This window comes from Ciceribacter sp. T2.26MG-112.2 (assembly GCF_900492205.1).
Classification (GTDB): domain Bacteria; phylum Pseudomonadota; class Alphaproteobacteria; order Rhizobiales; family Rhizobiaceae; genus Allorhizobium; species Allorhizobium naphthalenivorans_A.
In genome coordinates this window covers 1-230,149 of the sequence record NZ_UEYQ01000004.1, presented here as the reverse complement: position 1 = coordinate 230,149, position 230,149 = coordinate 1, and the positions used below count along the sequence as shown (strand labels likewise).

At 63.5% G+C, this 230,149-nt stretch carries 195 protein-coding genes, 1 tRNA gene, 3 pseudogenes and 1 riboswitch; of the genes and pseudogenes, 104 read left to right on the top strand and 95 right to left on the bottom strand.

Translation table 11 applies throughout. From position 1 onward, the window contains the following. Nucleotides 1–17 precede the first annotated feature (17 nt). Both DYZ14_RS08945 and DYZ14_RS08940 read left to right on the top strand, forming a co-directional pair. A complete protein-coding gene (locus tag DYZ14_RS08945; RefSeq protein ID WP_154720340.1) occupies nt 18–869 on the top strand; it encodes an SDR family NAD(P)-dependent oxidoreductase in 852 nt (283 codons plus the stop codon). 86 nt (nt 870–955) lie between these two features. Then, nucleotides 956–1,597: a LysE family translocator gene (locus DYZ14_RS08940; RefSeq protein WP_154720339.1), complete on the top strand. Its 642-nt coding sequence runs from the start codon at nt 956–958 to the stop codon at nt 1,595–1,597. 69 nt (nt 1,598–1,666) lie between these two features. Here the strand turns inward: DYZ14_RS08940 and DYZ14_RS08935 are convergent, their stop codons facing one another. The 7 genes from DYZ14_RS08935 to DYZ14_RS08905 form a co-directional block, all read right to left on the bottom strand. Beyond that, nucleotides 1,667–2,461, bottom strand: coding sequence for an ABC transporter ATP-binding protein (locus tag DYZ14_RS08935; protein WP_154720338.1), 795 nt, complete (start codon nt 2,459–2,461; stop codon nt 1,667–1,669). Next, nucleotides 2,458–3,339 carry an ABC transporter permease gene (locus DYZ14_RS08930; RefSeq protein ID WP_154720337.1) on the bottom strand — a complete coding sequence of 294 codons (882 nt, stop codon included), beginning with the start codon at nt 3,337–3,339 and terminating at the stop codon, nt 2,458–2,460. Before DYZ14_RS08930 ends, DYZ14_RS08935 begins: the two co-directional genes overlap by 4 nt. A 99-nt stretch (nt 3,340–3,438) precedes the next feature. Further along, nucleotides 3,439–4,392, bottom strand: coding sequence for an ABC transporter substrate-binding protein (locus DYZ14_RS08925; RefSeq protein ID WP_154720336.1), 954 nt, complete (start codon nt 4,390–4,392; stop codon nt 3,439–3,441). Between the two features lie 129 nt (nt 4,393–4,521). Beyond that, entirely contained in the window at nt 4,522–5,736 is a 1,215-nt protein-coding gene (gene rlmN / locus DYZ14_RS08920) for a 23S rRNA (adenine(2503)-C(2))-methyltransferase RlmN (protein ID WP_445292362.1), read from the bottom strand. Nucleotides 5,737–6,004: 268 nt separating this feature from the next. Further along, a complete protein-coding gene (locus tag DYZ14_RS08915) occupies nt 6,005–6,508 on the bottom strand; it encodes an invasion associated locus B family protein (protein WP_115670394.1) in 504 nt (167 codons plus the stop codon). 323 nt (nt 6,509–6,831) lie between these two features. Next, the gene (locus DYZ14_RS08910; RefSeq protein WP_154720334.1) at nt 6,832–7,230 is read right to left on the bottom strand and encodes a YkvA family protein; all 399 of its coding nucleotides are present in this window, start codon (nt 7,228–7,230) and stop codon (nt 6,832–6,834) included. A 56-nt stretch (nt 7,231–7,286) separates the two neighbouring features. Continuing rightward, entirely contained in the window at nt 7,287–7,589 is a 303-nt protein-coding gene (locus DYZ14_RS08905; protein ID WP_154720333.1) for a 4a-hydroxytetrahydrobiopterin dehydratase, read from the bottom strand. A gap of 33 nt (nt 7,590–7,622) precedes the next feature. Between DYZ14_RS08905 and DYZ14_RS08900 the strand changes: the two genes are divergently transcribed. Continuing rightward, the gene (locus tag DYZ14_RS08900; RefSeq protein ID WP_154720332.1) at nt 7,623–8,129 is read left to right on the top strand and encodes a low molecular weight protein-tyrosine-phosphatase; all 507 of its coding nucleotides are present in this window, start codon (nt 7,623–7,625) and stop codon (nt 8,127–8,129) included. Here the strand turns inward: DYZ14_RS08900 and thpR are convergent. Continuing rightward, a complete protein-coding gene (gene thpR / locus DYZ14_RS08895; protein ID WP_115670397.1) occupies nt 8,036–8,629 on the bottom strand; it encodes an RNA 2',3'-cyclic phosphodiesterase in 594 nt (197 codons plus the stop codon). The genes DYZ14_RS08900 and thpR overlap by 94 nt on opposite strands. A gap of 67 nt (nt 8,630–8,696) precedes the next feature. After that, nucleotides 8,697–9,344 carry an arylesterase gene (locus tag DYZ14_RS08890; protein WP_154720331.1) on the bottom strand — a complete coding sequence of 216 codons (648 nt, stop codon included), beginning with the start codon at nt 9,342–9,344 and terminating at the stop codon, nt 8,697–8,699. Nucleotides 9,345–9,421: 77 nt separating this feature from the next. Here DYZ14_RS08890 and DYZ14_RS08885 point away from each other — a divergent pair, with 77 nt between their 5' ends. From DYZ14_RS08885 to DYZ14_RS08875, 3 genes are all read left to right on the top strand, one after another. Further along, nucleotides 9,422–10,135: an ABC transporter ATP-binding protein gene (locus tag DYZ14_RS08885; protein ID WP_154720330.1), complete on the top strand. Its 714-nt coding sequence runs from the start codon at nt 9,422–9,424 to the stop codon at nt 10,133–10,135. Beyond that, a complete protein-coding gene (locus DYZ14_RS08880) occupies nt 10,135–12,678 on the top strand; it encodes an ABC transporter permease (RefSeq protein ID WP_154720473.1) in 2,544 nt (847 codons plus the stop codon). Before DYZ14_RS08885 ends, DYZ14_RS08880 begins: the two co-directional genes overlap by 1 nt. A gap of 202 nt (nt 12,679–12,880) precedes the next feature. Then, a complete protein-coding gene (locus DYZ14_RS08875) occupies nt 12,881–13,627 on the top strand; it encodes a Bax inhibitor-1/YccA family protein (RefSeq protein WP_115670400.1) in 747 nt (248 codons plus the stop codon). A 113-nt stretch (nt 13,628–13,740) separates the two neighbouring features. On the opposite strand, the gene DYZ14_RS08870 is transcribed toward DYZ14_RS08875, so the two are convergent. Further along, on the bottom strand, nt 13,741–14,913 hold the full coding sequence (locus DYZ14_RS08870; RefSeq protein WP_154720329.1) for a polysaccharide biosynthesis/export family protein: 1,173 nt from the start codon (nt 14,911–14,913) through the stop codon (nt 13,741–13,743). A gap of 124 nt (nt 14,914–15,037) precedes the next feature. Beyond that, nucleotides 15,038–16,303: a capsule biosynthesis protein gene (locus tag DYZ14_RS08865; protein ID WP_232365481.1), complete on the bottom strand. Its 1,266-nt coding sequence runs from the start codon at nt 16,301–16,303 to the stop codon at nt 15,038–15,040. A gap of 160 nt (nt 16,304–16,463) precedes the next feature. On the opposite strand from DYZ14_RS08865, the gene DYZ14_RS08860 reads away from it, so the two are divergent. Continuing rightward, a complete protein-coding gene (locus DYZ14_RS08860) occupies nt 16,464–17,753 on the top strand; it encodes a capsule biosynthesis protein (protein ID WP_232365489.1) in 1,290 nt (429 codons plus the stop codon). Nucleotides 17,754–17,765: 12 nt separating this feature from the next. Here DYZ14_RS08860 and DYZ14_RS08855 read toward each other — a convergent pair whose 3' ends face one another. From DYZ14_RS08855 to DYZ14_RS08845, 3 genes are all read right to left on the bottom strand, one after another. After that, nucleotides 17,766–18,557 (bottom strand): SDR family oxidoreductase, encoded by a 792-nt coding sequence (locus tag DYZ14_RS08855; protein WP_154720326.1) that lies wholly within the window; start codon nt 18,555–18,557, stop codon nt 17,766–17,768. Between the two features lie 65 nt (nt 18,558–18,622). After that, nucleotides 18,623–20,002, bottom strand: a complete 1,380-nt coding sequence (locus tag DYZ14_RS08850; RefSeq protein ID WP_154720325.1) for an aminotransferase class I/II-fold pyridoxal phosphate-dependent enzyme — start codon at nt 20,000–20,002, stop codon at nt 18,623–18,625. 18 nt (nt 20,003–20,020) lie between these two features. Beyond that, on the bottom strand, nt 20,021–27,577 hold the full coding sequence (locus tag DYZ14_RS08845; RefSeq protein WP_154720324.1) for a type I polyketide synthase: 7,557 nt from the start codon (nt 27,575–27,577) through the stop codon (nt 20,021–20,023). Between the two features lie 342 nt (nt 27,578–27,919). Here DYZ14_RS08845 and DYZ14_RS08840 point away from each other — a divergent pair, with 342 nt between their 5' ends. The 4 genes from DYZ14_RS08840 (at nt 27,920) to DYZ14_RS08825 (ending at nt 31,879) form a co-directional block, all read left to right on the top strand. After that, nucleotides 27,920–28,945, top strand: coding sequence for a hypothetical protein (locus DYZ14_RS08840; RefSeq protein WP_154720323.1), 1,026 nt, complete (start codon nt 27,920–27,922; stop codon nt 28,943–28,945). A gap of 204 nt (nt 28,946–29,149) precedes the next feature. Continuing rightward, nucleotides 29,150–29,920 carry an ABC transporter permease gene (locus tag DYZ14_RS08835; RefSeq protein WP_154720322.1) on the top strand — a complete coding sequence of 257 codons (771 nt, stop codon included), beginning with the start codon at nt 29,150–29,152 and terminating at the stop codon, nt 29,918–29,920. Then, nucleotides 29,917–30,576, top strand: coding sequence for an ABC transporter ATP-binding protein (locus tag DYZ14_RS08830; protein ID WP_154720321.1), 660 nt, complete (start codon nt 29,917–29,919; stop codon nt 30,574–30,576). The genes DYZ14_RS08835 and DYZ14_RS08830 overlap by 4 nt, the downstream gene beginning before the upstream one ends. Before the next feature lie 4 nt (nt 30,577–30,580). Continuing rightward, the gene (locus tag DYZ14_RS08825; RefSeq protein ID WP_154720320.1) at nt 30,581–31,879 is read left to right on the top strand and encodes an RkpR, polysaccharide export protein; all 1,299 of its coding nucleotides are present in this window, start codon (nt 30,581–30,583) and stop codon (nt 31,877–31,879) included. A 99-nt stretch (nt 31,880–31,978) separates the two neighbouring features. On the opposite strand, the gene DYZ14_RS08820 is transcribed toward DYZ14_RS08825, so the two are convergent. From DYZ14_RS08820 to DYZ14_RS08805, 4 genes are all read right to left on the bottom strand, one after another. After that, nucleotides 31,979–32,548, bottom strand: a complete 570-nt coding sequence (locus tag DYZ14_RS08820; RefSeq protein ID WP_115670410.1) for a CarD family transcriptional regulator — start codon at nt 32,546–32,548, stop codon at nt 31,979–31,981. Between the two features lie 388 nt (nt 32,549–32,936). Next, on the bottom strand, nt 32,937–33,275 hold the full coding sequence (fdxA, locus tag DYZ14_RS08815) for a ferredoxin FdxA (protein WP_115670411.1): 339 nt from the start codon (nt 33,273–33,275) through the stop codon (nt 32,937–32,939). A 190-nt stretch (nt 33,276–33,465) separates the two neighbouring features. Continuing rightward, nucleotides 33,466–33,879 carry an RNA-binding S4 domain-containing protein gene (locus DYZ14_RS08810; protein WP_154720319.1) on the bottom strand — a complete coding sequence of 138 codons (414 nt, stop codon included), beginning with the start codon at nt 33,877–33,879 and terminating at the stop codon, nt 33,466–33,468. A gap of 1 nt (nt 33,880) precedes the next feature. Continuing rightward, on the bottom strand, nt 33,881–37,021 hold the full coding sequence (locus tag DYZ14_RS08805; protein ID WP_154720472.1) for a helicase-related protein: 3,141 nt from the start codon (nt 37,019–37,021) through the stop codon (nt 33,881–33,883). 363 nt (nt 37,022–37,384) lie between these two features. Between DYZ14_RS08805 and DYZ14_RS08800 the strand changes: the two genes are divergently transcribed. The 3 genes from DYZ14_RS08800 to DYZ14_RS08790 are packed head-to-tail and all read left to right on the top strand — an operon-like array spanning nt 37,385 to nt 38,833. Further along, nucleotides 37,385–38,464: an alpha/beta fold hydrolase gene (locus tag DYZ14_RS08800; protein ID WP_154720318.1), complete on the top strand. Its 1,080-nt coding sequence runs from the start codon at nt 37,385–37,387 to the stop codon at nt 38,462–38,464. After that, nucleotides 38,394–38,549, top strand: a complete 156-nt coding sequence (locus DYZ14_RS08795; RefSeq protein WP_115670414.1) for a DUF3309 family protein — start codon at nt 38,394–38,396, stop codon at nt 38,547–38,549. The genes DYZ14_RS08800 and DYZ14_RS08795 overlap by 71 nt, the downstream gene beginning before the upstream one ends. A gap of 26 nt (nt 38,550–38,575) precedes the next feature. Further along, nucleotides 38,576–38,833: a glycine zipper domain-containing protein gene (locus DYZ14_RS08790; protein WP_181903999.1), complete on the top strand. Its 258-nt coding sequence runs from the start codon at nt 38,576–38,578 to the stop codon at nt 38,831–38,833. A 194-nt stretch (nt 38,834–39,027) separates the two neighbouring features. On the opposite strand, the gene DYZ14_RS08785 is transcribed toward DYZ14_RS08790, so the two are convergent. The 3 genes from DYZ14_RS08785 to DYZ14_RS08775 all read right to left on the bottom strand — a co-directional run bounded on the left by DYZ14_RS08785 (nt 39,028) and on the right by DYZ14_RS08775 (nt 41,507). Beyond that, a complete protein-coding gene (locus DYZ14_RS08785) occupies nt 39,028–39,420 on the bottom strand; it encodes a YunG family protein (RefSeq protein ID WP_154720317.1) in 393 nt (130 codons plus the stop codon). A 50-nt stretch (nt 39,421–39,470) separates the two neighbouring features. After that, nucleotides 39,471–40,196 (bottom strand): beta-ketoacyl-ACP reductase, encoded by a 726-nt coding sequence (locus DYZ14_RS08780; protein WP_154720316.1) that lies wholly within the window; start codon nt 40,194–40,196, stop codon nt 39,471–39,473. A gap of 129 nt (nt 40,197–40,325) precedes the next feature. Further along, entirely contained in the window at nt 40,326–41,507 is a 1,182-nt protein-coding gene (locus tag DYZ14_RS08775) for an acetyl-CoA C-acetyltransferase (protein WP_154720315.1), read from the bottom strand. Nucleotides 41,508–41,735: 228 nt separating this feature from the next. Between DYZ14_RS08775 and phaR the strand changes: the two genes are divergently transcribed. Next, complete coding sequence (phaR, locus tag DYZ14_RS08770) at nt 41,736–42,311, top strand: polyhydroxyalkanoate synthesis repressor PhaR (protein WP_154720314.1); 576 nt, start codon at nt 41,736–41,738, stop codon at nt 42,309–42,311. 83 nt (nt 42,312–42,394) lie between these two features. Here phaR and DYZ14_RS08765 read toward each other — a convergent pair whose 3' ends face one another. The 4 genes from DYZ14_RS08765 to mtgA form a co-directional block, all read right to left on the bottom strand. Beyond that, nucleotides 42,395–42,802, bottom strand: a complete 408-nt coding sequence (locus DYZ14_RS08765) for a hypothetical protein (RefSeq protein WP_154720313.1) — start codon at nt 42,800–42,802, stop codon at nt 42,395–42,397. A 134-nt stretch (nt 42,803–42,936) separates the two neighbouring features. Beyond that, nucleotides 42,937–43,122 carry a 50S ribosomal protein L32 gene (gene rpmF / locus DYZ14_RS08760; RefSeq protein WP_154720312.1) on the bottom strand — a complete coding sequence of 62 codons (186 nt, stop codon included), beginning with the start codon at nt 43,120–43,122 and terminating at the stop codon, nt 42,937–42,939. A 158-nt stretch (nt 43,123–43,280) separates the two neighbouring features. Next, on the bottom strand, nt 43,281–43,928 hold the full coding sequence (locus DYZ14_RS08755; RefSeq protein WP_154720311.1) for a glutathione S-transferase family protein: 648 nt from the start codon (nt 43,926–43,928) through the stop codon (nt 43,281–43,283). 77 nt (nt 43,929–44,005) lie between these two features. Next, nucleotides 44,006–44,722 carry a monofunctional biosynthetic peptidoglycan transglycosylase gene (gene mtgA, locus DYZ14_RS08750; RefSeq protein ID WP_232365488.1) on the bottom strand — a complete coding sequence of 239 codons (717 nt, stop codon included), beginning with the start codon at nt 44,720–44,722 and terminating at the stop codon, nt 44,006–44,008. Nucleotides 44,723–44,893: 171 nt separating this feature from the next. On the opposite strand from mtgA, the gene DYZ14_RS08745 reads away from it, so the two are divergent. Further along, entirely contained in the window at nt 44,894–45,796 is a 903-nt protein-coding gene (locus DYZ14_RS08745) for a polyprenyl synthetase family protein (RefSeq protein ID WP_154720309.1), read from the top strand. A 120-nt stretch (nt 45,797–45,916) separates the two neighbouring features. Then, the gene (locus tag DYZ14_RS08740; protein ID WP_154720308.1) at nt 45,917–46,564 is read left to right on the top strand and encodes a LysE family translocator; all 648 of its coding nucleotides are present in this window, start codon (nt 45,917–45,919) and stop codon (nt 46,562–46,564) included. Between the two features lie 185 nt (nt 46,565–46,749). Here the strand turns inward: DYZ14_RS08740 and DYZ14_RS08735 are convergent, their stop codons facing one another. The 3 genes from DYZ14_RS08735 to DYZ14_RS08725 all read right to left on the bottom strand — a co-directional run bounded on the left by DYZ14_RS08735 (nt 46,750) and on the right by DYZ14_RS08725 (nt 57,503). Then, entirely contained in the window at nt 46,750–55,260 is an 8,511-nt protein-coding gene (locus DYZ14_RS08735) for a GH36-type glycosyl hydrolase domain-containing protein (RefSeq protein ID WP_154720307.1), read from the bottom strand. 375 nt (nt 55,261–55,635) lie between these two features. After that, nucleotides 55,636–56,838, bottom strand: coding sequence for a pyridoxal phosphate-dependent aminotransferase (locus tag DYZ14_RS08730; RefSeq protein WP_154720306.1), 1,203 nt, complete (start codon nt 56,836–56,838; stop codon nt 55,636–55,638). Nucleotides 56,839–56,849: 11 nt separating this feature from the next. Next, nucleotides 56,850–57,503 (bottom strand): TetR family transcriptional regulator C-terminal domain-containing protein, encoded by a 654-nt coding sequence (locus DYZ14_RS08725; RefSeq protein WP_154720305.1) that lies wholly within the window; start codon nt 57,501–57,503, stop codon nt 56,850–56,852. Between the two features lie 281 nt (nt 57,504–57,784). Between DYZ14_RS08725 and DYZ14_RS08720 the strand changes: the two genes are divergently transcribed. Next, nucleotides 57,785–58,948, top strand: coding sequence for a M20 aminoacylase family protein (locus DYZ14_RS08720; RefSeq protein WP_232365479.1), 1,164 nt, complete (start codon nt 57,785–57,787; stop codon nt 58,946–58,948). A gap of 76 nt (nt 58,949–59,024) precedes the next feature. Here the strand turns inward: DYZ14_RS08720 and DYZ14_RS08715 are convergent, their stop codons facing one another. The 4 genes from DYZ14_RS08715 to DYZ14_RS08700 form a co-directional block, all read right to left on the bottom strand. Continuing rightward, the gene (locus tag DYZ14_RS08715) at nt 59,025–62,225 is read right to left on the bottom strand and encodes an efflux RND transporter permease subunit (protein WP_154720304.1); all 3,201 of its coding nucleotides are present in this window, start codon (nt 62,223–62,225) and stop codon (nt 59,025–59,027) included. Continuing rightward, nucleotides 62,222–63,211 (bottom strand): efflux RND transporter periplasmic adaptor subunit, encoded by a 990-nt coding sequence (locus DYZ14_RS08710; protein ID WP_154720303.1) that lies wholly within the window; start codon nt 63,209–63,211, stop codon nt 62,222–62,224. Before DYZ14_RS08710 ends, DYZ14_RS08715 begins: the two co-directional genes overlap by 4 nt. A 25-nt stretch (nt 63,212–63,236) precedes the next feature. Continuing rightward, nucleotides 63,237–63,437, bottom strand: coding sequence for a YgaP family membrane protein (locus DYZ14_RS08705; RefSeq protein WP_115670428.1), 201 nt, complete (start codon nt 63,435–63,437; stop codon nt 63,237–63,239). A gap of 127 nt (nt 63,438–63,564) precedes the next feature. Next, complete coding sequence (locus tag DYZ14_RS08700; RefSeq protein ID WP_154720302.1) at nt 63,565–64,428, bottom strand: DMT family transporter; 864 nt, start codon at nt 64,426–64,428, stop codon at nt 63,565–63,567. 236 nt (nt 64,429–64,664) lie between these two features. Between DYZ14_RS08700 and DYZ14_RS08695 the strand changes: the two genes are divergently transcribed. The 3 genes from DYZ14_RS08695 (at nt 64,665) to DYZ14_RS08685 (ending at nt 68,000) form a co-directional block, all read left to right on the top strand. Next, nucleotides 64,665–65,861 carry an MFS transporter gene (locus tag DYZ14_RS08695; RefSeq protein WP_154720301.1) on the top strand — a complete coding sequence of 399 codons (1,197 nt, stop codon included), beginning with the start codon at nt 64,665–64,667 and terminating at the stop codon, nt 65,859–65,861. A gap of 144 nt (nt 65,862–66,005) precedes the next feature. Continuing rightward, nucleotides 66,006–67,256, top strand: a complete 1,251-nt coding sequence (ispG, locus tag DYZ14_RS08690) for a flavodoxin-dependent (E)-4-hydroxy-3-methylbut-2-enyl-diphosphate synthase (RefSeq protein ID WP_154720300.1) — start codon at nt 66,006–66,008, stop codon at nt 67,254–67,256. A gap of 78 nt (nt 67,257–67,334) precedes the next feature. Next, nucleotides 67,335–68,000 carry an OmpA family protein gene (locus DYZ14_RS08685; RefSeq protein WP_115670432.1) on the top strand — a complete coding sequence of 222 codons (666 nt, stop codon included), beginning with the start codon at nt 67,335–67,337 and terminating at the stop codon, nt 67,998–68,000. Between the two features lie 137 nt (nt 68,001–68,137). On the opposite strand, the gene pyc is transcribed toward DYZ14_RS08685, so the two are convergent. Both pyc and DYZ14_RS08675 read right to left on the bottom strand, forming a co-directional pair. Next, entirely contained in the window at nt 68,138–71,599 is a 3,462-nt protein-coding gene (gene pyc, locus DYZ14_RS08680) for a pyruvate carboxylase (RefSeq protein WP_154720299.1), read from the bottom strand. 113 nt (nt 71,600–71,712) lie between these two features. Continuing rightward, nucleotides 71,713–72,453: a LuxR family transcriptional regulator gene (locus DYZ14_RS08675; protein ID WP_115670434.1), complete on the bottom strand. Its 741-nt coding sequence runs from the start codon at nt 72,451–72,453 to the stop codon at nt 71,713–71,715. A 336-nt stretch (nt 72,454–72,789) separates the two neighbouring features. On the opposite strand from DYZ14_RS08675, the gene DYZ14_RS08670 reads away from it, so the two are divergent. The 3 genes from DYZ14_RS08670 to DYZ14_RS08660 all read left to right on the top strand — a co-directional run bounded on the left by DYZ14_RS08670 (nt 72,790) and on the right by DYZ14_RS08660 (nt 77,160). Continuing rightward, on the top strand, nt 72,790–74,529 hold the full coding sequence (locus tag DYZ14_RS08670; RefSeq protein WP_154720298.1) for a glucan ABC transporter ATP-binding protein/ permease: 1,740 nt from the start codon (nt 72,790–72,792) through the stop codon (nt 74,527–74,529). 204 nt (nt 74,530–74,733) lie between these two features. Next, the gene (locus tag DYZ14_RS08665) at nt 74,734–75,999 is read left to right on the top strand and encodes an outer membrane protein (protein ID WP_154720297.1); all 1,266 of its coding nucleotides are present in this window, start codon (nt 74,734–74,736) and stop codon (nt 75,997–75,999) included. A 165-nt stretch (nt 76,000–76,164) separates the two neighbouring features. After that, a complete protein-coding gene (locus DYZ14_RS08660) occupies nt 76,165–77,160 on the top strand; it encodes an MDR family oxidoreductase (protein WP_154720296.1) in 996 nt (331 codons plus the stop codon). A gap of 7 nt (nt 77,161–77,167) precedes the next feature. Here DYZ14_RS08660 and DYZ14_RS08655 read toward each other — a convergent pair whose 3' ends face one another. The 3 genes from DYZ14_RS08655 to DYZ14_RS08645 all read right to left on the bottom strand — a co-directional run bounded on the left by DYZ14_RS08655 (nt 77,168) and on the right by DYZ14_RS08645 (nt 82,172). Beyond that, complete coding sequence (locus tag DYZ14_RS08655; protein WP_154720295.1) at nt 77,168–80,308, bottom strand: efflux RND transporter permease subunit; 3,141 nt, start codon at nt 80,306–80,308, stop codon at nt 77,168–77,170. A 30-nt stretch (nt 80,309–80,338) separates the two neighbouring features. Then, complete coding sequence (locus tag DYZ14_RS08650) at nt 80,339–81,469, bottom strand: efflux RND transporter periplasmic adaptor subunit (RefSeq protein WP_154720294.1); 1,131 nt, start codon at nt 81,467–81,469, stop codon at nt 80,339–80,341. A 79-nt stretch (nt 81,470–81,548) separates the two neighbouring features. Then, the gene (locus tag DYZ14_RS08645; RefSeq protein ID WP_154720293.1) at nt 81,549–82,172 is read right to left on the bottom strand and encodes a TetR family transcriptional regulator; all 624 of its coding nucleotides are present in this window, start codon (nt 82,170–82,172) and stop codon (nt 81,549–81,551) included. A 225-nt stretch (nt 82,173–82,397) separates the two neighbouring features. Here DYZ14_RS08645 and DYZ14_RS08640 point away from each other — a divergent pair, with 225 nt between their 5' ends. From DYZ14_RS08640 to DYZ14_RS08625, 4 genes are all read left to right on the top strand, one after another. Further along, on the top strand, nt 82,398–83,669 hold the full coding sequence (locus DYZ14_RS08640; protein ID WP_154720292.1) for a metallophosphoesterase family protein: 1,272 nt from the start codon (nt 82,398–82,400) through the stop codon (nt 83,667–83,669). Next, nucleotides 83,666–87,160: an ATP-binding protein gene (locus DYZ14_RS08635; protein ID WP_154720291.1), complete on the top strand. Its 3,495-nt coding sequence runs from the start codon at nt 83,666–83,668 to the stop codon at nt 87,158–87,160. The genes DYZ14_RS08640 and DYZ14_RS08635 overlap by 4 nt, the downstream gene beginning before the upstream one ends. 116 nt (nt 87,161–87,276) lie before the next feature. Beyond that, the gene (locus tag DYZ14_RS08630; RefSeq protein WP_232365478.1) at nt 87,277–88,047 is read left to right on the top strand and encodes a pseudouridine synthase; all 771 of its coding nucleotides are present in this window, start codon (nt 87,277–87,279) and stop codon (nt 88,045–88,047) included. Nucleotides 88,048–88,115: 68 nt separating this feature from the next. Next, nucleotides 88,116–88,811 (top strand): VIT1/CCC1 transporter family protein, encoded by a 696-nt coding sequence (locus tag DYZ14_RS08625; RefSeq protein WP_154720289.1) that lies wholly within the window; start codon nt 88,116–88,118, stop codon nt 88,809–88,811. 80 nt (nt 88,812–88,891) lie between these two features. Here the strand turns inward: DYZ14_RS08625 and DYZ14_RS08620 are convergent, their stop codons facing one another. Then, nucleotides 88,892–89,761 (bottom strand): alpha/beta fold hydrolase, encoded by an 870-nt coding sequence (locus DYZ14_RS08620; RefSeq protein ID WP_445292367.1) that lies wholly within the window; start codon nt 89,759–89,761, stop codon nt 88,892–88,894. Nucleotides 89,762–90,025: 264 nt separating this feature from the next. Between DYZ14_RS08620 and DYZ14_RS08615 the strand changes: the two genes are divergently transcribed. Further along, nucleotides 90,026–91,024, top strand: coding sequence for a GlxA family transcriptional regulator (locus DYZ14_RS08615; RefSeq protein ID WP_154720287.1), 999 nt, complete (start codon nt 90,026–90,028; stop codon nt 91,022–91,024). A gap of 91 nt (nt 91,025–91,115) precedes the next feature. On the opposite strand, the gene katE is transcribed toward DYZ14_RS08615, so the two are convergent. Beyond that, entirely contained in the window at nt 91,116–93,257 is a 2,142-nt protein-coding gene (gene katE / locus DYZ14_RS08610; protein ID WP_154720286.1) for a catalase, read from the bottom strand. Between the two features lie 81 nt (nt 93,258–93,338). Continuing rightward, entirely contained in the window at nt 93,339–95,144 is a 1,806-nt protein-coding gene (locus DYZ14_RS08605; RefSeq protein ID WP_154720285.1) for a cation:proton antiporter domain-containing protein, read from the bottom strand. Between the two features lie 29 nt (nt 95,145–95,173). Here DYZ14_RS08605 and DYZ14_RS08600 point away from each other — a divergent pair, with 29 nt between their 5' ends. The 5 genes from DYZ14_RS08600 to DYZ14_RS08580 all read left to right on the top strand — a co-directional run bounded on the left by DYZ14_RS08600 (nt 95,174) and on the right by DYZ14_RS08580 (nt 97,715). Beyond that, nucleotides 95,174–95,470 (top strand): helix-turn-helix domain-containing protein, encoded by a 297-nt coding sequence (locus tag DYZ14_RS08600; RefSeq protein WP_154720284.1) that lies wholly within the window; start codon nt 95,174–95,176, stop codon nt 95,468–95,470. A gap of 138 nt (nt 95,471–95,608) precedes the next feature. Continuing rightward, nucleotides 95,609–96,361: a YoaK family protein gene (locus tag DYZ14_RS08595; protein ID WP_154720283.1), complete on the top strand. Its 753-nt coding sequence runs from the start codon at nt 95,609–95,611 to the stop codon at nt 96,359–96,361. Between the two features lie 265 nt (nt 96,362–96,626). Next, nucleotides 96,627–96,851 carry a cold-shock protein gene (locus DYZ14_RS08590; RefSeq protein ID WP_115670450.1) on the top strand — a complete coding sequence of 75 codons (225 nt, stop codon included), beginning with the start codon at nt 96,627–96,629 and terminating at the stop codon, nt 96,849–96,851. Between the two features lie 60 nt (nt 96,852–96,911). After that, nucleotides 96,912–97,211 carry a hypothetical protein gene (locus DYZ14_RS08585; RefSeq protein ID WP_445292353.1) on the top strand — a complete coding sequence of 100 codons (300 nt, stop codon included), beginning with the start codon at nt 96,912–96,914 and terminating at the stop codon, nt 97,209–97,211. Between the two features lie 123 nt (nt 97,212–97,334). Continuing rightward, nucleotides 97,335–97,715 (top strand): DUF6481 family protein, encoded by a 381-nt coding sequence (locus DYZ14_RS08580; protein WP_154720282.1) that lies wholly within the window; start codon nt 97,335–97,337, stop codon nt 97,713–97,715. 134 nt (nt 97,716–97,849) lie between these two features. Here the strand turns inward: DYZ14_RS08580 and DYZ14_RS08575 are convergent, their stop codons facing one another. Next, nucleotides 97,850–98,158: a hypothetical protein gene (locus DYZ14_RS08575; protein ID WP_115670453.1), complete on the bottom strand. Its 309-nt coding sequence runs from the start codon at nt 98,156–98,158 to the stop codon at nt 97,850–97,852. 173 nt (nt 98,159–98,331) lie between these two features. Then, entirely contained in the window at nt 98,332–98,502 is a 171-nt protein-coding gene (locus tag DYZ14_RS08570; RefSeq protein WP_154720281.1) for a hypothetical protein, read from the bottom strand. 574 nt (nt 98,503–99,076) lie between these two features. On the opposite strand from DYZ14_RS08570, the pseudogene DYZ14_RS08565 reads away from it, so the two are divergent. The 3 genes and pseudogenes from DYZ14_RS08565 to DYZ14_RS08555 all read left to right on the top strand — a co-directional run. Continuing rightward, nucleotides 99,077–99,439, top strand: a pseudogene (locus DYZ14_RS08565) (hypothetical protein); the annotation flags it as partial. A 157-nt stretch (nt 99,440–99,596) separates the two neighbouring features. Continuing rightward, the gene (locus tag DYZ14_RS08560; protein WP_154720279.1) at nt 99,597–101,693 is read left to right on the top strand and encodes a TonB-dependent siderophore receptor; all 2,097 of its coding nucleotides are present in this window, start codon (nt 99,597–99,599) and stop codon (nt 101,691–101,693) included. After that, the gene (locus tag DYZ14_RS08555) at nt 101,693–102,895 is read left to right on the top strand and encodes an MFS transporter (protein ID WP_154720278.1); all 1,203 of its coding nucleotides are present in this window, start codon (nt 101,693–101,695) and stop codon (nt 102,893–102,895) included. The genes DYZ14_RS08560 and DYZ14_RS08555 overlap by 1 nt, the downstream gene beginning before the upstream one ends. Before the next feature lie 130 nt (nt 102,896–103,025). On the opposite strand, the gene DYZ14_RS08550 is transcribed toward DYZ14_RS08555, so the two are convergent. Further along, a complete protein-coding gene (locus tag DYZ14_RS08550) occupies nt 103,026–103,379 on the bottom strand; it encodes a DUF5368 domain-containing protein (RefSeq protein ID WP_154720277.1) in 354 nt (117 codons plus the stop codon). A gap of 10 nt (nt 103,380–103,389) precedes the next feature. Further along, a complete protein-coding gene (locus DYZ14_RS08545) occupies nt 103,390–104,742 on the bottom strand; it encodes an NAD(P)/FAD-dependent oxidoreductase (protein ID WP_232365477.1) in 1,353 nt (450 codons plus the stop codon). 340 nt (nt 104,743–105,082) lie between these two features. On the opposite strand from DYZ14_RS08545, the gene DYZ14_RS08540 reads away from it, so the two are divergent. From DYZ14_RS08540 to DYZ14_RS08525, 4 genes are all read left to right on the top strand, one after another. Continuing rightward, nucleotides 105,083–106,228 carry a glutaredoxin family protein gene (locus DYZ14_RS08540; RefSeq protein WP_154720276.1) on the top strand — a complete coding sequence of 382 codons (1,146 nt, stop codon included), beginning with the start codon at nt 105,083–105,085 and terminating at the stop codon, nt 106,226–106,228. A 150-nt stretch (nt 106,229–106,378) separates the two neighbouring features. Next, nucleotides 106,379–107,779 (top strand): 2-oxoadipate dioxygenase/decarboxylase HglS, encoded by a 1,401-nt coding sequence (hglS, locus tag DYZ14_RS08535; protein ID WP_154720275.1) that lies wholly within the window; start codon nt 106,379–106,381, stop codon nt 107,777–107,779. Nucleotides 107,780–107,788: 9 nt separating this feature from the next. Then, nucleotides 107,789–109,210, top strand: coding sequence for an FAD-binding oxidoreductase (locus DYZ14_RS08530; protein ID WP_154720274.1), 1,422 nt, complete (start codon nt 107,789–107,791; stop codon nt 109,208–109,210). Nucleotides 109,211–109,271: 61 nt separating this feature from the next. Further along, nucleotides 109,272–110,504 (top strand): pyridoxal phosphate-dependent aminotransferase, encoded by a 1,233-nt coding sequence (locus DYZ14_RS08525; protein WP_154720273.1) that lies wholly within the window; start codon nt 109,272–109,274, stop codon nt 110,502–110,504. Between the two features lie 71 nt (nt 110,505–110,575). Here the strand turns inward: DYZ14_RS08525 and recQ are convergent, their stop codons facing one another. Both recQ and DYZ14_RS08515 read right to left on the bottom strand, forming a co-directional pair. Beyond that, nucleotides 110,576–112,435, bottom strand: coding sequence for a DNA helicase RecQ (gene recQ, locus DYZ14_RS08520; RefSeq protein ID WP_154720272.1), 1,860 nt, complete (start codon nt 112,433–112,435; stop codon nt 110,576–110,578). A 75-nt stretch (nt 112,436–112,510) separates the two neighbouring features. Beyond that, complete coding sequence (locus DYZ14_RS08515) at nt 112,511–113,461, bottom strand: sugar-binding transcriptional regulator (protein ID WP_154720271.1); 951 nt, start codon at nt 113,459–113,461, stop codon at nt 112,511–112,513. A gap of 177 nt (nt 113,462–113,638) precedes the next feature. Here DYZ14_RS08515 and DYZ14_RS08510 point away from each other — a divergent pair, with 177 nt between their 5' ends. The 9 genes from DYZ14_RS08510 to DYZ14_RS08470 all read left to right on the top strand — a co-directional run bounded on the left by DYZ14_RS08510 (nt 113,639) and on the right by DYZ14_RS08470 (nt 122,932). After that, nucleotides 113,639–114,361 carry an HAD family hydrolase gene (locus tag DYZ14_RS08510; RefSeq protein WP_232365476.1) on the top strand — a complete coding sequence of 241 codons (723 nt, stop codon included), beginning with the start codon at nt 113,639–113,641 and terminating at the stop codon, nt 114,359–114,361. A 136-nt stretch (nt 114,362–114,497) separates the two neighbouring features. Then, complete coding sequence (locus tag DYZ14_RS08505; RefSeq protein ID WP_154720270.1) at nt 114,498–116,132, top strand: ABC transporter substrate-binding protein; 1,635 nt, start codon at nt 114,498–114,500, stop codon at nt 116,130–116,132. A gap of 107 nt (nt 116,133–116,239) precedes the next feature. Next, nucleotides 116,240–117,238, top strand: coding sequence for an ABC transporter ATP-binding protein (locus tag DYZ14_RS08500; RefSeq protein ID WP_154720269.1), 999 nt, complete (start codon nt 116,240–116,242; stop codon nt 117,236–117,238). After that, nucleotides 117,239–118,225 (top strand): ABC transporter ATP-binding protein, encoded by a 987-nt coding sequence (locus DYZ14_RS08495; RefSeq protein WP_154720268.1) that lies wholly within the window; start codon nt 117,239–117,241, stop codon nt 118,223–118,225. 10 nt (nt 118,226–118,235) lie between these two features. Beyond that, nucleotides 118,236–119,162, top strand: a complete 927-nt coding sequence (locus tag DYZ14_RS08490) for an ABC transporter permease (protein ID WP_154720267.1) — start codon at nt 118,236–118,238, stop codon at nt 119,160–119,162. Nucleotides 119,163–119,174: 12 nt separating this feature from the next. Beyond that, the gene (locus DYZ14_RS08485; RefSeq protein ID WP_154720266.1) at nt 119,175–120,056 is read left to right on the top strand and encodes an ABC transporter permease; all 882 of its coding nucleotides are present in this window, start codon (nt 119,175–119,177) and stop codon (nt 120,054–120,056) included. Nucleotides 120,057–120,091: 35 nt separating this feature from the next. Then, nucleotides 120,092–120,838 carry a glycerophosphodiester phosphodiesterase family protein gene (locus DYZ14_RS08480; protein ID WP_154720265.1) on the top strand — a complete coding sequence of 249 codons (747 nt, stop codon included), beginning with the start codon at nt 120,092–120,094 and terminating at the stop codon, nt 120,836–120,838. A gap of 37 nt (nt 120,839–120,875) precedes the next feature. After that, complete coding sequence (locus DYZ14_RS08475) at nt 120,876–121,790, top strand: TIM barrel protein (protein ID WP_154720264.1); 915 nt, start codon at nt 120,876–120,878, stop codon at nt 121,788–121,790. 146 nt (nt 121,791–121,936) lie between these two features. Then, nucleotides 121,937–122,932, top strand: a complete 996-nt coding sequence (locus DYZ14_RS08470) for a LacI family DNA-binding transcriptional regulator (RefSeq protein ID WP_154720263.1) — start codon at nt 121,937–121,939, stop codon at nt 122,930–122,932. 420 nt (nt 122,933–123,352) lie between these two features. Here the strand turns inward: DYZ14_RS08470 and DYZ14_RS08465 are convergent, their stop codons facing one another. From DYZ14_RS08465 to DYZ14_RS08445, 5 genes are read right to left on the bottom strand one after another with little or no spacing between them, the layout of a single operon-like run. Beyond that, nucleotides 123,353–124,618 (bottom strand): ABC transporter substrate-binding protein, encoded by a 1,266-nt coding sequence (locus tag DYZ14_RS08465; RefSeq protein WP_154720262.1) that lies wholly within the window; start codon nt 124,616–124,618, stop codon nt 123,353–123,355. Between the two features lie 25 nt (nt 124,619–124,643). Continuing rightward, complete coding sequence (locus DYZ14_RS08460; RefSeq protein WP_154720261.1) at nt 124,644–125,483, bottom strand: carbohydrate ABC transporter permease; 840 nt, start codon at nt 125,481–125,483, stop codon at nt 124,644–124,646. Further along, nucleotides 125,480–126,415, bottom strand: a complete 936-nt coding sequence (locus DYZ14_RS08455) for a carbohydrate ABC transporter permease (RefSeq protein ID WP_154720260.1) — start codon at nt 126,413–126,415, stop codon at nt 125,480–125,482. The genes DYZ14_RS08460 and DYZ14_RS08455 overlap by 4 nt, the downstream gene beginning before the upstream one ends. After that, nucleotides 126,408–127,577 carry an ABC transporter ATP-binding protein gene (locus DYZ14_RS08450; protein WP_154720259.1) on the bottom strand — a complete coding sequence of 390 codons (1,170 nt, stop codon included), beginning with the start codon at nt 127,575–127,577 and terminating at the stop codon, nt 126,408–126,410. Before DYZ14_RS08450 ends, DYZ14_RS08455 begins: the two co-directional genes overlap by 8 nt. Beyond that, a complete protein-coding gene (locus DYZ14_RS08445) occupies nt 127,574–128,413 on the bottom strand; it encodes a metallophosphoesterase family protein (protein WP_154720258.1) in 840 nt (279 codons plus the stop codon). Before DYZ14_RS08445 ends, DYZ14_RS08450 begins: the two co-directional genes overlap by 4 nt. Nucleotides 128,414–128,737: 324 nt before the next feature. Between DYZ14_RS08445 and DYZ14_RS08440 the strand changes: the two genes are divergently transcribed. Then, nucleotides 128,738–129,631 carry a helix-turn-helix domain-containing protein gene (locus DYZ14_RS08440; RefSeq protein ID WP_210209279.1) on the top strand — a complete coding sequence of 298 codons (894 nt, stop codon included), beginning with the start codon at nt 128,738–128,740 and terminating at the stop codon, nt 129,629–129,631. A gap of 43 nt (nt 129,632–129,674) precedes the next feature. Here the strand turns inward: DYZ14_RS08440 and DYZ14_RS08435 are convergent, their stop codons facing one another. Beyond that, nucleotides 129,675–131,810, bottom strand: coding sequence for a TonB-dependent siderophore receptor (locus tag DYZ14_RS08435; protein WP_154720256.1), 2,136 nt, complete (start codon nt 131,808–131,810; stop codon nt 129,675–129,677). A gap of 338 nt (nt 131,811–132,148) precedes the next feature. On the opposite strand from DYZ14_RS08435, the gene DYZ14_RS08430 reads away from it, so the two are divergent. From DYZ14_RS08430 to minE, 8 genes are all read left to right on the top strand, one after another. Then, the gene (locus DYZ14_RS08430; protein WP_154720255.1) at nt 132,149–133,144 is read left to right on the top strand and encodes an iron-siderophore ABC transporter substrate-binding protein; all 996 of its coding nucleotides are present in this window, start codon (nt 132,149–132,151) and stop codon (nt 133,142–133,144) included. Further along, on the top strand, nt 133,141–134,184 hold the full coding sequence (locus DYZ14_RS08425; RefSeq protein ID WP_154720254.1) for a FecCD family ABC transporter permease: 1,044 nt from the start codon (nt 133,141–133,143) through the stop codon (nt 134,182–134,184). The genes DYZ14_RS08430 and DYZ14_RS08425 overlap by 4 nt, the downstream gene beginning before the upstream one ends. A gap of 62 nt (nt 134,185–134,246) precedes the next feature. Continuing rightward, nucleotides 134,247–135,221 carry a FecCD family ABC transporter permease gene (locus tag DYZ14_RS08420; RefSeq protein ID WP_195949881.1) on the top strand — a complete coding sequence of 325 codons (975 nt, stop codon included), beginning with the start codon at nt 134,247–134,249 and terminating at the stop codon, nt 135,219–135,221. Next, complete coding sequence (locus tag DYZ14_RS08415) at nt 135,218–136,030, top strand: ABC transporter ATP-binding protein (RefSeq protein WP_154720252.1); 813 nt, start codon at nt 135,218–135,220, stop codon at nt 136,028–136,030. Before DYZ14_RS08420 ends, DYZ14_RS08415 begins: the two co-directional genes overlap by 4 nt. 50 nt (nt 136,031–136,080) lie before the next feature. Further along, the gene (locus DYZ14_RS08410) at nt 136,081–137,160 is read left to right on the top strand and encodes a DUF2218 domain-containing protein (RefSeq protein ID WP_154720251.1); all 1,080 of its coding nucleotides are present in this window, start codon (nt 136,081–136,083) and stop codon (nt 137,158–137,160) included. Between the two features lie 313 nt (nt 137,161–137,473). Further along, on the top strand, nt 137,474–138,208 hold the full coding sequence (gene minC, locus DYZ14_RS08405; protein ID WP_154720250.1) for a septum site-determining protein MinC: 735 nt from the start codon (nt 137,474–137,476) through the stop codon (nt 138,206–138,208). A gap of 29 nt (nt 138,209–138,237) precedes the next feature. Continuing rightward, nucleotides 138,238–139,053, top strand: coding sequence for a septum site-determining protein MinD (minD, locus tag DYZ14_RS08400; protein WP_154720249.1), 816 nt, complete (start codon nt 138,238–138,240; stop codon nt 139,051–139,053). Further along, nucleotides 139,050–139,310, top strand: coding sequence for a cell division topological specificity factor MinE (minE, locus tag DYZ14_RS08395; protein ID WP_115670485.1), 261 nt, complete (start codon nt 139,050–139,052; stop codon nt 139,308–139,310). Before minD ends, minE begins: the two co-directional genes overlap by 4 nt. Nucleotides 139,311–139,412: 102 nt before the next feature. Here minE and DYZ14_RS08390 read toward each other — a convergent pair whose 3' ends face one another. The 6 genes from DYZ14_RS08390 to DYZ14_RS08365 form a co-directional block, all read right to left on the bottom strand. Beyond that, on the bottom strand, nt 139,413–140,942 hold the full coding sequence (locus tag DYZ14_RS08390) for a UxaA family hydrolase (RefSeq protein WP_154720248.1): 1,530 nt from the start codon (nt 140,940–140,942) through the stop codon (nt 139,413–139,415). A 66-nt stretch (nt 140,943–141,008) separates the two neighbouring features. After that, entirely contained in the window at nt 141,009–141,929 is a 921-nt protein-coding gene (locus DYZ14_RS08385; protein WP_154720247.1) for an SMP-30/gluconolactonase/LRE family protein, read from the bottom strand. A gap of 42 nt (nt 141,930–141,971) precedes the next feature. Next, entirely contained in the window at nt 141,972–142,922 is a 951-nt protein-coding gene (locus tag DYZ14_RS08380; protein WP_154720246.1) for an ABC transporter permease, read from the bottom strand. After that, nucleotides 142,919–143,863, bottom strand: a complete 945-nt coding sequence (locus DYZ14_RS08375) for an ABC transporter permease (protein WP_154720245.1) — start codon at nt 143,861–143,863, stop codon at nt 142,919–142,921. Before DYZ14_RS08375 ends, DYZ14_RS08380 begins: the two co-directional genes overlap by 4 nt. Further along, the gene (locus tag DYZ14_RS08370) at nt 143,860–145,320 is read right to left on the bottom strand and encodes an ATP-binding cassette domain-containing protein (protein WP_154720244.1); all 1,461 of its coding nucleotides are present in this window, start codon (nt 145,318–145,320) and stop codon (nt 143,860–143,862) included. Before DYZ14_RS08370 ends, DYZ14_RS08375 begins: the two co-directional genes overlap by 4 nt. Nucleotides 145,321–145,431: 111 nt before the next feature. Continuing rightward, complete coding sequence (locus tag DYZ14_RS08365) at nt 145,432–146,445, bottom strand: ABC transporter substrate-binding protein (protein WP_154720243.1); 1,014 nt, start codon at nt 146,443–146,445, stop codon at nt 145,432–145,434. 283 nt (nt 146,446–146,728) lie between these two features. Between DYZ14_RS08365 and DYZ14_RS08360 the strand changes: the two genes are divergently transcribed. The 10 genes from DYZ14_RS08360 (at nt 146,729) to DYZ14_RS08315 (ending at nt 157,876) form a co-directional block, all read left to right on the top strand. Beyond that, nucleotides 146,729–147,958, top strand: a complete 1,230-nt coding sequence (locus DYZ14_RS08360; RefSeq protein ID WP_154720242.1) for a GAF domain-containing sensor histidine kinase — start codon at nt 146,729–146,731, stop codon at nt 147,956–147,958. Beyond that, complete coding sequence (locus tag DYZ14_RS08355) at nt 147,955–148,704, top strand: response regulator transcription factor (protein WP_154720241.1); 750 nt, start codon at nt 147,955–147,957, stop codon at nt 148,702–148,704. Before DYZ14_RS08360 ends, DYZ14_RS08355 begins: the two co-directional genes overlap by 4 nt. Before the next feature lie 211 nt (nt 148,705–148,915). Continuing rightward, nucleotides 148,916–149,629 (top strand): FadR/GntR family transcriptional regulator, encoded by a 714-nt coding sequence (locus DYZ14_RS08350; protein WP_154720240.1) that lies wholly within the window; start codon nt 148,916–148,918, stop codon nt 149,627–149,629. 62 nt (nt 149,630–149,691) lie between these two features. Continuing rightward, a complete protein-coding gene (locus DYZ14_RS08345) occupies nt 149,692–150,666 on the top strand; it encodes a sialic acid TRAP transporter substrate-binding protein SiaP (RefSeq protein ID WP_154720239.1) in 975 nt (324 codons plus the stop codon). Nucleotides 150,667–150,736: 70 nt separating this feature from the next. Further along, nucleotides 150,737–151,312, top strand: a complete 576-nt coding sequence (locus DYZ14_RS08340; protein WP_154720238.1) for a TRAP transporter small permease — start codon at nt 150,737–150,739, stop codon at nt 151,310–151,312. Between the two features lie 4 nt (nt 151,313–151,316). Further along, nucleotides 151,317–152,723: a TRAP transporter large permease gene (locus tag DYZ14_RS08335; RefSeq protein ID WP_154720237.1), complete on the top strand. Its 1,407-nt coding sequence runs from the start codon at nt 151,317–151,319 to the stop codon at nt 152,721–152,723. A gap of 70 nt (nt 152,724–152,793) precedes the next feature. Next, nucleotides 152,794–153,843, top strand: coding sequence for an L-idonate 5-dehydrogenase (locus DYZ14_RS08330; protein WP_154720236.1), 1,050 nt, complete (start codon nt 152,794–152,796; stop codon nt 153,841–153,843). Nucleotides 153,844–153,913: 70 nt separating this feature from the next. Next, on the top strand, nt 153,914–155,341 hold the full coding sequence (locus DYZ14_RS08325) for a mannitol dehydrogenase family protein (RefSeq protein ID WP_154720235.1): 1,428 nt from the start codon (nt 153,914–153,916) through the stop codon (nt 155,339–155,341). Beyond that, nucleotides 155,338–156,348, top strand: a complete 1,011-nt coding sequence (locus tag DYZ14_RS08320; RefSeq protein ID WP_154720234.1) for a zinc-binding alcohol dehydrogenase family protein — start codon at nt 155,338–155,340, stop codon at nt 156,346–156,348. The genes DYZ14_RS08325 and DYZ14_RS08320 overlap by 4 nt, the downstream gene beginning before the upstream one ends. Nucleotide 156,349: 1 nt before the next feature. Continuing rightward, a complete protein-coding gene (locus DYZ14_RS08315) occupies nt 156,350–157,876 on the top strand; it encodes a UxaA family hydrolase (RefSeq protein WP_154720233.1) in 1,527 nt (508 codons plus the stop codon). 30 nt (nt 157,877–157,906) lie between these two features. Here DYZ14_RS08315 and DYZ14_RS08310 read toward each other — a convergent pair whose 3' ends face one another. Genes DYZ14_RS08310 through DYZ14_RS08295 form a run of 4 tightly spaced genes read right to left on the bottom strand, consistent with a single transcriptional unit; the run spans nt 157,907 to nt 162,067 of the window. Continuing rightward, entirely contained in the window at nt 157,907–159,013 is a 1,107-nt protein-coding gene (locus DYZ14_RS08310; RefSeq protein WP_154720232.1) for an ABC transporter ATP-binding protein, read from the bottom strand. Between the two features lie 3 nt (nt 159,014–159,016). Further along, nucleotides 159,017–159,865, bottom strand: a complete 849-nt coding sequence (locus DYZ14_RS08305; RefSeq protein WP_154720231.1) for a carbohydrate ABC transporter permease — start codon at nt 159,863–159,865, stop codon at nt 159,017–159,019. Further along, nucleotides 159,858–160,739, bottom strand: coding sequence for a carbohydrate ABC transporter permease (locus DYZ14_RS08300; RefSeq protein WP_154720230.1), 882 nt, complete (start codon nt 160,737–160,739; stop codon nt 159,858–159,860). Before DYZ14_RS08300 ends, DYZ14_RS08305 begins: the two co-directional genes overlap by 8 nt. 56 nt (nt 160,740–160,795) lie before the next feature. Beyond that, nucleotides 160,796–162,067, bottom strand: coding sequence for an ABC transporter substrate-binding protein (locus DYZ14_RS08295; protein WP_154720229.1), 1,272 nt, complete (start codon nt 162,065–162,067; stop codon nt 160,796–160,798). 218 nt (nt 162,068–162,285) lie between these two features. Between DYZ14_RS08295 and DYZ14_RS08290 the strand changes: the two genes are divergently transcribed. Genes DYZ14_RS08290 through DYZ14_RS08270 form a run of 5 tightly spaced genes read left to right on the top strand, consistent with a single transcriptional unit; the run spans nt 162,286 to nt 169,178 of the window. Further along, nucleotides 162,286–163,029 carry an IclR family transcriptional regulator gene (locus tag DYZ14_RS08290; RefSeq protein ID WP_154720228.1) on the top strand — a complete coding sequence of 248 codons (744 nt, stop codon included), beginning with the start codon at nt 162,286–162,288 and terminating at the stop codon, nt 163,027–163,029. Then, complete coding sequence (locus tag DYZ14_RS08285) at nt 163,026–164,114, top strand: Gfo/Idh/MocA family protein (RefSeq protein WP_154720227.1); 1,089 nt, start codon at nt 163,026–163,028, stop codon at nt 164,112–164,114. The genes DYZ14_RS08290 and DYZ14_RS08285 overlap by 4 nt, the downstream gene beginning before the upstream one ends. Beyond that, complete coding sequence (locus DYZ14_RS08280) at nt 164,111–166,009, top strand: thiamine pyrophosphate-binding protein (protein WP_232365475.1); 1,899 nt, start codon at nt 164,111–164,113, stop codon at nt 166,007–166,009. The genes DYZ14_RS08285 and DYZ14_RS08280 overlap by 4 nt, the downstream gene beginning before the upstream one ends. 9 nt (nt 166,010–166,018) lie before the next feature. Then, complete coding sequence (locus DYZ14_RS08275) at nt 166,019–167,476, top strand: NAD-dependent succinate-semialdehyde dehydrogenase (RefSeq protein ID WP_154720226.1); 1,458 nt, start codon at nt 166,019–166,021, stop codon at nt 167,474–167,476. Continuing rightward, the gene (locus DYZ14_RS08270; RefSeq protein ID WP_154720225.1) at nt 167,469–169,178 is read left to right on the top strand and encodes a dihydroxy-acid dehydratase; all 1,710 of its coding nucleotides are present in this window, start codon (nt 167,469–167,471) and stop codon (nt 169,176–169,178) included. Before DYZ14_RS08275 ends, DYZ14_RS08270 begins: the two co-directional genes overlap by 8 nt. A 385-nt stretch (nt 169,179–169,563) precedes the next feature. On the opposite strand, the gene DYZ14_RS08265 is transcribed toward DYZ14_RS08270, so the two are convergent. The 11 genes from DYZ14_RS08265 to DYZ14_RS08215 all read right to left on the bottom strand — a co-directional run bounded on the left by DYZ14_RS08265 (nt 169,564) and on the right by DYZ14_RS08215 (nt 182,170). Continuing rightward, the gene (locus tag DYZ14_RS08265) at nt 169,564–170,253 is read right to left on the bottom strand and encodes a response regulator (RefSeq protein ID WP_154720224.1); all 690 of its coding nucleotides are present in this window, start codon (nt 170,251–170,253) and stop codon (nt 169,564–169,566) included. Then, complete coding sequence (locus tag DYZ14_RS08260; protein ID WP_154720223.1) at nt 170,250–172,940, bottom strand: sensor histidine kinase; 2,691 nt, start codon at nt 172,938–172,940, stop codon at nt 170,250–170,252. The genes DYZ14_RS08265 and DYZ14_RS08260 overlap by 4 nt, the downstream gene beginning before the upstream one ends. Nucleotides 172,941–172,948: 8 nt before the next feature. Further along, the gene (gene kdpC, locus DYZ14_RS08255) at nt 172,949–173,518 is read right to left on the bottom strand and encodes a potassium-transporting ATPase subunit KdpC (RefSeq protein ID WP_154720222.1); all 570 of its coding nucleotides are present in this window, start codon (nt 173,516–173,518) and stop codon (nt 172,949–172,951) included. A 2-nt stretch (nt 173,519–173,520) separates the two neighbouring features. Further along, entirely contained in the window at nt 173,521–175,557 is a 2,037-nt protein-coding gene (gene kdpB / locus DYZ14_RS08250) for a potassium-transporting ATPase subunit KdpB (protein WP_154720221.1), read from the bottom strand. Nucleotides 175,558–175,568: 11 nt separating this feature from the next. Then, nucleotides 175,569–177,278, bottom strand: a complete 1,710-nt coding sequence (gene kdpA / locus DYZ14_RS08245) for a potassium-transporting ATPase subunit KdpA (protein WP_154720220.1) — start codon at nt 177,276–177,278, stop codon at nt 175,569–175,571. 19 nt (nt 177,279–177,297) lie between these two features. After that, nucleotides 177,298–177,384 carry a K(+)-transporting ATPase subunit F gene (kdpF, locus tag DYZ14_RS24655; protein WP_104367965.1) on the bottom strand — a complete coding sequence of 29 codons (87 nt, stop codon included), beginning with the start codon at nt 177,382–177,384 and terminating at the stop codon, nt 177,298–177,300. 450 nt (nt 177,385–177,834) lie between these two features. Beyond that, nucleotides 177,835–178,530 carry an ATP-binding cassette domain-containing protein gene (locus DYZ14_RS08235; RefSeq protein WP_154720219.1) on the bottom strand — a complete coding sequence of 232 codons (696 nt, stop codon included), beginning with the start codon at nt 178,528–178,530 and terminating at the stop codon, nt 177,835–177,837. Between the two features lie 9 nt (nt 178,531–178,539). Continuing rightward, nucleotides 178,540–179,712: an FtsX-like permease family protein gene (locus DYZ14_RS08230; protein WP_154720218.1), complete on the bottom strand. Its 1,173-nt coding sequence runs from the start codon at nt 179,710–179,712 to the stop codon at nt 178,540–178,542. Then, nucleotides 179,709–181,037 (bottom strand): HlyD family efflux transporter periplasmic adaptor subunit, encoded by a 1,329-nt coding sequence (locus DYZ14_RS08225; RefSeq protein WP_154720217.1) that lies wholly within the window; start codon nt 181,035–181,037, stop codon nt 179,709–179,711. The genes DYZ14_RS08230 and DYZ14_RS08225 overlap by 4 nt, the downstream gene beginning before the upstream one ends. A 59-nt stretch (nt 181,038–181,096) precedes the next feature. Then, nucleotides 181,097–181,588 carry a cytochrome b gene (locus DYZ14_RS08220; protein ID WP_154720216.1) on the bottom strand — a complete coding sequence of 164 codons (492 nt, stop codon included), beginning with the start codon at nt 181,586–181,588 and terminating at the stop codon, nt 181,097–181,099. 60 nt (nt 181,589–181,648) lie between these two features. Beyond that, the gene (locus tag DYZ14_RS08215; RefSeq protein ID WP_154720215.1) at nt 181,649–182,170 is read right to left on the bottom strand and encodes an EF-hand domain-containing protein; all 522 of its coding nucleotides are present in this window, start codon (nt 182,168–182,170) and stop codon (nt 181,649–181,651) included. 173 nt (nt 182,171–182,343) lie between these two features. Between DYZ14_RS08215 and DYZ14_RS08210 the strand changes: the two genes are divergently transcribed. Together DYZ14_RS08210 and DYZ14_RS08205 are read left to right on the top strand one after the other, a co-directional pair. Continuing rightward, a complete protein-coding gene (locus DYZ14_RS08210; protein WP_154720466.1) occupies nt 182,344–183,069 on the top strand; it encodes a response regulator in 726 nt (241 codons plus the stop codon). Continuing rightward, nucleotides 183,069–184,454, top strand: coding sequence for an ATP-binding protein (locus tag DYZ14_RS08205; protein WP_232365474.1), 1,386 nt, complete (start codon nt 183,069–183,071; stop codon nt 184,452–184,454). The genes DYZ14_RS08210 and DYZ14_RS08205 overlap by 1 nt, the downstream gene beginning before the upstream one ends. Nucleotides 184,455–184,470: 16 nt before the next feature. On the opposite strand, the gene DYZ14_RS08200 is transcribed toward DYZ14_RS08205, so the two are convergent. Genes DYZ14_RS08200 through DYZ14_RS08185 form a run of 5 tightly spaced genes read right to left on the bottom strand, consistent with a single transcriptional unit; the run spans nt 184,471 to nt 187,226 of the window. After that, nucleotides 184,471–185,046 carry an urease accessory protein UreH domain-containing protein gene (locus tag DYZ14_RS08200; protein WP_232365473.1) on the bottom strand — a complete coding sequence of 192 codons (576 nt, stop codon included), beginning with the start codon at nt 185,044–185,046 and terminating at the stop codon, nt 184,471–184,473. Continuing rightward, nucleotides 185,046–185,189 carry a hypothetical protein gene (locus DYZ14_RS24345; protein ID WP_232365472.1) on the bottom strand — a complete coding sequence of 48 codons (144 nt, stop codon included), beginning with the start codon at nt 185,187–185,189 and terminating at the stop codon, nt 185,046–185,048. Before DYZ14_RS24345 ends, DYZ14_RS08200 begins: the two co-directional genes overlap by 1 nt. A gap of 1 nt (nt 185,190) precedes the next feature. Further along, entirely contained in the window at nt 185,191–185,631 is a 441-nt protein-coding gene (locus DYZ14_RS08195) for a YqaA family protein (protein ID WP_232365471.1), read from the bottom strand. Beyond that, the gene (locus DYZ14_RS08190) at nt 185,621–186,940 is read right to left on the bottom strand and encodes an MFS transporter (RefSeq protein WP_154720213.1); all 1,320 of its coding nucleotides are present in this window, start codon (nt 186,938–186,940) and stop codon (nt 185,621–185,623) included. Before DYZ14_RS08190 ends, DYZ14_RS08195 begins: the two co-directional genes overlap by 11 nt. Nucleotides 186,941–186,950: 10 nt before the next feature. Next, nucleotides 186,951–187,226 carry a metal-sensing transcriptional repressor gene (locus DYZ14_RS08185; RefSeq protein ID WP_154720212.1) on the bottom strand — a complete coding sequence of 92 codons (276 nt, stop codon included), beginning with the start codon at nt 187,224–187,226 and terminating at the stop codon, nt 186,951–186,953. A 118-nt stretch (nt 187,227–187,344) separates the two neighbouring features. On the opposite strand from DYZ14_RS08185, the gene DYZ14_RS08180 reads away from it, so the two are divergent. Genes DYZ14_RS08180 through DYZ14_RS08170 form a run of 3 tightly spaced genes read left to right on the top strand, consistent with a single transcriptional unit; the run spans nt 187,345 to nt 189,155 of the window. Next, nucleotides 187,345–187,692, top strand: coding sequence for a hypothetical protein (locus DYZ14_RS08180; protein WP_154720211.1), 348 nt, complete (start codon nt 187,345–187,347; stop codon nt 187,690–187,692). Nucleotides 187,693–187,739: 47 nt separating this feature from the next. Continuing rightward, nucleotides 187,740–188,471: a HupE/UreJ family protein gene (locus tag DYZ14_RS08175; RefSeq protein WP_154720210.1), complete on the top strand. Its 732-nt coding sequence runs from the start codon at nt 187,740–187,742 to the stop codon at nt 188,469–188,471. 21 nt (nt 188,472–188,492) lie between these two features. Next, nucleotides 188,493–189,155 carry a transmembrane anchor protein gene (locus tag DYZ14_RS08170; protein ID WP_154720209.1) on the top strand — a complete coding sequence of 221 codons (663 nt, stop codon included), beginning with the start codon at nt 188,493–188,495 and terminating at the stop codon, nt 189,153–189,155. 409 nt (nt 189,156–189,564) lie between these two features. Here DYZ14_RS08170 and DYZ14_RS08165 read toward each other — a convergent pair. Further along, nucleotides 189,565–189,654: transfer RNA gene (locus DYZ14_RS08165), tRNA-Ser, on the bottom strand. Nucleotides 189,655–189,951: 297 nt separating this feature from the next. On the opposite strand from DYZ14_RS08165, the gene rplU reads away from it, so the two are divergent. The 15 genes from rplU to DYZ14_RS08090 all read left to right on the top strand — a co-directional run bounded on the left by rplU (nt 189,952) and on the right by DYZ14_RS08090 (nt 202,992). Then, a complete protein-coding gene (rplU, locus tag DYZ14_RS08160) occupies nt 189,952–190,266 on the top strand; it encodes a 50S ribosomal protein L21 (protein ID WP_028737292.1) in 315 nt (104 codons plus the stop codon). Nucleotides 190,267–190,302: 36 nt separating this feature from the next. Then, on the top strand, nt 190,303–190,575 hold the full coding sequence (gene rpmA, locus DYZ14_RS08155) for a 50S ribosomal protein L27 (protein ID WP_028737293.1): 273 nt from the start codon (nt 190,303–190,305) through the stop codon (nt 190,573–190,575). A 134-nt stretch (nt 190,576–190,709) separates the two neighbouring features. Then, nucleotides 190,710–191,345 carry a GNAT family N-acetyltransferase gene (locus tag DYZ14_RS08150; protein ID WP_154720208.1) on the top strand — a complete coding sequence of 212 codons (636 nt, stop codon included), beginning with the start codon at nt 190,710–190,712 and terminating at the stop codon, nt 191,343–191,345. Continuing rightward, complete coding sequence (locus tag DYZ14_RS08145) at nt 191,345–191,914, top strand: GNAT family N-acetyltransferase (RefSeq protein WP_195949874.1); 570 nt, start codon at nt 191,345–191,347, stop codon at nt 191,912–191,914. Before DYZ14_RS08150 ends, DYZ14_RS08145 begins: the two co-directional genes overlap by 1 nt. A 202-nt stretch (nt 191,915–192,116) precedes the next feature. Then, nucleotides 192,117–193,178 carry a GTPase ObgE gene (obgE, locus tag DYZ14_RS08140; protein WP_154720206.1) on the top strand — a complete coding sequence of 354 codons (1,062 nt, stop codon included), beginning with the start codon at nt 192,117–192,119 and terminating at the stop codon, nt 193,176–193,178. Beyond that, complete coding sequence (proB, locus tag DYZ14_RS08135; RefSeq protein ID WP_154720205.1) at nt 193,179–194,369, top strand: glutamate 5-kinase; 1,191 nt, start codon at nt 193,179–193,181, stop codon at nt 194,367–194,369. Further along, nucleotides 194,362–195,648, top strand: coding sequence for a glutamate-5-semialdehyde dehydrogenase (locus DYZ14_RS08130; protein WP_154720204.1), 1,287 nt, complete (start codon nt 194,362–194,364; stop codon nt 195,646–195,648). The genes proB and DYZ14_RS08130 overlap by 8 nt, the downstream gene beginning before the upstream one ends. A gap of 37 nt (nt 195,649–195,685) precedes the next feature. Next, nucleotides 195,686–196,324: a nicotinate-nucleotide adenylyltransferase gene (locus DYZ14_RS08125; protein ID WP_154720464.1), complete on the top strand. Its 639-nt coding sequence runs from the start codon at nt 195,686–195,688 to the stop codon at nt 196,322–196,324. Between the two features lie 7 nt (nt 196,325–196,331). Next, on the top strand, nt 196,332–196,817 hold the full coding sequence (rsfS, locus tag DYZ14_RS08120; RefSeq protein WP_154720203.1) for a ribosome silencing factor: 486 nt from the start codon (nt 196,332–196,334) through the stop codon (nt 196,815–196,817). 118 nt (nt 196,818–196,935) lie between these two features. Next, nucleotides 196,936–197,418, top strand: a complete 483-nt coding sequence (gene rlmH / locus DYZ14_RS08115; protein ID WP_154720202.1) for a 23S rRNA (pseudouridine(1915)-N(3))-methyltransferase RlmH — start codon at nt 196,936–196,938, stop codon at nt 197,416–197,418. 167 nt (nt 197,419–197,585) lie between these two features. Further along, nucleotides 197,586–198,971: a murein hydrolase activator EnvC family protein gene (locus tag DYZ14_RS08110; RefSeq protein ID WP_154720463.1), complete on the top strand. Its 1,386-nt coding sequence runs from the start codon at nt 197,586–197,588 to the stop codon at nt 198,969–198,971. Continuing rightward, a complete protein-coding gene (locus tag DYZ14_RS08105) occupies nt 198,961–200,283 on the top strand; it encodes a S41 family peptidase (protein ID WP_154720201.1) in 1,323 nt (440 codons plus the stop codon). Before DYZ14_RS08110 ends, DYZ14_RS08105 begins: the two co-directional genes overlap by 11 nt. A gap of 66 nt (nt 200,284–200,349) precedes the next feature. Next, nucleotides 200,350–201,543 carry a divergent polysaccharide deacetylase family protein gene (locus DYZ14_RS08100; protein WP_232365470.1) on the top strand — a complete coding sequence of 398 codons (1,194 nt, stop codon included), beginning with the start codon at nt 200,350–200,352 and terminating at the stop codon, nt 201,541–201,543. Nucleotides 201,544–201,552: 9 nt separating this feature from the next. Beyond that, entirely contained in the window at nt 201,553–202,080 is a 528-nt protein-coding gene (locus DYZ14_RS08095) for an RNA pyrophosphohydrolase (protein WP_154720199.1), read from the top strand. Nucleotides 202,081–202,464: 384 nt separating this feature from the next. Beyond that, a complete protein-coding gene (locus DYZ14_RS08090) occupies nt 202,465–202,992 on the top strand; it encodes a hypothetical protein (protein WP_154720198.1) in 528 nt (175 codons plus the stop codon). Nucleotides 202,993–203,321: 329 nt separating this feature from the next. Here the strand turns inward: DYZ14_RS08090 and bfr are convergent, their stop codons facing one another. The 5 genes and pseudogenes from bfr to DYZ14_RS24340 form a co-directional block, all read right to left on the bottom strand. Continuing rightward, nucleotides 203,322–203,807: a bacterioferritin gene (gene bfr, locus DYZ14_RS08085; RefSeq protein WP_154720197.1), complete on the bottom strand. Its 486-nt coding sequence runs from the start codon at nt 203,805–203,807 to the stop codon at nt 203,322–203,324. A gap of 737 nt (nt 203,808–204,544) precedes the next feature. Continuing rightward, nucleotides 204,545–204,954, bottom strand: a pseudogene (locus tag DYZ14_RS08080) ((2Fe-2S)-binding protein). A 37-nt stretch (nt 204,955–204,991) separates the two neighbouring features. Next, on the bottom strand, nt 204,992–208,330 hold the full coding sequence (locus DYZ14_RS08075; protein ID WP_154720196.1) for an error-prone DNA polymerase: 3,339 nt from the start codon (nt 208,328–208,330) through the stop codon (nt 204,992–204,994). After that, nucleotides 208,327–209,739, bottom strand: a complete 1,413-nt coding sequence (locus DYZ14_RS08070) for a Y-family DNA polymerase (protein ID WP_232365487.1) — start codon at nt 209,737–209,739, stop codon at nt 208,327–208,329. The genes DYZ14_RS08075 and DYZ14_RS08070 overlap by 4 nt, the downstream gene beginning before the upstream one ends. Before the next feature lie 40 nt (nt 209,740–209,779). Then, nucleotides 209,780–210,700, bottom strand: a complete 921-nt coding sequence (locus tag DYZ14_RS24340) for a hypothetical protein (protein ID WP_232365469.1) — start codon at nt 210,698–210,700, stop codon at nt 209,780–209,782. 158 nt (nt 210,701–210,858) lie between these two features. On the opposite strand from DYZ14_RS24340, the gene DYZ14_RS08065 reads away from it, so the two are divergent. Then, nucleotides 210,859–211,326 (top strand): metallopeptidase family protein, encoded by a 468-nt coding sequence (locus DYZ14_RS08065; protein WP_115672120.1) that lies wholly within the window; start codon nt 210,859–210,861, stop codon nt 211,324–211,326. Here the strand turns inward: DYZ14_RS08065 and DYZ14_RS08060 are convergent. The 3 genes from DYZ14_RS08060 to DYZ14_RS08050 form a co-directional block, all read right to left on the bottom strand. Further along, nucleotides 211,323–211,748 (bottom strand): GlcG/HbpS family heme-binding protein, encoded by a 426-nt coding sequence (locus DYZ14_RS08060; protein WP_154720194.1) that lies wholly within the window; start codon nt 211,746–211,748, stop codon nt 211,323–211,325. The two genes, DYZ14_RS08065 and DYZ14_RS08060, sit on opposite strands and share 4 nt — an antisense overlap. Nucleotides 211,749–211,906: 158 nt before the next feature. After that, nucleotides 211,907–212,113: a DUF1737 domain-containing protein gene (locus DYZ14_RS08055; RefSeq protein WP_154720193.1), complete on the bottom strand. Its 207-nt coding sequence runs from the start codon at nt 212,111–212,113 to the stop codon at nt 211,907–211,909. Then, the gene (locus tag DYZ14_RS08050; protein WP_154720462.1) at nt 212,110–213,021 is read right to left on the bottom strand and encodes an HpcH/HpaI aldolase/citrate lyase family protein; all 912 of its coding nucleotides are present in this window, start codon (nt 213,019–213,021) and stop codon (nt 212,110–212,112) included. The genes DYZ14_RS08055 and DYZ14_RS08050 overlap by 4 nt, the downstream gene beginning before the upstream one ends. Before the next feature lie 112 nt (nt 213,022–213,133). On the opposite strand from DYZ14_RS08050, the gene DYZ14_RS08045 reads away from it, so the two are divergent. The 5 genes from DYZ14_RS08045 to DYZ14_RS08025 all read left to right on the top strand — a co-directional run bounded on the left by DYZ14_RS08045 (nt 213,134) and on the right by DYZ14_RS08025 (nt 217,403). Next, nucleotides 213,134–213,373, top strand: coding sequence for a hypothetical protein (locus DYZ14_RS08045; RefSeq protein ID WP_115672122.1), 240 nt, complete (start codon nt 213,134–213,136; stop codon nt 213,371–213,373). A 141-nt stretch (nt 213,374–213,514) separates the two neighbouring features. Next, complete coding sequence (gene leuD / locus DYZ14_RS08040; protein ID WP_115672123.1) at nt 213,515–214,120, top strand: 3-isopropylmalate dehydratase small subunit; 606 nt, start codon at nt 213,515–213,517, stop codon at nt 214,118–214,120. Nucleotides 214,121–214,282: 162 nt separating this feature from the next. Further along, entirely contained in the window at nt 214,283–215,395 is a 1,113-nt protein-coding gene (gene leuB, locus DYZ14_RS08035) for a 3-isopropylmalate dehydrogenase (RefSeq protein WP_154720192.1), read from the top strand. Between the two features lie 116 nt (nt 215,396–215,511). Then, nucleotides 215,512–216,267 (top strand): phosphatase PAP2 family protein, encoded by a 756-nt coding sequence (locus DYZ14_RS08030; RefSeq protein ID WP_232365468.1) that lies wholly within the window; start codon nt 215,512–215,514, stop codon nt 216,265–216,267. A 260-nt stretch (nt 216,268–216,527) separates the two neighbouring features. Beyond that, complete coding sequence (locus tag DYZ14_RS08025) at nt 216,528–217,403, top strand: RNA polymerase factor sigma-32 (protein WP_154720191.1); 876 nt, start codon at nt 216,528–216,530, stop codon at nt 217,401–217,403. Between the two features lie 51 nt (nt 217,404–217,454). Here the strand turns inward: DYZ14_RS08025 and DYZ14_RS08020 are convergent, their stop codons facing one another. From DYZ14_RS08020 to thiB, 4 genes are all read right to left on the bottom strand, one after another. Then, nucleotides 217,455–218,939, bottom strand: a complete 1,485-nt coding sequence (locus tag DYZ14_RS08020) for a M48 family metalloprotease (protein WP_154720460.1) — start codon at nt 218,937–218,939, stop codon at nt 217,455–217,457. Between the two features lie 312 nt (nt 218,940–219,251). Further along, nucleotides 219,252–219,974: a thiamine ABC transporter ATP-binding protein gene (locus tag DYZ14_RS08015; RefSeq protein WP_154720190.1), complete on the bottom strand. Its 723-nt coding sequence runs from the start codon at nt 219,972–219,974 to the stop codon at nt 219,252–219,254. Continuing rightward, nucleotides 219,964–221,610 (bottom strand): thiamine/thiamine pyrophosphate ABC transporter permease, encoded by a 1,647-nt coding sequence (gene thiP / locus DYZ14_RS08010; protein WP_154720459.1) that lies wholly within the window; start codon nt 221,608–221,610, stop codon nt 219,964–219,966. The genes DYZ14_RS08015 and thiP overlap by 11 nt, the downstream gene beginning before the upstream one ends. Before the next feature lie 2 nt (nt 221,611–221,612). Further along, complete coding sequence (gene thiB, locus DYZ14_RS08005; protein ID WP_154720189.1) at nt 221,613–222,638, bottom strand: thiamine ABC transporter substrate binding subunit; 1,026 nt, start codon at nt 222,636–222,638, stop codon at nt 221,613–221,615. Nucleotides 222,639–222,685: 47 nt separating this feature from the next. Then, a riboswitch (TPP riboswitch) is annotated at nt 222,686–222,802 on the bottom strand. A gap of 213 nt (nt 222,803–223,015) precedes the next feature. Here thiB and DYZ14_RS08000 point away from each other — a divergent pair. After that, nucleotides 223,016–224,815 (top strand): ABC transporter ATP-binding protein/permease, encoded by a 1,800-nt coding sequence (locus DYZ14_RS08000; RefSeq protein WP_154720188.1) that lies wholly within the window; start codon nt 223,016–223,018, stop codon nt 224,813–224,815. A gap of 23 nt (nt 224,816–224,838) precedes the next feature. Here the strand turns inward: DYZ14_RS08000 and DYZ14_RS07995 are convergent, their stop codons facing one another. The 3 genes from DYZ14_RS07995 to DYZ14_RS24115 form a co-directional block, all read right to left on the bottom strand. Beyond that, nucleotides 224,839–226,671, bottom strand: coding sequence for an ABC-F family ATP-binding cassette domain-containing protein (locus tag DYZ14_RS07995; protein ID WP_154720187.1), 1,833 nt, complete (start codon nt 226,669–226,671; stop codon nt 224,839–224,841). A 2-nt stretch (nt 226,672–226,673) separates the two neighbouring features. Continuing rightward, nucleotides 226,674–227,324 (bottom strand): thiamine diphosphokinase, encoded by a 651-nt coding sequence (locus DYZ14_RS07990; protein WP_154720186.1) that lies wholly within the window; start codon nt 227,322–227,324, stop codon nt 226,674–226,676. 134 nt (nt 227,325–227,458) lie between these two features. Beyond that, a complete protein-coding gene (locus DYZ14_RS24115) occupies nt 227,459–227,602 on the bottom strand; it encodes a hypothetical protein (protein WP_195949872.1) in 144 nt (47 codons plus the stop codon). A gap of 370 nt (nt 227,603–227,972) precedes the next feature. On the opposite strand from DYZ14_RS24115, the gene DYZ14_RS07985 reads away from it, so the two are divergent. The 3 genes from DYZ14_RS07985 to DYZ14_RS07975 all read left to right on the top strand — a co-directional run bounded on the left by DYZ14_RS07985 (nt 227,973) and on the right by DYZ14_RS07975 (nt 229,923). Then, nucleotides 227,973–228,815: an AAA family ATPase gene (locus DYZ14_RS07985; RefSeq protein WP_154720185.1), complete on the top strand. Its 843-nt coding sequence runs from the start codon at nt 227,973–227,975 to the stop codon at nt 228,813–228,815. Nucleotides 228,816–228,973: 158 nt separating this feature from the next. Then, nucleotides 228,974–229,525 (top strand): Panacea domain-containing protein, encoded by a 552-nt coding sequence (locus DYZ14_RS07980; RefSeq protein ID WP_154720184.1) that lies wholly within the window; start codon nt 228,974–228,976, stop codon nt 229,523–229,525. Next, nucleotides 229,525–229,923, top strand: a complete 399-nt coding sequence (locus DYZ14_RS07975) for a hypothetical protein (RefSeq protein WP_154720183.1) — start codon at nt 229,525–229,527, stop codon at nt 229,921–229,923. Before DYZ14_RS07980 ends, DYZ14_RS07975 begins: the two co-directional genes overlap by 1 nt. A 43-nt stretch (nt 229,924–229,966) precedes the next feature. On the opposite strand, the pseudogene DYZ14_RS07970 reads toward DYZ14_RS07975, so the two are convergent. Continuing rightward, nucleotides 229,967–230,149: pseudogene (locus DYZ14_RS07970) on the bottom strand (IS630 family transposase); the annotation flags it as partial.

Below are 230,149 nucleotides of genomic sequence, written 5' to 3'. Positions count from 1 at the left end.
CGAGAAGGGATATCGACATGCAACATCCAGCTATCGCCAGCGGCAAGGTCGCCGTCGTCACGGGCGCTGCGTCCGGCATCGGCCTCGCCACGGCCAAGGCCTTCGCCCGCAAGGGCATGTGCGTCGTGCTTGCCGATCTTGGCGGAGACCGGCTCTCCGAGGCCTGCCAGCAGGTCGCGGCGCTCTCCGCGCACCCAGACACTGATGTCGTGGCCATCGAGACCGATGTCGGCAAGATCGACGAATTGGAGGCACTCGAGCGGGCGGTCATCCAGCGCTTCGGCCGCATTCACGTATTGATGAACAATGCCGGCATCCAGCCGGGCAGCAGCCTTTTCGGCCCGCAGGCCAACTGGGAAAACGTACTGTCGGTCAACCTGATGGGCGTGATCAACGGCACGCGCACCTTCGGGCCACACATGATCGGCCACGGAGAGCCGGCACTGATCATCAACACCGGCTCCAAGCAGGGCATCACCACCCCTCCCGGCGATCCCGCCTACAACGTGTCGAAAGCCGGCGTGAAGGCTTTTACCGAGGCGCTTCAACACGAACTGCGAAACACACCAAACTGCCAGGTCACGGCGCATCTTCTGATCCCCGGATTCGTCTTCACCTCGCTGACCGCCAATGGCCGCACCGTGAAGCCCGAGGGGGCCTGGACGCCGGAACAGACGGTCGATTTCATGCTGCAAAGCATCGAGCGCGGGGATTTCTACATTCTGTGCCCGGACAATGACGTCGACCGCGCGACCGACGAAAAGCGTATTCTCTGGGCCGCCGGCGACATCGTCGAGAACCGGCCGCCACTGTCGCGCTGGCATCCGGACTATGCGGAGAAGTTCAAGGCCACGCTCACCGGCCAATAAGCCGGATTGGCAAGCTGCAATGAGCCCGGTATGGATGGCGCCAGTGCGTTGCCCATTCCGGGCTTCTTTCGTTCCGGATATCTCCCATGGATTTCATTCCAAGCCTGCCGACCATCCTCGCCTTCAGCGTTGCGATCTTCCTGCTCGCCATCACGCCCGGACCCGACATGACGCTGTGGATCAGCCGATCTCTGCGCGACGGCCGCGCCACCGGCCTGATGACGCTGGCCGGCACCAGCTTTGGCATCTCCATCCACACCATCCTGGTCGCCTTCGGCATCTCGGCGCTGATCGTCGCCTCGCCGACCGCCTTCACCCTGCTCAAGACGGGAGGCGCCGGTTATCTCCTCTGGCTGGCGATCCAGGCGATACGCCACGGTTCCAATTTCGTCGTGCGCGCCGACGGCGAACGACAGGTCTCCCCCACCAAGGCCTTTCTCAACGGCCTCTGGGTCAACCTGTTGAACCCCAAGGTCATCATCTTCTTCATGACCTTCCTGCCGCAATTCGTCAGCGCCAGCGATCCCAACGTGACGGGAAAGCTCCTTTTCCTCGGCATCTGGTCGATTTTCCTGTCCCTGCCGATCGGCCTTGCCATCATCTTCATGGCGGACATTCTGTCGTCCTGGCTACAGGCGAACCGCAAGGTGCTGCGTGCCGTCGACTACACCTTTGCCGGCGTCTTCTCGATCTTCGCAGTCAAGATCCTGTTCACCCAGGCCCGCTGATCCTCCAACCAGACAAAAAGGCGCCGAGCCCTTAGGGCCGGCGCCTTTCTAGCGTCTTGTCGCTGCTGATCAGCCGATCAGCAATTCGTCGTCGTCGAGCGTCTGGCCACGGATACGGCGGAACATGTCGATCAGGTCCTCGACCTGCAGGTCCTTGCGATTGTCACCGGCCACGTCGAGGACGATCTCGCCGGCATGCAGCATGATCGTGCGCGTGCCGAAATCCAGCGCCTGGCGCATCGAATGCGTCACCATCAGCGTCGTCAGCTTGCGTTCCGAGACGATCGACTGGGTAAGCCCCATGATAAACTCGGCCATGCCCGGGTCGAGCGCCGCCGTGTGTTCGTCGAGCAGCAGCACCTCGGACCCAGCAAGCGTCGCCATCACCAGCGACACCGCCTGACGCTGTCCGCCGGACAACAGGTCCATGCGGTCGGCGATGCGGTTTTCCAGGCCGAGATTGAGCGAGGCGATGCGGTCGCGGAATTCGCCGCGCCGCGAGCCGCCGAGCGCGGACACGAGACCTCGCCGCTTGCCCCGCTGCGAGGCGAGCGCGAGGTTCTCCTCGATCGACAGCGCACCGCAACTGCCGGCCAGCGGATCCTGGAAGACGCGGGCGACAAGTCCCGCGCGCGTCGCCGTCGTCTTGCGCGACACGTCGGCAGTGCCGATCGTCACCCGGCCGGCCGTCGGCAGCACGTCGCCGGCGAGAACGCCGAGCAGCGTCGACTTGCCGGCGCCGTTGGAGCCGATCACGGTGACGAAGGAGCCCGTGTCGATCGTCAGGTTGACGCTCTTCAGCGCCTGTTTCTGCAGCGGCGTGCCGCGACCGAACACGACTTCGATGTTTTCCAGCGCGATCATGCGGATGCTCCTCCACGACGAAGGCGGGGAAGGACGAGCGCGACCGCGACAAGGACGGCGGTGACGAAGTTCAGGTCGGAAGCCTTGAGGCCGAGCACATCGCTCGACAGGGCAAGCTGGATCGCCAGTCGATAGGCGATCGAGCCGAGGACGCAGCCGATCAGCGCCATCAACAGGCCACGCTTGCCGAACAGCGTTTCGCCGATGATCACGGCGGCAAGCCCGACGACGATGGTGCCGACGCCCGAGGTGACGTCGGCAAAGCCGTTGGTCTGGGCAAACAGCGCGCCGCCCAGCGCCACCAGCGCGTTGGAAAGGGCAATGCCGAGATAGATCTGGCTATCGGTCTGGACGCCTTGCGCCCGCGCCATGCGCGCATTGGCCCCGGTCGCACGCATCGCCAATCCCGCGTCGCTTTCAAGGAAGCGCCAGACGAGGAAGACAACGACGGCCACCAGCAGGAAGACGAAGAGCGGGCGGACCAGATATTCGGGAATGCCCTGGCCGTAAAACGGGGTGAGCATCGTTTCCTGGTTGAGCAGCGCGACGTTCGGTTTTCCCATGACGCGCAGGTTCACCGAGAACAGCGCGATCATCGTCAGGATCGAGGCGAGCAGATTGAGGATCTTGAAGCGGACGTTGAGCATGGCGGTCACCAGACCCGCGGCCGATCCGGCGACCATGGCAATGGCGCTCGCAACCCAGGCATTGAGCCCGGCGATGATCAGCACGGCGGCGACAGCGGCCCCGAGTGGAAAGGAACCGTCGACGGTCAGGTCGGGAAAGTCGAGGACGCGGAAGGCGAGATAGACGCCGATCGCCACGAAGGCGAAGACCAGACCCAGCTCGACGGCACCCCAGAAGGCGATTTGGCTCACGGTGGAGAAGTCCTTGTAGGCCGCGCACCGCCGATTCAGCACGGCATGGTGCGCAGGAAATTGGCGGGGCCGCGCGAACACGGCCCCGGTTGGCGGAAATTATTCGATCGTCTTGGTGGCGCGGCTGGTGATGCTCTCCGGGAAGGTCACGCCCATCTTGGCCGCGGCCTTCTTGTTGATCACCAGGTCGGTCCCGGCGGCGACGCGGACCGGAATGTCGCCCGGCTTCTCACCCTTGAGGACGCGCACGACGATCTCGCCGGTCTGCTTGCCAACGTCGAAATAGTTGAAGCCGAGCGCGGCCAACGCACCCCGGTTCACCGAGTCGGTATCACCGGCATAAAGCGGGATCTTGGCTTCCTCCGCGACGCCGACAGCGGCTTCGAAGGCCGAGACGATCGTGTTGTCGGTCGGCACGTAGATCACGTCCGCACGACCGACCAGCGCACGGGCCGCACCCTGCACTTCAGCCGACTTGGTGGCGACGGATTCGACGATGGTCAGGCCAGCCTTCTCGGCTTCCGCCTTCAAGGCGGCAAGCGTCGAGACCGAATTGGCCTCGGCGGTATTGTAGATAAAGCCGATCGACTTGGCGTTCGGCGTGATTTCCTTGATCAGCGCCACATGGTCGGCAACCGGCGACATGTCGGACAGGCCGGTGACGTTGCCGCCCGGCTTCTGCATGTCCTTGATCAGTTCGGCGCCGAGCGGATCCGACACGGCGGTGAAAACAACCGGAATATCGCGGGTGGCGGACACGACGGCCTGGGCGGACGGCGTGGAAATCGGTACGATCACGGTCGGGGCATCGCCGACGAATTGGCGGGCGATCTGCGCCGCAGTGCCCGGATTGCCCTGGGCCGATTCGTAGACGAACTTCAGGTTTTCGCCGTCCTTGTAGCCGGCCTCCGCCAGGGCCTCCTTGATGCCGTCGCGGGCGGCATCAAGTGCAGGGTGTTCGACGATGGCGGTGACGGCGACCGTGACCTCTTCGGCCTTGGCCGGCAGGATCAGGGCGGTAGCAGCGAAAAGTGCGAGTAGGGTGGCGCGCATCCTATGCCTCCAATATGTTGATGTACCGAAGATCGTCTTAAGGTAAGCGATTACTTGAAATCAATTCGCATGCCCCGATGAGGGCGATGATTTCTCGTGATGCATTGCATCGAGACCTGTCACCGCTACTCAGTCGTCCTCGCCGTGGCCGACGATCATCATCGCCTCGAAGGCCAGGCGATCGGTCTTGCGCATGCGCTCGGATTCCGACTTCAACTGCCCGCAGGCGGCCAGGATGTCACGGCCCCGCGGCGTGCGGATCGGCGAGGCATAGCCGGCCTGATTGATGAAATCGGCGAATTTTTCGATCTGCTCCCAGTCCGAGCACTGGTAGTTGGTGCCGGGCCAGGGATTGAACGGAATGAGGTTGATCTTGGCCGGCACGCCTTTGAGCAGCTGGATCAGCCCCTTGGCATCCTCGAGGCTGTCGTTGACGTCCTTCAGCATGACATATTCGAAGGTGATGCGGCGCGCATTCGAAAGGCCCGGATAGGCGCGGCAGGCCTCGATCAGCTCCTTCAGCGGATATTTCTTGTTGATCGGCACCAGCATGTCGCGCAGTTCGTCGCGCACCGCATGCAGCGAGATCGCCAGCATCACGCCGATCTCCTCGCCGGTGCGATATATCTCCGGAACGACACCGGAGGTCGACAGCGTCACGCGTCGCTTGGAAAGCGAAAGGCCGTCGCCGTCGGTCGCGATCAGCAGTGCCTTCTTCACTTCCTCGAAATTGTAGAGCGGCTCGCCCATGCCCATCATCACGACATTGGTGATCTTGCGATCGCTCGATGGGATCATGGCGCCTTGCGGCACGTCACGGTCGGGGAAGTCGCCGAGCCGGTCGCGCGCCAGAAGCAGTTGCGAGAGGATTTCCTCGGCCGTCAGGTTGCGCACCAGGCGCTGCGTGCCCGTATGGCAGAAGGAACAGGTCAGCGTGCAGCCGACCTGGCTGGAAATGCAAAGCGTGCCGCGGCCCTCTTCAGGGATGTAGACCGTCTCGACCTCGACGGGGCGACCGGCACCGCGCGGCGGATAGCGCAGCAGCCATTTGCGGGTGCCGTCGTTGGATACCTGCTCTTCGACGATTTCCGGCCGGGCGATGGTGAAGTTGGCCTTCAGCATCTCGCGCATGTCCTTGGAGACATTGGCCATGGCTTCGAAATCCGAGACGCCGCGGACGTATAGCCAGTTCCACAGCTGCGCGACGCGCATCTTGATCTGCCGCTCCGGCACACCCTTGTCGCGCAGCATCGCGCCCAGTTCCTCGCGGCTCGCACCGATCAGGGTCGGCATTTCCGCTCCAGCCTTGGTGACAGGCACGGGGCGCGCATTGCTCTGCCCCATCACACTCTCCATGACAGCCATGTCGTCAGAACCCTTTCGATCAAAGATGCCGCCTTCGCCATCGACGTGGCGACCGCACCCGATCCTGCATGAACGTAAGAAATTGAGCCGGGCGGGATCCGATATCCCGACAGCCCGGCATTTGCGGGGCCTCTAGCAGTTTTTTCGCCCTGCGTCACGCCGAATGTGAGGTGCCCGGTCGCAGACCCGAACGGCAAAAGGGCCGGTGTGCAACCGACCCTTTATCATTTTACTCGAGTCGCAGGTCTTACTTGCAGTTCTCGATCTGCTTGAGAGCGGCCGAAATCCCGGAGAGCGAATAGGTATAATTCGTCCCCGTACCACGGGCCGAGGTCGCCTTGACCGTCATGTTGGTGCCGCCCTTCATGGCGGCGACCAGTGCCGGCTCCTCGGCGGCATTCTCGACCCAGGCCGAACTGTCCTTGACGAACATGACGAAGTTCTTCGCGTCGATCGTCACATTGACCTTGGAGCCTTCCTTGAGCGCATAGCCCATCATTGCCTGGGGCTCATAGGAAATGTTCTGGCCGGGCCTCTGCGACACGACGAAGAAGATGTCGCCGTGATTGACCGATGCAGGTTCCTTCGCAGTGGGAACGGAAAGAACGTAGCACACGTTCCCGCCATTGGACTTATAGGAATAAGCACCCCATGCCTTGAACTGCTCGATTCGCGTCGGCGACTGCGCCACAGCGAGAGTGCTGCTTGCCAGAATGATTGCCAATGCGGTTACGCTACTTCTTACGAACATGTCTTCCTGCCGGTTGCTTGTCCATCCATCGTTCGGCCGCTACGAGCCGAACACTCCATCGTCAAAACTTGATTCAGTATGACTTAATTTACGTTACCAAACCGTCAACGCGAAACGATTCCGGCCGCAAACCGTGGGCTCCGATCGAGAATCGCCCTATTTCGAGACATTCGCAAGGCTCAAAATCAGGTTCGCTCGACCCCGGCGATCTAGAGGAAAGAAATCTGGCGAGAGTTGGGCTCCGACAGAATTCCGCGCGAATGAAAGGCCCGAATCCGGAAAAAATTCACGACCGTTCTGGCTCCGCGATTGTCAGCGGCCCGTCAGCCTTGCGCACGCGCGTCAGCAGGCTGGCCCTCGTCGGAGAGCATCGCGTCGGCGGCGTGGTAGTGCCTGTCCTTGATATGGCCGTTGATCAGCGCGATCGCCGAGGTCAGGACGGCGATATCGTCGGTGAAGCCGACCAGCGCGAACATGTCGGGAATGGTATCGAGCGGCAGGACGAAATAGCCGAGTGCGGCCAGCAGGATGCCCCGCACGCGTAGCGGTGTCTGTCGGTCGGTCGCGCAGTAGAAGGCAGCGATCACATCGCGCGAGAAGGGAACCTGCCGGATAGCCTTCTTCATCGTCGGCCAGAACTTCGCCCGGACATTGCTTTCCTGCCGCTCCTGCGTTTCCTCGTCGCCCGGCAGCAGGATTTCGCCGATCTTGATATCGTCCATTGCGTCCGATCCTCTCGTTTGGACCCGCCCAAGATATGGGAAGCCCACCGCCAAAATCAATTGCGCCCGGCGGCGGCCCTGTCCATCGCGCTTGCCAGGTTGAAGTCGAGATCTGTCAGCCCCTCGGCCGAATGCGTGGTCAAGGTCACGTCGACGCGACGATAGACATTCGACCATTCCGGATGATGATCGAGCCGTTCGGCGACGAGCGCCGAGCGGGTCATGAAGGCAAAGGCTTCGGCGAAATCGGCGAAGACGAAACGATGGCTGATGGCCTTGCCGTCCGGCGCCAGCGACCACTGCGGCAGGGCCAAAAGTCGTTGCGCGATTGCCGCTTCGTCAAGTTTCTCGTATTTCATCAGCACCCTCTCTCATTTTCCCACGGAAGACCGATGACTCCGTATCCTGTGCTTTTCGTCTGCCTTGGCAACATATGTCGCTCCCCGCTGGCCGAGGGTATCTTTCGTGACATGACGATACAGAACGGCAGAGAACACGACTATCCGACCGATTCGGCAGGCACTGGCGGATGGCATATCGGCTATCCGCCGGACGCACGCTCCGTGCAAGTCGCCCGCGAGCACGGCATAGATATATCGGATTTGCGCGCCCGGCGTATCGAGCCCTCGGATTTCGACCGCTTCGAATTGATCCTCGCCATGGACCGCAGCAACCTGCGCCACCTCGAGGACATGGCGCCGCGCCAGACGGCGGCGACCCTTGCGCTTTTCAGCGCCTATGCCCTCGGCCAGGACATCGATATTCCCGATCCCTATTACGGCGGGATCGAGGGTTTCCGCGACGTCTACAGCATGCTCTTCAGCGGCTGCAGATCCCTCGTCACAAAATTCGAGGCAGAGCGGGCCTCATGGAGCGGAAACACTTCCTCGGTGAGGTAGGGACCGCCACCGACTGATTCCTTCGAGGACAGAAGAACGAAGCGGCTGGCCAGGAACGGGGCGGTATGGAAGTCACCGCGCCCGGCGAGATAGTTGACGACGTCATCGACACGGCATGTCTTCAGGCGGGCCAGCGTCACGTGGGGCATGAACTTGCGTGGATCGGGCGGCAGGCCAATGCGCTGGCAAATGCGCTCGATTTCGGCTTGCAGGGCGAACATTTCCGGCGCCGGCGAAACACCGGCCCACACGGAATGCGGCTTCTTCGAACCGAAGGAACCAATGCCGTTCAGGCTGAGCGTGAATTCGGGACGGTCGATCCGGTCGAGCCGATCGACGATCTCGTCGGCGGTTCGACCGTCGACGTCGCCGATGAAGCGCAGGGTAATGTGGTAATTCTCCACATCGATCCATCGTGCACCAGGGAGACCGCCGCGCAAAAGGGAGAGACTCAAGGCCGCGCTTCGCGGAATTTCGAGGGCAGTGAATAATCTCGGCATAGCGAGCTCCCCGAATCTTTTTGCAGATGCACACAGCGAATCACGCAATGCCGGGACACGCAAGTCCCTATTTCGGCGTGTCCCGTATGGTTTTCACAAAGTCCCGGACGACGGGCAGCATGCGCTCCACCATGATCGCGATCCCGTCGGCATTGGGGTGCATCCCATCCTCGAGCTGCATCTCGGAGCGCGTGACCACCCCGTCGAGGATGAACGGGTAGAAGGCGAGCCCGTGTCTTTCGGCAAGCTTCGGATAGATCGGGTTGAAACGCGCGGCATAGTCGGCCCCCATATTGGGCGGCGCCAGCATGCCAACCAGCAGGACCGCGATCCCACGATCCTTCAGCCTGCCGATGAGCGCATCCAGGTTCCTTTCGGTCTCCTCCGGCGCAATCCCGCGCAACGCGTCATTGGCGCCGAGTTCCAGGATGACGCCCTTCGTCCCGTCAGGCACAGACCAGTCGACCCTTGCCAACCCGGCCGCGCTGGTATCGCCGGAGACGCCGGCATTGGCGATCGTCACTTCGACGCCCTCCGCGACCAGCGCCTTTTCGAGGCGAACGGGCAGAGCATCCTCCTGCGGCAGTTGGTAGCCGGCCATCAGGCTGTCGCCGAAGCCCACCAACGGAACCGGTTCGGCCGCCACGGTAAAGCTGGATGCGAAAATGCCGCCGGCAATCACGGCGAAATGAAGGAGCATCGCTTTAAATCTCATCGGGGCTTTCCTAAATTGACATAAGCTTAAACGGCGCGCGAAGCTTGCTTCGCCTCACATATATAGGGCGAGCACGAGTGATAAAAACCATTATCGAACTGAAGAAGGCCGACCTCACGCTCGGCAATGCGGCCGCATCCGTTCATGTCCTGAAGAACATCGATCTGACGATCGGCAAAGGTGAAGCCGTCGGCATCGTCGGCCCGTCCGGGTCGGGAAAGTCCACGCTGCTGATGGTGCTTGCGGGCCTCGAACGGCTCGACACAGGCGAGATCCACGTCAATGGTGCACCCTTGCACAATCTTGGCGAAGACGCGCTGGCCGATTTTCGCGGCAAGAACATCGGCATCGTCTTCCAGTCCTTCCATCTGATCGCCAACATGACCGCCCTCGAGAATGTCGCCATTCCGCTCGAGCTGGCCAATGTTCGCAGTCCCTTCGACATCGCCCGGCGCGAACTTGAGGCCGTCGGCCTGGGTGAGCGGCTCGGCCACTATCCGGGCCAGCTCTCCGGCGGCGAGCAGCAGCGCGTCGCGATCGCCCGTGCGCTCGCTCCCTCGCCGGCCGTGCTTATCGCCGACGAACCGACCGGCAATCTCGACACGGAGACGGGTCGCCAGATCGCCGACCTGCTTTTTGCCCAGCAGGCCGAACGCGGCATGACTCTGGTGCTGGTCACCCATGACCTTGCGCTTGCCTCCCGCTGCTCGCGCCAGGTGCGCGTCGCCTCGGGCCGGATCGTGGCTGACGCCGCGGTGACGGAACGCCGCTCGGAAGTCGTGACGGCATGATGCGTTTCAGGACGAGAGCCTCGACAGCTTTTCGCATAGCCCTGCGTGAACTGCGCGGCGGGCTGAAGGGTTTTTATATTTTCCTGGCCTGCATCGCGCTCGGCACCGGCGCCATCGCCGCCGTCAATTCGGTCGCAACGGCGATTACCGGCTCCATTGCCTCGGAGGGGCGTACCCTGCTCGCCGGCGACGTGCGCTTCGAATTGAACAACCGTGAGGCCAATACCGAAGAGATCGGCTTTCTCCAGGGCTTGGGAGACATTTCCGTGTCGACCGTGCTGCGCTCCATGGCGCGCCTGCCCGACGGATCGGACCAATCATTGGTCGAAGTCAAGGCTATCGACGGCGCCTACCCGCTCTACGGCACCTTCGTGGCCGACCCCGCCCGTCCCTTGAGCGAACTTGTCGCCGCAAGCGACGGCCGTTTCGGCGCGGTCGCCGCCCCCCTGTTGCTGGAGCGACTTGGCCTTGAAGTCGGCGACGAGATACTGATCGGCAAGGCCCGCTTCGTCATCGCCGGCTCGATCGCAACCGAACCGGATGCGATCTCCGACGGCTTCGGCTTTGCACCGCGGCTGATCACCAGCCGCGAAGCCCTGAAGGCCAGCGGACTGGTGGAAACCGGCAGTCTGGTCGAGCATGCCTACAAGGTCCGGCTCACAGCCCCCGCCCCCACGCCGGAAGAGATTCGGCGCAAGGCCGAAAGCACATTGCCGAATGCCGGCTGGTCGATCCGCACGAGCGACCGGGCCGCTCCGTCGCTCACCGAGAATATCGAACGCTTTTCCCAGTTTCTGACGCTGGTCGGCCTGACGGCGCTGGTGGTCGGCGGCGTCGGCGTGGCCAATGCGGTGCGCGCCTTCCTCGATTCCAAGCGCACCGTCATCGCCACGTTGAAGTGCCTCGGCGCACCGGCCTCGGTCGTCGTCATGGTCTATTTCTTCCAGATCACCATCGTTGCGGCCATCGGCATCCTGGCCGGCCTCGTGCTCGGCGCCATCGCTCCCCTGATCGCCTCCTATTATCTCGCCGGCTTCCTTCCCATATCGACCGAACCGACGCTTTATCCCGGTGCCCTTCTGCTCGCGGCCCTGTTCGGCATGCTGGTGACCCTGGCCTTTGCCATCCTCCCGCTCGGTCATGCTCGGAAGGTCCCGGCGACCGCCCTCTTCCGCGAACAGGGTTTCGAGCCGCGCGGCTGGCCGTCGTGGCCCTATCTCGCTGCCACCACGCTGGCCCTTGGCGCTCTGGCGGCGCTGGCAATCCTGACCTCCGAGGAAAGGCGCATCGCGACGATCTTCCTCGTCGCCATGGCCGCCGGCTTCGTTCTCCTGCGCCTGGTCGCCCTTGGCATCGCCTACCTGGCGCGGCGGAGCCCCCACGTGCCCTCCGCCGCGCTGCGGCTGGCGATCGGCAACATCCATCGTCCCGGCGCCCTGACGCCCGCCGTCACCCTGTCGCTCGGTCTGGGCTTGAGCCTGCTCGTCGCGCTGGCGTTGATCGACGGCAATCTGCGACGGGAGCTCAGCGCCAACCTGCCGGAACGCGCGCCGAATTTCTTCTTCATCGACATCCAGAAGAGCGAGATCGAAGGCTTCCGTTCGGTCGTCGAAGGACAGTCGCAAAACGGCAAGCTGGTGGAAGTTCCCATGCTGCGCGGACGCATCCTCGCGTTCAACGATACGGATGTCGCCAAGATGGACGTGCCGCCGGAAGGCCGTTGGGTGCTTAGGGGCGATCGCGGCATCACCTATGCAGAATCGGTGCCGGAGAATGCATCCGTCATCGAGGGAGACTGGTGGCCGGCAGACTATATAGGCGATCCGCTCGTTTCGTTTTCCGCCGAGGAAGCCGGCGAACTCGGATTGAAACTCGGCGATACCGTGACCGTCAACGTGCTCGGCCGCAACATCACCGCCAAGATCGCCAATTTCCGCAAGGTCGAGTGGGAGAGCCTGTCGATCAATTTCGTCATGGTGTTCTCGCCCAACACGTTTGCCGGCGCTCCCCATGCCTGGCTCGCGACGCTGACCGACGCGAGCGCCGGGCCGGCCGAGGAGGCCGCCATCCTGAAAGCCGTGACCCGAACCTTCCCGACGATCACCAGTGTGCGGGTCAAGGACGCGCTCGACGTGGTCGACCGGCTGGTCGGCCAGCTGGCGACCGCCATTCGTGCCGCCGCGGCCATTGCCCTCGTGGCCTCGATCCTCGTGCTTTCCGGAGCGCTTGCGGCCGGAAATAGGGCCCGCACACACGATGCCGTGGTGCTGAAGACCCTGGGCGCCACGCGGGCCATGCTGATCCGGGCCTTCACCTACGAATACTTCCTGCTGGGAGCGGCGACCGCCTGTTTCGCACTCCTGGCCGGCGGCGGGGTTGCCTGGTACGTGCTGAGCCAGATCATGCGGCTGCCATCCAATTTCCTGCCCGATGTGGCGCTCGCCACGATACTGCTGTCGCTCGTGACGACGATCGGCATCGGACTCGCCGGCACCTGGCGAATTCTCGGACAGAAGGCGGCTCCGGTTCTCCGGGAACTCTAGCGCCACCACGATCTTCATCCGCCGCCGATTGAGCCATAACTGCCGGCCGGATCGGCGCCGATAACACCATTTTGAGAAGCGCGGCTCTTGTCGCGCGCGCCCGGAAACCTCATATTGGCGCTAGGCATGCTGAAGCTCCGCAGCGGCGCCTGGGTATGAAACCCGACACCGTAACCTTTTCGGAGCTTGAAAAGAGGAAACAATGTCTGAACTTCGCAACTACCAGAGCCGACCCGGCCAGAGTGGTGCCCAGTCGGCGACGATGATCGACGAGGGCCTGCGCGCCTATATGCTCAAGGTTTATAACCTGATGGCGCTCGGATTGACCATCACCGGTATTGCTGCCTTCGTCACTGCACAGATGGCGATCGGCAGCGACGGCCAGTTGACCGCCTTTGGCCAGGCGATCTATCTCAGCCCCCTGAAGTGGCTGGTGATGCTCGCCCCGGTAGGCCTGGTGTTCTTCATGAGCTTCAAGATCCACTCGATGAGCGTCTCGGCCGCGCAGACCACGTTCTGGGTCTATGCCGGTCTGATGGGTCTGTCGCTGTCGTCGATCTTCATGGTCTACACGGGCGCCAGCATCGTCCAGACCTTCTTCGTGACGGCGGCGTCGTTCGGAGCGCTCTCGCTCTACGGCTACACCACCAAGCGTGACCTGTCGGGCATGGGTTCGTTCCTGATCATGGGCCTGTTCGGCGTGATCATCGCTTCGCTGGTCAACATCTTCCTAGCGTCTTCGGCGCTTGAATTCGCCATTTCGGTGATCGGCGTCCTGCTGTTCGCCGGCCTGACCGCCTACGACACGCAGAACATCAAGGAATCCTATTACGAAGCCGACGGCAGCGACGTGGCCGGCCGCAAGGCGATCATGGGAGCCCTGCAGCTCTACCTCGACTTCATCAACCTGTTCCTGTTCATGCTGCGCTTCCTTGGCAACCGCGAGTAACAGGAAAGACCCATCAATGCCGGGACGTTTTCGAACGTCCCGGCAGCAAAAAACCGCCGGAGACGGCGGTTTTTTTATTGTTGGAACGCGAACCGCGGCTCTCGCCGGGAGCCTTACTGGTTGGCGATGATCTGCCCGGTGCGGGCAGCCGACAGCGGCGCCGAAACCATACGGACGAACTTGGCGATATCGACCGCCGGGTGACGCGAGGCATAGATGACGTCGCGGTTCTTGATCGGGAAAGTCTGGCCGACGATCAGGCTGTCGGCCACAGACATGTCGAAGCGGTAGACGATCGGATAGCGGCCTTCCTTGTTCGGCCTCATGCCCTTGGCGACGAGTTCATGGAAACGCTCCGGCGACAGCAGGTCGGAGACGATTTCCGGCTCCTCGTAACGGAAGACGAAGTAACCCTTGGCATCGATCCGCTCGTCCGAGCCGCCGCCAGCCAGCGCGATGCTTTCGAGCAGGTTCACGTCGTTGGAGCCAAAGGGGATGCGGCCGTTCTTCCAGACTTCGCCCAGCGCGGTGAAGGTGCGCGGATCGTGGGTGACGAAGATCTGGTCCTTGGGCTCGACGTAGATGTTCTCCGACGGGTTCTCGACGATCGACTGCAAAAGGACCGTACCGGTCTTCTTTCCACGAGCCAGCGTGACATAGGATTCGTAAGGCTGCGAGGCCGGGCCGCCAGCCTTGGCGATGACTTCCATGATCGTCTCGCCGGACAGTCCGAGCGGCACCATGGAGGGCTTGCCGACGGCACCGGACACGGTGACATTGCGGGACGAGGTGGAGCCGCTGCTGATGATGACATCAGGTTCGACGGCCTTGTTGGCCAATGCGCTCAAGACTGCCTGGCGCGCCTGCTCGAGCGTCCGGCCGCTGAACTGCACCAGGCCGACATAAGGAATGGCGGCCTTGCCGTCCGGCTGGACGATGACGTCGATATCGGTCTTCTTGGAATCCTGGGTCGAGAACAGGCCGTCGGCGCCGGCCTCGAAAATGGTGACCCGCAGCTGGTCGCCCACACCGATCACGACATTGCGTGCCGCGCCGCCGATACCAAAGCGGCGCTTCAGCATGCCGACGGAGAAATCGGCAACCGTGCGCGCGCTTTCCGCATTCACGTCGACGATTTCAAAGACGGCCGCGTTCGAACGGTGGACGTCGGAGATCGACTTGCCAGCCTGCGAATTGATATCGGATGCCAGCGGACCGGCACCGGGAACCGCTTCGCAACTCGCCAGACCGGCACATACGATGGCAACAACAACAACGCGTTTCAAATGGGCACTCCTGACCGCGACAGATTCTCGTTCGGCTGATGTCCCTTAGCATGGGAAAAAGCCGGACTTCCAGACGTAGAACCACAATAGGTTACGGAAGCTAAAATTTGACCAATACCTGCCATCAATTTCCGCCGCCACTGTTGCCGATATGCCGCGGAGACGCCTTGGGCGAAGACCAGCGCGGAGGCGGATCGATGAAGGCACCGGGTTCGTTGACCTCATGGGCAAGAATGCGTCGCACGATCTCCTGAATGGCGATCACCCGGCCTTCCTGATGGTAGAAGTTTCCTTTGACCTGGATGGTGGCGGCAATAGCGGCAAGGAATTTCTGGAGCAGGGCATCGTCCACGGGCTCGGGTTCTGCCCAGAAACTGTCAAGGGCACCCTGATGGGTGAGCCCGGGTACGTCGAAGACCGCACAGCCGAGCGCGATCGTCGGCACATGCGCCCTCAGGCTGTGAAGTCCGACCGTGGAATTGACCACGACGGCGCCCGAGGCCCGCTTGAGCAAGGCAACGAGATTGCCCTCTTCGATGAAGATCACCCGCTTTTCGACCTGGTATTGCCTCGCGATATGGGCGACCCTTTTGCCCCAACGCTCCAGCCCGTTATCCAGTGGATGCTGCTTGACGACCAGAAAATGATCAGCCGGCGCATGGGCGGCGAAGGAGCGGATGACCTCTTCCAGCATCTCGGAGAGATGCGCATAGGGCGAGTTGGCGCGAATCTGGTAGTCGCTCTGGAGTTGCAGCGCTACCACATAAAATGGCACATGACCGTTCTCCAGAAGATCGGTCGGAGTCCCGGCTTTCCGCTGCAGGGCCCGGACGACCCAAGGCAGATAGTCGACCAGCGCATTATAATATTTGTCGGCGCGATAGAGCGGAAAGAACGGGCGCCCGAAATAGGCGGTCAGATTGTAGACCACCTCATTGAAAGCTTCCTGTCCGAAGGTATGGGGATAGAGCACGTGCATATCCGGCTCCGGAACCTGTCCGCCGACGGCCTTGATGATCTCGGGATCATTGGGAAAATGCGACAGGCGGCCCATTCCGTCGCGTTCGAGGGTGATCCAGTCGGGACGCAGGTAGCCAAATTCCATCGCATGACAACGAACACCCAGCCGCTGGCCGACCTCCCGCGCCACACAGTGATACGGCAGTTGGTCGGCATAGTATAAAATGTCGGTGATACCCTCGCGCTCGATCAGCGCCTCCAGGAAGGCCGGCCAGCGCTTGAACGAGCCGCGATAGTTGAGTGCGCCAGGCTTGCGCCAATAAAGCTGATCACCCAAAGACAGGTTGACGCGATGGGTGGACGTGCCGGCCGCTTCGAATGCGTCAGCGAGCGCCCGCCAGAACGTCGATGGCGGCCCTTGAAGAAACAAGACTGAGGATCGTTTCCCGGATTGTTGCATCAGCAGACGCACCAGCCACTAAGGACAGAGAGGGGCATTCCGAACCATTTTCACTGATACCAACATTTTACCTGGGCAACGGCGGCGACTATAGGTGGTGACCAATCCACGAACAAGACGGCAAGTGACCATGATGCACCGTTTCTCCCTGCTGATCCTCCAGGGTCCGGCCTCTCCTTTCCTGAAGGGTCTCGCCGCCGCGGCGGAGAAGCGCGGACTGGCGGTCCACAAGATCAATTTCTGCCTTGGTGATACCGTCTTCTGGTGGCCGCGCAAGGCCGAATGGTTCAAGGGCACGGATGCCCAATGGCCGCACTATCTCGAGCGCTATTGCCGTGACAGGCAGATCACCGACATGCTGATGCTGGGAGACGGGCGGCCGAAGCATGCCGCCGCGATCGCGGTGGCCCACAGGCTTGGCATTCGCGTACATGTTTTTGAGCATGGTTATCTGAGACCAGATTGGCTGACCATCGAGCCGGACGGTATGTCCGGGCGATCGCGCTTTCCACGCGATTCCGAGGTGATTCGCGCTATCGCCGCTGACAGACCACCGGCCGATCTCAGCGCACATTTCCGCTCCAGTTTCCTCACCTATGCGCTGCTGGACCTCACCTATCACGTCCCCAATGTGCTGCTGGGTTGGATGGTCCATCCGAACTATCGCACCCATGGCCCCGTTCATCCCGTCGTCGAATATGCCGGCTGGATCGGCAAGGCTTTCAGTGCGGGCCGGCGGCGCCGCGAGGCACAAGCGATCGAGCGCCGCTACCTGCCGGGCTTGCCACAACAGAGCCCTCGCTTCTTCCTCTTCCCGCTGCAACTGGCCGGCGACTACCAGATCCGCATCCACGCGCCGCTTGGTGATCTCGACCGGCTGGTGGAGGGAGTGATCCGTTCCTTCGCCCGTCACGCAGCACCCGACAGACGCCTCCTGTTCAAGACCCACCCGATCGACAACGGCCTGAGCGACTGGCGACGAAAAATCGCCGATATGGCGCACGCAGAAGGCGTCGGCGAACGGGTCGATCTGATCGATGGCGGCGACCTGGACCGGCTGATTGCCCGCGCCGAGGGCGTGGTCACGGTCAATTCGACCGTCGGCCTGACGGCGCTGCTTGCCGCAAAACCGGTGATCAGCCTCGGTGCCTCGGTATACGACATACCCGGCGTGACCCACCAGGGAAGCCTGTCCTCCTTCTGGACCAATCCCGAAGCCCCGGAAGCGGATATGCCCGACGCGCTGGCCCGCGCCCTGATTGCCACCATACAGGTGCGCGGTGGCTTCATCGGGAAGGCGGCGATAGAAAGTGGCGCGCAAGAAATGGTCGAGCGTATTCTCTCACCGTCCCCTCTTCTCTCGGAAAGGGACGCCGGACCCATTGCATTTCGCTATGAAGCCGAACTGAGCATCCGGTGACGATGCAGGACGTCACCGCCTTTGCTTGCGGTGGAACCAGCGATAGATCCACGGCTTTGCAATGCCGCCGAAACGCGAGAGCAGATAGAGGCTCGGCGTGAAGAAGATCTCCGCCTGCCCCCGGTCCAGACCCTTGACGATGCGCCGGGCAACGGCCTCCGCACTCCACAGCCCGGCACTTCCCATCATCGCCACAGCTTCGGGAGGACGCAGTCTCAGTTCGGCGGCCAATTGCGGCGTATCCGTATCGGGGGGAAAGCAGATCGACACATCGATTCCATGCCCGCGTGATTCGACGCGCAATGCCTCGGCGAAGCCGATGAGAGCCGATTTCGAGGCGCAGTAGGCGGTGTAGCCATGAAGGCCGATCAGCCCCGCCCCGGAGGAGACGATCATGATCCGGCCCCGCCTGCGGGCCTTCATGCCGGCATAGACGGCAGAAATCACATGAACCGTGCCGTGGAGGTTCGTGTCGACATGGCGCCTGAAATCAGCGCCCGAGAGGGCATCGAACGGCGCCGGCGCGACCATGCCCGCGGAGGTCACAAGAATATCGCAGGGGCCGACATCGGCTTCGGCGGCAGAAAGCGCGGCCTGCACTGCAGCGTCGTCGGCAACGTCGAGGCTGGCGATGAAAATATCATCCGCGCTCCGCCCGGTCTCGGACACCAAAAGCGCCCTTGCCGCCTCGAGGCGCTCCCGGCTGCGCCCGATCAGGGTGACGCGCGCCGCCCGCGCGAGATACTGCCGCGCGACCGCCAGGCCGATCCCGCTCGAGCCTCCGGTAATGACGACGTGGACCATGGGCACCTCGGACCGTGTTCACCGGATCACAATTGTGGAAACGGAGCCGACAAGCAGCAGAAGGCTCAGGACTTGGCGAACAGTGCCATCAACTGGCGGGCGTCGAACGAGCCGAGCCCGAATTTCTCCTGCTCGAGACGTCCAAGAATGGCGGCCGTACGATCGACCGCACGGGCTATCTGCTCGTCGGTATGGGCGCTGGTGATGAAGAAGCGCAGGCGGGCGAGACCTTCCGGCACCGCCGGATGGATGATCGGCAGCACGTTGATACCGTCGGCATGCAATTCGTTAGACAACTGTACCGCACGCAGGGAATCGGCAACCAGCACCGGCACAACCGAATAGCCCTGGCTCAACCCCGTATCGAGACCGCGCTCGCGCGCAAGATCGAGGAAAAGGCGACTATTGTGACGCAGCTGGTGGGTCCGCTCCGGCTCTGCCTTCAGGATTTCCAGGCTGGCGATTGCCGCCGCCGCCAGCGCCGGGGCAAGGCCGACACTGTAGACGAAGCCGCCGGCCTGGGCCTTCAGCAAGGTGACCAGCGCCTCGCTGCCGGCGATATAGCCGCCACAGCTGCAGCTGGTCTTGGAAAGGGTCCCCATCCAGATATCGACTTCGCCCGCGGCAATGCCGAAATGTTCGAACACGCCGCGGCCCGTCTCTCCGAGCACGCCTAGCGAATGCGCTTCATCGACCATCAGCCAAAAGCCGTATTGCTCCTTGAGACGCAGCAGCGCCGGCAGATCGGCAATGTCGCCGTCCATCGAATAGACGCCTTCGACGATCACCAGGATTCGCTCGTAGTCGCCGGCCAGCGTCTTCAGCACCCGGTCGAGATCGGCAGTGTCGTTGTGCTTGAAGAAGCGGCGGGTCGCGCCGGAGAGCTTTATGCCGGCCAGCGCGCTGTTGTGGATGAATTCATCGTGGATCACCAGATCCTTCGGGCCGACCAGCGAACTGATACCCGCGACATTGGTCAGGTAACCACTGACGAAACAGACCGCGGCCTGCGCATCGTAGACGTCGGCGATCTTCTCTTCGAGCACGGTATGGATCGTGCGTTCGCCCGCCACCACACGGCTTGCCGAAGCCGAAACGCCGAAGGTCTGCAGCGCCTCGCTGGCGCGCGCCAGAACCTTGGGGTGATGGTTGAGGCCGAGATAGTCGTAGGAGGCAAAATTGTCGAAGCTGCGCCCACCGATCAGTGCGGTGGCGCCGCTTGCGCCCTCATGCGCCCGATAGAACGGGTTTTCCATGCCCATCTGCTGGCCGGCGAGCTGCTGCATCACCACCTGCTTATATTCGGGAAGATCGGAGAAGCCCGGCTGCTTGCGCACCGGCGTCTGCGCCGCGGCGTGCTCCGTCCGGACACGACGCCCGGCTTCGACGTCCTTCTGCAACCCCTTCATGCGGTTCAATATGAACTGCCGCTTGCTCTCATCCATTTCAGCGCTCCAAGGCCCTTACTCCGAGGACTCGGAGTTGCCTTCCTGATCGGCTCCGCCGTGACGTCGGCTCAGTTCGTCGAGAATCCGCAGCTCGTCCGGCTTTTCGGCCGCCGTTTCGTCCGTATCGCTACGCGATCTCACCTTCTCGAAGAGACGCCGCGTGATGTCCCCAACCGTGGCATTGTCTGCCAGGCTGCTCAGCGGCATGTCGAAGCCGGTATTCTGTTCGAAATTCAGCCCGAGTTCAACGGCCATGAGGCTGTCGAGCCCGATTTCCTTGAGGACGCTGTCCTTGGAGATGCTTTCGCGTGACACTCTCAGGATATTGGCGATTTCCTGCGCGACCACATCAAAGAGGATATCCTGCGCCTCGACCTGCGTCTTGCCGTCGATCATTGCCGCAAGGTCGATCTCGCCCCCTTCCGCCCCGCTTGCATGATGCGAAGCGCGACGCATGACGACCTCGAACAGGTTTTCGCCGACCACCCGAAGATGATGGGCGGCACCCCAGTCGAATTCCGAGACCATGACCACGGCAGCCTCGATGCTGTCGGGCGCGGACGCGATATAGTCCTCGACGCACTGCAGCGCTTCACGCGAGCCGATCGCCGTCTTGCCAAGGCGGCGATCCAACCGCTGGCCAACCTCGGTGTTGCGGGCGAGATAGCCCGCGTCCGCAATCGCGCCGAAACCGACGGCGAGAGCCGGCAGTCCCGCGCAGCGCCGTGCACGCGCCAGGCCTTCGAGAAAGCCGTTCGCCGCCACGTAATTGGCCTGGCCCGGATTGCCGACCAGCGTCGTCACCGACGAGAACAAGATGAAATTGTCCAGGCTGTCGGCACGGGTCAGGCGGTCGAGGATCGCGGCACCCTTGGCCTTGACGTCGATGACCGGCCGGTTGCGCTCGCGATTGAGATTGCCGATCAGCGCATCGTCCAGGACCATGGCCGCATGGACGACGCTCTTTAGCGGAGCGACCTTGCGGATCGCTGCCAGCATCTTCTTGACGTCGGCTTCCTTCGTTACATCGCAAGCATAGAGATGCGCCTCGACGCCGGCTGCGCGCCAGCGTTCGATCGCCGCTGCCGTTTCGGCATCGGCAACGCCCCGGCGCGAGCAGAGCGCGACATGACGCGCCCCCTTCTCGACCAGCCATTCGGCGGCAACCAGACCGAAGCCGCCGATCCCGCCGACCACCAGATGAACGCCCTTCGGGTCGACCACCATCTTGCGCCTGGCTTGCGACGCGACCCGATCCACCCCGGACTTGGGCGGCAGGACGACGATCTTGCCGATATGGCCGGCATTCTGCATGAGACGGAAGGCATCGCCGATCTCGTCGTGATCGAATGCACGATAGGGCAGCGGCGAGAACACGCCCTCCTCGAAGAGCGCCCCGATCTCGCCCAGCATCCGCTTCGAGAGCTCGGGATGAAGCACGAGCAGCTGGTCGGCGTCGATGCCGAAATAGCTGACATTGCGGCGGAACGGGCGAAGCCCGATCTTGCTGTCGGCGTAGTAGTCCCGCTTGCCGAGTTCGAGGAAGCGGCCGAACGGCTTGACCAGCGACAGGCTCTGCTCCATCGCCTCGCCGAACAGCGAGTTCAGCACGAGGTCGACCCCTTCGCCTCCGGTGACCGACAGCACGTCGTTGACGAAGCTCAGCGAACGGGAATCGAAGATGTGGTCGGCGCCGAGCATCTCGACGAAGCGCCGCTTCTCCTGCGTGCCGGCGGTGGCGATGACCTTGAGACCGGCATGCTTGGCAACCTGCAACGCGGCGAGGCCGACACCGCCGGCAGCACCGTGGATCAGGATCGTTTCGCCCGGGCGTGCCCTAGCAAGCTCGATGATCGCATAATAGGCCGTCAGGAAAACGACCGGGATCGAGGCCGCAGCGACCGGATCGACGCCGGCTGGCAGCTTGGCGACACCGGCACGATCGACCGCCACATGGGTGGCGAAGGCCGCGGCAGCGATCGCCATTACCGGATCGCCGACGGAGAGGTCGCTGACATTCTTGCCGACGGCAACGATGCGGCCGGAAAATTCCATGCCGATCGAGGCGCCCGCGAAACCGTCTTCCAGCGCCTCTTCCGGCAGGAGGCCCATGGCCCACATGACGTCACGGAAGTTGAGGCCTGTTGCCGCGACCTGGACCAGAACCTCGTCCGGCCCGATCGCCGGCACATCACAGCTTTCCCAGCGGATACTCGAAACCTGCGACGGCGTCTGCTGACGGATGACGGCGGCATCGAAATTGGCCGTGAAGGCGTTCGTTTCCGGCATGGCGCCCGGAACGGCGCGCATCTCGAGCACGCTCCTGCCATCGAGGTCGACGCACCATTCGCGGTTGACGACGCCCGGCACGCAGATGGTTGCCACGTCGGCGAGCAAGTGGGCGAGATCACGACGGGCCGCGCCGCTGTCGATGCTCTGCACGTCGAGGAAGTCGAACTCGTTGCGCAGAACGCGCAGGAAAGTCCACAGTCCGGAATTGACCGGGTCGGCGGCCGGTCGATCGGCCACCGGCGCGCCGCCGGGTGCCGACACCAGAAGCCGGATAGGCGCCGGTTCCTTGGCGAGCGCTCCACGATAGTCGGCAAGCGCCAGGGCAAAGGCGCTCAGGATCAGCACATTGTCCTGCAGCACGGCAGAGCCGTCCACCGCCGGATCGACGGCGGGCGAGAGATGGATCACGTCCAGCGGGCCATCCGCATGGCGTTCGAAGCGTTCGATGAAGGCCTTCTTGTCGGCGGCAAGATCGCCGCTTGCGGCAAGGACCTCGAACGACGGGAAACCCTGGGCCACGGCCGCGGCGGACAGGGCATCCGTCGCAACGCGTCCGTCATGAACCAGAAGAACCGGATTCTGCGCCGTGCCGATGACTTCCGAGACCTCGGACGCAGCGGAGGCTGCGGCCTTCGTTTCGATGGTGAAGACCGGACCGCCGGTCATCTCGCGCAGGACGACATCCGCCTCGTCAAAGCCGATGCTCGAAAGGATCGCGCGCCAATCGCTGGCGGTCGCCAATGCACCGATCGGGAATTCCGCCGTCTGGCTGCGGGCAAACCAGCCGTCCGAGAGGCCCGAGACGAAGTCGTGGAACAAGGAAGGCGCCTCGACGGCGGCCAGCAAAGTTTGAGCCTCCGCCAGCACGGCCACGCTCTTCTCCGAGGCAAAATCCGTTTCGACCAGATCACGAAGCTTGCTGCTTGCGCTGAGCACGACATCGGCCGATGCAAGGCTCGGCAGTTGCTCGCGCGAAAGGACCTTCACATGGGCCTGATCTTCGAAAGCGAGTTCGAGACGATGGCGAAGCGCGCCATCCGGCTCGTAGATCACCAGCCGCGCCCCATGGTCCGCGGCGATATCTGCAATCCCCCGGCTGAGGCCCACCGAGGTGCTGCCGAGTTCGAGGATCTGCGGGCTTGCCTGTGATGGCCGCGTGGCAAACCAGGCGCGCAGGCCGTCCAGGAGGATGGCGATTCTCGACCGGGCCGCGACCGAATGGATTTCCTGGTGCTCGACGGTTGCTTCGCTGAGGAAGTGATCGCGCTTCGGCAAGGCTTCATCGGCAGCCCCCGCGCCCGCACTCCGGTCTGCGAGGCGATCGAGGACTTCGCGATGGACGTCGTTGATCAGGACCGCCTCGACGGCCCGATCCGGGCATTCCTTGTAGAGTTCGCCGAGAATCTCGGCGACGGGCGGCAGGGGACATTCCGGATCGATCATCCATTCCCCGTCCTGCAGTTCGATGAACCCGGCATCGGCCAGCAGGTGCAGGCCGTTGAACAGGAACGGCCGCAGCGCCGGATCGTCGGGAAGATCGGCCGAGGTGAGGCTCGCCTTGCCACTCGCAAGCGTGCTCGCCATGTCGTGCAGGGCCCGCATGATTGCCGCGTTGAACAGCAGCGTCTCGTTGTCGAGGCCGGTTTCCGGCAGATGCGCGAAGCAGGAATCCGCCGAGGCGGCGGCCGCGCCCGACGGCAAGGTCCGCCCCGCCACCGACGAAGACAGCGCCTCGTAGTGGAAGGAAAGTGCGCCCAGCGTCTTGCGCTGTTTCAGGTAGGTACGACGGAAGCGGCAGTCCTCGAAGGACGCAACGCGCTCGCCATCCGCATCGAACAGATGGAACTTGGCCTTGATCGAGGTCGGGCTCAGCCGGTCGATCTCGATCACCGCCCGGCGGATCGTCGCACCGGTTCGGTCGATGCGGATCTGGCCGAAGCGCACCGGAATATAGGGTGCGCCGCGATGATCGCCGCTGAAGCGGTCGAACAGGGCGACCAGGCCATGGAACACGGCGTCGACGGAAACCGGGTTGAGATTGTAACGCAGCATCGGATGCGCCGGCGTCGCGGGTTCGGCAAGCGACACCTCGATCAGGCGATCGCCGCGGCAGATGGTCTGCTGCATGAGTTGGAAGTGCGGCCCGTAGTCGAGACCGAAATTGGCGGCAATGCCATAGGCTTTCTTCGCATCGATCTCGGCGGTCACGTCGATCTGCGGCAAGGCGGGGGCCGGACGTACCTCGGACGCGGAGAGCTTGCGCACCCGGGCGACCGCGTGGATCGTCCAGTCGTCTTCGCTCAACCGCTCGCGCGATCGGATCTCCAGATCGCCTGTCTCGGGCGAAATCAGCGTCGAAAGCTCGATCAGGCGGCTTTCGCTGAGTTCGAGCGGGCGAACGATTTCGAGATTGGTGATCTCGACGCGCGACTGGCCCAACAGCTGGCTGGCCGCCGAGACGGCAATCTCGATGAAACCGCTGCCCGGCAGAATAGAGCGACCGTCGACGACGTGCTCGGCCAAGTCCGGGAAGAGATGGGCATCGATATGGTTTTTCCAGGTCGCGCCGTTCGGATCGATGCGCCAGCCGACGAGCGTGTAGCCGACTTCGCTGTCGCGGCCGTAGATGTCGGCGCGATCGCTGGTGCGGTCGGGCTGGAGGTCGATCCTCTCAAAGGGAAGTTCGGGCAGGGAAACGAAAGCATTGCGCTTGCCGAATACCTTGGCCCCGTCGACTGCCGCACCGCAGGCGACGGCGCGCGCCATGGCCTGAAGGATCGGATCGCTGTCCAGATGCCCGTCATCGCGCGACAGCGTGCCGACGTAATTGATCGAGGCCGAACGCTGCTTGGCGATATCGGAGAGATAGCCGCCGAGGATGGCGCGCGGCGTCACCTCGATGAAGACGTTGCAGCCGAGTGCCATCGCCTCTTCGGCAGCCTGCTGGAACTTCACCGGCTGGCGCACATTGCGCCACCAGTATTCCGGCGTCAGGGCCTCGCCGGTGATGGCAGTGCCCGTGACGGTCGAGATGAACGCCGTGTCGCCGCGACGCGGCGCGATCGGTGGCATGTCGGCCAGGAAGGCATCCCGCGACCGGTCGATCAGCGGGTGATGGAAGGGATAGTTGATGTCGAGCGGCTGGACCGCCACCCTGCGCTTGCGGGCACGCTCGCGCAGCAGTTTGATGTTCTCGTAGGAGCCGGAGATTGTAACCGAATTGGGCGCGTTGATTGCCGCGACTTCGAGGCCCTCGAGTTCAAGCGAGCGGATCAGTTCCACGGCTGCCTGCTCGCCGAGTTTCACGGCGGCCATGGTGCCCTCGCCGGCCAGCACGTCCTGGTGCAGCGAGCGCTTGGCGATGACGGTCACGGCATCCTCGAGCGACAGCGCCCCGGCCGCATAGGCGGCCGCGACTTCGCCGACCGAATGACCGAAGCTCGCCGTCGGGCGAAGACCCATCTCGACCATGGCGTCCGTCAGGGCAGCCTGGATGGCGAAGAGCAGCGGTTGTGCGAGCTTGGTGTCGCTGAGCTTGCTCTCGAGCTCGGGATCGCTCAGCGATGCCTTGAGGTCGATAGGAGATTGGCGCGAGAAAAGCTCTGAAATCCGCTCGAAGGCCTTCCGGAAGGACGCATTGTGCCTCAGCGCTTCAAGGCCCATGCCGGCCCACTGCGCGCCGTTGCCGGAGAACACAAGTGCGACCTTCGGGTCGCGTGACAGCGCTTCGCCGGTCTCGGCGAGCGATTCGGCGCCGGAGAGATGCGCGTCGATCGCTTCGATCGCCTCGGCGGGGTCCGCCGTCACGACGAAGCGGTGACGCAGCGCCGAACGGTTGGCGCTCGCGGCCGCGACGATGGCGGCGGCCTCCTCTTCGCTTTCAGCCTGATCGAGACGATCGCGATAGGCGCCAAGCAGCGTCTTGAGGCTCTCGGCCGTGTGGGCGCTCAGCATCAGAAGGCGTGGCGAGGCTTCGGTCGCCTGCTTCGATGCGGAGGTCGTTGCGGCCTTCCGAGGGTCGGCGATCACGACATGCGCGTTGGCACCGCCGAAGCCGAAGGAGTTGATGCCGGCGAGGCGCGGCCGTTCGCTTTTGGCCAGCGCCACCGGCTTGTCCGCGACACGCACGTTGAGGCCCTGGAAATCGATGTCTTCGTTCGGCGTGTCGAAATGCAGCGACGCCGGCAGATAGTCGTGCTCCAGCGCGAGCATCGCCTTGATCACGCCCAGCAAGCCGGAAGCTGGTTCCGTGTGCCCGATATTCGTCTTGATCGAACCGATCCAGACCGGCTCTTCCCGGCGCATGCCGATCACCTGGCCGAGCGACCAGACCTCGGCCGGGTCACCGACCTTGGTCCCGGTGCCATGCCCTTCGACGAAGGCGACGTCGCGGGGATCGATGTCGTCAGAATAGATCGACATCAGCAGTTCCGCCTGCGCCTCGCGCGACGGCAGCGAAATGCCGTTGGTCCGGCCGGCGGCGTTGATGCCCGATGCGACGATCGTAGCGCGACTGCGGTCACCTTCGCGGACGACGCGTTCGGAGGAGCGGAGAACGAGCACGGCGCCGCCTTCGGCGCGCACATAGCCGATCCCGTCATTGTCGTAGGCCTTGCAGAGCCCGTCGGGCGACAGCATGCGGGCCTGAGCGAAGCCGACGAAGGGCAGCGGATGGACGAGCATGTTGACGCCGCCGACGATGGCGGTGTCGACCTGGCCGGAATTGATGGCGCGCACGGCATGGTCGAGAGCGACGAGCGAGGACGAACAGGCGGTATCGACCGTCAGGCTCGGACCCTTGAGTCCGAAAACGTGGGAAATGCGGTTGGAGACGATCGACAGCGTATTGCCGGTCATGAAGTAGGGACCGGGGGCTGCCGGATCCTCGACCGACAGATTGGCATGGTCGAGGCTGGATGCGCCGACATACACCGCCACGCGTTCGTCCTGCAGACTGGCAACCGGCAGATTGGCATCCTCGAGTGCCCGCCAGGTCAACTCCAGCAGGAGCCGCTGCTGCGGATCCATGAAGGTTGCTTCGCGACGCGAAATGCCGAACAGGGCCGGGTCGAAGGCATGGATATCCTCGAGTACGCCGGCAGCATCGGTATAGTATTTGCCCGCAACGCCCATCTGCGGATGCCAGAACCGCGCACGGTCCCAGCGATCGCCTGGAATACTCGTGACCGCACAAACACCCGCCCGCATCATCTCGAACAGCGCTTCAGGCGATCCGGCCCCAGGTGCGGCGCATGCGCGCCCGATTACTTCTACTGTCATATACTTCAATCGCAGAGTTTCATTGGTTTAGGGCACGACAACCTCGGCGCTTCAACAAGCATCCCGCATCCCCCTTAGCCAAGCGGCGGTACAGCGTCAATTGCATCACAGCTTTATCGCATGGCGAAGGCACGCTCGACGGTCTGTACCGTAGAAATCCCCCGGATATCGCATAGCCCCCGATATCGCATAGCCAACGAGCACGGTATCACTATTGGAACGCGGGCAAATGCGCAAATGCGGTCGTAGACGCCCGACAATGGTTGAGTTATGAAGAGCTAAACAGATCAGAGACCCGTCGTAAAAATGCGAATAGCCATTATCGGAACATCAAATTCAGTCATGACCCACGGATGGGCGAACGCGCTCAGGAAAATCGTCCCTGAACATTGGGAAATTGAGAATTTTTCGCTTGGAGCAAGTCCTTCGCTCTACGGAAGTTTTATAATTCCAAGAGAAAATGTTGCGGAGAATTTTGATTTCGCCCTTCTGGACTTTACGGTAAACGATCAACAGTTTCTCGACATAAGCAATCTGTCTCGCGATTATTTGGCCGCGTCTTATGCGGGTTTACTTCGGCATTTCGCGACAGAAGACGCCCGGTGCACACCGATTTGCCTGTTCCTACCTCAAAAGGCTTTCGCGCTGGAAGGGAAAGCCACTGACGCTTACTCCATATGCACGGGGATCTGCGAACACTACGACATCGAGTATATTGATGCGTTCGCAATGGTACAGAGGCTCGTCCAGACCGGCATTGGCGTGGACGAGATTTTCGCGGATTGGGGTCACCTGACACCCGAATACCAGATCGTCATGGCCGAGAAAGTTCTTGAGTTCTTGTGCAATGCCATCCGAAAGAAGCCTCGCCGTGAGATTTTGGTCGAGGCGCCCATCATTACTGCAGTACCAAGAAGTGATATCGAGTATTTCAACGGCGAGGTGCGGACAATTGGCACATCGTTCGCAAAACACGAAGTTACGACCTTGAGAGAGGGTGGCGGCGGAATTATAAATAGTTCGCCCTTTCTCTTGGCTATTGTGCACTGGATCGACGAAGCTTCTGGCCCCGTCTGCTTCAAAGGCAGCGACACAAAAGTTTCGAAGGCACTCCGCAAGGAATGGAAACGGCTCTTCGCCTTAACGCATTTCCGCAAGCCTGTTCGCAGCGAGGGCTCAATTCCGTTTGAGTTCGGCGAGAAGCAAGGCTATTTGCTCGAGCGCGGTTTCGGCTTGGCGAAGACGACCCAAATCGCGGGCGATGTGGCTGACATTGTGGGATTCTTGAAATCCGATGTCGACCCGCTTGCCCGCGGCCGCATGCTGCTGGAGGCTCTCGCCGCCGCAAGAGAACCGGCGCTTGTCTAGGTTCGATCTTTGGTCCTGCCGAAGCAGGCCTGGTTATAGATCGCGAACTCGGCGGCACAAAGAAGACTTGCGAGAAGCCTCGAAGTGCAGCAATACGCTCGGCGAGCCCTATTTTGCCACAAAGGCATGATGGATAGTCCACCCGTATGAGACACGTGGTCTCGCAAGCGACCTAGGTCGAGCGTTTCGGGATCTGCAGGAGCAATCGTGTATATAAAGACACATCTCAGGATCGTTGCTGCACTGTTGATGCGCGAGATGTCTGCACGATTCGGAAACAAGCCCGGTGGCTATATATGGGCACTCCTCGACCCCGCTGCTCACGTCATGCTGATGACCGTAATTTTCAGCGCGATCGCGCACGCACCGCCGCTGGGGTCCAGTTTCCCACTGTTCTTCGCCACCGGCTATATCGGCTTTCAATTCTATCTGGCGACTCTTAGTCAAGTGAGTGGCGCGTTGAAGGCCAACAAATCGTTGCTGAGCTACCCGAATGTGGCGCCGATCGATACGGTGGTCGCCCGCTATATTCTTCAGATGGGCACCACGATCCTGGTCGGCGTGATCGTATTTTCCGTCATCGGCGGCACGCTTCACACCCCCCTCCGGCCCGCATGGGGATTCATCATCGAAGCTGCGCTGCTGGGAAGTCTCCTCGCGCTGGGAGCCAGCTTGGTCAATACGGTGCTGTTCTTGAAATACCCGCTTTACGAGAGCGTGTTTCATATCGTCAGCCGCCCGCTCTTCCTGTTGTCGGGGGTTGTGTTTCTCCCCGAGGCTTTGCCGAACCCCTTTAGGGAGATCATTCTGCTGAATCCGGTCATCCATGTGGTGACACTCTTCCGGCGAGGCTTTTATCCGGAATATCGCGCCACGAGTTTCAGTCCGGAATATCTCTATAGCTGGGTGTTTTGTGCATTGTTTGCCGGTATGATTCTGTTCACGTTTTCCACCAGGACGCTACGTAACGAATGATCAGGTTAGAGCAGGCTTCCAAATTTGTGTATGCACGCGGCACCAGAAAACCGATTCTTGACGGCGTTTCCCTGGTCCTCAAGCGCGGTCGCAGCGTCGGACTGCTTGGCCGAAACGGCGCCGGGAAGTCGACCCTTCTGCGCCTCTTCGCCGGCACGATCCGACTCGATGCCGGCCGAATTGTCCGCGAGGGGAACATATCTTGGCCTCTCGGCTTCCAGGGGAGCTTCCAGGGCAACCTGACTGGCGAGCAGAATGTGCGTTTCGTGGCACGGATTTACGGTGTCGATTCCGACAAACTGATAGACTATGTCGCCGAATTCGCCGAGCTTGGCGCGTTCTTCCGATCGCCAGTGGCGACCTATTCATCCGGCATGAAGGCACGTCTGGCGTTCGGCTTGAGTATGGGTGTGAGTTTCGACTATTATCTGGTCGATGAAATTACTGCGGTGGGCGATGCCAATTTCAAAAAGAAATGCAGTGAGGTATTCCAAACCCGCCTCGTCGATTCCGATGTTGTCATGGTATCGCACAGCACGGCAACGATCCGGGAATATTGCGACTGCGGTATCGTGCTTGAAAAAGGCAAACTGACTTATTTCGATGACGTTGAGGATGCGATCCGCGCCCACGACAAGAACATGAAGGATAGCTGACACCATGGCAAATCCCGAGAACGCGGCCGGCGCCAAGATCACGCCGCCGAAACTGGATGCCGCGGCAGCCAAGCCGAAACAGCATCCGAATGTGCGGATACTTGAAGGCCTGCTGGACGAGAGCAAGAAAAAGGCGCGCGCAGTCCGATCGAAGCGAAACATGTCGGTCCTGAAGATCCGACACCTCGTCATCATCGCTGGCTTCACAGCCCTGGTCGCCATTCCCACCACACTGGCGTCGCTCTATCTCGCCTTCGTCGCCCAGGACCAGTACCATAGTTCCTCCTCCTTCGCCGTCCGAAGCATAAGCTCGGCCATCGGCGCGTCGGACATCATGGGAATGTTCACGCAAACCACGGCGACCAGCACGGTGGCCGATTCCTACATCCTGATCGACTATCTGCTCAGCGAGCGGATGCTTGAAGACGTCGATTCCCGGTTCGACCTGGATACCGTTTATGCGCCTCGCGGCGCCGACTATTTCTTCGGTCTGGCGGCCGGTCTACCGGTCGAAGACAAGCTTAACTATTGGCGCAAGATGGTCACCGTGAATTTCGACCATTCGTCCGGCATCCTCCAGCTTCAGGTCAAGGCTTTCACACCGCAGCAGGCCCAGGAGATTGCAGGGTACATCCTGGCCAAATCCGAGCAGCTGATCAACGAACTGTCGGACAAGGCGCACGAAGAATCCCTGAAGCTCGCCCGGCAGGAAATCAGCATCGCCGAACAGCGTCTAACGGATGCCCGCATGGCATTACGGGAGTTCCGCGACGTTTCGCAGGACGTCGACCCCGTCGAGGGCGCGAAGCTCGCGGTTAAACTCGTAGCCGGCATGGAGCAGGAACTCGCGAAGCTCAATGCGGACCTGGAGGTCGCCCGCTCGCAGATGGCGGAGGATACACCGCGCATTCGCGTGATCAAGAGCCAGATTTCCGCGCTGGCGTCGCGCATTGAAGCGGAGAAACAGCGCCTCGGCAGCGGCACGACGGATGCCAAGACTGCACGGACCACGCAGGATCTGGTCGGGTCTGACGTGTCCGGGCGCCTGCAGCTCTACGAGAAGCTCGAACTCGAACGCGAATTCGGCGAACGCACCTATGCCGCGGCTCTTGCCTCACTGGAAAAGGCCCGCATGGATGCGACTGGCAAGCAGCGTTATCTGGCAGTCTTCATCGAGCCGACACTGTCGCAGATGGCCCAGTACCCGCAGCGCCTCCTCTATGCGCTTATGGTCTTTCTGGCCGGGATGTTCGCCTGGGGCATGGCGACGCTCGTCTACTACAATATCCGCGACCGCGCCTGAGCCGGTCGATCCCTTTCTCGCTGTCCAAACGAAAAAGCCTCCGGTCATCGACCGGAGGCTTTTAACGTAAAGAAGGTTGTTATTTCGCCGAGAGAAGCCTTAAGCGGCCTCCTCCTGCGCATCATCCTCTTCAACGCCCTTGCCGCGCTTTGGGCCCTTGGCGAGATTGACCTCAACCAGGCGAACGGCCTCGGTCTCGGACATCTTGTTGACGGCGGCGATCTCACGCGCCATTCGGTCGAGGGCCGCTTCATAGAGCTGGCGCTCGGAATAGGACTGCTCGGGCTGGTTCTCGGCGCGGAAGAGATCACGAACCACTTCGGCGATCGAGATCAGGTCGCCGGAATTGATCTTCGCGTCATATTCCTGGGCACGGCGCGACCACATGGTACGCTTGACGCGCGCCTTGCCCTGAACGACCTTCAGGGCACGCTCGACGAAATCACTTTCGGAAAGCTTGCGCATGCCGATGCTCACGGCCTTGCCGACCGGAACCTTGAGGCGCATCTTGTCCTTCTCGAAGTCGATCACGAAAAGCTCGAGCTTCATGCCGGCCACTTCTTGCTCTTCGATGGCGGTGATGATACCGACACCATGTGCCGGATAGACGATCGATTCGCCGGTCTTGAAGCCTTGGCGCGTCGAAGATTTTTTCTGCTGGGTCGTCATTCGTTTCAAAAACTCCCTGTTATGCTCCCGGCGATCAGGCCGGTGCCGGGTCGGTCAGGCCCGGATGAGACGGGGGAAACCGTCGGGTCACTTCATCCTGGTCCAGCCCGCCACGCAAAACACCCCAATCGTCGCAACAGCAATGCGATCGCACAGATCGCTAATGCCACGGTAACCGCGTTGGACGATGGGTTTGCTTTCGTGATGGTTCAGGGCACACCAATGCCGCGAAGTGGAACAGTTCTATCTTGCTACCACAAAAATATGAGGAAATCAATATTTTACTGCCGCACTGCCACAACGCGACCGATCCCGACCGGTAACGGGCGCTTCGCGTCACCCTATCCGGCCCAGCTCGTCCCTGCCACGCGACACGGTCGATCGGGGATCAATCCCCGCTACCGGGCTTCGTCGAAAAGAACTTCTCGAACTTTCCGGGCACGCCGTCCATCTCCTTGGCCTCGGGCAAAGGATCCCGCCTGACGGTGATATTCGGCCAGATCTTGGCATAGTCCGTATTGATCTGTAGCCACTTGTCGAGACCCGGTTCCGTATCCGGCTTGATCGCCTCGGCCGGACATTCCGGCTCGCACACACCACAATCGATACACTCGTCGGGATGGATGACGAGGAAATTCTCACCTTCGTAGAAACAGTCGACCGGGCAGACCTCGACGCAATCGGTATACTTGCAGCGGATACAATTGTCAGTGACTATATAAGTCATGCGGCACTCCAGGGTCTCGTTTCTGCGCGGACGAAATTCGGCTCCAGCTCATTTCCCATCCATCGCGGCACGGGCCAAACGACTGACGGACCGCGTTGGATTCTGCTGAACAGGGATGTGAGCTACTGTGTTATCCGGGCTATAGCAAGGATAAACAGTTCTGAAAATAGTCCCGGCCGCGCACAGTTTTCTAATCGTCTGACCAAGGTTCGCCAGGTTGCAGCCGATCGATCGCCCGCCTCTCCTTCTTGGTCGGGCGCCCTGACCCAGGCAGGCGCGCGGCCTGCTCGAGCGGCCCCAGCTTGTCTTCTTCGCTCGGCGGTGGCGTGATGTCCTCATAGAGCAGACGGGCCTGCTCGAATGGCCCACGGCGTTCCCCCGGCTTTGCCACCAGAAGCACGATGTCACGCTTTTGCAGCGCAACCTCGATGCGATCGCCCGGTCCGATCAAGTGGCTGGATTGACGGACGATTTGTCCATTGATCCTGACATGGCCACCCGACACACGCTCCTGCGCGAGCGAGCGCGATTTCGTAACGCGGGCGAAGAACAGCCACTTGTCGATGCGCTGGCGCGAACCGCTCGGTGGCTGTTTGTCGACCATGTTACTTCTTCATCTGCTCCTTGAGCGCGGCAAGCTTGGCAAAGGGTGAATCCGGATCGATCGGCTTTTCCTTGCGCGGCGGCTTTGCCTCGAAACGGGCGGACTGCGCCTTTGCGTCGCGGTCCGGCCGGCTGTTGGGCCGATCCTTGCGCTCGCCGCGATCCTGGCGCTCCGAACGATCCCCCTTGGGGCCGGAGCCGCCACGGCCGCCGTCCCTGTCGCGGCCCCTGCCGCCCTCGCCGTCACGGCGCCGCTCGTCCCGCTTGCCTTCGCCCTGCCCCTCGGCGGGCGCACGGTTGGGGCCCCGATTGCCCTGGCGTTGACGATCGCCCGCCGGGCGCGCGCCGCGCTGGTTGTCGGCACGGCCGCCCGGACGCCACAACAGCACAGGCTTCGGTTCGGCAGCGACGGTCTCTTCCGTCGCGGGCTCGCCGGAGACTGCAGCTTCGTCCACGGGAGCAACGGCGGCTTCGGCCGGAGCTGTTCCCTCCTCGCCAACCGGCTGCGCGACGCCGGGTACTTCGCCAGTGTCACTTTCCGCCGAGGCGGCGTCTTCGTCAGCGGCTTCAGCCACACCGTTCTCGCCGGAGACTTCGCCGGCTTCTGCGGTCTTTTCCTCTGCAGGCGCCGAAGAACCCGCCTGGGCGGCAAGAAACGCCTCGGCTTCCTCGGCGGTTACGCTGTCGGCGCGATAGCCGAGACCCTTGAGGATCTCTTCCATGTCGTCCGGCGTGGCGCCGAGAATGGACAGCATCGCCGTCGTCGTGGTGAAACGGCGTCCGTCATAGGCACCATCCGGGCGTTGCGGCGAGCCCGGCTTCCACTGTAGGAGCGGGCGGATAAGGTCGGCGAGACGCTCGAGAATGTCGATGCGCACGGCGCGCTTTCCGAGGAAGCGGAAGCCGGCCAGCTTGTAGAACATGCGCTCGAAGCCCGGATCGGTGACCACCGAGGTACGGCCGGCAGCGAGCACCGGAATGAGATCGCCATAGCCCGGCTTGTCGAGGCCGTCGTTCTTCAGTGCCCAAAGAAGGGTGATCAGCTCGGCCGGAGCCGGCTTCAAGAGCGCCGGCATGAAGATGTGATAGGCACCGAAGCGCACGCCATAGCGGCGCATCGAAGCGCGCGCATCCTGGTCGAGCGACTTGACGTCGTCCGAGACGTCACGGCGAAACAGCACGCCAAGATTCTCGACCAGCTGATAGGCAAGACCCTTGGCAAGACCTTGCAGGTCCTCGGCGCGGGAGAGATCATCGAGCGGCTTGAGGATCGTCGAGATGTGATGATTGACGAAGCGCTCGATGCGAGCCACCACGTGGTCGCGGGCGGCACCGGTCAGTTGTTCGTCGGCCAGCAGGATCACGCGGGGATGCAGCATATGGTCCGCGCCGACAAGCTTGGCCACCGGATCGCCGAGCCAACGCACCAGACCATCCGCGCTGATCGCCAGATCGCTGTTGCCGGCAGCATGCAGACGTGCGGCCCGGGCTTCGAATTCGAGCCCAAGCGCACGATGCGCGGCGGCCTCGACAGCCTTCGCGTCAGACCCTTCCATGCCCGATATCGGCGTGAACCGGAAACCGGCGAGTTGTCCCATATGATGTCCTTCCACGAAGACATCGCCGTTTACACTGATTTCAGCTTCCAACATCGCATTCTCTCTCAAGCGCTTCATGAGCACAGATGTCCTGCGATCAACAAACCGTTTCGTCAACCGTTCATGTAGCGCATCAGACAATCGGTCTTCGATTTCCCGCGTCTTTTCTTGCCAGTGTGTCGGATCGGCAAGCCAACCCGGCCGGTTCGATACATAAGTCCATGTGCGGATTTGGGCAATCCGTGCGGACAAAGTATCGATTTCGCCGTCGGTCCGGTCCGCCCGGCGCACCTGTTCGGCCATGAAGTCCTCGTTGACCGCCCCATGGCGCACGAGGTCGAAGAACAGGCTTTGGATCAGGTCGGCATGCTGGGCAGGCGTGATGCGCCGATAATCGGGCAATGCACAGGCTTCCCACAACCTCTCGACACGCGCCGGTGTATCGGCGAGGTCTCTCACCTCCGGATAGCGCGCCAGAAATTCCAGGGCCTGCTGGTCGATGGCAGGCAAGGCCTTGGTCAATCCGTCCACCCTCGGACCCGCCTCGAGGCTACGCAGCAAAGCCGGGATCGAGGAGAAATCGAACCGGGCGGTGCGCCATTGCAGCACTTTCACGCTATCGAATTCATGGCCTTGCAGTCTCTCGACCATCTCTTCTTCGAACGGATCCACGCGGCCCGTCACGCCGAAGGTGCCGTCCTTCAGATGACGGCCGGCACGGCCGGCAATCTGGCCGAGTTCTCCGGGATTGAGATTGCGGAACTGATAGCCGTCGAACTTGCGATCCTGGGCGAAGGCGACGTGGTCGACATCCAGGTTGAGACCCATGCCGATCGCATCGGTCGCCACCAGGTATTCGACATCACCCTCCTGGTAGAGAGCGACCTGCGCATTGCGCGTACGCGGGCTGAGTGCACCTAAAACCACGGCCGCGCCGCCGCGCTGGCGGCGGATCAGCTCGGCGATCGCATAGACCTCGTCGGCCGAGAAGGCGACAATCGCTGTGCGCTGCGGCAGTCGGGTGATCTTCTTCTGGCCGGCATAGAAAAGCTGCGAAAGCCGGGGCCGCTCGACAACGGTGATGCCGGGCAGCAGTTGCAGGAGAATGGGCTTCATCGTCGCCGAGCCGAGCAGCAGCGTCTCGTCTCGTCCGCGCAGATGAAGCAATCGGTCGGTGAAGATGTGGCCGCGCTCGAGATCGCCCGCCAGTTGGATCTCGTCGATTGCCACGAACGACGCCTTCGTCTCGCGCGGCATGGCCTCCACCGTGCAGACGGAAAAGCGCGCGCCGGGTGGCGCGATCTTCTCTTCGCCGGTGACCAGTGCGACCTGCGATGCGCCGACCCGGTCGACCAGCCGGCCATAGACCTCGCGCGCCAACAGGCGCAGCGGAAGGCCGATGATGCCCGAGCCATGCGCCACCATCCGATCGATGGCGAAATGGGTCTTCCCCGTATTGGTCGGCCCCAGCACGGCAGTGACGCCGCGGCCGCTCAGGATCATGGGTTGCGAATTCAAGGACGGCTCCGCGCTGCAAGGGATCATCGACACCGCATTGCGGCGTTCGGCGAGCTTGCCACACATGGCGACGATTGACGGCAAAGGCAAGACGCACCTGACGGGAGACCCCGATTCCCGCACCTCACCGAACGGAAATGCGGGATACGATACCTGCAATCGGGGTGAATATCTGCCCAGGGAACAGGGTGGGAACGAATCGGCGACGAATCGCTGACTCGTGCCGATTCAGCATTTGTTCACGCCTAGATCTCGACGGCCATTCGCCAGGCGGCACCAAATGCTGAATCGGATCAATTGCTTGCCGCGCAGGTCAGCATCGGTCCGATCGCAACCGTGCCGGAACTCTTTGGCCGGGTTGGGCGTTACCGGGTCCGAGGTTGAACAAACATGACACTCCTTCCACCGCCTGCCGAATGGATCAGCAAAAAGCCCGGCCAGAATTTCGTGCTGCTGCATGGAATGGCGATGGCCCCTGCGTTCTGGACCGTCTTTGCACCCGAGGTAACCCGCCGCGGACGCACCGTGGCCTATCCGCTCCCCGGACATCATCCCTGGTCGCTGCCCGAACCGGGAACGCCGATCACCGCCGACGAGGTGGTCGAAGCCATGGCCCAGGCGATCGGCCGGGATTTTGCCAGTGAGCCGGTCACACTGATCGGTCACTCGACCGGCGGCTTCCTGTCGCTCTTGCTCGCCGCGCGACGCCCGGATCTGGTGCGATCCGTGATCCTGCTCGGTGGCTTTGCCTGCGGACGCTTCGAAGGCAAGGAGCGGTTCGCCGCGCGCATGCTGCGTGTGCCGCGCGTCGGCCCTTATGTCTTTCGCCATTTCTTCAAGCGCTGGATCTCGACCCGCGAACAGTTCCGCTGGGGCTCGATCGAGTGCGTCTATGACAAATCCTGCCCCTGGGAGGACGATCGGGCGGCAGACGCGATGGAAATGGTCCGCAGCCATCTGCTGCGAACCCGCCCTGAGGACGTCGCGGCGTGCGTGCATTTCATGTCGAGCACGTCGATCCTCGGGGATCTGCCGAAAATGACACTGCCGGTGCTCAACCTTGTCGGCGTCCACGACGGCATCGTCCCTCCAGCGCACCAATTGCGGTTGTCGAAACTGCTGCCGCGGGCGCAAACGGTCCTGTTCGGCGATTGTGGCCACCTGGTCATGGTCGAGCAGAAACGGCAGATGGACAAGGTGATCGCCGGCTTCGTCGACCCTCACTCGTCCGTTGCCAGGGCACTTCGCGGCCGATGGGCGGAGCGCTTCGCCCCGCTGTTCGATGACACACCAACGGGCGCTTCATCAATTCGATTACCCGGCCTGGAACAATTTCTTTCGGGCGACGTTGAGGGCACACGACTACCGAGTTTCGCATTCCCAGTTGGAGAGGGCATCCATGTTGAGCACAATTCTAATCGTCATCGTCATCCTGCTGTTGATCGGCGCACTCCCCAATTGGGGCTATAGCCGCAACTGGGGCTATGGACCGTCCGGTGGACTTGGCCTCGTTGTGCTTATCCTTGTCATCCTGCTGCTCATGGGCCGGATCTGAGCGACACCCCAACCGAAAAGGAAATGATGATGAAAAAGACCCTTATTGCCCTGGCGCTGATCGCACCTCTCGCCTCCTGCACCGCGACTGAACGAGGCGCCGGCGTCGGCGCCGCAACCGGTGCCGTGATCGGTGGCGTGGCCACCAACTCGGTTGGCGGCGCAGCCGTCGGCGCGGTCGTTGGCGGCGCCGCCGGTGCCCTGATCGGCCAGTCCCAGGAACGCTCCGGCTATTGCGTCTATCGCGATCGCTACGGCCGCACCTACGAAGCACGCTGCCGCTAAGCGGCGACGCTTCGACAGAAAGCCGCCGGCTCCCCCACCGGCGGCTTTTTGCTGCTTACCCGCGCGCCCTCTTTAACACTTCGATCAAAGACGGAACGAATCAGCGACGAATCGGTGACGCGCCGGCCTTCCCGGTTTGTTCACGACAAGATATTGTGGAATAACAGAGTGTTAACCATAGAAAACGGTGGATATTAAGTCTCTTCCGCCTCGCGGAAGGATCCAGCGTTAACGATCGACCCCAGTCTTAGGCGCAAAAGGCAATACTGTTCGAGACTTGTATCCGCCAAGGCTTCGGCGCGGCTGGAGAGAGCGTCGTCAAACGTGACGGAGTGATCGAACTGACTGATCGTCAGGTCGAGACGCGCGCTGCCGATGCGATTGTAGAAATGCGTGCCGCCCGGCACCTGCGTCTTGAGAATCTCCCCGCCGAACAAATCCTGCACGACCAGAGACGTCACGCTGCACTGGCCCTTCGCGGGGTTCTCCGGCGTCCACTTACTCGACGTGCCGGACGACCAGGCATCCTTTAACGCCACAGCGAGGTCCTGCAGATTTGGGCAGAACGGCAGCACCAGGACCTCCATGGCAATGCGGCCCCTGTTGGCGGGGCCGCTGCAGAATGCGGAAGGCGGCCTCAGACGAAGAACTGGCCGCCATTGGCCGAGATCGTCGACCCAGTGATGAAACCGGCATCGTCGGAGGCAAGGAACACCACGATCCGGGCGATTTCTTCCGGCTCGCCGAGACGTCCGACCGGAATCTGCGGAATGATCCGCTCGTTCAGCACCTTTTCCGGAATGGCGCGCACCATTTCCGTGCCGATATAACCGGGGCAGATCGCATTCACCGTGATCCCCTTGGCCGCACCTTCCTGAGCGAGCGCCTTGGTGATGCCGAGATCGCCGGCCTTGGCCGCCGAGTAGTTAGCCTGCCCCATCTGCCCCTTCTGACCGTTGATCGACGAGATGGTGATGACGCGGCCGAAATTGCGGTCACGCATGCCGGACCAGACCGGATGGGTCATGTTGAACACGCCGGTGAGGTTGGTGTTGATCACCTCGTTCCATTGGTCGGGCGTCATCTTGTGGAACATGGCATCGCGCGTGATGCCGGCATTGTTGACGAGGATCTCGACCGGTCCCAGTTCGGCCTCGACCTTGGCGATCCCCTCGGCGCAAGCCTGATAGTTCGAAACGTCCCACTTGAAGGCGCGGATCCCCGTTTCGGCTTCGAAGGCCTTGGCCTTCTCGTCATTGCCGGCATAATTCGCCGCCACCTTATAGCCGGCGGCCTTGAGCGCGATCGAAATCGCCGCGCCGATGCCCCGGGTTCCGCCCGTCACCAATGCTGTTCTGCTCATGTCCTGATCTCCCCTCACAGAATAAAATCCAGCGTCCACCGACTCTTCTTGTGAAGCCGTTGTTAGGACAGTTTCATGTCAAGCAGATGGAAGCCCGCGCGGCGACGGCCGCGTCGGTGCGACCTTGGTTCAGAGTGCCTCGAGGCACATGGCAATCCCCATGCCACCGCCGATGCACAGCGTGGCAAGGCCCTTCTTGGCGCCACGGCGCTTCATTTCGAACACCAGCGTATTGAGAACGCGGGCGCCGGATGCGCCGATCGGATGACCGATGGCGATCGCGCCACCATTGACGTTGACGATCGAGGTATCCCAGCCGAGGTCCTTGTTGACCGCGCAGGCCTGGGCGGCGAAAGCTTCGTTGGCCTCGACGAGATCGAGATCGGAAATCTTCCAGCCGGCCTTCTGCAAGGCCTTGCGCGACGCCGGGATCGGGCCGGTCCCCATGATCTGCGGATCGACGCCGGCCGTCGCCCAGGAGGCGATGCGCACCAGCGGGGTGATGCCGCGGCGCTGCGCCTCGGCCTCGCTCATCAGGAGCGCGGCCGCTGCACCATCATTGATGCCCGAGGCGTTGCCGGCGGTGACCGTGCCTTCCTTGTCGAAAGCCGGGCGGAGCTTGGTCATGCTGTCTAGCGTCGCGCCGATGCGGATATATTCATCGGCATCGACGGTCACATCGCCCTTGCGGCCCGGAACCACGACCGGAACAATCTCGTCCTTGAAGCGGCCGGCGACCTGCGCAGCCTCTGCCTTGTTCTGCGAGGCGAGAGCAAACGCATCCTGCTCGTCGCGCGTCAGCTGGAACTGGCGGGCGACGTTTTCGGCGGTCGTGCCCATATGGTAGCCGTAGAAGGCGTCGGTCAGACCATCCTTGATCATCGTGTCGACCATCTTCATGTCGCCCATCTTGGTACCGGCGCGCAGATGGGCGCAATGCGGTGCCATCGACATGGATTCCTGGCCGCCGGCGATGATGATCGTCGCATCGCCGGCAGAAATCTGCTGCATCCCAAGCGCTACGGCGCGAAGTCCCGATCCGCAGAGCTGGTTCATGCCCCAGGCGGTTGCTTCCTGCGGAATGCCGGCCTTCATCGCGGCCTGACGGGCAGGGTTTTGGCCCTGGCCGGCGGACAGAACCTGGCCGAGAATGACTTCGTCCACTTCCTTGGCGTCGACGCCGGCGCGCTCCAGCACCGCCTTGATGGCCGTGGCGCCCAGGTCGTGCGCTGCGACATTGGCAAAGGCGCCATTGAACGAGCCGACCGGTGTGCGCGCTGCGCTCGCAATAACGATGGATGAACTGCTCATGGACGCCTCCTCGGGTGACTGCTTCTTTGAACTTGAAACTGGCAAAGCTTTGGGCCGGAGTCAAACAGGAAGAACGCCGGTCGTTTCGTTCATTAGTTGCACCCTCTTGGCTTTCATCAATTGCGAGTACCGCATCGCACAAAGAGATTGTCACCGCCCTCGATTTGCGCTTACACTTGTCACGGGAAGAGCAAAAATCCACAAAAACAACGGGGTTAGGAGACGAATATGGCCAAAGCCGACGGCGAGATCGTCATAAAGAAATATGCCAATCGACGCCTCTACAACACGGGCACCAGCACCTATGTGACGCTGGAAGACCTGGCCAAGATGGTCAAGAAGGGCGAGGAGTTCACCGTCCAGGACGCAAAGTCCGGCGAGGACATCACCCATTCAGTCCTGACCCAGATCATTTTCGAGCAGGAGTCGAAGACCGGCAACACGCTTCTGCCGATCTCCTTCCTGCGCCAGCTCATCAGCTATTACGGCGACCAGATGCAGATGGTCGTGCCGAGCTTCCTCGAGCATTCGATGAAGGCCTTCACCGAGCAGCAGGTTCAGATGCGCGAGCAGATGACAAAGGCCTTCGGCGAGACGCCGCTGACCAAGAATCTGCAGGCGCCGATTCAGCTGATGGAAGAACAGGTCAAGCGCAACACCGAAATGTTCCACCAGGCGATGCAGATGTTCTCGCCCTTCCTCGGCGCCCAGCAACCGAAGGAGACCAAGAAGGCCGAGGCAAAGGACATCGACGAGCTCAAGGAACAGCTGCGCACGCTGCAGAACAAGCTCGACAATCTCTGAACGCCATCAAAGAAAGATGCCAATCAACCGTCGCGGGCAGGAGGAAACTCCTGCCCTTCTTGCATCCTGAAAGGTAAATCCGGCTACAGGCCGATCGAAACATCCCGGCCTGCCGAGCGGATCGACACCGCGAAGCCGCCGACGACATCAATGAAGGCGATGGTCATCAGGATGAAGAATGTCTGGGTCGCTGCCCCGCGCACCAGCAGGAATTCGACCAGGAAGGCAATGAAGACCAGCATGGACAGCATGTGGTTGATCAGCGAGCCGGAGCCGTTGATCGTCGCCTTCAGGATCTCGAAGAACAGAATGGCGAGCGACAGCAGGATGAGCACGTCGCTGACGGAAAGAGCCCAGACCGCGCCGGACAACATGGCAAACGACAGCAATTGCTGGTCGAGCACTTCGACCCCGCCGGAACCGAATAGACCGAGCATTGCCAGATTGTAGAGCGCCAGCGGCAGGATCATCAACGGAATGGCGGAAAACATGGCGGCCCTCGGTCAGCAGCAGGTGAAGCGCCAGCGAAACAGGCGTCTGACCCGCGGATTTAACCGCCAGAACCCCTAAAAAGTAAAGGCCGGCACAAGGCCGACCTTAAAAAAGTCATCCGAATATTCGGAAATTATGCGCCTTCCTTGGGCGTCAGGACCTGACGGCCACGGTACATACCGGTCTTCAGATCGATATGGTGCGGACGGCGAAGTTCGCCGGAGTTCTTGTCTTCGACGTAGGACGAAGCCTTCAGCGCGTCTGCAGAGCGGCGCATACCGCGCTTGGACGGGCTTGTTTTTCTTTTCGGTACAGCCATTTTAGTTACTCCACATGACGGGCAAAACAGGATCCCGCGGCCGGATGAGCCGAACAGCACCTGTCTCGATCTCGGAATTTGGCGCGCTTATACATGTCCCGCAGGGCTTTGACCAGTCCCCGGCTCAATTTTTTCAGGACGCCTGGGCGACGACGCGCTCAGGCCTCGTCCTCCGGGACGATCCAGGTCTCGGCAAGCGCCGCGTCACGCCAGCCGATCCAGGCGGGATGGTTCTCCATCGCCTGCATGTAATCGAGCGTGTCGGCCTGGCGGACCAGATCATAAACCCGGAAGCGGTTGACCACAGGGGCATACATTGCGTCGGCGGCGGAGAAGGCACCGAAAAGGAACGGACCGCCGGAGCGGCGGCGCATGTCCCGCCAGATCGTTTCGATGCGCGCCACGTCTTCCGCGACACCTTCGGGCAGGTCGATCGCCCGGACCTCGCGGCGCAGGTTCATCGGGCAGGCACCGCGCAGTGCCCGGAAACCCGAAAGCATCTCCATGGAGATCGACCGGGCCATGGCCCGGTCCCCGCTATCGGTCGGCCAGAGGCCGGCATCGGGAAAGGTCTCGGCCGCATATTCGATGATCGAAAGCGATTCCCAGACCCGCAGGCTCCCGTGGTGCAGGACCGGCACGCGGCCGGTCGGGGAGATTTCCTTGAACTTTGGATTTCCGGCATCGAAATCGAACGGGATCAGCCGTTCCTCGAAGGGAATGCCGCAGCCCGTCAGCGCCATCCACGGACGGAACGACCAGGAGGAATAGTTCTTGTTGCCGATATAGAGAATGAAAGGGTCCATCTGCGTCCTCCCGATTGGCACCATGTCATGCGAGAGTAAGCTGGGGCGTGCCGCAGCACCAACCAAAGTTTTGCAACTCAATCATAAAGGCATGTGATGTAAGCGCCGGAGCGCTTGGCCCGACGATCGACCACCGCGGCCAGCCGTTTCATGCCCTTGCCCGGCTTGCCCGCCACCCGCTCGATCGGATTGGGAAGGGAAACGGCGAGCAGCGCCGCCTGGTTCGGCGTCAGCTTGGCCGCGGACGTCTTGAAGTGATAGCGTGCCGCCGCCTCGATGCCGTAGATCCCCGGCCCCCATTCGGCAATGTTGAGATAGATTTCCATGGTCCGCCTCTTCGGCCAGACGATATCGGCGAAGATGGCGAGCGGCAGTTCCAGACCCTTGCGGATCATCGATCGGCTGTTCCACAGGTACAGGTTCTTGACCGTCTGCATTGGGATCGTGCTCGCACCGCGGGTCGCCTCACCCGCCAGCGCATCATCCACGACGCCCTTCATCTGCTCCCAATCGACACCTGCATGGGCGCAGAACTGGCCGTCTTCCGACATCATCACCGCCCGCACGAGATGGGGCGAGATTTCCTCGAATTCCACCCATTGCCGGTCATAGCCCTTGAAGGTCGCAAGATCTGCCAGCATCAGCGTCGAAACGGGATGAATGAACTCGCCTCGGTAAAGCAGGATCAACGCATAGGGCAGAACCAGAAGGGCGAGAACGACGAGAACGATCCTTCGCGCCAGGCCGGCAAACCTGCGCGGCGCCCGCTCCGTGCCCTCGTCTTCATCCCCGATATCGCTGTTTTCCGCCAAGAAGGATCTGCCTGGTGTCTACGAGTGATCGTTTCTCTTAGCGAGCCTCCTCACCGATAGCCAGACCGCTTGCGACGAAGTGCGGCTTTTCCCGACCAGATTCCCGTTGCCAGTCTCCCGGCCCCATGCCACATAGCCGCGACGGAGGCCCCGATGACCCCATTCGAAGCAAAGCTCACTGCCACGGCCAAGCGGACCGAGGAACTGCTGGACGAACTCCTCTCGGCCGATACGCTGCCACAGGAAACGGCTCGTCCGACCCACCTCATCGAAGCCATGCATTATGGGGCGCTCAACGGCGGAAAGCGGCTTCGTCCGTTTCTGGTGGTGGAAAGCGCGGCTATGTTCGACGGCGACCGGGAGGCGGCGTTTCGTATCGGCGCAGCGCTCGAATGCCTGCACAGCTATTCGCTGGTTCACGACGACCTGCCCGCCATGGATGACGACAAGCTTCGCCGCGGCAAGCCGACCGTGCATATCGCCTTCGACGAGGCCACCGCCATCCTCGCCGGCGATGCGCTGCTGACCTACGCCTTCGATATCATTGCAGCTCCCGAAACGGCCCTTGGCGATCGCGCCAGGATCGAGCTCGTGCTGGCGCTCGCCCGCGCCGCCGGTGTCGGGGGCATGGCGGGCGGCCAGGCGCTGGATCTTGCCGCCGAGAAGCGCTCACCCGACGAACAGGGCATCATCACCCTGCAGGCGATGAAGACCGGCGCCTTGATCCGCTTCGCATGCGAGGCGGGCGCCATCATCGCCGGCGCGCCTAAGGAGGACCGCATGCGCCTGCGCCGCTTCGGAGAGATCGTCGGGCGCGCCTTCCAGCTGGCCGACGACCTGCTGGACCTCACCTCGGATGCCGCGACCCTCGGCAAGGCGGCCGGCAAGGACGCCGCCCGCGGCAAGGGGACACTGGTGGCATTGAAAGGCCAGGCCTGGGCGGAGGCTGAGCTCGACAGGCTGGTCGAGGAAGCAACCGGCCTCATCGCCGTCTATGGCGATCGTGCCGCCACGCTGATCGACACGGCCCGCTTCGTTGCCAATCGGAAGAGCTGATCGCGGGCGGCAATCGCCCCACCCATCAATCTCTGAACCCTTCCCATCAAATCATCTGACATGCACCCAAGCGTCCGGCGCGCTATGCTGCGCCTTTCGCATCGGGGAGAACTGCGCGCCATGAGTGAAATTGCCCAGCATCTGCCACAGGTCGTTGCCGCTTACCTCGTCTACCTCTTCGCGGTCATGAGTCCGGGCCCTGCCGTCATGGCGATCGTTTCGACCTCGATCGCCGAGGGCCGCCGCTCCGGGCTTGCCATGGCGGCCGGTGTCTTCGCCGGATCGTTTACCTGGGCAATGGCCGCCTCGATCGGCCTTGCGACCGTTCTCACGCACTATGCGGGCGTGCTGCATGCCGTGAAGATCGCCGGCGGGCTCTATCTGCTCTATCTCGCCTACAAGGCGCTGCGTTCCGCCAGCCGCCCCGACTCCGCACGACATTTGGCAGCGGCCGAGGCCGCCCCGGCCAGAAGCCTGAGGCGGACCTTCCTCCTCGGCTACGCCATCCACCTGACCAACCCGAAGGCGATATTCGCCTGGGTGGCGATCATTTCGCTGGGCCTTCCGGACGGTGCTTCGGCACAGGCGGTGGCCCTGGTTGTCGGCGGCTGCCTGCTGACGGGCCTGACCGTCTTCACCAGCTATGCCGTCTTGTTCTCCACCGGGCCGGCATTCCGCGCCTATCGCGCCGCCCGGCGCGGTATCGATGCCACGATGGGCGTGATGTTTGCCGCCGCCGGCATCAAGCTGCTCACCACCCGATTCTAGATCAGCTGCCGCTGCCGACCGCGTTTGTCTGGTGAAAGGGCGGGCCATGAGTGATGATGGCCCGCCCTTCGATGTCATGAAGGCCCTGCATTTTCGTCAGGACAAAGTGCGAAGTGGGGCGGCACCGCCGCACAGGATCGACGGCCTCGAAGCCGCAGATCCCCCTTGCCTCGTGTAGAAAGGCCTCAAGGCGCTGGCACAAGCCGGTAGCCGGCCTCCAGATCGGCGACCGCCTCACCATTGACCGTCACGTCATAGCCAACCGAGCCGGCAAGGCGTTCGACCGCGATGGCGTAGCGCGTGCCGTCGATCGTCAGCTCCGCCTCGAACGCATTCCATTCCGGCGGTAGGACGGGCTGGATGCGCAATCGATCACCTTTGCGGGATATGCCGAGCAGGCCTTCGACGGCGAAGCGATAGAGCCAGCCGGCCGAACCGGTATACCAGGTCCAGCCGCCGCGGCCGGGATAGGCTTCCCCGCCATAGACGTCGGCGGCGACCACATAGGGTTCGACGCGATAGCGTTCCGCCGCCTCGGCATCGAGGGCGTGGTTGATCGGATTCAGCAGCCCGAAGCAGCGCCAGGCATCGGCCGGACGGCCGGCCCTGGCGAGCGCCAGGCCGAGCCATATGGCCGCATGGGTATACTGGCCGCCGTTCTCGCGCACGCCCGGCGGATAGGCCTTGATATAGCCCGGTTCGAGCTTGGTCTTGGCAAAGGGCGGCTTGAACAGCCGGATGATCCCGGCCTCCCCGTCCACAAGTTCCGAAAGCGCCGCATCGAGCGCCTTGGCCGTATGCTCGGGCTTGCCCTCGCCCGACAGGACGCTCCAGGACTGGGCGATCGAGTCGATGCGGCACTCTTCAGACTGGGCGGAGCCGAGCGGCGTACCGTCGTCGAAATAGCCACGACGATAGTATTCGCCGTCCCATCCGGCCGTTTCCAGCGCCTGTCCGAGGGCGGCAAGATGTGCCGTCCATCGGGTGATGCGATCCTCGTCGCCCTTCGCCTCGGCATGGACGAGGAAGGATCGGAGCGTGGCGGCCAGGAACCAGCCGAGCCAGACGCTTTCGCCTTCGCCCTTTTCGCCGACGCGGTTCATCCCGTCATTCCAGTCGCCGCCGAGGATGAGCGGCAGTCCACGGGAACCGGTCCGGGCCACCGCAAGGTCGAGCGCGCGAGCCGCATGTTCGTAGAGGCTCGCCTCTTCGCTGGAGACCGCCGGCTGGTAGAAGCTGTCGTGCTGGCCTTCCGCCAGAGGCGGCCCCTCGAGGAAAGCGAGGCGCTCATCGAGGAAAGCCTGGTCGCCGGTCGCCACGACATACTGGTCGACCGCATGGGCGAGCCAGACGACGTCGTCGGATATATGCGTGCGCACGCCGGCACCGGTGCTCGGCAACCACCAGTGCTGCACGTCGCCTTCGACGAACTGGCGCGAAGCGGCGTTGAGGATCTGGCGGCGCGCCAGTTGCGGCTCGACCATCAGGAAGGCGAGCGTATCCTGCAACTGGTCGCGGAAGCCATAAGCCCCACTTGCCTGGTAGAAGCCGGCACGGGCGAAGATCCGGCAGGCCAGAGCCTGATATGGCAGCCAGCGGTTGACCAGCATGTCGAAGCCCGGGTCGGCGGTCTTGACCTGCAGCCGTCCGGTGATACCGGACCAATAGTCCTTGCTTGCCGCGAGGATCGACGGGAAGCTCTCCTTGCGCAGCGCTTCGATCAGTTCGCGGGCGTCCTCCTGCGTGCCCGTCTCGCCGAGCAGGAAGGTGATGTCGCGTTCAGCGCCGGCCGGGACCTCGATGTCGAAGGCAAGTGCCGCACAGGGATCGCTCTCCGTCTCGGCGGAGCCTGAGAGATGCGACTGGCGGGCCAGCGCCTGCGGCATCCGGATCGAACCATGGCGACCGATGAACTCGCGCCGGCTGGCGGTATAGCCGCTGGGCGCGCCCAGCCCCGCCAGGAAGGCCGTGCGGCCCGGATAGTTGATGTCGTAAGGATTGGTGGCAAAGAGAGCCCCAGTATCCTCATCGAAGGAAGACAACACGAAGGGCGCACTCTTCTGCCCGTTATTTCCGAGCACCCATTCCGCATAGCCGTAGACGCGGAAGCTGCGGGCATCCTCGCCCCTGTTACGCAGGACAAGGCGGGACAGCTTGGCCGGACGGCTCCGATCGACGGTCTGGGTCAGTTCGAGGTCGAGATCGTCGTGGCGGCTGGTGAACACCGTGTAGCCGAAACCATGGCGGGTTTCGAACTCGGCCTTGTCATTGAGGTTGAGCGCGCTGAAAGGCACGAATGTCCGGCCGGTCTCGAGATCGGCGACGTAGAAAGCCTCACCCGGGCGATCTGCAACCGGGTCGTTGGTCCACGGCGTCAGCTGGTGGTCACGCGAATTGCCGCTCCAGGTGAAACCGGCCCCTTCGGCCGAAACATGGAAGCCGAAATTCTCGTTGGCGATCACGTTGATCCAAGGCTGCGGCGTCGACTGCCGACCCGCCAGGCGCACGACATATTCCTTGCCGCTGTCGGCGAAACCGCCGAAGCCGTTCCAGAATTCGAGACCCTTGCCAGCGCGCGCCGGAACGGTCTTGATCGAGGCGACAGGCATCGCCGGCAACAGGCCCGGCCATTCGGTCTCCGATCCCTCCGGGCTGCGCGGCGTGGCAAACAGCGAAACCGCCCGGTTGATCTGATCCACCACCTTGCCGTTTCGGGCGTGCAGAACGACGCGCGCGGCGGCGATCAGAGCCTGCGAGGCGCCCTCCTCCATCAGGTCGTTGCGTACGACAAAGACATGCGGCTTGCCGCTGCTGCCGTCAGGCAGGCGATGTCTAAGGTTCTCGGCCATCTGGTCGAGCGCATGCTGCATGTCCTGGGCATAGGAGGTGGCGCGTTCGTTGACGATGGCGAGATCGGCGACGATGCCGCGACGGCGCAGGTATTCAAGCGCGCTCATGGCTTCCCGGGCGATCTCGATGTCCATGTCGTCGTTGATGCGCAGCGCAAAGATCGGATAGTCGCCGGAAATCGCCAGCGGCCACAGCGCCGACTGGGTGGCAAGGCCGTTGCGAACCGTCTCCGGATCGGCCCGCAGATGATTGTCGGGATAGACCAGATAGCGGCCGAGATGCTGGAAGGCGGCGGCCTGCTGCGACGTGATGCCGATGTGGCGCAGCTCGACTTGCGCCCGGGTCCAGGCATGAATGAGTTCATGGCTGAAGGAATCCGGATGGCGATAGCGCTCGATCGCCTCGTCGATCTTTTCGCGACTGGGTGCGGCGATCGTCCAGAAAATCACGCTGACTTTCTTGCCCGACGGCACGCGCACGACGCGGCGCAAGCTGAGAATCGGATCGAGCGTGAAGCCCTCCGTTCCCGAAAGCGTGGCGCCCGGCTCGAAAGCCGCGGCCTCGGCGAGGCAGCGGCCACGGCCGATGAAGCGCCGACGGTCGGTCTCGAACTCGGTCGGCCGGCCGGGGCCGGTGCTGTCGACCACCAGATGCGCGACACACATGTCGGCGTCGCCCGGGCTGCGCTTGTTGCGCTCGGCGCGGATGACGTCGCGCCGGCGGCCGAATTCGGTCTTGATGAACATGCGCGAGAACAGCGGATGGGCATTGTCGGCATCATCCTGGGCAATCACCGGCTCGAGATAGGACGTCACCTCGATGAAGCGATCCTCGCTGCCGGTATTGAGGATGGTCAGGCGCCGGCCTTCGGCATCATGCTCGGTTGCGACGATGCACTCGACCTGGGTCGAAATGTCCCCGACCGTCTTGAAGAACTCAGCCTTGTCGTCGCCGAAGATGGCCTTGCTTTCCTCGTCCTCGGCGCGGCGCGGCGAAGCGGTCGCCGACCACCACTGGCCGCTCGCGGTATCGCGCAGGAAGATGAATGTGCCGGCGCGGTCTTCGGTCGGGTCGGCGACCCAGCGCGAGACGGCCTGGCCATTCCACCGCGAATAGCCCGAACCCGTCGCCGTCAGCATGACCGAATAATGGCCGTTCGACAGGAAGGCGAGCGCCCGGTCCTTGACCGCCGGATCGGTCACGATACGCACTTCCGGACGCAGCAGGTCGGCCTGCCCCTTGCCCGGCGTCTGCGGCTCGTATTTGGCGCTCATCACCGGGATCTCGCGCGGGGCCTTTTCCTGCAGCAGGAGTTCGGCCGCTTCGATCACCGGGTCGGCATGGAAGAGTTCGCGCAGCCGGCCGTTGAAGGCGACGTTGGCGATGGCCGCGATCGACATGCCGTGGTGGTGGGCATAGTAATTGTAGACGACGGCACAGGACTTGCCTTCGGGAAGGCGGGTCGGGGTGAAGTCCACGGCGTCGTGGAAGCCGTAGGCGCCAAGCGCGCCGAGCTTGCGCAGACGCGTCAGGTTTTCCAGCGCCGCTTCCGGGAAATACTGGCTGGCCAGGATCGAGGCATAGGGCGCGATGACCGCGTTCTGACCAAGGCCGCGCTTGAGGCCGAGCGTCGGCACGCCGAAATTGGTGTACTGGTAGGTCAGTTCATGGTCCCGGGCATTGAAGGCGGCCTCCGAAATCCCCCACGGGATACCCAGCCGCTTGCCGTGATTGATCTGTTCCTGCACCACCAGATTGTTGGTCTGGTTGAGAATCCCGCCCTGCCGCTCCTGCATGACGAGCGGCGGCATCAGATATTCGAACATCGAGCCCGACCACGAGATCAACGCGGCCCGCGCACCGATCGGCACGACCTGGCGGCCGAGGCGGTACCAGTGTTCGGTCGGCAGATCGCCCTTGGCGATGGCGAACAGGCTGGTGAGACGGCATTCCGATGCCAGAAGGTCGTAGCAGGCTTCATCAAGCTCGCGGCCGTCGACACGATAGCCGATCGACAAGAGCCGTCGCTCGGGGCGGAACAGGAAGCTGAAGTCCATCGAGAAGGCAATGCCGCGGGCCCGGTCCCGCAGGACGGCGAGACGCTGGCGCAGCGGATCGATGTTCGACAGGTCGAAGGCCGTATCGGCGATATGCGCCTCGCAGGCGGCGACCAGCGATTCCGTCCAGCGGGTGACTTCGCCGCTCTGTTCGGAGCGGACCTCGTGGTGGAGGTTCGCCGCGAGCTTCTGGATGTCGCGCGCCAGAACGCTGAGGTTGATGATGCGGATCGAGGCGAATTCATGCTCGCGCTTGACGGCGGCCAACGCATTGTTGAAGCCGTTGATGCGCTCCTCGAGCCGGCGGCGCAGGGGCCGCACCGTCTTGCGATCGTCCGGCAGTTCCTTGAGCACTTCGAGCAGGATTCCGCCCACATCGCCGATGCCGTCGAGATTGCCCTGCATATGCGCCGAGGGCGCCTCCGCCCATTCGCGGCAGGCCGAGGAGATGGCGATCAGATGGCCGGCGAGATTGCCGCTGTCGACCGCGGAAATATATCGCGGCCCAAGCGTGTTCAACGTGTCCGTGTAATACCAGTTATAGAGGTGCCCACGGTACTTCTCCATGCGCTCGACCGTGGAGATCGTCTGCTCGAGCCGTTCGATCGTCTGCTCGAAACTGATCCAGCCGAAATGGCGGGCCGAGACGACCGACAGCAGGTAGACGCCGATATTGGTCGGCGAAGTGCGATGGGCGACGACCGGTTCCGGATTTTCCTGGAAATTGTCCGGCGGCAGGTAATTGTCGCCGGCGGTGACGAAGGTCTCGTAGAAACGCCAGGTCCGCCGCGCGATCTTGCGCAACTCGATGGTTGCCTCCTCCGGGACGAAGAGGCTGTCCTCCGTTTCGGCCGACTGGCTGACATACCAGGCGACGAGCGGCGACAAGACCCACATCAGCGTGAAGGGCAGGCCGATCAGGTAGCCGTAGCCGCCGAAGGCCGCCGCCACCGCGAGCGCCAGCACGGCCAGCACCGGGGCGTGCAGCATGCTGCGATAATAGGTGGAAATGCTGCCCTGCGCGGAGGACTGGATGCTGGCGGCGGTACGCCATTCGAGCAGCAGCTTGCGGCTGACCAGCATGCGATAGAGCGAGCGGATGATCGCGTCACCCATCATGTAGGCCATGTCGGCGATGAAGACGATGCGCAGCGCCACCTGGGCGTTCGACGAGCGCAGTTCCGACCATAGCGACTGGAAATGCGCCGCCGGAACGATATCCGTCTGGCGCGGCACGAGGCCGGACAGCAGCGAGAGCGTCGGCGCGACGAACAGGCAGAAAATCAGCAGGAGTTGCCAGAGAAAGGCGCCGACCGGATCCATCGACAGCCAGCCGAGCACCGAAGCGAGGAACCAGGCCATCGGGGTCAGCGAACGACGCAGGTTGTCGACCATCTTCCACCGGCCGAGCGCAGTAATGCCGCGCGCCGGATCGAAGATGTAGGGCAAGAGCTGCCAGTCGCCACGGGCCCAGCGATGCTGGCGGGAAATCTCGACCTCGTAGCGGGTCGGGAAGTCTTCGACCAGTTCCACATCCGTGACGAGGGCGCAGCGCGCCATCGATCCTTCAAGCAAATCGTGGCTCAACACGGTGTTTTCGTCGATGCGACCCTTCAGCGCCGTTTCAAACGCATCGACGTGGTAGAGGCCCTTGCCGGTAAACGTGCCTTCGCCGGCAATGTCCTGGTAGACGTCGGATACGGTGAACACGTAAGGGTCGAGCCCCCGGTTCATCGAGAAGACGCGCTGGAAGACCGAGGCATCCTTGCCCGTCGTCAGGGAAGGTGTCACGCGCGGCTGGAGTACCCCGTAGCCGCTGACGACGCGCCCGGTTACAGGATCGTGCACCGGCCGGTTGATCGGGTGGTAGAGCTTGCCGACCATCTTGGTGACCGCGTCGCGCATCAGCCGCGTGTCGGCATCGAGCGTCATCACATATTGCACGCCCTCGGGCACGATGTTGGCGCCCGGCAGGTAGGAGGTGTCGTGATCGCCACGCAGGAGCAGGTTCAGTTCGTGCAGCTTGCCGCGCTTGCGCTCCCAGCCCATCCAGGCGCCTTCGGCGGGATTGTAGAGGCGGCGGCGGTGCAGAAGGAAAAACCGGGTCTTGCCGTCATGGGCGTAGCGCGCCGCGAGCTCGGCGACCTGGCCCTTGGCATATTCAAGGATTTCGAGGTCCGCCGGCGTCTCCTCGACCGGGCTGTCGCGCCAGTCACTCAGAAGCGCGAAATAGATTTCGCCGCGTGGATTGGTGAGATGGTGAACCTCGAGATTGCGCACCAACTCGTCCACATCGTCACGCTTGGCGATCAGGCATGGCACCACGACCAGCGTGCGCGCATCGTCCGGCAAGCCTTCCTTGAATTCGTAGCCGGTCAGCCGCACCGGCTTGGCGATCAAGGTCACAAGCGTGTTGAACAGGCCGGTTGCGCCTTCGGAGGCGGGCAGCGCAAACAGCAGCAGCAGAATGACGGTCAGCGGCGTGGACACACCCGCCAGCGACAGGAAATAGCCGACCACCGCCATGGCGGCGAGCGTCAGGCCGATGACGGGGACCGCGATCGAGATCCAGTTGAGACGCTGGACGCCAAGCGCCAGGCGGCGCCAGAGCGGCATGCGATAGCCGATCGCCCGCTCGAGCAGCGGACGCTGCGTCCCGACGAGATAGCCGCCGACATTGGGTGAGCCGACGCACCCATCGGCTTGGGCCGCCTCTTCGGCGAGATCGATCGCTTTCTGGGCAATCTCGATTTCCGACATGTCGGAGCGGCGCGCCAGCCTTTCGATCGTGCTGCGATAGGCGTTGCGCGAGCCGAAATCGAGAGCGCGATAGTCGGTGTGATGGGCAAGCACCTTGTCGACCAGGCAGACGTCCTCGACCCAGACCGACCATTCCTTGTCGTCGATCTCGCGCAGGCTCTTGACGATGTTGCCGGTGGTCACATTGCCGGACGACAGCCGGTTGTGCTCCTGGGTCATCCCCTCTTCAGCGGTACGGCCCGCCTTTTCCAGGCGTCCCTCGATCCAGGAGACGGCGAAGCTGGTGTTCTGCGAGCCGTTGCGCAGCCGGTAGAGGAACTGGGTGGCGAAGGTATTGTCTTCGGCGAGCGGCTCGATCTGTTTCAGGAGTTCGGTCGAGCTTGCCGCATCGTTGAGGCGAATGATCTCGTCGGCGACCTCGTTTGCCTTGCGGCGCATCCGGCGCGACCGGTCGACACGCGTCGAGATACGGCGAAGATTCTCGATCAGCACGAAGCGGACGATCGACGGAAGCGCCCACAGCTCGCCGATCTCCAGCGTCTTGTGCTTCTGGAAGCCTTCGACCAGCGCCGTCATCGCCTCCATCGACACGGTCGAATGGGTGTGCGCGACGTAGAGCCAGGCGAGCGCCATCGTCCGGGGAATTTCGCGGTTGCCGACCTTCATCGTCGGAAGCTGGCGATAGAACTTCTTGGGGAAGTCCCGGCGCACTTCCTGGATCGCCTCCTCGATGATGTAGTGATTGTCGAGCAGCCACTCGGCCGCCGGCGTGATCGTGGCGCCGGCCTCGACGTCGGTCGCGGTCGCCCGGTAGACCCTCAGGATTTCCCGTTCGTTCTCGCGATGACGCGCGAAGAAGTCGAAATCCATCAGTCCCGGCAGATCCGTCGCGCCATCCCGGGCCAGCGCCTCGGCGGCCTCGCGCAACTCATCAATGGTGAAATATGCAGCGCGGATCGCATCGTTGTGATCGATCTGCCTGGTTTCTAGGTCGCGCGACGGAACATTCGGCGTCATGGTCAAAGACATAATCTCGAGTTTATCGTTAGAGGGAGCTCGTCAGGGTTCGTCTTGACCCGCTGCCATCTCCCGGCGCATCGCTTTGCACAGTTTTGGCCTCCCGTTCAATCATCTGAACTCAAAAAGCCCGCAATGCGAGACGATGACTGCAAGAAAACTGGCCCGGCGGAGATGGTACCGTGGCATCGCTAGGAAAATTGGCTTTTTTATGCCTTATTTCAAGGCCGTAGCCAAGGCCTACGCAGGTCTTAGACGGCGATGGTCGCTTTTGTCCTGCCGCGGCGATTGAAGCGTCGAGGCCGACCTGGAAAAAGCTGCATCCCAGGTCGAGACGCGGCACGCGATCTTTGGATCAAGCTCGGCCGAACGTGGTCGCCGCGGATATCAGATCGCCACCCTTCGCAGTCCTTCGCCGGGCTCGGCGATCTCGGCGGCGAGTTCCGCCATGCGCTGCGTGGCGACAGCGAGACGTTCATCGTCGACGGTCAGCGAGACACGGATGAAATTGATCGCCTGCTCGCCGAAGGAGCCGCCGGGCATGACCGCGACATTCTTCTCGCGAAGCAGGCGCTCCGCGAATGCCTGCCCCGTAAGACCGGTCGCGGAAACGTCGACGACAATGAACATGCCGCCCTCCGGCATCATCGGCTTCAGCGTTCGCGAAGCCGCAAGGCCGTCCGCCACCAGCTTCGCCCGCCGCTCGTAGCTCGCCCGCATCACCGCGGCCGTATCGAACGGTTTCGACAGCGCCATGGCGGTCATGTCGGCGATGAACGGCTGCACGCCGAACAGCATGGTTTCAGAGACGGGTAGCAGCCGGTCGCAGAACTCCGTCGGTCCGATTGCCCAGCCGCTGCGGAAGCCGGGCGAAGCGTGGGATTTCGAGATCGAGGATACCACGATCGTCCGCTCGGCAAGCGCCGGATCGTCGAAGGGCGAGGCAAAGGCACCACCGAAAATCAGTTCTTCATAGACCTCGTCACAGACGATCCAGAGGTCATGCGCGCGGCAGACCTCGCCGATCGCGGCGATCTCGTCGGAAGTCAGGACGGCTCCGGTGGGATTGTGCGGCGTGTTGAGCAGCACTACCCGCGAGCGCGGCGAAACCGCGCGAGCAAGGTCGTCGGCCTGCAGGTGAAAGTGCTTTCCCGGGTGAAGCGGAACCGGCACCATGCGGGCGCCGCTGGCGGCGATCACGCCTTCATAGGTCGCGTAATGGGGGTCGCCGACCAACACTTCGTCATCGCGGTCCAGAAGGCCGAGCATGACGGCGAAGAGCGCCGTCTGGGTTCCGGGAAAGCAGAGGACGTTGCGCGCCGTGACGTCGGACCGACGCTTGCGATATTTCTCGACCAGCGCATCGACCACCGAGGGCTCGCCCCGGCCGTTGGAATAGCGCGTGCGGCCGGCATACAAGGCCCGGGCGCACTCGTCGAGCAATGCGCGATCCGGGCTGAGATCCGGCTCACCGATCGTCAGCTCGATCACCGGCACGCCTTCGGCCGCCTTGCGCCGGGCTTCGACGTGGATCGCCCATTTGCCTGATCCGAGATCAGCGAGACGTTCGGTGATGGAAGCATAGCGCATGGGTCGTCCAGTCATGTCTTGTCGCGAGGAGCGTCGGGATGGGAGAGGCTGAGGCCGCCCAACAGGGATTCGACCGATGCGAGCGCAATGCGCGGCAGGGCCTGATCGTCGAACAGATCCCCGGCCAGCGATCCTTCCAGCCATAGGCCGTCGATCAGGCCGTTGATGGCGATCGCCAGCTTGCGGCATTCCTCCGGCGCAATCGGCCTGCTGTTGGCGGAGAGGAAGGCCGAAAGCAGATCCTCCAGCGAGCCGAGGAAATTCAGGTAGTTTTCCCGGTGGATGCGGGCAAATTCGGGATCGACGCGGACATGGCTGATGAACGCCGCCCAAAGCGACAGCGTGCGCGGATCGGTGATCGGCGGACTGACATTGGCGATGATGAAATCATGCAGCCGGCGGCGCGGATCGCTGCCTGCCGCTTCAGCGGCATTGATCGCCGTGGTGCCGATGGTCACCATCACCTCGCGATAGGCCGCCTGCAGCATCTGTTCCTTGCCGGTGAAATAGTGGCGGATGAGGCCTCCGGTGACGCCGGCGCGCGCGGCGATCTGGCGCACGGTCGCCCCCTGAAGGCCGTATTCGGAAATACAGTCGAGCGTGGCGGTGATCAGGTCCTGCCGGCGCTCCGCCTCGCCTGCCCGATGGAAGGGTCGGCGGCTCATGACGTGGGTCCGAGCAACAAAGCGATGCCCAGGCCGGACAGTGTTCCGAATTCTTTCCGCCTGAATCCCTTCATGCTCCGCTCCGATTCTTGAGGCAGGCCGGTCGTCCCGTCGGCACTGTCACCTCCTGTTTATACGGTTGAATAATTGAGGCACAAGTGCAAAACTCCGGCCTCGTTCGCCCACCGAGATCCGCTAAAGCCTCGGAGCGGGATCACGAGGCGGTGGCACGGCTGCCATGTCCCGCGCTTTCAAACCCTCAGCCAAACCCCTGGTGCTTCATGACAATTCAATTTTCCAACCATATGGCCGACGTCGTGGCAACCCGCCATCATCTCCACCAATACCCGGAGATCGGCCTGTCGGAATTCAACACATCGGACTATGTCGCCGAGAAGCTCGAGGCGCTGGGCTATGAGGTGACCCGTGGCCTTGCCAAGACAGGCATCGTCGCCACGCTGCGCAACGGCGACAGCCCTCGAAGCATCGGCATCCGTGCCGATTTCGATGCACTTCCGATCCTTGAGGAAACCGGGCTCGAATACCAGAGCAAGAACCCCGGCATGATGCATGCCTGTGGTCATGACGGGCACACTGCCATGCTGCTCGGGGCTGCTGCGATCATCGCCGAGCGGAAGAATTTCGACGGCACCGTGCACCTGATCTTCCAGCCCGCCGAGGAAAATTTCGGCGGCGCCAAGATCATGATGGATGACGGGCTGTTTGAAAAATTCCCCTGCGACGCGGTCTTTGCGCTCCACAACGACCCGACCATTCCGTTCGGCCAGTTCGCGCTGCGCGAAGGTCCGATCATGGCCGCGGTCGACGAGTGCAAGATCACCGTCAACGGCCGCGGCGGCCATGGCGCCGAGCCCCAGGACACCGCCGATCCGATCGTCTGCGGCGCATCGATCATCATGGCGTTGCAGACCATCGTCTCGCGCAACATCCATCCGATCGACCCGACTGTGATCACGGTCGGCGCCTTCCATGCCGGCGGCGCGAGCAATGTCATTCCCGAGCGCGCCGAAATGCTGCTGTCGGTCCGCTCCTTCGATCCCAAGGTGCGCGATCAGTTGGAGAACCGCATCCGCACCATCGCCGAGGGACAGGCTGCAAGCTACGGCATGAGCGTGACCGTCGACTATCAGCGGGGCTATAACGCGACCATCAACCACAAGGCGGAGACCGACTTCATCCGGACGCTGGCGACCCGGTTTGCCGGTGCCGACAAGGTTGTCGACATGCCGCGTCCGACCATGGGCAGCGAGGATTTCGCCTATATGCTTGAAGAGCGTCCGGGCTGCTATTTCTTCGTCGGAACGCAACGGACACCGAACGATCCGCCGCTTCATCATCCCCGCTACGACTTCAACGACGACATCCTGCCGATCGGCACCAGCTTCTGGGTGGAGCTTACGGAAAGCTGGCTTGCCACGAAGTAAGAAGCGTGCAGACCACAATAGAGTAGGCCCGGGAACGCAGGTTCCCGGGCCTTCATCATTTTGCCAGTCCGTTGGCTCAGGTTCTCAGCACGCGATAGATCGCCGGAATGACCAGCACGGTCAAAAGCGTCGACGAGGCCAGGCCGAACAGCAGCGAGATCGCCAGGCCCTGGAAGATCGGGTCCGTCAGGATCACCGCCGCGCCGATCATCGCCGCAAGGGCTGTGAGCAGGATCGGCTTGAAACGGATCGAGCCGGCCTCGATCAGCACGTCCGTCAGATCCCGATCCGGGGTCTTGGCGTGGCGAATGAAGTCCACCAGCAGGATCGAGTTGCGCACGATGATGCCGGCCAGCGCAATGAAGCCGATCATCGAGGTCGCGGTGAAAGGCGCCGCAAACAGCCAGTGGCCACCGAGAATGCCGATGAAGGTCAGCGGGATCGGCGTCAGGATGACGAGCGGCACCTTGAACGAGCCGAACTGGGCGACGACAAGGATATAGATCCCGAGAAGGGCGACCATGAAGGCGGCGCCCATGTCGCGGAAAGTCACCCAGGTCACTTCCCATTCGCCGTCCCACAGCAGCACCGACTTGTTCTGGTCCATAGGCTGGCCATGCAGGGCGATCTCCGGCTTGGTCAGTCCGGTCCAGTCCTGGCTGTCGAGGGCGTCCTGCACGGCGAGCATGCCATAGAGCGGCGCCTCGTAGTCACCCGCCAGTTCGGCCGTGACCATTTCGGCATAGCGGCCATTATGGCGGAAGATCGGGAACGAGGCCTGTTCCTCCCTGACACGGATCACGTCGCCCAGTTCGACCACCGAGCGCGAGCCCGGCAGAAGGTTGGCGGGGATCGGCGTCGACAGGAATTTCTCGTCGAACACCATCGCGCCTTTGGGCCTGCTGATGACGATCGGGATCGGCGCACGGCCGTCGCCCCGGTGCGAATAGCCGAGCGTGGTCGAGCCGTTGAGGATCGACAGGGTGTCGAACACGTCGCTTTCCGAAACGCCGAAGAAGTCCAGGTCATCGCCGGAGATCGTGGCGCGCAGACGGCTGGCCGGCTGGCCATAGCTGTCATCGACGTCGACGATGAAGGGGACCGCCTTGAACGCGGCCTTGACCTTCTCCGCCGTGGCACGGCGCGTCTCGGCATCCGGGCCATAGATTTCGGCCAGAAGTGTTGCCATGACCGGCGGACCCGGCGGCGGTTCGACGACCTTCAGCGAGGTGCCTTCCGGCACCTTGACCTCGGCAAGCAGCCTCTGGCGCAGATCGAGCGCGATCTCATGGCTCGAGCGATCACGCTCCGACTTCGGCGTCAGGTTGATCTGCACGTCGCCCATCTCGGGTTTCGAGCGGATGTAGGCATGACGAACCAAGCCGTTGAAGTTGAACGGGGCAGCCGTTGCCGCATGGGTCTGGACGCTCAGCACTTCCGGTGTATCGAGCGTCACCTTGGCGACAGCCTGGGCGATCGCATCCGTGGTTTCGACGGACGAGCCTTCGGGCAGGTCGATCGTCACCTGCAGTTCCGACTTGTTGTCGAAGGGCAGGAGCTTGACCGTGACGTCCTTGGTGTAGAACAGCGCCAGCGAACCGAGCGTGGCGACGCCGACGAGAAGCAGGAAGATCCAGCTGTTCTTCTTGCTCGCCAGGATGGGGCTGGCGACCCTTGCATAGCCCGCGCCGAGAATGCCGCCGGTCGCGTGCGCATCGTCATGGTGCAGCTTGGCCTTGCCGGCGATCTTCAGCATCAGCCAGGGCGTGACCACCACGGCGACGAAGAAGGAGAAGATCATCGCGGCCGAGGCATTGGCCGGGATCGGGCTCATATAGGGGCCCATCATGCCGGATACGAACATCATCGGCAGCAGGGCCGCGACGACCGTCAGCGTCGCAACAATGGTCGGATTACCGACTTCGGCGACGGCATCGATCGCCGCCTCACGGCGGTCCTTGCCGTCGTTGAAGCCCCAGTGACGGGCGATGTTTTCGATCACGACGATCGCGTCATCGACGAGAATACCGATCGAAAAGATCAGCGCGAACAGCGAAACGCGGTTCAGCGTGTAGCCCATCAGGTTGGCGGCAAACAGCGTCAGCAGGATCGTGACGGGAATGACGATGGCGACGACGAGCGCTTCGCGGCGGCCGATCGAGACCCAGACGAGCGCGATGATCGACAGCGTCGCCAGCCCCAGATGGAACAGAAGTTCGTTGGCCTTTTCATTGGCGGTTTCGCCGTAGTCGCGGGTGATCTCGGCATCCATGCTGTCGGGAATGAGGTTGCCCTTCAATTCCTCGACACGGTGCAGGATCTCTTCCGAGACCAGAACGGCATTGGCGCCGGCGCGCTTGGCAAGCGCAAGCGTGACGGCGGGGACGCGCTTCAGCTCGCCATTTTCGCCGCGAGTAACCGTCGAGGCGCGCGCGTCCACCGTGTCGGTGACGAAGGAAACATCGGCGACGTCGCGCACGTAGACCGGGCGGTTATCGCGGGTGGTCAGCAGCAGGTTGCCGATCTCGGTCGGGGTCGACAGCGTTTCACCGGCGACGAGCTCGATCTGCCGCCCCTCGTCGCGGACCAGGCCGGTCGAGAACGAACGGTTGGCGGCGGTCACCTTGGAAGACAGTTGCTGCAGGGTCATGCCGTAGAGCGCGAGCTTCTCCGGATCGGGGGCGATGCGGATCGCGTCGCCGGTCTCCCCGACGAGGTAGCTAAGGCCGACATCGTCGATCTTCGCCATCTCGACCCGCAATTCACGGGCGATGCGGGTGAGCGCGGTCGCATCGACGCCAGCCCCCTTGTCGGCGGACGGGGTCAGCGTGAGTGAAACGATCGCCACATCGTCGATCGTGCGGCCGACCACCAGCGGTTCGGGAATACCGACCGGGATCGAGCTCATATTGGCGCGGATCTTGTCATGGACGCGCAGCACCGCCGAATCGCCGGATGTACCGACGATGAAGCGGGCCGTGACCATCACCTGGTCGTCGGAGGTCTGCGAATAGACGTGCTCGACGTCGTTGATGCCCTTGATGATCGTTTCCAGCGGCTCGGTGACGAGCTTGACGGCGTCTTCCGCCTTCAGGCCGTCGGCACGCACGATGATGTCGACCATCGGCACGGAAATCTGCGGCTCTTCCTCACGCGGCAGCGTCAACAGCGCGACGAGGCCGAGCGCGAAGGCGGTGATAAGGAAGAGCGGCGTGAGCGGCGAGGTGATGAAGCCCTTGGTCAGGCCACCTGCAATGCCGAGACTGGGAAGCTTCATGGCAGCAGGACCTCTTCGCCGGCGGCAAGACCAGTCAGGATTTCTGTCATTTCCCGGCCATCGTGCAGGATCGGCTTGGCCGTGACGACAGCGCGTTCGGCCGTGCCTTCACCCGATCGGACGGTGACATAATCCACGCCGAAGCGGTTCGTCAGCGCGTTGACCGGCAGCAGCAGCGCATCGCGCTCGCCGACCGGCACCCGCACCAGCAGGCGCTTGTTGACGAATGCGGTCGGCAGGTCTTCGACCTCTACATCGGCGATCACGCGGCCATTGTCTATTTCCGGATAGATCTTGGCGAGGCGGCCGGTACTCTGGTGGCCGTTCCCGTTACCGCTATCGATTTCGATGGAGGCATCCTGCCGCAGCAGGTCGGCATGGCGCTCGGGAATTGCCAGGCGGAGGAAGAAGCCGCCGCCGCCGATCGTCGCAACCGGCTCGCCTGCCATGATGACGGCGTCCTTGGTGACCGGAACGGTGAGAACCTTGCCATCGGCGGGCGCCAGCACCGCGCCTTCCTTGCCCTGCTCGACGACGACCGAGCGCTGGGCTTCGGCGGCCGCGATCTGGTTGCGCACGACATCGACCTGCGTGCGCAGGGCGTCCAGCCGCTGGGCCGTGGTCACCCCGCGCTTGATCAACTCCTCGCCGCGCGTCAGTTCCGACTGGGCGTTTTCCAATGACGCCCGCAGGCCGAGCAATTGGGCTTCGATCGCGGCGATCTGGAAGTCGATCTTGTCGTCCTTGACGACGGCGATGACATCGCCGGCCTTGACGTCATCGCCTTCCGTGACCTTGAGGTCGACGACCGTGCCGCCGATCCGCGCCCGCGCCGAAACGCTGTCGCGCGCTTCGACACGGCCATAGACAGCCTTCCATTCAGGGATTTTCACCGCGTCGAGACGGATCGTCTCCGCCGCGAAAGAGGCTGTCGCCAAGAGTGACAGGCCGAGAATGGCGGAACACGCGAGCGCCTTGGCTTTCATGGGAGTTTCCTTTGAACAGGGATGCTCAGAATGCGCAGCCGGGACGAAAGCCGAGCTTCTTGAAGATCATGGCAGCGGGGCAGAAACCGGTAAAGGCCGACTGCAGCATGTTAACGCCGATGAAGACGGTGAACCAGACGAAATACGGGTGGACGAAAGCCGTCAGCAGGACGGAAACCAGAACCATTACGCCGGCAAAGGCCAGCACGGCACGATCGAGAGACATTGGAACCTCCATGGATATATATCTACATATATTCGTATATACGATGGTTGAAGCGGTAGCAAGGACTATTTGCCGGCACCTGGCCGGACAAGATCGCAGCAGCAGGAACCAATTTTTTGGTTCCCTCCTAGCGGCGGGAAAGCAAACGTTCGCTGAAGATGATGATCAGGCCCGCGCTGCAGATCAGCGCTGCGCCGAAGAAGACGTTGAGCGCCGGGATATCGCCCCAGATCGCATAGCCGAGTGCGAAGGCCCAGACGAGGGCCGTATATTCGAACGGCGCGAGGACCGAGATCGGCGCCCTGCGCATGCCCTCGAAGAAGGCGAGCTGGGCCACGCCGCCGATAATGCCGGTTGCAAGCGACAAACCGAGCTCCGTCATGGTCGGCGTGCGCCACACCTGCACCAGCATCGTGCCAGTGAGAACAAGGAAGAAGCTGTTGGTCACGCTCATCTGAACCAGCGTTCGGGCACCCATGGCGGTGCGTCGCAGAAGAACGGTCGAGAAGGCCCAGAGGAAGGCCGCCAGCAGGGCGAGGTAGACGGGAGGACGGAGCGTCAGGCCCACCGGATCTGTTGCAATCAGCACGCCGAGAAAACCGACCACGACCGCCGTCCAGCGGGGCACGGTCACGCGCTCCTTGAGGATCGGCACGGCGAGCAGCGTGGCAACCACGGGCGCGGCATAATAGAGCGTCGTCAGTTCGGCGAGCTGCATCTCGCGGGCGGCATTGTAATAGCTCAGCCACGCGCCGAGCAGCAGCAGGCTGCGGATCATCATCGGTTTGACGACCGGCGAAGTGACCGCTTCGCGGATCAATGAGGGGCCGCCGAAGGCCAGGCATCCAACCAGGATGACCGCGCTGCGGAAGAACAGGATCTGCCACACCGCCGTCGTCTCGACCAAAAGCTTGATCAGGCCGTCATGCAGGGTGAAGAGGAAATAGGACAGGCTGGTCAACAGGATGCCGAGGCCGACGGTTGTTTTCACGCATGCACCTGAAGGCAGGATTATTGAGGGGAGCGATAGCGCGGCCCCCAAGAACGGGCGGGAAGAATGGAGCCACATTTTTCCTTTCGCGGTCGGCTGTCAATGGCCCGCCTTTACCGATCTCGGGGGTGCATCCGCTATTTCGCCGGGAAACAAAATGTGAAATTCCCGCAAGGATTTCGCGGTTGAGGTTTCAATCGATTGAAATAAAGTGCCGCCAAATCGAGGAGCGGACGATGACAGAGACGACCAAGGGCAGCGCCGATGGCCTGCGCGGCGGCTATTTCACCCGGACAAGGGCGGCGGTGTCCCTGCTGTTCTTCATCAATGGCCTGATGATGGGCGCCTGGGCGCCAAAGATCCCGATCTTCGCCGCCTCGCTGTCCTTGAGCGAGGCCCATCTCGGCATCATGCTGTTCGTCTTCGGCGTCGGCTCGCTGTTGCTCATGCCAATCGCTGGGTTTCAGATCTCAAGATTCGGCTCGAACCGAGTCGTCCTCGTCGCAGCGCTCCTGTTCATCCCGACCATTGTTTTCATCACGCTTGTCGACGCGCTCTGGGTGGGCGCCGTGGCCATCTTCCTGTTCGGCGGCCTGGCGGGCGCGATGGACGTGGCGATGAATGCCAATGCAGTGGAGGTCGAGCGTTCCATGCGCCGATCGATCATGTCGTCCTGTCATGCCTTCTGGAGCCTTGGAGGTCTGGTGGGTGCCGCAACCGGCGGTGTGCTGATCGCAGCCATCGGCGCGCTCGGTCATGCCTTGCTGGTGGCCGGCGTCGCGTTCGCATTGCTGGCGATTGCCCAGACGATGATCCTTGTCGACCGGCCGCACCCCACCGAACGGCGCGAGCGGGCGAGACTGCCGCTTTCGCCGTTGCCCTGGCTGATCGGCCTCATCGCCCTTTTCTCGATGATCCCGGAAGGGGCAATCCTCGATTGGGGCGCGCTCTATCTCGGCAAGGAGCTCAATGCCTCGACGGCGCATTCGGGCTTTGCCTTTGCCGCCTTCTCGCTTGCCATGGCGGCCATGCGCTTTGCCGGCGACCTGGTGCGCGACAGGTTCGGCGCGGTGACGACACTCCGCCTTTGCACCATCGCTTCGTTTGTCGGCCTGATCATCGCCGGTCAGGCCCCCAATGTCACGATCGCGCTGATCGGCTTCGGCATTGCCGGGATCGGCATTTCCAACATGGTGCCCATCGCCTTTTCCGCTGGCGGCAACATCCCGGGCCTTGCACCGGGGATCGGCCTCTCGGTCGTGACCTCGCTCGGCTATTCCGGCATCCTGTTCGCCCCGTCGATCATCGGCTTCATTGCCGAATACACGTCGCTATCCAGCGTCTTCACGGCGGTTTCACTGCTCAATCTCGTCGTGCTCGCGCTTTCGGGACTGGCCCGCCATGCCGACCGGATCGGCGAGGCGCGTCCTTAGGCATGGACACGGTCGCGCAAGGAATGGCCGCAGCAAGGCCCGTCTGCGCGCGCGACCGTGTCCCATGATTTAGCGCAAGGTTGACAAGCGCGCATGTTTGATCCACCTGAATCCGAGAAATTTAGCGCCGCTCAAGGGCACTCCATGATCTCCGCAGACGAATTCGATCCCAAACCGCGCCACAGAACCGTTGCCGTCGATGTCGGCGGCGTGATCGTCGGCGGCAACGCCCCCGTCGTCGTGCAGTCGATGACAAATACCGACACGGCCGATGTTGACGCCACCGTCAGACAGGTGGCCGAACTGTTCAAGGCCGGTTCCGAAATCGTCCGCATCACCGTCGATCGCGACGAAAGCGCTGCGGCCGTTCCGAGAATCCGCGAGCGACTGCTTCGCCTCGGCCTCGATGTCCCGCTGGTCGGCGACTTCCACTATATCGGCCACAAGCTGCTCGCCGACCATCCCGCCTGCGCCGAAGCGCTCGCCAAGTACCGCATCAATCCGGGCAATGTCGGCTTCAAGGACAAGAAGGACAAGCAGTTCGCCGACATCGTGGAAATGGCCATCCGCTACGACAAGCCGGTGCGCATCGGCGTCAACTGGGGCTCGCTCGACCAGGAATTGCTGACCCGGCTGATGGACGAGAACCAGACGGAGGGCTTTCCGCTTTCCGCCCGCCAGGTGACGCGTGAGGCGATCGTCCAGTCGGCGCTGCTGTCGGCCGAACTCGCCGAGGAAATCGGCCTGCCGCGATCGAAGATCATCCTGTCGGCCAAGGTGTCCCAGGTTCAGGACCTGATTGCCGTCTATTCCATGCTGGCCAGCCGTTCCGACCATGCGCTGCATCTCGGTCTGACCGAAGCCGGCATGGGCTCGAAAGGCATCGTCGCCTCGTCCGCGGCCATGGGCTATGTCCTGCAGCACGGCATCGGCGATACCATCCGCGTTTCGCTCACCCCCGAGCCGAACGGCGACCGCACCCGCGAAGTGCAGGTAGCCCAGGAGATCCTGCAGGTCATGGGTTTCCGCCAGTTCGTGCCGGTCGTTGCGGCCTGCCCCGGCTGCGGCCGTACGACCTCCACCGTGTTCCAGGAACTGGCCCAGAAGATCGAGCAGGACCTGCGCAAGAACATGCCGGTCTGGCGCGAGAAATATCCCGGCGTCGAGGCGCTCAACGTCGCGGTCATGGGCTGCATCGTCAACGGACCGGGCGAAAGCAAGCATGCCGACATCGGCATATCGCTGCCAGGTACCGGCGAGATGCCGGCCGCTCCGGTGTTCATCGACGGAAAGAAGGCCATGACCTTGCGCGGGCCGAACATCGCGGCGGATTTCGAAGCCCTGGTGATCGATTATATCGAGAAACGCTTCGGTCAAAAAAGCGCAGCCGAATAAGTTCGAACGGCCGCCAACTTCATATTGCCGCATTTGGCTTGTTGACGGAAATCAGAGTTTTCTGGAGTTTGCCCGACGATGATCAAGAAACTGTCGATCCTCGCGCTTGCCGCGACCTATCTGACCGCCTGCACCACGACCGATCCCTATACCGGCGAGCAGAAGACGTCCAACCTGGCCGGCGGTGCCGTCTTGGGCGCCGCACTCGGCGCCGTCGGGGGCGCCGTGATCGGCGGCGGCGGACGCGACAGCCGCAATGGCGCGCTGATCGGCGCGGGCATCGGCGCACTCGCCGGCGGTGCGATCGGCAATTACATGGACAATCAGGAAGCCGAACTGAGGGCCCAGTTGCAGGGCACCGGCATTTCCGTCACCCGCATGGGCGACCGGATCATCCTCAACATGCCGTCCAACATCACCTTTGCGACCGATCAGGACCAGGTCATACCGCAGTTCTACCCGACGCTGAACTCCGTGGCGATCGTGCTGCGCAAGTTTGAAAAGACCCTGATCGACGTCAACGGCCATACCGATTCGACCGGCAGCGTCGCCCATAACGAGGCGCTTTCCGAACGGCGCGCCATGTCGGTCGCAAGCTATCTCAATTCGCAGGGCGTCGATCCCCGCCGCGTCTCGGCACTCGGTTTCGGCCCCAGCCAGCCGATCGCATCGAACGCCACGGCCGACGGACGCGCGCAGAATCGGCGCGTCGAGATCCAGATCTCGCCGCTCAAGGCCGGCTGATCGGCGGCTGACGAAAAAGCGTCAAGACGCCGCGGCGGCAAGCTGCCCTGAAACAACGAGAGGCCGGAACATCCACCAGGATGTTCCGGCCTCGATTGTTATCGGGGCGCTCTTGTCCCGCCCCCGGCATCGGCATCTCAGGCCTCGAACACCACCAGGAGATCCTTGGCGTCGATCTGGTCGCCGGTCTTGACCAGCACTTCCGCGATCGTTCCGTCGCGGTCGGCATGCAGAGCCGTCTCCATCTTCATCGCCTCGATCGACAGCAGCACGTCGCCTGCCCGCACCGACTGGCCGTTCGCGACCGCGACCGTGGAGATGACGCCAGGCATCGGCGCGCCGAGATGACCCGCATTCGACGGATCGGCCTTGCGGCGCGCGGCACTGCCCGCCGCCCCATGCGCCCGATCCGGCACCTTGATGCGGCGTGGCTGGCCGTTCAGCTCGAAGAACACGGTTACCATGCCCTTGTCGTCGGTCGCGCCCATCGCCTGGTTGACGATGACCAGCGTCTTGCCCTTTTCCAGGTCGACGAACAGTTCCTCACCAGCCGGCAAGCCGTAGAAATAGTAGGGCGTCGGCAGCACCGACACCGGACCGTAGGTCTCGGCTGCCAGCGCATAGTCGGTGAAGACCTTCGGATACATGAGATAGGAGGCGAGCTCGAAATCGCTGACCTCGCGGCCGAGCTTTTCTTCGATCGCCTTGCGCTCGGCATCGAGGTCGGTGTCCTCGAGCAGGGAACCGGGCCGGACGGTATAGGCCGGTTCGCCCTTCAACGCCTTCTTCTGCAGGCCTTCGGGCCAGCCGATCGGCGGCTGGCCGAGATCGCCGCGCAGCATGGAAACGACCGATTCCGGGAAGGACACGTCCTTCTTCGGATCGACCACATCCTCGACGGTCAGGTCCTGGCTCACCATCATCAGCGCCATGTCGCCCACCACCTTGGACGAGGGCGTCACCTTGACGATGTCCCCGAACATCTGGTTGGCGTCGGCATAGGCCTGCGCCACTTCGTGCCAGCGGGTCTCCAGCCCGAGCGAGCGGGCCTGTTCCTTGAGATTAGTGAACTGGCCGCCCGGCATTTCATGCAGGTAGACTTCCGAGGCCGGGCCCTTGAGATCGCTCTCGAAGGCCGCGTACTGGTTGCGTACGGCTTCCCAGTAGAAGGAGAGCCGCCGGATCCAGTGCGGATCGAGCCCGGGATCGCGCTCGGAGCCGCGCAGCGCCTCGACGATAGACCCGAGGCAGGGCTGCGAAGTATTGCCCGAAAGGCTGTCCATTGCCGCATCGACAGCATCGACGCCGGCCTCGACGGCGGCCAGCACCGTTGCCGCCGAGATGCCCGACGTGTCGTGGGTGTGGAAATGGATCGGCAGGCTGGTCGCCTCGCGCAGCGCCTTGAACAGAATCTTGGCCGCGGCAGGTTTCAAAAGGCCCGCCATGTCCTTGACCGCGATGATGTGCGCGCCGGCTTTTTCCAGCTCGGCGGCGAGCGCCGTGTAATATTTCAGGTCGTATTTCGGCCGGGCGGCATTGAGGATATCGCCGGTATAGCAGATCGCCGCCTCGCAGAGCTTGTTCTCCTCGGCGACCGCGTCCATCGAGACGCGCATGTTCTCCACCCAGTTGAGGCAGTCGAACACGCGGAACAGGTCGATGCCGCCAGCCGCGGCCTGGCGGACGAAATACTTCACGACATTGTCGGAATAGTTCTTGTAACCGACGCCGTTGGCGCCGCGCAGCAGCATCTGCAAAAGCAGGTTCGGCGCACCCTCGCGGATCAGCGCCAGACGCTCCCACGGGTCTTCGGTGAGGAAACGCATGGACACGTCGAAGGTCGCGCCGCCCCAGCACTCGAGCGATAGCAGGTTGGGCAAGGCGCGGGCATAGGCGCCGGCGGCGCGTGCAATGTCATGCGTGCGCATGCGGGTGGCCAGAAGCGACTGGTGACCGTCGCGCATCGTCGTGTCGGTGACCAGCACGCGGGTCTCGCCGCGCATCCATTCGGCGAACTTGACCGGCCCGAGCCTGTCGAGCATCTGCTTGGTGCCGTCCGGGATCGGCGCGTCGATATAGGGGACGATGGGCTCGGCCGCATCTTCTGGCGGACGCGGACGACCCTTGGCTTCCGGATGGCCATTGACGGTGACGTCGGCGAGATAGGTCAGAAGCTTGGTCGCGCGGTCCTGGCGCTTGACCTGGGCAAACAGTGCCGGCGTCGAATCGATGAAGCGCGTGGTGTAGCTGTTGTCGCGGAACTGCGGGTGGCCGATGATCGCCTCGAGGAAGGTGAGGTTGGTGGCGACCCCGCGGATGCGGAATTCACGCAGCGCCCGGTCCATGCGCTGGATCGCCTCCTGCGGCGTCGGGGCCCAGGCGGTGACCTTTTCGAGCAACGGATCATAGTAGCGGGTGATCACCGCGCCGGAATAGGCCGTGCCGCCGTCAAGCCGGATGCCGAAGCCGGTCGCGCCGCGATAGGCGGTGATGCGGCCGTAATCCGGGATGAAGTTCTGCTCCGGGTCTTCGGTGGTGATGCGGCACTGGAGGGCATGGCCATTAAGGCGAATGTCCTCCTGCTTCGGAACGCCCGATTCCGGGGTGCCGATGGCATGGCCGTCCAGAATGTGGATCTGCGCCTTGACGATGTCGATGCCGGTCACGACTTCGGTGACGGTATGCTCGACCTGAATGCGCGGATTGACCTCGATGAAGTAGAACTTGCCGGTGTCGGCATCCATCAGATACTCGACCGTGCCGGCGCCCACATAGTTCGTCGCCTGGGCGATCTTGAGCGAATAGGTGGCGAGTTCCTGGCGCTGCGCGTCGTTGAGATAGGGCGCCGGCGCGCGCTCGACGACCTTCTGGTTGCGGCGCTGGATCGAGCAGTCGCGCTCGAACAGGTGCACGACATTGCCGTGCGTGTCGCCGAGGATCTGGCTTTCCACGTGGCGGGCGCGCTCGACCAGCTTTTCCAGATAGACCTCGTCCTTGCCGAAGGCGGCCATGGCCTCGCGCTTGGCCTCGATCACCTCGCGGGCGAGATCCTTCGGGTCGCGGATGGCGCGCATGCCGCGACCGCCGCCGCCCCATGATGCCTTCAGCATCACCGGATAGCCGATCGCTTCCGCCATGCGGGCGACTTCCGCCATGTCGTCCGGCAGCGGCTCGGTCGCCGGAACGACCGGAACCCCGACGGAAATCGCCAGGTTGCGGGCAGCCACCTTGTTGCCGAGCTGGCGCATGGTCTCGGCGCGCGGGCCGATGAAGGTAATGCCGGCCTTGTCGCAGGCATCGACGAATTCCGGGCTTTCCGACAACAGGCCGTAGCCGGGATGGATCGCATCCGCGCCCGAAAGCCGGGCGACGCGGATCACTTCGTCGATCGAAAGATAGCTTTCGATCGGCCCGAGCTCGCGGGAAAGGTGCGGACCGCGACCGACCTGGTAGCTTTCGTCCGCCTTGAAGCGGTGCAGCGAAAGCTTGTCCTCCTCGGCCCAGATCGCGACCGTCTTCAGCCCGAGTTCGTTGGCGGCGCGGAAGACGCGAATGGCAATTTCGGATCGGTTGGCAACGAGAATCTTTGAAATGGACAAATCGGTCTCCTCAGTCGATGGCCACAGAATGCTGCACTGCGAAGAACCCTTTATCGCTTTGTCACAAAGAGTTCAATTTCCCCGAACGACGGATGACCGATTTATGCCTGCTCCTAGGTGATGAGGCCCATGCGGAAGGCCAGCGCCACGACATGCTGGCGGTTCTTCGCCTTCAGCTTGTCCTGGATGCCGTTCATGTACCAGTCGACGGTGTGGTTGGAGATCTTCAGGATCTTGGCGATGTCGTTGGAAGTCATGCCGTCGGCCAGGTAGTTGAGCACTTCCATCTCGCGCCGCGTCATCCGCGTGTCGACCTGCGTCGCCTCCTCGAGCGTGCCGGTCTCTCGACGCAGTTCGAGCAGGCGCCAGAAGGCCTTCTTGGCGACCGCGTCGAAGAGGGTCATTTCCACCGGCGACAGATCGACCGGCTTGCCGCCGAGCGTCATGTTGCCAAGCAGCCCGTTACGCCCGTGCACGGGGAAGATATAGCCGTCCTGAAGACCGAAGCGGAGCGATTCCATCATCATCCGCTCCATGCGTTTGCGATGCGGATCGCTCTTGAAGGCGGTAATCGTCTCGTTCCAGCGAAAACCCTTCTGCGCCTGTCCGAGATAGCGGATGGTCGGATCGATCAACACGAACTTCTTGGCGATGTAGGTTTCGGGCCAGCCCTCCGGCCAGCGCCCCGTCAAAACAAGCCCCATCGGGTTCTCGTTGGGTTTCGGCTGACGGATGATCCCGTAATAGTCGAAACGATAGTGCCGCAGCAGCGTTTCCAACTCGGTGACGACTTCCTCGGCCGTGCGGCACTCATCCGCTACGACCAGGAACTGTATCAATTGGTTAATGCTCAAACCTACCCCCAACCTCGTCTCGCATGCGAGATCACGAAAAAGCCATAGGACGCCGATCTTTATCCGACCGAGTCTTTTGGAAGGCGTGCATAAGCTAACATATACAGTTAGGAGGCATTTAAATTCGACATCCGAAATCTAGCCCTTCCTGCAAAATCTGAGGTTCCGGCTCCGCCATCCCGCCTCGGATGCGCCGAGCCGCTTCTGGCGATCGATAGAGGCAGATGGCAGGCAGGCTCCGACGCCGCGTGCACTATGGCATATCCCCTTGCCAGCTTATAAGAAAAACGCTTCAAGCTGCGATGGCCAACCCGGTCGATCGATGAGGAAACGCAATTGTCCTTGTTCCAAGTCTACATCAAGGCTCTGAAATACCTGTCGGCCTACCGCTTTCGGGTGTCACTGGTCGTGATCGCCAACATCGTGCTAGCGATGATCACCATTATCGAGCCGATCCTGTTCGGGCGCATCATCGACGCCATTTCGGAAAAGGGCGACGCGAAAACCATGCTGATCGCCTGGGGCGGCTTCGGTGTCTTCAACACGATCGCCTATGTCCTGGTCGCCCGCGAGGCGGACCGGCTGGCGCATGGCCGGCGCGCCGACCTTCTGACCGAGGCTTTCGGCCGCATCATCTCGATGCCGCTCAGCTGGCACCACCAGCGCGGCACATCCAATGCGCTACACACCCTTTTGCGTGCCAGCGAAACCCTGTTCGGCCTGTGGCTCGAATTCATGCGAACCCACCTGGCAACCGCCGTGGCGCTGGCCCTCCTCATCCCGACGGCCTTTTCGATGGACTGGCGGCTGTCCTCCGTGCTGGTCGTCCTCAGCGTTCTCTACATTCTGATCGGCAAGACGGTGATGAACCGGACCAAGGAAGGCCAAGCCTCGGTCGAGAGCCATTATCACACGGTCTTTTCGCATGTCAGCGACTCGATCAGCAATGTCTCCGTGCTGCACAGCTACAACCGGATCGAAGCCGAGACCCGGGCTTTGAAGCAGTATGCGCAGCAGCTGCTTGCCGCCCAGTATCCCGTCCTCGACTGGTGGGCGATCGCCAGCGCCCTCAACCGGATCGCCTCGACCGTCTCCATGCTGATCATCCTGGTGATCGGCACGATCCTGGTGCAGAACGGCGAGCTGAAGGTCGGCGACATCATCGCCTTTACCGGTTTTGCCGGTCTGCTGATCGGCCGCCTCGACCAGATGCGCCAGTTTGCCACGCAGATCTTCGAAGCCCGTTCCAAGCTCGAGGATTTCTACAGGCTGGAAGATGCCGTCCAGGAGCGCGAAGAGCCCGCCGGCGCCGCCGAACTGAAGGATGTGCGCGGAGACGTCGAGTTCCGCAACGTCTCCTTCGACTTCGCCAATACGACCCAAGGGGTTCATGACGTGTCGTTCTCGGTCAAGGCCGGCCAGACGATCGCCATCGTCGGACCGACCGGAGCCGGCAAGACCACACTGATCAACCTGCTGCAAAGGGTGCACGAGCCACAGAAGGGTTCGATCCTGATCGATGGGACCGATATCCGGACGGTTACCCGCAAGTCGCTGCGCCATTCGATCGCCACGGTGTTCCAGGACGCCGGCCTGCTCAACCGTTCGATCCAGGAGAATATCCAGCTCGGTCGGGAGGATGCGACCGAAGAGGAAATCCTGAAAGCGGCGGAAGCCGCCGCCGCCACCGATTTCATCGAAAGCCGCCTGAGCGGCCTCACCACCCTGGTCGGCGAGCGCGGCAACCGGCTGTCGGGCGGCGAGCGCCAGCGCATCGCGATTGCCCGCGCCATCCTCAAGAACGCGCCGATCCTCGTGCTCGACGAGGCGACCAGCGCGCTCGACGTGGAGACCGAAGAGCGGGTCAAGAGCGCGATCGACCGGCTGCGCCAGAACCGCACCACCTTCATCATCGCCCACCGGCTGTCCACGGTCCGCGAGGCGGACATCGTACTTTTCCTCGATCACGGCCGGATCGTCGAAATGGGCAGCTACGATCAGCTGAGCGCCAGCGGTGGTCGCTTCGCCTCGCTGCTGAAGACGAGCGGCCTGCTTGCCGAAGACAAACCGGCCTGAACCTGACGATCCGGCGCCATCGTCGGATCGACCGCGTGAGCGAAAGGCCGTCCGCGGCCTGCATTCCCAAAGCGTGCGCATCTCCCGCGCCCGGCGACCTTTTTTAACCCTTTGTCAATGAACTGTTTTGGTTCCCGCGGGATTGACTTATCCAACGGCGATGCCGACACATTTGGTCGCAGGGGAATACAGGGGGGATCCGTCATGTTCAAACACACTGCCGCCATTGCTGCGGCACTTCTAGCCACGACCGCACCGCTTCTGGCTGCCGATGCGCTCGAGCATGCGCCGCAGGCCGGTCATGATTGGTCGGGCATATATATCGGCATCGGGACGGGCGCCGGCGGTCTCGTCCACGAAATCGGCATTCCCCTGATCGACACATCCTTCAACGGCATCGGCGCCGAGGGTGTTTTCGGTGAATTCACCGTCGGCTATGACCACATGCTCGGCGAGCGCATGCTGCTCGGCGTCTACGGCACCGCCCGTCTCGGCGGGATCAAGAGCGAGCTCTCCGCGCTGGGCGGCGTGCTGACCGGCGATATCACCGCCGATTACGGCTTCGACCTGATCGCTCGCGCCGGCTATCTCGCGACGCCCGAAACCCTCGTCTACGTGCTCGGCGGCTACAGCTACCAGCATTTCGACCTGTCCTCGAATGTCGGCTTTTCTGATGACTGGGAAAGCAACGGCTTCACCGCCGGCTTCGGCCTCGAAACCGCGCTGTCCGACCGTCTGTCGCTGAAGGGCGAATATCGCTACAGCCAGTACGCCGCCTTCGACCTGGCTTCGTTCGGTGGCGTCGACATCGAGTCCGAGCCCTCCTCGCACACCTTCCATGTCGGCCTGAACTATCGCTTCGGCGCCGACGCCCAGGCGGCTGCAAGGGAAAGCTTCGGCCCCTCGGCCGTCAACTGGACCGGCCTTTACGTCACCGGCTCGGCCGGCGGCAGCGGCCTGGTGCATGAGCTCGCCATTCCGCTGCTCGATACCGCGTTCAACGGCATCGGCGGCGAGGGTGTGTCCGGATCGATCGGCGTCGGTTATGACCACGAATTCTCGAACGCCTTCGTTGCCGGCATCCAGGCGGATGTCCGCTTCGCCTCGACCGCGACCACGCTCGATCTCGCCGGATTGGTCGATGGCAGCATCGACGCCGATCGTGGTTATGACATCATCGGCCGCATCGGTTACAAGCCGGCCCCTTCGACGCTGGTCTACGCCCTTGGCGGCTGGACCCATCAGGACTTCGAGATCGGCTCCGATCTGACGGGATCGCTCTATGACTGGTCGGCCAACGGCATAACCGTCGGCTCCGGCATCGAGACGGCCATGACGGAGTCCGTCTTCGTCGGTGCCGAATATCGCTACTCGGTCTATGAGACGGAGGACCTCGCCTCGGCCGGCATTCTCGAGATCGACCCGTCCTCGCACACCATCAGCGCGACGCTCAAATACAAGTTCAACTGAACAGAAGCGCTTCGTCCTTGCAGAACCCGCCGTCCGCCGGCGGGATTTTGCGTTTGGCGCGGTCGCTTTCTCTGTGGCATGCTCTGGCGCGGGTGGCGGGGAGCCGTCCGTCGGCGAGCCGGGCCGCCATCTTCCACATTTCCGGCATATCGGCGAGGAGCACCCATGAGCGAGAATTTCACCGCGATCGTCGTCGACACCGTCGATGGCAAGCCGAAGGCAGGCTTTCGCCAGTTGACGCTGGACGACCTGCCCGACAATGACGTGCTGGTGGAAATCGCCTATTCGACGCTGAACTACAAGGACGGCCTGGCGGTTTCCGGAAAGGGCCGTATCGCGCGCCGCACGCCGATGGTGGCAGGAGCCGATCTTGCCGGCACCGTCGTCTCCTCCCGATCGCCGCTGTGGAAGGCCGGCGACAAGGTCGTGCTCAACGGCTTCGGCATGTCTGAGACAGAATGGGGCGGCTATTCCCGCTTCCAGAAGGTCAAGGCGGAATGGCTGATGGCGCTTCCCGATGCCTTCACGCTCGAACAGTCGATGGCGATCGGCACCGCCGGCTATACGGCGGCGCTCTGCGTCAACGCGCTGGAAGACTGGGGCGTGATCAAGCCGGGCGAAGGCGAGGTTCTGGTCACGGGGGCCGCCGGCGGCGTCGGCTCGGTCGCGGTCAGCCTGCTGGCCGCCAAGGGCTACCGCGTCACCGCCTCGACGGGGCGACCCGAGACGCATGACTATCTGGCCTTGCTCGGTGCCGGTGGCTTCGTCGATCGCGCCAGCCTGACGGAAAAGGGGGCGCCCTTGCAGAAGGAGCGCTGGTCGGGCGCGGTCGATAGCGTCGGCTCGATGACGCTTGCCAATGTGCTTTCGCAGACGGTCTATGGCGGCGCCGTTGCCGCCTGCGGCCTGGCCGGCGGGGCCGATCTTCCGGCAACCGTCCTGCCGCATATCCTTCGGGGTGTCGCCCTGCTCGGCGTCGACTCGGTGTTCGCGCCGATGGCCAAGCGCCAACGCGCCTGGCAGACGCTGGCCGACCACCTCGACCGCGCCCACCTTGCGGCCCTGACTACGGTCGAACCGATGTCGAAGGTGCCGGAACTGGCGGACGCGATCGTCGCCGGGCAGATCCGCGGCCGCGTCGTCATCGACGTCAGCCGCTGAGCCTTGCCTATTCCGCAGCGGCGGCGGGCGACGTGCGGTTCTGATTTCCGGCGACATCGACCTCCCCGTCATGATTCTTCCCGGCCTTCGGCTCACGGCCGAAGAACAAGGCATAGGCCGCCGGCAGGACGAGAATGGTGAGCACCGTCGCCACCAGGATGCCGCCCATCATCGCATAGGCGAGCGGTCCCCAGAACACCCCGCGCGAGATCGGGATCAGCGCCAGCACCGCGGTGAGGGCGGTCAGGACGATCGGCCGGAAACGGCGAATGGCCGAACCGATGATCGCCTCGGACCGCTCCATGCCCGCCGCGATATCCTGGTCGATCTGGTCGATCAGGATGATCGAATTGCGAATTATGATGCCGAGCAGCGCAATGACGCCGAGGATGGCGACGAAGCCGAACGGAGCGCCGGAGACCAGCAGGGCCGCGGCCGCGCCGATGATGCCGAGCGGACCGGTGGCGAGCACCAGCATCGCCTTGCCGAAATGCTGCAACTGGATCATCAGCAGGACGACGATGACCAGCAGCATGATCGGCGCCTTGGCGGCGATCGAGGCCTGGCTTTCGGCGCTGTCCTCCGCCCCACCCTGCACCTCGACCTTGTAGCCGGGAGCGAGCCCGTCTCGCAGGGGTTGCAACTGACCAAAGATCTCAGAGACAACCTCGTTCGACTGGACGCCGTCGGGCAGGGTCGCCCGCACGGTGATCGACGGTAGGCGATCACGCCGCCATTCGATGCCCTGTTCCAAGACCGGGACAACGCGAGCGACCTGCGACAGCGGCACGAAGGCGCCGTTGTCGGTCAGAATGTAGACCGAGTTGACGGCCGTCAACAGGCTGCGGCTCTCCTCCGGTTCGCGGGCGACGATGGAAATCGTCTCCTCTCCGGCGCGGACATCGGCCAGCGGCGCGCCGCTCATCGTTGCCTGCAGCATCTGCCGCAGACGCTGCGAGGTCACGCCGAGCGCACGCGCACGGTCCTGGTCGACCACGAGCCTCATCGCCGGAACCGGTTCCAGCCAGTCGTCGTGAACGGCTGAAAGCAGCGGATGGGCAGAGTAGACTTCTCTGACCTCGTCGGCGATGCGCCGCACTTCGGCGCGGTCGGGACCGACGACGCGGATCTGCACCGGCCAGCCCGTCGGCGGCCCGAGGAAAAGACGGTCGACCTTGGCGCGGATCGCCGGAAAATCCTCGGCCAGAATGCTGCGCAGCTTGACGATCAGCCGTTCGCGCGCCGGCTCGTCATTGGCCATGACAAGCAACTGGGCGAAGTTCGGATTGCGCAATTGCTGGTCGAGCGGCAGGAAGAAGCGCGGCGCGCCCTCGCCGATATAGGTGGCAATGAAGCGCTTGTCGGCATCGTCCATGATGCGATCTTCGAGCGCCTTTGCCTGGGTTTCCACCTCGTGAATGCTGGTCCCTTCCGGCAGCCACAGATCGACGAGGATTTCCGGGCGTGAGGATGCCGGAAAGAAGCTCTGCGGAATGAACTGGAAAGACCACAGGCTGGCAAAGAAGGTCGCGATCGTCAGGGCGAGCACGATCAGCCGGTGGCGCACCGCCCAACCGACGGTCGAGCGCAGGCGGCGATAGAACCCGGTGTCGAACACGTCCTGATGGCTGCCGGCATGATGCCGCTGCTTGAGGATCATATAACCGAGCCAGGGGGTGAAATAGACCGCAACGAACCAGGAGACGACGAGCGAGATCCCGACCACATAGAACAGCGTGCGCACATATTCGCCGGCAGTCGAGGCGGCGAAACCGACCGGGATGAAGCCCGCGGTGGTGATCAGCGTACCGGTCAGCATGGGGAATGCAGTGGAGGTATAGGCAAAACTCGCCGCATCGATCTTGTGCAACCCCTCCTCCAGCTTTCGCTCCATCATCTCGACGACGATCATCGCGTCATCGACCAAAAGACCGAGCGCGATGATCAGGGCTCCGAGCGAGATGCGCTGCAGGTCGATGCCGAGCTCGTACATGATGGCAAAGGTGGCGGCGAGCACCAGCGGGATGGCGATGGCGATGACGAGGCCGGAACGCCAGCCGATCGACAGGAAGGACACGACGAGCACGATGGCAAGCGCCTCGAGCAGTGCCTTCATGAATTCGCCGATGGCCTCGCGCACCACCTCCGGCTGGTTGGAGATCTGGGCGACCTCGACGCCATGGGGCAGCGAAGCCTCGAACCTCTGCAGCGTCTCCTCGACGGCCTTGCCGACATCGGTGACGTTGAAGCCCTTGGCCATGACGACGCCGACCTGCACGCTGTCCTTCCCGTTGAAGCGGAACTTGCGCTGGAACGGTTCTTCGGTGCCCTCGGTGACGGTAGCGATATCGCCGAGGCGAGTGACCTGCTGGCCGGCCCGCAGCCTGAGTTCGCGAATGTCGTCCGCCCGGCCGAGGCCGCCATCGACCGATATGCGCACGGAGCGTTCGCCGGTGTCGATCGTGCCGGCCGGATCGATGGCGTTCTGCCCCGCCAGCGCGTTCTTGAGGTCGTTGAAGGTCAGGCCGCGTTCGGCCAGCACCTTCGACGATACGTCGATGTAGATCTTCTGCGGCTGGTCGCCGAGGATCACGGCCTTCTCGACACCCGGCGTCGTCAGCAGCATGTCGCGTGCCTGGATGGCATAGGCCTTCAGCTCGGGAAAGCTGTAGCCCTCGCCCGACAGCGAATGGAGCGTGATGAAGGTGTCACCGAACTCATCGTTGAAATAGGGACCGAGCAGGCCTTCCGGCAGCTCGCTGGAAATGTCGCCGACCTTCTTGCGCGCCTGGTAGAAGGCATCGGCGACATCGTCGGCATCCGTATCGCCCTTGACCTGTAGCGTGATGATGGCGCTGCCGGCGCGGGTGTAGGATTTCACCCAGTCGAGATGCGGCACTTCCTGCAGCTTGCGCTCGATCTTGTTGACCACCTGGTCCTGCATGTCGGTGATCGAAGCGCCGGGCCAGACGGCCTGGACGACCATGACGCGGAAGGTGAAATCGGGGTCTTCCTTCTGGCCCATCCGCATCAGGCCTAGCACCCCGGCGATCAGGATGAGGCCGAACAGGAAGCGCGCCATGCTCGGATGGGCGATCGCCCAACGCGACAGATTGAAGGAGCCCTTGTCATTCGTGGACGTGGTCATGGCGTTTATCCGCTCTTCAAGGGGCCGTGATCAGCGTGTCTGGCTGGCTGCGGCAAGGTTGCCGTGCGCCGGGAGCGCGTGTGCCGCATGCTCCTCGGCAAGCTTGACCTTGAGATTCTCGGTCATGAACTGTGTTCCGGCCACGACGACGAGATCTCCAGGCTTCAAGCCGTCGGAGACACGCACCCCGGCTTCGGAGAAATCGACAACGCTGACCGGACGTTCGTGCACTGTCTTGGCCACCGGGTCGACCGTCCAGACCATCGGGCGATCGGACGGATCGCGCGCCAGCGCCGTGAGCGGCAGGCTGAACAGCGGCTGGTCGCCATGGGCAACCGCCTTGACCGTGGCCGTCATGCCGAGCAACACCCGGTCATCGGCCGGAAGCGAAATGCGGATCGCGAAGGTGCGTGAGGCGGGGTCGGCACTCCCCGCCACCTCGCGGACGGTGCCCTTGAGCGCGACGGTCCGGTCGGACCACAACCCGACTTCGACGACCTTGCCCGGGGTAAAGGCAAGGACATCGCCCTCCGGAACCGCAATCGACACTTCCTTTTCGCCGTCGACGGCCACCGTCACCACCGGGCTGCCGGCGGCCACCACCTGGCCGGCATCGGCGTGGGTCGCCGTAACGATCCCGTCCTTGTCGGCCGCAAGAACGGCATAACCGACCTGGTTTTCGGCCTGGGCCAGGACGGACCGCGCCGAATCCCGCGCCGCCACCGCCTGGTTATAGGAAAGCTGCGCTTGTTCGAGCTGGGCCTTGGCCGCCACCTGCTGCTTGAACAGCTGTTCGGCCCGCTTCCGGGCGAAGTCGGCGGTCTCGACCTGCCGCTCGGCGGCGATCAGATTGGCTCGGGCGCTTGTGACGGACAACGCATAGTCGGTCGCGTCAAGCCGGGCGAGCACGTCGCCGGCACGCACGCGATCGCCGATATTGACCGCCCGTTCGACAACCTTGCCGCCGACGCGGAACCCGGCCGGCGCTTCGCTACGGGCCCGCACTGCGCCTGAATAAGAGAGTTCGCGCGTCGTTGCGGCTTCCGCGACCTCGACGACCTTGACCGGGCGCACGGTTTCCTTGGGCGCTTCGGCAGTTTCGGCCGAGCAGCCGGCGAGCGCTGCAATGAGCAACAGGGTGAGGAAGGCTCTCTGGGACATGGCACGTCTATCCTCGGCGAAAGGGCTTCGCGGCTGGTCGTGTATTTTCTAAATCTGGCATGCGATTTCGACCCGCGGCTCAGGCCTTGAGTGCGCGAATCGCGAAATCGGTCAGTTCCTGGGGCGAGGCGCGGTTTTCCTTGCAAAGACATTGCGCCACCAGCTGCGGATGGCTGAGCAGGGCAATGCTCGCGCCGAAACAGCGGGCAGCGACCCGCGCGTCCTGTGGGGGAAACTCTCCGGCGGCGATTCCGTCCTCGATGATCTTCTGCACCACGTCGGTCAGACGGTCGATGTGCCGGTCGATCACATCCCAGTTCTGCTCGATTGCCACGACGACCATCTCGTGAACCTTCTGGGCATCCAACATGGTTTCGACAGTCAGCCGATGCTCCGTCTCGACATAGCGGCGCAGGCGCTCCTCGGCGCTGAGCGGAAGGGCGGCGATCTGCAATGCGAGCGCGTGGCCCGTCCCGAGCATGCGGCTGCACAGCGCCTGGAGGATTTCGTTCTTCGATTCGAAGAAGCGGTAGATGTTGGCCGGCGACATGCCCAGATCCCGTGCGATGTCGGCAACGGTGGTCTTGCTATAACCGTAGTGACGAAACAACCGCTCGGCGGAATCGAGGATGCGCCTCACGTTTTCCTGCCGAACCTCGCTGTCCGGCGAATAGCCTTCACTCTCGATATCCACGATGTTCATGCGAAGTCCTGATGACTGACGAATTTCGAATTTCGTCAGTCATAATTCGACATCTGGCTTTTGTCAACCTGCAGCTGCGCCGCGGATCAACCCTCATCCGATCCTGGTCGCTCGCGCAAAATCACTTGTTGCCGCAGCGAATGTGCCTATATCGTCGAAACACCCGGCATGCCTCAGCCGAAGCTGCGACCACATCCGTACTGACAGGACCAGATTGAACCGCTGATGGCCTTCCGCTTCGTCCACACCGCCGACATCCATCTCGATTCTCCGCTGCGCTCACTCTCCCTGCGCAACCCGTCGCTGGCCGAACTGATCGGCGACTCGACACGCCAGGCGCTGGTGGCCATCGTAGATCTGTGCATGGCCGAGCAGGTCGATGCCCTGATCATCGCCGGCGACCTCTACGACGGCGACCAGACGTCGATGAAGACGGCCCGCTTTCTCGCCTCGCAGATGCAGCGACTGGCGGAAGCCGGCATCGCCGTCTACACCATCCGCGGCAACCACGATGCGCTGTCGCGTATCACCCAGGAACTGATCCTGCCGCCTGCGGTGAAGGTCTATTCCGACCGGGCCGAGGCAGTCGAAGTCGAGAAGGGCGGACTGGGCATCGCGATCCATGGCCTGAGCTTCGCCCGCCCCCAGGCGCCCGAAAGCCTGCTGCCGAAATACCGGGCACCGCTGCCGGACCGGATCAATATCGGCATCATGCACACGAGCCTTGCCGGCGCCGCCGGCCACGACGTCTACGCCCCCTGCAGCCTCGCCGATCTCCAGGCCTCTGGCTTCGACTATTGGGCGCTCGGCCATATCCACCAGCGCAGCCAGTTTACCGGCCGATCGGCCGTGGTCATGCCGGGCATGCCGCAGGGCCGCGACATCAACGAGGCGGGGCCGAAGAGCGTGTCACTGGTGACGGTTCACGACGACCGCCGCATCACCATCGAGGAACGCTTCACCAGTCTCGCCGAATTTGCCCGCATCGCCGTGGATCTGAGCGCAACGACGACCTGGTTCGATGCCGTCGAGGCCATCGAACACGCGGTGGTCGAAGCCCGCGGCAGCGCCGCCTCGGATCATCTCGTCGCGCGCCTTTCGCTGAGCGGCACGACGCCGCTCTCCTGGCGCCTTCGGCGCGACCGCGACCTGTTGCTCGCCGAAGCGGAACAGCGCGCCGAGGGGCTGGGCCGCGCCTGGATCGAAAAGATCGACATCGCCACCGAGGCGCCGGGTGAAGCAACGGGCCAGCCGAGCGCCGACCCGCTGATCGAGCTTGGCGTCCTCATGCGCGACGACGTCTCCAGGCGCCACGCCCTGCGGGACGAAATACGCCAGATGGTCAAGGATCTGCGCGGCGAACTGCCGCCGGAAAGCCGCGGCCTCACCGGCGGTGACGAGGCCGAATTCGAGGCCTATGTGGATCGGCTGCTCGTCGAAGGCAGCAACGACGTCCTTGCCCGGCTGAAGAGCGACGGGACGGGAGCAGGCGAATGAGGCTCCGCCGGCTCGACCTCACACGTTATGGCAAGTTCACCGATTATTCGCTCGACTTCGGCGATGCAAATCCCGGCTCGCCCGACCTGCACATCGTCTATGGCCTCAACGAGGCCGGCAAATCGACCTCGCTCTCGGCCTATCTCGACCTCCTCTACGGCATAGAGGAGCGCAGCCGTTACAATTTTCTGCACGCCTACAATGCCATGCAGGTGGGCGGCCGCATCGAGTTCGATGGCGCTGGCCATGATCTGAAGCGTGTGAAACAGCGGACCAATTCGCTGCTCGACGGTCGCGGCGAGCCGGTTGCCGAAGCGCTCCTCTCCGTGCCGCTGGCCGGCATCAGCCGCGACGCCTATCGCACCATGTTCTCGCTGGACGACGTCACGCTGGAAGAAGGCGGCAATGCCATTCTGCAGAGCAAGGGCGATCTCGGCGAACTGCTGTTCTCCGCAAGCGCGGGCCTCGCCGGCGTCAGCTCGACGCTTAGCGCCATCACGGACGAGGCCGACAGCCTCTACAAGAAGCGCGCCCGTTCGACGCGGATTGCCGAGTTGAAGCAGAAGCTTGCCGAGTTGAAGGCAAGGCGCGACGAGATCGACACACTGGCAACCGCCCATGCCGGGCTCGTCGCCACACTCGCCCAGGCCGAGCATGCCTATGACGAGGCGATGCATGCGCGCGGCGCGGCGCAAGGTCGACGCGAAGCGATCGCCCGCCTCCTGCGTGCCCGCCCGCTGGCCGCCGAATATCGCCGCGTCGAGGCAGAACTGGCGCTGCGTGCTGACCTGCCGCGGCCGCCATCCGACTGGGCACGCGAGTTGCCCCGGCTGATGGAGGAGGAGACCCGCCTTGCCACCCGTCTCGCCGGTGTCGAGGCCGATGCCGATCGGCTGCGCGTCGAAATCGACGCCATCCAACTCGATGAACGCGTCCTCGCACTGGCGGACCGCATCGGGCAGTTGGGCAAGGGTCTGGTGCGCTTTGGCGGTGCAGAGGAGGATCTGCCGAAACGGCGGATCGCGCTTGCCGAACGCCAGGCCGTGATCGAAGCAATCCTTGCCCGCCTGGGCCAGGCCGCATGCGGCGCCCCTGAGGACCTGCTTCTTGCGACAACAACCGTCGGCACCCTGCGCGACCTGATCGAAATGCGCTCCGGCGTCGAGGCGAGGCTGGAGACTGCGAGCCGCGAACTGAGCGCGGCAAAATCTGCGCACGAGCGCGCCATCGCCGATCGACAGGCTGTCGCCGATGACGGTGACCCGCTGGACGCATCTCAGCTTAGCCGGCTCACGACTGCGCTGACGGTCGTCCGACGCAGCGACCACGCCACCCGGCAGCGCTTGGCCGAACGCGGCCTTGCCGAGCTTGAGCGCCGTTTTTCGGAATATTCCCGGCCGCTCGCCGCACTTCTGGACGTGTCCGAGCTGGACGGTGAGGCATTGCGGGGCCTTGCCCTCCCCGATCCGCGCCAGGTCGAGGCCTGGCGCACCGCCCTGTCCGCCATCGACAGGCGGATCGCCGACCATGCTGAGCGCCGGCGCGAACTCGTCACGCGGCAAAAGCAAGCCGAGGCGAAAATTCTTGCCCTGCGCGCCGCCGGCGGATTGATCGATGACGCCGAGGCCCTGCGTCTCCGTGAGGAGCGCGACGCCGCCTGGGCCGCGCATCTGGCCCAGCTCGACAAGGCCAGCGCCGAGACATTCGAGGCGGCCATGAAGGCCGATGATCTGACGGCCACTGCCCGCCTCGCCGCCATGCGCGACCTGGCCGACCTGCGCGGGCTGACGCAGGAACTCATCCTCACAACGGCGTCGATCAGCCGCCAAGAGGAATTGCTGGACGAGGCCGAAGCCGAACGCGAGACGCTCTGCACCGAGCTTCGAGCCGCCCTGCCGGATGCGCTCTTTCGAACTGCCGATGACGGCTTCACGCGGCTCTTCTCCCAGATCGACACCATGGTCAGAAACCGCGCCGACGCACTCGCCGCCTGGGAGCGACTGGAAGCAACCAGGCGCGAGATCGAGGAAGCGAAAGCCGACGCGGAAATCGATCGCGAGACCCTGGCCGACGCGCTGCGCTCCGCCGGTCTCGGCGAGGAAAGCGGTTCTCTGGCCGCAATGGTCGCGACCGCGGAGGCCGCTATCGCCGGCCATGCCGCCCGGACCGCTGCCCGTGAGGCCGCCGACAAGGCCATGGCGAATCTCGAGCGCGCCCTGTCCGATCGCCGCAGCGAGTTCGAGGCGGCAAACATCGCTGCCGCCGACTGGCAATCCCGCTTTGCGGCAGCCCTCGGCGAAACCTGGTTTCCGGATGCCACGTCGGCCGGCGCCGTGCGTGAAATCCTCGAGACGCTCGACAGGCTGGGTCCTGCGCTGCATGATCGCGACGAACTTGCCAGGCGCATCGCCCTGATGGAGCGCGACAGGGACGATTTTGCCGCAGAGGTTAAGTCGCTTCTTTCGGATCTTGGCGAAAGCGGCGAGACAGAGGCGGTCTCCAGTATCGCCGCCACGCTTGCCGCTCGGCTGGACAAGGCCCGCCGCGACCAGGACCTCAAGGCCGACAAGATCGCGGCGCTCGAACGCCTTGCCGATAGCGAGCGAGCGCTGCGGCAGGATCTGGCCGAATTTTCCGCCCGCAGAGCACAGCTAACCGAGTTCTTCAAGGTGGAAACCCTCGCCGATGTGGCCGGTTCGCTTGAACAGGCTGCCGAGCGCGACCGGCAGGAGACCCGCCTTCGCGCCCTTGCCGACCAGATACTCTCCGCTCTGCCCATGCCTGCGATCGAGCCGGCCCTTGTGGAAGTAGACGCTACCGATTTCGATGCACTCGAGCGCGAAGAGGCGGAGCTCGCCGCCCGGCTCGGCGATCTCGACGAGCGCACGCGGCAACTCTTCGCCGACAAGACTCGCGCGGCCGACAGGCTGGAAGCGATCGGCGGCGGCAGCGAGGTGGCGCGGATCGAAGCCGAAAAGCGCACCATCTTTCTCGAGATCGAGGAACTGGCCGACACCTATCTCCGGCTCAAGAGTGGCGCGCTGGTCGCCGCCGAGGCCCTGCGGGCCTATCGCGACAAGCACCGGTCGTCCATGATGAAGCGCGCTTCCGAGGCTTTCCGCCTGATCACCCGGGGCGACTATATCGGCCTTGCCGCCCAGCCCGACAAGGACCGCGAAACGCTGATCGGCCTGACGCGTCAGGGCGGCTCCAAGCTGGCAAGTGAAATGTCGAAGGGCACGCGGTTTCAGCTCTATCTGGCGCTGCGCCTTGCCGGCTACGAGGAATTCGCCGCAAGCCGCCCTGCCGTGCCCTTCATCGCCGACGACATCATGGAAACCTTCGACGAGCCGCGCTCGGAAGAAGTGCTACGGCTGTTCGGTGAGATGGCGAAGATCGGCCAGGTGGTCTACCTCACCCATCATCGCCATCTCTGCGATCTCGCCCGTCGGATCGTGCCGGAGGTGAGGATTCACGAACTGGCCGGCTGACGGCTGTCGCATGCAGGCGATTTTTCTCTTGACGGCATCGGCTCTGCGCGGGCAGTCGTTGGCTCGATGAAACCTGCAGCGCCCAGGCTGCGCTGAAAATTCCGGATGGCGATCGGGTGGCAAAGATCTCGCAAGCCGCGCCTGGCACGCGCGTGACCCTGCCAAGGGCACTCTCCAAGCTCGGCTATTGCTCCCGCACCCAGGCCGAGAAGCTGGTGGCGGGCGGCCATGTCACGGTCGGCGGACGGCGCGTGACCGATCTTTCCGCCTGGGTCGACATTCGCACCGACCGGATCGCAGTCGACGGCAAGCCGGTCGATGTTGAAGCCAGGGTCTACCTGATGCTCAACAAGCCACGCGGGCTGGTGACGACCCGCGACGACCCGGAAGGCCGCGACACCGTCTTTTCCTGTCTTGAGCATCTCGACATTCCGCATGTCTCGCCCGTCGGCCGCCTCGACAAGGCGAGCGAAGGCCTGCTGCTCTTCACCAACGACACGGTGCTTGCCCAGCGCCTACTCGACCCTGACAGCGACATCGCCAAGACCTACCACGTCCAGGTCCGCGGCCGCCCGTCCGAAGCCGACCTCGCCCGCATGACGGCGGGCATTCTCGATGACGGCGAGCTGCTCAAGGCCAGGCGCGTGCAGCTTCTGCGCGAGGCCGACAAGACCTGCTGGCTCGAATTCGAACTGCGTGAAGGCAAGAACCGGGAGATCCGCCGCATGCTGGAAGCGATCGGGTGCGAATGCCTGCGGCTCGTCCGGATCGCCTTTGGCGAGCTGACGCTCGGCGACCTCGAAAAGGGCAAGACTCGTTTCCTGAACGATGCTGAGATCACCTCGCTGCGGCATAGCACGGGTTCTGCCTCACTCGCCGGAGAATAGCTTTCGCCTCATCTCGTGTTCCTGCTAGTTCATTTGGACACATTCCATTTTATGAGCGGAGATCTCACATGAGCCGGCTGCATCGTGAAAACCATCTTGTCTCGCGCATCGGCTGGTTGCGCGCCGCGGTGCTTGGCGCCAATGACGGCATCGTCTCCACGGCAAGCCTGGTGGTGGGTGTCGCCTCGGCCTCTGCAGGAAGTTCCGAAGTCCTGGTAGCCGGCATTGCCGGCCTCGTTGCCGGCGCCATGTCGATGGCGGCCGGCGAATATGTCTCCGTCAGTTCGCAATCGGACACCGAACAGGCCGACCTGGACCGCGAGCGCAAGGAGCTCGCAACACAGCCGGAATTCGAACGGGAAGAGTTGGCACAGATCTATGAGGCGCGTGGCATCCAGCCGGATCTCGCCCGCCAGGTCGCCGACCAGTTGATGGCAAAGGACGCGCTTGCCGCCCACGCCCTTGACGAACTCGGCATTTCCGAGATGACCACGGCCCGGCCGATCCAGGCCGCGCTGACCTCGGCTGCGACTTTTGCCGTCGGTGCAGCGCTTCCGCTGCTGATGGTCCTCATTTCGCCGGCAAACCTTCTCGTCTGGACGGTATCCATCGCCTCTCTTCTCTTCCTTGCCCTGCTCGGTGCGGTCGGCGCCAAGGCAGGCGGGGCAAATGTCTGGCGCGCCACGCTGCGCGTCACCTTCTGGGGTGCCTTTGCCATGGCGCTGACGGCCGGCATCGGTGCGGTGGTCGGTACTGCGATCTAGTCTCTTGGCCGAACCGGCTGGGATGCAAGGCGCCGGCGCCGAGGAAGACGGCGCCGGCATCTCTTGTCGAGCGCTACGCCTCAGGCGCTGGCGAAAGCCAGCAGATCGGCATTCAGCTGGTCCTTGTGTGTGTCCGCAAGACCATGCGGCGCACCTGCATAGACCTTGAGCTCCGCATGCGGGATCAGCTTCTTGGACGCCCGGCCGGCCGCGTCGATCGGCACCACCTGGTCGTCGTCGCCATGAACGATGAGGGTGGGGACGTCGAACTTCTTCAGGTCCTCGGTGAAGTCGGTCTGCGAGAACGCGACGATCGAGTCATAGGTGTTCTTGTGGCCGGCCATCATGCCCTGCAGCCAGAAGCTGTCGATCATGCCTTGCGAGACCTTGGCCCCCTGCCGGTTGAAACCGAAGAACGGGCCGCTGGCGATATCCTTGTAGAGCTGCGAGCGGTCGGCGAGGCTCGCCGCCTGGATGCCGTCGAAGACTTCCTTCGGCAGGCCACCGGGGTTCTTGTCGGTCCTGACCATCAGCGGCGGCACGGCCGAGATCAACCCTGCCTTGGCGATCCGTCCGGTTCCATGGCGACCGATATAGCGGGCGATCTCGCCGCCGCCGGTCGAAAAGCCGGCGAGGATGATGTTCCTGAGGTCCAGCGCCTCGATCAGGTCGGAAAGATCGTCGGCATAATGGTCCATGTCATTGCCGTCCCAGGGCTGGCTGGAGCGGCCGTGGCCCCGGCGGTCATGGGTGATGACGCGAAAGCCGTTCTGCGCCAGATGAAAGGCCTGGGCCTCCCAGCTGTCCGAATTGAGCGGCCAGCCGTGGCTGAGGATAACCGGCTGGCCGGTCTTCGGACCCCAGTCCTTGTAGTAGATTTCGACGCCGTCGCGGGTGGTGATCGTGCTTGCCATTGTCTTCACTCCTGTTGGGTTCTGGTTGGGTTGCATTGCCGTGGCCGCCTCCGCGGTCCGTATCGAATTGCCGAGCCCGGTGACGGCGGTAACCGCCCCGATAGCACCGGCAGCGAGCAGATCGCGGCGGGACACCGGGAATTCTCTGGCCGTTGCGGTTTGATCTTCCATGCTGGTCTGCTTTCCTGTCTCTCGAGTGCTTTGGCGTTCCGGAGCGCTGGTTGTTGTGATAAGGGCAGGCGCACCGCCACACGAATGGCAAAATTGACAAGTACAGGGTCACAAGTGACAAAGCACTTGATGAACGATACGGTTGAGATCGCCATCGCCAACTATCCCGATGTCTGGCGAGCGTCCGTGCATGGACTGACGGACATGTTCGCGGTGGCGGAGAGGTATGATACCCAGCACTCGGCGCCGCAAAGCCGCCGGCTGAGGGTCAGCCACTACGAGACCGACGCGGCGAGCCTGGTGTCGAAGGTTTTCGACACGCATCCATCCGAGAGGGAGGGGCGTCCGGTCGCGGTCGTTCTACCGCCCGCCATCGGCGAGGAACTGCCCTTCGGTGAACGCATGGGCGGATTCCCCGAGTGGATCCGCGGGCATCACCGAGCGGGCGCCATCATCTGCTCGGCCTGCGGCGGCGCTTCGCTGCTCGCCCAGACGGGGCTCCTGTCCGGTCGCTCGGCGACGACCCATTGGCTGCATGGCGAGACGATCGCCAAACGCCATCCGGACATTCGCATCGACACCGACAAGATGCTGCTAGACGAGGGTGATATCATTACCGCCGGCGGCATGATGGCCTGGACGGATCTGGGGCTGCGGCTGATCGATCGCCTGCTCGGCACAAGCGTGATGCTGGCGACCGCCCGCTTCATGCTGATCGATCCGGGGGCCCGCGAGCAGAGTTTCTATTCGAAGTTCATTCCGCGGCTCGACCACGGCGACACGGTCATCCTTGGCATCCAGCACTGGCTGCACGGAACCGATTTCCGGGGCGTCAACATTGTGGTGATGGCGGAGCGGGCGGGGCTCGGCGAGCGGACCTTCCTGCGTCGTTTCCAGAAGGCGACGGGCCTCAATCCGACCGAGTATTATCAGCGCCTGCGGATCGCCAAGGCGCGCGACTTGCTCGAACAGTCCGACCTGTCGATCGAACAGATTGCCTGGGCAAGCGGGTACGAAGACACCAACGCCTTTCGCAAGGTCTTCCGCAAGATCGTCGGCGTGTCTCCCGGCGAATACCGCATGCGATTTTCGATCGTCGGGCAGCAGGGCAAGCAATCGGAAGACTGACTGACTGAAAGCGACCCCGCCATCGCTCCGAATTGGCGTCGGCCGCGCCCAACGCGCGACCGACGCCATTCTCTCCAAACCGGTGCCGCGATCACTTGACCGGAATCGAAGCCTTGCCGTGTTTCACGCCGGGTTCGCGCGACCACAGCCGCAACTTGCCGAGTTCCTTCACGAAGGCCGTGACGTCCTTTGCCGATCCAAGCGCGATCACCCCTTCGTCGAGACTGTCGGCAATACCGGCTTTCTTGAGCAGCGGCATCGCCGCCTCGACGTGACCGATGAACTTGCAATGCTGGAAGGCATCGGCGACGAAATCCCGTGCCGTCGCCTCGGTCGCGAGTTCATCGACCGCCTCGGGAGACGGCAATACCGCCACGGCGTCATAGAGAACCGACGGCCCGCCGTCGATCATCTGCTGTGCGACGACCCAGCTTCCGTCCGAGGCGGTCACGCCACCAACCTTCGGCGCGATGATCTCGACCATCGCCTTTTCCTTGGTGACGGCTGATGTCAGCGCCTTCAGCAGGGCGGCATCGACGCCATCGGTCACAAGGATACCGAGCTTGCGGCCCTCGAACCGCTCCGGGCCATTGAGCAAGATGCTGAGCGCCGGCGAGGGCTCGAGATCCTGGCGGGTCTCGACCGCCGCATCCGCCGGTTTGGGCATCGTCTTCAGTCCCAGCTTGGCCGCGACCGTGCTCGCCAGCGTCTCGTCAATATTGAGCAGATGAGACACCACGCGCTCGCGGATCACCGGCGTCTCGACCTTGCTGAGCTCGAAGGTCAACGCATTGGCGATATGGCGCTGCTCCGCCGGGGTCTGGCTGATGTAGAACTGCCGCGCCTGGCTGTAATGGTCGGCGAAGCTCTCGGGCCTCAGCCGCACCTTCTGGCCTTGCTCCTCGGCGGGGAAATGCCGGAAGCCCTTGACCGGCGATTCGCGCGGACCCTCGCCCCAGGAATTGGGCTGGTAGTTCACCCGCCCGACCGGATTTTGCATGGCCATGTGCCCGTCCTGCTGGAAATGGGCGAACGGACATTTCGGCGCATTGATCGGAATATGGGTGAAATTCGGCCCGCCGAGACGTTTCAGCTGGGTGTCGAGATAGGAAAAGTTGCGACCCTGCAGCAGCGGATCGTTGGAGAAGTCGATGCCCGGGGGCACGTTCTGCGTCATGAACGCCACCTGCTCGGTCTCGGCGAAGAAATTATCCGGCATGCGATCGAGCACCAGTCGGCCGATCGGCTGCGGCGGCAGGATTTCCTCCGGGATGATCTTCGTCGGATCGAGCACGTCGAAATCGAAGCTGTCGGCGAAGGCCTGGTCGAACAGCTGCACCTGCAACTCCCATTCCGGGAAGTTGCCCGACTGGATCGACTGCCAGAGATCGCGACGATGGAAATCCGGATCGGCGCCGTTGATCTTCACCGCCTCGTTCCACGCCACCGATTGCAGGCCGAGCTTCGGCTTCCAATGGAACTTCACGAAGGTCGACTCATCCTTGGCGTTGACGAAGCGGAACGTATGGACACCGAAACCTTCCATGAAACGGAACGATCGCGGAATGGCGCGATCCGACATGGTCCACATGATCATGTGCATGCTTTCCGGCGTCAGCGAAATGAAGTCCCAGAAGTTGTCGTGTGCCGTCTGCGCCTGGGGGAAATCGCGGTCCGGCTCCTGTTTGGCGGCATGGACAAGGTCGGGAAACTTGATGGCATCCTGGATGAAGAAGACCGGGATATTGTTGCCGACGAGATCCCAATTGCCCTCCTTGGTATAGATCTTGACCGCAAAGCCGCGAACATCCCGGGCAAGGTCGAACGAGCCCTTGTTGCCGGCAACCGTGGAGAAGCGGACGAAGGCGGGGGTCTTTTCACCTTTGCGCTGGAAGAGATCGGCCTTGGTGTAGGCGGCAAGCGAATCATAGGTCTCGAAATAACCATGGGCGCCATAGCCGCGCGCATGAACGACGCGTTCCGGGATGCGCTCATGGTCGAAATGGAACAGCTTTTCGCGGAAATGGAAATCATCCATGGCGAGCGGCCCGCGCGCGCCGACACGCAGCGTATTCTGGTCGTCGGCGACCGGTCCGCCCTGCGCCGTGGTCATCACCGGTGCATCATGCGCCTCCGCGGTCTGGTGCAACTCACCGCCGGCGCCTCGCACGAGTGACTGGTCATGAATGCCTGCGGAATCAGAGGGGACTGCCTTGGTGGTCTTCTTGGCCATAGCGATTCTCCGGGAACGAGGATGGACTCCCACGAGAACACGACAGGCGTGTATTAGTTCCCTCGAACTGCGGGGGTCAGGTCAGCCTTCTTCCTGCGAAATGGCCGGCCAATGAACCTGGTCAAGGCTCGCCAGCATGCCGTTGGCGATCTCCCGTTCGCCCATGATCACCCGGTCGGCACCCAGCTTCAGCAGATGCTCGACCTCGGCATCGGTATGCGCACGGGCGAGAATGAGGATGGCGGGATTGATCTCGCGGGCTCGCTGGATCACGTTGCCGGCCTCGAAGGCGTTCGGGATGGCTACCACGATGCTCTTGGCCGCGGCAATATTGGCAAGCTCCAACACCCTGGGCGAGGTGGCGTTACCCATGAGCACCTCCGTCTGCTGCCGCAACAGTTCCTCCAGCGGCCGATCGGAATCTTCGACGACGAGGAAGGGGACACCATTGGCGCGCAAGTTGTCGATGACGATCTTGCCGACGCGACCGCAACCGACAACGATCGCATGGTCCGTCAGCGTGCTTGTCGCTGTGGTCTGTGCTTCGCTCTCGCCGTTGGCCATGCGCTCTTCGGGGCCAACGGCATTGCCAGCCTCGACGGCATTCACGGTGGCGTCCTCGGTCGCCGCCGCCGCGCCCCCGCCCTTCGGCACAAGGCGGGCTTCCATTTTTGGAATGACCCGCTCCGCAAGATAGAACATGACCGGATTGAGGATGATCGAAATGATCGCGCCGGCGAGGATCAGATCGCGACCTTCTTCCGGTAGAAGTCTAAGGCCGACGCCGAGTTCGGCGAGGATGAACGAGAATTCGCCGATCTGCGCCAGGCTGGCCGAAATAGTGAGTGCAGTGCCGGTCGGCATGCCGAAGGCGCGCACGATGAGAAAGGCCGCGAGCGACTTGCCGATCAGGATGATGAAGACGACGGCGAGGACCTTGAGCGGGCTGTCGACCAGGATATTCGGATCAAACAGCATGCCGACCGAGACGAAGAACAACACCGCGAAGGCATCGCGCAGCGGCAGGCTCTCCTGCGCGGCCCGGTGCGAAAGCTCGCTCTCCGCCAGCACCATGCCGGCAAAGAAAGCGCCGAGCGCCAGCGACACGCCGAACAGCTGGGCCGAGCCGAAGGCGACGCCCAGCGCCAACGCCAGCACGCCGAGACGGAAGAGCTCGCGCGAGCCGCTATGGGCGATGGCATGGAGCATCCACGGGATGACACGCCGCCCGATGACCAGCATCAGGCCCAGAAAGGCGCCGACCTTGAGGAGGGTGAGCCCCAGCACCCAGCCGAGATTGAGTTCGATGTCGAGCAGCCCGGCAACCGCCGTCGACAGCGGGTCGGCGTGACCGCCCGCTTCGCCGCTATTGGCAAAGGCCGGTATCAGCACAAGGGCCAGGACCATGGCCAGATCCTCGACGATCAGCCAGCCGACGGCGATCTTGCCACGCTCGGTCTCGACCAGCCGCCGCTCCTGCAAGGCCTTCAACAGGACCACGGTCGATGCGACCGAAAGCGCCAGGCCGAAGACCAGGCCGCCGCCGATCGGCCAGCCCATCAGCCAGCCCATGCCCCAACCGAGCAGAGTGGCGAACCCGATCTGCGCGATCGCCCCCGGCACGGCGACGCCGCGCACCGACAGCAGATCCTTGAGTGAAAAGTGCAGACCGACCCCGAACATCAGCAGGATTACGCCGATTTCTGCGAGTTCTGGGGCGAGGTGTTGGTCGGCAACGAAACCCGGCGTGTGGGGGCCGACCAGGATCCCGGCAAACAGATAGCCGACCAGGGGCGGCAGACGAAACCGATGGGCGACATAACCGAAAGCGAAAGCCAGGACGAGACCGCCGACAATGGTGGAAATCAAGGGCGTCTCGTGGAGCATCGGGCCTCGCTGGAAATGTCAGAAGAAAAGTGCTATATAATGTCTATATCAACCAATATGGTCACTATAGACTCATGGGTCAAGGCACGCCGTCACCGATTCTTACACCGGCGCTCTGCCGCGCTGCCCGCGGCATGCTCGATTGGACGCAGGCGGACCTTGCCGAGCATTCGCAAGTGTCGCGCAGCACGATCCGAGACTATGAAGGCGCGCGGCATGAACTGCATCGCGCAACCGCTGCCCAATTGCTCCACGCCTTGGAAAAGGGCGGCGCTATCTTCGTCGAAATCGAAGGTCTGGGCATGGCGCTTGCCGAACGCCGATGAGCGACAATCTGCGGCCTAAGAGTCGAAGACCATGACTCTTTCATGCTATCCTGTCGCCATGTTTGAGGGCTGTTTACGATTCGGAACGAGGATTGCTTTTTCTCTCCGGCCAGCCGCCGGGAGCCTTTGGGAAACAGCATGAGATATTATTTGGGTGGACTTGCCGCCCGCGAGCGCAACGAAGACAGCGACCGTCACCTCGCCTTCTATCTGACCTTCGTCGCCGGCGCGGTGAATGCCGGGGGCTTCATGGCCGTGGCGCAATACACCTCGCACATGTCCGGCATCGTATCGGCCATCGCCGACAACATGGTGCTCGGCAATCGCTCCCTGGTGATCGTCGGCGTTTCCTCTCTGGCGTCCTTCATCTTCGGCGCGGCCAGTTCGGCGATCCTGATCAACTGGGCACGCCGCCGCGCGCTCGAATCCGAATATGCCCTGCCGCTCGGCGTGGAGGCGCTGCTGTTGCTGATATTCGGCTTGTCGGGGTTTTTCCTCACGTCGGGCTCTTTCTCCACCATCCTGCTGACGATCAGCCTCCTGTGCTTCATCATGGGCCTGCAGAACGCCATCATCACCAAGCTGTCGGGCGCCCGTATCCGCACCACGCATGTCACTGGCCTCGTCACCGACGCGGGCATCGAAATCGGCAAACTGTTCTACCGCAACGATCCCAAGCGACCCGACCTTGCACCGGTCATCGCCGACCGTGGCAAACTCGCCCTGCTTCTTTCGCTGATCGGCCTGTTCTTCTCCGGGGGCATTGCCGGCGCGCTTTTGTTCAGCCGTTTCGGCCTTCCGGTCGCAGCCCTTTTTGCCCTGCCGCTCGGCCTCTTCGCATCCTTCCCGCTCGCCGCCGACATCAAGCGGTACCGCACCCGGAACGGCTAAGGCGAGCGGCCATCGCCATTGGAAGCAATGAAGCCAGGCCGCCCATTATTTCAGCCCGCGGGTTCAACTGAAAATGATGGATTCGGCACAAATCGAAACTAAAAGTTGACATCGGCAGTGGGATCACCTATTTTGCGCTTGTCGATATTTGCTTGTTTGACTTTTGTTTTCGCACCCTGACGCAGTGCCTCGACGAACTTCCCTTCAATAAAGATCGAGCTACCCAGCCGCCCGTGCAGTCGCACGGCGGGCACTCAATATTGCTATGAAAGGGTTCGTCATGACCACTGGCACAGTTAAATGGTTCAATTCCACCAAGGGCTTCGGCTTCATTCAGCCTGACAACGGCGGTCCGGACGTGTTCGTCCACATCTCCGCCGTCGAACGCGCCGGCATGCGCGAAATCGTCGAAGGCCAGAAGATCGGCTACGAGATGGAACGCGACAACAAGTCGGGCAAGATGTCCGCCGGTCAGCTTCAGGCTGCCTGATCGATCTTTGTGCTCTCGGGTGACCACGGATGTACTGGCACCAAGGAGGGCGCGGGAACAATGAAAGGTCAGGCATTTTGCCTGGCTTTTTTTTGGCCGGAAACCGGTACCGCCACCAAACCATCGAGGATCACTGCCATGACAGAGACACAGAGCAAGGCCCGCATTCAAGCCGAAGCTGCATTCGGCAAGACGCAATCGCAGTTTCTGGCAAGAAACCGGATCATCTCCGAGAACGACGCCGTCGTTCAGGAGCGCGATGAAAAGACGATGCGCCTGCGCGCCCTGCGGATGGCGAAGGAAGCCGGCGGCACGGCAACGCCCGACGGCATGACCGCGGCCTATCCGGCCAAGGACTGACGGCACGAGCGGCAAGCCGCTCCGCCCCGAGAAAAACCGCGCGCGGACAGCATATGATGCCGAAAGGTACGACCGAGCGCGATCGACACAAACCCGAAAACGATCCAATCCGAAAGCGGAACTTTGAAGAACACGAGAGACAACGGCCTGTCCGACCGCCGCAAGGCAACAGCCGACGCGAAGAAAATCCTTCTCGACAATTATCGCAAGGCGAAAGAAGCGGCCGCGCCGCATATCGAGGCCAAGCAGGCGGAACGCCTGGCGGTGGCAACCGCCCGCGAAGAACGCCGCGCCGAGCGAGAACGCGCCAAGGCTGAGGAACGGGACAGGCAGCTGGCCGCAGCAAAGGCTGAAGCCGAAGCGGCAGACGCGGCAAGCCGCGCCGAAGCAGAGGCACGGCTGGAAGCGGAAACCTCCCGCATCAGCCGGGTCATCGAGGACGAAGCCGCCCGCAAGGCCAAGCGCGATCAGCGCTATGCCAACCGAAAAGCGCGACAGGGCTGATAGGCGTCGGCGGTCCTTTGCGATTGCCGCAATGACGCAGGGTACACCAAGGCCCGCTCGGGCAGGGATGCAAAACCCTGCCCTCCCGACGCATCGGCCTTTATCGTCGCATTGCTTACGCTGACGACCTGAGATTACTTGGCCATCGCTTTCATCACGGCACCGACGAGTCCGGTCAGTACGGCACCGCCGGCCGCCCCGCCGATAGCGTCGCCCAGCAATCCACCGAGCATGCCTCCGGCAGCCCCGCCGGCGGCCGGATCGGCCCCCGTGGCGCCGCCCAGCAGGCTACCCAGCAATGTGCCGCCGGCGACTCCGCCGAGCGCACCACTGATGATCTTCGGCAATTGGCTCATCGCCGCCTGCTTGAAGGCCGCTCCCACGGCCTGACCGCCGATGATGCCCGCTATGACTTGTAGGATAATGGGTAGAATCGCATCCATGTCGAAATCTCCCGAGAAGCCCGAAGACGTGATGTCTTCGGGCTTCTCATTGAGCCACAGATTGGCGGAAACACAAGAAAATGTTCCCGGTCTCGGCCATCGACCGATGGCCCGCCAGGAGTGTTCTTCCATCTGGAGCAATAGGCAAGGCGGCTGACCGCCGCCGCTGGACCTCAGTCCCTCTTCTTACCACCTCTGTCGAGCTGTTCCTGCAGCTTCCTTGCCAACTGGTCGATCCTGCCGGGAACGGAGGCCTTGCTGAGCTCGACGAGGAGTTCGGACTGCAGCTTGTTGACATCGCCAGCATCGCTATCGTTCCGTTTGCCCTTCTCTGCATCACGCATTGCAGTCCTCGCTTGCTACTCATTTTCACATCAACCAAGCACTACGCGGCGCATGCGGTTGTGGATCATTCCGTTATTCGGACAAGCTATCCACCCGTCACCGCGCGTCACGGAGACCGTCGGGTCGGGTGACTTTCGACACTCGATTCTTGCTTCGCTCTAACGGCGCCTCCAAGTCCCGTCGCGACGGAGGCTGGCTGCAACCGCAAGCCGGCCCGCGGGCTCTGCAGCGCCGGTTTTCTGCGCGCGCGGCAATCTCGACTGTTTCAATTGTGTCCGATCTCTGTCACAAGCCGCGCTGGAGCGCGGCTGCTGTCATCTATAGGACAGGGCCGGGCAGGCTGATTGACGTCTCACCCGCTGCCACGAAACAACGTGACCGCTCCACTTCCGTCGCCAACCCATGACCCGCCATCTGCTCCGACCCGTACGGAACCGAAGGATTCGCGCCTGCCGCACAGGTTTGCCGGCCTGTCGGCTTGCCGGTGCCTTTGGCCTTCGCCCGGTGGCGCCGGCTATGATGATAGGATAGATGGAAGGCGAACACGCAGAGCCGGAATCCGACATGCCCAGCAAGCAGAAGCGCACACGCCTGGAGAAACTGCAGAACTCCTGGACGAAGGCGACGGCCGAGGAACGGGTCGGCTTTCTCGCCTGGCTGCGGCAGGCGAATGGCTTGGGTGACCCCCAATATCCGTCGCTCGGTACGCCGCCGATCGCCAGCGGACGCTACCTACTGCCGTCCGCCATTGCCCGCATCCGGGCCATCATGGCAAAGCGCAGCCTTTCCCCCGCCGACGTGATGGTCGAAATAGGCTTCGAAGCGGACGACCCGTCGCTCGCTCGAGCCCTCGCTGGAAACGCCAGCCTGCGCCTCTCAGTCGTTGCCGCCCTTGAAATCTGGCTTGTTGCGCACGCCCCGACTGACGCACCCTGACAGCTCCCCCTGCTGCCGCCGCCTGTTTCCACCGCTCGCCCCGCCGAGGCGGGCTTGCCCCACGACTGAATTCAAGACTGAAATACTCATGTTCATACTTGACTCGTCCGCTCATATTTGTGAGTGCAGATTGGGATTATCATTCGGGGACAATATCATGCGGGTCAGATCAACCCTCCATCGCCACAAACTCGTCTTCCTCGCCAGCGTCGCCCTGGCCCTTCAGCCATCCCTGCTTCTGGCGCAGGACGCCGGCGAAACCGTGCTCGACAGTATCGAGGTCGAAGCCGAAAGCGACGACATCCTGGTCCAGGACGGCTATGTGGCCAAGGCCGACCGGATCGGCACCAAGGTCGACACGCCGCTCGCCAAGATTCCGCAGGCCGTCTCGGTCGTTACCCAGGACCAGATCGAGGACCAGAAGCCGAGAACGCTGAATGAAGCACTGGCCTATACGGCCGGGGCGAACCCGAACACCTTCGGCTATGACAGCCGCTACGACGCCTTCTACCTGCGCGGTTTCCCCGCCTATTACAGCGGCATGTTCCGCGACGGCCTGCGCCAGTTCAACGGCCCCTCGGCCTGGCTGCGCTCGGAACCCTATGGCCTTGAGGGCGTAACCGTGCTGAAGGGCCCGGCCTCTTCGCTCTATGGCGTGAGCGGCCCCGGCGGCATCGTCAACATGGTGACCAAGCGCCCGACCGACGAGCCATTCCGCGAAGTCGAAGTGTCGATCGGCCAGGACAACCGCTACCAGACCGGCATCGATCTCTCCGGCCCGGCCGGCGACAATGACGCCATGCTCTACCGCTTCACCGCCATGGGCCGCAAAAGCGACACCCACCTTGAAGGTTACCCCGACGACAAGCTCTATCTCGCCCCGGCCTTCACCTGGAAGCCCGACGAGGACACCCGCCTGACCATTCTGGGCGAATATTCGACGGCGCTGACCGGCGGCACGGCCTTCTTCTACCAGCCGGTCTATGGCGAGCTGACCCACACCTATGGCGGCGACCCGGACTGGAACGAGTTCCGCCAGAAACAGGGTCGCATCGGCTATGAGTTCGAGCACCGGCTCAACGAGACGGTGACCCTGCGCCAGAACCTGCGCTACAGCGCGGTCGACGCCGAGCTGGAATACAGTGGCCTCTACGGCGCCGTTCCGACCCGCTACTGGGGCTATTACGAAGAGAAGATGAAGAACTTCGCCGTCGACAACATGGCGCAGTTCGAGTTCGACACCGGAGCGGTCAGCCACACCGCTGTGCTCGGCATCGACTACAACTGGTCGGATTACGAGGCCTACAGCGCCGTATCCTACACCACGCTCGCCGATCTGAACGCGGCGCCGATGCCCTTTGCCGGCCAGCAGGAAAGCAACATGTTCGGCATCTACCTGCACGACCAGGTGGAATGGGAAGACGTCACCTTGTTTGGCAGTGCCCGCTATGACTGGACGAAGACCGATGCGGTCGACGCCTCGTACACGGAGACGGAGCAGGAGGACGAAGGCTTCTCGGGCCGGATCGGCCTTTCCTACCGCACCGAAATGGGGCTCATCCCCTATGCCAGCTACTCCACGTCCTTCTCGCCGAATGTCGGTTTCGTCTATGACGATCCGAGCCTTCCCGACAATCGCGTCGCCGATCCGACCATCGGCAAGCAGAAGGAAATCGGCGTCAAGTACGAGGTCCCCGGTGCGAACGCCGTGCTGAGCGCCGCCCTGTTCGACATCGACCAGGAAGACGGCGTCGTCTTCGACACATCAAGCGGCATCAACAAGCAGGTGCAACGCGACCTCAATTCGCGCGGCATCGAACTTGAAGCCAATGCCTCCTTCGACAACGGTTTCAGCCTGATCGCCGCCTATACCTACCAGCGGATGAAGATTGAGAAGGGCGCGGTGGGAACCGAGGGCAACGAGCTGTCCGCGACGCCGAACCACGTCGCATCGCTCTGGGGCCACTACCTCTTCGAAGGCGGCGCTTTTGAGGGTCTCGGCCTCGGCGCCGGCATACGCTATATCGGCGAAAGCTATGGCGACGACGCCAACAGCTTCGAGAACGAAAGCCGCGTGCTGGTCGATGCCGCCGTGTCCTACGATTTCGGCTACCGCAATCCGGATCTCAAGGGTCTGCAGCTTCAGGTCAACGCCAAGAACCTGTTCAACACGGAGAAGGCCATTTGCTCGGCCGGTTCGTGCTACTGGGATGAAGGTCGCACGGTCTACGGCAGCCTGCGCTACCGCTTCTGATGAGCGCAGGCCAACAGCCATCGACACCGGTCCTCCTTGCGGGGATCGGCAGTCTTTATGTGGCCCAGAGTGTGATCGGCGGGCTCACCTGGACCGGGCTGCCGGCGATCATGCGCGATGCCGGCGTGCCGCTCGACCGCATCGGCCTCGTCTCGCTGATCGCCTTGCCCTGGGTTCTCAAGTTTCTCTGGGCCCCGGCCGTCGAGCGCTTTCGCCTGCCTCCGTTTGGCAAGAACCGGTCAGGCGTGATCGTGCTCGCCGGCGGACTGGTCTGTATCCTCGGTCTCATCGCTGTGGGGTTCCTCGATCCATCCGCTCCCTTGCCGATCTTCCTAGGGTTGACCCTGGTGGCCCTGGCGGCATCGACCGTTGACATCGCCTGCGATGGCTTCGCCGTACAGAGCCTCGCCGAGAAACATCATGGCTGGGGAAACGCCGCACAGGTCGGCGGCGCCTATCTCGGCTCGGCCTTGGGTGGCGGCCTCTTTCTATACGTAGCCGGCATTTCAGGCTGGCAGGCGGCAAGCTTTGCCATGGCCGGCCTTCTCTGCCTGCTCGGCCTGCCCTTCCTGCTTAGCATTGCCCATCGCCTGCCGGAAGAGACGCGTCCCCACATCCCCTCGCTCGCCGCCGCGCTCAGACGGTCGAGCCTGAGACGGGGCCTGCTCGTGGCAGCTGTCTACGTCACCGCACAGAAAATGGCCCTCGGCATGATCGGGCCCTTCCTCGTGGATGCCGGTCTCGATCTGTCGATGATCGGCCTCGTCAATGGAATCGGCAGCCTGTTCGTCGGCTTCGGTCTGGCGCTCGCCGGCGGTCTGTTCGTGCGCATCTGGGGCATTCGCGCGGTCTTGTTGCTGGCACTCGCGCTCCAGTCGGTCTGCCTGATATGTTTTGCAGCGGCAGCGACGGTGGGCCCGTTTCCGGCACCCCTTCTGATGATCCTTGCGATCGGCAGTTCTTCCGCCGTTCTGGCCCTAGGCTTCGTCGCGCTCTATGCACAGTTCATGCGTTGGTCCGATCCGCGTCAGGCCGGGGTCGATTTCACCCTGTTCCAGTGCATGGACGCACTGGTCAGCATGGCCGGCGGTGTGGTCGCCGGGCAGGTGGCGCATTTCCTCGGCTATGGCGTCTTCTTTGCCTGCGCCGCGGCTTTGGCGATCCTGGCCATACCGCTGATGGCCGCAATCGCGGATCGTTGATCGCCGACCTCAAAGACTGGGGGCCGCGGCGATCATTGCCGCCGTGGCCCCCAAACCCTGTTCACCGGACGGATCTGCCCGAATATCCTTGCACCTGTCCGCGGCCGAGGGGCGCGGAACGCCCCCCTCTTCAGCGTCCGGCCGGCGGCCGTAAAAGGGATTGCGCCGTATAGACGAGGATGGCGATCCCGACGGCCCCCATCGCCGCAACGCCGAACAGCACGATCACGTCGACAGGCCCACCGATATCGCGCAGGCCGGACCGGGTGATCGTCTGGACGAAGATGACAGCCGCAACGGCACCGAACGGCATCGATAGCTGCGCCCAGAGGAACTTTTTCCACGACACCCGGCGGTCGCGGATCAGCACATAGAGATAGGCCAGCGTGACAAGCGCTGCGACGGCGACCATCACCCAGAACAGCGTGCGGCCGAAAATCTCCTCGAACACCGCAATCATCGTGCCAAAAGTCATGTCCTTCATGGCATCCTCCTCAGGCGCGGCCGCGCAGCATAGCATTGTAGGTCGGCTTCAAGGCGATCTCCTTCATCAGCCACGAGATCCACAATTCCTCGAGCGGCGCGATGATGCCGGGGAAGGACGGGGTGAGATTGTTGTTGTAGTCGAACTCGACCAGCATGGCCTTGCCGACGCGGGTGATCAGCGGGCAGGACGTGTAGCCGTCGTAGCGCGCCGTGCTTTCCTTGCCCTCGATCTGCGCCGCCAATTGCTCGACCGCGACCGGCACCTGCCACTTGACGCTGGCAGCGGTCTTGCCCTTCGGCACGCCGGCAATGTCGCCGACGGCAAAGACATCCGGATAGCGCGCGTGGCGCAGCGTGTGCTTGTCGACTTCGACCCAGCCCTGATCGACCCAGATGCCTTCCTTCCACGGCAAAGGACTGTTCATCACCACTTCGGGCGCACGCATCGGCGGGATCACGTTGGTGAAATCATAGCCGATCTCCTTGTCACCTTCCGGTGTCTTGAAGGTGGCGATCTTGCGACCCGGATCGATCCTGGTCATGACGTGGTCGTAGACCGGCTCGATGCCGCGTTCCTCGAACAGCATGCGCACCTTCTCGCTGACGATCGGCACGGAGAAGAAGGTCTTGTTCTGCGCCGCATAGATCATCTTCGACTTGCTACGCGTACCCTTCTGAACCGCATAGTCGTCGGTCAGGAAGGCGTACTTCAGCGGCGCGCCGGCGCATTTCATCTCGGTTGCCGGACGGGAGAACAGCGCCACCCCGCCCTTGTCCGTAAAGCGGCTCATCTCCTCCCAGGTCTTGGCGGCATAGTCGGGGCCGGCATAGACCGAACCGATGCCGTCCTTGCCGATCAGGTCGAGCGACATGCCCTCGATCGCGCCATAGTCGAGGCGAAGTCCGGTGGCCACGAACAGGAAGTCGTAAGGAACGGCCTTGCCGCTTGCGGTCACGACCTGCTTTGCCTCCGGATCGATCTCGGCGGCGGCCTCCTCGATCCATTCGATATTGCGCGGCAGCCACTCGCCGGTGGTCGACACCGAATAGTTAGCCGACTTCAGACCTGCTGCAATGAGCGTGAATCCCGGCTGGTACAAATGCTGCTTGCGGCCGTCGATGATGGTGATCTTGGCGCCGTCAAACCGTTGCGACAGGCGATTGGCCAGAGCCGTTCCGGCCGCACCGGCTCCCAGTATCACGATCCGCGCGGAGGTCTTGGTCCGGGCGGCCGAAGCGCTGGAAAGCGGGGCGGCGGCAAGCGTCGCCCCGGCGGCCGCGAGGCCAAGGAATTGTCTGCGATTGGTTCTCAACGGATCCCCTCCCTGTTCCGTATCATCGACGGACACGTCTGTGGTCACGCAGGCTCTCGTTTCCTGCTTCCCGAGCACATGGCAGCGACGACGGAATCCCTCATGCGAGGCCGATTCCGAAGCCATACGCCACATTCTATCTTCCATATGTATCAGCCGGTCGGCTTCGTCCTTGATTTGGGTCAATATTGGTTGTCAGGGCGGCGCGCCTGCGGATCTGCGGCATAACCTCGCCCAGCAAGATGTTTCGCTTCACGAGCAGAGGCGGTAAGATTTGCTCGGCAGGGCGCTTGTTGTGATAGTGACAAGATGCGCCTCAACGCTGCGACGCCTGCAGATTGCATGACCCGCCGGTCGGCGATCGGATTGAACTTCAAGAGTGGAACTGATGACCTTCCTCAATCCAGTCCGGTTCCGCGTCGTCCTCGCCGTCATGCTCGCGACCGCCTTCCTGCTGCTGCAATTCCTCCCTCCGGACACGCCTTCCACGGCGCAGGGAGGCCCGGAAGCAGCGCCGCTCCAGGTCTTCTTCCATCCGGAGTGCCCGCACTGCCATGACGCCATAGAATTCCTCAAGTCCCAGCAAACCGTTCGATACCAGTTGCATGACGTCTCGACAGCGAGTGGCGAAAGACTGCTGCTGGACTTTGCCAAACAACATGGCATTGCCGAGGATCGGTTGGGTGTTCCCCTGTTCGTTTGCGGCTCGAACTACCTCATGGGCTATGAAAGCGCGGAGACGACCGGACAGGCGCTTTTGTCCTGCCGAGCCGGCAATCCTTCGGGGCAAGGACTGGCGGCCGATCCGTCACGGGTTCAGATCCCCCTGATCGGAGAGATCGATCCTTCCCGCTATTCGCTTCTGGCGCTCACCGCGCTGATGGGCCTTTCCGACGGCTTCAATCCATGCGCCATGTGGGTCCTGCTCTACCTGATCTCGCTGATCGCCGGGCTGCAGGATCGCCGCAAGATCTGGTGGCTCGTCGGCACCTTCGTCCTTTCTTCGGGATTGCTCTATTTCCTCTTCATGACGGCCTGGCTGAACACCTTCCTGTTCATAGGCTATACGAGAGTGCTGACCCATCTTATCGCCCTCGTCGCCATCGGCTTCGGCGCGGATCATCTCTATCAGCTTGCCGTCAGCCGCGGCGTCATCGTCTGTGAAGTCGGCGACGCCACTCGGCACCAGCGCACCCTGGAGCGCGCCCGCGCGCTGGTTGCCGCGCCGGTAGGCGTCGCGAGCCTGGTCATGATCGTCGGACTGGCGCTGACGGTCAACGCCATCGAATTCGTCTGCTCCGCCGCCCTGCCGGCGATCTATACCCACATCCTTAGCCTGGTCGATCTGCCGGCCCTCCAGTACTACGGCTATATCGGGCTCTATGTGGCCTTCTTCATGCTGGATGATCTCATCATCTTCGGCCTCGCCGCCTTCGCCATTCAAAAGGTGATCGACACGCGCTATGCGGCCGCGAGCCGGGCCGTCGGCGGCGTGTTGCTCATTGGCCTGGGGATCTGGATGCTTCTGACTTGAGCGGCAGCCTGCCTTTCCTCGATCATCTCGCGGCAGGTCATTCGCTGAGCGCATGAACTCATTGACAAACGTCAGCATCCTTCGGCGCTGCAGCATATTATAAGCTGCCTCCCAGATTGATCCTCATGTCCGTAATCTGGGATGCCTCCGATGACCAAGACCCGTTTTATCCCGAGCGACGAGATCCGCTCGATGTTTTCCGCCGCCATGTCCGCCATGTACCGCACCGAGGTTCCGGCCTACGGCACGCTGATGGAGCTGGTGGCCAAGGTGAACGCGGAAACGCTCAGCGCCGACCCGAAGCTGCGCGAGCGCCTGGAAGACACCGATTCCCTCGACCGCATCACAGAGGAGCGCCACGGCGCGATCCGTCTCGGCACGCCGGCCGAGCTTGCCATGATGCGCCGCCTGTTTGCCGTCATGGGCATGTATCCGGTCGGCTATTACGATCTATCAACGGCCGGCGTGCCGGTCCATTCCACCGCGTTCCGCCCGGTTGGTGAAGCCAGCCTGAAGAAGAACCCGTTCCGCGTCTTCACCTCCTTGCTACGTCTCGACCTGATCGCTGACGAGACCCTCCGCGCCGAGGCCGAGGCAACCCTTGCCAGGCGCCAGATATTCGCCCCCGGCGCAGTGGCGCTCATCGAAAAGGCCGAACGGGATGGCGGCCTCGACCGCGCCGACGCCTCGCGCTTCGTCACCGAAGCGCTCGAAACCTTCCGCTGGCATGACAAGGCGCTGGTCAGCCCCGATATGTATGCGCGCCTGCATGCCGCCCACCGCCTTATCGCCGACGTGGTCTCCTTCAAGGGTCCGCACATCAACCACCTGACGCCGCGCACGCTCGACATCGATCTCGTCCAGGCCCGGATGCCCGACTACGGCATCGCGCCGAAGGCCGTCGTCGAGGGCCCGCCAACCCGCAAATGCCCGATCCTGCTGCGCCAGACCTCGTTCAAGGCGCTGAACGAACCCGTCCTGTTCGAGGACAAGGACGGCACCTGGAAGGAAGGCTCGCACACCGCCCGCTTCGGCGAGATCGAACAGCGCGGCATTGCGCTCACGCCGAAGGGCCGCGCCCTCTATGACAAACTGCTCAATGCGTCGCGCCAGTTGGTTCGCCCGGCCGCCGACGGTTCGAATGCGGCGGAATATGAAAAGGCTTTGGCCGAGGCCTTCACCCCCTTCCCCGACACCTGGGAAGCGATCCGCGCCGAAGGGCTCGGCTATTTCGCCTACTCGCTGACGGAGAAGGGCCGCAAGGCAAAAGCCGAAACGGATGCCAGCCTCGACGCGCTGATCGCCGACGGCCTCGTCCAGTTCGATCCGATCGTCTACGAGGACTTCCTGCCGGTCAGCGCCGCCGGCATCTTCCAGTCCAACCTCGGGGACGAGGCAACCCAGGAATTCGTCGCAAGCCCCAACCAGCAGCGTTTCGAACTTGACCTCGGCGCCAAGGTGCTGAACGAATTCGACCACTATGCCGGCATCGAGCAGGCATCGATCGCCGATTGCCGCCAGATGCTGACGGCCATCGAGGCAGCTGAGTAAGACGCGACGATGATCGACCAGACGCACATTCGGGCACTCAAGGACATCCTCGGCGACAAGGGCATCGTTCAGGACCCCGGCGCCATGGTCGCCTATCAGACGGGCGCCCGCTATGACGAAGGCCTGGCGGGTCTCGTCCTGCGGCCGGCGACGACGGAGGAAGTCTCCGCCGCCGTCGCCTATTGCGTCCGCCACGGCCTTTCGCTCATCCCGCAGTCCGGCAATACCGGTCTTGTCTCCGGTTCGACGCCGGACGCCTCGGGCGCTCAGGTGGTTCTCAGCCTCGACCGCATGACCCGCCGGTTCGATCTCGATCTCGACAACCGCTCTCTGCATGTCGACGCCGGCTTCCGGCTGTCGGAGGTCAACCAGCGGCTTGAAAGCCACGGCCTGTTCTTCCCGATCGATCTCGGCGCCGATCCGCGTCTCGGCGGCATGCTGTCGACCAATACCGGCGGTTCGCGCTTCCTCAAATACGGCGACGTGCGCCGCAACACGCTCGGCATCAAGGTCGTGCTGGCCGACGAAGAGGGCACGGTCCTCGACCTCGCCTTTGACCTGCGCAAGAACAATACCGGCGTCGACTGGAAGCAGGTCTTCATCGGCACATCCGGCGCCTTCGGCATCATCACCGAATGCGTCCTGAACATCGAAGCCCTGCCGAAGCAGGTGGCGACCGCCTATCTCGTGCCGGCGAGCGGCGCCCATGTCATGCCGTTGCTGCGCGCCATGGAGCAGAAGCTCGGCGCCTATCTCTCGGCCTTCGAGGGCATGTCAAAGAACGCGGTCGCCGCCGCGCTCGATCACGTGCCGTCGCTGCGCAATCCGTTCCAGGGCGGACAGGTTCCCGACTACGTCATCCTCTGCGAAATCTCGCGCAGCTGGGAGCCGCGCGACGGCGAACAGGGGCTCGATGCGGTGCTGGAAACCGTGCTCGCCGAGATCTGGGAGAGCGAGGCAGCGCCGCTTGCCGACGCCTTCGTCGGCCCGGCGCACGAGATGTGGTCGCTGCGCCACGCGCTCTCGGAAGGCGTCAAGCATTCCGGCAAGCTCATCGCCTTCGATCTCTCCTTCCGCCGCGGCGACATCATGGCCTTCTGCGATCGCATGAAGTGCGAAATGCCGGCTGCCTTCCCGGAGGTGACGATCTGCGACTTCGGCCATATCGGCGACGGCGGCGTGCATTTCAATCTGGTGGTCCCGAAGGGCAGCACCGCTGCCTCGGACGCCGCCTTCGAGAAACGCCTGCGCGACTGGGTGTTCGACATCGCCGTGCGCGATTTTGACGGCAGCTTCAGCGCCGAGCACGCAATCGGCCGCAAGAACCAAAGCTATTATGACCTCTACACCGGCGAGACGATCAAACAGCTGGCGGCGGGTTTGAAGGCGATCACGTCGCCGGGGCCGCTGGGAACGGTCCGGTTCGGCTGAAGCGAGAAGTCAGATACGGCTCTCGCAGCGGAGAGCCTGGAGACAAACGGAGAGGACGGTCATGAACATCAACAGCAAGCCCGAGGATGTGGTTTTCCACCCGGCCAAGCGCATCTCGTCGATCGGCGTCTCGGAAATCCTGAAGATCGGCGCCAAGGCTCAGGCGCTGAAGCGCGAAGGCCGCCCAGTGATCATTCTGGGCGCCGGCGAGCCGGATTTCGACACGCCCGACCACATCAAGGAAGCCGCCTGGAAAGCGATGCAGGCCGGCCAGACCAAATACACGGCGCTTGACGGCACGCCGGAGCTCAAAGCTGCGATCCGCGACAAGTTCAGCCGCGAAAATGGCGTCGATTACGCGCTCGACGAGATCACGGTCGCGACCGGCGCCAAGCAGATCCTGTTCAACGCGATGATGGCGACCCTCAACCCCGGCGACGAGGTGATCATCCCGACGCCCTACTGGACCTCTTATTCCGACATCGTCCAGATCGCCGAGGCCAAGCCGGTGCTGATCGCCTGCAATGCCGAGGCGGGTTTCCGCCTGCAGGCCGCCCAGCTCGAAGCCGCGATCACGCCGAAGACGCGCTGGGTCATCCTCAACTCGCCGTCCAACCCCTCGGGCGCCGGCTATCGCGCCGAGGACTACCGCCCGCTGCTCGACGTGCTCATGAAGCACCCGAAGGTCTGGCTGCTGGTCGACGACATGTACGAGCATATCGTCTATGACGGCTTCGAATTCGTCACGCCGGCCGCCCTTGAGCCGCGCCTGAAGAACCGCATCCTCACCGTCAACGGCGTTTCCAAGGCCTATGCCATGACCGGCTGGCGCATCGGCTATGCGGGCGGCCCGCGCGAACTGATCAAGGCCATGGCCGTAGTGCAGAGCCAGGCGACCTCCTGCCCCTCCTCGATCAGCCAGGCGGCGTCCGTTGCCGCACTCAACGGCCCGCAGGATCTCCTCGTTGAGCGCAAGGCGAGCTTCCAGCGCCGCCGCGATCTGGTGGTCGCCGGCCTCAATGCGATCGACGGCCTCGATTGCCGCGTGCCGGAAGGCGCCTTCTACACCTTCTCAGGCTGCGCCGGCGTGCTCGGCAAGACCACGCCGTCCGGCAAGCGCCTCGAAACCGATACGGACTTCTGCGCCTATCTGCTGGAAGACGCCAATGTCGCCGTTGTGCCGGGCTCGGCCTTCGGCTTGTCGCCCTTCTTCCGCATCTCTTATGCGAGCGCCGAATCCGAACTGAAGGAAGCGCTCACCCGCATCGCCGACGCCTGCGCCAAGCTGGTTTGAGGCCCACCAAACTCCGGTTCCGGCCGTCCTAAGGGGTGGCCGGAGCGATTTTCCAGGCGACGTTGAAGACGTCAATCGCTATGGGCGCGGATGACCTCGAGGAACGCCTCCCCGTAGCGCTCCAGCTTGGACTGCCCGACACCGGAAATATCCAGCAGTGCCTCGCGATCCATCGGCCGCTCGCGGGCGAAGGCGACGAGCGTCGTATCGGGGAACACCACATAGGGCGGCACCGATAGCTCCTTGGCGAGTGCCATGCGGCGGGCGCGCAATGCCTCGAACAGGGCCACATCGTCGCTGTGCAGCGAGGAGCGCGCCTCCGTCGATGCGGACGAAGCCCCCTTTGAGACCTTGCCCTTGGTCGGCCGATCCTTGCGGAAACGCACCTCACGCTCGCGCTTGAACACGGCGCGCGCCTCCGGCTCGAGCTTCAGCGCACCGAAGGCCGTATGGTCAACGCTGACAAGTCCGGCCGCCAGCAGTTGGCGATAGACCGATTGCCAGGTTTTGGACGGCAGATCCTTGCCCGCCCCGAACACCGGCATATCGACATGACCGAAGCGGATCGTCTTCTCGTTCTCCGTGCCGGTCAGGACGTCGACCAGATGGCCGGTGCCGAAGCGCTCGCCGGTCCGGTAGATCGCCGCCAGCGCCTTGATCGCCGCCTCCGTGCCGTCCCAGGTTTCGACCGGTTTAAGGCAGGTATCGCAATTGCCGCATCCGCCTGCATGCGCCTCGCCGAAATGCGCCAGAATCGCCTGCCGCCGGCAACCCGGCGTCTCGCAGATCGCCAGCAGCGCATTGAGCTTGGCACGCTCGACCCGCTTGACCCCGTCCTCCGAGCCGCCTTCGTCGATCATCCGGCCGCGCTGGATGACGTCGGCCATGCCATAGGCCATCCACACCTCGGACGGTAGCCCGTCTCGGCCGGCCCGGCCCGTCTCCTGGTAATAGGCCTCGACCGAGCCCGGCAGGTCGAGATGGGCGACATAGCGGACGTTCGGCTTGTCGATGCCCATACCGAAGGCGACGGTGGCGACCAGGCAGAGGTCCTCCTCCTTCAGAAAGGCGTCCTGGTTGGCGTCCCGCACAGTGCGGTCCATGCCGGCATGATAGGCAAGCGCCCGAACCCCTTGGCTGTTCAGCCATTCCGCCGTGTCCTCGACCTTGGCCCGCGACAGGCAATAGACGATGCCGCTCGATCCCTTGTGGCGCGACAGGAACCGCAGCAATTGCTGGCGCGGCTGGTCGCGCTCGACGATCTCATAGGCGATGTTCGGCCGGTCGAACGACGTGGTGAAGACCTCGGCCGAGCGCAGCGCCAGCCTGTCGATGATGTCTTCGCGCGTATGCGGATCGGCCGTTGCGGTGAGCGCGATCCGCGGCACGCCGGGATAGTCCTCGGCCAACCGACCGAGTTCGCGATATTCCGGGCGGAAGTCATGTCCCCATTGCGATACGCAGTGGGCCTCGTCGATCGCAAAGAGCGCGATTCTCGCCTCTGCGACCATCTCCCTGAAACCGGGCGTGACGATGCGCTCCGGCGTGACATAGAGCAGGTCGAGGGAACCTTCGGCGATCGCCCGGCGCACCTCGACATACTCTTCGCGCGACAGCGAGGAATTAAGCGCGGCCGCCCGCACGCCGAGTTGCTTCAAAGCCTCCACCTGGTCGCGCATCAACGCGATCAGCGGAGATACGACGATGCCGACTCCCTCGCGGCAGAGCGCCGGGATCTGGAAGCACAGGGACTTGCCGGCCCCGGTCGGGAAAAGGACGACGGCGTCGCCGCCGGACACGACCCGCTCGACCACTTCTGCCTGCCTGCCGCGAAAGGCCGGATAGCCGTAGACCTGCTTCAGCACGTCGAGCGGATTCCCCGCGCCTTGCCTGTCGAACAGGGGATCGAAACTGCTTTTGGCCTGCGGCATGGAATCGCTCTCATGAAATGCGCCGCACTATGCCATAGCTGCCGCCCGGTCGCGAGTGCCGGGAAGTAACCCTCCTCACCTGCGCGCGTCGGAAGCCCCCAGCAGCATCCTCGCGCTCTCGGAGTCGGTCACGATCGCGGTTGCCAGTCCCGCCCTCAGCGTTGCCAGCAGGATCGCTTGCTTGTGCGGGCCGCCGGAGGCCAGGATGCGGCTCGGGATGCCGCGATAGGCGTCAAGCTCGGGCGATATGACCTGGCGGTTGAGCGGGTGATCGACGGGATTGCCTTCGGCATCGAGATAGCGTCCGAGAAGATCCCCGACGGCTCCCATGGCCACAAGCTCGCCGATATCGGTTTGCGGCGGCAGACCGTAGCGCACCTGCAGCGAATGGCCCGTCACATCGCCGACGCTGAGGAAGGACACCTCGACATTCGAGCCGTCACGCAGGAATTCCCGGAAAACCGGCTGGGCCGTGATCACGGCATGCGCCTCCTCGCTTCCGGCATAGATCGGCGCCGCGAAATAATGGCATTTGGCGTTCAGCACCTTGGCGAAGCTTCTGACGATCTCGAATGTGTTGATCTCGGAACCGCGGGTCAGCCCGCCCATCAACGAGCGCACCCGCATCGCCGGCTCGTTTGCACCGGTCATCTGCCTGACCGTCTCGTGCAGCGTGGCGCCCCAGCCGACACCGATCGAACGCGGCTTGCGCACCTGGATGAGCCGGTCGAGAAACGACGCCGACGCGCGGCCGATCACCGCATGCATATGGGCCGGATCGGCCGGAGCCGGCGCGACCACCGCATCCTGAAGACCGAACCGGCTGCAGAGCCGCGCTTCCAGATCGACGTTCTCGGCAAGCGGCGAGCTGAAACTGATCCGCACGACGCCCTGCTCGAGGGCGGCTGCCAGCAACTCGTTGATCCGCCTGCGGGTGAGGTTCATCCGCTCGCCGATCTGCGCCTGGGTCAATCCCTCGACGTGATAGAGCCACGAAGCCCGCACCATCAGTTCCTGGCTTTCCAAAATCTACCTCCAGAACAAATGTCACATCGACGTAACATATGTAACATAAGACGCCGCATAGATGATCGCGGGCCCGAAGGCAATTGTTTCCGAATGCCGCGCGACCAGCAAGCCATGCGAAGGCGAGAACTGGAAACTCCTTTTGTCCCCTCCGCCGCAACAGGAACGGACTGCGCCTTGACCACGACGGAACTGCTTATCTTCGATTGCGATGGCGTGCTGATCGACAGTGAGCCGGCATCGAGCCGCGTGTTCTGCCGCGCCCTGCGAAATGCCGGGGTGGAGATCACCCTGGACGAGGTGCACCGCCGCTTCACTGGCTATTCCGAGACCGATGCGATGCGCATCTGCCGGGAAGAGTTCGGCCTGGACGACGTGGCAACGGTCTTTGCCGAAACGCGGTCCAATCTCTATGACGAGTTCGCCCGCTCGCTTTCGGCCATGCCCGGCATGCCGCAACTCGTCCGCTCCCTGCCGCATCGCAAGTGTGTCGCGTCGAACAGCACGCTGGAGCGCCTGAAGAACAGTCTTGGCCTCTTCGATCTCTGGAATGCGTTCGGCGGCCATATCTTCAGCGCCGAGATGGTCGCGCGACCGAAGCCCGCACCGGATCTCTTTCTGCTCTGTGCAAACAGTCTCGGCGTCGATCCGGCCCATTGCATCGTGGTCGATGACAGTCCCCACGGCATTGCCGGCGCGGTGGCCGCCGGAATGCGGGCGATCGGCTTCGTCGACCCGGCGGATCCGCGCGAGGACCGGCAATCCGTGTTGGTCGGCGCCGGTGCCTGCTTGGTGGCGATCGGTGCCGATGAACTTGCAGGCGCGTTCGACACGCTTCTTTCCGCATCACCTCGTCGCGTGCCCGCTCGCGAACCCGCGGCGCTCGAGGTGCCTGCCTGACCGTTGTCCGTCGCGGTCTCCGCGGCGGAAATATCACTAAAAATTCATGGGGCCATTAACAAACCGACACCGGGCTGGCGCAAGAAACCGCTTCCGCTTTCCCTGCTGTCTCTCTCTTGCGAAAAGGAGTATTCCGATGCTTCCCATCACCCGCCGTCACACGCTTGGACTGTTCGGCGCGACCGCCGGCAGCCTCATCCTGCCGCGCATGACCTTCGCCCAGGGCAAGCGCCCCTCGGTGACGATCGCCGTGCAGAAGATCACCAACAACAACACGCTCTGCGTCTGGAATGAACAGTCCAACGTCGGCGAGCGCGTCTTCTTCCCCAATCTCTGGGAGGGCCTGATCAACCGCGACTGGATGGGCAATCAGGGTCCGGTCGCAGGCCTTGCCACCGAGTGGAAGCGCATCGACGACAAGACGCTTGAGCTGAAGCTGCGCCAGGGCGTCAAGTTCCACAATGGTGACGAACTGACGGCCGATGACGTGGTCTTCTCCTTCTCCAAGGAACGCGTTTTCGGCAACACCGAACCGAAGGGCGGCAAGACGATCTTCGAAGCCGACCACAAGCCCACGACCGTCAAGGAATTGCCGGCCGCCGTTCCGGGCATCGGTCGCCGCCTCTGGCCGGCGCTCGCCGGCGTCGAAGCCGTCGACAAGTACACCGTACGCTTCCATAACGCGACACCGGACGTGACCCTTGAAGGCCGCCTCTATGCCTATGGTAGCCAGATCGCCAACCGCCGCGCCTGGGACGAAGCCGGCTCCTATGCCGACTGGGCCCGCAAGCCGGTCACCACCGGCCCTTACCAGGTCGGCGAATACAAGCCGGACGTGTCGCTGACGCTCGTCGCCTTCGACGAATACTGGGGCGGCCGTCCGCCGCTGGAAGAGATCCGCTTCGTCGAGGTTCCGGAAGTCGCCTCGCGCGTCAACGGCCTGCTGTCTGGCGAATACGACTTCGCCTGCGACCTGCCGCCGGACCAGATCGCCACGGTTCAGGCCGCCTCGGGCTTCGAGGTTCAGGGCTCGACCATCCTCAACCACCGCGTTTCGGTGTTCAACACCCAGAACGAAATCCTCGCCAACCCGCTGGTGCGTCGCGCCATGACCCATGCAATCGATCGCCAGGCGATCGTTGACGCCCTGTGGGGCGGCCAGACGGTCATTCCGGCCGGCCTTCAGTTCGATATCTTCAAGACGACCGACATGTTCATCGACGGCTGGGCCGCACCGGACTACAATCCCGAACTGGCGCGCGATCTGCTGAAGCAGGCCAATTACAAGGGCGATGCGATCCCCTATCGTCTGCTCAACAACTACTACACCAACCAGACTGCCAACGGGCAGATCATGGTCGAGATGTGGAAGCAGGTCGGCCTCAATGTCGAGATCCAGATGAAGGAAAACTGGGCGCAGATCCACGATCCGGAAGGCGTCAAGGGCGTGCGCGACTGGTCGGCCTCGGCCAACATCAACGACCCGGTCACCCCGATGGTCACCCAGTTCGGCCCCAACGGCGAGATGCAGCAGAAGAAGGACTGGACTAACGCCGAGCTGAACGAGCTTTCCGTCGTGATGGAAACCTCGACCGACCGCGCGCTGCGCAAGAAGGCCTATGCCCGCATGCTGGAGATCTGCGAGCGCGAAGACCCCGCCTACCAGGTCCTACACCAGAACGCCGTGTTCACCGGCATGAAGTCCTCGCTCAAGTGGAAGGCGGCCCCCGCCTTCGCCATGGACTTCCGCTCCAACAACTGGACGATGTGATCGTTCCAGTTCGATCCGGCGGCGCAAGGCCGCCGGATTTCCCCTTCCAGCAACCGCAGCGGCAGGCCCAGGCCCGGCCGCCACTGGCCTTGAAGAAGGTGACCGCAATGAACCCCCATCTCGTGGAACTTCGAGACCTGAAAGTCGCCTTCGACGGCGTTCCGGTCCTGCACGGCATCGATCTGACCGTCGGCCCCGGCGAGGCGCTGGGACTGGTCGGCGAATCGGGTTGTGGCAAGTCGGTCACCTGGCTCGCCGCCCTCGGCCTGCTGCCGGGCAAGGCCAGCGTCACCGGTTCGGTCAAGGTCGACGGTCGGGAAATCTGCGGCGGGTCGCGCAGCGTGCTCGAAGGCGTACGGGGCGGCCGCATCGCCATGATCTTCCAGGACCCGTCGAGTTCGCTCAACCCCGTGCTTCGCATTGGCCGGCAGATCACCGAGGCTCTGACGCTCCATCGCGGGCTGTCGGGCGAGGCCGCCAAGGCCGAGGCCCTGAGGCTGATGGACATGGTCGGCATTCCCGATGCCCGCCGGCGCTTCGATCTCTACTCGCACGAATTCTCCGGCGGCCAGTGCCAGCGGCTGATGATCGCCATGGCGCTTGCCGGACAGCCCGACCTTCTGATCGCCGACGAGCCGACCACCGCGCTCGACGCGACGATCCAGGCGCAGATCCTCGACCTTCTCATCCAGCTTCGCGCCGAGACCGGCATGGCGACCGTCTTCATCAGCCATGACCTCGGCGCCGTCTCCCAGGTCTGCGACCGTGTCTGCGTCATGTATGCCGGGCGGATCGTCGAGCAGGGCTCGATCGAACAATTGTTCTCCGAACCGCGCCATCCCTATACCCGCGGCCTGTTCGACGCGATCCCGCGCATCGACGGCCCGCGCAACCGGCTGATCCCCATTCCCGGAACCGTGCCCAACCCGAAACACCTGTCCGCCGGCTGTGCGTTTGCGCCCCGCTGCGCCCATGCCGAGGACGCCTGCGGCTGGCAGCGCCCGGCGCTGGAGCACCAGGACGACGGCCGTCGGCTGGCATGTTTCAACCCGGTCGCCACGGCCCGCTCCACACCTGCGCGGCAGATGATGCTGGAGGACGTTTAAGTGGTCGCGCCCCTCATCAAGGCCGATGGCCTCACCCGCGTCTACCAGTTGCGGCGCGGCCTGTTCGGCAAGACAACGCCCGTGCGTGCCGTCGAGGGCGTGTCGCTTGAGGTCATGCCGGGCGAGACGCTCGGCATCGTCGGCGAATCCGGTTCCGGCAAGTCGACCCTCGGTCGCATGCTGCTGGGCATCGATCCGGCACAGGCTGGAACGGTTACCTTCGAAGGTAAGCCCATGCCGGAATTCGGCACGGCGGAATGGCGGGCGCTCAGGGCCAGGGTGCAGCTCGTATACCAGGATCCGCTGGCGGCCCTCGATCGGCGCCTCACCATCGCCGCCCAGATCGGCGAGCCGCTCGACATCCACGACCTCCTGCCGAAGGAGGCACGCACCGCCCGCGTCGAGGCGCTGATGATGGATGTCGGGCTTCGGCACGACCAGGCCGACCGCTACCCGCACGAACTGTCCGGCGGCCAGCGCCAGCGTGCCGTCATCGCCCGGGCGCTCGCCTCGCGGCCTAAACTGATCGTCTGCGACGAGCCCGTTTCGGCGCTCGACGTTTCGATCCAGGCGCAGGTGGTCAACATGCTGCGCGATCTGCAGGAGGCGAACGGCATCGCCATGGTCTTCATCAGCCACGACCTGAAGGTGGTGCGCAACATCGCCGATCGCGTTGCCGTCATGTATCTCGGCCGGATCGTCGAGGAGGCCTCTTCCGACGTGATCTTCGCCTCGCCGAAGCATCCCTATACCCGGGCGCTGGTTTCCAGCGTGCCGGTTCCGGGCAAGCCGCTCACCGGGCGGACGATCCTGCAGGGCGAACCGCCGAACCCGGCCAACCGGCCGTCCGGCTGCGCCTTCCATCCGCGCTGTCCGCTGGCGGCGGACATCTGCCGCACCACCGTGCCGGCGCTGCGCACCATCGGCGCCCAACGAACCGCCGCCTGCCACCTGGTCGATGGCGCAGACGCGCCAATCGCCGCTTGAGGAGACGACCATGATCCGCTTCGTCTTCATCCGCCTGCTGCGCGCCTTCATCACCATCCTGGCCGTCGTCACCTTCGCCTTCGTCGTGCTGCGCATGTCCGGGGACCCCGCCCAGGTCATGCTCGGCCCCGACGTGCCGCAGGACGCGGTCGACGCCTTCCGCAAGGCATGGGGGCTCGACCAGCCCTTGTGGATCCAGTACCTCGCCTACCTCCAGTCGATCTTCACCGGCGATTTCGGCGTTTCGATGCGCGACAAGGCATCCGCCCTGCAACTGGTGCTGGAACGCATTCCTGCCACGCTGCAGCTGACCCTTCCGGCGCTCGTGCTGAAACTGCTGATCGGCATCCCGGCCGGGGTCTATGCCGCGCTTCACCGCCAGAGCATCATCGACCGCGGCGTGATCATGCTCTCCATCCTCGGCTTCACCATCCCGTCCTTCGTCATGGGCCTGCTGTTGGTGCTGATCTTTTCCGTGAGCCTTGGTCTCCTTCCCTCCGGCGGACAGGACACCTGGATGCACGGCCTGCTTCCGACGATCACCATGAGCATTGGCGGGATCGGCATCCTCGCCCGCTTCTCGCGCAGCGCCATGATCGAGGTGATGGGCCAGCCCTATATCCGCACCGCCTCCGCCAAGGGGCTGAAATGGCCGGATGTGGTCTGGCAACACGCGCTGCCGAATGCCGCCGTGCCGATCGTCACCATCGTCGGCTTCATGGTCGGCTCGCTGATCGCCGGCGCGGTCGTGGTGGAATCGATCTTCTCCTGGCCCGGCATCGGCCGCCTGCTGGTCGTCTCCGTCGCAAACCGCGATCTCGCTGTCGTCCAGTGCATCCTTCTGATGATCGCCGCGACCATGGTGATCTCCAATCTCATCGTCGACCTGCTCTACGGCTGGCTCGATCCGCGCCTGCGCGGCCAGCCCGCGCACTAGGAGGCTCAACTCATGTCCACGGCAGATATCGTCCACGCGCATGCCGGGAAAACCCGCAAGCCCGGTCTGATCTCGATCCTTCGCCGCAACGTCCCGCTGTCGATCGGGCTCGGCATCCTGTGGCTTGTCGCCATGGTACTCGTCGCCGTCTTCGCCGACCTGCTGCGCCCCTACGGCATCACGGCGATGGACCTCTCCAACCGCCTGGCCGCGCCCGGAAACGTAAAGCACTGGCTCGGCACGGACGAACTCGGCCGCGACGTGCTCACCCGCCTGATCCAGTCGATCCGCGTGTCGCTGGTCATCGCCTTCAGTGCCACCATCCTCTCGGCGGTGTTCGGCACGGTGCTGGGCTTTGCCGCGGCAAAATTCCGTGGCTGGGTCGAACATCTTGTGCTGGTGCTCGCCGACTTCCAGGCGGCCCTGCCCTTTCTGATCATGTCGCTGGCCGTTCTCGCCTTCTTCGGCTCGTCCATGCTTCTCATCGTCTGCCTGATGGGCTTCTATGGCTGGGAACGCTATGCGCGCATTGCCCGGGGCCTGGCGATTTCCGCCAGCGCCCAGGGCTATGCCTCGGCCGTCGTGCAACTCGGCGCGACGCCGCTTCGGGTCTATTTCCGCCACATCCTGCCGAATGTCGCCTCGACGCTGATCGTCTCGATGACGCTGACCTTCCCCGAGATCATCCTGATGGAAAGCGGCCTTTCCTTCCTTGGGCTCGGCGTGCAGCCGCCCGAAACCAGCCTCGGCAACATGGTCGGCTTCGGCCGCGAGTATCTCACGCGCGCACCGTGGGTCATGCTCGCTCCCGCTGCCGTCATCATGCTGACGACGCTGTCGATTTCGCTCGTCGGCGACTGGCTGCGCGACAAGCTCGATCCAACCGTGCGCTGACCCTTTTAACCCCCAGATCCTTCAGGACCAAACTCATGACACTGATCACCGGCCATCGCGGCGCCCGCAATCTCTGGCCCGAAAACTCGCTGCAAGGCTTCCGCAACGTGCTCGAGCTCGGCGTCGACGCCGTCGAATTCGACGTCCACCTCACCGATGCCGGCGAGCTTCTGGTCATCCATGACGCAACGCTCGATCGCACGACGGAAGGCCAAGGCCCTGTGAGGGCGCTGACGCCCGAGGCGCGCCTGGACGTCAGGCTCAAGGACAGTGACGAGACCATTCCGACGCTGTCCGAAGTGCTGTCGGTTCTGGCTGTCGCCGACGGCCTGCCGCTGCACGTCGAGATCAAGAGCGACGAAACCGGCACGCCCTATCCGGGCATCGTCGAGAAGGTCGCCGCGGAACTTGCCGCCCAGGGCCTTTCCGATCGCAGCTACCTGACCTCGTTCGACGTCTCCGTGCTCGAACAATGTCGCCGCGTCGCCCCGGACATTGACCGCCTTGTCTCGGTCAATGCCGCCTGGGCCGAAAGGCAGGGTGGCCTGAAAACCTTCATCGAACAGGTCGAAGGTCTCGTCGAGATCGTCGCCATCCATCACGAACTGATGGACGCCGAATGGGATCTGATCACCAGCCTGCTGCCGCTTCATCGCCTCTGCGTCTGGACGCTCAACGACGAGGCGCTGATCGGCAAATGGCTGGCGCGCGGCATCGGCCACCTGACCACCGACAGCCCCGACCTCGCCCTTGACCTGCGCGGCAAGATCGCCGCCGCCTGAACCCTTGGCCCCAACCACACGCAACTGGAGTGAAAACATGAGCAATATCATCGCAACCGGCTTCAACGCCGCCTCGAACAACGGCGAAATGCAAAGCCTCGGGGAAGACCTTCGGGCGCTCGCCGACATGGGCGTCGATACCGTCGAGCTGGGTGTCACCACCCTCGACCTGATCGCCGGCGGCCGCATCATCAAGGATCGCGCCGAGCGCCTCGTCGCCCTCACCAAGCAGTTCGACTTCCGCTACACGGTTCACGGCCTCGTCTCGTCCAACTTCATGGACCCGGCCACCTGCCGCTACCAGATCGACGCCGCCAAGGCATTGGTCGAGATCTGCGACCGGATCGACGCCCGCATCCTCGTCCAGCACGGCGGCTGCCTGCGCCCCGACCAGATCTTCGACCGGGCCGCCGCCGACCTGCGCGAGCGCGAAGCCCTCTTGGAACTGGCCGAATTCGCCAGGCCCTACGGCGTGCGCATCGCGCTGGAAAACATCTTCACCGTCGAGCCCGGCCAGTATCGCCAGACGCCGGCCGAGGTCGCCGAGACGGTCAAGGCCGTCAATCACGCCAATGTCGTCGCCCTCATCGATTTCAGCCACGCCTATATCGAATCGACCTATCGGGGCTTGAACTTCCGCGAACAGATCGCCGCCATGGCGCCGGTTGCCGGCCATCTGCACCTGCATGACAGCTTCGGCCGCCCCCAGGGCTTCTACAAGGGCTACCACCTGCAGGAAAACACCGCGATGGGCATCGGCGACTTGCACATGCCGCTCGGCTGGGGTGACATCGACTGGGACGACATCTTCAGCGAACTCGACTTCCTGCCCGGCACGGTCGCGATGATGGAAATCGGCGCCCGCTACCGCGCCGAACAGCCGGAAAGCCTGGAACGCGCCCGCAAGCTGATGGCGATCAATGATCGCCAGAAGTCCATCGCCGCCGAGTGATCGCCCGGCCCGACAGACAAGCATGGCCGTCGTGAAGATCGCGGCGGCCAATGGCATTTCGGGACATTCGGCAAAGCCATTGTCGCCTGCCGTAATGACAGAACCGCCTTCCTGCCGACTTTCGCAACGACATAAGCGGGCGCAAAATGTCGACACTCGAGGAAATCGCATCGCGAGCGGGTTGCTCGATGGCCACGGTCAGCCGCGTGCTCAATCGCAGCGGACCGGTCAGCGAGGGCATGGTCCGGCGCGTGCGCAAGGCGGCATCCGATCTCGGCTATCACCGGATCGAGCGCAGCCTTCCGCCGGGACGCCGCCGGCCGGTGATCGGCGTGCTCATTCCCAGCATCACCAATCCCGTCTTCGCCGCCTCGTTGTCCGGCATCCAGAACCGCATGCGGGTGTCGGGGCACGGCGTGCTGATCGCCCAATCCGACTACGACCCGTCGCGCGAGGCCGATGCCGTCGACTATCTTCTGGCGGAAAAGCCGACCGGCCTGATCCTGACGGTGTGTGACCCCTTGAAGAGCCAGTCGACCCTGCCCGCCTTCCTGCCGCCGACTGTCCTGCTCAACAACCTGCCGACGTCACGCTTTCCCGCCGCAGTGACCACCGACAACAGGCTTGCCGGGCGCGAGATCACCACGCATCTGATCGAACACGGCCATCAGCGGATCCTGTTCGTTTCGGGCCGCTTCGAAAGTTCCGACCGCGCGCGCCTGCGCTATGAAGGCTACCGAAACGCCATGGAGGTGGGCGGGCTGCCGGTCAACGAAGCCCTGCAGATCTCCTTTACCACCGGCTACGACGACCTCGACCTGGCCCAGGCGATGTCGCTTCACCGCCCGACCGCGATCATCGCCTCGAACGATCTCCTGGCGCTGGGCGTCATCAGCGCGCTGCGCCGCGAGGGACTTTCGGTTCCCGGCGACGTCTCGGTCGCGGGCTTCGACGGCATTGCCATCGGCCGGCTGGTGCATCCGCCCCTGACGACGATCGAGATGGCCGATGCCAGCATGGGCGCGACCGCCGCCTCCCTGCTGCTAGACATCGCCGAAAACTCGGCAACGCCCCGCCATCTGAGGATCGGCTACAAGCTCAATCTCGGCGGCACCGTGCGACGGATCGACCAGGGTTTTTGATCCGGGACTTCCGACGATGGGAAACGGTTGAAAGAGGCCCTATCCACCTGCTCTCCAGAATCGTGACTGGCAAGGCGATCGGCGTCCGTTTCTCTTCTCACCAACGGGGAGAAGGTGGTGCGTAGCGCCGGATGAGGGGGGCGAAGCCCCTGGCCAACACCCGGGAGCATAACATGTGTTACCGCAGACCGCTGACCAAAGCGCGCCCAACACCGACACCGGCGACAGTGGCGTAGGGGACCCCCTCAACTGCCCTTCGGGCATCTTTTCCCCGCTGGGAGAAGAGGGAATCCCGGGGACCCCACCGTCAATGCAGCCGTGGCATGGAGAAACGCCGGCATGTGCTTGTCCAGCAGCGGGACGCGCCGCTCGGCCGAGCGACGCGTCCCCAATCAGGTCGTCAGTGACGAAGCGCCGGGCTTAGCTGCGCGGCAGCAGGCCTTCGACTTCGGCGGCGGCGTCGTCGAGGGCTTCCTTCGGCTCGGCCGATTGCTCGACCACGCGCGACAGGTTCTCGACGATGGTCTGGGTGACCTTCACGCCGTTCGAGCCGGGGAAGGCATACCAGGGCTGCATCAGTGGCATCTGCTCAAGGCCGGCGCGGAACAGCGGGTTCTCCTTGTAGAAATCGCCGAGATAGTCCGGCGACTTGGCTGCAAGCTCGTTGTTCGGCACGTAGCCGGTGCCGGGAACGACGACCGAGGCGCCGAATGGGCCGGCGGCGAACTTGATGAACTTCCAGGCGGCGTCCTGCTTTTCGGCATCGCGGGTCAGCATGACGGCGGCATTGCCGCCGGTCGGCAGCTTGCCGTTGACCGGATCGATCAGCGGGATATGGCCGGTGCGCAGGTCGAACTTGTCGCCGACGTTCTTGATGGTGTTGCGCAGCGCCCCGGTGGTCTGGAAGGCAAAGCCGACCTTGCCGGCAACGAAGGCCTGCTCGCCGGCCTGCTTGGTGAACACCGGAAGGCCGCCTTCCTTGACCATGCGGTCGACCAGTTCGAAGGCCTTGACGCCTTCCGGACCGTTGAAGGCAACGCTGGTCTCGTCGTCGTTCAGCATCTTGCCGCCGGCGCCGAAGAGCAGCGCGGAGAACATCCAGTCGTCGCCCTGCCAGCGGAAGTCGATGCCTTCATTGCCGTCGCCGAGCGCCTTGATCTTGGACGACAGCGCGATCACTTCGTCCCAGGTCTTCGGCGGCTGGTCCGGATTGCCGCCGACTTTGCGAACGAGATCGGCGTTGTAGTACATGATCGGGTTGGAGGTGGCGAAGGCCAGACCGACCTGCTTGCCCTGGACCTGGGCGAGCTTCAGGATGTTGTCGGAAAAGCCCTGCTCCGCCATGTTGCCGTCCTTGGCCATGAAGGGGCCGAGGTCGACGGGGATGTCGCGCTCGTTGACCATGCGCAGGCGGTTGAGGCCGATGAAGGTGACATCCGGCATCTCGGCCGTGCCGGCCTGGCGCATGATGGTCTGGATGCCTTCCTCATAGGTCGCCGAGGGGTTGGCGAAGGTGATCTTGATGTCCGGGTTTTCTTCCATGAACTTCTTCGAGATCGTGTCCATCACGTCCTTGAAGAAGCCCGGCATCGGATAATGCACGTTGAGCGTGGTCTCGGCATGGGCAGGGAAGCTGACGGCAAGCGTCACCGCTGCCGCGGCAAGCGCCTTCTTGAGATAGGTCATCGCAGGTCTCCTTGGTTGCGACCGATCAGCCTTTCAGACCGGTCATGGTGATACCCTCGACGAAGCGCTTCTGCGCGAGCAGGAAGGCGAGCACGAGGGGAAGGGTGATGATGAGGGTGGCCGCCATCAGCGCGCCGTAGTCGTCGCCGGCTTCGGCTGCGCGGAAGTAGAGAAGGCCGAGCGGCGGCGTGGCATAGGCCTGGTTGGTGACGACGATCAGCGGCCAGAACAGGTCGTTCCAGTGGGCGACGACCGAGAAGATCGCAAAGGCGGTGATCGCGGGCCAGGCATTCGGGACCACGACCCGCGCGACGATGCCGGCCTCGGACATGCCGTCTAGGCGGGCCGCATGGATCAGGTCGTCGGGAATACCGCGGAAGAACTGCAGGAAGAGGAAGATCGCGAAGACCGAGATCGAGAAGGGTGCGACCAGGGCGAAATAGCTGTTGAGCACCGACAGCCGGTCGAAGGCGACGTAAAGCGGCAGGGCAGTCGCATGGATCGGCACGAGCAGGCCGAGCATGACCAGCGCCATCATCATCTTCGCCGCGCGGAACGTCAGCTTGGCCATGGCATAGGCGCAAGGGATCGCCACCAGCACCTGGACGACGAGGATCAGCCCGCAGACGATCACCCCGTTCAGGAGCAGTCCGCCCATCGATACGCGGCCGAAGGCCTTGGCAAAATTCTCCGCATAGGACCAGGTCTGCGGGATGAGGTTGAGCGAAGAGGAGAATATCTCGCTCTGCGCCTTGCCGGCGGTCGAAATCATGAAGATGTAGGGCGCGAGGAAGACGATGGCGCCGAGCGTAAGAAGGGCAAGGCGGAGCACGCGGCCGGGCGTGAAACGATCGGTCATGGTCATGCGTAGTGCACCTTCCGGTCCATGACGCGGTATTGAAGGAACATCAGCGACACCAGGATTGCGAGGAAGATGACGGTCATCGCCGAGGCGTAGCCGACCTTGAGGAAGACGAAACCCTCCTGGTAGATGGTGAAGAGCAGGACTTCCGAGGCCTTGTTCGGACCGCCCTCGGTCAGCGTCTTGACGGTCTCGAAGACCTTGACCGAATTGATGATGCTGATCGTGGTGACGAACAGCGTGGTCGGCCCGAGCATCGGCCAGGTGACAAGGCGGAAGCGGGAGAGCGCCGAGCGCGCGCCGTCGACTTCCGCCGCCTGGTAGAGCTCACGCGGGATCGCCGAAAGGCCGGCGAGGAACAACACCATGTTGAAGCCGGTCGCCTGCCAGATGCCGATGATCGACAGGCTGGTCATCACCGTGCTCGACGCGCCGAGCCAGTTGGGCCCGTCGATGCCGATCAGGCCGAGAGTGGCGTTGATCGGGCCGATGGTCGGATGGAAAAGGTATTGCCACACCGTCGCCATGGCGACCAGCAGCGAGGCGACGGGCAGGAAGAAAGCGGTGCGGAACAGGCTCTTGCCCCAGCCTTCGGATTCGATCAGCAGCGCAATGCCGAGCCCGAGCGCCATCGACGTGGGCGCGACGATCGCCGCATAGACCGTCGTGTTCCACAGCGATTTCTTGAAGGTGCGGTCCTTCAGGAGATCGGCATAGTTCTCGAAACCGACGAAGTTGAAGCTGGCATAGCCCAGCTCGAAATCGGTGAAACCGAGAAAGATCACGGCGATCGTCGGCAGGATGACGAACAGCAGGAGCAGCAGGACGGCCGGCGCCGCAAGCAGCAGGGCGATGCGCGCCTCGCGACGTTTCGCCGCTTCGGCGGCGGAGCGCGCAACCGGCGGCCGGCCGGCATCGAGGGCCAGACTAGCCATGCAGGACCTCCGACCGTTCGGCCGAGACCATGGCGATGCTGGCGGAAAGCCGCTCGCCGTTTTCGTCGAACAGCAGAATGGTGGCGGGGTCGAGTTTCACATCGATGCGCTGTCCGGCGGCCAGCCCGATCGCCTCGGCGGGGGCGATCTTGGCCACGACGATGCCGTCCATGCCGGCAAGCCGGGTGAACACCACCACTTCCGAACCAAGGAATTCCAGCCGTTCGATACGGGCCGGCAGGCTTCCTTCACCGGTCGGCGCGAGGGCCACGAATTCCGGACGGAAGGCGACCGTCACCGGCGCGCCCGCCTTCAGGTGAAGACGCGTCGCAAGACGAACGTCTCCAGCCTGCACCAGACCCTTGTCGTCCACCACGGTGGGCAGGACGTTGATGCGCGGCTGGCCGAGAAACTTGGCGACTTCCAGATGGGCCGGATCGTCATAGATCCTGCGCGGGCTGTCGAGCTGCAGCAGGCGTCCGCCGATCATCACGGCGACACGGTCGGCCATGGACAGCGCCTCCGACTGGTCATGGGTGACATATAGCGTCGGCACGCCGGCCTTGCGGTGCAGCTCGACGATCTCGCCGCGCGCATGGACGCGCAGGTTGGCGTCGAGGTTCGACAGCGGCTCGTCCATCAGGAAGACACTCGGATGGCGCACCATGGCGCGGGCGAGCGCCACGCGCTGGCGCTGGCCGCCCGACATCTGCCCCGGCTTGCGGTCGAGCAGATGGTCGATCTTCAGCGATGCCGCCATGTCCTGGACCTGGCGCTGGATGTCGGCGCGGATCTGCCGCTGCTCTGACAGCATGCCGCCCACCAGCGGCAGGCGCCCGGCCGTCGACAAGCGTCGCATGGCGAGCGGAACGGCGATGTTCTGGCCGGCCGTCAGGTGCGGGTAAAGCGCGTAGGACTGGAACACCATGGCGATGTTGCGGTCGCCGGCAGCCCTGCCGGAGACTTCCTCGCCGCCGATGACGATCTCGCCATGGTCGGCATGATCGAGACCGGCGACGATACGCAGCAACGTGCTCTTGCCGCAGCCGGACGGTCCGACCAGCGCGATGAACTCGCCCGCCTCGGCTTCCAGGCTGACGCCCTTCAGGATGCTGTTGCCACCATAGGACTTGTTGATGTCGCGGAGGCTGAACGCGCTCATTCGGCAGCCTCCACCGGAGCCGCCGCCGTCGTGGCGCGCGGATAGACCTCGTCGATCACCTCGTCGAGCACATGGGCGACCATGCCGGAGACCGCGACGATCTCGCTCGTCACGTCGTCGCCAAGATGATGGATCACGCCGCCGACGACGCGCTCGCCCGGCATTTCGCGCTCCAGCTTGTCGATGATGAAGGAGGTCGGCGGGGCCCAGAGCAGCTTGGTGGTCCCCATTTCGCCCTGCCAGGTCCAGTGAAGGTGGCCACTGGCGTATAGTGCCACATCATGGGCGGCGATGAGGTTGAACAGGCGTTGGCGTTCGGCCGGACGTGCGCCCCAGTAGCCGGTGTCGCCTTCGGCCGGATCGTCGACGAACAGCGGCTTGTGGGCGAAGATGGCGACGCGACGGCCTTCGCGGCCTTCCAGCGTCTCGACGAGCCAGTCGAACTGGGCCTGTTCTTCTGCATGACCCGAACCAACGAGCAGGCTGTTCAACCCGATCAGACGCCAGCCGCCGACATCCTTGGCGAAGCGATCGGGACCGGCAAGACGGCGCCAGCGTTCGAGCCGGGCATCGTCGATCGGCTGGTTCGAGCCGGGCATGTGGCCGACGTCGTGATTGCCGGGAACGACCAGCACCGGCACGTCGAGTTCGCCGAGCAGCGCCATGGAGAAGACGATGTCGTCCGCCTGGTCGGCGCCGTCGATGGTGAGGTCGCCGGTGTGCAAGACGAGGTCGGGCTTGACCGCCTCGATCCAGCGGCGAATGGGCTCCCAGTTGCCGTTGAAGTGCGGCTTGGACGGGCTGAAATGCGTATCGCTGATCTGGACGATTTTCATGGGCTGGCACCTTGTCGACGCGGGATTGCAGCCGGATCTAAAGTGAAGCCGGCACTCTCGGCGATGTGTTTAGGGGCTCAGCGTGTCAGCCGCTTGAGAGGCGTTTCAGTGTTCTTCCAATATCGTCATCGAAGTTTCACAAGGTCCTGCGCGCGCCGCCCGTCGCACGGGACCACTTGTCATCCTCCACAAACATGATAATTCCGTTCATGATAACCGGACGCGCTTGTCCGGAACCCGAACCGGTCCGCGGGACACGATCCGCTCCCGTGCCTTGTTCCCGGAGCGTGCCACGTATCTCGAAACGCGGAGACCCTGTCCGAAGTGACTTATCGACACTCCATGACGTGCCGGACCGACGGAATCCAGCCCGTGGCTCCGGCCAAATGGCGCGGGCTGGAGGGGCTCGTCGGCGTGTTCTGGGACGCGGAGGGGCAGGCAGGCGCCAACGCCTATTACCTCTCTCCCGACCCGCGCATCGTGATCTTCTTCAACGAGGTTTCCCCGCACATCCGGATGTCGAACCGGGAGAGCGGTTTCGGGCAGCATGACCGACCGATGACGCGCGCGCTATACGTGCCGGCCGGCGTCCCGCTGTGGACGAGATTTACCAGCCCGCATCGCTTCTCGCATCTCGACCTGCATCTGCACAGGGACCGCCTTTTACGCTTCCTCACCCCATCGGTGGGCGGCTCGGTGGCCCGCTCGATCCTCCGCCGCCCGGTGGAAATCCAGGATGTCGGGCCTATCGCGACACTCGCCGGTCTGGTCGTCGACGAAGTCTCGAAACCCAGGCGGCATGCGGTCTATGCCGAGAGCCTGGTCGGCAGCATCGTCACCGGTCTGCTCGACATCCCCACGGACGAAGATGAAACGGCCAATGGCAGGCTGACCCAGGCGCAGATCAACAAGCTGGTCTCCTGCGTCAACGCGAGCCTGGACCGGCGCATGACGGTCGCCGAGATGGCCGAGGTCGTCGGCCTCTCGGAAAGCTGGTTCTCCACCGTCTTCCGGCAGACGACGGGAAAGACGCCGCTTCAGTGGCAACTCGGCAGGCGCATCGAGGCGGCGCAGGCGCTGCTGGTCAAGGGCGAACTCAGCCTCGTCGACATTGCGGCCCAGCTCGGCTTTTGCGATCAGGCCCACCTGACCAAGGTGTTCCGCCAGGTTGTCGGCCAGACCCCCGCCACCTGGCGTCGCGCGCAGGTATCATCCTGAAACAACAGGCCCCACCCGAAACCATTCGGGTGGGGCCGATCGCTTACCAGGTCTGGCGCAGCGTCGCGTAGATCGTGCGGCCCGGATTATAGTAATAGGCGCCACCGTCATCATTGGCGATATGCTTCTCGTCGAACAGATTGCTGACGTTCATCTGGAAGGTGGTGTTCTCCTGGATCTTGTAGGTATAGGCGGCATCGAAGACCACCGCGCCGTCCGACTCGCGGGTATTCGCGTTGTCGAAGTAGTACGAGCCGATATAGCGAGCGCCGAGCCCGAAGGTCATGTCGCCGCGCTTGCCATCCCCCTCGAGCGTGTAGGTTCCCCAGATTGAAGCCAGGTGCTCCGGCACCTGGGCGAAACGGTTGCCGTCATAGGCGCCACCCTTCTCGACGATCTGTGAATCGATGTAGGAATAGGCGGCGACCACGTTGACATTGTTCGTCACCTCCACCTTGGCCTCGAGATCGAGGCCGCGATGGCGGATCTTTTCGACCGTTGCCGGCAGGTACACCGGCGCTTCGTAGGTCGTGATGTTCTCCATCGTCAGGTCGTAGACGGAAGCGGTGATGAGGCCCGGAAAGGCATCCGGTCGATACTTGATGCCGACCTCATACTGCTTGCCGGCGGTCGGCTCGGTTCCGGTGCTCGGCGGGGCGACCGATTCGGCATAGCTCGTATAGACCGCCAGCTCCTCGGTGATCTTGTAGGACAGACCGAAGCGCCGCGTCATTTCGCTGTAGTCACCGCTGTCCGTGGTATTTGCCAGCCGATCCGTTTCACTAAGATCGAGCCAGTCATTGCGCAGGCCGACGCTTGCGGTCAGCTTGTCGTAGAAGGTCAGATCCTGCTGCAGATAGAGCGCCTTGGTCTTCTGGTTGTTTTTCGTGCTGCTATAAGGCGAAAGCGCGCCGGGCCCGCCCCAGTAGACCGGGTTCTCGAAGTCGATGGCAGGGGCGGCGACATAGTAGTTGCTGCCGACCGAGTCGAACTTGTTGTATTCGGCGCCGACGAGGGTGCGGCTTTCGACGTTGTTGAAATTCGTCTCGTAAAGCAGATGCGCGTCGATGATGAACTGCTCGGTCGACTTCTCGCTGCCGAAGTAGGAGCGGTTCACCATGGTATCGGCCGGGTCGTCGGCGCCCAGCGCATCCCAGATGTAGGCATAGCCGAATCCGGTGTCGGACTTGCTGTAGCGCGCACTGGAATTGAAGGTCAGGCCATTGCCGAAATCGTGGTCGAACATGACACTATAGGTGTTCCTGTTCGTCGTATCGTAATTGTAGTCCGGCTCGCCGAAGAAGCTGTCCCTGTCGAAATCCGTGCCCCGCGGATGGCCCCCACCGCTCGGCGTACCGTCCCGGTCCAGATGATCGAAGACGAAGGTCAGGCTGGTCATGTCGGTCGGACGCCAGGTCAGGCCGCCCATGATGAAGTTCTCGTCGTCCTGCGAATAATCGTATTCGGCGTCGGAGCGCTGGAACTTGCCGGTCAACCGGTAGGAGAGGGTATCGTCCTCGGTGAGGTTGTCGCCGAAATCGAAGCCGCCCTCCTTGTGCGAGAACGAGCCGCCCGTGCCGTAGACCTCGCCGAAGCGTTCGCTCTTCGGCACCTTCGTCACATAGTTCACCGACCCGCCCGGATCGGAAACCCCGAATCCGGTGGAATTGGCGCCCTTCAGCACTTCGATGCGCTCGAAGGCATAGGGCTCCTCACGCAACCCGCTCCAGGTGCGGCCGATCACCATTCCATCGCGATAGGTGAACGGCGTGAAACCGCGGATCTTGAAATAATCGTAGCGGTCATCCGAGCCATAATAGTCGGTAACCACGCCCGATGTGTATTGCACGACCTGCTCGACGCTGTTTGCGCCGCGCTCCTGCACCTCCTTGGCGGTGATGACGGAGACCGATGCGGGCGCCACCAGGATATCCGTCGGCATCTTGCCGACGCCCGTGGTCTTCGTCGCGACGATCGTCTTCGAATCGTCGTCGCTGCCGCTCACACCGCCCTGAACGGTAATCGTCTCGAGGACGGTGGAACCGTTCGCGCTTTCCGCCTCCTGGGCCTGCAGCGCGGCCGGAGCGAAGGCGACCAGTGCCGTGCAGCCCAACAGGACGGCGGTGCGGTAGCGGATGGAAACCTGTCCCGGGTTTCCGGCTGTTCTTACTCTTGCCATGTCTGGTTCCACAATTTCTTGACGTGTCGAATGCCGTCAGCCGGCAGGGGCGCCGGCCTGGCCGAATGGGCGGGTCGGGAGAACATCGCGTGGGAGAACCTCCGCCCGTCCCGGCAAACGAGATCCCCTCTCGGTCGCGGCAGACGGCAGAGACTGTCCGATATCCCCTTCACGGGGCTTTTAACTTGAGAAATTTTGTCCGGTATTGTAGTTTTTCCGTATTTTGTAGGATTCCCCGGAAAGTTCGTTCTGCATCCGAGGCACGCCCGGCAACATGCTTGACCTTGCCTGATGAAGCTGACAGGGAAAGTCAACTTAAAAACGTCGAGAGTTGACGCATGTCCTGCTTCCTCCGCTTGTGCCTGTTTCTGGTCGCCGCATCCCTGCCGCTTCTCGCGGCGGGTGGCGCCGGCGCCCAGGAATCCGTCTTCCCGGTGACGATCAGGCACGCACTTGGAACGACCGTCATCGCCAAGAAACCCGAGCGGGTGGCAACCGTCGCCTGGGCGAACCACGAGGTCCCCCTGGCGCTCGGCATCGTTCCTGTCGGCTTTGCCGCCGCCAATTTCGGCGATGACGACGGTGATGGCCTCCTGCCCTGGGTGGCGGAAAGACTGGCCGAGCTGAAGGCTGACAGGCCGGTCCTGTTCGATGAAGGCGACGGCATCGATTTCGAGGCTGTCGCCGCCACCAGGCCCGATGTGATCCTGGCCTCCTATTCGGGCCTGAGCCAGGCCGACTACGATACCCTCAGCCAGATCGCGCCCGTCATCGCCTACCCCCAAGCGCCTTGGTCCACCGATTGGCGCGACATGATCCGCCTCAACAGCGCCGGTCTCGGCATGGCGAGCGAGGGCGAGGTGCTGATCGCCGAGATCGAGGCGAGGATTGTCGCGGAAGTCGCCGCCCATCCCGACCTGCGGGGCAAGTCGGCCATGTTCGTCACGCATCTCGATGCAACCGACCTCAGCATGGTCAATTTCTACACAACCCACGACACGCGCGTCAGGTTCTTCAAGGATCTCGGCCTCGCAACTCCGAAAAGCGTTGCCGACGCCTCGGCGGGCAACAGCTTTTCCGGATCGATCAGCGCCGAACGGATCGACGCCTTTGACGACGTCGACATCGTCGTGACCTATGGAGACCACCAGCTTGTCGAGGCGATGAGCGCCAACCCGCTCCTGGCGCGCATGCCGGCCGTCGCCCACGACGCCGTGGTCACGCTCGGCAGGGATCCCGTCGGCACGGCGGCCAATCCCACGCCGCTGTCGATCGCCTGGGTGCTCAAGGATTATGTCGCCTTGCTTGCCGAAGCGGCCCGAAAGACGAAATGACCGCCGGAGAATTGACGTCCATCGCGCCTGCCGCCGTTTCGGCACGATCGAACCGCATGCGATCTCTCGGGCTGGCGGCAATGATCGTGGCCGTTGCTGCGCTGTGCGCCATGTCCCTGGCGATCGGCACGCGGGACGTCGCCTGGTCCGACATTCTTGCCGCCTTGCACGGCCAGGTCGACAGCATTGGCCAGGCTGCGGTCGCCATGCGCATCCCGCGCACGGCGCTTGCACTCGTCGCCGGAGCGGCGCTGGGTCTCGCCGGCGCCGTCATGCAGGGCGTGACGCGCAACCCGCTGGCCGATCCGGGCATTCTCGGCGTCAACATGGGCGCTTCGCTGGCCGTCGTCATTGCCGTCGCCTGGATCAACATTACCTCGGCCTACGCCTATATCTGGGTGGCCGTTCTCGGTGCGGCCTGCTCCGCCGTCTTCGTCTACACCATCGGCTCGCTCGGGCGAGGCGGCGCAACCCCTCTCAAGCTCGCGCTTGCCGGCGCAGCGACCTCGATCGCCTTCGCCTCGCTGGTGATCGCCGTGGTCCTGCCGCGCAACGACATAGCCGGCGGCATACGTGCCTGGCAGGTCGGCGGTGTCGGAGGGGCGACCTTCGAGCGTATTTCCCACGTCCTTCCCTTCCTGCTCGTCGGTTTTGCCATCAGCCTCTTGTCGGCCAGGAGACTGAACTCGCTGGCGCTGGGCGACGATCTGGCGGCCGGGCTTGGCGAGCGCGTTGCCGTGGCTCGCGCCGTCGCCGCCCTGGGCGCCGTCCTTCTTTGCGGCGCGACGACGGCGATCTGCGGCCCGATCGGCTTCGTCGGCCTGGTCGTGCCGCATGTCTGCCGCCTGTTCATCGGCGTCGATCATCGCTGGCTCCTGCCGTTCTCGGCCCTCGGCGGCGCCTGCCTGCTGCTGGCGGGAGATGTGCTTGGGCGCATCGTGGCGCGACCCGCCGAACTCGATGTCGGCATCGTCACCGCTCTGGTCGGAGCACCCTTCTTCATTTGGATCGTCAGGCGGCAGAGGGTTCGGGACTTGTGACTTTGCTCTTGGCATCCACCGACGGGATCGCAGCAGGCCGCCGCCGTCGCGCGCGCGGGCTCATGGTCGTCGTCCTTGGTCTTCTTGTCGTTCTGGTCGCCATGTTCGGCCTGACCCTCCTGCGCGGCCAGTCCTTCACGCCGCCGGGAGACGTCATTCGCCTCCTCTGGGGCGAAGACCTGCCGGGCGTGACCTTTGCCGTCGGCCAGCTGCGCCTGCCCCGCGCGGTCCTGTCGATCCTCGCCGGCGCGAGCTTCGGCCTGGGCGGCGTCGCCTTCCAGACGATGCTGCGCAATCCGCTGGCGAGCCCGGACATCATCGGCATCAGCTCGGGCGCCAGCACGGCTGCCGTCTTCGCCATCGTCGTGCTCTCGCTCGACGGGCCGCTGGTGCCCATCTTTGCCGTGGCTGCGGGCCTCGGCGTCGCCGTGCTGGTCTACGGGCTGTCGTTTCAAAACGGCGTCGCCGGAACGCGTCTCATTCTCGTCGGCATCGGCGTTTCCGCCATGCTGGAGAGCATCACGGCCTATATCCTGTCGCGCGCACCGACGTGGAACCTGCAGGAGGCGATGCGCTGGCTGACCGGAAGCGTCAACGGGGCGCAGCTCGACCAGACGCTGCCCCTCCTGATGGGGTTGATACTCTTCGGCGGCCTGCTGCTCGCCCGCACGCGCGACCTCGAGGCCCTGAGGCTGGGAGACGACACGGCAGCGGCCCTCGGCGTCAGTGTTTCCGCGACCCGCGTCCTCGTCATCGTCTCGGCGGTCGGCATGATCTCGGTCGCGACGGCGGTCGCCGGCCCGATCGCCTTCGTCGCCTTCCTATCCGGCCCGATTGCCGCCCGCATGGTCGGCAGCAGCGGTTCGCTGCTGGTTCCGTCGGCACTGGTTGGCGCGACGCTGGTTCTCGTCGGCGACTATTGCGGGCAGTTCCTTCTGCCGGCCCGCTATCCCGTGGGCGTGGTGACCGGGGCCCTGGGCGCACCCTACCTCATCTATCTCATCATTCGGGTCAACAGGACGGGAGGGTCGCCATGACCATGCATTCCCTCACCGCAAGCGCGCTTTCGGCGGGCTATGGCGAAGCGCTCGTTCTGAACGAGCTGAGCCTTGCGGTCCCGCCTGGCAAGATCACCACGATCGTCGGCGCCAATGCCTGCGGCAAGTCCACCCTGCTGCGCACCATGTCGCGACTGATCGCACCGCGCCAGGGTCACGTCCTGCTCGACGGCAAGTCGGTCCACCGGACCCCGACCCGCGAGCTGGCGCGAACGCTGGGGCTCCTGCCGCAGTCTCCCATTGCGCCGGAGGGGATCACCGTTGCCGACCTCGTCAGCCGCGGCCGCCATCCCCACCAGGGCATGTTTTCGCGCTGGACGCGCCAGGACGACGAGGCCGTGGCGGGCGCCCTCAACGCGACCAAGACCGCCGATCTCGCGGATCGACCGGTGGACGAGCTCTCCGGCGGACAGCGCCAGCGGGTGTGGATCGCCATGGCGCTGGCGCAGCAGACGGAAATCCTTCTGCTCGACGAACCCACCACCTTCCTCGACATCAGCCATCAGGTCGAGGTCCTCGACCTCCTGACCGACCTCAACCACACGCGCGGCACGACGATCGTCATGGTGCTGCACGACCTCAATCTCGCCGCCCGCTACGCCGATCACCTCGTGGCGATCGAAGGTGGACGCCTGCATGTCGCCGGACGGCCCGAGGATGTGTTGAGCGAACAGACCGTGCGCGAGGTCTTCGGCCTCGAAAGCCGCATCATCACCGATCCGACCTCCGGCAGGCCGATCATGCTGCCGATAGGCCGACACCGCATGACGAGCGATCCGCCATGTTGAAGACCCGATCGACGACCCCGCCCCAAGCGCATTCACAAGGAGCACCAGCCATGACTGGCACCCAGCAATTCACGCTTTCCGGCACCGCGCTGCCGAAGGATGTCGCCGGCATGCTCGACGAGATCTGCGAGCATTTCGTCGAGCATTCCGACGTCCAGAGGAACGAGAACCAGGTCCTGCTGAAAAGCGAGATCGGCTCCGCCGGCATCCGCGCCGAGGGTGACAGGCTGCTGATCGAGCTTGCCTGCCCCACGGCGGAGGCGCTGCAACTGACCCGCACCATGCTGGCCGAACACCTGTTCTATTTCGCCGGGGACGACCCGTTCGAACTGAGCTGGTCCGATCCGCCGCCGCAGACCAGATTGGCCAATCTCCAGGAGGCGATCGTCGTATCGGCCGAGGATGTAACGCCACGCATGCGTCGGGTCAAAGTCGCCTGCGCCGATGTCTCCCCCTATATCGACGGTGACATGCACGTCCGTCTTCTCGTCCCGCCAAGGGGCAGGCCGCCGGTCTGGCCCGGCATTCGCGCCGACGGGCGCCTTGCCTGGCCGGAAGGAGAAGACGCGCTTCTCGCCCGCGTCTACACAATCCGCGCCGTCGATGTCGAACGCCGCGAATTGTGGATCGACATTCTCCAGCATCCGGCGCCGGGCGTGCGCACCCCCGGCGCGGATTTCGCCCGCGACGCCCTGCCCGGCGACAAGGTGGCGCTTCTGGGTCCCGGTGGTGGAGGCCATCCTCGGGCCCAATCGATCTTCCTCGCCGGCGACGAAACGGCGCTTCCGGCGATTGCCCGTATCGCCGCCGAGGCTAAACCCGGCACGCGCCTGCGGGCGATCATCGAGGTCGAGAACCAGGCGGAGGAGCAACCGCTTCCCACCCAGGGATCGCTGGAGGTGCGCTGGCTTCATCGCGTCCGGTATCCGGCCGGTGCGACGACGGTGCTGGCCGACGAAGCGATGGCGGTGATCGGATCACTCGAACCTGAGACCTTCATCTGGGCCGCGTGTGAAAAGAAGGAATTGCGCAGCATCCGAAGCTTTCTGAAGGCTAGCCAACCGGACCGGAAGGCAAAATACCTCGCCTGGTACTGGTGGCGTGGGCGTGACAGTGATTCCCTGAGGTGACCGGCCAGCCCGACCAGCACCTCAGGCGACCGGCGATCCTGGCCGACCGAAACGACGATCATCTTTGATCCGGACCGGGGTGGCGAATCATCCCCTTGCTAGCCTTATGCGAGCCGCCGGCTTCATCAGGCTGCCGCGCTGTCGTGCAGGCAGATCGGTGACCTGTAAATGACCGTCATCCTCACCCGGCCGATCGACCTGCCACTGGTTGTGAAGCAGGCAAAATCTTTCCAGCCGGCGCTCGCCGCGCAAGCGCGTTAACGCTTTGTTAACCATGGGGAGGCTAGCAAGAACTAACCAATCATTAACCCAGATGACCAAAGTGCTAACAGACGCCCGCTCGATCCGAATCAAGGGCCGCTCCTTTATGGCGGTCGTACTCTCGCCCGATCTGCCGCTCGATGAGTGGCTGGCAAGGCTGGACGACCTCGCCGCGCGTTCGGCGGGTTTCTTTCTTGGCCGCCCCGTCGTCCTCGACGTCACGGATCTGGCCATCGATCGTCCCCAGCTGAAGGATCTGCTGGCAGAGCTTCGCAAACGCAATGTCAGCGTCATGGGCATCGAGGGCGGAAGGCCTTCGCTGATCGAACCCGGAATGCCGCCCGCCCTGAAGGGTGGCCGCCCGGCCGCCGATTTCGAAGTGGCGACGAGCGAGGCGGCTGAAGTTTCGCCGGCTACGCAGACGAAGGCCGAGGAGCCGCCTGTCACGCGCCAGGCGCTCCAGTCGCTGATCATCCGCGAACCGGTCCGTTCGGGCCAGTCGGTCACCTTTGCCGACGGAGACGTGACCGTGATCGGCTCGGTCGCCTCTGGCGCCGAAGTCATCGCCGGCGGCTCCATTCACATTTATGGCGCCCTGCGTGGGCGTGCCATGGCCGGATCGCTGGGCAACGCATCGGCCCGTATTTTCTGCCGCAAGCTCGAAGCCGAACTGGTGGCCATCGACGGCATCTACAAGATGGCCGAGGACATGGCACCGGAGCTCCGCGGACAACCCGTACAGTGGTGGCTCGACGACGAGACGCTCAAGGCAGACAAACTCAATTGAGCCGGAAAGGCCAAGAACAGGAGATGAAGATGGGGAAGGTAGTCGTCGTCACGTCCGGCAAGGGAGGGGTTGGCAAGACAACCTCGAGCGCCGCACTGGGTGCAGCGCTCGCGCAGCGTGGCGAGAAGGTCGTCGTGGTCGACTTCGACGTCGGCCTGCGCAATCTCGATCTGGTCATGGGTGCGGAACGCCGGGTCGTCTATGATCTGGTCAATGTCATCCAGGGCGACGCCAAGCTTCAGCAGGCGCTGATCCGCGACAAGCGCGTGGACACGCTCTTCCTGCTGCCAGCCTCCCAGACCCGGGACAAGGACAATCTGACGCCCGAAGGCGTGGAACAGGTGATCAACGAGCTCAGGCGCTATTTCGACTGGGTCATCTGCGACAGCCCCGCCGGCATCGAGCGTGGCGCGACGCTGGCCATGCGCCATGCCGACGTGGCCGTGGTGGTGACCAATCCGGAGGTTTCCTCCGTCCGGGACTCCGACCGCATCATCGGCCTGCTCGACGCCAAGACCGTCAAGGCCGAACAGGGCGAGCGCATGGAGAAGCACCTGCTTTTGACCCGCTACGACGCCAACAGGGCCCAGCGCGGCGACATGCTCAAGGTCGACGACGTCCTGGAGATCCTGTCGATCCCCCTTCTCGGGATCATTCCGGAAAGCATGGATGTTCTTCGTGCCTCCAATATCGGCGCACCGGTCACGCTTGCCGATGCCCGCAGCGCACCGGCGCTCGCCTATTTCGACGCGGCGCGCAGGCTTTGCGGCGAGGAAGTGCCCATCGAGATTCCCGGCGAAAAGCGGGGGCTCTTCGGCAAGATTTTCGCACGGAGGGCAGCATGAGCATTTTCAGCCTGTTCCGCAAACAGAAGTCGGCACCGACCGCGCGCGAGCGCCTGCAGGTCCTTCTCGCCCACGAACGCGCCTCGGCCGGTTCCGATCTCGTCGCCGTGCTTCGCGAGGAGATCCTCGCGGTGATCGCCCGGCACGTGCAGGTCGACGGCGACAAGGTTCACGTCACCATGGAGCGCGACCAGCACGTTTCGATCCTGGAGATCGAAGTCGAGATCCCGCTGGACGGTGCCAGACTGGCAGCCTGACAACCAACTTCGGGACGGGCCGATCGACGATTGGCCCGTCTTTCGTTCGAGCCTCGCAGGTTACGTGCCGCTTTCAACCTGGCAAGGGAGGGTCCGACTCCCTCAGGTGACCGCTCCCACCTGCCACGGAACGAACTCGTTATCTCCGTATTCGAATTCCTCGCTGCGGGTCTTCTTGCCCGAGGCGACGGCAATCACCTCCTCGAAGATCCGCCGGCCGGCCGCCTCGATGGTATCGTCGCCCGTGACGATGTCGCCACAGTTGAGGTCCATGTCCTCCTGCATGTGGCGGTACATTTCAGAATTGGTAGCGATCTTGATGCAGGGCGCCGGCTTGAAACCGGAAACCGAACCGCGGCCGGTGGTGAAACAGATGACGTTGCAGCCACCCGCGACCTGGCCCGTTACCGCGACCGGGTCATAGCCGGGCGTATCCATGAAGACGAAGCCGGACTCGGTGATCATCTCGGCATATTCGTAGACGGCCGACAGCGGCATGGAGCCGCCCTTGGCGACCGCCCCCAGCGATTTCTCGAGGATGGTGGTGAGCCCGCCGAGCTTGTTGCCGAAGGAGGGATTGTTGTTGAGTTCGTCACCGTTTCGCGCCGTGTAGTTGCGCCACCATTCGATCCGATCGAGAAGCTTCTGGGCAACCGCCGGACTGACCGCGCGACGCGTCAGCAAATGCTCGGCGCCGTAGATTTCCGGCGTCTCGGCCAACACCGACGTACCTCCGTTCCGGACCAGCAGATCGGAAGCAAAACCAAGTGCGGGATTGGCCGAAATGCCTGAATAGCCATCCGATCCGCCACATTCGAGCGCAAGCTTGATGCCGGACAGCGGCTGGGGCGTGCGGCCGACCGCATTGACGAGCGGCAGCATTTCCTGAATCGCCTCGCAGGCCGCCTCGATGGTCTTGCGCGTGCCACCCGTATGCTGGATCGTCATGGTCTTGAGAAGCGCGCCTTCGGCAAGCTTGTAATGCTCCAGGATGGGGGCGATCTGGTTGGTCTCGCAACCGAGGCCGATCATCAGAATGCCACCGAAATTCGGATGGCGGGCATAGCCCTGGATGGTTCGGGTCAGGATCTCATAACCCTCGGACTTGGTGTTGATGGCGCAGCCGCTGCCATGGGTCAGAGCCACCACGCCGTCGACATTGGGAAAACCCTCGAGCCCGTGATGCCGGTTGAAATGCTCCGCCACATAGCGCGAGACGGTCGCCGAACAGTTCACCGATGAAATGATACCGATGTAGTTGCGGGTGCCGACCCCACCCGCCCCCCGGTCGAAGCCCATGAAGGAGCGCCGTTCGGCCTTTGGCAACAGTTCCGGGCCGGGGACACCGCCGAATTCGTAAGCGTGATGCGATTCGATCATGGACAGATTGTGCAGGTGCACATGCGCCCCTGCCTCGATCGGTTCCGACGCAACCCCGATGACCTGGCCAAACTTCAGCACCTCCTTGCCCTTGGCAATGGCGTGCAGCGCGATCTTGTGGCCACGCCCGATCTGGACCTTGGCCACCAGCCCTTCCGGCCCGGCCGGCGCGCCGGCGGCAATCGCCTTGCGGGCAACGCCGACGTCATCGGCGGGGTTGAGGATGATGATCGGCGAAATGGCAGCGTTCATGGCCGGGGCTCCCTGGCAGAAATGATGCAAAGAGGTGAGGTCCGATGCCCGGTTCGGCAAGCTGCCTCATGGATACTGGGCGCCGGTGGCCGTGGTGTAGACGGCATAGAGCGAGCGCGTTGCGGTGATGAAGAGCCGGTTGCGACGCAGCCCGCCGAAGGTCAGGTTGGCGACGGTCTGCGGCACCAGGATCTTGCCGAGCAGGGTCCCGTCAGGCGCGAAGCAATGCACGCCGTCTCCCGCACTGGTCCAGACATTGCCGGCCGTGTCGGTGCGCAATCCGTCGGGAATGCCGTTGTCGAGATCGCAGAACACCCGACCGTTCACCAGGCGGGTGCCGTCCTCGACGTCGAAGACACGAATATGGCTCGGCGCCGTCTCGTCGTGGCTTCTGGCGCTATCCGCCACATAGAGCATCGTCTCGTCGGGCGAGAAGGCCAGACCGTTCGGTTGGCGGAAATCGTCGGCGACGAGCGAAAGAGCGCCGCTTGCCGGATCGAGGCGATAGACATTGCGTGTCGGCTGCTCCGGCTCGGCGCGGTAGCCCTCATAGTCTGACAGGATGCCGTAGGTGGGGTCGGTGAACCACACGCTGCCATCCGATCGGACCACCACGTCGTTCGGCGAGTTAAGCCGCTTTCCCTCAAAGCTGTCGGCAAGTACCGTGATGCTTCCATCGACTTCAGTGCGGGTCACGCGGCGCGTTCCATGCTCGCAGGAAATCAGCCGGCCCTGGCGGTCACGGGTGTTGCCGTTGGTGAAATTGGACGGCTCGCGGAAGACCGACACATCCCCGCCGGGCGAACAGCGGAGCATGCGCTGGTTGGGGATGTCGCTGAACAAAAGGCAGTTGAGATCGGCGAACCAGACCGGGCCTTCGGCCCAGCGGCAATCGGAATAGAGCTCATCCAGCCCGGCACTCGGCACGATCAACTGCCGAAACCGCGGATCTCTGATTTCGTAAATCGATGAAGGGACAGTCACCATGGCCGTATTCCCGAAAGACTGAAGAATGAAATGGACGATGCGTCACCGGACGCCCCGCTGAGGACGGCTTGCGAGCAGGATGACGGTGAAGATGATCAGGCCGGTGAGGATCAGGCGCACGCCTGCGCCGAAGCCATAGGTGTTGAGCATCGAGACGACCAGGAACATGAAGAGCGATGCACCCCAGATGCCCGGCACGTTGGAATTTCCGCCGGCGACCGCCGAGCCGCCGATGACGACCACGGCGATCGACATCAGCAGATATTCCGATCCCATGTTGAGCGCGGCGCCGCCTGAGAAACTCGCCAGCAGATAGCCGCAGGTGGCCGCGAGCACAGCGCACAGCACATAGGTCAGCAGGCGCGAGCCGTCGACGGGGATACCGGCCATGCGGGCGGCGAAACGGCTCTGGCCGATCGCCGAGATCCAGCGTCCGAAGATGGCCCGATCCAGCAGCCACCACACCGCGACGGACAATACAAGCGCCACCAGCGCGATGTTGGGAATGCCGAGCGTCGTCGAGGTGGTGAACTGCGCCAGGGTTTCGGGCGGCTTGATCCTGAGGCCGCGATTGTACCATATGGCCGAGGACTGGACGATGAAGCTCATCGACAGCGTGGCGATGATCGGCGGAATGCGCAGCAGCTTGATCAGCGCATAGTTCAGCACACCGACGACCACGCCGATCAGGATTGCCAGGAGCAGGCCGACCACAATCAGCGAATCCTGCCCGTCCATCACCTTGAGCGCGATCGTGCCCGACAGCGTCATCGTCGCCGGCACAGAGAGATCGACATTGCCCGGCCCAAGGGTGATCACCAGCATCTGGCCGAGACCGACAATGATGGAAAAGGCGCCAAAGGTAAGCGCGGCCTGGGACAGGCCCGCTGAACTGGCGCCTCCGGTAAACAGCACCGTTATGATCCAGGTCGCGATGGCGGCAACGAACGACCAGATCCAGGGTTTGCGGGAGAGAGCGGTCAGACGGTTCATGGCTGCTTCTCCTCCTGGCCGCGGCGGTTGAGCACCAGCCGAAGCCCGAGCACGATGATGAGGATCGCCCCCTGCGCGCCGATCTGCCAGTCGGGCGAGATGCGCAGGAAGGACAGGAACGAGCCGGCCAGTGTCAGCGTCAGCGCGCCGATCACGGCACCGACCGGCGAGACGCGTCCACCGACGAATTCACCGCCACCGAGAATGACGCCGGCGATCGACAGGAGCGTGTAACGCAGTGCGATATTGGCATCCGCCGAGGTCGTGAGACCAACCAGCGCAATGCCCGACAGGATGGCGAAGAAGCCCGCCGCCGCATAGGTCGCACCCTTGATCCACAGCACCGACCAGCCGGCGCGCGCAACCGATCGGGCATTGCCGCCGACGCCGCGCATCAGCACGCCGAAGGTGGTGCGCATGACCAGCAGGTGGGCAACCAGGGCGATCAGCAGGCTTGCGACGATGGCCATCGGCAGGAGCGGCGGCTTGGAAATCATCATCGCGCGCAACCAGGCCGGCGCTTCGCCGCCCGGCGCCGGCAGAATGATGACGGCCAGCCCGCCCCAGACGAAGCTCATGCCGAGCGTGACGACAATCGACGGCAGGTCGCGCACGTGGATGATCATACCGAGCGCGGCATAGACGGCGATCGCGGCAGACAGGATGGCGATCGCCGTCAACGGGGCGGTCGGCATGTAGACCGCCGTGACGCAGGCGGCGAAACTGACGAAAGTACCGATCGACAGGTCCAGATCGTTGACCGCGATGATCAGCATCTGGGCGATCGTCGCAAGCGCGATCGGTACGGCCAGGTTGAACAGCAGGTTGAGCCCGGTATAGCTCATGGCCCGCGGCTGCATGTAGAAGATGGCGACCAAAAGGATCGCAAGCGACACGGCCGGCAGCATCAGGCGCAGGGTGGATGCGGAAGGTGTCGTCATACCGCATCTCCCGAGAAGGATGCGGAAAGCACGCTCTTCTCCTCAATCGCGTCGCCCACGAGTTCCGCGACAATCGCCCCGTCCCTGAACACATAGACCCGGTCGCACAGGCAGATTTCGTCCATTTCGGTGGAGTACCAGATGAATGTCCGGCCGCGGTCGGCCTCCGATCTCAGAATGGCATAGACCTCCTGCTTGGTGCCGATGTCGACGCCGCGCATCGGGTCGTCCATCAGCACGATATCGGCTTTGGTGGCGAGCGCCCGGGCAAACAGCACCTTCTGCTGGTTGCCGCCGGATAACGAGAGAATCGGATTGTTCATGTCCGGCGTGCGGATCTCCATGCGTTGCTTCCAGTCTGCGCCGAGTGCCTCTTCTCGCGGTGCGCCGATCGCGGCGAGCCGCGAAAGATGAGGCAGGCTGCCGATCGAAAGATTCTTCAATATGCTCCAGAGGGGAAAGGTGCCGTTGAGCGCGCGGTCGCCCGCAACGAAGGCAATCGCGTCACCGTGACCGGGAAGCCAGTTGCCGCTACGGTCGCGGAACAGGGCAAGCAGCATGTCGGTCTGACCATGTCCGCCAAGTCCGGCAAGCCCGATGATCTCGCCGCTGCGGGCACGAAAGCCGATCTGCGACCCCTCCTCGGGCGGTCGGTCGATCGTGAAGGGCGCATCTTGACGCTCCTTGCCAACCCCGCGCATGCGTTCCTTGACCACGCTGCCCATGGCTTCGACGAGGCTATGCACGCTGAATCCGCCCGCCGGCCGCGACGTCACCACCCGGCCATCCTTCATCACGACGATCCGGCTGGAGGTCGAGAGGATCTCGCCGAGGATATGGGAAATCAACAGCACCGACCCGCCCGACGCGACGAAACGACGGACATGGGCGAGCAATTGCTCGGCAAGGCCTGCGTCCAGCGACGAGGTCGGCTCGTCCAGGATGACCAGACGCGGCGCCTCGGTGACTGCGGCAAAGGTGATGGCGATCTCCACCATCTGCCGCTCGGCGATCGACAGTTCGCCCACCGTCGCGGAGCAGTCGATGTGATTGCCGGGAAAGATCTCGTCGAGTTTGCTGCGGATGAGTGACAGTGCCCGCTTGCGCCAGCCGAAACCCTTCAGCCCGGCATGCATGACGCGGGTGTTCTCGACGATGGTAAGGTTCGGGCAGAGCGACAGTTCCTGGAACACGCAGCGTACGCCGTTGGCGCGGGCCGTGGCGATGCCGCCGACACCCTCCACGCCGCCATAGGCGATCGTGCCCTGATGCGGCAGCAGTCCACCATTGATCACATTGACGATGGTCGACTTGCCGGCACCATTATGGCCGACCAGTCCGACCGCCTCGCCGGGAAGGATGGTCAGGTCGACGCCGTCGAGCGCCTTGACCGCGCCGAACTCGACCCTGATCCCGCGCGCGGAGACGACCGCCTGCTGTTCGGCTTCAATACTCATGCCTTTGGCCAATGTTCGTCCGAAAATTCATGGGATGACCACCCGGCGCCAGGTTGGGGGCGCCGGGTGGCGGGAGTCACGGCGGCGTGAAGCTCCGCCGTGTTGAGACCGTTACTTGCTGTTGATGACCGCCTGCGCGTCCTCGAGCGAGTATTCGACGTTGGCGACCCCGCCCTTCTCCGTGGTCTCGAGGTTTTTCTCGAGATTGTCCTGGTCGATGCGCAGGAAGGGCACCACGAGATCCTTCTTCACGTCCTTGCCGTCGAGGATCTGTTGCGCGACCCAGAAGGCAAGCGTCGAGACGCCCGGCGCGATCGAGACCGACATGGTCTCGTAGCCGTTCGCGTCCTTCTGCTTCTTCCACCACTGCAGTTCGTCCTCGCGATTGCCCATGACGATCGTGGGCATCGGACGCTTGGCGGCGTCGAACGCCTGGGCGGCGCCATAGCCGTCACCACCCTGGGTCACGACGGCGGCGATCTCCGGCAGGCTCGGAAGGATGCCGGCGACGGCGCGCTGGGCGACGTCCTGGGCCCAGTCGCCATGGACCGAGCCGGCGATCTTGAACTGCGGGAACTGCTTGACGCCCTCATGAATGCCCGCGGAAATCTCGTCATCGACGAACACGCCGGCAAGGCCGCGGATCTCGAGCAGATTGCCGCCGTTCGGGATCTTCTTGGACAGGTATTCGACCTGGCTGCGGCCCATTTCCTTGAAGTCGACTGCAATGCGCCAGGCACAGGGTTCGGTGACGATGCCGTCGAACGAGACGACGACGATGCCGGCATCGCAGGCTTCCTTGACGGCGCCGTTGAGCGCGGTCGGGGAAGCCGCATTGACGACGATGGCGTCATAGCCCTCCAGGATCATGTTCTGGATCTGCGCGGCCTGCTCGGTCGCCTGGTTCTCGGCCGTGGTGAAGGGATCGGCCGCGGCGACGACACCGGCCTTCACGGCTTCCTTGGTCACCTTGTCCCAGCTGGTCAGCATGGCCTGGCGCCAGGAATTGCCGGCGTAGTTGTTGGATAGGGCGATCTTCTTGCCGGACGTGTCGGCAAGGGCGGAAATCGGCATCGCGGCGCACACCAGCGCCACCGACGCCAGGAGTATTTTCCTGATGGTCATGTCTCTCTCCCAAGATGCCGGTCGGTATCCGGCGGATTTCCGGGGCCACTCCTCAACGGCTGATCCGGAAATGTTGCTTCCTGAGGTCTGTCGCCTCAGTGAAAAGCAGGATGGAGGAAATCAAAAAAACTGTATAGACGAATTGAAGCACGGAGCCTGCGGGATCCCGCAGGATATTTGCGGATCCTCGCAAGACGCCGCTGGCGGAACTTGCGCTAATGTAGCGCAATGCGAATTGGTTTCGCGGCTCGGGAGGGAGCCTCGACGCCAGGGGAGGAAGACGATGCTGGAAGACGCCTCGGCCGCGTTGTTTGGCCAGTACCTGACGATCTCGCGCCTGCTCGCCGGCCAGCTCGATTTCCATTCCGCCATACGCGCGGTGGCCAAGGAAATCAACCTGATCATTCCCAACGACCACATGGATGTCTGCATCATCACGCCGGGCAGCACCTACCACACCGCCTATGAAAGCGGTTTCGAGACCGACTGGGGCAAGATGTCCGCGGCTTTGATCGCCAACAGTCCGATCCGCGATCTCCTCACCGGCAAGGTCGATCAGATGCTGACGGCCGATGCGAGCACCGACCCTGCCTTCAACTTCCCCGGCGCCTTTTCCAAGCCGATTTTCGACTATGGTCTGCGGAGCCGCCTGCACGTGGCGCTCAAAGTGCACGGCGAGGTCATCGGCGCCCTGTCCTGCTCCAGCCTTCAAGCCGATTTCTATACCGCGGCGGACCTGGCGCGGGCCCGCTCGATCGCCGACCTGCTCGCTCCCTATTTCTTCGCGCTGCGCGCCGCCGAGCAGGCGAAGCGCTCGGCCATCATCGAGGCCGAGGCGCGGGCGCGCGAGGAAGGCTTGCGCCTCGGCGCCTTGCGGCTGACGGAGGCCCTGGAGGCCGAACGCCAGAGGATCGGCATGGACCTGCACGACCAGACGCTGGCCGACCTCACCCGTTTCGCCAAGCGGCTGGAACGGCTGAGCCTCATGCCGTCGATCAGCGGCGAGACGCTCGAGCCCCTGTTTCGCAGCCTGCAGCACTCGATGCAGGACCTCAGGCAGATCATCGAGGAGGCCCGGCCCTCCGTCCTGCAACTGTTCGGCCTTGCCGATGCCATCGAGAATCATCTCGAACGCTCGGTCAAGGACAGCGGGATGAGCATCGATCATCAGCTTCTCGACGAGACTGATGGTGCGACCGACCGGCTGGGGCATTCCGTGCGTGTCGCACTGTTCCGCATCGCCCAGGAGGCGATCAACAATGCCATTCGCCATTCCCAGGGTGACCGTATCACCGTTCGCCTTGCCTGCTCGAACGGAAAATTGCTGCTGGAGATCCGCGACAGCGGCATCGGCATCGGCAAGGTGGCGCGAAGGCCCGGCAGCGGACTGGAGAACATGGCGACCCGGGCCCGACTGATTTCAGCCGGGTTCAACTATGGCCGGGAGAACGACGAGACCTTTGTCCGCGTCTGCATGCCGCTGCCGGATCAGGCACAGGAGGACCACGCATGAAGGTTCTGATTATCGAAGACGATGCGCTTCACCGAGCCTATCTCAACGAGGCCGTACGCTCTGCCCTGCCGGAATGCGACACCGTTTTCGAAGCCGAGAACGGCCTCACCGGCGAGAAGCTGGCGCGCGAGCAGCGGTCGGAATTCATCGTCATGGACCTGCAGATGAGCCCGCGAAACGGCATCGAGGCCGCCCGGACGATCTGGAAGGAGCGGCCGGACACCCACATTCTGTTCTGGTCGAACTATGCCGACGAGGCCAATGTCCGCGGCATTGCCCGCATCGTGCCGGAAGGTGCGGCCTATGGCTACGTGCTGAAATCCGCATCCGACGAGCGCCTGCGCCTCGCCCTGCGGTCTATCTTCATCGAGGGCCAATGCGTGATCGACCGGGAGGTTCGCGGCCTGCAGCAGAAGAGCCTCGGCCATGCCAAGGGCTTTTCCGATTCGGAATATGAAATCTTGATCGACATCGCCCTCGGGCTGACCGACAGGGCCATTGCGCGCCGCCGCAATCTGTCGCTGCGCAGCGTCCAGAACCGCCTGCAGCAGCTCTATGAGAAACTCGGCGTCTATCAGCCGGTCGGCGACGATGCGGAGGAAGGCCGGTTCAATCTGCGCGCCCGGGCGGTCACCGTGGCGCTGCTGCGCAAGCTGCTCAACCACAATGCGCTGGAACGCGCCGAGGCGGAACTTGAGCAATGGCTGGAGCGCAAGCCGGGCACGACACGCTCGGCTTCCGCCTGAGGGCATCCGTTCCGCCGCTTGAACTCCACGGTAAATCAGGTCGCTAAGGTCCGGATCGGCTGGCCGATCGCGGAAATGCGCAGCGTCGGGCATAATTGTCCTTCGTCAACAAATGCGGTTGACTCCGGAAATTTATGCGCTCTAATGGAAAAATTGGTAAGACCACTTTACCAAAGCGCGCACGGGAGGACGTGCGCCGAGGAGGTTTTAAATGTTTGTGGCCTTGGAGCCGCGCCGCCTTTATCGGCAGGTCGCGGATCGGATACGCGCGCTGATCGAAGCCGGCGAACTGGTCGTCGGCGAGCGGCTTCCTGCCGAGCGCGACCTGGCCGAGCGGTTCGGCGTGTCCCGCCCGACCGTGCGCGAGGCCCTGATCGTTTTGGAGGTCGAAGGCTATATCCAGATCCGCATGGGCTCCGGCGTCTACATCGCCCAGAAGCCGGCAAGCAGGCCGGCAATCCTGCCGGCCGATGAGGTCGACGGCCCGTTCGAAATCCTCCAGGCCCGCTGCATCGTCGAAAGCGCCATCGCCGAGGAGGCGGCCCGCCACGCCACGCCGCAAGGCATCGCCCGGCTCGACGAAATGCTCGCGCGCATGGAACAGGCGGTGGAGCAACCCGAGCGCGCCATCGCCGCCGACCTCGCCTTCCATTCCGCCATCGCCGACATGATCGGCAATTCCGCGCTTCGCCACTTCATCAGCCTTTTGATCGACAAACGCACCTCGCCCTATTTCCAGAAGCTGGCGAGCTATTTCGAAGGCCCCCACACCTGGCAGAGGGCGGTCGAGGAGCACAAGGCGATCCGCGACGCCATCGCGGCGGGCGATCCGTCCGCGGCACGCGAGGCCATGCGCCGGCACCTGACCTTGGCGCAAAAGAGATTCTCAGAAAGCTTCGGGGAGGAGCCGGCGAGGGAAGACTGATCCTGCCGCATTCAGCGGAGGAGCAGGAGAGAGAAGTCTGAAATCAATTTCGGGAGGAAAGAATGACATTCAGATTGAAGACCATCCTTGGCGCAACCGCGCTTATCCTGGTGTCGGCTCTGGCGGCTCAGGCCGAAACGGTGCTGAAATGGGCCCATGTCTATGAGACCTCGGAGCCATTCCATACCGAATCGGTATGGGCTGCCGAGGAGATCGCCAAGCGCACCGAGGGTCGCTACAAGGTCGAAGTCTATCCGGCCTCGCAGCTCGGCAAGGAAGCCGACATCAACCAGGGCCTGAAGCTCGGTACCGTCGACATCATCATTTCCGGCTCGAGTTTCGCCGCACGCGACTTCAAGCCGATCGGCGTCACCTATTTCCCCTATATCTTCCGGGACCCGAGCCATCTTCTGGCCTACACGAAAAGCGACATATTCAAGCGCCTGTCCAAGGGCTATGAGGATGCCACCGGCAACCACATCACCGCCGTCACCTATTACGGCACCCGCCACACGACCTCCAACAAGCCGATCGAGAAATGCGCCGACATGGCCGGCCTGAAGATCCGCGTTCCGGACGTCCCGGCCTATCTCGCCATGCCGCGCGCCTGCGGCGCCAACACCACGCCGATCGCCTTTGCCGAAGTCTACCTGGCGCTGCAGAACGGCACCGTCGAGGCCCAGGAAAATCCGCTGACGACCATCGAGGCCAAGAAGTTCTACGAGGTGCAGAAGAACATCGTCCTCACCGGCCACATCGTCGACCACCTGAACACCGTCGTTTCCAAGACGCTGTGGGGCAATCTCTCCGATGCAGACAAGGCGATCTTCACCGAGGTGATGCAGGAAGCCGCCGCGCGCGCCACCAAGATCATCGAAGAGCGCGAGAACAAGCTGGTCGACACCTTCAAGGAAAAAGGCATCAACGTCGTCACGGTCGACAAGGCCGACTTCGAGAAGACCGTTCTCGAAAAGGTCACCTTCGAGGAATTCGGCTACGACAAGGCCGACTGGGAAGCCATCCGCGCGGTCCAGTGATCGCGCCACTCCCGGCGCCTCATCGGCGCCGGGTTTCACCTTCGCAAATTCCGCTCGCTGGAGCTTTCCCATGACCGACCAAAAACACGCGCCGATCAGCGTGGACGAGATGGCGCACGCCTTCGAGGAGGACACCGGCCCGGCCGATCTCTCGCGCTACGCGATCGAGGACTGGCTGACGCTGGCCATCTTCTGGGGCATGGCGGCTTGCGTCTTCCTGCAGTTCTTCACCCGCTATGCCTTGAACAACAGCCTGGCCTGGACGGAGGAGATCGCCGCCAACTGTCTCGTCGTCATCGTCTTTCTCGGTTCGGTCATGTGCGTGCGCATGTGCCGCCATATCCAGGTCGACCTGCTTTATCGCCTGATGTCGAAGCGCGCCGCACGCCTTCTCCAAGGCGCCGTGGATCTCGTCGTCATCGGCTTCTTCGCCTACGCCACCTGGCTGATGTGGCGCTATGTGGCAGTGGTGGGCAGCGAACGCATGGTCACGGTCGACCTTCCGCGCGGCTTCGTCTTCTACACGGTGCTGGCCTCCTTCGCCCTGATGTTCGTCCGTTCGGTGCAGAACCTCGTCAAGGACATGACCAGCGCAAAGACGGTTCGCGAGCAGGCTGAAGAAGCCGACATTCCGGCAGGAGTATAAAACAGTGCTGCTTCTCATCGGTGCCTTCCTTTTGCTCATGATCATCGGCACGCCGGTCGCCGTCGCCATGGCCGTTGCCTCGCTATCCTATCTCCTGGTCTACGGCGTCGCCCCCGATATCATCGCCGCGCAGCGCATGATCGCCGGCGTCGAGAGCTTTCCGCTGATCGCCGTGCCCTTCTTCATCCTGGCCGGCAATCTGATGAACATCGCCGGCGTCACCGGACGCATCTACCATTTCGCCCTGTCGCTGGTCGGCTGGATGAAGGGCGGCCTGGCCCAGGTCAACATCATCGGCTCGGTGGTCTTCTCCGGCATGTCCGGCACCGCACTTGCCGATGCCGCCGGCATCGGCACGATCGAAATCAAGGCAATGAAGGATCACGGCTATCCGGTCGAGGCAGCCGTCGGCGTCACCGCCGCCTCGGCCACGCTCGGCCCCATCTTCCCGCCCTCGCTGCCCTTCGTCATCTACGGCATGATGGCCAATGCCTCGATCGGCGCGCTGTTCATGGCCGGCATTCTGCCCGGCATCGTCATGACTGCGCTGCTGATGCTGACCGTCTACATCTTTGCCCGTCGCAAGGGCTGGGGTTCGGACACGCCGTTCGAACTGCGCCGGCTGATGGGCGCCTCGCTCGAGATCGTCATCGTTCTGTGCTTCCCCGCGGCGATCTATCTGCTGATCATGGCGGGACTGTCCGTCAATGTCGCGGTGTTGATCGGGCTGGTCCTGCTCGTCGCGCTCGACTGGTTTTTCGATTTCCACGCGGTCATGGCGCTGATGACCCCGGTTCTTCTGATCGGCGGCATGACCATGGGCTGGTTCACGCCCACGGAAGCGGCTGTCGCTGCGGTGATCTGGTCGCTGTTCCTCGGCCTGGTACGCTACCGCACCATGACCTTCAGGGCGCTGGCCAAGGCCTCGTTCGACACGATCGAGACGACGGCTTCGGTGCTGTTCATCGTCACGGCAGCCTCGATCTTCGCCTGGCTTTTGACGGTCAGTCAGGCGGCCCAGTTGTTCTCCGACTTCATGTTCTCGCTGACAGACAACTGGTGGACCTTCCTCATCCTGGTCAACATCCTGCTGCTGATCATCGGCGCCTTCCTCGACACGATCGCCGCCATCTCCATCCTGGTGCCGATCCTCATGCCGGTCGCGGCCCGCTACGGTATCGACCCGGTGCATCTCGGTCTGATCATCACCTTGAACCTGATGATCGGTCTCTTGACCCCGCCGGTCGGCATGGTGCTGTTCGTGCTGTCGCGGATCTCGAAATTGTCGGTGGAACGCACGACCATGGCCATCCTGCCCTGGATGATCCCGCTGTTCGTCGCCCTGCTGTTGATCACCTTCATTCCGGCCCTCACGCTCTGGCTGCCGACGCAGCTTGGCCTGATCCGCTGACAAATAAGCCCGCGTGCCCCGGCGCGCGGGCAAGACCGCTCATTTCAAGGACAGAAAGAAAGTTTCGGACATGCTGACGCGGGTGGCGCGACTTCACGGACAACGCGATTTGCGGATCGAGACCGAGGACCTTCCTGAACTCAGGGCCGGAGAGGTCCTGCTGCGCATGGCCGCCGGCGGCATCTGCGGATCGGATCTCCACTACTACCAGGATGGCGGGTTCGGGCCGGTGCGCGTGCGCGAGCCGATCATCGCCGGCCATGAGGCCTCGGGCCATGTTGAAACCATCAGCGAGGATGTTGTCGGCATCGCGCCCGGAATGCTGGTCGCCGTCAACCCGTCGCAGCCGTGCGGCCAGTGCCACTATTGCGGCATCGGCCAGCCGATCCATTGCCTGTCGATGCGCTTCATGGGCAGCGCCATGCGCCTGCCGCACGAACAGGGCCTGCTTCGCGACCGCCTCATCGTTCCGGCGATCCAGTGCCATCCCGTCGCCGAGGGCATCACGCCCGGAGAAGCGGCCTGCGCCGAGCCGCTGGCGGTGTGCCTGCATGCGGCCGCCCAGGCCGGCGATCTGAGCGGCGCCAGCGTGCTCGTCTGCGGCGCCGGCCCGATCGGACTTTTGACGATCGCCGCCGTGCGCCATGCCGGCGCCGATGAAATTGTCGCCACCGACCTCAGCGACGCCGCCCTGTCTCGCGCCCCGGCCATGGGCGCGACCACGACGATCAACGTGGCGACAGATCCCGATGGCCTCTCGCCCTGGCAAGTCGACAAGGGCCGGTTCGACGTGGTGTTCGACTGTTCGGCGGCCGGCCCGGCGCTGCGCTCGGCCTTCGCCGCGGTGAAGCCGCGCGGCACCATCGTCCAGGTCGGCGTCACCGGCGACATCACCATTCCCCTCAATGCGCTGGTCGGCAAGGAAATCGTCTGGCGCGGTTCGCAACGCTTCGATCGCGAATTCGCCGGGGCCGTGGCGCTGATCTCCACCCGGACGATCGACGTCAGGCCGATCATTTCCCATGCATTTCCGCTCGAACAAGCGGTCGAGGCCTTCGAACAGGCCGGGGACCGCTCCCTAGCCTGCAAGGTGCAGCTCACTTTCGCTGGCGTTGAATGAACCAGGAGGGCAGGACACTGCGCCGCATCGAATGCACCCCGCTTCACTCTCACACTGGATTGGCCTGACCATGGAACGTCTCTCTCGCTCGACCACCCTGCCCGCTTCCGTCGCCCGGCCCACCTACGACCGGGCGGCCCTTCGCCCCGGCATTGTTCACATCGGTCTCGGCGCCTTTCATCGCGCCCATCAGGCGGTCTACACCCAGCGCGCGCTTGCCGCCTCTTTCGGACCTTGGGGCATTGTCGCCGTCAACCTGCGCTCTCCCGAGCCGGTCGAGGCCCTTCAGGCTCAAGATGGCCTTTACTCGATCGTGGTGCGGGGAGCCGCCGGCGACGCCGCCGAAGTGATCGGCGCAACGGTCGACTGGGTCTGTGCGGCCCGCGACAGCGAGAAAGTGCTCGCCTATCTCGCCAATCCCGAGATCCGCGTGGTGACGCTCACCGTCTCGGAAAAGGCCTATGGCCTGCATCCGGCGACCGGCGGGCTGGACCTCGCGCATCCCGCCATTGCCGCCGACCTTGCCCATCCGCACGCCCCGACCGGCGTGCTCGGTTTCCTGGTCGAGGGACTGGCGCTGCGCCGCGCCACGGGCGTGTCGCCCTTCACCGTGCTTTGCTGTGACAATCTTCCGTCAAACGGCAAGATTGTCCGCCGCCTGGTGCTGGATATGGCCGAACGCCGCGACCCGGACCTTGCCCGCTGGATTTCCGACAATGGCTCCTTTCCCTGCAGCATGGTGGACCGTATCGTTCCCGCCGCGACCGAGGCCACCCGCTCCCTTGCCGAAACGCTCATCGGCGCCAAGGACAGCCTGGCGCTCGAGACCGAGCCTTTCCTGCAATGGGTGATCGAGGACGACTTCGTCTGCGGCCGCCCCGCCTGGGAGGCCGGCGGCGCGATCTTCGCCAGCGAGGTCGAGCCCTATGAAAAGATGAAGCTCAGGCTGCTCAACGGCTCCCACACGCTGATCGCCCATCTCGGCCTGCTGAACGGCCTGGAATATGTTCGTGACGTCATGGCCGTGCCCGAACTCGTCGACCAGGTGCGGCGACACATGAAAGCGGTGGTACCGACGCTCGATCCGGTCGCCGGCATCGATCTCGATGAATACCAGCGGCAGCTGATCGAACGCTTCGCCAATCCGGCAATTGCCCATCGTAACATCCAGATCGCCATGGATTGCAGCCAGAAACTGCCGCAGCGCATCTTTGCCGCGGCAGTGGAAGCTCTGACCTCCGGCGGCGAGGCGGCCGAATTCGCCCATGTCGTGGCGCTCTGGATCGCCGTGGTGCGCAAACGCATGGATTGCGACGATCCGCGCCGCGAAGAAATCCTGGCAGCCGCAAGCTCGCTCGACCCGGCCGATCCTTCCGCCGCCTTCCTCGCCATACCCGGGCTCTTTCCGCCCGAACTCGTCGCCGCCCGAGGCTGGCGCGACCGGATCAATGCCGAACTCGAAGCTCTCGCATCCAAGTCAACCAGGAACAACCCATGAAAGCGCTCGTCTGCGACGAACCCGGCCGTCTCTCGCTCGTCTCGCGTCCCGAACCCGTCCGCAAGGAGGGCGAGGTTCTGGTGCGCATCCGCCATGTCGGCATTTGCGGAACGGATTTCCATATCTTCGCCGGCAAGCATCCCTTCCTCGAATATCCGCGGGTGATGGGTCACGAACTCTCCGGCACGGTCGAGGAGGCGCCCGCCGGCAGCCGCCTGAAGGCGGGCGAACCGGTCTACATCGTTCCCTATCTTTCCTGTGGCGCCTGCCAGGCCTGCCGCAAGGGGCTGACCAATGCCTGCTGCAACATCCGCGTGCTCGGCGTCCACTGCGATGGCGGGATGGCGGACTATGTCTCTGTGCCTGAACAGAATGTCGTGCCGACCGGCGGCATCCCGCTGGAAGACGCCGCCATGATCGAATTCCTGGCAATCGGCGCCCATGGGGTGAAACGGAGCAATCTTGGCGCACAGGACCGCGTGCTCGTCACCGGCTCCGGCCCTATCGGCATGTCGGCGATCATCTTCGCCAAGGCCCGCGGCGCGCATGTGACCGTGATGGACACCCGCGAGGACCGCCTGGCCTTCGCCCTCGAGCGTCTTGGAGCGGACGAAATCCTGATGGCCGACGAGGGGGCGGAGAGCGAAGCGGACCGGCGCACCGCCGGGGAATTCTACGATGTGGTGATCGACGCCACCGGCAACGCCGTGCCAATGCAGCGCGGCTTCCATTTCCTCAATCACGGCGCACGCTATGTGCTGCTTTCCGTCGTCCGCCAGGACATCACCTTCGCCGATCCCGAATTTCACAAGCGGGAAGTGACACTTCTGGCCAGCCGCAATGCCCAGCCCGACGACTTCGCCGAGGTCGTGCGCCAGATCGAGGCCGGCCGGGTGCCGACCCGGGCCCTCAATACCCATCGGGGCAGACTGGAGGACGGGGTGGAACTCTTTGCTCAATGGTCGCGCCCGCAAGCCGGCGTGATCAAGGCTATTCTGGAGGTGTGACATGACGGCGAAGAAGACTTTACGGCTCAATGCGCAGGACAATGTTGTGGTCGCCATAGCCGACCTGCCGGCAGGCAGCCCGGTCGAGGGCGAAATCGCGGCCCTTGCCCGCATCCCCCGAGGCCACAAGGTCGCAAGCCGCCCGATCTCCCGCGGAGAGCCGATCCGCAAGTTCGGCCAGGTGATCGGCTTTGCTTCCGGCGATATCCAGCCGGGCGAGTGGGTGCATGAGAAGAATGTCACGATCGGCGACGACTTCGAACGCGACTACGCCTTCGCCGCCGACGCAAAACCGGCCGAAGGCCTGCAGCCAGGCGAAGTGCCCGCCTTTTTCCAAGGCTTCCGCCGTGGCGACGGCCGCGCCGGCACGCGCAATTATATCGGCATCCTGTCTTCGGTGAACTGTTCCGCCACCGTCGTCGACTATGTCGCCGACGAGATCAACCGCTCGGGCATTCTCGCCGACTATCCCGGCATCGACGGTGTCGTTCCCCTGCCGCATGGCCAGGGATGCGGCATGGCCGGAAAGGGCGAGGCCTTCGATATCCTGGCGCGCACGCAATGGGGTTATGCCAGCCATCCGAATTTTGCCGCCGTGCTGCTGATCGGCCTTGGCTGCGAGGTCTTCCAGATCCCGCGGATGAAGGACACCTACGGCATTGTCGAGGGCGACCACTTCCAGTCGCTGACGATCCAGGAGATCGGCGGCACCCGCAAGGCGGTCGAGGCCGGCGTCGCCCGCATCCGCGACATGCTGCCGTTTGCCGCCCGCTCGGTACGCGAACCGATTTCGGCCGCCGAGCTTGTGCTCGCCCTGCAATGCGGCGGCTCCGACGGCTATTCGGGACTGACCGCCAATCCCGCGCTCGGCGTCGCCGCCGACATGCTGGTCCGCCAAGGCGGCACCACGATCCTCTCCGAGACCCCGGAGATCTATGGCGCCGAACACCTGCTGACCCGCCGCGCCGAAAGCGTCGAAGTGGGGCAGAAGATCGTCGACCTCATCCACTGGTGGGAGGACTACACCAAGCGCAACGGCGGCGAGATGAACAACAACCCGTCCCCCGGCAACAAGGCGGGCGGCCTGACGACGATCCTCGAAAAGTCGCTGGGTGCCGTCGCCAAGGGCGGCAACTCGACGCTGCGCGGCGTCTACCGCTATGCCGAGCGCATCGACCGCAAGGGTTTCGTCTACATGGATACGCCCGGCTATGATCCGGTGGCCGCCACCGGCCAGGTCGCCGGCGGCGCCAACATGCTCTGTTTCACCACCGGCCGCGGTTCGGCCTATGGCTGCAAGCCCGTCCCGTCGATCAAGCTCGCCACCAACAGCCAGCTCTTCGCCCGCATGCCGGACGACATGGACATCAATTGCGGCGACATCATCGAGGGCGTATCGCTTGAGGAAAAGGGTCGCGAGATCTTCGAAACCATACTCGCCGTCGCCTCCGGCAAACCCACCAAGTCGGAAGAACTCGGCTACGGCCGCAACGAATTCGTCCCCTGGCAGATCGGCGCGGTAATGTAATCCCGCCAATTCACCGGCACGGGGCAGCCGTTATCTTGCCGGCGCAGAGGAACTGGTAGTGGCCTTTTGGATCGCCACGCCGTCGCGGTCGAACACATGCAGGTTCGAAAGATCGAAGTGCAGCGAAACGCGGTCGCCGGGCTTCACGCCAGCAGATGCCGGCAACGAGACCGTCAGCGTTGCCATCGGGTCAGCGATCTCGACATAGGCATAGGTCTCGGCACCCAGATGTTCGACGATCTCGACGCGGGCCGGCATGAGCCCCTCCCCGTCAGCGACAAGCGAAAGATGCTCGGGCCTAATGCCCAGGGTGACATCGCCCCCCGCACCTTGTGGCAGCGCTCCAAGCGGGATTGATGCGTCGCCCAACCGGATGACGCTGCGCGCGCCCGCATGATCGAGCCTGGCGGGCAGAAAATTCATCGCGGGCGCGCCGATGAAGCCGGCGACAAACATGTTGGCCGGCCGCTCATATAGCTCCATGGGAGCACCGACCTGCTCGATCCGACCATGATTGAAAACCACGATCCGGTCGGCCAAGGTCATCGCCTCCGTCTGGTCGTGGGTGACATAGATCATGGTCGCGCCAAGCCGCTTGTGCAGACGCGCAATCTCAAGGCGCATCTGCACCCTCAGCGCCGCATCGAGATTGGACAAGGGCTCGTCGAAAAGGAACACCTTCGGTTCGCGGATGATCGCCCGCCCGATCGCCACCCGCTGGCGCTGACCGCCGGAAAGTTCACGCGGCGTGCGCTCGAGCAAGGCCTCTATCTGCAGAACACCCGCCACATTACCGACGCGCCTTGCGATCTCCTCCTTGGGACGCTTGTTCAGTTTCAGCCCGAAGCCGATGTTCTCGGCCACCGTCATGTGCGGGAACAGCGCGTAGGACTGGAACACCATGGCGATCTCCCGCCTGGACGGGGGGGTGCGGGTGACGTCGTGGCCGGCGATGTTGATCTGGCCGCTCGTGAGGTCCTCGAGCCCGGCGATCATCCTCAGCATGGTCGACTTGCCGCAACCGGAAGGGCCGACGAAAACGACAAATTCGCCGTCCTCGACATCGAGGTTGATGCCCTTGATGACCTCAAGTCCGCCGAAGGCCTTGCGCACGTCGCGAAGCGAAAGCTGTGTCATGTTTTACCCTTTAACCGCGCCCATGGTCATGCCCTTGATGAAGAAGCGCTGGAAGAACAGAAAGACGATCAAGGTCGGCAGGCTGGCCACCAGAGAAAGCGCGCCCTGCACGCCCCAGGCCACAGAATACTGCCCCTTGAGATTGACGATGCCGAGCATCACGGTGCGCATTTCGTCCGACTGGGTGAAGATCAGCGGCCAGAGGAAATCGTTCCAGATCCAGGTGAACTGGAGCGTCGCAAGCACCGCGAGCGCCGGCAGGCTGAGCGGCAGGACGACCTTTGTCAGAACCTGCCATTCATTGGCGCCTTCAAGGATTGCCGCTTCCCTGAGGGCGGTCGGCACCGTCGCGAAGAAATTGCGCATCAGCAGCGTGCAGATCGGAATACCGAGCGCCGTGTGGACGATGAACACCGGCCAGAGTGTGTCGATCAGACCGAGGCCGTTGAACAGTCGAAACAGCGGCACCAGGATCACCTGCGGCGGGAAGAACATGCCCGCGATCACCGCCAGGAACAGGGCGTTCGATCCCCGGAACGGCAGCTTGGCGAAGACATAGCCGGCCAGTACACCCAGCGCGGTCGAGGCAATCGTGCCCGGAACCGTGACGATCAGGGTGTTCAGGAAATAGCGGTGGACCGCCGGATTGCCGAGCACCTCGACGAAGTTGCCCATGAACAGCGCCTGCGGCATCGACCAGAGCTGACCGAGGGCGATTTCGCGCGTGGTCTTCACCGAGGACAGCAGCACGCCGACCGTCGGCAGCAGGAACATCACCGCGAGAACGACCAGGATGACGAAGATCGCCACGGGCCAGGGATTGAACCGCTTTTCGGCGACCGGACTAGCCATAGATCTTGTCCACCTTCTTGAGCTGCCGGAAATAGAGGCCGATGATCGTGACCGCGATCAGGAACAGCACGACGGAAATCGCGCTGCCATATCCCATCAGGTATTTCCGGAAAGACTCGTTGTACATGTGCATGGCGAGCGTGTCGGAGCTGTTGAACGGCCCGCCGCCGGTCATGATGTAGAGAATATCGAAGCCTTTCAGCGAGTTGATCACCGACAACGCGACGACGACAACGGTCGAGGGTGTGAGAAGCGGCAGCACGACGAAGAGCGTGCGCTGCCATGGGCTGGCACCCTCGATCTCGCAGACCTCGAGCAGGTCCTCCGATATGGCCGTGAGCCCGGCCAGATAGATGACCATCGACAGGCCGGTCTGCTGCCACGACCAGGCGACGATGACGGACAGGAGCGCGGTATCGGGCTTGGCAAGCCACGCATAGCGCATCTTCTCCCCGGAGGCCGACGAAATGAGCGTGTTGAGCAGACCCCAGTCGGGCTGGTAGATCCAGATCCAGATCTGGCCGACGATGACGGCGGAGAGACAGATCGGCAGGTAGAAGATCGTCTTGAAGATGCGGGTCCCCGGCACCCTGCTGTCCAGCAGCAGGGCGAGCAGGAGGCCAAGCACCGTCGGCACGAGGATCGCCGCCACCATCCAGATGGTCGTGTTGATCGCCGCATTGAGAAAAAGCGAGTCGGTGAATATCTTGGAAAAATTCGAGAAACCGACGAAATCATAGTCGCTGTTGAAGCCGTTCCAGTTGGTGAAACTGTAGTAGAACGAACTGAGCAGCGGCCAGATCACAAAAATGGCGAACACGCCGAGCGGCAGCGCCAGAAGCGCGACACGCCAGAAACGGTTATGCCGCTCCATGCCTTAGATCCTTTCCGATGCGGCCGCGACCCTTACAGGCCGCGGCCTGCCTTCGGTTACTGCTTGAACGCGACCTTCGCGTCGGCGGCCATGTTTTTCAGGATTTCATCCATCTTGGACGGGTCGTCAATGAAGCGCGTGAACATCGACAGGCCGACCTCGGCGACCGGCGGCGGCGTGGCGAGGTCATAGTTGAAGGCGAAGACGGGCGCTTCGGACACGGTCTGGGCCGCGTGCTGCATGACGCTGTTATAGATCTTCGGATCGAGATTCACGTTGGCCGAAAGCGCGCCTTGAGCCTCGGCCCACTTTGCCTGGACGTCCGGGTTCGACATCATGAAGGCCAGGAACTTTTCCGCTCCTTCCGGATTTGCGGCATTTGCCGAGATCACCAGGCCGTCGACCGGGCCGACGGCGGCATCGGCCACGCCCTCCTTGACGGTCGGGAACGGGAAGAAGTCGTAATCCGTGCCCGGCACGAGGCCGATACCGTTCCAGTAGCCTGTGATCCAGGTTCCCATGAGCGTCATCGCAGCATCGCCGCGCGCAACCTTGTCGGCAGCGTCGGTCCAGTCGTCCGCATTGGCGTTCTCGACGAACAGTCCCTCATCCAGGAGGCTCTTCCAGAGGCCCATGGCCGTCGCGACTTCCGGGTCGTCATAAGATGCCTCGCCCGACATCAGGCGCGCGCGATAGTCCGGGCCGGCAGTGCGCAGCAGCAGATAGTCGAACCAGAACTGGGCCGGCCAACGGTTCTTCGAGCCGAGCGCGATCGGTGCCACGCCCTTAGCCTTTAGCGTCTTGCACATGGCGATGAAATCGTCCCAGGTCGCCGGCATCGCCGTGATGCCCGCATCGGCCAGAACCTTCTTGTTAAAGAAGACGCCCGCGTAGTGATAGTTGAAGGGAACCAGGAAGCGCTTGCCGTCATAAAGGGTGGAGCTTTCGGCAATCGGCTTGGAAACGACCGAATCCAACTTTTCGGCAGCCCACATGTCGTCGATCGGACGCAGGCTCTTCGAATCGACAATGAACTGTACGCGAGCGCCTGCCCAATAGCTGAACACGTCCGGCAGGCTGCGGCCGGCGGCCCGCACCAGGATATCGGTCTTGAAATCCTCGTGCCCGACCGGGCTTTCCTTCATCTTGATCCCGCTCGCCTTCTCGAAGGCCGCGACCTGATCGTTGAAGGCCTTCAGACCGAGTTCGCCAGTGAAATAGTGGCTGATCGTCACCTCGCCGGACTGGGCGAAGGCTTGCGGCACGAGGCTCGCGGAAGATGTCATGAGCGCTGCGGCAATAAGCGCGCGCCGTGAAATCGAAAACATCAGTTCCTCCCATGAAGTTTGCGTATGTTTAACTTTGCATTATCGCACTATCAACTTCTCGCAAGAATATCGCTGATGTCAACAAAAAGTATTGCATTTCGGAACGAATGCGGTGAAGTTTGAGTATATCAGGTCTATAGCGCTATTTTGTTGCCATATGCTGTACATTATGTTTAGCATATTCCAACTATCGCAAATAGCCTGAATGGAGTTCAACAATGCGCCTGCTGCAATCCCTGTCACGTGGCCTCGAAGCCCTCGACTATATCGCCTCCCGGAGCGAACCCGCCCGGCTGACCGATATCGCCGAGGCGCTTGGCGTGGACAAGTCGAACGCTTCGCACCTGATGAAGACGCTGGTCGCTTGCGGCTACGCCCTTCAGGATGCCGGTCGCCGTTACCAGCCGACCGACAAGGTGGCGCGGCCGGCCCGCAGCGAGCATTCACTCGCCGACATCATAGCGGTCAAGGAAGCCTGGCGCCCCGCACTCGAAACGCTGGTGGCACGGACCGGTGAATGCGCGCACATGGCGGTTCTGGTGCGCGATCGCGTCTGGTATATCGACAAGGTCGACTCGCCCCTGCCGCTCAAGGTCGACCATCCGATCGGCGCCCTGTCTCCCCTGCATTGCACGGCACTCGGCAAGGCTTTCCTGGCCTTCGGCGGCGCAGCGCTGGAAGGCCCCCTCACCTCCTATACGCTCAAGACACTGACCACCCGCCCGTCGCTCGATGACGAGATCACCCTCACGCGGGCGCGCGGCTATGCCGTCGACGACGAGGAATTCGCCCAGGGCATCCGCTGTGTCGCACGCCCGATCTACGATGCCGACGGCCGGATGATCGCCGCCATCGGCGTTTCCGGGCCGAGCGTCCGGGTGGACGATGCCCGGCTGGCAGAGCTTGGCCGCATCATCACTTCCGTTTCCATTGTTCAGCCAGAGAAGGACCCCATTGAATGACAAAGGGACCGATTAGAGTAGCGATTATCGGCACGGGTCGCATTTCCGACCTCCATGCGATCGAATACCTCCAAAACCCGTCGAGCCGGATCGTCGCCCTTTGCGATCGCGATTCGGACCTTGCCGCCGGCAAGGCAAAGGACTGGGGCCTTACGGATGTCGCGATCGAAACCGATCTGGATGCTCTTCTGTCACGCGCCGATGTCGACCTCGTCGAAATCCTTTTGCCGCATCATCTCCATCTCTCCGCAGCCCTCAAGGCCATCAATGCCGGCAAGATCGTTTCCCTGCAGAAGCCGATGTGCGTCTCGCTGGAGGAAGCCGACCGACTGGTCGCCGCGGCGGAGGCCTATGACCGCCCCTTCAAGGTCTTCGAGAACTTCATTTTCTATCCGCCGGTCCTGAAGGCCAAGGCGCTGATCGACGAAGGTGCGATCGGCACGCCGCTGTCCATCCGCATCAAGTCCAATCCGGCGCGCAGCGCGACCGCCTGGGACGTTCCGCCCGCGGCCAATGCCTGGCGCCAAAAGGCGACGGAAGCCGGCGGCGGCCCGCTGGTCTTCGATGATGGCCACCACAAGTTTGCCCTCGCCTGGCATTTCATGGGCGAGCCCGACGAAGTGCACGCCTTCATCGGCGACACCGAGGGTCCGGGCGGCATCCGTTTCGATGCCCAGTCGCAGATTTCCTTCCGATTCCCGGGCAACCGCATCGGCAATCTCGAAATCGTCTATTCGCCGGATATGGAACTCGCCACCCGGCACTACGCCCAGGACGACCGTGTCGAGATCACCGGCACGAAGGGCATCATCTGGATCAACGGTGGCCATGGGAGGTTGGCCGACACGCCGCCGCTGGCGCTTTATCGGGATGGGGCCATGACCGAATACCGGGACATTCCGACCGGCTGGGAACAGAGCTTCGTCCTTTCGACCCGCCACTATCTGGAGGCACTGCAAGATGGCGGCCCGCCGGTTCTCACCGCCCGCCAGGCCCGCCAGATCCTGGGCTTTGCCCTTGCGGCGGAGGAATCGGCGCGGCTCGGCCGCACCGTAGACCTGCGCGCGGAAGGAGGCTCCCGGTGACCGTGGCGACCTCTTCTTTCGCCGATCTGCAGACGGCCACCGCCCCTGAACGAGCGCGCTGGATCCGCGAAGCCGGCGGGCTCGACGCCGCCATCGACGCAGGCCTCCTCGAACAGACCGTCGCATTGCCGCTGGTCGAAGCGCTGGTGCTCGGCCTGATGCGTCAGGGTGTCACAAAATACCTCGCGATCTTCGGGCACGGCAGCACGGCGGTAGCGGATGTGCTGGAGGCCTATGAGGCTGAAGGGCTGGTGCGCTGCTGGCAATTCCGCAACGAAGTCGAAATGGCGCATGCCGGCACCGCACTCTCCTGGGTCTATGGCGAGCCCTGCGCGGTGGTCACCTCGATCGGCCCCGGCGCGTTCCAGGCAATGGCGGCATCGCTCGCCGCCTCGTCCAACGGCGTCGGCCTCTACCATCTCTATGGCGACGAGACGACCCATGGAGAGGGCTACAACATGCAGCAGGTGCCGAAGCCGGCACAGGGGATCTTCTCGCAAATCACCTCCCTGATGGGGAGTTCCTACACGCTGCATACTCCGGGCGCGCTGCGGGATGGACTGCGCAAGGGAGCGGCTTGCGTATTCCACCCGTGGCGCCCCGGACCATTTTTCATGAACATGCCGTTGAACACGCAAGCGGCACCCGTGACCTTGCGCCTGGACGCCCTGCCCCAGCGACCGGTCTTCCCAAAGCTCGCACCCGCCGACGACACGGGGATCGAGAAGGCCGCCGCCGTCATTGCCTCGGCCAGCAAGGTGGCTCTCAAGCTCGGCGGCGGCGCACGCGGAGCATCCGCCGAGATCCGCCGCCTGGCGGAGGCATCCGGGGCCGCGGTCGTGCTCAGCCCCGGCGCCAACGGCGTGATGCCGGCAGACCATCCGCAAAACATGCATGTCGGCGGCTCCAAGGGTTCGATCAGCGGCAACTGGGCGATGGAGGAGGCCGAGGTCCTGGTGGTGATCGGCAGCCGCGCCGTCTGCCAGGCGGACTGCTCCGGAATTGGCTGGCCCAATGTCCGCGAGGTCATCAATATCAATGCCGACCCTATCGACGTCCAACACTACAACCAGACGATCGCGCTCACGGGAGACGCGGCAATCGTTGCGACACGACTGGCCGACGCACTGGGCAGCTATCCCCTAGTCAGCCACAAGGCCTCCTGGCTCCAGGCTGCCCGCAAGAAAAAGGCCGAATGGGAAGCCTTTCTCGCCGGACGGTTCTCCGCTCCGCGTCTGACCGATCCCGTCTGGCAGTGCGAAGTACTGACCCAGCCTCAGGCGATCAAGATCGCCAGCGATTTCTGCCAGCGCCACAACGCGTTGAAATTCTTCGATGCGGGCGACGTTCAGGCGAACGGCTTCCAGATCGTCGACGACACCGCGACCGGCGAGACCTTTACCGAAACGGGCGCGTCCTACATGGGCTTTGCGGTCTCGGCGCTGCTCTCGTCCGCCCTTGCAAACAAGGGCCGTTACGGCGTTGCCTTCACCGGCGACGGCTCGTTCATGATGAACCCGCAGGTTCTGATCGACGGCGTCGAGCATGGCGCGCACGGGACGATACTGCTTCTCGACAACCGGCGCATGGCCGCCATCAGTCATCTACAGCTTTCCCAGTATGGGCGTGATTTCCGCACGAGCGACGGGGTGGCGGTGGACTACGTGAAGATGGCGAGCGCCGTTCGGGGCGTCCGGGCGATCTGGGGCGGCACGGACGAAATTTCGCTGCTGACGGCGCTGGAAGAGGCCCGCCGCCATCCCGGCCTGAGCCTCGTTCATGTCCCCGTCTATTTCGGCGAAGACCCCAGCGGTGGACTGGGCGCCTATGGACAATGGAACGTCGGCAACTGGTGCGACGACGTTCAACGGCAATATGCCCGCACCCTGATTTGAGGCTGAACCATGTACGAACAATACGGACTGCTGATCGGCGGCGAATGGCGGCCGGCCTCCGACGGAGGCCTGATCGAGGTGAAGAGCCCGGCGACGGAAAACACCGTCGGCCATGTACCGGCGGCGACAGAGGAAGACGAACGTGCAGCCCTTGCCGCCGCCGAAGGCAGCTTTGCCCCCTGGGCCGCCGTTGCGGCCTGGGATCGCGCCGCGATCCTCAGGCGCGCGGCCGACCTGATGCGCGAGCGCGTAGGAAAGTTCGCGCACATCATGAGCAGCGAGACCGGCAAGCCGCTCGCAGAAGCAGAAGCTGAGGTTCGCGCCAGCGCCGACCAGTTCGAATGGCAGGGTGAGGAAGCCAAACGCATCTACGGCCAGACGATCCCCGGCCGCCACCCGGACGAGCGCCTTTCGGTGATCTACCAGCCGGTCGGTCCCTGCCTAGCGCTCACCGCCTGGAATTTTCCCATGCTCCTGCCGGCCCGCAAGATTGCGGCAGCGCTTGCGGCCGGCTGTACCGTGATTGTCCGACCGGCCTCCGAGGCGCCGGGCAGCTGCACGGCGATCGGCGAGGCGCTGATCGACGCCGGCCTGCCCAAGGGATGCCTGTCGATTCTGACCGGCCCCGCCGTGCCGATGGTCTCGCGGTTGATCGCATCGCCCGTCATCCGCAAGGTGTCGCTGACCGGCTCCGTGCCCGTCGGTCGGGAGATCCTCAAGGCAGCGGCCGACGGCATCAAGAAGGTGACAATGGAGCTGGGCGGCCATGCGCCGGTCATCGTCCACGCCGATTTCGATCCCGTCGCGGCGGCGGAAAAGCTGGCCGCCACCAAGTTCCGCAATTGCGGTCAGGTCTGCATTTCCCCGTCACGCTTCTATGTACACCGCTCGATCCTCGCCCCCTTCGAAGAAGCCTTCGCCAAATACGCGCGCGGCCTGACGATCGGTGACGGGCTGAAGCCCGGCGTCACGACCGGTCCGATGATCCGCGCCCGCTCGCTCGCCAGTGCCGAGGCGCTGATTGCGGACGCGCTCGACCGTGGCGCGAGGCTGCTCGCCGGCGGAAAGCGTCCGGCGCATCTCAATCGCGGGCATTTCCTGGAACCGACAGTCCTCGGCAACGTGCCCGACGATGCCCGTATCATGCGGGAAGAACCCTTCGCGCCGATTGCGCCGATCGCGGCTTTCGACAGCCTTGACGAAGTAATCGCGCGGGCGAATTCCACCGATTTCGGCCTCGCGGCCTATGTCTTCACCCGAGATTCCGCCCTGGCCGCGCAGACGGCGGAGGCGCTTGAGGCCGGCATGGTCGGCATCAACGAGACACTGCTCGCAACCGCCGAGGCACCCTTCGGCGGCACGCGTCAGAGCGGCTTTGGCCGCGAAGGAGGAAGCCTTGGCATACTCGACTATCTGAACCCGAAATACATACGCCACCGGCTGGTGAAGGGAGCACTCCATGACTGACAAGAAGCCCGCCGGTCTCGACAATGGATTGACCAACTACGGCGACCGGGATTTCGCCCGCTACCTGCGGCGTTCCTTCGCCAGCTCGATGGGCTATACAGGGGCCTCGCTCGACAAGCCGATCGTTGGCATCTGCACCACAGAGAGTGGCTTCAACAATTGTCATCGCCATTTTCCGGAGATGATCGAGGCGGTGAAACGCGGCGTGCTGGCCGCCGGCGCGCTGCCCGTCACCTTCCCGGTGATCTCACTCGGCGAAGTCTTCCTCTCGCCGACCTCGCTCGTCTATCGCAACCTGATGGCGATGAGCGTCGAGGAAATGATCCGGGCGCAGCCAATGGATTCCGTCGTGCTGATGGGCGGTTGCGACAAGACCGTGCCGGCACTGCTGATGGGCGCCTATTCCGCAGGCAAGCCCGCGGCCCTGGTCGTCGCCGGCCCGATGATGACTGGCCGCCACAAGGGCGAACGACTGGGCGCCTGCACCGATTGCCGCCGCTTCTGGAGCAAATACCGCGCCGGCGATGTCGACAAGCAGGAGATCGACCAGGTTGAGGGCCGTCTTGCCGTCACGTCCGGCACCTGCGCCGTGATGGGGACAGCGAGCACCATGGCGCTGCTGGCCGAGACCCTCGGCATGATGTTGCCGCACACCGCCGCAATTCCGGCCGTGCATGCCGACCGTCTGCGCGCGTCGGAGGAGACCGGCACGCTCGCCGCGGAGATGGCCATGACCGGCGGCCCGCGCCCGGAAACGCTCATCACCCGGGCATCGATCGAAAATGCGCTGCGGGTGCTGCTCGCCGTGTCGGGCTCGACCAATGCGATCGTGCATCTGGCGGCCATTGCCGGCCGGGCCGGGATCGACATCGATCTCGCGGACTTCAACCGGCTTTCGGACGAGACGCCGGTGCTCGTCGACCTGAAGCCGGTCGGCAACGGCTACATGGAGGATTTCCATGCCGCCGGTGGGCTTGAGGGCGTGCTCAGAGGCATTGATGACAAGCTCAATCTCGACTGCCGCGATGTCACCGGCCAGACGCTCGGCGAGCGGCTGGCAAGGCCGCTGAGCGACCCGATCGATCGCGTCGTGATCCGAACCGCCGACAATCCGGTGGATCCGCTCGGCGGACTGATCGCACTCACCGGCACGCTCGCCCCCGAAGGGGCAATCCTGAAACGGGCGGCAGCAACTCCCGCCCTGCTCGAACACGAAGGTCGCGCCGTCGTGTTCTCCTCTCTGGAGGATCTCGCCGCGCGGATCGACGATCCCGCTCTCGATGTCGCGGCCGAAGACATCCTGGTCCTGCAGAATGCAGGGCCCCGCAGCGCATCCGGCATGCCGGAGGCCGGCTACCTGCCGATCCCGAAGAAGCTGGCGGCAAAGGGCGTCAAGGACATGGTGCGGATTTCCGATGCGCGCATGTCGGGCACGGCCTTCGGCACGATCGTCCTGCATGTTACGCCCGAAACCGACCTCGGCGGGCCCTTGGCTCTGGTCAGGAACGGCGACCGTATCCGCCTTTCGGCCAGCGAAAAGCGAATCGATCTGCTGGTCCACGAAGAAGAACTCGCGCGCCGTCGCCAGGAGTATTGTCCGAACACTACGGAGCCCGCACGCGGCTATGCGCTCCTTTATCGCCGGCACGTTCTGCCGGCCACAAAGGGCTGTGACTTCGATTTTCTCCGCGTCAGCGCATAAGTACAAACGCCCCTGTGCACTATGGCTCAAGGATACCGCAATGCTTCTTGGGCTTTGACGCAGATTTGCTGAAGCGCGCCCCCCTACGACGCGCTTCAGCAAATGTGTGTCAGAGCCAATGTTGCACGCCGAAACACAAACTCAAGCCCCGCAGCTTGCTCTCGATCGCAAGATCGAACAGCGCGCGGTCGCGCATGCGGCAACTCCCTGTCGAGGAAGAAGCAGAGGAACGCATGATCCAGGCTTTCGCGGCGCCACGCTCACCGGCTTCTGCAAACCAAAAGCTGGTCTTTGATTTGTAAGCACGGATGAGGAGAGCCGTTGGTAACCGGTTTATCTGCGTCGCCTTCGCAATGGCACCCGACACAAGCCGTGAAGTTCGGCTTCACTCCTGCTCTGCCATCCGATAGCCGACGCCCGGTTCCGTGCGCACGATCCGCGGCTGCGTTGGATCCCGCTCGATCTTGTGGCGAAGCTGACCGATGAAGACGCGCAGGTAGTGGAGGTCATCGGCGTGGGCTGGCCCCCACACCGACGTCAGCAAGGTGCGGTGGGTCACGACGCGGCCCGCATGCCGGGACAGATGCAGAAGCAGGTCGTATTCCTTGGGCGTGAGGCGGATAGTTTCCGAGCCGCGCGAGACCAGGCGGCGGATCGGATCGATGGTGAGGCCGTCGACTTCCATGATCGTTGGAACCGCCTCGCTCCGGCCGCGGTGCCGCAGCGCGCTGCGAATGCGGGCGGTCAGCTCACCGATGCCGAAGGGCTTTTCGACATAGTCATCGGCCCCCAGGTCGAGCGCTGCGATCTTTTCGCTCTCGCGGTCGCGGGCCGAAAGGATGACAATCGGGATATCGCTCCAGCCGCGCAGGCTGGCGATGACCTCCTTGCCGTCCATGTCGGGCAGGCCGAGATCGAGGATCACCAAATCCGGCGCCTGCGTCGCAACCGCCTTCAGCGCCTCCGCGCCGGTCGCTGCTTCAATGACCTCGTAGCCCCCCGCCGCAAGCGATGGCTTCAGGAAGCGCTGGATCTGCGGCTCGTCGTCGACGACGAGAATACGCGACAGCGTCATCTGGGCTCTATCCTCGATCCCTCGGCTCCGGGAAATCGCATCACGACGCGTGTTCCCCTCTTCTTCAGTGCCGGGCTTTCGGCATGGATCTTTCCACCCATCGCTTCGACGAAACCGCGCGCGATGGAGAGGCCAAGGCCCGTTCCGGGCGCTCGCCCGTCCGGCTTGCCCCTGCGATAGAATTTTTCGAAGACCCGGTCCAGATCTTCCGGCGGTATGCCCTTGCCAAGGTCCGTAACCGAAATCAGCACGTCAGCGCCGTCGCGCCGCGCATAGACGTTGATCGGCTCCTCGCCTCCGTATTTGACCGCATTGTCGAGAAGATTGAACAGCACTTGGCCCAACAGCACGCTGTCGCCCTTGATCAGCGGCAAATCCGGGGCGATGCCCGTTTCGATGACGCGGCCGGGCGCATATTTGCGCGTCCGATCGACGGCGGATTGGATGACGTCGGTCACGTCCACCCAGTCCCGCTTGGGCTTCAGCGTGCCGGCCTCGATGCGCGTCATGTCGAGCAGGTTGGCGACGAAGCGGCTCATCCGGCCGCTCTCTTCCTCGATGGATTGGAGAAGGTCGTCGCGGTTTTCGGGCGTCATGCGCTCGCCGAGCTGGCGCAGGCCGGTCACGGCGCCGGTGATCGTCGCCAGCGGCGTCCGCAGGTCATGGGAAATCGAGGACAGCAGGGCTTCCCGGTAGCGTTCGCCCTCGAGGCGTGCGGCCTGAATCACCGTTTCCTCGGCGAGCCGGGCACGATCGAGGGCGATCGCCGTCTGGTCGAGGATGGCCGTAAGGGAACGCTCGGCGTTGAGGTCGAGCCTTTCGGCCGTATGTTCGACCCCGCACACGCCGACAATCCCGTGTGGCCCGAGCAGCGGCCGAAACTCGAAGCGACTGTTCGGCAGAGTGCCCGTCCCATGTCCGGCCGGCTCGCGTTTCTCATGGGCCCAGCGGGCCGCCGTCAGGTCGGTCACGTCTAGGTCTGCGTCCGGTGGCCATGCCGCCGCCACGCTCAATTCTCCGCTGCGGGCAAGAAGGAGGACGACTTTTCTCTTCAGGCTCGTCTGCAATTGCGACACGGTCAGCCAGATGGCGTCATCCGTCTTGGCGATCGTCGAGAGCTTTCGCGAGAAGTCGTAGAGGGACTGCAGCGCCGTTGCCCGGACTTGCGCGATCTCGGCCTGTTCGCGAATGCGCGAGGCAAAGCCACCGGCGATGATGGCGACAGCAAGAAACACGAACAACGCGAAGACCTCATGCGGCGCGGCGATCGTGAAGGTGTGCAGCGGGTCGATGAAGAAGAAGTTGTAGGCGAGCGTGGACATCAGCGCCGCGAGGAAGGCTGAAAGATAGCCCCCGGACACCGATGCGCCCAGCACGGCGAGCAAGAAGAGAAGCGAAATGTTCGGCAGATCGACGAATTGGTCGATCACCTTGCCGACCGCCGTGATGGATGCGACGAAGCCCAAAGCGATCGCTGTGGACTGCCGCAGCGTGGCAAGGTTGGGTGTGGGCCGCCGCAGTGTCGTCGGTTGCATTTCGCTTCTGTCGGGTGTGACCATGTGGACGCCCAAGCCGGAGGCTTTTCTGGACAGGGCATCCGGCAGCGATCTTGAGAAAAGCCGTTCCATTCCCCGCCGCCGGCGCGCTCCGATCACGATCTGCGTTGCATGTTCGCGTCGGGCCAGCTTCAGGATTTCATCGACGAAATCATGGCCGATGATCCGTCGGGTTTCCGCGCCAAGCTGTTCTGCGAGACGGAAGAGCGTCTCGATCTTCTGCAGACGTTCGGGTGTTTCCACCTCCCGGTCGGCGCGTTCGATGGAAACGACGATCCAGGGCGCGTTCAGCCCGGAAGCGAGGCGGCTTGCCACCCGAACCACCTTTTCCGAGAGCGGGTCGGATCCGACGCAGACGATCAGTCGTTCGCCCGTCGCCCACGGGCCGTCAATGGCGTTCTGCCTCAGGTAGTCGACCATCTGGTCGTCGACGCGGTCTGCGGTGCGGCGAAGGGCAAGCTCGCGAAGCGCTGTGAGGTTGCCGAGGCGGAAAAACTTGTCGACGGCGCGACCGGCGCTTTCCGGCAGATAGACCTTGCCTTCCTTGAGGCGATCGATCAGCTCGGTCGGCGGAAGGTCGACGAGGATGACCTCGTCGGCGCGTTTCAATACGACATCCGGTACGCGTTCCCGCACCGTGACGCCGGTGATCTGGGCGACGAGATCGGCCAGGCTTTCCAGATGCTGGATGTTGAGGGCCGTCCAGACATCGATGCCGGCCGCGATCAGTTCCTCGATATCCTGGTGCCGCTTGGGGTGGCGGCTGCCTTCAGGGTTGGAGTGCGCCAGTTCGTCCACGATGACGATGCGGGGCTTGCGGGCGAGGGCCGCATCGAGGTCGAGTTCCTCCAGCATGCGGCCGCGATGGGCGATGCGTTGTCTCGGCATGACCTCCAGGCCCTCAAGAAGGGCGGCCGTCTCGCCGCGACCGTGGGTCTCGACCACGCCGACGACGACGTCGATGCCGTCGGCCTTCAACCGCCCGGCGCGAGACAGCATGGCGTAGGTCTTGCCGACGCCGGGCGCTGCGCCCAGGAAAACGGTCAGCTTGCCCCGGCGGTCTTTCTCCGCCAGGGCAAGCAGGGCATCCGGATCCGGTCTGCGGGTCTTGTCGCGATCGTCGTCCGCCATTCGTCGTCTCACATATTCAGAGCATCGAGTTCCAGATTGAGCTCTAGCACATTCACGCGCGGTTCGCCGATGACGCCGAGTTCACGCGCTTGCGTCATCCGGTCGACCAGGGTCGCAATCGCTTCCTCGGCAAGCCCGCGGGCCTTTGCCACGCGCCCGATTTGGGCGGTCGCGAAATCCGGCGAGATATGTGGATCGAGGCCCGAACCCGACGTGGTCACCGCGTCTGCCGGGGACGCTACCAATAGACCGCTTGCCTTCAGCCGTTCGACCTCGGCCGCGACGCGGTCCTTGAGCTTGACGGAGGTTGTGCCGAGATTGGAGCCGGAGGAAGCGCCGGCATTGTAGGCGTCCGGCCCGGTCGCGGACGGTCGCGGCCAGAAATAGCGGTCGGATGTGAAGTTCTGGCCGATCAGGGCGGAGCCGATCACGTTTCCGTCCTTCTCGATCAGGCTGCCATTGGCGCGGGCCGGCAGAACGGCTTGGGCAATGCCGGTCACCGCCAGCGGATAGGCGAGTCCGGTCAAAGCCGTCATGGCGACGACGAAAGTAATTGCGGGGCGAAGATGATGGATCATGGTTACACCAGATGAAGAGCGCTGACTGCAAGGTCGATGACCTTGATGCCGGCAAAGGGAAGGATCAGGCCGCCCAGGCCATAGATGAGCAGATTGCGCCGCAGCAGCGAGGCAGCACCCGCCGGGCGGTAGGCGACGCCCTTGAGGGCGAGCGGTATGAGAGCCACGATGATCAGGGCATTGAAGATGACCGCTGACAGGATGGCCGATTGCGGCGAGGCCAGCCCCATGACGTTGAGGGTTTCGAGCGCCGGATAGGTGGCGACGAACAGCGCCGGGATGATGGCGAAGTATTTGGCGACATCGTTGGCAATCGAGAAGGTCGTCAGCGAGCCGCGCGTCATCAGCAACTGCTTGCCGATCTCGACGATCTCGATGAGCTTGGTCGGGCTTGAATCGAGGTCCACCATGTTGGCAGCCTCGCGGGCGGCCTGGGTGCCTGTCTGCATGGCAACGCCGACATCGGCCTGGGCAAGAGCCGGCGCATCATTGGTGCCGTCACCGCACATGGCGATCAACCGGCCGCCTTGCTGTTCGCGGCGGATGAAGGCCAGCTTGTCTTCCGGTGTGGCCTGGGCGAGATAGTCGTCGACGCCGGCTTCCGAGGCGATGGCGGCCGCGGTCACCGGGTTGTCGCCGGTCACCATCACGGTGCGGATGCCCATGGCGCGAAGAGCTGCGAACCGCTCCTTGATGCCGGGCTTGACCACGTCCTTGAGGTGGATGACGCCAAGCAGCCGGTCGCCATCGGCAACGGCCAGCGGCGTGCCGCCGCTGCGGGCCACCAGATCGACGGCGCGGCGGAAATCGGCAGGCGCATCGTCTTCGGTCAGGCCGGCGAATTTCAGGACGGCATCGACGGCGCCCTTGCGGAACTGTCGTCCGCCCTGATCGACACCCGACAGGCGGGTTTCGGCCGTGAAGGCGATGACCGCGTCGAAGCGGGCCTCCGGCATCGCAACGCCGAATTCTCCGGTCGCCAGCGCAAGGATGGACCGGCCTTCCGGCGTTTCGTCGGAAAGGCTGGCAATCAGTGCGGCCTCGGCCAGTTCCGTCTGCGTCACGCCGGGTGCGGCCAGGAAGTCGCTGGCCATGCGGTTGCCGAAGGTGATCGTGCCCGTCTTGTCGAGCAGCAGCGTATCGACGTCGCCGGCCGCTTCCACGGCGCGGCCAGAGGTGGCAATCACGTTGAATCGGACCAGGCGGTCCATGCCGGCAATGCCGATCGCCGACAGCAGACCGCCGATCGTCGTCGGGATCAGGGTGACGAGCAGGGCGGCCAGCACGGTGACGGAGATGACGGTGCCGGAATAGCCGGCCAGTCCCCAGATCGCCACGCAGACGAACAGAAAGACCAACGTCAGGCCCGATAGCAGGATCGACAGCGCGATCTCGTTCGGCGTCTTCTGGCGCTGGGCGCCTTCGATAAGCGCGATCATGCGGTCGACGAAGGAGGAGCCGGGCTGAACGGTGATCTTCACCTTGATCTCGTCGGAAAGCACCTGCGTGCCGCCGGTCACGGCCGAACGGTCGCCGCCGGATTCGCGGATCACCGGTGCCGATTCCCCGGTGATCGCGCTTTCGTTAACGGAGGCAACCCCCTCGATCACCTCGCCGTCGCCGGGGATCAACTCGCCTGCCGCGATGAGGACGATGTCGCCGATCTTGAGGCTGGACGCGGGAACGGTCTGGATACTGTCGTCAGACGACAGCCGGCGGGCCGTCAGTTCGGATTTGGTGCGCTTCAGGCTGTCGGCTTGGGCGCGGCCGCGTCCTTCCGCCACGGCTTCCGCGAATGTGGCGAAAAGAACGGTGAACCAGAGCCAGGCGGAGATCTGGCCGGAAAAGCCGGTTTCCGCCGCGCCGGTGACGAGGTCGCGCACGAAGAGCACGGTGACAACCGCGGCCACGACCTCGGTGACGAAGATCACCGGATTGCGCAGCAATTGCCGGGGATCGAGCTTCAGGACAGCGTCGCGCGCTGCCGGCAGCAGGATGGCAGGATCGAGAAAACCCGGTGCCTTACGGTCTTTTGACATGGACTGTTCCTTCAGAAGGTCTGGCCGGCGAGCATCGCGAGATGTTCGACGATGGGGCCGAGGGCAAGGGCCGGGAAGAATTGCAGCCCGCCGAGGATGAGGATGATGCCGATCAGCAGGCCGACGAACAGCGGACCGTCGGTCGGGAAGGTGCCGGCCGACGCAGGTGATTTCACCTTGGCGGCGAGCGAGCCGGCAATGGCCATGACCGGGACAACATAGGCGAAGCGGCCGAGCAGCATGGCGATGCCGAGAGTGGTGTTGTACCAGGGCGTGTTGCCGGTGAGCCCACCGAAGGCCGAGCCGTTATTGCCCGCCGCAGATGTATAGGCATAGAGGATTTCCGACAGTCCGTGCGGGCCGGCCGTGCCGACGCTTGCCACCGCGAAGGGCAGCATGGCCGAGACGGCGGTGAAACCGAGAATGGCGAGCGGCAGGACGAGGACGGCGAGCATGGCGAATTTCATCTCGCGGCCCTCGATCTTCTTGCCGAGGAATTCCGGCGTGCGGCCGACCATCAGGCCTGCCACGAAGACGGAAAGCAGCGCGAAGACCAGCATGCCGTAGAGGCCCGAACCGACGCCGCCGGGCAGCACTTCGCCGAGCTGGATGAGGAACATCGGTACCAGGCCGCCAAGCCCGGTGAAGGAACCGTGCATGCCGTTGACGCCGCCATCCGAAAGCCCTGTTGTCACCGCAGCATAGAGTGCGGTCATGGCCTGGCCGAAGCGGACTTCCTTGCCCTCCATGTTGCCGAGCGCCGGATCGACGCCAAGCGATGTGAGAATCGGATTGCCCTGGGCTTCCGCCCAATAGGTCACAGCGACGCCGGCGGTCAGCAGCACGGCCATGGCCGCGATCAGGGCCCAACCCTGGCGGCGATTGCCGACCATCTGGCCGAAGGTGTAGACGAGCGCCGCCGAAATCGACAGCATGGCGAAGATGTTGAGATAGTTCGACCAGGCCGTCGGGCTCTCGAAAGGATGGGCGGCATTGACGTTGAAGAAGCCGCCGCCATTGGTGCCGAGCTGCTTGATCGCTTCCTGGGAGGCGACGGGACCGAGCGCGATGACCTGCTGGCCGCCTTCCAGCGTTGTGGCGGTTACCGAGGCGTCGAGCGTCTGCGGCAGGCCCATGGCCACGAAGGCCAGGGCGACGACGATGGCGATCGGCAGGAGTACGTAGAGCGTGGCGCGGGTCATGTCGACCCAGAAATTACCGAGCGTCGAGACCTTGGACCGAACGAAGGCCCGGCTGAAGGCGATGGCGAGTGCCATGCCGGTGGCAGCCGACAGGAAGTTCTGCACGGTAAGGCCGGCCATCTGGGCGAAATGGCCGAGCGTTGTTTCGCCGGCATAGTTCTGCCAGTTGGTGTTGGTGACGAAGGACACCGCCGTGTTGAAGGCGAGATCCGGCGCCATGCCGGCAAAACCCTGAGGGTTGAGCGGCAAGTAGGCCTGCAGCCTGAGGATCGCGTAAAGAGCGAGGAAGCCGGCTAGCGAAAAGGCCAGCATGGAGACCGTGTAGGCAAGCCAGCCCTGCTCCTTGTCCGGCTGGATGCCGGCGAGGCGATAGAGACCGCCCTCCAAAGGGGCAAGGACGGGCGAGAGGAAGGTGCGTTCGCCGGAAAACACCTGCGCCATGTAAAGCCCGAGCGGCTTGATGGCGACGAGGACGGCGAGGAAGAGGAGGCTGATCTGCAGCCACCCGACAATGGTCATGGGAATACTCCTCGAAAAATCAGAAGCGTTCGGGTCGCAGAAGCGTGACCACGAGATAGACGCCAAGGGCGACGGCGACGAAAAGGCCGAAAAGAGGCTCAATCATGCTTGCCTCCGTCATAGCCGGTCGAGGGCGCGGGCGTAGAGTGCGAGAGCGAGAAGCGTGCCTCCGCCGAGCGCGAGGAAGATGAGGTCGGACATGTCCGTTTCTCCTGTTGATACGAATACAGGATTAAGGGTGCCTCAGGTCAGGCTTCGATTGAGAAGATGCGGGAGGGAAATAAAGAAAAGATAAGGATGCCCCTAACGGGCAACTATCGAACCATGGCCACTGATAGTCCCACTGCCGAGCAGGCTTCGTGCCGTCCGAACCGCATGCCCGCTTATTGAGGGGTGAGGCCGGCCACCGGGAACGACCGACATGAACGCGCATGCGGAAATCATTTCCGACAAGGGACCGACCGGAGACGGACAGCTTCCGGCTGTTCTACCCGCCAAGCAGACGCTGTCATTTTGTGTCAGAGCGAAGTGATCTCTCGGTTAGAGCGCTGACCGCTCAGCCCCGCTCCTCGATCTTGACAATGCGGCCGTCTTCCAATGTCAGGATACGGTCAGCGCGGTCGAGGATGCGGTTGTCATGGGTGACGAGCAAAGTCGTGGTACCCCGCGCCTCGCCCATGCGTTTCAACAGATCGACGACCTCGGCCGCACTGTCCTTGTCCAGTGCGGCGGTGGGCTCGTCTGCCAGCACCAGCGCCGGGCTGGAGACAAGGGCCCGAGCCACGGCGACGCGCTGTTTCTGCCCACCTGACAAGTTGGCGGGCAGGTAGGTCATGCGGTCCGTCAGGCCGACAAGGCCAAGTGCATGGCCGGCCGCGCGTTGCGCCACGCCGTCGGGCACGCCACCGTGCACCTGCACTCCCATCATTACATTCTGCGCCGCCGTCAGGCTTTCATGCAGGTTATGGGCCTGGAATATGAAACCCAGACGCCGGCGCAGCGCGACAAGCTGTGTCTGGGGTGCGCCGTTCAATTCGTGGTCCAGAAGCCGTATCGACCCATCCTGGACGGCTCGAAGGCAGCCGACCAGCGTGAGGACCGTGGTCTTGCCGGAGCCGGAGGGGCCCATCAACACGGTGAAGCTGCCGCGTTTCAACGTCAGGTTCACGTCGAACAGGGCTTGTTTCCGAACTTCGCCGCTGCCGAACCAATGGTTCAAGGCCCGTACTTCAACGATTGCGTCGCTGTCCATGGCAGCCTCCTAGAAGAGATCGGCAGGGTCGGCAGCGGCAAGCCGACGGGTGGCGATGGCGCCGGACAGGGCAGAAAACACGATGGTGCCGAGGAAGACCGTCGCCGCCATCGAGGGTGTCATGCCCAGTGGCAGGGTGGTTATCTTGCCCATGACTGTCAAAATGGTCGTCCCGACAACCAGACCGGGGATAAATCCCATGATCCCCAGCACCAGCGCCTCTTCGAAGACGATGCCGAGAAAGAACTGGGGGCCATAACCCATGGCCTTGAAGGTTGCGTATTCGCGCAGGTGGTCGGCCACGTCGGTGGACAGCACCTGATAGACGATCACGATTCCGACGAGAACGCCTATCAGCACGCCGAAGCCGAAGATGATACCCGTGGGCCGCTTGGTCTGCTGGTAGCGCAGGTCCTCTTGAGCTGCTTGTTCATAGCTGCGGATGCGCAGGGATGGGTCGGAGATCAGGGATTTCAGGCGCGTGATCACGGCCTCCGTCTGCGCGCCGGGACGCAGCGTCAAAAGGATATGGTCGGGCGCCGTGGAACTGCGCGTCGGAAACAGCGACAGGAAGGTCTGGTCCGAGACCAGCATATAGCCATCGCCACCAAACCCGCCTCCGCCGGCGAAAGTGGCGTAGGCGGTGACGGTGCGGCCCTGCGTTTCAAAGGAGAGCGGCGATTGCGGACGGATCGCGGAAGCTTCATCCTTGCTCAGTCCTCGGGCCAGCCGGTCGAGTATCGCCGCATCTTGCACCTGCAAGAGGTACAGATCGCTTGCGATATCGGTGGCGAGGAATTCTTTCTTGACCGGGTCCACGCCAAAGGTCGTCAGACTGATGTCCTTCTCGCCCCGGTCCCAGGGAACATTGGCGATCAAGAGACCCATGCCTGCGGAGACATCCGGATCACCCATTGCCTGTAGCAGCCATTGCCTTGCCACGTTGCCGCCATCGGTCAGGGTACTCGCGTCGCTGGCCGAGATCATGATATCCGCCTGGAAGAAGGCATAGGGTCGCAATGTTGCGGCACCCATCGAATTCATGATTCCAAGCTGAACGAAAACCAGCACATTGGCAAAGGCCACTCCGGCAAGTGCCGCCGCGAAGCGGGTGCGGTTATGGGTCAATTGCAGCCAGCCGATCGGCAGCCGCCCGAACAGGCGTTGCAGCAGGTAGCTCATGGATTGGCCCGTGCAGTGGTGTCAATGCGGGCGATGACCTCGAGATTGGTGAAGCGTGCGGCAAGTTCCGAGGAAGCGGCATCCAGCACCACCAGGACCTGGATCACGCGCGCATCCTTGTTTTCCGCTGCATCGTCCGAAATCAGTCCCTGCCGTCCCACGGTCAGCCCAATGCTGCCCACCCGGCCTTGCAGCGTGACACCAAGTGCCGGGGTGGCCAATTCCACCGGCTGGCCGACCAGGACAGTGCTGATGCGGTCCTGCCAGATCTCCACCTCGGCCATCATCTGGTCCGTGTCGCCCATGTCCATGATCCCGTCTGTGGGAGGTCGCTGTCCGGGCGTAACGCGGATGTCGAGGATTGTGCCTGCAATCGGGGCCACGACCTCGGCCCGTGCAAGATCAAGCTGCGCACGGGCCAGGTCGGATCGGGCGGCATCCACATTGCGGCTGGCTACGATCACGTCGGGCTGCTCGTCCAGCGTCACCGCCGAATACCGCTTCAACGTTGCCTCAGCGCGTATAACAGAAAGCTTCGCGCCCTCTGCCGCCGAGCGGGCGGCATCGAGCGTAGCCTGTGTGCCCACATCGTGCGAAACGAGTTCTGCCGTTCGCGCCAGCGTCGTCGCGGCTTCTGCCGCAGTGGCCACGGCTTGGTCAAGCGTGGCTTGTGCTTCGTTGCGGCTTGCCTCTATCGCGGCACGGGTCTGAATGAGGTTTGCTTCGCGAACGGCAAGGTTTGCCTCGGCCGTCAGAACCGCGCCTGCCAGAGCGGAGTGATTGTCGAGCCGCGCCAGCACGGTGCCCTTCTCCACACGATCACCCACGGATACGAGAATTTCGGCGACACGCGCATCCCCGGCGCCGTAGGGCGCCGCTACAACCGAGACATCGCCACGCGGCATCACGCGCGCCAACCCCACCACATCGGTGGGCAGCAGGGTTTCCGCCATCTTCGGCGGCAGCTCGATCTCGGGCGGCAGAGCAATGGGTGCATCCGAGCCGCCACCGGGTGTAAGGCCCGTCAGTGCGTAGAACTTCTGCAACCCCGTCGGCTGAAAGTACATTCCGAGCACCGCGCCCGAGAACATGAACACCGGGACCAGCAGGACCAGCAGATACCGCTTGCGAAACCAGCGGCGCCGACGAGCAGCTGTCGGCTCAGACAGTTTCAGATCAATCGGAAGGCTTTGCTCTTCGGGCGCTGACATGGCGGTCTTCTCTTTCTGTCGATCTTGGAAATTTGGATTGATGCTCAACCCGATTGAACCCGCTGCGTCGAGACGCTTCCAGCATGATGACCCATGACTGTTCTTGTCCAGCACATTCGCCGGGCTCCCCCGCCGGCGACCTTTAACGGTAGAGCCCCACTCGGTAGTCGCCGCTACTTTGCGGGGCGGAGCATCCGCACCATGACGTTGTTCTTCAGAACGATCCGGTGGAACGGAATGGCCAGCACATGCAGCGCGATCAGCGCCAGAAGGATAACCTTGAAGACGTTGTGGACCTGTGCGGCAACGGTGAAATCGGCGAGCCACGCCAATGCGCCCGAGACGGACATGATCGCCAACACCGCATAGAGGGCCCAGTGGGCGGCATGGCTCAGCACCTTGAGCGGCGCGGGTTTATTCTCGGGCGGTGGTGGCGCGCCATGTCCCAGACGCAGAGCCAGACGCCACAGGATGAAGACGAGGATCAGCCCGCCGCCCGCGACATGGGCCAGGATCAGTGGGTCGAAGGCATAGTCCGTGCCCTGCCGGATCGCATCCCAGGCGGAGGCGATGGAGTCCTTGAAGATATATTGACCGGCGACCAGGAGGGCGACGATCCAGTGGAGCGCGATCTGCGCTCCGGAATAACCTGTGGGATGTGTCATGGCTCTATCCCTTTGAATGATTGGGCGGGCACCTTTCGGCACCCGCTATCCCCTGTCTGGTTACGGTTTGGTCGAGGTTCCGGCATTGATGTCTGTCAAGCGGCCCATGCGGGCCATCATCTTCACGGGAAAGGTGATTTCCTCGGCGCTGATTTCCTTGTTGCCATCATCATCGAGCATGGCGAAGGGTCGCGCGGCCATGCCTTTGGTCACCTCGGAAAAGAGCGCGGCAAATTCCGCCTCGGACAGAGCGCCGCTCTTGTCGGCATCATGGGTGGCGAGCAGGGCGGATACACCGGCCTCTGCCTCCGCAGCCGTGACCTTGCCGTCCTTGTCGGCATCGAAAGCCTGGAAGACCGGATTTTCGGCAAAGCCGCTCATGCCCATCGGCCCATGGCCGGCGCGCTGGCCCATCCGGCCCGGCCCCCATCCCGTACCGTCGCCGCCCTGCATCATCATGCCTGGCGCATGGCCTCCCATCATGCCCCAGGGGCCGCCGCCCGCGATGGCCGGAATGGCCGCACCGCCGATGACTGCGACGGCGGCGATCGCGCCAAGAGTAAGGATCGTCTTGCGTTTCATGGTCTCACCTCTTCGGGTCTGTGTTTCGAATGAGACCAGGATGGAGGGGTTTTGTCGCAGAAGGATGCCGGGACGGAGCCTGAATTGTATCCGTCTGTCGCAAGGGCATGGATTGCGACAGACCGATACGCAAAATTCCTCCCGCTTGCTGCAACGGCAGGCTATCTAAGGACATGACCGATCTATCGCCCCATATCCTGGTCGTGGACGACCACCGCGAAATTCGCGATGCCGTGACGCGCTATCTGGAAAAGAACGGCATGCGCGCAACGCCTGCCCGCGATGCGGCGGAAATGGACCTGGCTCTGAAGGCCGGACGGTTCGATCTGATCGTTCTCGATGTGATGATGCCGGGCGAGGATGGGCTTTCCGCCGCGCGGCGCGTTTCTGCCAATGGCGGCCCGCCGATCCTGATGCTCAGCGCCCTGGGCGAGGAGACCGACCGCATCGTCGGTCTGGAAATCGGCGCTGACGACTATCTGGTCAAACCTTTCAATCCGCGCGAACTCCTGGCGCGGATCAAGGCCATCCTACGACGTTCGGACCGGCCCGAGCCCCTGGCCGGTACTCTTGGTGGGCGCAAGCTGGCCTTCGCAGGTTGGGTGCTCGACACCGATACCCGCGCCCTCACGCATCGGGACGGACGTGAAGTCAGTCTGACAAGCGCCGAATTCAAGTTGCTGACCATCTTTCTGGAACGCCCGCGCTTCGTGTTGTCGCGCGATCAGCTATTGGACCTGACTTCCGGCCGGGTAGCCGAAGTTTTCGACCGCACCATCGACAACCAGGTCAGCCGCCTGCGCCGCAAGATCGAAGATGACGCGGCAAGCCCCAGGATCATCGCCACGATCCGGGCGGGTGGCTACAGCCTTGCCACCGACGTCCGAGAGGTGAGCTGATGCGGCTTGCCCCTCGCAGCCTGACCGGGCAGTTGGCACTGTTGATCCTGGTCGCCTTCCTGGCAGCCCAGTTCATCAGTCTCTGGCTTTTCACGGGTGAACGCGGGACCGCCTTGCAAGCCAGCCTCAGAGTCGAAACCGCCGAGCGGGCGGCGGCGGTCGTTCTCGCACTGGAAGCCGCCGAACCGGACAATCGTCCGGGCATCCTTGCCGCGGCCCGCTCGCATCAAGCGCAATTCGAGGTGGGCGAGAGCGCGATCAGTTTGAAGGAAACTGAGCTACCGGCGGTCCGATCCAGGGTGACAGATGTGCTGGGAAGCCCGCGCGAGATTCGTGCCGAAGAAGTCGGGATCTCCCCGCGCGACGGCCGTCCCATGACGCCTCCTGCCGCGCTTGCCTGGTTGCGTGACCGGCTGCTGGCCGCAGGCGTGGCTCCAACCGAACTTCGCCTGTCCGTGCTCTTGAAGGACGGGACCTGGCTCAATGTCCGCTCCCGCAACGACCGCCGGGATTTCCAGCTCCCTCCGGCTATCCTGGGCACTATTCTGCTTTCGTTGGCGCTGATCATGGCAGCGCTCTGGCTTGGACTGCGCCGGATCACCGGCCCGCTGCGACACCTTGTTCAGGCGGCGGAAGAGATGGGGATCGACGGTCCGGCATTTTCCATGCCGCGCGGCGGGCCCGACGAGGTGCGCGCACTGTCCGACGCGATGGAGCGGATGCAGGCACGCATATCCGGCATGGTTGCCGACCGGACGCGAATGCTGGCGGCGCTCGGTCACGATCTTAGGTCGCCCATCACGGCGCTGCGCCTGCGGGCGGAGATGGTCGATGATGACGAGACGCGAGAGCGCATGGCAGCGACGCTGGATGAAATGCAGGACATGGTCGAGGCGACGCTGGCCTATGCCCGTGGCGTCTCGCCTGACCAGCCGATGGAACCGACGGACATTTCGCGACTGCTCCTGGATCTGGCCTCCGAACTGAGCGAAACCGGTCCGCAGGTGGTAACCGGCACGATGGAACCCGTCACCTTGCCGCTCCGGCGGACGCCCATGCGGCGCGCCTTGCGCAACCTGATAGACAATGCCCAGCGTTACGGGGGCGGAGCGGTCATTGGTCTCAGTCGAGTGGGCAGCGATGTCGTCATTTCCATCGACGATAAAGGACCGGGCATACCCGATGCGGATCTCTCCCGCGTCTTCGAGCCGTTTACACGGCTTGAACAATCCCGCTCTCGTGAGACCGGGGGTGTCGGGTTGGGTCTCCCCATTGCGAGAGCCATACTGCACGCGCATGGCGGAACGGTGGAGTTAACGAACCGGGCCGAGGGCGGCCTGCGGGCGACAGTCACGCTACGAGGCGTGCCTGCTCGGGAAGGATGACGCGGCTGAGATCGGGTCAGGCGATCGAATTTGGCGCAACTCCGACCATGACCAGGCCGGCTGATATCTCCAGCACTTTTGAAATGCGGCCCAGGCAATTTTCTTTCTCATTGAATGCCTTGTCAAAAGCGGCCCTGAAGGCGGTGGCGGCTATCGCCACAGCAGACAGTGTTGCGGCAACACCGGCGAGCATCAGCACGGCAAACACAAGGCCCAGTGCAGGCACCCCGCGAGCAGTCGCATAGGTCATGACGAACAGGGTCAGCGGACAGGGAATGAGACCCGCCACAAAGCCGAAGCTGGCTCCCTTTCGGCGCGCATGCCCGTGGCGCGCGGCACTCATGCCCCGCCAGATCATCCAGAAGCCGATCAGACCGATGAGGCCACGGCTCAGGTGCTCGAGCAGAGGCGAAGATCCAGGCCCAGAGCCGCCAAACATGTAATCGATGACCGGGAGCGACAGAAGAACGATCAGCACCGAGATGGAAATATGCGTTGCGGCGAGCACGAACGCGGTCAGTAGCGCATTCCGCATCCCACCCGACGAACCCGCCACATACGTCGCAAGCAGAAGCTTGCTGTGGCCCGGCATCAGGGCATGGACAGCACCCAGCACCAGCCCCAGGGCAGGAAGGCAAGGAATGCAGTAGCCCCGCCACCACCCGCCAATGTGCGCACATGCTCTCCGAAGGTGAGATAAGTCTCTTTCTGGAACTCGATGATCCAGGCCAGCATGTCAGGTGACCTCAAGCGTTACCCAGGCCAGAACAAGATAGCGGCCGACCTTGGCGAGGGTAACGAGCGTGACAAATGCCGGCAACGGGACCCGCAGCACACCCGCGACAACGGTCAGCGGATCGCCGATGATCGGAACCCAGCTTGCCAGCAAAGACCACTTTCCATAACGCCGGTACCAACCCTCAGCCTTGTCGAGTTTTTCCGGCGAGACCGGGAACCATCGACTTTCGCGGTAGTGCTCGATTCCGCGCCCCAGTATCCAGTTGACGACCGAACCCAGCACATTGCCGAGGCTCGCAACGCCAAGCAGTGTTACAAGGGGGTACCGATCCGCGACGATCATCATGGCAAGCACCGCCTCCGACTGTGCCGGCAGAATCGTGGCCGCGAGAAACGCAGCGCCGAACAGGCCGGTATAGGCAGCAAGGTCAGTGTTCACGCGGCCAGTCCGGATGCAGCCGGTCGATCATGAAGGCGTGGCTGTGTCGATGCCCATTTCGATGATGACCCTCCATCAAATGGGGATCGTTCTCTGCCAGATCGCCATGGCTGTGTTCGATGTCCGCCTCGTCAGAGGGCCGCCAGACCCGGACTGCGGCGATAAAACCAAGGCCGGCCAAGATGCCAAGGACCATCGCCGTCCACGAGAGGCCAATGGTTGCGCCGAGCCATCCGGCGAGTGGATAGGTTATCAGCCAAGCCGCATGGGACAAGGCGAAATGGGCGGCGAACAAGGCCGGGCGATCCTCGGCATGGGCGGACCGGCGCAACAACCGGCCGGACGGTGTCTGCACGATCGAATAACCGAGCCCGATCAGTAGCCATACCCCTAGTAGCGTCGCGTAATTGCTGACGAATGCCGTCGTGAGCAGCCCGGCGATCAGGATAGCGGCTCCGGAGAGCATCACCGGACGGTCTGCAACGCTGTCGAGTAGTCTTGGCAGCGATAGTGCCGCGACCATCGAGCCGCATCCAAAGGCGGCGAGCGCCAGCGCCGTATCCGATTGCGACAGCCCGAGATTCGCCTGGACGAAGACGACGGTGTTGACGATGACCATGGCGCCCGCTGCGGAAACGGTGAGGCAGAGCGCCAGAAGGCCGCGCAGTCGCGGGGTCGCCAGATAGAGGCGAAGGCCGCGGGTGGTCCGCTCATAGATGCTCCGGCGCTCCTTCGCAGGATGGCGCGGCAAGACCACGGACACCACCAGGGCCGCAGACGCCAGAAAACCCACGACAGTGCCGGCAAAGAGCGAATGAAAGGATATGACCGTCAGTAGCGCTGCCGCCAGCATCGGGCTGACGAGGCTTTCGAGATCGTAGGCGAGCCTCGAAAGCGACAGGGCACGGGTGTAATCCCTCTCGTCGGGCAGGACATCGGGAATGGTTGCCTGGAAGGCCGGCGTGAAGGCGGCGGAGGCCGACTGAAGCACGAAGATCAGCACATAGACCTGCCAGATCTCGGTCACGAAGGGCAGGCACAGCGCCACGGCTGCCCGCACCAGATCGAGGCTGACCAGCATGGCGCGGCGCGGCAGGACTTCTGCGAAAGCCCCGGCAATCGGTGCGACCGCTACATAGGCGATCATCTTGATGGCGAGCGCCGTTCCCAAGACCGCGCCGGCCCGGTCTCCGGCAAGGTCATAGGCCAGCAATCCGAGCGCCACGGTCGCGAGCCCCGTTCCAACGAGCGCGATCACCTGCGCCAGGAACAGATGCCGGTAGGTTCGATTGGCTAGAACGTCCAGCATGGCGGCTCCCTCAGAGATATTTGGTGATCGCCTTGAACTCATCGATCGACTTGCGCTGCTCGCGGTCGAGCGCGCCGACCGTTTCGTCGAGGCAGTGGTCGAGATGATCCTGGATCAGCGAGCGTTTGGCGTTTTCGACCGCCTTCTCCACCGCATGAAGCTGCTGGGCGATGTCGAGGCACGGCTTGCCGGCATCGATCATCGCGATCACGCTCTTCAGATGACCCTCGGCCCGCTTCAGCCGTTTGACGATGTCGGGATGGGATTCATGTCGATGCTCTGTCATGGTTCTTCTTCCTATCCCCCTGGAGGGGATATTTCAACGCGCTTTCTTGTTTTCCTGGCCAATCACGTCTATCTGCTTGTCCATGCTTCTTCGCGACAGGAGACGATTCGGGGCCGTGATGACGACCGTGCTGGCTATCGTTGCCACGCTCGTCTTTGCCTTCGTTCCCGCAGGGAGCCACTCCCTCAGCCTGCATTCTCAAGGGTTTGCAATCGCGAATGACGCGCATGCCCACGACAACGGCAGCCATTCGCACGACGATGATCTGGACCTCTCCATGGGCGCTTCCGATGCGGTCGATCACCATCACGCCGATCACACCCACGAAAAGGTGGGCCTGGTGGCTGCCTTGGATGACGTGCTGCGCACCGGCTTGCGAGCCAGTTATCGCATCGTCGATTTGCATCCTGACGGCGGGCCTCCTTACGGCATCCACCGGCCTCCACGCTCCATGAACCTCGTCTGACCCACGCCGCATTCTGCGGCCGGTTCAACTCGTTCACGGACATTTTCATGAATACACTTCTTCGCGGAGGCGTGTCGCACGGGCAGTCAGCCCGCCGCACGCTCGCCTATCTGACACTTGTCGTCCTGTCGCTGCTGTTGCTTGTGAGCACGGCCGCGGCCCATGCCGTCGCCGAAGGCGACAAGGGCTACATCCAGGAGATCACCGGGGTTCATTTGTTCCCCTTCGTCTATCTGGGCGCCAAGCACATGGTCACCGGCTACGACCATCTGCTGTTCCTGTTCGGCGTGATCTTCTTCCTCTACCGGCTGAAGCACATCGCCATCTATGTGAGCCTCTTTGCCGTCGGTCATTCGACGACGATGCTGCTCGGGGTCTATTTCGGCTGGAATGTCAGCGCCTATCTGATCGACGCCATCATCGGGCTCTCGGTCGTCTACAAGGCGCTGGACAATCTAGGCGCCTTCCAGCGATGGCTGGGTTTCCAGCCGAACACCAAGGTCGCCACGCTGATCTTCGGCTTTTTCCATGGCCTCGGTCTCGCGACCAAGATCATGGAATATGAGATAGCCGCCGATGGCCTCATCCCCAACCTGCTCGCCTTCAATGTCGGCGTCGAGATCGGCCAGTTCATCGCGCTCGCCATCATCCTGATCGCCATGAGCTACTGGCGCAAGACCTCCGGCTTCATGCGCCATGCCTACACCGCCAACGTGCTGATGATGACCGCCGGCTGGCTGCTGGTCGGCTATCAGATCACCGGCTACTTCGTCTCCTGACCCAACTAAGGATGAAATCATATGTTCAATTCGCAAGCTCCCAATCCAGACGACCTGCCGTCCTCCAGGCAACTCGTCAAATCGACGGTCATCTCCGTCGTTGCGGCCGCAGCCCTTCTCGTCACCGTCGTCATGCCGTCCGAATACGGGATCGACCCGACCGGTATCGGTTCGGTCATGGGCCTCACCGAAATGGGTGAGATCAAGACGCAGCTCGCCGAAGAGGCGGAACTGGATCGGAAGGCGGCCCAGAACGCGGGAGAAAGCCTCATTCCCACGCAGCCAGCACCAGTTCCACAGGAAGGGTCGAGCCTTCTTGAACGCATCATCCGCGAGTTCGGCATATCGGCCGCCTATGCGCGGGACGCCATTCGAAAGGATGAAGTGTCCATCACCCTCCAGCCGGGCGAAGGGGCTGAAGTGAAACTGGTCATGCTCAAGGGAGCCAAGACGAACTACACCTGGACCGCCAATGGCTCGAAAGTCAATTTCGACACCCATGGCGACGGCGGCGGCGAGAGCATCAGCTACGAGAAGGGCCGCGGCGCAGCCGAGGACAGCGGAGTCCTCGAAGCGGCTTTCGACGGTAATCACGGCTGGTTCTGGCGCAACCGCACCGGAGATCCGGTAACCGTGACACTGAAGACCGATGGCGCCTACAGCGACATCAAGCGCGTCATGTGAAGCAGTGGAGGTCGAGGGCCCCGCCTTCGGCCTCCGTCACTATTGGCATCTCCGGAAGTGGTCACCGACGAAGCAGACGGGCGGCCTTCAGGAACCAGAGGGGGTGATCCGAACGGCCGGGATGGCGTCACATAGCTGCCCTTCAACACGTCTAAAACGGATCGAATTCGACCGGAAATCATTCCCGCTTACGCGCCCCGGCAACCCGTTTGTTCTTGGCGATTTCGTCGAAATCCAGCTTCCGGCGGTCCAAGGTTTGGGCTCAGAGCAGTTGATCCAATTCTTTAAAGGAGCAGACTTGGCTCTCCGATAGAGCCGCCATAGTGGCCCTAGCCAACCTCAGCACCCGTCTCGACGATCAAGAGAAGCCAGCCAGTCGTGGAAAAACCTTACGGCCCAAGGTCCTGAATGGCGGAGAGGGTGGGATTCGAACCCACGATACGGTTGCCCGTATGCCGCATTTCGAGTGCGGTGCTTTCGACCACTCAGCCACCTCTCCGCTTTGCTGGTCGGCGCAAGTTGTGCGCGGGCTGTCTCTTAGCGGGCAAATGTCGGGCTTGCAAGGGCGAAAATCCAACTATCTCGAGCTTTCATCTTGACAGTTTTTGGCCCGTCACGTATGCGAGCCGTGAATTAGACATGGGCCAACTGTGTCCTGATTTCTCCGCCCCGGCGGAAATTCCACCGGCAGGCGCCGCGATCGTTTAGATTTCAGGGCCTGCTTCCCTATCGACTGACAAGAAGACGGCCGTCTGGTTGCCAGGCAGAGCCGGAAACGAACATGAAAGGATAACCAATGTTCGCAGTCATCAAGACCGGCGGTAAGCAGTACCGCGTAAGCGCCAACGACGTGCTGACCATCGAAAAGCTGGAAGCCGAAGCAGGTGCGACTATCGAATTCACTGAAGTTCTCATGGTCGGCGTTGGTGCCGATGCCAAGATCGGCCTGCCCTTCGTGGCCGGCGCATCGGTCAAGGCGGAAGTCGTCGAGCAGAACCGTGGCAAGAAGGTGATCGCGTTCAAGAAGCGCCGTCGCCAGAATTCCAAGCGTTCGCGCGGCCATCGCCAGCACCACACCGTCGTTCGCATCACCGACATCGTCGCTGCGTAACGGTCAAAGAGAAAACAGGTTTAAAGGAGAAATCCAATGGCACACAAAAAAGCTGGCGGTTCGTCGCGCAACGGTCGCGATTCGAATTCCAAGCGCCTTGGCGTGAAGAAGTTCGGCGGCGAAGCCGTCATTCCGGGCAACATCATCGTTCGTCAGCGCGGCACCCAGTGGCATCCGGACGCCAATGTCGGCATGGGCAAGGATCATACCGTATTTTCGCTCATTGAAGGCAATGTCGCTTACCGTACCAAGGCCAATGGCAAGGTATACGTGTCGGTGATGCCGAAAGCGGCCGAAGCAGCGGAATAAAGCCGGTACGCTCTAAACAGCCGGCGTCTCATCGACCCGGCTGGCCGTACCAGGTTCAGTCTAGAAAACAGGGGAGATGGGGCGCCATCTCCCCTTTTTCTTATGCCTTTTTTCAACCAGAAGGAGACTGAACCATGCAGATCGAACTATCGAGGGTCGACCCGTCGCGGTCACCCCAGGACCGGTTGAGGCCGGATCGGTTACGGAGCGATTGCCCCGTCTTGCTGTCGCAGAGGCTCGTCATGCGCGCGCCCCACGAGGAAGACATCGACGCCCTTGCCCATCTCGCCAACAACGCCGCCGTTGCCACCATGGTATCGCGCATGCCGCACCCCTACACGGCACGCGATGCGGCCGATTTCGTGCGACGCACGAATGCTGGCGAGATTGGCAAATGCGTCTATGCGATCACCAAGGCCGACAACGGCGAATTCCTCGGCTGCTGCGCGCTGGAGCCGCATGTCAACGACGCCGACACGCTGGAAATCGGCTATTGGCTCGGCGAGCCGCACTGGAACAGGGGCTATGCCACGGAGGCGGCCCACGTGCTGATCGACATGGCGTTTCGCACCCGCGACATCGCCCATATCGACGCGCGCTGCCGGGTCACCAACATCGCCTCGCGCCGGGTGATCCAGAAGTGCGGCTTCCAGTTCCAGGGCTCGGGCATGGTCGCAAGCCTCGCCATGGGCGGCATGATGCCGGTCGAATGGTACAGGCTCGACCGCAAGACCTGGATGTCCCTGAAGAGCTGGGGGGAGATGCGGTGATGAACGCACCCCTGATGAGGACCTTGCCCTCGATGCCCGGGCCCTGCCCGGTCATCGAGACGGCGCGATTGACGCTGCGTCCGCATCGCATGAGCGATGCCGATGCGATCGCGGAATCGCTCAACGACTACCAGATCGTGCGCATGCTGGCGCGCGTCCCGGTTCCCTATGACCGGCAGGACGCCGCCGACTGGCTGGGCCGTGCAACCTCCGGCATCACGCCGGACTGGTCGCTCGCCATCACCACCGGCGACGACGTTCATCTCGGCGTGGTCTCGATCGAGCTGCGCCACGGCCTCTGGCATCTCGGTTACTGGCTGAACCGCTACTACTGGGGCAAGGGGCTGATGAGCGAGGCGGCGGGTGCGGCGATCGAGCGCTTCTTCCGCCGCATGCCGCAGACGGAGCTTCATTCCGGCGCCTTCGCCGACAATGCAGCCTCGCTGCGTATCCAGGACAAGCTCGGCTTTTCGATCCTGCGATGCGGCGATCTCTATTCATGCGCCCGCAACGCGGTGGCCCCGCATATCGAAACGCGGCTGACGGAGGCGGATTTCCGCCGACCGTGACAGACCCGGACCGGGGCGGCGCATCGTCGCCCCGGGCCTCGCGCAAGGTGCGCAGCAACGCCGGGCCAGCCGGCCGTAAGCGGCGTTCCGCCACCATACCGGCCGAAGAATATGACGATACTCTTTGACCTCCGGCTCAACCGGCTATATCGATGGCCCAAACAATCCCGCTCATCCCGACCCGCAATCAATTGGCAGAAGCATGAAATTTCTCGACGAGGCAAAGGTCTATATCCGCTCCGGTGACGGTGGCGCCGGCAGCGTCTCCTTCCGCCGCGAAAAATTCATCGAGTTCGGCGGTCCGGACGGCGGCGATGGCGGCCGCGGCGGCGATGTCTGGGTCGAGGCGGTCAACGGCCTCAACACCCTCATCGACTTCCGCTTCCAGCAGCATTTCAAGGCCAAGACCGGTACCCACGGCATGGGGCGCAACCGCACCGGCGCCAATGGCGAGGATGTGACGCTGAAGGTGCCCGTCGGCACGCAGATCTTCGAGGAAGACAACGAGACCCTGATCGTCGACATGACGGTCGAGGGCCAGCGTTTCCGCATCGCCAAGGGCGGCAATGGCGGCTTCGGCAATGCGCATTTCAAGTCGGCGACCAACCAGGCGCCGAACTGGGCCAATCCGGGCCTGGAGGGCGAGGAAAAGACGGTCTGGCTGCGCTTGAAGCTGATCGCCGATGCCGGACTGGTCGGGCTTCCCAATGCCGGCAAGTCGACCTTCCTGGCCGCCGTCACCCGCGCCCGGCCGAAGATCGCCAACTATCCCTTCACCACGCTGCATCCGAACCTCGGCGTCGCCACCGTCGACGAGCGCGAATTCATCCTCGCCGACATTCCGGGCCTGATCGAAGGCGCGCATGAAGGCGTCGGCATCGGCGACCGCTTCCTCGGCCATGTCGAGCGCACCCGCGTGCTTCTGCATCTCGTCTCCGCCCAGGAAGAGCATGTCGGCAAGGCCTACAAGACGGTCAAGCACGAGCTCGAAGCCTATGGCGGCGGCCTGGAAGACAAGCCTGAAATCGTCGCCTTGTCGCAGATCGACGTACTCGACGAGGAAGGCCTGAAGAAGAAGGCGCAGGAGTTGAAGAAGGCTTGCGGCAAGACGCCGCTCCTTCTCTCCGCCATCACCGGCAAGGGCATGACCGAGGCGCTCCGGCAATTGCGCGACATCATCGTCGCCGAAAGCGGCAATATCCCGCTGCCGGAGAAACGCGACCGCAATCGCAAGCGCGACCAGGAAACGGAAGGCGATGAATAAATGTCGGCCGGAGCCAAGTCGCTGACGCGCTACAAGCGCATCGTCATCAAAATCGGCTCGGCCCTGCTGGTCGATCGGGGAAGCGGCCTGAAGAAGGCCTGGCTCGACGCGATCTGCGACGACATCGCCGCGTTGAGGGCCCGCGGCGTCGATGTGCTGGTCGTCTCCTCGGGCGCGATCGCCCTTGGCCGCACCGTGCTCGACCTGCCCTCCGGCGGGTTGAAGCTCGAGGAAAGCCAGGCGGCCGCGGCCGTCGGCCAGATCGCGCTGGCCCGGCACTGGTCGGAAAGCCTGTCGCGGTCGTCGATCGTCGCCGGCCAGATTCTCTTGACGCTCGGCGATACCGAGGAGCGCCGTCGCTATTTGAACGCGCGCGCCACCCTGCAGCAGCTCCTGAAGATCGGCGCCGTGCCGATCATCAACGAGAACGACACGGTCGCCACCACCGAAATCCGCTATGGCGACAATGATCGCCTCGCCGCCCGCGTCGCCACCATGGCCGGCGCCGACCTGCTTGTCCTGCTCTCCGACATCGACGGGCTCTATACCGCCCCGCCGCATCTCGACCCCAACGCCCGCTTCCTCGACACGATCGCCGAGATCACTCCGGAAATCGAAGCCATGGCCGGGGGTGCTGCCTCCGAACTGTCGCGCGGCGGCATGCGCACCAAGATCGACGCCGGCAAGATGGCCACCGGCGCCGGCTGTGCCATGATCATTGCCTCGGGCAAGACCGACCATCCGCTGAAAGCCATCGAGACCGGCGCCCGCCACTCCTGGTTCGCCGCCGCCAAGACGCCGGTGACCGCCCGCAAGACCTGGATCGCCGGCCAGCTCCAGGCCGCCGGCGAACTGCATGTCGATGCCGGCGCGCAGACGGCACTGAAGGCCGGCAAGAGCCTGCTACCCGCCGGCGTGCGTCAGGTCGTCGGCCAGTTCAGCCGCGGCGACACCGTCTCGGTGATCGGCGTGGAAGGCCGCGAAATCGCCCGCGGACTTGCCGGATACGACGCCGAGGAGGCACGCCGCATCACCGGGCGCAAATCCTCCGAGATCGAGGACATTCTCGGCTATGCCGGTCGCGCCGCGATGATCCATCGCGACGACCTGGTGATGACCGACCCGGCGCACAAGCACGACGCTACGCAGGCCGACAACCAGGCCGACAAGAAGGACGAAGCCCATGCTTGACAAGGCAAAAGCCGACCTGACCAACGTCGATGCGCTGATGCTGGACATCGGCCGGCGCGCCCGCGCCGCCGCCCGGCCCCTGGCGATCACTTCGACGGAAGCGAAGAATGGCGCGCTTTCCGCCATGGCCGACGCTATTCTCGCCGACGAACAGGCAATCCTCGCCGCCAATGCGATCGACCTGAGGAATGCCGAGGATAGCGGCCTTGCCGCATCCTTCATTGACCGCCTGACGCTCGATCCGGCCCGCATCAAGGCTATCGCAGAGGGCATTCGCGCCATCGCCGAACTGAAGGATCCGGTGGGCGAGGTGATCGCCGCCTGGGACCGGCCGAACGGCCTTGAGATCGAGCGCGTGCGCACCCCGCTCGGTGTTATCGGCGTGATCTACGAGAGCCGCCCCAACGTCACCGCCGATGCCGGCGCGCTCTGCCTGAAAGCCGGCAATGCCGTGATCCTGCGCGGCGGCTCGGACTCGCTCAACTCTTCGCGGGCGATCCATGCCTGCCTCGTCAAGGGTCTCGAAAAGGTCGGCCTGCCGGCCGATGCCATTCAGCTGGTTCCCGTGCCGGACCGCGCCGCCGTCGGCGCCATGCTGACCGGCCTTGAAGGCGCGATCGACGTGATCGTGCCGCGCGGGGGAAAAAGCCTCGTCGCCCGCGTGCAGGCGGAAGCGCGCGTTCCAGTCTTTGCCCATCTCGAAGGCCTCTGCCACGTCTATGTCGACGCTTCCGCCGATCTTGAGATGGCCAAGCGCATCGTCGTCAACTCGAAGATGCGCCGCACCGGCATCTGCGGCGCGGCAGAGACACTCCTGGTCGACAGCGCGGCGCTGGGCACGCATCTCATGCCGATCCTCGAGGCACTGACCGAAGCCGGCTGCGAGATCCATGCCTCGCCGACCGTGCTGAAGATCCATCCGGGCTTCAAGCCGGCAACGGAAGAAGACTGGCGCACCGAATATCTCGACGCCATCATCGCGGTCGCCATCGTCGACGGCGTCTCGGGCGCGATCGATCACATAGCCCGCTATTCATCCCATCACACCGAGGCGGTGATCGCCGAGGATCCGGCTGTCGTCGAGCGCTTCTTCAACGAGATCGATTCGGCGATCCTGCTGCACAATGCCTCGACCCAGTTCGCCGATGGCGGCGAGTTCGGCATGGGCGCCGAGATCGGCATCGCCACCGGCAAGATGCACGCGCGCGGCCCTGTCGGCGTCGAACAGCTGACCTCGTTCAAATATCGGGTGCACGGCACCGGACAGGTGCGACCCTAAGGTGGCTGAGGAAGCGATCGCCCATCGCCATCGTTTCATGCCGCATGTCGAACCGGGCATGGTCGTCGGCCTGTTCGGCGGCTCGTTCAATCCGCCGCATCAGGGCCATGCACTGGTTGCCGAAATCGCCCTTCGCCGCCTCGGCCTCGACCAGTTGTGGTGGATCGTCACCCCCGGCAATCCGCTGAAAAGCCGCGGCAACCTGGCGCCGCTATCCGAGCGGCTCGCCAAGTGCGAGGCGCTGGTCGAAGATCCGCGCATCAAGGTCACGGCCTTCGAGCAGATGCTCGGCACCAGCTACACGGCCAAGACGCTCGACCGCGTGAAGGCACGCAACCGCGACGCCCGTTTCATCTGGATCATGGGCGCGGACAATCTCGCAAGCTTCCATCGCTGGCAGCACTGGCAACGCATCGCCATGACCTTCCCGATCGCCGTGATCGACCGGCCGGGTTCGACGCTCGCCTATCTTTCCTCGAAGATGGCCCGCACATTCGATTATGCGCGCATTGACGAGGACGACGCCGGCGTCTTGTGGAAGAAGAAGGCTCCGGCCTGGACCTTCATCCACGGCCCCCGCTCGACGCTCTCCTCGACCGCGCTGCGCGAGGCCGCCGCGACCTCAGCGCAAGGGGTGAAAAAGCCCGCTCTTTCTGGCCGTCCCTTGAAAGATTAACGGATCGATGCCACCTTCCATGAGTGATTTCCGATCGTGGGAATCACCTTCGTGCTGTTCTGCAAAGAAAGGGAAAACTCTGACAACAGTACACTCCAAGGGAAAGGCGCACGTCGTCATCCCGAAAAGCCCGGAACGTGGCGCCGATGCTGCAGACCGCGCGCTTGAGCTGGTCCTCGCGAGCCTCGAGGACTCCAAGGCAGAAGATATCGTCACCATCAACATTGTCGGAAAATCCGCGCTGGGCGACTACATGGTCGTCGTCTCCGGGCGCTCGAACCGACATGTGGCGGCGATCAGCGAGCACCTGATTTCCGACCTCAAGGACGAGGGCTTCGGTTCTCCCCGCGTCGAGGGACTGGAAGCCGGCGATTGGGTGCTGATCGATACCGGTGACATCATCGTGCATGTGTTCCGCCCCGAAATCCGCGAGTTCTACAACATCGAAAAGATGTGGGCCGCTCCGGACATCGAGGAAGGCACCCTGCACTGACACCGATGGCCCGCTGCCGCTGACACGGATCACGGCAGCAGCGAAGCCCTGACAAGCGGCAAGCGTCGCGCGCTTTGCCGCCATGAGGGTTGCGCGGCCACGAAGGAAGGATCGAGACATGCGCGTGGGCATCTATGCCGTGGGCCGGCTGAAGGCCGGACCGGAGAAGGAACTCGCGTCCCGTTATCTCGACCGTTTCGCCAAGGCCGGGCCCGCCTGCGGGCTCGAATTCCTCCGCTCGGTCGAAATCGCCGAAAGCCGTGCCTCCAATGCAGCGACCCGCAAGCGTGAGGAAGCGGCGGAACTGACGAAAGCCATGCCGGAAGGCGCCCTCGTCATCATCCTCGACGAACGCGGCAAGGCACTCGACAGCCAGGAATTCGCCGACCTGATCGGCGATCACCGCGACCGCGGCCAGCGGGACCTCGCCATCGTCATCGGCGGCGCCGACGGCGTCGATCCGGACCTGCGCGAAAAGACCAAACTCGTCCTCAATCTCGGTCGCATGACCTGGCCGCATCAGCTGGTGCGCATCCTCGTCGCCGAGCAGCTTTATCGCGCCGTGACCATCCTGTCCGGCCATCCCTATCATCGCGTCTGACGCCCGCGAGCGCGCCTCCGCATCGCCCGCTTTGCGTGGGCGGCCAAATCAGCGTATTTTCCGCCGCGAACCGGGATAGCGCCTTGCGATACGACCACCCTCCATCCATCAGCGCCAGAGAAACAGGGCGTCGCCACGCGACCCGCGCGATACTGCTCGCCTCGGTGATGGTGCTAGGCGGTCCGCTTGTCGGTTTGGATGCGCTCGTGATCGCTCAAGGTCCTTCCCCCGCCGTGACCGATCCCGCAGCACCTGATGCCGTCGAGCCCGCGGCTTCCGATCCGGCCGCCGATGACGCGGCCCTTGCGCTTCGCCAGAAGCGCGACGAGGTCGGCCGCGAATTGCAGGAGCTTTCCCGCTCGATGCGGGTGTCCGACGAGAAGGCCGCCGAACTCGAAGAGAGCATCGCCGCCCTTGCCAAGACCTCCGAAAGCCTCAAGCAGGCCCTGATCGAATCAGCGGCGCGGCGCAAGGATCTCGAACGCAAGATCGCCGCAGGAGAGAAAAAGCTCGCCGATCTCGGCATCAGGGAAGACGAGATCCGCGCCTCCTTCAAGGATCGCCGCGCCATCCTCGCCGAGGTGCTGGCCGCCCTGCAGCGGATGGGTCGCAATCCCCCGCCGGCCTTGCTCGTCAGCCCCGAGGATGCGCTCGCCTCGGTCCGCACCGCGATCCTGCTCGGCGCCGTCGTTCCCGGCATCCGCCACGAGACGGAGAAGCTCGCGGCCGACCTCGGCGAACTGCTGCGCCTCAGGATGGAAGGCCAGAAGGAAACCGAGACACTGGTCGCCACCATGTCCAGCCGCCAGGAGGAAGAGCGGCGTATGGACATGCTGCTGGTCGAGAACGACCGGCTGTCGCGGCAGAATACCCTTGAGCTCGCCACCGAGAAGCGCCGCGCCGAGGAGCTGGCAGCGCGGGCCTCCAGCATGGAAGGGCTGATTTCCAGCCTCGAGACGGAGATCCGCTCGGTCCGCGAGGCGGCGGAAAAGGCCCGCGCTGAAGAGGAGCGCCTCAAGCGCCTGAGCGAAGAGCAACGGCAGAAGGCCCGGGAGCTGGCGGCATCTTCATCGCCCGATAAAAACCGCATTGCCCCGGCATATGCCTTTTCAGATCTGAAGCAGAAACTGGAACTGCCGGCAGCTGGCGAGATCCTGCGCCAGTTCGGCGATCCGGATGGCACGGGACACGAAGCCAAGGGCATGGTCATCGCCTTGGCACCAGGCTCGCTGGTCACGGCCCCGGCCGACGGCTGGGTTGTCTATGCCGGAGAGTTCCGCAGCTACGGGCAGATGATCATCCTGAATACCGGCGACGGCTATCATATGGTATTGTCCGGCATGGACCGTGTCAGCACTGGCCAGGGCAAGTTCGTTCTTTCCGGCGAGCCCTTGGCGGTGATGGGGGAGAAAAGAGTGGCGAGCGCGACGGCATTGGCGCTGGAAACGGATCGCCCGACCCTCTACATTGAATTTCGGAAAGATGGAAAGCCGGTCGATTCCCGCGAGTGGTGGACCGGAAGCGGCTCTGGAAAGGCACAGAATGATTCGTAGGGCTTCTCTTGTTATCGTCGGTGCGCTCATGGGCGCGACCGCGATGAGCGTTCTCTATTCGGCGGGCGTTCCCGCACAGGCCGCAGGCACCTCCACCTACAAGGAGCTGTCGATTTTCGGCGACGTGTTCGAGCGCATCCGCGCCCAATACGTGACACCGCCCGACGAGGAAAAGCTGGTCGAGAATGCCATCAACGGCATGCTGACCTCGCTCGATCCGCATTCGGTCTACATGAACGCCAAGGACGCGGCGGACATGCAGACCCAGACGCGCGGCGAGTTCGGCGGCATCGGCATCGAGGTGACGATGGAAGATGACATGGTCAAGGTCATCACCCCGATCGACGACACGCCCGGTGCCAAGGCCGGCATTCTCGCCGGTGACTTCATCGCCGAGATCAACGGCGAATCGGTGCGCGGTCTCAAGCTCGAAGAAGCGGTCGACAAGATGCGCGGCGAGGTCAACACGCCGATCAAGCTGACCATCCTGCGCAAGGGCGCCGACAAGCCGATCGAGCTTTCCATCGTCCGCGAGATCATTCCCATCCGCGCCGTCAAGTCGCGCGTCGAAGGCGATGTCGGCTATCTCCGCGTCATTTCCTTCACCGAGAAGACCTATGACGACCTGGAAGCCGCGATCGAGAAGATCAAGACGGACGTGCCGGCCGACAAGCTGAAGGGCTACGTCCTCGACCTGCGCCTCAACCCGGGTGGCCTGCTCGACCAGGCGATCTATGTCTCCGACGCCTTCCTCGAGCGCGGCGAAGTGGTCTCCACCCGCTCGCGCGATCCGGAAGACACCCGCCGCTTCAACGCCAGCGCGGGCGACCTCACCGACGGCAAGCCGCTCGTCGTGCTGGTCAACGGTGGCTCGGCGTCCGCGTCGGAAATCGTCGCCGGCGCCCTGCAGGACCTGAAGCGCGCCACCGTCGTCGGTACCCGGTCCTTCGGCAAGGGCTCGGTCCAGACCATCATCCCGATGGGCGAGAAGGGTGCGCTGCGTCTGACCACGGCGCTCTATTACACGCCGTCCGGCAAGTCGATCCAGGGCACCGGCATCGAGCCGGACATCAAGGTCGAACAGCCGCTGCCGGAAGAGCTCCAGGGCAAGGTCCGCGCCGAGGGCGAATCGGCGCTCAAGGGCCATATCAAGGGCCAGAACGAGAACGACGAGGGCTCCGGCTCGGTCGCCTATGTACCGCCGGAAGCCAAGGACGACCTGCAGCTCAACTATGCGCTCGACCTGCTGCGTGGGGTCAAAACCGACCCGTCCTTCCCGGCCGACCCGCAGAAGGCCGTCGTGGCAAAGTAAGAAATGGGGCGCCGGAGAAATCCGGCGCCCGCTTGCATTTGCGAGCCGACGGGAGCCGAAAGAACCTTGAGCGCCGATCTCCACGCACCGCTCGGCCAGGGCCGCAAGCCGGCGAAGAGTCCGCGTCGCCGGCCGTCCGCTGCCACTGTGATCGGCAGCCTCGCGCTCGTCTCCGTTCTCGGCCTTTCCACCTATTCCGCCGTCGTTCCGCTGCCGCTACGCCAGTTTGCCGAGACCTCGCCGCCGGAAAGCGGCGTGGAAGAGCAGACCGGTCAGGTTTCGACCGAACCGGCGCCCGCTGGCTCCAAGGAGAATTTCACCACCAGCCGCCCGCTCGGCGGTGCGGTGGTCGAGCGCACGACCACCGACGACGGTTCGGTCGTCACCAAGTTCAGCCCGAAGCCGCGCGACGGAAACGGGCCGGTCCTGATCGACAACCAGAGGCTGGGCCAAGACAGCCGCGTCGCCGCCCTTCCCAATGACGAACTGCTGGAAGACACGCCGGACGGTCGCCTCCCGATCATAGGCCCCGATGGGCTGAGGCCGGTGGAGCAATATGCACGCCCCTGGTCGGGGGCACGCACCACCCGTGTCGCCATCGTCGTCGGCGGCATCGGATTGAGCCAGACCGGCAGCCAGCGTGCCATCCGCGAGCTGCCCGAAGAGGTGACGCTGGCCTTTGCCGCCACAGGCAACAGCCTTTCGCGCTGGATGCAGGAGGCGCGCCGCAAGGGCCATGAGATCCTGCTGCAGGTGCCCTTCGAGCCCTTCGACTATCCCGCCAACAATCCCGGTCGCGGGACCCTGCTGACGAGCGATACGCCGGCCGAATCCCTGAAGAAATTGCATCAGGCCATGGGCCGCATCACCAATTACACCGGCATCATGAACTATATGGGCGCGAAATTCATGTCGGACGGTACGGCCTTCGAGCCGGTCATGCGCGACATCGGCGGCCGCGGGCTGCTGTTCCTCGACGACGGCTCGACGGCGCGATCGCTCGCCGACAGCTTTGCCAAGGCGATCGGCATGCCTTACGCCCAGGGCACGCTTCTGCTCGACGGACAACCGGAGAAGGCAGCCGTGCTGGCCAAGCTCGACGAGCTGGAACGCATCGCCCGCCGCAACGGCCATGCCATCGGAACGGCGGCGGCCTTCGACGAGACGATCGCCGCCATCCGCCAGTGGAGCGAGGAGGCCACCGGGCGAGGAATTGAAATCGTCGGCGTCTCCGCCCTTGCGGCGGAAACCGGACAGTAAGAGGACAGGATGGAAAACACCGCAAGCCCGAAGATCCGCGCCGAGGACCTTCCCTATCGCCCCTGCGTCGGCATCATGGTGCTCAATCCGGCGGGCCTCGTCTGGGCCGGGCGGCGCATTCCCGAGGGAAATTCGGAATATGACGGGTCGCCCATGCTGTGGCAGATGCCCCAGGGCGGGATCGATGACGGCGAGGATCCCTTGCCGGCGGCGCTGCGCGAGCTTTACGAAGAAACCGGCATGAAGAGCGTGTCGCTGCTGGCCGAAGCGAGCCGCTGGATCAATTACGACCTGCCGGCGGAACTGATCGGCATCGGCCTTCGCGGAAAGTATCGCGGCCAGACGCAGCGCTGGTTCGCCTTCCGCTTCGAGGGCGACGAAAGCGAGATCGCCATCGACCCACCGCCGGGCGGCCACACCGCAGAGTTCGACGCCTGGGCGTGGAAGCCGATGCGCGAGCTGCCCGACCTGATCGTGCCGTTCAAGCGCGGCGTCTACGAACAGGTGGTCGCGGAATTCCGCCACCTCGCCGGCTAGAGGAAAGAGCCAAGCGCGTCACCTGGAACCCTACGGTGTCACCGCCTGCGTCCAGGCGATCGGCATTGCGTTTGCCTTCGACGAGACGACTGCCGCCGTGGGCGAATGGAGCGACGAGGCGGCCGGTCGCAGGATCGAATTCGTCGGCGTTTCCGCGCCGCACCCGGTCCAGGAAGGACCTTCGCCGGCCGCAATGGTCGCGTCCCTCGAAACTGTCCGGCCTCGTCGGCGGCTGCACGCCGATCTTCCGGCGCCGCGCGCGTGCCTGGGCACGCCCCTCCCTTTCCCGGCAGGCATCGTCCGCCTCCACCCGCGACGACGCGCGCCTATAGCATCGTCCCGCCCGGCAATGCTATGGGGGGCCGAACACAGGGGACCAGAGCCATGCCGGTAGAATTCTATGCAGATTATGTGCGGCAGTTGCGCACCCTCTTTGCCGAACTCGACCAGCATCCCGAGCGGTTCCAGACCTACGACGTCCACATCGAGCTCGCAGCCTCCGGCAAACTCGTCGTCTACGAGACGAAGAGGCGAAAAGGCCAGACCGACAGCCTCTATTACGGCCGCTCCGGTCCGGGGGAAAACCCGCGTCAGATCGCCCAGGCAACGGCCTTCGCCGCCATCGACCATTTCATGGCCCTCAGCCAGTTTCTCGCCTTCAACGGCAGGCTGGAAAACCTGAAGGGCGAGGATGCCGCGCAGAGCCTCACCATCGGATCGCAATATCCGTCCTGCGCCGTCAGTTTCGCCTACCGCAAGAAGGGCCAGCCCAAGGCAAAGGCGATGTTCATGATCTTTGTCGGCTTCAACGACGATCACGATGCGGAGCAATATATCGCGAAGATCGCCGACCCCTCGATCCTGGCGGACCGCCGCCCGCTTCGCGGCGACAAGGTCTACGAGTGGAGGTGAGGGCCTGCATCACCGGCAACGCTTGAGGGCAGGACCCTAACGAAGGTGGCCGAGGCGCCGACAGGTTAGCGCCGGTTACCCCAACGGCGGGAGGACAGCGAAACATGCCGGCTATACCTCTTGTGCCCCGAGCCGCGGCGCGGGCCTCGAAGCATCCAGCGGCAACTCAGCCGTCACCGCGCCCCCACTCGCTTTAGCCCTTTGGCGGTCTTTGGCAAGAAGGCCAACTCTGGACCAGCGCCACAAGCTCCTGCAATCCTAGGGGATCGGCCACCAACGAAACTTGTCGGGAATCCGCGGCCCGCCCTCTGCGGACGGGCCCCGATGTCTTATTCGGCGGCGTCGGCCGATTCGGCATTCAGCTGGCCGTAGCTCTGTTCCCCGATCTTCGACAACAGATCGAGCTGCGTTTCGAGGAAGTCGATATGGCCTTCCTCGTCCATCAGCAGCTCCTCGAACAGCTTCATGCTGACATAGTCGCCGGCCTGGTAACAGATGTCGCGCGAGGCCTTGTAGGCGGTACGGGCGTCGTATTCGCCGGCCAGATCGGCCTCAAGCACTTCCTTGACATTCTGCCCGATGCGCAGCGGTGCGACCGTCTGCAGGTTCGGGTGCCCTTCGAGGAAGATGATGCGATCGATCAGCTTGTCGGCGTGCTGCATTTCCTCGATCGATTCGGCGCGTTCCTTCTTGGCGAGCTTGGCATAGCCCCAGTCGCTCAGCAGGCGATAGTGGAGCCAATACTGGTTGACGGCACCGAGCTCCAGGAAAAGCGCTTCGTTCAGCCGTTCGATTACTTTTTGATCGCCCTTCATGATGGGTCCCTTCTTCTGCGATTGTGCCTCAGAAACTAGGCCCGTTCGCGCCCGCTGTCGAGATGGACCGGCCCAGTTCGGGTGAAAATCCGCTTTTGTTTCAATCTTGTGTGGTGGCGTCGGGCAACGCCCGTCCTTGACGGTGACCGGGAGAAGGGGGGACGTCGCCGCTGAGAGATCCTGCATCTCTGGCCAGCAGGAAAGGGCGCACCCGGCCGCCTCCCCCCGGCTCGGCTTGCTGTCGCGGACCCGGGATTAGGCGTCGGCGAAAGATCGCCTTTTGGTAGGGCATTGCAGGGGAGGAGCGAACCGGGACGGAGCCTGACCGGAGCGAACCCATCACTGCCTTATGGAATTGGCCCGCACCAAGGGTGATGGCTCTTGCCGATCGGCGATCGCCCGGACTGATGGCTAATGATCGCACGATGTTTGCGAGCGAAAATAGAGGGCGGTCTTCGGCCGAAAATGTCCGGGGTGGTTTTCTCCCGCAGACGTTGAAGGATGGTCAAGGGGGTGTCGTTGCTCGATCGGCAGTGGAAAGGTCACGAAACGGCGGGGGCACCTGGGTCCTTTCGGCCAGAGCATTTCCGATGAAAACGGAGAGGCCTTCAAGGCCCTGTCTCTTTGTTTCCACGCCATTCCGGACGCAAAACCGCTTCGCATTTTGCTGGAATGGTGCGAGGCACGGCTTGCGCCTATCAGGCATGCTGCGCCGGATGGGGCAAGGTCAGGCGCTGTCAGGCGACCTGGGCGGCGCGCTGGCGCCGCTCGAGGCTCGCAGCCTTCTGTTCCTCATGGAAGCGCTTCAGGCGTTCCATGAAGTCGACCACTTCCGCGCCGTCCGTCTGACGCGACGCGTGATAATCCTCGGTGGTGCGAATGATGATCTCGACGACGTTGGGAAAGCAGCCGCAGCAGCGCCCACGCTTGCCCATGGCATGGTAGACCTTGGACGGGACAATCAACTGCCAACAATCTTCATCGAGGAGCGCGTTGATGACGTCCTTGATGTCCTTGTCGGTGATGTAATTGCAGCTGCAGACCAGCATGGCCCCTACGCTCTTCCAAACATGACTTTTACGCCCTCCTTTCTGCTAAACAGGATGGCCTTTGTCAAGAAAATTTCCAGGACATGCCTCCCATGGATGCGCGAGCCGAAAACCGGGACGGAACGGCTCCTCGTTTCAATGAAAATTCCGCCCCTTCGGCATGACTTGGCGGACATCGCCGGCAAGCTCGGGCACGTCACGGATCAGCCGCGCCAGGGACCCGGTCGACTTGGTCTCATGCCGCTGCTCGTTGACGGGACGCCGCACCTCGTCGGCATGGGCAAGACCGCCGAAATCCTTGAGCTCCTCGCGCAAGAGGCCGAGCCGTTCGCTGGCATCGACGAGATGCTCGGCAACCACGTGGATCACCCCGTCCGCCTTCTGCAGCCGCCCGCGGATCTTCACCAGACGGGCGCCCATGACGATGGCGCGGTATTGCTCGAAGGTCTTCGGCCAGACGATGATATTGGCGACTCCGGTCTCGTCCTCGATGGTCATGAAGATCACCCCCTTGGCCGAGCCCGGCCGCTGGCGCACCAGCACGAGGCCCGCCACCTCGACGCGCCGTCCATTGGCCGTCTCCTCCAGCGCCGAGGAGGCAAGAACGCCGGCCCGGGCGAGGTCCCCGCGCAGGAAGGAAAGCGGATGGGCCTTCAAGGAGAGCGACAGCATGCGATAATCGCTTATGACCTCCTCGCCCGCCGGCATCGGCGGCAGCGTAATCTCGGCCTCCGCCTGGATCTCCCGCCCGCCGGCCTCGGAAAACAACGGCAGATGCTCGACGGCGGCCCGATGGTCGAGCGCCTGCGCCGCCCAGAGCGCCTCGCGACGGCTGAGACCCAGCGAGGCGAAGGCATCGGCATCCGCCAGCCGCTCGATCGCCGCCCGTGACAAACCTGTCCGCATCCAGAGATCCCGGACAGAGGTATAGCCGCTGCCGCGCCGCGCCACGAGCAGGTTCATCTCGGCCTCGGACAGGCCCTTGACCTGGCGGAAACCGAGCCGCACCGCCCTGGTGCTGAGGATCACCCTGCGCATCGACGCATGCCGCGGCGCGACCCGCCGGACGTCGAAGCCCTCCGCCTCCAGTTCGCTGTCCCAGGAAGAGGCGTTGACGTCGACCGGCCGCACCTCGACACCGTGCTCTCGCGCATCGCGCACCAGCTGGGCCGGCGCATAAAAACCCATCGGCTGGGAATTGAGCAGCGCCGCGCAAAAGACGTCGGGATAGAAGGTCTTGACCCAGGCAGAGGCATAGACCAGCAGCGCGAAGGAGGCCGCGTGGCTTTCCGGAAAGCCATATTCGCCGAACCCCTCGATCTGGCTGAAACAATGCTCGGCGAATTCCAGCGCATAGTCCCGCTTGAGCATGCCGTCGATGAAGCGCTGGCGGAAATTGGCGACCTGTCCCGTCCGGCGGAACGTCGCCATGGCCCGGCGTAACCGGTCGGCCTCGGCCGGCGAGAAGCCGGCGGCGGTAATGGCAATCTGCATCGCCTGCTCCTGGAACAGCGGCACCCCGAGCGTCCGCTTCAGGACGGCCTCGAGCTCGGGCTTCGGATAGCTAATTGCCCGCCCCTCCTGCACCAGCTTGCGGTTCTTCAGGTAGGGATGCACCATATTGCCCTGGATCGGCCCCGGCCGGACGATCGCCACCTCGATCACCAGGTCGTAGAAGACCCGGGGCTGCAGCCGCGGCAGCATGCTCATCTGCGCCCGGCTTTCGATCTGGAAGACGCCGAGCGTATCGGCCCGGCAAATCATGTCATAGACATCTTCGCGCGGGTCCTCGAAGAAGCTGGCAAGCGTCATCGGCTTGTCGTAATGGCTGGCGAGCAGCTTGATCGCCTTGGCAAGGCAGGTGAGCATGCCGAGCGCCAGGACATCGATCTTCAGGATCTTCAGCGTATCGAGATCGTCCTTGTTCCACTCGACCATGTAGCGACCGTCCGCCGTGTTCATGATCGGCACGACCTCGTCCAGCCGGTCGCGGGTGATGACGAAGCCGCCGACATGCTGCGACAGATGGCGCGGAAAGCCCATCAGGCTCGAGGCATAGTCGAGCACGCGCCGGGTCGTCGGATCGGCCAGATCGAGACCCGCGGCCTTGGCTTCGCGCGCCGACAGATCGGCCGTCGACCAGCCCCAGATCGACCCGGACAGCGCGGTTTGCACATCCTCCGACAGGCCGAAGACCTTGGCCGTCTCGCGCCCCGCCGAGCGCGCCCGATAGTTTATGACCGCCGCCGTCAGCCCCGCATGCTCGCGTCCATAGGTCTCGTAGATGAAGCGGATCACCTCTTCGCGCCGCTGATGCTCGAAGTCGACGTCGATATCCGGCGGCTCGTCGCGTTCGGTCGAGATGAAGCGATCGAACAGCAACGTGGTCTTTTCCGGATTGACCTCGGTAATCCCGAGGCAATAGCAGACGGCGGAATTGGCGGCCGATCCTCGCCCCTGGCAGAGAATATCTTTGGAGCGGGCAAAGCCGATGATGCGATGGACGGTGAGGAAATAAGGTGCGTAGCGTTTTTCGCCGATCAGGTTCAGCTCGTATTCGAGGAGGTCGCCGACCTTTTGCGGAATACCGTCGGGGAACCGCCGGGCCGCTCCCGCATAGGTCAGCCGGCGCAGCGCCGACTCCGCCGGCTCGCCGCCCACCGCTTCCTCGGGATATTGATGGCTGAGTTCGTCGAGGGAAAAATCAAGTCGGCCGAAGAACTCGGCCGTCGTCGCGACCGCTTGCGGATAGGCACGAAAAAGCCGGGCCATTTCCAGGGGCTCCTTCAGGTGCCGTTCGGCATGGGCATGCAGCCGGAAACCGGCATCGGCCACCGTCACATGTTCGCGAATGGCTGTGACCACGTCGGCGAGCGGCTTGCGCTCCGGCTCATGATAGAATGGATCATTGCTGGCGATCAGCGGCAGCGAAAGCGCGCCCCCCATCTCCGCGATCCGGCGGAAAGCGAGGCGGTCGAGGCCGTCATAACGCGGAACCAGCGCAAGGTAGAGCCTGTCGCGGAAAGGGGCCACCAGCCGCGCAAGCCGGGTGCGATAGTCTTCGACCTCCGCCTCGGTGGCAAAGCAGGGCACCATCGCTACGACCAGCAGATCCGCCGCCCATTCGACGAGATCGCTTTCATAGAGCGTGCAGACACCCTTTTGCGAACGCAGATTGCCGGCGCTCAGCATGCGGCAGAGATGGCCCCAGCCACGCCGGTTGATCGGGTAGGCGGCGAGTTCCGGCGTCCCGTCGGCAAAGACCAGCCGTGCGCCGGGACGAAAGGCCACACCCTTGATCTTCGCCGCCGCATGCAGGCGCACCACCCCGGCCACCGTATTGCGATCGGCAAGCCCCAGGCCGGACAAGCCGATCCGGGCGGCGGTCGCCACCATTTCCTCCGGATGCGAGGCCCCCTCCAGGAAGGAGAAATTGCTGCGGCAGCCGATTTCGAAGAAGGCCGGCGCGCTCATGCGAAAATGCCCTGCATGAACCAGCTCGGCCGGTCGGCGCCGCGTTCGTAGAGCCCCTGGCGGAAAAGCCAGAAACGATGGCCGGCGCTGACCTCGATGCGAAAATAGTCGCGCGGCAATGCCTCTTCCCCGTCGATCCACCATTCCGGTGCCAGTCGCTCGGGCCCCTCGGCGCGCACGACCCGATGCTGGGCGCGACGCCAGCGGAAACTGGCGGGCGGGCCGTCGGGCACTTCGGCGGTGACCTCGACCGGCTCGGGATGGGCGAAAAGCCGGATCGGCCGTTCGCTGCGCACCGGTGGGCCTGGCTGCTTATCGGCGTGCAAGGCGCTTGCCGCGGCAAGCGGGGCAAGGCTCGAGGCCCGCTCCGGCCAATGGCTCGGCTGGGCGACGGGCAGCACGAGGCAGCCCTCGCCGAACCGCGCCGTCACCCGGTCGACGAAGTCGAGCGCCGCGTCGCCTTTTTCCGCCACCGTGCCGAACCTGCCCTGGCTCTCGGCGAGCGCCTCGCTGCGCAAGACGTTGAGCCGAACGATCTCGAATCCGAAACCGGCATCGAGATCGTCGTGCAGCACGGAAAGCCGTTCGGCAAAAAGGGCCTTGATGCGATCGCCGTCGCGAAGCGGAGAGGCCGCCCCAATCGCGATGCGAAAGACCCGCCCGTCCACCCGAAAGAGCAGCAGTTCGAACAGGCGGCCCCCTTCGCCGCGCGCCTCCAGGCCGGATTTCAATCCGGCCGCTAGCCGGCCGGTCAGATCGAGGATGACCTCCTCGTCGCGAATCGGCTCGGCAAGCCGCCGTTCGACGCAGAGCAGGGCAACCGGCCGGCGCGGCACGATCGCCTCCCCCTCCCGCCCCAGCGCCTGGTCGAGCCGGACCAGCAGATCCGGGCCGAAGCGCCGCGTCAGGGGGCCGCGCGGCGCCGCCAGGAGATCGCCCACCTGCTTCAGCCCGACCCGGGCCAGCGCCGCCGTCACGCCGGCATCGATCCTCAGCGCGCCGAGCGGCAGGGGCGACAGCACTGCGATCATCTCGCCGTCGGCCACGACGCGATCCCGGCAAAAGCGGGCGGCCGCCCAGGAAAGACCCGGCGTCGAAGAGATCGCACCCCTGGCCTCGAGCCCCAATTGGCAAAGCCGCGCCAGCAGATCGTCGACCAGGGCCGCCTCGCCGCCGAACAGATGCGCACAACCGGTAATGTCGAGCATCAGCCCGTCTGCGCCATCGAGCGCCACTAGGGGGGTATAGCGGTCGCACCAGTCGGCGATCGCCTCGAGAAAGCGCCGGTCGGCCTGCGGATCCTCCTCGGCAACCTCGAGCGTGGGACAAATGGCCCGCGCCTCCGCCAGCGCCTGGCCGGCCTGCAAGCCGATCGCCTCGGCCTCTTCGTCAAGCGCGGTCAGACGCATGGCATTGGCGACACGGCCGGCGCAGACGACCGGCGGATGGTCAGGACGCCCGGTCGAACGCCACGACAGCCCCCAGCGCCGGCGCGCCAGCCGGTCGGTCGCCAGACGCGGCAGCCAGAGCGCCAGGATGCGCCGGCCGGAAAACGGGCCTTGCGCCGGCGTGAACGGAAGTTGCGGGGTAAAATTGGCGGTCATGGCGGTTCCACTCCAGGATCAGTTCAGGGTGAGCCCCGAGCCGGCTCTTTTCCGGAACGAGGCGAAAGACGGAATGGCCGATGCTGCCGCCAAGCATCGATCCATCAGGGAGAAGCCGCGCTGCCGCCGGCGCGGGTTCGACAAGCAGGCGAAGGGAAGCGCTGCTCGCCTCCTCTTCCCCGCCTTGGCGGACAAGCAGCAGAAAACCGCCGGTGCTCTTGGCCTTCAGGCTGAGGCGCCGGTTCTCCGTCAGCCCGAAGCCGCGCGGATTGCCGGCAACCTCGAGCATCACCGCCGAAAAAGCCCGGCACGCGAGCGCCGCGTCGGCAAGCCACAGCGCGTCCTCCAGGCGGCGCGGCACGGCATGGAGAAGTTCGCCTGGCCGCAGGCCGTAATCGACAAGCCCCGGCGCATAGGGCAAGCCGGTTTCGCGCCCGACGAAACGGTCGCCGATCCACAATATCCGCTGATTTGGCCGGGCAGGCCGAGCCGACAGGCAAAGCCCCAGCCCGAAGCCGCTGACGGCACCCGCATCGCGAAATTGTGCCCCGCGGGCCTCGATCATCGCTCCTTTGGGAAAACCCTCCGGCAGAAGGTTTTCGAGGCCCGTCGCCTCCCTCCCCCGAACAGGTGGGCCGCCATGAGATCGCCCGGCGCATGGTTCCGACACAGGTTCGAGCCCGCCGGAAAGCGGCTTGCCCTCGATTCTGGCTATGGCTTCGCGCAAGGCAAAAAGCCTCTCCTGCGCCAGAGCGGTCGCGCCCATGACGTCTCTCCTGTCGGAATGTTCTCTATATGTTCCTAGAGATTCCAGAGCTTGCCAGAAGAGTCAACCGGATTCAGTGTGAATTTATTCCTTGACAGGATTCCCACTCGAAAAGCCGGGGCAAAGGTCCTATATGGAAGCGAAGTCAAGGAGTACCGATGGCCCGTATCGACCAGACCGAAGATTGGCGCGAACGCCATGCCCCGACGATCAGCACCTTCGAGTCGCTGGCCATTGAGGCCTATGGTCATCTGCCGGAGGAATTCCGCGCGCTGACCGGCAATCTGATCATCGAGATTTCCGATTTTCCCACCGACGAAGTGTTCGAGGACATGGCGCTCGAAACGCCGTTCGACCTGCTCGGCCTGTTCGAGGGCCGCGGCATTTCCGAGCGCTTCACCATGGAAACCGGCGAGATGCCGAACCGCATCACCCTCTATCGCCGGCCGATCCTCGACTACTGGGCCGAGAACGAGGAAACCCTGGGCGACATCATCACCCATGTGCTGATCCATGAGATCGGCCATCATTTCGGCCTGTCCGACGACGACATGGAACGCATCGAGGAAAGCGCCGAAGATGCCGCCGCGGAATCCGACGGCATGTCGGCCTCGTTGAAGGATTAGCCCCGCGTCGCGAGGAAGTGGGCGATGCCGGCTTCCGCGCAGCTGAGATCCTGGGCCGGCGTGCCCGAACTGATACCGATTCCGCCGACCACCTCGCCGTCGATGACAACCGGCAGACCGCCGCCCACCACCATCAGCCGACCACCGATCGCCGAATGAATGCCGAAGGCCGGGCTGCCCGGCTGGCTGGCCGCGCCATATTCATGGGTCGCCTTCTTCGCCGCAGCCGCGGTGAACGCCTTGTCGATGGCGATCGTCGTGCTGGTCACCTTGCCGCCGTCCATGCGCTCGAAGGCGACGAGCTGGCCGCTCTCGTCGGTGATGGCGATGCACATCGGCACGCCGATCTCGCGGGCCTTGTCGGCCGCGCCGGCAATCAGCAGGCGGGCATCGGAAATGTCGAGACGACGGATGGTAAGCACGGGCATTCTCCTGCGATGCGTGGGGGGCATGGGCGCCGACCCATATTCGGCAGGCCGCCCGGCTCCGACCATGGCCGCAATCATCCTTCAAGAACAATGGCGCCTTGCGGAAAAACATCTATGCCGGAGAGTGAACCCCGAGCCGGCGGCCTGGCCGCTTATTGTTCGGTGAGCTTCTTCGAGGGGTCGTAGTCCCGGCCTTCGATGGTCTTGGTGACGGCCTGGCCGCAGGTCACCACGCCTGCCTGGGCGTTGAAGGTGAGGGCCGGCGAGCCGGCGAGCTCCCATCCGTCATTGAGGGCCGCCGTCACGCGATGGCAAAAGGCCGCGTCGTCCGGGCCGGTGATGAAACGATAGAGCTTCACGATATCCCTCTTTCTCTTTCCTCGATGACCTGAGCCTTGGCGAGCAGCCGCTCGGCCTGTTCCAGATGCAGCCGCTCGACCATGCGGCCGTCAAGATTGATGACGTTGAGGCTGGCGACGGCTGGATCGGCAAAGGCTGAAACGATCGCCTTTGCCTCGGCGAGCGCCTCCGCCGAGAAGCCGAAATGCCGGTTGGCGCCGTCGATCTGCGCCGGATGGATCAACATCTTGCCGTCGAAACCCATGGCGTGCCCTTGTGCGCATTCCGCCTCGTAGGCGTCCAGCGCCTTGAATTCGTTCGACACGCTGTCGATCGCGTCGAGCCCGTAGGCGCGCGCCGCAAGGATCACCTGCATCAGGAACGGCACGACATAGGTCCGCCCCGGCTCGGGCGCCACGCCGGTTTCCTTGCGCAGATCGTTCAGTCCGGCGACGAAGCAATCGAGCAGGCCGCCGGCGGTCCGCCCCGAGCCGGCGATTGCCGCGGCGTTCAACACCCCGCGTGGCGTCTCGATCATCGCCCAGATCCTGAGACTTTCCGTCGCATCCGACTCGGCCAGAAGATCGGCAACATGCTGGATATCGTCCGGCGCGTCCACCTTGGGCAAGAGCACCGCATCCGGCCGGCAGGCGATGACGGCCGCCATGTCGTCGGCGAAGAATTCCGTCTCGAGCCCGTTCACCCGGATGATCGCCTCACGGCCCTGAAGCGGCGTCTCGGCAAAGAAACGCCTGAGATTGTCCCGCGCTTCGGCCTTTCTCTCCGGCGCTACGGAATCCTCGAGATCGAAGATGACGGCATCGCAGGCAAGGCCGTGCGTCTTTTCGAGCGCCCGCACATTGATCGCCGGAACGCTGAGGACCGAGCGGCGCAGCCGCGCCGGATGATGGGAATTGATCGGCTTCATGGCCATCAGTTCTGCCAATCTTTCGCCCGCCGTGCAAGGCGACATTTGCCGGAAATCCCTTGCATTTCGAGGGGAGAAGGACCACCTTGGCAGACGAGAAAGGATATCCATCATGCAGAATTTCCGTTCCCTCGCCATTGCCGCCGCCGGCATCGTCGTGCTCGCCATCGCCGCGGTCTTCACCGTCTCGCTGACGCTGATCGCCGGGGCCGTGCTGACGCTGACCCTTGCCGCCCGCATGCTGACCTTGCGGCCGAAGAAGGCTCCGGTCTATGCAAGGGCGAAGACTCAAGGCCAGGCCCGCGAGATTCGCGTGTGGAACGACGGCCGCGGCACGATCATCGATCTTTGAATCGAACCGACGGGAGGCCCGGAAAAACTGACGCTTCGGCGTCCGGGCGTACTCGTTTGGCCAATATAGGCCTTCAAATCCGCGCGATTTTCCTCTAATGGCTGCTGGAATTCGCCAATTGCATTCCGAAGGCAGGGTCTGATGGAAAAGTTCACAAAGCTCACCGGCGTCGCAGCACCCCTTCCGGTCGTCAACGTCGACACCGACATGATCATCCCGAAGGACTATCTGAAGACCATCAAGCGCACAGGTCTCGGCCAGGGTCTGTTCGCCGAGGCACGCTACAAGGAAGACGGTTCGGAAAACCCGGATTTCGTCCTCAACAAGCCGGCCTATCGCAATGCCCAGATCCTCGTTGCCGGCGACAATTTCGGCTGCGGCTCCTCGCGCGAACATGCCCCCTGGGCGCTTCTCGACTTCGGCATCCGCTGCGTGATTTCCACCTCTTTCGCCGACATCTTCTACAACAACTGCTTCAAGAACGGCATCCTGCCGATCGTGGTCAGCCCGGAAGACCTGGACAAGCTGATGGACGACGCCAACCGCGGCTCCAACGCCGTTCTGTCGGTCGACCTTGAATCGCAGGAAATCACCGGTCCGGACGGCGGCCGCATCAAGTTCGACATCGACGCCTTCAAGCGCCACTGCCTGCTGAACGGCCTCGACGACATCGGCCTGACGCTGGAAAAGGCCGCAAGCATCGCCGCCTTCGAAAAGACCAACGCCCAGACCCATCCCTGGGCCTGATCGAACCTTGACTGCGCGCGACGACGGCTTGCCCGTCTTCGCGCCGCGATCACCCGCGACGGCCGCCTCCCACCGTACCGTTCTGCCGCTGAGTGTCCTTGAAATGCGGGTTTTTGCCCGATAGAAGGCGGCAACTCTTTTCCAAAGCCAGGGAGGCTTTTCATGACACAGCGCAATCTCTTCCTTCTGCCCGGCGACGGCATCGGCCCCGAAGCCATGGGCGAGGTCCGCAAGATCATCGCCTACATGAACGCCGAGCAGGGTGCAGGCTTCGAAACCGACGAAGGCCTGGTCGGCGGCTGCGCCTACGACGCCCACGGCGCGGCAATCTCGGAAGAGGATATGGCAAAGGCGATGAACGCCGATGCCGTGCTGTTCGGCGCCGTCGGCGGCCCCAAGTGGGACGAGGTACCTTATGAAGTTCGCCCCGAAGCCGGCCTGCTGCGCCTGCGCAAGGACCTCGAACTGTTCGCCAACCTGCGCCCGGCCATCTGCTATCCGGCGCTCGCCAATGCCTCGTCGTTGAAGCCCGAGCTGGTCGAAGGCCTCGACATCCTGATCGTGCGCGAACTGACCGGCGGCGTCTATTTCGGCGAGCCGAAGACCATCACCGATCTCGGCAACGGCCAGAAGCGGGCGATCGACACCCAGGTCTATGACACCTACGAGATCGAGCGCATCGCCTCGGTCGCCTTCGAGCTGGCGCGCACCCGCAAGAACCGCGTCTGTTCGATGGAAAAGCGCAACGTCATGAAGTCGGGCGTCTTGTGGAACCAGGTTGTCACCGAGACCCACAAAGCCAAGTATCCCGACGTCCAGCTCGAGCACATGCTGGCCGATGCCGGCGGCATGCAGCTGGTGCGCGCGCCGAAGCAGTTCGACGTCATCGTCACCGACAACCTCTTCGGCGACATGCTGTCCGACGTCGCCGCCATGCTGACCGGCTCGCTCGGCATGCTGCCGTCTGCCTCGCTCGGCGCACCGGATGCCAAGACCGGCAAGCGCAAGGCGCTCTACGAGCCTGTCCACGGCTCGGCCCCGGACATTGCCGGCAAGGGCATCGCCAACCCGATCGCCATGATCGCCTCCTTCGCCATGTGCCTGCGTTACTCCTTCAACATGGTCAAGGAAGCCGACAACCTCGAAAAGGCGATCGCCGCCGTGCTCGACAAGGGCATCCGCACCGCCGACATCATGAGCGAAGGCGCAACCAAGGTCGGCACCACCGAAATGGGCGATGCCATCCTCGCCGAGTTCAAGGCGCTGTCGGCCTGACAGGCTCTTGCATTTGAAAGCCGCGGCAATCATCTTGCCGCGGCTGCCGGTCGTTCAGGGAAGTCTTGAAGGTCTTCCCCCCGCCCGGCAGGCAGGCATGAAGCGGAAGGCGATACGTGAGCGGCATCGACAAGATCAGGACATGGCTGAAGACGCGTCGTGACCTCAACCGGCACCCGCCGGCGCCGCATTACTGGCAGATCTTCGCCGTCGTATCCGCCAACCTGGTCATCCTGTCCTTCCTCATCCTCGACGAGGCCATCGGCGCCTTCCGGCACCGGGACATCTTCACCCGCTCGCTCGGCAGGATGATCACCGAATTCGGCAGTTCGGGCTGGATTCTCATCGCCTCGGCCATGCTGTTCCTCACCGGCCTTGCCTCCTTTCGCCTGTCGCCCAACCTGAAACAGCGTTTCCGCGCGCTCTATTCAGCCCAGATCGGAGCCTATGTCTTCCTGGCGGTCGCGCTCTCCGGCCTCTCCGCCAACATCCTGAAGCGGATCATCGGTCGTGCCCGCCCCGGCCAGTTCGAGGACTGGGGGGCGTTCGGCTTCTCCGCCTTCAGCGGTTCGAAATTCGAGAGCTTTCCCTCCGGTCATGCGACCACGGTGGGCGCCATCTTCATGGTGCTGATCCTGCTTCTGCCACGCTTCCGGCTTGCCTTCATGCTTTTGGCATTGTGGATGGGTTTCAGCCGCGTCATGGTCGGTGCGCATTATCCGAGCGACGTCATTGCCGGGCTGTCCTTCGGCGCCTGGTTCACGCTCCTGCTGGCCAATCTCTTTGCCCGCTATCGTCTGGTCTTCATGCCCGACGCCAAGGGCTGGCCGGTCCCACGGCTGGCGCCCTTGCATCGCTCCCCCACTCTCTGAACCACACCGCTTCCGTCGGCCAGAGAGCGCAACGCTTCATCACAACTGCGTGAGAAGACGGCGGCACGCCGGCATTTGCCATGCGCGTGTCGAACCGGATGCCCATCTTCCCCGTAATACCTTTTGAACGTGCCGCATTCGGAACCCTTGCCTTTGGGAAACTTCGTCCTACGCGCGATGGAACCCGAATGGCTCTTGCCCGTTCATGCATGAGTGCCGGGACAACACCCATCCTGATCGTACCGCCGATGGAGAAACCGATGAAAGCCATGTCCGCCGACAGACACATCATTCGATTTGCGATGGCTCAGCCCTATCTCGAGCGCCAGGAGGAACTGGATCTCGCCATTCGCTGGAAGGACGACAACGATCAGGATGCGCGCAACCGCATCGCCCATGCACACATGCGCCTGGTGATCGCCATGGCCTCGAAGTTCCGCGGCTTCGGCCTGCCGCTCAACGACCTGATCCAGGAAGGCTATATCGGCCTCTTGGAAGCGGCCGCCCGTTTCGAACCGGCCCGCGAGGTGCGTTTCTCCACCTATGCCGGCTGGTGGATCCGCGCCTCCATGCAGGATTACATCCTGCGCAACTGGTCGATCGTGCGCGGCGGCACGAGCTCGTCGCAGAAGGCGCTGTTCTTCAACCTGCGCCGCCTGCGCGCCAAGCTCGCCCAGGGGGACAATCGGCTGAGCGACCAGGCCATCCACCAGGAGATCGCCTCGGCGCTCGGCGTCAGCCTTGCCGACGTCCAGTCCATGGATGCCCGTCTCTCGGGCAATGACGCCTCGCTGCAGGCGCCGATCAAGGGCCGCGACGGCGATGGCAGCGAACAGCTGGAAATGCTGGAAAGCGATGACCTGCCGCCGGATGAGCAGGTGAGCGGCATCATCGACGGAGAACGCTGGCGCGGCTGGCTGAACAACGCCATGACCGAACTCAACGACCGGGAAAACCGCATCATCAAGGCCCGCCGCCTGAGCGAGGACGGCGCCACGCTGGAAGAACTGGGCGCCGAACTCGGCATCTCGAAGGAACGCGTGCGCCAGATCGAGACCCGGGCCCTGGAAAAACTGAAGACCGCGCTCACCCATTACGGCCCGAAGGCGGAGCAGGTCCGCGAAATGGCCTTCTGAGGCCTTTAACCGCTCAGCAGCCTGAAGGGCCGGTTCATTCCGGCCCTTTTCTCATTCCGAAATGATCTTGACCTTGGCGCCCGGAGACACTGTCGATGTCGGCCCGAGCGCATTGATCAGCCGGAAAAGCTCAAGCTTGCGATCCGTCCCCATCATGCGGGCCGAAAGCGTGGCGATCGTATCGCCTGGCCCCACGGTGACGACACGCACGCGCAGCGGTTTCAGCGTGGCCGCCTCCTGCGGCGTGATGCGCCTGAAGCTCGCCCGCAGTTTTTCCGCGGTCGGCTCCAGCACCGCGCTGCCCTTGGGCACCGCCGTCAGGAAACGGAAGATCTGCGGCCCGATGCGGATGACGGTGATGTCGAAATCCCAGCGCTCGGCCGAGGCGCGCGCCGTGGCCGCCTCCAGCCCGTTGACGGTGATCTCGCGGATCGTTTCCGGCAAAAGCCCCGTCACCCAGCCGCTGGAGATGTAATTCGCCAGGCTGCGACGCTCGGCATCGGCCACGCCGTCGAAACGGATCGCCACGTCGCCGGGTCCGGTGGCAAGTACCGCCTCCACCTTGTTGTCGATCTGGAAGCCATCGGGAACCTCGAAGCGGATGCCGAGGCTGCCATGCAGGAAGGTCTGGCCGCGGACATAGCCCTCCTGCGGACTGTCGCCGTAGAGCAGCCCGTCAATGCCCCTGAGATAGTATTCCCGTCCCGATTCGCCGTACGTGCCTTCCTGTCCGAAGGCCCGTGCGTGGCGGCGCGCCAGTTCGACGCGCTGTGGCGCGTTCGGATGGCTCGACAGGAAGTCGAGGCTCTGGTCGGCGTCGGGATCGACCGAGGTGAAATGGCTGTAGCGCGCCATCGAATCGAGGAAACGGGCCGCTGCATAGGGGTCGTAGCGGGCTTCGCCGAGCGTGCGCACACCGATCACGTCGGCCTGCAGCTCCTGCTGGCGGGAAAAGGCCGCGAGCCGGAGCTTGCCGCGCGCCAGCGCCTGCTTGCCCGCGAGATCGCTCGACAGCACTTCGGCGACGACCCGGCTGGCAATCACTTCGGCCTCCTCGCGGCGCTGCCGCTCGATGCCGTGATTTGCGGTCACGTGGGCCATCTCGTGGCTGAGCACCGCCGCCACTTCCGATGCGTCGTTGGCGAGCGCCAGAAGGCCGCGCGTCACGTAGAGATAGCCGCCGGGCAGGGCGAAGGCATTGATCGCCGGGGAATTGAGAATGGTGATGCGATAGGACTGGTTCGGGTTCTCCGACACGGCCGTCAGCGCGCCGGTGATCCGCGCGACCAGCTTCTCGGTCCTGTCGTCGTGATATTCGCCGCCATAGCTCGCCACGATGCGCGGATGTTCGCGTGCACCCATTTGCGCACGCGGATCGTCCTTCTGCACCTCGTCGACGATCTGCGGATTGTCGGAAGGGCCGACGGTCGGCACATAGGCCTGCTCGAACAGCGTCTGGCACGAACTGAGCGCCAGCGACGCGGCAAGCATCGCGACGACCCCGCGCGCGGCGCCGGAACGGCGGCGCAGTCGCATCCGATCGACCGGCAATTGGTCCTTACCGCCCATGACGTACATCCTGCACCGACACCAACCCGCTTCCGAACCCCCTTTTGAAATGCTCGACACTTCCGCGCAACCGGAAATCGTTCCGGACGACGAGACCTCGCTTCAGTGTGGCCCTTTTAACATCATTCGTTAGATATGGATAAAATTGCATGAGGAAAAAGGGGGAAGCTGAATTGGAAGCACTGAAAGGATAAACTGGCCGACCGGAACCGCGCATGCGACATGCCATTGCTGCACGTCCAAAATAAGGCATGGCTCGGGGCCGGCGGCGAATTGGCCCTAACGATGGCCGAGGAATTCGGCGAGCGAGGCAGGGCCCTTCGTGGCGAAGAACGTCGCCTTTGGCGCAGCAAGGACAATACGCCCGCCCTCGAGGAACAGCACGTCGCTCGCCAGCCGCTCCACCTCCTGCGGATCATGGCTGACAATGACGATCGTATGGCCCGTCTCGCGGTGCAGTTCGAGAAGCAGATCGGCCATGGCGGTGCGCAAACCGGGATCGAGCGCGGCAAAGGGCTCGTCGAGCAGCATGACCGGCTTGCGCCGCACCAGGGCGCGGGCAAAGGCCGCCCGTTGCCGTTCGCCACCCGAAAGCGTCGCCGGCAGCCGTTTCTCGAAGCCGCCGAGCCCGACGCGCGAAAGCGCTCGCGACACGGCCTGTCGGTCCGCCGGCTTCAGCCTCAGCGCCGGATCGATGCCGAGCCCGATATTGGTGAAGAGGTCGAGATGGGCAAAGAGATTATTGTCCTGGAACACCAGCGAGACGGGCCGGTCGGCCGGTGAAAGCCGGCTCACCTCCTCGCCCGCGATCAGCACGCGGCCACTGTCCGGCTGCTCGAAGCCGGCGATCAGGTTGAGCAGCGTCGATTTGCCCGAGCCCGATGGCCCGGCAATCGCCGTGATCGCCCCTTGCGCGATGGCGCAATCGAAATGGAAATCGGCCGAGCCGAGCCGGAGCGAGACATTGTCGAGAACGACGGCGCCCTGTCTTTCAGCCGGCATCGCGGCTCTCCTTTTTCGAAAGCCCGGGCGTCCCCGCAAGCGCCAGCAGCAGGCAGACCAGACCGAGAATGAGCGCCAGCCCGTCCGCGTCCTGGCTGCGATAGGCGCCCATCCGGCTGTAGATCAGCCAGGGCAGGGTGACAAGATTCTCCGAACCGAACAGCGCCACCGCGCCGAGATCGCCGAGCGACAGCGCCATGGCAAAGGACAGCGCGGTCAGGATCGGCCGGCGCAGCACCGGCCAGTCGATCAGGCGAAACCGCGCCAGACCGATAATGCCGAGGCTGTCGGCCAGCCGGGCTGTGCGCCGGCGATGCTCCTCGAAAGCGGGGGAAAGGACCCGCATGGCAAAGGGCAGCGCCATCAGCGCATTGATGCAGACGACCACCGCCGGGGCAAAGCGCGCGACATCGCCCTGGGCTCTGAGCACCAGGAACCAGCCTGTGCCGAGCACGGCGGTCGGCACCAGGAGTACGAGCGAGGACACGGCAGCCAGTCCGGCCGAGATCAGGCCGGCAAGCGGCAGTGGGCGGTGCCCGGCGCCGAGCGCCGCTTGGGCGCGGATCACCGCGATGCCGACCACCACCGAAACGATCGCGGCGGAAAGACCGATGGCAAGACTGGTTGCCGCGGCGTCCAGCACCGCCCCGTCCGACAGGAGCCGGCCGAGATCGGACCCCAGGCCGGCGACGAGCACCTGCCCGAGCGGCAAGCCGAGAAAGAGCGCCGCGGCGACAATCAAGACCCCGTCGCCGATCCGGGCGGACAGCGCCCGTGCGTCGAACCGCCGTGTCGCACCGCCCAGCGTCGCGCCGGGATCGTCGGGCGCCGGAAACAGCGCCATCGCCCCGAGGATTGCCGCCGTCACGACGATTTGCAGGAAGGCAAGGGACACGGCGCGGGCCGGCTCGAAATCGAGCCGCAGTGCCTGGTAGATCGCCACCTCGATCGTCGTCGCCGCCGGCCCGCCCCCAAGCACAAGGACCAGGGTGAAACTGGTGGCGCAAAGCATGAAGATCAGCCCGGCCATCCCCGGAATGATGCGCCAGAGCACCGGCCATTCGATGAAGCGGAAGACCGAGAAGCCTCCCATGCCGAGGCTGGCGCTGGTGCGCCAGTATTCGGCGGGGATCCGCTCCAGACCCGCCAGCATCAGTCGCGCGGCAAGCGGCATGTTGAAGAACACATGGGCGAGCAGGATGCCCGAAAGCCCGTATATGCTGAACCGCTCGGAGACGCCGAGCCCGGCCAGTGCGTCATTCACCAGACCCTGACGCCCCCAGATGCCGATGATCCCGAGCGCGCCGATCAAGACTGGCAGGCCCATGGGCACCGCCATCAGGCGGATCAGCCACTTGCGGCCGAAAAATTGCGGCTGGCGAGCCAGCGCGCGGGCCACCGGGACGGCCGCCACGACCGAGAGCAGGGTCGACAGCAAGGCCTGCTCGAGCGTGAACCACAAGACCCGGCGTACCACCGGATCGCCGGCAATCGACAGGCCGGACGTCTCGCCGCCGACCGAAAGCAGCGAGACGATCGCGGTGCCGATGAAGAAGGCGATCAGGCCGAAGACGAAAAGGCCGCCGGCAATTGCCGGCAGCCTGTCGTTCCTCCGGGATCGCCGCGACAAAGCCATGCTCAGTTGAGGGTCATGGCGGCGAGCCATTCGTCGATCCAGGCCTTGCGGTTCTTCGCCACCTCGTCCGGGCTCATCAGGAAGGTCTTCTCCGGCGCGACCAGCTTGCTGAAGGCGTCCGGCAGCGGCTCGGACGTGGCCGCCGCCGGCATCATCCAGTTGTAGGTGGGGATCGTGTCCTGGAAACCGGGGCTGACCATGAAGGCCATGAACTGGCGCGCCAGTTCCTTCTGCGGCGCCGTCTTCAGGATGCCGGCGACCTCGATCTGGATATAGTGGCCTTCCTCGAAGGCGGCCGCCTGGTAGCGCTCGGTCTCTTCCGCGACCATGTGATAGGCCGGCGAGGTGGTGTAGGAGAGCACCATCGGTGCCTCGCCCTTGGTGAACAGGCCATAGGCTTCGGACCAGCCCGGCGTAACAGTCAGCACGCGGCCCTTGAGCTTCGCCCAGGCTTCGTCCGCCTCCTCGCCATAGACAGACTTGACCCACAGCAGCAGGCCGAGCCCCGGCGTCGAGGTGCGCGGATCCTGGATGACGATCTTGTCCTTCGCATCACCCTCGACAAGCTCCTTCAGGCTTTTCGGCGGCGTCTTCATCGCCTCGGTGTCATAGACCACGGCGAAATGGCCATAGTCATAGGGCACGAAGACGTCGTCGGAAAAACCGCCGGGAACCTTGACCGCCGAGACGTCGATGCCGTGCGGCTGGAACTGTCCGGTCTGCTTGGCTTCCGCCACCAGATTGGTGTCGAGGCCGAGCACGAGATCGGCCTTGGTGCTCTCGCCCTCCAGCTTCAGCCGGGTGAGAAGCGCCACGCCGTCGGCGACGCCGACGAAATCGACCGTGCAGTCGCAGGTCTTCTCAAAGGCTTCCTTGACCTTGGGGCCGGGACCCCATTCGGAAACAAAACTCTCATAGGTGTAGATGGTCAGCGTCTTGTCTGCGGCATCGGCCACACTGGCGGAAAGCGAAAGTGCAAACAGTGCGGCAAGACCGCGGTGAAGATGGTGGTGTCGATGGGTCGACATGAAGTGCCCCTCCTTGGCATGTTGAAAATTCGGGATAGGGCGTCTTCTAGTGACACGCGTCTAATCCCTCCGCCGGTGTTAGCCGGATCAGGTTCCGCGGGTTGGCATCAAAGCCTCTCAGCCTCAGGTCCGTTTGCGGACCGAAGGCACCCCGTTAGAGCAGGTAGAGACATAACGCGCAGGCGCTCGCCTTGCAAGCCGCGGACATGGAGAGGCAGGCGATCGAGACCGCGCGACTGTCATCGGGCCGCAAACGCTTTGCCAATACATTCCTGCCAGACTGAGAGCCCGGAGAACGCCGGATTTTAGCGGCCTCGCATGGACAAGCGCGGCAGTCATGATATCTGGTATGTCCGATACGGCGAGACAGAGACTGCATGTTCAATACGGCATCCGATACCCCGGCACCCGAGGCGCAGGCCGGCGCGCCGGCGGAGTTGAGTTTCCGCCGACAACTGGCGATCGCCGGCGACTCCTTCTGGGCCTCGCCGGTGCGCAACCGCATCCTGCTGCTCGCGGCCGTCTTGCTGGGGGTCATCCTTTTGACCGCCTACGGCCAGATCCTGCTCAACCGCTGGAACGCGCCTTTCTACAACTCGCTCGAGCGCCGCGACCTTGACGCCTTCATCGTCGAGCTGGGCAATTTCGGCAAGATCGCCGGCGTCCTGCTTCTCCTGAACGTCATCCAGACCTGGCTCAACCAGATGACTGCGCTCTACATGCGCGAGGGCCTGGCCCGCAACGTGGTCGACGAGTGGCTGGCCGACCGCCGGGCCTACCGGTTGATGATGACCAGCCCGCTTGGCGTCAATCCGGACCAGCGCCTGCATGAGGATGCCCGCAAGCTGGCCGAGATGACCACGTCGTTGTCGATCGGCCTGGTCCAGGCCACCATCCTCTTGGTCAGCTTCATCGGCGTGCTTTGGCAATTGTCGAGCGGCTTCGTCTTCCACTTCAGGGACTACAGCTTCTCGATCCCCGGCTACATGGTCTGGGGCGCCGTCGCCTATGCCGGCATCGCCTCGCTGTTCAGCCAGGTCGTGGGCTGGAAACTCACCCGGCTGAATGCCGAGCGCTATTCGAACGAGGCGGAACTGCGCTTTTCGCTGATGCGCGCCAACGAGAACCTCGAGGCGATCGCGCTGGCCGGCGGCGAGGAGACCGAGCGCCGCCACATCCATGACAAGCTCGACGCGGTGCTTGGTTCCATCCGCCACTTGGCCAAGGCGCTGACCAATCTCACCTGGGTCACCGCCGGTTTCGGCTGGCTCGCCATCCTCGTGCCGATCCTGATCGCCGCCCCGGCCTATTTCGCCGGCACCATGACCTTCGGCGGCCTGATGATGGCGGCGGCCGCCTTCAACCAGGTGCATTCGGCGCTGCGCTGGTATGTCGACAATTTCGGCGCCATTGCCGACTGGAAAGCGGCCTTGATGCGCGTCTCGGCGCTGCGCGCCGCGCTGATCGACATGGACGACGGCCCGGCCGACGGCCGCATCGTCGTCTCGCGGGGCGAACCCGGACGCCTGACGCTCGAAGCGGTGTCGATTGCCTCGCATGTCGATGGCGATTGCACGCTAGACGGCTTCCGCATCAAGGAAGAGAACCCCACCATCCTCTCCGGCGATCACGTGATGATCAACGGCGACCAGGGCGTCAACCGAAAGCTGCTGTTCAATGCCATCGCCGGCCTGTGGCCCTATGGCTCCGGACGCATCCTGCTACCGCAGGAAGAGGACATCCTGTTCGTGCCCCAGCTCGAATACCTGCCCGAAGGCAAGCTCAGGAGCGTTCTGGCCTATCCGCTCGCCTCCGCCGGCTTCACCGACGAGGCGATGGTGGCGGCGCTTCAGCGCGTCGGCCTCACCCGCATTGCCGGCAAGCTCGATGAGCGCGCCCGCTGGGACCGTCTGCTCGACAAGGACGAACAGATGGCGCTCGCCTTCGCCGGCCTCATCCTGCGCAAGCCGCGCTGGATCGTGCTCAACGATGTTCTTGAAGGCCTCGAACCGGATACCGTCACCAAGCTCTCCGGCGTGCTCGCCGAACTCTCCGGCTCGACCCTGATCTATATCGGCCGCTCCGGCGCCTTCTACGACGCCCTCACCCCGAGCCTGCTGCATCTGGAACGAACGCATTGCGCGCCGCCGGACGAGATCGACAAGGCCAAGGACTGAGCCCTGCGGCCCACCCGGAGGGATTATTGCCCCTCCAGCTCCTCGCGCAGCATTTCCAGCTCCAGCCATTCCTCTTCCATGCGGATAAGGTCGGCGCGCAGCTTTTCCGTCTCGGCGGCGAGCTTGTTGAAGGTCGCCTGATCCTTGGCGAAGAAATTGGGATCGGCCATCTTCGCCTCGCGTGCGGCGATGTCCTTCTGCGTCTTTTCCATCTCCTTCGGCAGGTTCTCCAGCGCGAACTTCTGCTTGTAGGAAAGCTTGCCCTTGGGCTTGGTCCCGCCATCGGCAGCCTTTGTGCTGCCGTCGGACGACTTCGCCTTCTCGGCCTTGTCGGCACGCCTGCGCTCGTCCTCGGCGCCCTTCTTCTGCGCCAGCATGTCGGAATAGCCGCCTGCATATTCGATCCAGCGGCCGTCCGGATGCTCCGGATCGGCCGGCGCGATGGTCGAGGTTACGGTGCGGTCGAGGAAGTCGCGGTCGTGGCTGACGAGGATGACCGTGCCGGAATAACCGGCGACGATCTCCTGCAACAGGTCGAGCGTCTCGATGTCGAGGTCGTTGGTCGGTTCGTCGAGGATCAGGAGGTTCGACGGCTTGGCCATCATGCGGGCCAGCATCAGCCGGGCGCGTTCGCCGCCCGACAGGTTCTTGATCGGGGTGCGCGCCTGCTCCGGCTGGAACAGGAAGTCCTTCATGTAGCCGGTCACATGCTTCTGTTCGCCGTTGACGAGCAGGTTGTCGCCGCGCCCGTCGGTCAGGTAGTGCGCCAGCGTGTCCTCGAGATTGAGGTCCTCGCGCTTCTGGTCGAGCACGGCGATCTCGAGATTGGTGCCGAGCTTGACCGTGCCGCTGTCGGGCGAAAGCTGGCCGGTCAGCATTCTGAGCAAGGTTGTCTTGCCGGCCCCGTTCGGGCCGATCAGGCCGATGCAGTCGCCGCGATGCACACGGATCGAGAAGGGCGCGACGATGGTGCGTTCGCCATAGGCTTTTGCGATCTTCTCCGCCTCGATGACCAGCTTGCCGCTCTCGCGGCCTTCGGTGACATTGGCCTGGATCGTGCCCTGCGGTCCCTTGTGGCCGCGATATTCGGCGCGGAGACTCTGCAGGTTGCCAAGGCGGCGCATGTTGCGCTTGCGCCGTGCGGTCACGCCGTAGCGCAGCCAGTGCTCCTCCCGCTGGATCTCCTTGCCGAGCTTGTGCTGCTCGATCTCTTCCTCTTCCAGCACCTTGTCGCGCCATTCCTCGAAGTGGCCGAAGCCGCGGTTAAGCCGGCGCGACAGGCCGCGGTCGAGCCAGACGGTCGCGGTCGACACCTTTTCGAGAAAGCGGCGGTCGTGCGAAATCACCACCAGCGCGCTGCGGCTCTTGGCGAGTTCGCCTTCCAGCCATTCGATGGTCGGCAGGTCGAGATGGTTGGTCGGCTCGTCGAGCATCAGGATGTCGGGTTCCGGCGCCATGACGCGGGCCAGCGCCGCGCGCCTGGCCTCGCCACCCGAAAGGCTTGCCGGGTCTTCCTGGCCGGAAAGCCCCAGATGCTCGAGAAGATAGGTGACGCGATACGGATCGTCGCCCGGTCCGAGCCCCGCCTCGGCATAGGCCTGCACCGTCTTGTGGGCGCCGAAATCGGGCGCCTGCTCCAGATAGCGGATGGTGGCTGCCGGATGGCGGAACACCTCGCCCGACTGCGGCTCGACCATGCCGGCGGCGATCTTCATCAGCGTCGATTTGCCCGAGCCGTTGCGGCCGACCAGGCAGATGCGGTCGCCCGGCTCGACCTGCAGGCCGGCGCCGTTCAAAAGCGGTGCGCCGCCGAAGGAGAGCACGATGTCGTCGAGTTTGAGAATGGGTGGTGCCAAGGTCAAGCTCCGGAAAAATCGTAAGGGCGGGCAAGGACGACGGCATCGCCGCTTTTCAGCGAGAACCGCACGGGACCTTCCGCGACGTTGGAAATGGTGCGCGACGACCCGAAGGGCAGCGCGAAATCTGTGAGCGGATAGCGGGCATTGTCGATCGTCAGCCCGGCCAGCGGCGACAGGCCCAGGACCGAAAACAGCGAGCCCTTCGGCAGGTCGAGAGTAAAATCGTGCCCAAGCAGCGGAAAGGCTTCTTCGCTACCGGAGGACATCATCACCTCGATGCCGCCCTTGGCCAGCGCCACGCCCGACAGCAGATGCATCAGCGCATGGTCCGAGCGCTCGCCGCCGAGCGCACCGGCGAGCACCAACCGCCTGGCCCCGCGCGATAGTGCCTCCTCGACGGCGATCTCGCCGTCGGTCGCCGCCTTCTGCGCCGGATAGGGCAGGCGCGGCACGCCGGGGAAATCTTCGACCGGCAGATCGGCGGAGCTGTCGAAATCGCCGACCCACAGTTCCGGCGAAAGGCCGAGTGCTGCCGCATGGCGCATGCCGCCGTCGGCCGCAATCGCGCGGCTTCCCGCGACCGCGGCTTTCAGCCGTTCGGTCGCGATGAGCGCCCCGCCAAGCAGGATGGTGAAGGTCGTGTCCGTCATGGATGTGCCCATAGCGCATATGGGCCGGGAAGGGAAAGGCCGATTGCTTGGCCCTCGCCGCCTGACCGGGCGCCGGGACGCCGATCAGGCCGGGCACGACGCTCAGCCGTGGTATCGCTGAGCCCGATGGCGCCTTAGCGCTTGGCGGTGCCGTCCTTGGCGGTTTCGGCATTCTTCAGCTGGCTGGTGAAGCCGGACGTCTTCGGCGCATCGGCCTTGGTCTTGTCCTTCTTGGGTTTTCGGACTTCGCGGTTCGAACGTACCTGACCTTTGGCCATGGGTGTCTTCCTTCGGTGAAGGATCGCGGACCGCTCTTGGTAGCGGCGCGCGATCGGGAACGGGTGATCTTCGGTCGGCTGGCGTAGAAACTTCGTCTTCGAAGCGATTGCGGCGGGGGATGCCGAGAGCTTGGCAGGACCTGCCGGGAATGCGCCCGCCGCGGTTCCGAATGTGACTTCCTTGCCCGCGCAGGCAAGTGTCGGAACACCAACGGGCGGCATGTGTCGCTGCGTTCAGCCTGTCAGATCCCAGCATTTTTACAAGCTTTATCTGCCGCGCCGCCACCGCCGCCGGCCGCCCCGCCATCTTGCACTGCACCCATTGCGCCACTAGGTTCACCGCCAAGGATCATCCAGGAAGACTTCAAGCATGCAGTTCACCGGTACCGCCGACTATATCGCCGACAAGGACCTGATGGTCGCCGTCAACGCGGCCATCGCGCTCGAGCGGCCGCTGCTCGTGAAGGGCGAGCCCGGCACCGGCAAGACCGAGCTCGCCCGCCAGGTGGCGGCGGCGCTCGGCCTCGACATGATCGAGTGGAGCATCAAGTCGACCACCAAGGCGCAGCAGGGCCTCTACGAATATGACGCGGTCTCGCGCCTGCGCGACAGCCAGCTCGGCGACGCACGGGTCAACGACGTCGGCAACTACATCCGTAAGGGCAAGCTCTGGCAGGCCTTTGCCGCCGGCGAGAAGACGGTTCTGCTGATCGACGAGATCGACAAGGCCGACATCGAGTTTCCCAACGACCTGTTGCAGGAACTCGACCGCATGGAATTCCATGTCTACGAGACCGGCGAAACGGTGAAGGCCGCCGTGCGCCCGATCGTCATCATCACCTCGAACAACGAGAAGGAACTGCCCGACGCGTTCCTGCGCCGCTGCTTCTTCCACTATATCCGCTTCCCCGACGCCGACACGCTGACCCGCATCGTCGAGGTCCACTATCCCGGCATCAAGCAGGCGCTGATCCGCTCGGCACTCACCCAGTTCTATGAGATCCGCGAGACGCCGGGCCTGCGCAAAAAGCCCTCGACCTCGGAAGCGCTCGACTGGATCCGCCTTCTGGTCGCCGAGGACGTCGACCCGGCCGACCTGCGCGCCGACCCGAAACAGGCCCTGCCCAAGCTGCACGGCGCCCTTTTGAAGAACGAGCAGGACGTGCACCTGTTCGAACGCCTGGCCTTCATGGCCCGGCGGGAGGGGCGCTGACTCATATCTTTAGATAACATCGCGACGTGTTTTGCGAAACTAGTGCGTTTTATGTGATATTTTTGCCATTTTTATATTTAGTATCTTGACAATGAGATTTTTTCTGTCCCGCACGAATCCTTCATGCTAGGCTGCAATTCAACACGGGGGCGAGCTTGATGGCTGACTGGTATAACTCGAAAAAGGCTGCACAGATCGCTGCGTATTATGCCATCCGCGAAGGCGGAGCCATAAACGTCCTAAAACTCGTAAAGCTTATATATTTGTCGGAAAGAGCGTTCTTGGCAAAATTCGATTCATCCATGCTCAATGACAAATTGGTTTCTATGGACAATGGACCTGTTAACTCCATCACGCTCAACAAGATAAATGGATTCGTCGAAGATAATGGCTGGAGTGAGTTTATCTCGGATAGAGAGAATCATCTCGTCAGCATTGCGAACAAGTCTATTAAGATAGACGTGCTAGATGAATTAAGCAGAGCAGAACTCAAGGTTCTTGATACCACGTGGAACGAATTCGGCCACATGGATCAATGGCAGCTGGTTGATTTTACGCACAAAAACTGCCCCGAATGGGAGGATCCGCACGGGTCTTCTTCACCGATACCCTATGAACGCCTGCTGAAAGCCATTGGTAAGCAGAACGTTAATGAACTACAAGATAGGATTATGACAGATCGAAGGCTCGTTAGCGCTCTTAGGGACTGATGGCATACGAAGTTCGCAGAAATGGTACGTTTCTGGTTCCATCGGGTTCTGAAGCAGATCCTGATCGCCTTCATCTGCATGTTGTATCCACCCATCCTTGTCAGGCGAGGCGGTGTTTGCTTCTGACGATTTCGACGGTGAAAGTTGGCATTTGGCACGACGATACCCGAATCTTACAGCCTGGATGCCACGAATTCATAAAAGTGAAGAGTTTCGTCGACTATCGCCACGCCTTGGTGAAGCGCTGCGACAGTATCTCGAAACTGGTTGACGGATGGACTTACCACGCCAAACCGGACTTTGATGAAGGTCTAACTGACTATATTCTTTCCGGTGTTCCAGAATCCGACATGACGCCTCAGTATGTTATCGAGTATTTCCATTCGCTAGGATTGTGAAAGGCCCAGTACACCCTAAGTGAGTGACTAGAGCACGTCCGTTTTACTCGGGATCATATCCGCACGATTTGAAGTAGTTGGCGCATTCTTGTGGTTCGAACAGCGTGACGATCTGGCCGATGGTATTCCATAAGCCCTCGACCGTTCGCTCGGCTTTGGCGCGCAAGACGGCCTTGAGCTTAGCGAAGGCCTTCTCGATGGGGTTGAAGTCTGGACTGTATGGAGG

What these genes read in the sequence shown, in the direction of transcription:
- DYZ14_RS08945 (WP_154720340.1), top strand. Translation starts at nt 18, where the DNA reads ATGCAACATCCAGCTATCGCCAGCGGCAAGGTCGCCGTCGTCACGGGC.
- DYZ14_RS08940 (WP_154720339.1), top strand. Translation starts at nt 956, where the DNA reads ATGGATTTCATTCCAAGCCTGCCGACCATCCTCGCCTTCAGCGTTGCG.
- DYZ14_RS08935 (WP_154720338.1), bottom strand. Translation starts at nt 2,461, where the DNA reads ATGATCGCGCTGGAAAACATCGAAGTCGTGTTCGGTCGCGGCACGCCG.
- DYZ14_RS08925 (WP_154720336.1), bottom strand. Translation starts at nt 4,392, where the DNA reads ATGCGCGCCACCCTACTCGCACTTTTCGCTGCTACCGCCCTGATCCTG.
- rlmN (WP_445292362.1), bottom strand. Translation starts at nt 5,736, where the DNA reads ATGGGGCAGAGCAATGCGCGCCCCGTGCCTGTCACCAAGGCTGGAGCG.
- DYZ14_RS08915 (WP_115670394.1), bottom strand. Translation starts at nt 6,508, where the DNA reads ATGTTCGTAAGAAGTAGCGTAACCGCATTGGCAATCATTCTGGCAAGC.
- DYZ14_RS08910 (WP_154720334.1), bottom strand. Translation starts at nt 7,230, where the DNA reads ATGGACGATATCAAGATCGGCGAAATCCTGCTGCCGGGCGACGAGGAA.
- DYZ14_RS08905 (WP_154720333.1), bottom strand. Translation starts at nt 7,589, where the DNA reads ATGAAATACGAGAAACTTGACGAAGCGGCAATCGCGCAACGACTTTTG.
- DYZ14_RS08900 (WP_154720332.1), top strand. Translation starts at nt 7,623, where the DNA reads ATGACTCCGTATCCTGTGCTTTTCGTCTGCCTTGGCAACATATGTCGC.
- thpR (WP_115670397.1), bottom strand. Translation starts at nt 8,629, where the DNA reads ATGCCGAGATTATTCACTGCCCTCGAAATTCCGCGAAGCGCGGCCTTG.
- DYZ14_RS08890 (WP_154720331.1), bottom strand. Translation starts at nt 9,344, where the DNA reads ATGAGATTTAAAGCGATGCTCCTTCATTTCGCCGTGATTGCCGGCGGC.
- DYZ14_RS08880 (WP_154720473.1), top strand. Translation starts at nt 10,135, where the DNA reads ATGCGTTTCAGGACGAGAGCCTCGACAGCTTTTCGCATAGCCCTGCGT.
- DYZ14_RS08875 (WP_115670400.1), top strand. Translation starts at nt 12,881, where the DNA reads ATGTCTGAACTTCGCAACTACCAGAGCCGACCCGGCCAGAGTGGTGCC.
- DYZ14_RS08860 (WP_232365489.1), top strand. Translation starts at nt 16,464, where the DNA reads ATGATGCACCGTTTCTCCCTGCTGATCCTCCAGGGTCCGGCCTCTCCT.
- DYZ14_RS08855 (WP_154720326.1), bottom strand. Translation starts at nt 18,557, where the DNA reads ATGGTCCACGTCGTCATTACCGGAGGCTCGAGCGGGATCGGCCTGGCG.
- DYZ14_RS08850 (WP_154720325.1), bottom strand. Translation starts at nt 20,002, where the DNA reads ATGGATGAGAGCAAGCGGCAGTTCATATTGAACCGCATGAAGGGGTTG.
- DYZ14_RS08845 (WP_154720324.1), bottom strand. Translation starts at nt 27,577, where the DNA reads ATGACAGTAGAAGTAATCGGGCGCGCATGCGCCGCACCTGGGGCCGGA.
- DYZ14_RS08840 (WP_154720323.1), top strand. Translation starts at nt 27,920, where the DNA reads ATGACCCACGGATGGGCGAACGCGCTCAGGAAAATCGTCCCTGAACAT.
- DYZ14_RS08830 (WP_154720321.1), top strand. Translation starts at nt 29,917, where the DNA reads ATGATCAGGTTAGAGCAGGCTTCCAAATTTGTGTATGCACGCGGCACC.
- DYZ14_RS08825 (WP_154720320.1), top strand. Translation starts at nt 30,581, where the DNA reads ATGGCAAATCCCGAGAACGCGGCCGGCGCCAAGATCACGCCGCCGAAA.
- DYZ14_RS08820 (WP_115670410.1), bottom strand. Translation starts at nt 32,548, where the DNA reads ATGACGACCCAGCAGAAAAAATCTTCGACGCGCCAAGGCTTCAAGACC.
- fdxA (WP_115670411.1), bottom strand. Translation starts at nt 33,275, where the DNA reads ATGACTTATATAGTCACTGACAATTGTATCCGCTGCAAGTATACCGAT.
- DYZ14_RS08810 (WP_154720319.1), bottom strand. Translation starts at nt 33,879, where the DNA reads ATGGTCGACAAACAGCCACCGAGCGGTTCGCGCCAGCGCATCGACAAG.
- DYZ14_RS08805 (WP_154720472.1), bottom strand. Translation starts at nt 37,021, where the DNA reads ATGATCCCTTGCAGCGCGGAGCCGTCCTTGAATTCGCAACCCATGATC.
- DYZ14_RS08800 (WP_154720318.1), top strand. Translation starts at nt 37,385, where the DNA reads ATGACACTCCTTCCACCGCCTGCCGAATGGATCAGCAAAAAGCCCGGC.
- DYZ14_RS08795 (WP_115670414.1), top strand. Translation starts at nt 38,394, where the DNA reads ATGTTGAGCACAATTCTAATCGTCATCGTCATCCTGCTGTTGATCGGC.
- DYZ14_RS08790 (WP_181903999.1), top strand. Translation starts at nt 38,576, where the DNA reads ATGATGAAAAAGACCCTTATTGCCCTGGCGCTGATCGCACCTCTCGCC.
- DYZ14_RS08785 (WP_154720317.1), bottom strand. Translation starts at nt 39,420, where the DNA reads ATGGAGGTCCTGGTGCTGCCGTTCTGCCCAAATCTGCAGGACCTCGCT.
- DYZ14_RS08780 (WP_154720316.1), bottom strand. Translation starts at nt 40,196, where the DNA reads ATGAGCAGAACAGCATTGGTGACGGGCGGAACCCGGGGCATCGGCGCG.
- DYZ14_RS08775 (WP_154720315.1), bottom strand. Translation starts at nt 41,507, where the DNA reads ATGAGCAGTTCATCCATCGTTATTGCGAGCGCAGCGCGCACACCGGTC.
- phaR (WP_154720314.1), top strand. Translation starts at nt 41,736, where the DNA reads ATGGCCAAAGCCGACGGCGAGATCGTCATAAAGAAATATGCCAATCGA.
- DYZ14_RS08765 (WP_154720313.1), bottom strand. Translation starts at nt 42,802, where the DNA reads ATGTTTTCCGCCATTCCGTTGATGATCCTGCCGCTGGCGCTCTACAAT.
- rpmF (WP_154720312.1), bottom strand. Translation starts at nt 43,122, where the DNA reads ATGGCTGTACCGAAAAGAAAAACAAGCCCGTCCAAGCGCGGTATGCGC.
- DYZ14_RS08755 (WP_154720311.1), bottom strand. Translation starts at nt 43,928, where the DNA reads ATGGACCCTTTCATTCTCTATATCGGCAACAAGAACTATTCCTCCTGG.
- DYZ14_RS08745 (WP_154720309.1), top strand. Translation starts at nt 44,894, where the DNA reads ATGACCCCATTCGAAGCAAAGCTCACTGCCACGGCCAAGCGGACCGAG.
- DYZ14_RS08740 (WP_154720308.1), top strand. Translation starts at nt 45,917, where the DNA reads ATGAGTGAAATTGCCCAGCATCTGCCACAGGTCGTTGCCGCTTACCTC.
- DYZ14_RS08735 (WP_154720307.1), bottom strand. Translation starts at nt 55,260, where the DNA reads ATGTCTTTGACCATGACGCCGAATGTTCCGTCGCGCGACCTAGAAACC.
- DYZ14_RS08730 (WP_154720306.1), bottom strand. Translation starts at nt 56,838, where the DNA reads ATGCGCTATGCTTCCATCACCGAACGTCTCGCTGATCTCGGATCAGGC.
- DYZ14_RS08725 (WP_154720305.1), bottom strand. Translation starts at nt 57,503, where the DNA reads ATGAGCCGCCGACCCTTCCATCGGGCAGGCGAGGCGGAGCGCCGGCAG.
- DYZ14_RS08720 (WP_232365479.1), top strand. Translation starts at nt 57,785, where the DNA reads ATGACAATTCAATTTTCCAACCATATGGCCGACGTCGTGGCAACCCGC.
- DYZ14_RS08715 (WP_154720304.1), bottom strand. Translation starts at nt 62,225, where the DNA reads ATGAAGCTTCCCAGTCTCGGCATTGCAGGTGGCCTGACCAAGGGCTTC.
- DYZ14_RS08710 (WP_154720303.1), bottom strand. Translation starts at nt 63,211, where the DNA reads ATGAAAGCCAAGGCGCTCGCGTGTTCCGCCATTCTCGGCCTGTCACTC.
- DYZ14_RS08705 (WP_115670428.1), bottom strand. Translation starts at nt 63,437, where the DNA reads ATGTCTCTCGATCGTGCCGTGCTGGCCTTTGCCGGCGTAATGGTTCTG.
- DYZ14_RS08695 (WP_154720301.1), top strand. Translation starts at nt 64,665, where the DNA reads ATGACAGAGACGACCAAGGGCAGCGCCGATGGCCTGCGCGGCGGCTAT.
- ispG (WP_154720300.1), top strand. Translation starts at nt 66,006, where the DNA reads ATGATCTCCGCAGACGAATTCGATCCCAAACCGCGCCACAGAACCGTT.
- DYZ14_RS08685 (WP_115670432.1), top strand. Translation starts at nt 67,335, where the DNA reads ATGATCAAGAAACTGTCGATCCTCGCGCTTGCCGCGACCTATCTGACC.
- DYZ14_RS08665 (WP_154720297.1), top strand. Translation starts at nt 74,734, where the DNA reads ATGTTCAAACACACTGCCGCCATTGCTGCGGCACTTCTAGCCACGACC.
- DYZ14_RS08660 (WP_154720296.1), top strand. Translation starts at nt 76,165, where the DNA reads ATGAGCGAGAATTTCACCGCGATCGTCGTCGACACCGTCGATGGCAAG.
- DYZ14_RS08655 (WP_154720295.1), bottom strand. Translation starts at nt 80,308, where the DNA reads ATGACCACGTCCACGAATGACAAGGGCTCCTTCAATCTGTCGCGTTGG.
- DYZ14_RS08650 (WP_154720294.1), bottom strand. Translation starts at nt 81,469, where the DNA reads ATGTCCCAGAGAGCCTTCCTCACCCTGTTGCTCATTGCAGCGCTCGCC.
- DYZ14_RS08645 (WP_154720293.1), bottom strand. Translation starts at nt 82,172, where the DNA reads ATGAACATCGTGGATATCGAGAGTGAAGGCTATTCGCCGGACAGCGAG.
- DYZ14_RS08640 (WP_154720292.1), top strand. Translation starts at nt 82,398, where the DNA reads ATGGCCTTCCGCTTCGTCCACACCGCCGACATCCATCTCGATTCTCCG.
- DYZ14_RS08635 (WP_154720291.1), top strand. Translation starts at nt 83,666, where the DNA reads ATGAGGCTCCGCCGGCTCGACCTCACACGTTATGGCAAGTTCACCGAT.
- DYZ14_RS08625 (WP_154720289.1), top strand. Translation starts at nt 88,116, where the DNA reads ATGAGCCGGCTGCATCGTGAAAACCATCTTGTCTCGCGCATCGGCTGG.
- DYZ14_RS08620 (WP_445292367.1), bottom strand. Translation starts at nt 89,761, where the DNA reads ATGCAACCCAACCAGAACCCAACAGGAGTGAAGACAATGGCAAGCACG.
- DYZ14_RS08615 (WP_154720287.1), top strand. Translation starts at nt 90,026, where the DNA reads ATGAACGATACGGTTGAGATCGCCATCGCCAACTATCCCGATGTCTGG.
- katE (WP_154720286.1), bottom strand. Translation starts at nt 93,257, where the DNA reads ATGGCCAAGAAGACCACCAAGGCAGTCCCCTCTGATTCCGCAGGCATT.
- DYZ14_RS08605 (WP_154720285.1), bottom strand. Translation starts at nt 95,144, where the DNA reads ATGCTCCACGAGACGCCCTTGATTTCCACCATTGTCGGCGGTCTCGTC.
- DYZ14_RS08595 (WP_154720283.1), top strand. Translation starts at nt 95,609, where the DNA reads ATGAGATATTATTTGGGTGGACTTGCCGCCCGCGAGCGCAACGAAGAC.
- DYZ14_RS08590 (WP_115670450.1), top strand. Translation starts at nt 96,627, where the DNA reads ATGAAAGGGTTCGTCATGACCACTGGCACAGTTAAATGGTTCAATTCC.
- DYZ14_RS08585 (WP_445292353.1), top strand. Translation starts at nt 96,912, where the DNA reads ATGAAAGGTCAGGCATTTTGCCTGGCTTTTTTTTGGCCGGAAACCGGT.
- DYZ14_RS08575 (WP_115670453.1), bottom strand. Translation starts at nt 98,158, where the DNA reads ATGGATGCGATTCTACCCATTATCCTACAAGTCATAGCGGGCATCATC.
- DYZ14_RS08570 (WP_154720281.1), bottom strand. Translation starts at nt 98,502, where the DNA reads ATGCGTGATGCAGAGAAGGGCAAACGGAACGATAGCGATGCTGGCGAT.
- DYZ14_RS08560 (WP_154720279.1), top strand. Translation starts at nt 99,597, where the DNA reads ATGCGGGTCAGATCAACCCTCCATCGCCACAAACTCGTCTTCCTCGCC.
- DYZ14_RS08555 (WP_154720278.1), top strand. Translation starts at nt 101,693, where the DNA reads ATGAGCGCAGGCCAACAGCCATCGACACCGGTCCTCCTTGCGGGGATC.
- DYZ14_RS08550 (WP_154720277.1), bottom strand. Translation starts at nt 103,379, where the DNA reads ATGAAGGACATGACTTTTGGCACGATGATTGCGGTGTTCGAGGAGATT.
- DYZ14_RS08540 (WP_154720276.1), top strand. Translation starts at nt 105,083, where the DNA reads ATGACCTTCCTCAATCCAGTCCGGTTCCGCGTCGTCCTCGCCGTCATG.
- hglS (WP_154720275.1), top strand. Translation starts at nt 106,379, where the DNA reads ATGACCAAGACCCGTTTTATCCCGAGCGACGAGATCCGCTCGATGTTT.
- DYZ14_RS08530 (WP_154720274.1), top strand. Translation starts at nt 107,789, where the DNA reads ATGATCGACCAGACGCACATTCGGGCACTCAAGGACATCCTCGGCGAC.
- DYZ14_RS08525 (WP_154720273.1), top strand. Translation starts at nt 109,272, where the DNA reads ATGAACATCAACAGCAAGCCCGAGGATGTGGTTTTCCACCCGGCCAAG.
- recQ (WP_154720272.1), bottom strand. Translation starts at nt 112,435, where the DNA reads ATGCCGCAGGCCAAAAGCAGTTTCGATCCCCTGTTCGACAGGCAAGGC.
- DYZ14_RS08505 (WP_154720270.1), top strand. Translation starts at nt 114,498, where the DNA reads ATGCTTCCCATCACCCGCCGTCACACGCTTGGACTGTTCGGCGCGACC.
- DYZ14_RS08500 (WP_154720269.1), top strand. Translation starts at nt 116,240, where the DNA reads ATGAACCCCCATCTCGTGGAACTTCGAGACCTGAAAGTCGCCTTCGAC.
- DYZ14_RS08490 (WP_154720267.1), top strand. Translation starts at nt 118,236, where the DNA reads ATGATCCGCTTCGTCTTCATCCGCCTGCTGCGCGCCTTCATCACCATC.
- DYZ14_RS08485 (WP_154720266.1), top strand. Translation starts at nt 119,175, where the DNA reads ATGTCCACGGCAGATATCGTCCACGCGCATGCCGGGAAAACCCGCAAG.
- DYZ14_RS08480 (WP_154720265.1), top strand. Translation starts at nt 120,092, where the DNA reads ATGACACTGATCACCGGCCATCGCGGCGCCCGCAATCTCTGGCCCGAA.
- DYZ14_RS08475 (WP_154720264.1), top strand. Translation starts at nt 120,876, where the DNA reads ATGAGCAATATCATCGCAACCGGCTTCAACGCCGCCTCGAACAACGGC.
- DYZ14_RS08470 (WP_154720263.1), top strand. Translation starts at nt 121,937, where the DNA reads ATGTCGACACTCGAGGAAATCGCATCGCGAGCGGGTTGCTCGATGGCC.
- DYZ14_RS08465 (WP_154720262.1), bottom strand. Translation starts at nt 124,618, where the DNA reads ATGACCTATCTCAAGAAGGCGCTTGCCGCGGCAGCGGTGACGCTTGCC.
- DYZ14_RS08460 (WP_154720261.1), bottom strand. Translation starts at nt 125,483, where the DNA reads ATGACCATGACCGATCGTTTCACGCCCGGCCGCGTGCTCCGCCTTGCC.
- DYZ14_RS08455 (WP_154720260.1), bottom strand. Translation starts at nt 126,415, where the DNA reads ATGGCTAGTCTGGCCCTCGATGCCGGCCGGCCGCCGGTTGCGCGCTCC.
- DYZ14_RS08450 (WP_154720259.1), bottom strand. Translation starts at nt 127,577, where the DNA reads ATGAGCGCGTTCAGCCTCCGCGACATCAACAAGTCCTATGGTGGCAAC.
- DYZ14_RS08445 (WP_154720258.1), bottom strand. Translation starts at nt 128,413, where the DNA reads ATGAAAATCGTCCAGATCAGCGATACGCATTTCAGCCCGTCCAAGCCG.
- DYZ14_RS08435 (WP_154720256.1), bottom strand. Translation starts at nt 131,810, where the DNA reads ATGGCAAGAGTAAGAACAGCCGGAAACCCGGGACAGGTTTCCATCCGC.
- DYZ14_RS08430 (WP_154720255.1), top strand. Translation starts at nt 132,149, where the DNA reads ATGTCCTGCTTCCTCCGCTTGTGCCTGTTTCTGGTCGCCGCATCCCTG.
- DYZ14_RS08425 (WP_154720254.1), top strand. Translation starts at nt 133,141, where the DNA reads ATGACCGCCGGAGAATTGACGTCCATCGCGCCTGCCGCCGTTTCGGCA.
- DYZ14_RS08420 (WP_195949881.1), top strand. Translation starts at nt 134,247, where the DNA reads ATGGTCGTCGTCCTTGGTCTTCTTGTCGTTCTGGTCGCCATGTTCGGC.
- DYZ14_RS08415 (WP_154720252.1), top strand. Translation starts at nt 135,218, where the DNA reads ATGACCATGCATTCCCTCACCGCAAGCGCGCTTTCGGCGGGCTATGGC.
- DYZ14_RS08410 (WP_154720251.1), top strand. Translation starts at nt 136,081, where the DNA reads ATGACTGGCACCCAGCAATTCACGCTTTCCGGCACCGCGCTGCCGAAG.
- minC (WP_154720250.1), top strand. Translation starts at nt 137,474, where the DNA reads ATGACCAAAGTGCTAACAGACGCCCGCTCGATCCGAATCAAGGGCCGC.
- minD (WP_154720249.1), top strand. Translation starts at nt 138,238, where the DNA reads ATGGGGAAGGTAGTCGTCGTCACGTCCGGCAAGGGAGGGGTTGGCAAG.
- minE (WP_115670485.1), top strand. Translation starts at nt 139,050, where the DNA reads ATGAGCATTTTCAGCCTGTTCCGCAAACAGAAGTCGGCACCGACCGCG.
- DYZ14_RS08390 (WP_154720248.1), bottom strand. Translation starts at nt 140,942, where the DNA reads ATGAACGCTGCCATTTCGCCGATCATCATCCTCAACCCCGCCGATGAC.
- DYZ14_RS08385 (WP_154720247.1), bottom strand. Translation starts at nt 141,929, where the DNA reads ATGGTGACTGTCCCTTCATCGATTTACGAAATCAGAGATCCGCGGTTT.
- DYZ14_RS08380 (WP_154720246.1), bottom strand. Translation starts at nt 142,922, where the DNA reads ATGAACCGTCTGACCGCTCTCTCCCGCAAACCCTGGATCTGGTCGTTC.
- DYZ14_RS08375 (WP_154720245.1), bottom strand. Translation starts at nt 143,863, where the DNA reads ATGACGACACCTTCCGCATCCACCCTGCGCCTGATGCTGCCGGCCGTG.
- DYZ14_RS08370 (WP_154720244.1), bottom strand. Translation starts at nt 145,320, where the DNA reads ATGAGTATTGAAGCCGAACAGCAGGCGGTCGTCTCCGCGCGCGGGATC.
- DYZ14_RS08365 (WP_154720243.1), bottom strand. Translation starts at nt 146,445, where the DNA reads ATGACCATCAGGAAAATACTCCTGGCGTCGGTGGCGCTGGTGTGCGCC.
- DYZ14_RS08360 (WP_154720242.1), top strand. Translation starts at nt 146,729, where the DNA reads ATGCTGGAAGACGCCTCGGCCGCGTTGTTTGGCCAGTACCTGACGATC.
- DYZ14_RS08355 (WP_154720241.1), top strand. Translation starts at nt 147,955, where the DNA reads ATGAAGGTTCTGATTATCGAAGACGATGCGCTTCACCGAGCCTATCTC.
- DYZ14_RS08350 (WP_154720240.1), top strand. Translation starts at nt 148,916, where the DNA reads ATGTTTGTGGCCTTGGAGCCGCGCCGCCTTTATCGGCAGGTCGCGGAT.
- DYZ14_RS08345 (WP_154720239.1), top strand. Translation starts at nt 149,692, where the DNA reads ATGACATTCAGATTGAAGACCATCCTTGGCGCAACCGCGCTTATCCTG.
- DYZ14_RS08340 (WP_154720238.1), top strand. Translation starts at nt 150,737, where the DNA reads ATGACCGACCAAAAACACGCGCCGATCAGCGTGGACGAGATGGCGCAC.
- DYZ14_RS08330 (WP_154720236.1), top strand. Translation starts at nt 152,794, where the DNA reads ATGCTGACGCGGGTGGCGCGACTTCACGGACAACGCGATTTGCGGATC.
- DYZ14_RS08325 (WP_154720235.1), top strand. Translation starts at nt 153,914, where the DNA reads ATGGAACGTCTCTCTCGCTCGACCACCCTGCCCGCTTCCGTCGCCCGG.
- DYZ14_RS08320 (WP_154720234.1), top strand. Translation starts at nt 155,338, where the DNA reads ATGAAAGCGCTCGTCTGCGACGAACCCGGCCGTCTCTCGCTCGTCTCG.
- DYZ14_RS08315 (WP_154720233.1), top strand. Translation starts at nt 156,350, where the DNA reads ATGACGGCGAAGAAGACTTTACGGCTCAATGCGCAGGACAATGTTGTG.
- DYZ14_RS08310 (WP_154720232.1), bottom strand. Translation starts at nt 159,013, where the DNA reads ATGACACAGCTTTCGCTTCGCGACGTGCGCAAGGCCTTCGGCGGACTT.
- DYZ14_RS08305 (WP_154720231.1), bottom strand. Translation starts at nt 159,865, where the DNA reads ATGGCTAGTCCGGTCGCCGAAAAGCGGTTCAATCCCTGGCCCGTGGCG.
- DYZ14_RS08300 (WP_154720230.1), bottom strand. Translation starts at nt 160,739, where the DNA reads ATGGAGCGGCATAACCGTTTCTGGCGTGTCGCGCTTCTGGCGCTGCCG.
- DYZ14_RS08295 (WP_154720229.1), bottom strand. Translation starts at nt 162,067, where the DNA reads ATGTTTTCGATTTCACGGCGCGCGCTTATTGCCGCAGCGCTCATGACA.
- DYZ14_RS08290 (WP_154720228.1), top strand. Translation starts at nt 162,286, where the DNA reads ATGCGCCTGCTGCAATCCCTGTCACGTGGCCTCGAAGCCCTCGACTAT.
- DYZ14_RS08285 (WP_154720227.1), top strand. Translation starts at nt 163,026, where the DNA reads ATGACAAAGGGACCGATTAGAGTAGCGATTATCGGCACGGGTCGCATT.
- DYZ14_RS08275 (WP_154720226.1), top strand. Translation starts at nt 166,019, where the DNA reads ATGTACGAACAATACGGACTGCTGATCGGCGGCGAATGGCGGCCGGCC.
- DYZ14_RS08270 (WP_154720225.1), top strand. Translation starts at nt 167,469, where the DNA reads ATGACTGACAAGAAGCCCGCCGGTCTCGACAATGGATTGACCAACTAC.
- DYZ14_RS08265 (WP_154720224.1), bottom strand. Translation starts at nt 170,253, where the DNA reads ATGACGCTGTCGCGTATTCTCGTCGTCGACGACGAGCCGCAGATCCAG.
- DYZ14_RS08260 (WP_154720223.1), bottom strand. Translation starts at nt 172,940, where the DNA reads ATGGCGGACGACGATCGCGACAAGACCCGCAGACCGGATCCGGATGCC.
- kdpC (WP_154720222.1), bottom strand. Translation starts at nt 173,518, where the DNA reads ATGATCCATCATCTTCGCCCCGCAATTACTTTCGTCGTCGCCATGACG.
- kdpB (WP_154720221.1), bottom strand. Translation starts at nt 175,557, where the DNA reads ATGTCAAAAGACCGTAAGGCACCGGGTTTTCTCGATCCTGCCATCCTG.
- kdpA (WP_154720220.1), bottom strand. Translation starts at nt 177,278, where the DNA reads ATGACCATTGTCGGGTGGCTGCAGATCAGCCTCCTCTTCCTCGCCGTC.
- kdpF (WP_104367965.1), bottom strand. Translation starts at nt 177,384, where the DNA reads ATGATTGAGCCTCTTTTCGGCCTTTTCGTCGCCGTCGCCCTTGGCGTC.
- DYZ14_RS08235 (WP_154720219.1), bottom strand. Translation starts at nt 178,530, where the DNA reads ATGGACAGCGACGCAATCGTTGAAGTACGGGCCTTGAACCATTGGTTC.
- DYZ14_RS08230 (WP_154720218.1), bottom strand. Translation starts at nt 179,712, where the DNA reads ATGAGCTACCTGCTGCAACGCCTGTTCGGGCGGCTGCCGATCGGCTGG.
- DYZ14_RS08220 (WP_154720216.1), bottom strand. Translation starts at nt 181,588, where the DNA reads ATGACACATCCCACAGGTTATTCCGGAGCGCAGATCGCGCTCCACTGG.
- DYZ14_RS08215 (WP_154720215.1), bottom strand. Translation starts at nt 182,170, where the DNA reads ATGAAACGCAAGACGATCCTTACTCTTGGCGCGATCGCCGCCGTCGCA.
- DYZ14_RS08210 (WP_154720466.1), top strand. Translation starts at nt 182,344, where the DNA reads ATGACCGATCTATCGCCCCATATCCTGGTCGTGGACGACCACCGCGAA.
- DYZ14_RS08205 (WP_232365474.1), top strand. Translation starts at nt 183,069, where the DNA reads ATGCGGCTTGCCCCTCGCAGCCTGACCGGGCAGTTGGCACTGTTGATC.
- DYZ14_RS08200 (WP_232365473.1), bottom strand. Translation starts at nt 185,046, where the DNA reads ATGCCGGGCCACAGCAAGCTTCTGCTTGCGACGTATGTGGCGGGTTCG.
- DYZ14_RS24345 (WP_232365472.1), bottom strand. Translation starts at nt 185,189, where the DNA reads ATGCTGGCCTGGATCATCGAGTTCCAGAAAGAGACTTATCTCACCTTC.
- DYZ14_RS08190 (WP_154720213.1), bottom strand. Translation starts at nt 186,940, where the DNA reads ATGCTGGACGTTCTAGCCAATCGAACCTACCGGCATCTGTTCCTGGCG.
- DYZ14_RS08185 (WP_154720212.1), bottom strand. Translation starts at nt 187,226, where the DNA reads ATGACAGAGCATCGACATGAATCCCATCCCGACATCGTCAAACGGCTG.
- DYZ14_RS08180 (WP_154720211.1), top strand. Translation starts at nt 187,345, where the DNA reads ATGACGACCGTGCTGGCTATCGTTGCCACGCTCGTCTTTGCCTTCGTT.
- DYZ14_RS08175 (WP_154720210.1), top strand. Translation starts at nt 187,740, where the DNA reads ATGAATACACTTCTTCGCGGAGGCGTGTCGCACGGGCAGTCAGCCCGC.
- DYZ14_RS08170 (WP_154720209.1), top strand. Translation starts at nt 188,493, where the DNA reads ATGTTCAATTCGCAAGCTCCCAATCCAGACGACCTGCCGTCCTCCAGG.
- rplU (WP_028737292.1), top strand. Translation starts at nt 189,952, where the DNA reads ATGTTCGCAGTCATCAAGACCGGCGGTAAGCAGTACCGCGTAAGCGCC.
- rpmA (WP_028737293.1), top strand. Translation starts at nt 190,303, where the DNA reads ATGGCACACAAAAAAGCTGGCGGTTCGTCGCGCAACGGTCGCGATTCG.
- DYZ14_RS08150 (WP_154720208.1), top strand. Translation starts at nt 190,710, where the DNA reads ATGCAGATCGAACTATCGAGGGTCGACCCGTCGCGGTCACCCCAGGAC.
- DYZ14_RS08145 (WP_195949874.1), top strand. Translation starts at nt 191,345, where the DNA reads ATGAACGCACCCCTGATGAGGACCTTGCCCTCGATGCCCGGGCCCTGC.
- obgE (WP_154720206.1), top strand. Translation starts at nt 192,117, where the DNA reads ATGAAATTTCTCGACGAGGCAAAGGTCTATATCCGCTCCGGTGACGGT.
- proB (WP_154720205.1), top strand. Translation starts at nt 193,179, where the DNA reads ATGTCGGCCGGAGCCAAGTCGCTGACGCGCTACAAGCGCATCGTCATC.
- DYZ14_RS08130 (WP_154720204.1), top strand. Translation starts at nt 194,362, where the DNA reads ATGCTTGACAAGGCAAAAGCCGACCTGACCAACGTCGATGCGCTGATG.
- DYZ14_RS08125 (WP_154720464.1), top strand. Translation starts at nt 195,686, where the DNA reads ATGCCGCATGTCGAACCGGGCATGGTCGTCGGCCTGTTCGGCGGCTCG.
- rsfS (WP_154720203.1), top strand. Translation starts at nt 196,332, where the DNA reads ATGCCACCTTCCATGAGTGATTTCCGATCGTGGGAATCACCTTCGTGC.
- rlmH (WP_154720202.1), top strand. Translation starts at nt 196,936, where the DNA reads ATGCGCGTGGGCATCTATGCCGTGGGCCGGCTGAAGGCCGGACCGGAG.
- DYZ14_RS08110 (WP_154720463.1), top strand. Translation starts at nt 197,586, where the DNA reads ATGGTGCTAGGCGGTCCGCTTGTCGGTTTGGATGCGCTCGTGATCGCT.
- DYZ14_RS08105 (WP_154720201.1), top strand. Translation starts at nt 198,961, where the DNA reads ATGATTCGTAGGGCTTCTCTTGTTATCGTCGGTGCGCTCATGGGCGCG.
- DYZ14_RS08095 (WP_154720199.1), top strand. Translation starts at nt 201,553, where the DNA reads ATGGAAAACACCGCAAGCCCGAAGATCCGCGCCGAGGACCTTCCCTAT.
- DYZ14_RS08090 (WP_154720198.1), top strand. Translation starts at nt 202,465, where the DNA reads ATGCCGGTAGAATTCTATGCAGATTATGTGCGGCAGTTGCGCACCCTC.
- bfr (WP_154720197.1), bottom strand. Translation starts at nt 203,807, where the DNA reads ATGAAGGGCGATCAAAAAGTAATCGAACGGCTGAACGAAGCGCTTTTC.
- DYZ14_RS08075 (WP_154720196.1), bottom strand. Translation starts at nt 208,330, where the DNA reads ATGAGCGCGCCGGCCTTCTTCGAAATCGGCTGCCGCAGCAATTTCTCC.
- DYZ14_RS08070 (WP_232365487.1), bottom strand. Translation starts at nt 209,739, where the DNA reads ATGCGTCTGACCGCGCTTGACGAAGAGGCCGAGGCGATCGGCTTGCAG.
- DYZ14_RS24340 (WP_232365469.1), bottom strand. Translation starts at nt 210,700, where the DNA reads ATGGGCGCGACCGCTCTGGCGCAGGAGAGGCTTTTTGCCTTGCGCGAA.
- DYZ14_RS08065 (WP_115672120.1), top strand. Translation starts at nt 210,859, where the DNA reads ATGGCCCGTATCGACCAGACCGAAGATTGGCGCGAACGCCATGCCCCG.
- DYZ14_RS08050 (WP_154720462.1), bottom strand. Translation starts at nt 213,021, where the DNA reads ATGAAGCCGATCAATTCCCATCATCCGGCGCGGCTGCGCCGCTCGGTC.
- DYZ14_RS08045 (WP_115672122.1), top strand. Translation starts at nt 213,134, where the DNA reads ATGCAGAATTTCCGTTCCCTCGCCATTGCCGCCGCCGGCATCGTCGTG.
- leuD (WP_115672123.1), top strand. Translation starts at nt 213,515, where the DNA reads ATGGAAAAGTTCACAAAGCTCACCGGCGTCGCAGCACCCCTTCCGGTC.
- leuB (WP_154720192.1), top strand. Translation starts at nt 214,283, where the DNA reads ATGACACAGCGCAATCTCTTCCTTCTGCCCGGCGACGGCATCGGCCCC.
- DYZ14_RS08025 (WP_154720191.1), top strand. Translation starts at nt 216,528, where the DNA reads ATGAAAGCCATGTCCGCCGACAGACACATCATTCGATTTGCGATGGCT.
- DYZ14_RS08020 (WP_154720460.1), bottom strand. Translation starts at nt 218,939, where the DNA reads ATGCGACTGCGCCGCCGTTCCGGCGCCGCGCGCGGGGTCGTCGCGATG.
- DYZ14_RS08015 (WP_154720190.1), bottom strand. Translation starts at nt 219,974, where the DNA reads ATGCCGGCTGAAAGACAGGGCGCCGTCGTTCTCGACAATGTCTCGCTC.
- thiP (WP_154720459.1), bottom strand. Translation starts at nt 221,610, where the DNA reads ATGGCTTTGTCGCGGCGATCCCGGAGGAACGACAGGCTGCCGGCAATT.
- thiB (WP_154720189.1), bottom strand. Translation starts at nt 222,638, where the DNA reads ATGTCGACCCATCGACACCACCATCTTCACCGCGGTCTTGCCGCACTG.
- DYZ14_RS08000 (WP_154720188.1), top strand. Translation starts at nt 223,016, where the DNA reads ATGTTCAATACGGCATCCGATACCCCGGCACCCGAGGCGCAGGCCGGC.
- DYZ14_RS07990 (WP_154720186.1), bottom strand. Translation starts at nt 227,324, where the DNA reads ATGACGGACACGACCTTCACCATCCTGCTTGGCGGGGCGCTCATCGCG.
- DYZ14_RS24115 (WP_195949872.1), bottom strand. Translation starts at nt 227,602, where the DNA reads ATGGCCAAAGGTCAGGTACGTTCGAACCGCGAAGTCCGAAAACCCAAG.
- DYZ14_RS07985 (WP_154720185.1), top strand. Translation starts at nt 227,973, where the DNA reads ATGCAGTTCACCGGTACCGCCGACTATATCGCCGACAAGGACCTGATG.
- DYZ14_RS07980 (WP_154720184.1), top strand. Translation starts at nt 228,974, where the DNA reads ATGGCTGACTGGTATAACTCGAAAAAGGCTGCACAGATCGCTGCGTAT.
- DYZ14_RS07975 (WP_154720183.1), top strand. Translation starts at nt 229,525, where the DNA reads ATGGCATACGAAGTTCGCAGAAATGGTACGTTTCTGGTTCCATCGGGT.